Here is a 230,686-nt window from a genome sequence, read left to right as displayed (position 1 = left end):
CTCGTTATCTATTACCACGGCTAAAGGATAAATTGGCTCGTGGTAGTCGGGGTTCTTTAGCATAATAGATAAATCCACCAGATTTTCTATGGTCTTAGGATTGGCAATCGGCACCAGTATCCTATCCGGCTTTTCACTGAGATCAGGCTTCTTTCGGCTCTCTACTATTGCTAATGCTTTACCGGCTTTCTCAGTAACAAAGGAGCTGATCAGGCATGTAACCAGTATCAGTACAACTGTCATATTTAAGGCGCTCTCCCCAATTAAACCCAAATCGAATCCTACCAGAATTACCGCCAATGTAGCTGCTGCCCTGGCTGTACTTAATCCGAATATCAGATTGCGCTGCACTAAACTATAGCCATACATCTTTTGTGTTATAAATGCCGCCAGCCACTTTGTTGCCAAGGCCAGTATGATGACGACCACTGTCATGATTACAATATCCACGCCTTGAAAGAGCACACTAAAGTCAACCAGCATGCCTACACTTATTAAAAAGAAAGGTATAAATATGTTGTTACCTACAAACTCAATTCTATTCATGAGAGCTGATGTATGTGGTATTAATTGGTTTAAGGCTAAACCTGCCAGAAAGGCACCTAATATTGCTTCTACTCCCGCTAATTCAGCCAAGAATGAAGCTGCAAATACTAAGGTCAGCACAAAAATATATTGGGCGCCTTTTTCACTCTCTATCTGCTTGAAAAACCATCTGGCAATTCTGGGAAAAACAAACAGAACAACTCCCATAAACGCCGCTAATGAAACTGCTAATTGTACCCAATAGAACAACGAGATATTTCCCTGAGCCGATCCAGCCACTATAGCCAGTACTAGCAGTACAGCTGTATCTGTTATAATAGTACCTCCGATTGTTACTGTTATAGCTTCATTTTTAGTTAATCCTAATCTGCTGATTATCGGATAAGCCAACAGCGTATGCGATGCAAACATGCTTGCCAGAAGTACAGCTGAGTTTATGCCATAGCCAAAGCCATACATAAAGGTGACTGTACCTGTTATTATAGGTATTAGAAACGTTAACGCACCATACACTATACTTCTGGTCTTTGTCTTTTTAAATCCTATCATGTCCATTTCTAATCCAGCCATGAACATGATATATAAAATTCCTACTGTTCCGAATAGCTGTATACTGGCATCTCTAAGAAGTAAATTGATTCCATTGGGGCCTACTAAAACTCCTGCTAATATCAAGCCTATGATACCTGGTATTTTTAGCTTATTAAACACCATTGGCGCTATTAGTATGATGAGCAGCACAAGCGTAAATATTAATACCGGATCTTCGAATGGCAACTTCAAATCGAGCAGTAGTATCATGTTTTATTTTAATGTTTTTTCTCTTTCTGTTTTAAATATACGGTTTTTCTTTTTAAGCCTTTTCCCTTCCACGCATTCTGATGTCCTCTCTTTTCCAGATTTCCACACTTCTTAACTTCTAATAATTTTTAAAAGGTTGATTTTTAAATAAATCTTCTTTTGTTATTTAGGGTGTTTATAAGTTGATAACTGCTGCTGCTGACGGAGTTATTCTCAGTCATGTTTATGGTTCCACGGTTTTACACCTAACTGTTCACACTCACTTTTGCATCATCAATTTATTTTTCAGCCTTTTATCCTGTTTTTCCACGTTCCACGGTTTTCTGTGTATTTCTTTTTACACATTTTCACTTTTGCGTGGAAAGTGCCTTTTATTGATCATATTTGTGCACCTGTTTCCACTTTTATCACGTTTCACGGCTTATTCTCCCAGCTTTGACTTCTGATGGTTTTTAGTTTTCAGACTTTGTTAACTTTTATCCACAGTTGTACCCACCTTTTCTGTGGATTATTAACCGCTAATTTTGATTTTCAATTTTCTCTCTTGTTTTTCCACTTCAGGTGCGTTTATATCTACTCTGAATACATAAATTCAGCATTTACAGTGGTTTGTTGCCAAAAGCTGTTTCACAGTTTAGCTTTCTGGGCAACTGTAGCTGCTTTACCTAATTATGTACATAAAGGCTATACCACTGGAAGTTTCGTTGTGCCGTGATGATTTTGTGTGATCAGGTTTAGGTTAAGAAATGTTGTGGAACTTTGTCTTTGTTTAGTAGTGGGATTTGATAGCACTTATTTTGCCAGGAGGTATGACTATAGAGCTTCAAAAATTGCAGATGCGGAAATTATGAGTTTATTGTTTTGATTTTATAGCTATGGGGAAGAAGATTTAAATATTAGCTATTTATTAAAGTATCGCGCCTGAGCATCTGGCCTAAGCTTAGCTTAACTATTTTGTTAGCAGTGCTTCTAATAAAATTCCTTTCCGGTTTTTACTAAGTTGCCATACATCCTAACGTATGATGCTCTTTGATCAAGCTGTCAGACTCCAATATGTTCCCAGCTTTATGTGTGAGGCAATGTAACGGTGATTCATGAAACTGCATTTTCAGTTTGTGCCAGATTTTCATTTTCGTTTTTAATCCTGTTACATACTGTGTCAAACTTTGGAAACAAACATGTTTTCAGCATTTCAAAAGTTGAGATGTTGCTTCTAAAGCGATACCTGTTTAGGATAATGTTCTGCAACTGAGCCAAAATTAAAGAAGAGACGTTAACGTGTTGGCAAGGCAAAACCGTTAACGTTTTTTCTCTGGAAATTGCCTGTGGATTCTTTGAGGATTTTTAATGAGTGTCGATAAAGTTTTAAAGTCTGCTTAGCTGCTGCAGTTGCCTTGTAGCCTTGTGTTGTGCTTTACCTCTCCTGCTATCTACAGTTCTATATACTTCTTTTCCACTTCTGCTTTATAAGATTGTACACTGCCTTACATGTTTAGATTGCTCATATTGCTTTCGTAGGTTTATGCTCACAACTCTTCAATTTCTTTAATGTTGCCGCAGTTTGCAGCGTTGGCTAACTTAAGTTGCTTTCAGTTATTCCGTGTTTTCTTTGCTTATAGTTCTGTGCCTGTTGCTTTAGTTAATCTTTGAAGTACAAAACCCGAGCTTTAGGATGTGCCTGTATTGCTTGTGCCGCTAAATGCGATTCTATTTTGATTCATGTTGCAGTGGATAATAGCTGATTCTAGCTGTTGGTAGCTTAGCAGTTTTATTGGCATATGCTATTGCAATGCCTTTTAAAATGTTTTTTTCCACGATTTTCTTCAGACATGCTTAATAAAAAAGGGAGCTATAATTAGCTCCCTTTTCTGATCTTAGAATTCTATTTTTTCATCTGCCATATCCCAGTTGGCCCTTACATCAAATGTCTTAGGATGTAGATGCACTTTTTCTGGTTCTCGTACCAGATCAGGATCTGGTTCATTCCATTTGCCGTCGTTATTTTCATCAATCAAGACCCGAATTGTGTAGGTGCCTGGTTCCAGGTTTCTGAATTCAAAACGCTTATTTGCCGGTGTTCGCAGTTGCTGTACTACCTGAAACTTGTCGTTTAATAGCTGCAGAAAATATGAAGTATAAAGTGTCTCAATTGTTCCTCTGATACTGCCAGTTCCTTTTGCTTCTGCTATGGTAACAGGAACGTTCTGAAAACTTAATCTATTCCCTTGTACTGGAACAATAGCTGTGCTATCTAATGTAAAAGCAAAGTTTGTACCTCTGTTTACATTTACTGCAGGCAATACCACTGTTAGTTCTGTTGTGGTTTGGTCTACTGTTATTTCCTCTGGATATTGATAAGCTTTTATCTCTACTGAATCTGCCAGTAATCGGATGGGTGCACCTGCGCTAATATTCACAGGAGTTTCTAATTCTAATGTTACAGGCTGGCCTGTTCTGTAGTTGGTGCTACTGGTAAGGGTGCGTGGTTTTAATCTTGCGCCTCTTATTTTCTGTGCTCTTTTGCCTTCGAATAAGATCTGTATAGTATCCTGTGCTGTATTTCCAGCAGAATCTATGGCTGTTAAAATAGCTCTGCCACCTGTAAATGTTCTGCTGCCGTAAATTTCTATAGCTCTTCCATCTTCCTGAACTTTGTGTATAAGAGTATCCTGTCCTGTTTCTGCTCTGGCAGTAAACCTGCTGATACCCTCGTTATAATTAGCGATGAACCGATCTGTATATCTGTCACGCTTACTCAGGATTGGCCTTTTGGTATCTATACGAACTGTTTGAAGTTTTACGTTTTGTTCCTGTGGAGTAACCATAATCGGCTTGTTCAGGTAAGCAATCTTCTCGCTTTCGTTGTCGTAAAAAGAGTTATTGTTCTTATCCATAAGGGCGTAAATTCTATATTCGCCCTCTTTTACATTCTCAAAAGCAAAGTTACCTTCCTCATCAGTTGTTGCCTGGTAGTAAGGCCTGTTCTTTCGGATGGTAAGCGTATCTGATGTAGGAAACAAAGCTACCACTGCTTCTTTTTCCGGCGTTTGCCGCATCAGGTCCACTACATTGCCACTTACCCGGCTGGAGTCGATAAAATTGCCTGTACTAAAAATCAGCAGTAGTCCTTCTGCCTGGTTTTTTTCAGTTATATCTACTATTCCCTTTCTGAAGTTAAATGTATAGGTCGTGCTGTCTTCCAGAGGCTTTTCGAATACCAGGTCTAACCTGTTCCTCTTGGATACCACGTTATACCTGGTGCTGATGTTTGGCGTGATCAGTAGTTCTTTAGTCAGGTTATTAGGTTGTACCTCCTCATCAAACTCAAGGCTGATGATATTGGTGCTTACATTTAACGACTGATGCGTTGGATTACTGCTGACCAAAGTTGGAGGTGTTTCATCTTTAGGACCGCCTTCAGGAGCACTTACACTTGCACAAGAAACTACAGTAAACAAAGTAACTGCAGTTGCGAGGATGTTAATAAACTTCATGTAAAGTATCGTTTAAAAGAAAAATAGGCAAACTTTCGCTTGCCTGGGTTCATGTTATTAACAGCTAAATTGTACTTTTATTTTCTCTTTGCTACAAAAATAAGGCTGGAATAATCGTTTCCATTTTTCTCTGCATAGCTATTCGATTTGTATCCGTTCACTACGCTGTTAATCATTTTGGTTTTGCCTTCTTTATGTTTTTCACTCAGCATGCTTACATAGTAGGCATCAAATTTCATTGGCAGCACTTCTTCCAGCTTCATTTTGTGTTTCTTTAGCAAGCGCTTCATGGTAGGCTGAGTGAAATGGTATAAATGGCGTGGCACATCATAAGCAGCCCAGTTTTCTTTATACTGCTGTGCATCGTGTGAGTCGGCATTGGGTACAGCAATAATCAAGGTACCATCTTCCTGCAGCAGCGAAATAAGCTCTGCCATGGTTTCATTTAAAGTATGGATATGCTCCAGCACATGCCATAGGGTAATAACATCAAACTTCTCTCCTTCTATCTCAGATATTTCAGAAGCTATAATTTCAGATGTTTCTTTAGAAGCTATTTCTCTTGCTTTTGCATTAGGCTCTACTCCTCTTATTTCCCAACCATCGTTTTTGCAGGCGCTAAGAAACACTCCGGTGCCGCAGCCATAGTCTAATATATTTCCTTTTCCGGGAGAATATCTGTTGATAAGCTCAACTTTTTGTTTGGTAGTAATAGAGCGCACCACATGGTACGCTCTGTTGATAATGCCTGACTTTGTGTTGCTGTGCGATATGTATTCTTCTGATTCGTAATATTTACCTATACCTGCACTGTCTGGCCGTGGGTTGGTAAACTTGAATGTGCAGTTCTCACATTCCACAATTACAAAACTCTCTTTCGATACAGCGTTGTCGGTTACTACAATAAAGTTTTTGAAATCTTCTTTGCCACAGATAGGGCATTGTTCCAGTCTTTCGTAGCTCATTTATTTTCCAAGGTATACCATTAACACTGAAATATCAGCTGGCGTAACACCACTGATTCTGGATGCCTGCCCTATTGTTTCCGGCTGTATTCTCAGTAGCTTTTCTTTTGCTTCAGCTGATAAGGCAGGTATGCTCTTATAATCAATTTTTTCTTTGATGCTGTAGTTCTCCAGTTCACTCATTTTTGAAGCAAGCATATATTCCTTCTCAATGTAGCTTTCGTACTTAACAGCAATTTCTGCTTGCTCTACACTATCTGCTTTAAACTTGCTCAGGTATTCTGCTATAGAAGGCACAGCTGCAGCTATGGTAGAGATTTCAATATTGGGTCGCTTAATCAGCTGTCCTGCCCGCTGTTTTTCTACAATTGGAGCTGAACCTACACTTTCCAGCATACTGTTGATTTCTCCTGGTTCAATCGGCTTATTATTTAAATAGGCAATGATTTCGGCTGTTTCTGTTATCTTCTTATCCACAGCTTTCAGGCGATTCTCATCTGCTAATCCGAGTTCGTAACCCAGTTTGGTTAAACGTATATCAGCGTTATCCTGGCGAAGCAGAATGCGGTGTTCAGCTCTGGAAGTAAACATACGGTATGGCTCATTTGTACCTTTGTTCACAAGGTCGTCAATCAGTACCCCTATGTAAGCTTCCGATCTTTTCAGCACGAACGGAGCCTTCTCGTTTATCTTGTTGTGTGCATTTATGCCTGCCATCAATCCCTGGCAAGCTGCCTCTTCGTAGCCTGTTGTTCCGTTTATTTGGCCGGCAAAATATAGATTCTCTACCAGCTTTGTTTCCAGTGTCAGGTTCAACTGAGTTGGCGGAAAGAAGTCATACTCGATAGCGTAACCCGGGCGGAACATTTTCGCATTCTCAAAACCTACGATCTTACGAAGCGCCTTTAACTGTACATCTTCTGGTAGAGAACTGGAGAAGCCGTTTACATAAACTTCAACTGTACTCCAACCTTCTGGTTCCACAAAAATCTGGTGGCGGTCACGGTCTGCAAAACGGTTGATTTTATCTTCAATTGACGGACAGTAACGTGGGCCTAAGCCTTGAATCCTCCCCTGGAACATTGGTGATTTTTCAAAGCCAGTTTTAAGTATCTCGTGTACTTCTGAATTTGTATAGGTGATAAAGCAGCTGCGTTGTTTTTGTAGAGGCTCTGTTTCAGTATAAGAAAACTTAGAAGGGTTCTCGTCGCCGAACTGCTCTTCCATGCGGCTATAGTCGAGTGAACGGCCATCTACGCGAGGTGGTGTTCCTGTTTTCATTCTGCCTGCTTCGAAACCTAGTTCTATCAGTTGCTCTGTTATACCTTTGGCTGCTTTTTCTGCGGCTCTGCCTCCACCTAATTGTTTTTCTCCAATGTGGATAATACCATTCAAAAAAGTGCCATTCGTTAAAACTACGGCCTTTGCGCGTATAGTTATCCCCAGGCTTGTTGTTACGCCAACTACTTTGCCGCTTTCTACTACAAGGCCTTTTACCATCTCTTGCCAGAAGTCTACATTTTCTGTCTGCTCCAGCGTTAAACGCCAAGCTTCGGCAAATCGCATGCGGTCGCTTTGGGCACGAGGGCTCCACATAGCGGGGCCTTTCGATTTATTGAGCATGCGGAACTGGATCATAGTCTGGTCCGTGATAATACCGCTCATTCCACCCAGCGCGTCAATTTCTCTAACTATCTGCCCTTTAGCTACGCCACCCATTGCTGGGTTGCACGACATTTGAGCAATAGTATTCATGTTCATGGTTGCCAGTAGCACCTTTGAACCCATTTTGGCAGCAGCGGCAGCGGCTTCACAACCCGCATGCCCTGCGCCTACAACTATTATATCGTATTCTGGAAACATGTACTTTTGATTTAAGAGATGTTTCACGTGAAACATCAGAAGGAGGTTGGTAATTCCTTTTTGCGATTAAAACTTTCGCAAAGATAAGCAAGAATCTTCTTGTTTGCGCATAAGAGCTTGCGCTTCGTTATTCTTGTCGTCGAAACCAAGTAAGTGAAGTACTCCGTGTATGATTACGCGGTGAAGTTCATCATCAAAAGTAGTACCGTGGGATGTAGCATTATCGCGTACACGATCTACGCTTATAAAAATATCACCTTCAATCGTGCCTTCTTCGTCGGCATTATTGAAGGTGATGATATCGGTGAGTGTATCATGATCGAGGTACTCCACATTCATCTGGTGGAGGTAATCGTCGGAGCAAAAAACATAGGTAAGGTTTATTAGCTCCTGGTCGTTTTCCTCAATTACTTCTGCGATCCACTCTGAAACTTGATCCGGGTTAGGTAGCGAGAATTCAATATCTTCGCTAAAAAACTCAATTGGATGTTCCGTCATTAGCAGAGTTTAGAATATTAAATACAAGTTGTACTTTCTTGCCGTTGTCGAGGAAGTTAACCTCATCGCAAAGGTTGCGCATCAGGAATATTCCACGACCACCCGGATTCTCCAGATTTTCGGGTGCTGTTGGATCTGGAAGGCTTTCATAATCGAAGCCCGGACCTTCATCTTCAACTTCAAACTTTAAAGAATTGTCTTCTACCTGGAGCGTAAGATAAACGTTTTTATCTTTATCAAATTTGTTTCCGTGGCGGATAGCATTGTTTACAGACTCCGTAACAGCAACCATAATGTTGCCATAAATGTCATCCTCAAACTCGAATTCTTCCTTTGAATTATCTATAAAGCTTTCAATTACCCTGATGTTTTCGATTAAAGAAGGAATCTGAATTTTTACCTGATTCATATACTCGTGTGTGTGGTATAGGTGCTTAATTGTTACTTATATTCTGGAAGTACTCATTTACTTTCTGCTTGTAATATGGCGACAAAGCAGGCGGTATTGTTTTAAGTAACTCCGTTTGTTTTTCTTTTGCTTTTATATATTTCTCGAACGATGCCGGTACTTTTCGTGGCACGTCCTGGGCCGTTTTAGCTTCTCGTTTATTATCCAGTTCACGCTCCTTCATTGACTTCTCTGCCTCTAGCAGCCTTGTCAGGATTTCACGTTGACGCATAATGGTTTGCTCGGTCAAACGTTTATTAACGAGATCAGTTTCGGATTGTTCCATCATCTTGCTAATATTTCCAAGCTCTCCATTTTTGCCATTTTCACCTGGCTTCTGGCCCTGCTGTTTCTCCATCTCCTTAAGAGCATTTCGGAGCGCTTCCTGCTCCGCAGCTAATTTAGCTAATTCTTCAGATAGTGCCTTACCTGAAGCCCCACCTTTTTTTAATTCTTCTATTTTTTTATTCAAAGCGTCCTGCATTTGCCCCATATCACCGGGTTTAGGCTTACTTCCCTTCTGGTTTCCGGCCATACTGCCCGACATATTCTGCATAGCCTGCTGCATTTGTTTTAAAGCATCGTTCAGCATCAGTGCCAGGTTATTCATCGATGTCATGGCTAACTGCTGTTGTGCAGTTGCTTTTCCTATATTCCGGTCTCTGATTTCCTGCATGCTGTTGTCCATGCTCTGGTTCATTTGTGTAACCTCACGTGTTACGAACGACTGTAATTGAAACACCTTTTTCGCCAGTGAAAAAAGGCTGTCTTCAATTACCTTTGAATTATCGCGAAGCGCCAACTGTTGTTGCGAAAGTGCAATAAATCGAGGATCAGACTGGTTAACACCTCTGAAAGATTTCATGAGCGCCTCCTGATCGAAGGAAAGCTTGATGAGGTTCTCCAGGATATCGCGCAGGTTATCGAGGTTTTGCTGCATTCCGTCCATGCTCATGCTGTTTTGCATCTCCTCCATCTGTTTGGCCATTTGCTTCATTTGCTCTCCTGCCTTTTGTTGCGATTCGCTGGCTTTCTGGTTTTGCTGCTTTTGAAGCTGCTCCTGGCTTTGCTGCATTTTCTGCTCGATCTGGTCCTGCTGCTGTTGCTGCTGTTGTTCGTCCATAGAGTTGGGATTCGCGAGCTTCTTATTCATCTCTTTCATCTCCTCCATGTCCTGCTTCAGTTCATTAAATTCTTCTTTTATTTTCTCCTGCTGTTGCTCCAGCTTTGTGTTGTCCTCTTGTTTTTGAGCGGTTTTGTCAGCCAGCTTTTCTTGCTCTTGGGCCAGGTCTTTCAGGTCTTTGGTAACGTTATCTAATTTCTGTTCGAACTGCAGTTGCTTAAATAGCTCCAGCGCCCTCTCCAACTCGCGCTCCAGGTTGCGCTCTTTGTTGTCTAGTTTGCTAAGCAGTTTCTGTAGTTCCGGATCGTTTGGCTTCTGCTGCTGTAAAAGCTTTTCGAGCTCCTCGTACATCTTTTTTGTTTCCTCATCGAGCAGGTTCTCCATGAGCTTTTGTAATTCCTGCGTTTTTTCAGCCAGCTGCTTGTCCTGCTCGCTCATCATATTCTGCTTTTTGTTTAACTCATCAAAAAGCTCCTTCATATTAGCGATATCCTGCTCCAGTTGCTTTTTCTTTTGCACCAGGTCTTCCATCTGCTTTTTGTCCTGCCAGGAAAGATCCCGTTTGGTCTTCATCTTCTCCTCCGACTTTGCCACCTCTTCTTTTAGCTGGGAAGATTTCTGTAATGATTTGCTTAACTGGCTCGCTACCGATTGTGCATTACTGTCTAACTCTTTTTGTAGCTCACGCTTACTTGGCACCTTTAGTTCGAAGGTGCGGGTGCGTGCACTTTTACTTCCGTTGATGCCGTCGTTATCCCAAACCTGCACAAAGTACTCCAGTTTGTCGCCCGGCTGCATGTTTAGTGAAGCGGTATTCCATTGATAGTAGTAGGTTTGGCTAAGCTGCTGTGTGTTTAGCGGAAGCGCCTTACTTTTATAAGAAGCCTGAGGCGTTGTTTCATTGGTAATGCGATAATGAAGGGCAAGGCGGGTTAAACCATAATCGTCTGATACATCGCCACCGACTACCAGAAAGGTAAAGAGAGCTGTGTCCTGAAACTGTTCAATGCTGATTTCAGGATGGCGGTCAGGTACTGTTGTAATCTGGTAACTGATTGCTTCTTTATTGCTGCTATGCTCATTGCGCAACTTAACAGTATAGTTCTGGCTTTGTGTAAACTTTCTGCTGGCTGCAAAAGTGTTTCCGCTCTTTTCTGCCACTAACTTTAAAGCAGGGTTTTCGAAGCTAAGGCTAATGCTATCGGTTTCAGTAGCAGAAAAGCTCCAGCGCAATGTACTGCCCTGGGGCACGGTAGCATTTCCGGTATTCTGCACAACTTCGGGTTTTCGTTTCAGATAATCAGGGTAAGCAATTTCCATCTGAAAATCTTTCAGGTTCGGGCGAGAAAGCAGGTTCAGTTGGTATTCATCTGAAAGGAAACCAGATCCTTCTAACTGAAAACTAACAGATTTTTGAGGCTGCTTAAGGGTATAAGTGTATTGGTTGTTGCCGCTACTAGCTAGCTTTTGCCGGCGCCCGTTGTAGTTTATGTATACTTCACGGGGAACAGAAGTGCCTTCAACATCAACTTTTAAAGTAAAATCTTCGCCCCGGTAGGTTTGCAATTGCTCATTCTGCAGCACAAACCGGAAAGGAGCAGCCGGGGCATAGTATTTTTTGTAATTTACAATGCGCTCAGTGCCTTGTACAAAAATAGTCGGGTATATAATGGCAATCAGAAAAGCAACAAGCGCAGGCAAAGCCACATATTTAAGCAGCGGCTTGTTTTCTTTGTATGTAACAGCCTCCTGAAACTTGAAGTTGAGTAGTTGGCTTGAACGTTGTTCTATACTGGCGGCAATCAGTTCATTCGTCCTGTCGAGATCCTTAAGTTGGATAGAGTTTAGCAATTTGTCACGTATTTCGGGGTAATAACCACCAACACGTAAGGCGGCCTGTTCATCCGAAAGCAGGTTTCTGAGTTTGGTAACAGCTGAAAGCGGCATGGCAATCCAGCGAACAAAAGCATAGATAACAACGCCTATAAACGAAAAGAGGAAAAAGGCCCTGACTGCTTGCGGAAAGTAAAACAGGTACTCGAGCAGGCTGTAGATGATGTAAATAGAGATAAGCATGCCCACAGCAAAAATACTACCTTTGAGCAACAGGTTCAGGTAGAACTTTTGTTTAAACTCCTGGAGCTGTACGATTAATCTGTCCAGTGAATCGTTCTGTCTCATGCTTTCCTCTCTTTTACTTTAGTATCATTTCGGAGCTATAGTGTTAGATGAACCATAGTTTGGTAATATACTATTTATAAGCGAGAAATGCTTATTTAGCTCCTCCTCTTATAACTGCAAACGCATAATTTTAGTATGCTCCCCTACTCTATCTCCAGCAGCACCGGGCAATGGTCTGAATGTTTCGCTTCAGTAAGAATTGCGGCACGTTTCAGGCGATCGCGCAGGTTTTCTGTAGCCATATTATAGTCTATTCGCCAGCCCAGATTCTTACCGCGAGCTCCGGCTCTGTAGCTCCACCAGGTATAATTATGCGGCTCTGCATTAAAGTGCCTGAAAGAATCAATAAAACCGCTCTCTATGAACTTCGACATCCAACTGCGTTCTTCCGGTAAAAAGCCAGAGCTGTTGGCATTGGCTTTCGGGTTGTGAATATCAATAGCCTGGTGGCAGATATTATAGTCGCCGCAGATTACTAAACCCGGTAAAGTTTCCTTCAGTTCGTTAATATAGTTGTAGAAGTCGTCGAGCCATTGCATTTTAAAGCCCTGGCGTTCGTCTCCGCTGGAGCCGGAAGGCATATATACGCTCATAATAGAATAGTTATCGTAGTCTGCCCGGAGCACACGGCCTTCGTTATCATAGCACTCGATGCCACAGCCTACCTCTACATGATTAGGCTTGGTTTTAGATAAAATAGCCACACCACTATAGCCCTTCTTAACGGCTGGATGCAGGTAAACGTTATAACCCAATTCTTCGAAAACAGAGCGATCAAATTTTGTTTCGTCGGCCTTGATCTCCTGCAGGCACAGAACATCGGGGTTTGCTGCTTTCAGCCAATCTTGAAAGCCTTTGGTTAGAGCGGCGCGTATGCCGTTCACGTTATAGGTAATAATTTTCATGGTGCTTTTTAAGCGGAAAAACACCAGGCGAAAAAGTATCTTATTTTACTCTTCGCCTGGTGTCTCCTGTCAGAAATAATAAGGATGAAACAAGGATGATATGGAGAAGGTTAGGCTTTTTCATAAAAGCTAAGCGGCATCCAGTTGGTTAAAATATTCGATTATATGCCATCTCAGCATTTTATCCTGTTCCTTCAGGTTCGCAAAAGGAATGGGTTTCACAGAACGGTAATGAGGCCAGCCGTCGCCATCTACATGGCTAAGCTCATAATAGCCGGAAAGACTGAATACCTTGCAGGTTGCAATATGCATCAGGTCCTGCTTTTCTTCTTTGGTAAAATTGCTGATGCCTTTGCCCAGTTCCTGTATACCGATCAGGAAAAGAATGGCATTTAGGTCAGGCTTTTTACCGAACTGTTTCATCAGCATTGCCCGAAGCTGCGTCCATCTGTGATCCAGGTTATCTGATTCTTCTATCATTTTCACTTTGATTGCTGTATTGTTAAATAGTGAGTCAATAATAATTTACTTCTTGGCTCATCTGTCTAATAATGCAGCCTTTGAGCAATAAGTTCTAAGATGCGCTTTCCTGAGCTCTTAATTCTTCCCAGTATTCCACGGCTCTTCTAAAATGAGGTATCACAATGGAACCACCTACCAGGTTAGCAATAGAGAATACTTCGAAAATCTGCTCATCGTTTACCCCTTCTTCAAAGCATTTGCCCAAGTGGTATTTTATACAGTCGTCGCAGCGAAGTACCATAGAGGCAACCAAGCCCAGCATCTCTTTTGTCTTTACATCCAGAGCTCCTTCTGCGTAGGTATTAGTATCGAGGTTAAAAAAGCGCTTGATAACTTTATTATCGTATGACATGATACGCTCATTCATGCGGGAGCGATAGGCATTGAATTCTTCTATTTGACTCATTGTTGTATGATTTGTTGCTGTTTCAGCTTTGTAAAATAAGTTTATACAAAATTACTAAGAATACCTTAAACTGATTCGCCTGCCTATGCTGAAAGACTTCTTATCGCTTCTGTTTCCCGAATATTGTTATGCCTGCGATGGGGCTCTGGCTAGAGGCGAGCAATTTATTTGTACGGATTGCAGTATTCAGCTTCCTTATACCGATGTGCACATACATGGTGCTACAGAGCTTAACGTACTACAGAAACGTTTCTGGGGAAAGGTGCCGGTGCGCTTTGCTTTAGCTTATCTGTACTTCCGGCCAAAAGGGCGGGTGCAGCGGCTGCTACACAAACTAAAGTATAAAGGGAAGGAAGAACTGGGCGAGCACCTGGGGATTCGGTATGGCTCCCTCCTCTCCGACCACCACTACAGCTCTCAGTTCGATCTGATCTTGCCTGTACCTTTGCATAAGCTAAAACTTCGGAAGCGCGGCTATAACCAGTCTGATAGTTTTGCCCGGGGTTTATCTGAAGGTTTAAAGTTGCCCTGGAGCCCTAAAGTACTGATCAGAACAACAAACACAAGCACCCAAACCCGAAAGACCCGATTTGATAGGTGGCAAAATGTGGAGCAGGTTTTCAGGGTAAAGCAACCGGAGCAGGTAAAGGAAAAACGGATTTTATTAGTTGATGATGTTATGACCACCGGTGCCACCTTAGAGGCCTGTGTGGTTGCCTTGTTGGAGGCAGGCGCAAAAGAGGTAAGTGTTGCCACCATTGCCGCCGCTTAAACTTGTTTAAAAAGAAAAAGCTCCGGAGTTTATCCGGAGCTTTTTCTTTATCTGATAGGTTACTACTGAATATTCTTAGTGATTTGATCCGGCGTTGATCATGGCGCAACGGAAACCGATGGTAGCAGTAGATGAATCCTGAGCCATGAATCTTCTGGTACCAGGAGATAACCAGTAAGCAACATCTTTCCAGGAACCACCTTTGTAAACACGTACTTCGTTGTTTACCAAAGAGTGGAAGCCTTCGCTGGTATCGTAGTTCTCTGCCTCATCAAGCGTTCCATCTCTGCGGAAAGGGTTAAGGTCTTCTACATCCTGGAATGACAGCGGACGGTAAACATCCTGTACCCACTCGTTTACGTTTCCGGCCATGTTATATAAGCCGAAGTCGTTTGGCGGGTAGCTATAGATATAGTCTGTAATCATGGCACCATCGTTCAGAGCACCAGCTATACCGGCATAGTCACCACGACCACGTTTAAAGTTAGCCAGGAACTGGCCCATTTGCTTTCTGCCGTAAGGGTTACGCATCTGGTAGCCGTCCCAAGGATAAATTCTTCTGTTATTCTGAAGCTCATCGTCAGAATATTGTGTACCGATCATAGCCTGAGCTGCATACTCCCATTCTGCTTCAGTAGGGAGACGGTAGTTCGGCAATACGTTACCGGATTCGATACTGGCGGCAGGTCTGTCAGCATCGTCACCACCACCACGGCGTCTGCCGAAAAGGCCTCTGCCACCACCACTGTTGTTGGCCAGGTTTTCATTTACCTTAGCAGTACGCCAGATACAGAAATTGTTCGCCTGCAACCAGCTTACACCTACTACAGGGTAGTAGCGGAAACCAGGATAACGCAGGTAATAAGTTTCGTAAGGGTCATTAAAAGATAATTGACGCGCCCACACAGTTGTGTCAGGCAAAGCTGCTTCGTATACTTCAGGTAAAGAGTCGCGCTTTAAAGAGTGCAGGTATTCCAACCAGTGAATATTGGCAACCTCTGCTTCATCCATATAAAAGGAAGCAACTGTTACAGTTCGCTCAATGTTGTCACGTGTCATGGCAACATCTTCTTCCATAGAGCCAAGAGTGGTACGGCCACCTTCTATAAATACAAGACCAGGGCCTTGTGGGAATGCGTCGTAATCAGGAACCTGGAAAGATGTTTCATCTTCGTTGTAGGCAATACCAGTAGCAGAACTTACCTTTCCAGGGTTCGTGCTGGTTGGTTTGCCTCCTTTGGAGCAAGCTGACAGGAGGCAAGCTCCTACAACTACAGCAGATAGATACTTTGTAAAATTCATAAAAATAGTACCCGTTTAAATAAGGTTCTTGTAACGTAAATTAAGTATGCAATTATAAATAAAATTAGAATGACGGACAAACTATGTTCCTGCTAATTCTTCTGCCCGAACGGCTTCTGAACAAGTTACCTAGATCAATTTGTTCAAAAGAGACAGAAATTTCATTTGCACCGCCCACTTGTCTGCCAAATCCTTTTAAACCAACATCATGGCTAAAGCCAACTTTGAATCGTTCAAATTGTAACCCTGCTATTACGGCTAAGGTCTGATCCTGGTTTGCGGAGCCGGTTACAGGCACTCCTCGATATATTAAGCCTAACGTAAAAGGTGTATAAATAGTATAAAAGCCTAAGTCTGTTCTTCTTAAATCCTGTTGCTGCGTATAGGTTATTACCGGGGTAAAACTTAATTCAAATAGCTCACCCTGCTTTTCGTCGGTTTTTGCATAAAATTTATAACCTGTACTTGCCGTAAAACGAATTGGCAGGGTTGTGGTTTCACCAAAACCAAAATTTGGTTTATTTAAGTGCGCGGCTGTAAAGCTAAACCAGAATTGGTTGGTATAAATCAGGCCTCCGGTGGTAAAGCTTACATAGCTGGTAGGTTCAAACCTGTAAACCTCTGCCGATGTAAGTGCTACGGCTCCGTTATCCGATAGCTGGTCTCCGAAAACCAGATTATCGTAGTTTACGCGCAACGAAGCAACAGTTGCCTGTAAGCCTGCTGCAAAGGCCCATTTATCGTTGATGTTGGTGCTATAGGCGTAAATAGCACCAGCCTGTACATTCTGTAAACCGCCAATTCCTGCCCTGTCACGCTGTACAAGCACCCCAAAAGAGCTTTTTTTATCGGGCACTCTAAAGTCAGCAGCTATTTGGCTGGTAATAAACGAGCCATTGAGCGAAGGCCACTGGTCCCGGTGAGAAGCAGTTACGCTCCAGTCGTGATTAAGCCCGGCAAAAGCAGGATTTAAATACAATCTGTTTGCGTACTGTTGTGTAAAGTTAGCATCCTGTGCTATTGCTTTATAAAGGCAAAGCAGCAACAGCAACATGATGCTTGAAATAACTTTTCTCACCATTATCCTTTATCTTGTAAATTATGTAACCTCGCAAACTATAGCCAAAGCTTTTGGTTTAGTAAACTTGAATTTCTGCCTACTAGTATGAGGGATTTAGGTTTTAGTTACTCAACAAAAAATTTTTTTTTAAGTAGTAACTGCGGGTTATAGTAAATCTATGACAACACGTCAGCATTTTAAGATTGTTTGTTGTCTTACCGGCTCTCTTAATACTGGTAGCAGGATAAACCTGAAGAAATATAATACGCAGTAATTCGTTAAAATTAGCATGGTTTTGGCTAACTGTATAGTAGTTAGTGCAGAAAACTGATAAACTGACCTTTTGATATGAAAAAAATTGTAATTGGCTTTTTGATTTTCTTTGCCGTGCTTATTGCCATTGCGGCAGTAGTTCCGGTTCTTTTCAAAGATAAAATCATTCTGGCTCTCAATAAAGAAATAGCGAAAAGTGTAGATGCGCGTGTGGAGTATCAGCCTGATGATGTAAGTGTATCGTTATTGCGTGGATTCCCGAACCTGTCGCTGAGCATAGAGAATCTGTCTGTTATCGGCAAAGATTCTTTTCAAACAGACACACTGGCCCGCATTCCTTCTTTCCGGTTGGGCCTTAACCTGATGAGTGTAATTGCAGGTGATGAACTAAAGATAAACAAGATTATCCTGGATGAACCTGTTATAAGGCTGGTTGTTCTGAAAAGTGGTAGGGCTAACTGGGATATCATGATTCCGGATACAGCCACTGCTGCCACCGACACAACAGCAAGTGATTTTAAACTGGCCATAAAGCAGTGGACGGTAAATAACGGCACCCTTTACTACGATGATCTAAGTTTGCCTATGGGCCTTGCCGCTTATCAGGTAAACCATAGCGGTAGCGGAGATTTTGAGCAGAACGTGTTCGATATGGAATCCAAGACTACGGCCGATCGCTTTGTTTTTACTTACGACGGTGTAAACTACATTCAGAATGCTACACTGGATGCCGATGTAACCATGGCTATGGACCTGAACCAGTCGCTCTATACGTTCAAAGACAATAACATCAGGTTAAACGAATTTCCTTTCCAATTTGCAGGTACTATCCTGATGCCGGACGAGAATATGGACTTCGACCTGACCTTTAAGGCAACAGAAACAGAATTTAAGAATGTACTTTCTATTGTGCCGGGCATGTATACAGATCAGTTTAAAAACATACAGACGGATGGAAAGCTAAGCTTCGACGGCTATTTTAAAGGGCGGATGAATGACACCCTGATGCCCGGCTATGGAATTGAGCTGAAAATAGTGGAAGGGATGTTTAAATACCCTGATCTGCCACAGGCTGCCCGTAATATTAACCTCGATATGCGCGTCGATAACAAAGACGGGAATACAGAGAACCTGCTGGTAGATGTAAAAAGACTGCACCTGGACCTGGGCAAGAATCCTGTGGATGCCCGTGTGTTGGTACAAGGCTTGGAAACTATGCAGGTTGATGGCAATATCAAAGCTGCTGTTAACCTGGAGGAAATGACCAAGGTGTTCCCGATAGATGGTATGACGTTACGTGGCTTACTAAATGTTGATGCCGATGCCAAGGGAACCTACAGCAAAACTAGTATGCCTGTTATGGAAGCCGACATGCGCCTGACAAACGGGTATGTAAAATCAAAAGATTTTCCGGCTCCTATCGAGAACCTGAACATGGTAACCAACATCCTGAACAAAACAGGAAATACCAACGATACCCGCATTAATGTGGAACGCTTTAACATGACGTTGGATGGAGAGCCTTTGGAAGGACGTGCACTTGTACAAGGCATAGACCAGCCAGCTTTCGATGCACAGGTAAAAGGAATACTTGATTTAACCAAGCTGACCAAGATATTCCCGCTGGAGAACATGACACTTTCTGGTCGCATAAATGCGAATGTAGCTGCCAAAGGCAAAATGTCGGACATAGAAGCAGAGCGCTATAATAATGTGCAGGCAAACGGCACAATGGCTATAAACGATCTGAACTTTGTTAGTACCGATTTGCCGCAAGGCATCAAGATAAATAGTGCTAATGCCGTATTTACCAATGAGCGGGTGCAGTTGCAGAACCTGAACGGCTTTTTAGGTAAGAGTGATATCAAGGCTGATGGCACTATATCTAATTATATTGGCTATGCCCTGGCAGAGAGCCAGGCCTTGCGTGGTACCATTAACCTGAGCTCCAACACTTTTAATGTAAACGAATGGATGGTGGATGACAACACAGGCCAGCCAGCTCCGGAAGAGGGCCAGGGAGTAGTAGAAGTACCCGGTAATTTAGACATAGCCTTAAATGTAAATGCCAGACAGGTGCTGTACGATAACCTGCAACTGAACAATGTAACGGGCCGTGTGCAGTTAAAAGAAAAAGTAGCAAGGCTGGAGCAGGTTACTTTTAATACACTTGGAGGCAGCTTTGCAACTAGTGGTAGCTATAATACCAAAGATCTGCAGAAGCCAACATTCGATTTTGCGCTGGATATAAAGAACCTGGAGTTTAAGCAGGCTTTTAATGCATTTAATACGATAAAAGCCATTGCGCCTATTGCAGGCTTGCTGGATGGTGTGTTTTCTACTAAGTTCAGCTTTGCAGGAGACATTGGAGAGGATATGACTCCTGTTTTTAAAACGCTGGATGGCAGGGGTATAATAGATGTGGTAAGGGCTACTGTAAGAGATGTACCTGTTGTAGACAAAATAAGCAGCCTTACTAATTTTGAGGAACTGAAAACCTTTATCATCCAGAATAAAAGAATTGATGCTGAGATTATAAACGGTAGCCTGGTAATTAAACCGTTCGACCTGAAAGTAGGAAATGTAGAAATGACTGTGGGTGGTACCAATAATGTAAATGGTAACATTGATTATACAACTGCCCTGAATGTGCCGACAGGAAAAGTTGGGCGTGAATTGAATACCCGCCTTGCCAGTATGTTAGGCACCGATAAAATACAGGCAGCTGATCGCGTGACGCTAAACTTGAACATTGGCGGTACACTGGCCGATCCGCGTGTCGCTTTGGCAGGAGGTAGTGCCAAGGAGCAGGCCTCAAGCCTGGTAAAAAATGCGGTACAAAGCAAAGTAGACGAAGCCAAGGCTCAACTGGATCAGCGTAAACAGCAGGTACAGGATAGTGTACAAGCGGAGATTGCCAGAAAGAAAACCGAAGCGGAGCAGAAGCTACAGGCGGAAATTCAGAAGAAAAGAGATGAGGCTGCACAGCAGGTAAAACAGAAAGCCTCTGAAACAATTGGCAACCTGTTAAAACCTAAATCAAAGACAGAGGCAAAGCCGGACACGGCCAAAACAGGAAATTAATTTATAAACGATAAAAAGCAGGGGCTGTTCCGCATTCCGGAACAGCCCCTGCTTTTTTTAATAGATGTAGTATAGCCAATAAAACAGTCGAATACAGGCTGCTTCTAAGATTATCTGAACCCAAGGATCAATCTTGAAATAAAGACATCCTTTATCAGTTGCTCCATGGCCTATAACGTGCACATTTTAATACGTAATTTTCTAACTGAGCAAAGCCTAATATACCTGTCCCATTAGTTCACGCACATAAGTTACATAATCTGTATTAGGTGGGTTGTGGCCGTTTTTACGCAGATCTGTAGCGGTTTGTGCACGGTGATAAGTAGCGTGGTTAAAAGCATGCGTCAGGATATCGATTACCCTGGTGCTGTACTTATGCCCCAGGCTGTTGGTATAGTCAATCAGGCGATTGAACTCGGCTTCGTCGCTTTTGGCAACCAGTTCCGCAATTCCGTAAGAAGCACTTTGGTGCAGGGCTTTTAGTTCTTCCAGGTTATGTTCCTGCCACACTTTTACCGGGCTTTCGGTGCCGGTGATGCGGGCAATCCAGATAGCCTGCGCATTAAGTGCATGGCTGAACAAGCGCGCAGCATTAGCAGGTACTTCAGGCAGGCTGCTGAAAACATCCAGCATAGTTTTATTTGCCCAGATGTTGTATTCTGATAAGTTTTTAAGTACGTCGTTTCCTGTCATTTTACTTATTGTTCTCGTTTATCTTCCCAAATTAAAGTTTCGTTGGTTCTTTCTTTGAAAAAGTCGGCACATTTTCCGTCTCCCTCGCCCGTTATACTTCCATCCGGCTCACAAATTACTTCTCCATTTACATCGAATAATTTGCCGGGTATATCGCAGCAGCGGCTGGTAAGGTAATAAACGGTTTGCTCTTTGTACTTGTAGCGGTATATTTTAGCAGGAGGATTAGCAGGGTCTTCCTGGCGTAGTTGCTGCACCAGGTTTGTTAGCCATTCATCGCTTACGGCTGCAGGTTGCGCATCGGGTTCGTCAGGTATATTCTCGCCTGTTCTGCAGCTACTCACCAGAAGCAACAGAGCCACTAAAAGTATACTTGCTTTAAACCAGTTGTAAAACATACTTCATTTTGCCTTTGGGCGTAAAGGTAATAAAGAAACTGAAAGAACTATACGTTTACGTAAGCCAGTAAATAAGGTAAAAAGATAATAGTACCTATAACAGCTGCCGTAATAGAAACTGCTAATACCGCGCCGGCTGCCAGATCTTTTGCTTTACCGGCCAAAGGATGAAAATCAGGAGAAACTAAATTTGTAAGAGTCTCAATGGCGGTGTTGAATATCTCCGCCATAAAAACCACGCCTATACAACTTACAAGCAAACACCATTCTGTTTTGGTTACGCCAAAGAAGAAGCCTCCCGCAACTACACCAATGGCCGATAAAACATGCAGGCGCATGTGTGGCTCTGACCTAACCGCTGAGTTTAAGCCTTTGAATGCAAACTTAAAGCTGTTGTAGCGTTTCTTAAAGTAGGTTTCCAATAGAGATATGCATTAGAGGTGATAAATGAAGTATACTGTGGAATGTTGCTGAGGTTATGCAACAGCATTGGTACAGTAAATATAGCTGTTTTACCATCGGTAAAAATTTACAACCCGGCTGAAGGTGCAATTACAGCAAGTACCCAAAGCTAATTCCGGATTCGGAGCAAGAAAAGTTCAGGCAACTCTGAGTTAACTAAAAACACCACACAGCACGTATGAAGTAAAGAATCATTTAGTAACTTCAGTAACAGAAACATGTTATCAAGACGCAATTTTATATCGAAAGCGGCTATAAGTACTACAGCTGCGGCATTCTCTCCTATATTAGCTTCTGCCGCTTTTAGTACAGGAGGCGACCACAATGGAGCAGGAACCTACCTTGGTTCAGAACCTGAGAAAGCAAAAGCCGGCTTCAGGTTGCCAGATAAATTTGGAATAGGCGGTGTAGCCATAGGAAATGCTTTTCATGTAAACACAAACGAGCAAACCAATAAGGCCATGGAGGCTGCCTGGAATGCAGGTACACGGTATTTCGATACTTCTCCTTTTTACGGCTATGGGTTGAGTGAGCGCAGAATGGGACATTTCCTTTTCGATAAAAAGAGAGAAGACTTTATTTTATCTACTAAAGTAGGCCGCATTTTCGAACCTGATCCTAACTTTAAAGAAAACCCGGACGATATATGGAAAGGGAAACTAAATTTTAAGTTTAAGTACGATTATTCTGCCGAGGGTGTGCGTAAATCCATAGAAGATAGTTTACTCCGCCTTGGCCTGGCCAGCATTGATATCGTGTTTATTCACGACCTGTCTCCTGATAATGGCGACATGAAAGACAACTGGACTGATTACTTTGAAAAAGCCAGGAAAGGTGCTATGCCGGAACTAACCCGTATGCGCGAAGAAGGAATTATCAAGGCTTGGGGTTTGGGTGTAAACCGGATCGAGCCTATCTTAAAAACTTTGGAAGTAGCAGACCCCGATATTATGCTTTCTGCTACACAATATTCGCTGATGTACCAAGAAGATGCACTGAACCGCCTGTTTCCAGCTTGTGAGAAGAACAATGTTTCTATTGTAGTAGGCGCACCTCTTAATGCTGGTTTCCTGGCTGGCAAAGACCGCTATAATTACGGCAACACCATACCGGATGGCTATGTAGAAAAGCGAAACAAAATGAATGCCATTGCTAAAAGACATAAAGTAGACCTGCGAACTGCTGCTTTACAATTTTCAGCAGCTCCTGCGGTGGTAACGGCAGTTATTCCGGGTGTAAGTAACCCGAAACAGTCCGAAGAAAATGTGGCTTCCATGAAAACTGCTATTCCGAAAGATTTCTGGAAAGAATTGAAAAAAGAAAAGCTGATTGCTGCCAATGCTCCCGAACCAAAATAGATAGCAGCAGCACAGCTATTTTTAGTTGTAAAGATAGCTGTGCTGCTGCTATAGTTTTTCAGTAGTTAACCTTCTAAAAGCTTACCTGCCACTAAGCTCCGGCTTCAGTTTATGCTTAAATACCTTTCGGAACTTATCTACCTTTGGCCGAATCACGAAGCTGCAATAAGGCTGATACCCATTCTGGTTAAAATAATTCTGATGATAATCTTCTGCCGCATAGAATGTGGGCAAAGGTTCTATAAATGTAACAATCGGGTTATCAAATGCACCTGATGCATCCAGTTCCTGTTTATACTTCTCGGCCAGCTGCTGTTGCTCTTGGTTATGGTAAAAAATAACGGAGCGGTACTGTGTTCCCACATCATTGCCCTGCCTGTTAAGAGTGGTTGGGTCATGCGTTTGCCAGAATACCTCCAGAAGCTCATCGTAGCTGATCTTTTGCGGGTCGTATGTGATCTGAAGTACTTCTGCATGTCCGGTAGTGCCGGAGCAAACTTGCTTGTAAGTAGGATCTTCTACATGCCCTCCTGCATAACCGGATACTACTTTTTCTACTCCATCTAAATCCTGAAATATAGCCTCTGTACACCAGAAGCATCCATTTCCAAAGGTTGCTAATTCCATAGTATGTCTATCATTTTTAAGAGCTCCTGCAAAGGAACCCATTGGTTTTTACTTTATACGTGCTTTGCAGCAGTAATTTCGCTGGCAAATGCTAAATTACCTATACATCCAAGCAGCACCTTTTTATTACTGTATCAAAATATTTGAAACAAGTTAACTAATACTTTAGTTTTAACTAAAAATTTAGTTAATTGTATGTGCAACAGAATTGTTGCTCTTAAGTTTATACTCTGCATTTATTAAAGGTGATTCTATGGTTAAGAAATTTCTTCATGCAGCCATTTTCCTGCTGGTGCTTCTGCCCTTTTCTTCGTGTGTAAAGGATGTTTATAAGAGGCCCATTACTATAAACAAATTTGAGTTCCAGAATCAGGCTGGAGCAGCGTATGAGGCCCAGTTTCAGAAAATAAACAACTGGCAGCTGCTTAAGCTCGACTCAATACAGAAAGTCAACAAAACAGTGTTTTTGGATGCCAAAGCCGGAAAAAGGCAGAATAAGCTAAACTATACTTTAGCTGCATCCCTGGAGAAGCTCGATTCTGATGATAAAAAAGGACTGCGTTACCAACTTTACTTGAAGCCGAACAACGGCATAGGCAAAATGAAAAGCGGCATATACGAAAACATGTATGTAGAACTGGACCTGTATTCACCTGAAAAGAAGTTTTTTGAGCATGGCTTCTTCTTTTACAGAGACAGTGTCTTAGTAGGAGCCTCATCTCACCTGCTTCCCGTTCAGGAACTAAAAGAACCTGCTAATGCAGATTCTACAAGTAGCCTAAGCTTTGCTATAGACCACATAAGTTTTTCAAAAGGCTTTACTAAAAGGCAAAGAAAATGCATTGTGCGCCTGTTAAACAATTCGTTTGTGGCCAAACAGCATCACAATGTGGTAGATTACTATAAAAAAGGAAAGTCTTTCAACTTCTATCCTAATTTCTTACCGAAAGCAACTTATACAAAAGCGATTCACACATTTAGCTATGAAGTAGTAGACAGCCCCGACACCAATCAAATACTGGTAAGGCTGCACTATAGTGGAGAACTGCCTTCGTGGTTCTCGAGGGAGATCAGCTTTAACCGGAAAAATTTCAAAGAAGGCCATTATTATGAAGCTGCTCACGAAATTCAAGGTAAAGTGCAGGCATCTATTTCTGCGTTATCATCTTCTATTAGTCTTCGATAGGTCCGGCTGCATAGGAGTCTGGGCAGCAGAGAGGGCATCGGCATTTATACAATACCTGACATTAGTAGGTGTTCTGTTATCGTCGAACAGATGGCCCAGGTGCTGTTTACAGGTATTGCAAAGTAACTGAATCCGATGCCTGCCATAGGTATCGAGCGGGTTCTGGCGCACGTTGTGTCCTATATGCCCCCAAAAGCTGGGAAAGCCCGAGCCAACATCAAACTTTTTTTCCGATTCGAATAAAGCAGTACCGCAGTTAGAGCAATAAAAGATTTGCTCTGTTTCCTGCTTAACCGGCTCAATTTTCTGGTTTCGGACCATACTTACTGTTTTAAGATACAAATTGTATAGCAGTAAAAAAGGCAGATGGAGTAACATCTGCCTCTCGTATTATTATTTCTCTAGTTCCTCTACAGGTACAAACGTCATCGAGAGGGAATTTACGCAGTGCCGGGTGTTCTTGGGTGTCAGGTATTCTCCTTCAAATACATGGCCTAAATGCCCACCGCAGTTGGCACATACAATTTCTGTACGTCTGCCATCGGCATCAGGCACCCGTTTTACAGCTCCTTCAATTTCATCGTCGAAGCTTGGCCAGCCGCAATGCGATTCAAATTTATCCTGAGACTTGTAAAGTGGAGCATTACAGCGTTTGCACAGGTACAGACCTTCTGCTTTAAAATTATTATACTCGCCTGTGCCCGGGTACTCAGTACCTTTATAAACAATTATTCTCTCTTCGTCTCTTGTAAGTTGATTATAGTCTGATGGATCTTTCGCTATTTTCATGTTTAATTCTGGTTTTAATGGTGCCGTTTGTTGCTATACGTATACTTGTATAAACAAATACTAAACCAAAAGAGTTTTAGCTGACGATGTGGCGGATGCAGCAGGTGAAGCAAATTGCTTATTGAATTGCAGAACTGCAGGCAAAACAAAAGCCGGGAAGAAGTGCTGTTCCATCCCGGCTTTTGTTTTTATTGATAGGTGTAGCTTCTACTGAAGGAGTATCGGGTAATCGGTAGACCTGGCCTCTACTATAGTAAAAGAACCGTATTGCTTTTGAATAGACGTAGGTGCACTACATGCAGTTGGTATATGCTGCTCTTCTTTTCTTTGTGTTCTGATAACTAACTCATCTCTTAAACCACCGCTGTCTGCTACCTTAAACATAGTACCGGGCTTCACTCCTTTTGCTGAGAACAGCATTTTAGAACTGTTTACGCTTTTAGCAATAACCTCTATGTTGGCTAGTTTATCGCCGGTATACTGCAGCCATGCCGACTGAACAGGAGCATAGCATACTTCATCGTAGCGGCCCTGGCCTTCGGCACACATCTGGATACGAGCTACAGCTCCTGAACCGATATTTTTACGCTCATCACCAAATGTAACAACCATTTTAGCAACGCCGGGTACATTATCAAAAGAAATAAATCCCGCTCCTTTGTCTTCTGTAATTATAAGCTCTTGCTTATCGAGTAATTGGCCGGTGCTGCTGAAAAGCTCTACTTTAGAACCTGCATCTTCTTCGTCGATGTCTGCTACAAGAATGGTCTTCATCGTAACAGAACCAACAGGAGAAAAATCAAATATCAGTCGGCCCCCTGCCTGGTTAGCCGCTGCTCCTGAGTTATCTGCCACAGTCAGCAAACCTTCGATTCCCAGCATGTGCGCTTCCATCATATTTACCAGATCAGAAGCAGGTGTAAACGGATCCAGTAGTACGGCCTGGGTCTCTGCCAAATACTTACCATTGCTGCCTCTCTTTTGTGCTTTCACCAAAAAGGCTGCACCGTCTTCTTCTATTTTGTTTACTGCTAATGGAAAAACTTCTGCTCCAAACGATTGTATTAGGTTGCAAGTGGTGGGGTCGTAGCCAACAAGTTTATTTTCCTGCTCATACGTTAAGGGAGCCGTGTTGGGCTCTACAACTTCTGTTTCTTTGGTACAACCGAATAAACCTAGTCCTGTGAAAGCAGTTGCGAATACTGCTTTGGTAGTAAATGTTTTCATATTAAAAGTGGATGTAAAGGGTAGTATATGAATTGATAATATTGTACTGTTTAGATGGGGGAAATTTGAAGTAAGGTGTTTAGAATAACTTTGAAAAATAGTTATATAACACTTGTACGCTTGTCAGAATAAATGGCTGGTACAAAACCTGATAAGCATGTGAAGCTGCAGAAAGAGCGGGTGAAAGGAATGATTTCAGAAGTAAAAGGAAAAATGGTCTTTTGGCTATTCAAGCGTTTGTAAACAAAATAAGATCATGCCTATATAAGCTGTCGTATTGTACTGTCTTTTATAGTTTTATGACAGATGCATTTAATTGCAATCGGATAAGGGTACAGTTTTTTAAAAGAAAGGTGGCTGCAACCCAAATGTTGTAATAAGAAAGAAATGTAGCTTCTAAACAAGAAAAGCAGCCCATTCGAGGGCTGCTTTTCTTGTTTAGAAAGATAAGCTATTTAAGCTCTATTTCTTCAAGCTACCGATCATGTCCTCTGGTTTTACCCACTCATCGAATTGCTCGTTAGTAAGTAACCCGAGTTCGATAGCAGCCTGGCGAAGCGTAGTACCTTCTTTATGGGCTTTCTTGGCAATTTTAGCTGCATTGTCGTAACCGATGTGCGGGTTAAGTGCTGTTACCAGCATCAGCGAGTTCTCCAGGTTATAAGTTATGCGCTCTCTGTTTGGCTCTATACCTACGGCGCAGTGCTTGTCAAAAGAATCGCAGGCATCAGCAATTAATTGAGCGCTCATCAGCAGGTTATAGATCATTACCGGCTTAAACACATTCAGTTGGAAATGCCCGTTCATGCCACCAACCGAGATAGCCACATCGTTACCGATTACCTGAGCGCATACCATAGTCATGGCCTCGGCTTGTGTAGGGTTTACTTTACCTGGCATAATAGAAGAACCCGGCTCATTCTCCGGAATAGTGATTTCACCAATACCTGTACGCGGACCCGAGGCCAGCAGGCGAATATCGTTGGCAATCTTCATCAGGCTAACTGCCAGCTGCTTCAGGGCACCGGAAGTTTCTACAATGGCATCGTGTGCGGCAAGCGCTTCAAATTTATTTGGAGCCGTACGGAATTCATGCCCAGCATACTGAGAGATTTTATCAGCAACCAGCTCGGCATAACCTTGTGGGGTGTTCAGACCAGTACCTACAGCTGAACCTCCCAACGCCAGATCTTTCAGGTGATCCAGCGTGTTTTCCAGCGCTTTATAACCGTATTCCAGCTGCTTCACATAAGATGAGAGTTCCTGGCCTAATGTAAGTGGTGTAGCGTCCATCAGGTGTGTACGGCCGATTTTCACTACATCCATAAACTGTTCAGACTTGCTTTGCAATGTATCGCGCAGCTTTTTTACCATTGGCAGCGTGTGCTCTACCACCTTTTTATAGGCGGCAATGTGCATAGCTGTCGGAAAAGTATCGTTAGAAGACTGCGACTTGTTTACATCGTCGTTCGGGTGAATCTTCTTTTTTTCATCCATCAGATCGCCCCCTAGCAGCACGTGTGCACGGTTAGCTACCACTTCGTTCACGTTCATGTTCGATTGCGTACCCGATCCTGTTTGCCATACTACCAGCGGAAACTGGTCGTCCAGCTTACCTTCCAGAATTTCATCACAAACTTTACCAATTATCTCCGCTTTATCCTGCGCTAAAACGCCTAGTTCAGCATTGGCAAATGCAGCAGATTTTTTCAGAATGGCAAAAGCTTCGATCACTTCTTTCGGCATGGTCTGGCCGCCGATCGTAAAGTTTTCTTTTGAACGCTGTGTCTGCGCGCCCCAGTATTTGTCTGCAGGCACCTCAATAGGGCCCATGGTGTCTTTTTCTACGCGAACTTGCATGTAATTTTATCTTTAGTTTTAAGGATAATCATCTAAGGCAAAGCTAAAAAAATATTTTATACAGTTTTTAACTACCTGATTACTCGTTTGCCCGATTGCTGTGAGATCAGGGCAATCATTTCTAACTGTACTGGCTTCAGGTAAGTTGTGTTTATTGCCGTATTATCGTTAAAGCTGATCAGGTACTCCCCTTCTGCTCCTAAATAATGAATGCTCGTTACATCGTGCTCCAGGTTGTAGACCCGGGTTTCGTTTAGCAGATTTGTTACCTGCACCTGCTCATCAGTTACATACACGTGCCAGCGAAGCGAAAACCAGGCAGCTACCGCCGAAAGCAGCAACAAGGCCAGTAATAAAACCCTGTAAAACTTTACCGAGCCATGCCCCTCCTGGTGTACCAGATAACTCTTATAAAGATCATAGTCCTGGGCAAGTATGGTGCCCTGAATCAGGCGTAAAGGAATAAGGGCCATTGTTAAGCCTAGTAGTAAGCCCGGAGCAAATAAGGCGCTAAAGTTGGGTGTAAGAATATGCATAGCCTCCCGCGTTATATTTACCATACTGGAGACAAGCGATAAGGCTCCGGCGCTAAAAACGGCCAGTATACAGGTGAAGAAGTAGTAAGCAAACGTCAGCTTCCATTCCTGTCTCTGAAAGTAACTCAACTGCTCCTCCGTAAAGGCAGTGCTGGTACGGGCAGGCGACATCCTGCGCAATGCAAACCGTATTACAGGAAGCAAAACAGCAACAACAAAAAATGAAAGTAACAGGCTTTTTGCTATATCCAGCATGGTATTTTTTTATTGCAAAGGTAACAGGGTAATCTCACTTTTCAGTGCAAATTACCTAAAACAGCCAGTTTCTTCAAAATAATGTTGTCATGCAGGATATTCGGAAAAGCAGTTAAAAAATGAAGCAAATGCGGTTCTGTTTCATCATTTTATCCGCTTTTAGGATAACTTTCGTTAATACACCGGCAGGTTAAGATAGTTTGCCATAACAAATTATAACTGACTGAAGAAGCTAAAAGACTTGGCTTATCTTAGTATTTTGTTATTTTTGAAAACAGAAAACAAACTTGCCGGAAAAAGATTCGCCCATGTCATTTGAAAAGAAGAACCCTGGTTTTTCCGGTTATAAACAGCAGCCCATGATATTTGCCAGACTGGCTTCTTTCATAAGAGAATATAGTATTGCCATTATTTCCTTCCTGCTTTTATTCATCCTGACGCTCTTTGTTTATACAGAAACCAAGCACAGGGCTGAAGAGCGTAGTGAGCGGATGTTTAACATGAAGGCGGCGCAGGCAACCGAGGCAATTGGGCTTCGGATGAGAGATTATGTGCAAATTCTGATTGGTGCTAAAGCACTATTCATTGCTTCCGATACAGTAGAAAGAGGGCCCTGGCACACTTACTATACAACGTTAAACCTTGAAGAAAACTATCCCGGCATTCAGGGCGTGGGGTATACGCATGTCATTCAGCCGGATGAACTGGAGGGGCACACGCAAACCATCCGGAAGGAAGGTTTTCAGGATTATAAAGTGCACCCGGAGGGGAAGCGGCAGGTATATACCTCAATCATTTTTATAGAACCTTTTAATGGGCGCAACCTGCGGGCATTTGGCTATGATATGTTCAGCGAACCTATCAGAAGGTCGGCTATGCAGATAGCACGTGATACAAAACAGCCGGCCATGTCGGGTAAAGTGCGCTTGGTGCAGGAAACCGGAGCCGATGAGCAATCTGGTTTTCTAATCTATCTTCCTATCTATAAAGATAATGCCGATCCGGAGTCAATTCAGGACCGCCAGCAACTTATAAAAGGTTACGTGTACAGCCCTTTCCGCACAAAGGACCTCATGACCAACATTTTGGGAGATGAGTTTAACGATGTGGACTTAGAGGTATATGACGGCACCAGCCTCAGCAAAGAGTCCATTCTGTTTAGCACAGATTCTACCTTGCATTACCATGCGGAGAAAGAGCGGCCGTATAGTAAGTTAAGCAGTCTAAACATCGGGAGCCATACCTGGCGCATTTATATTTCTGCAAAACCTGGATATGGTATGTCTGTCGATGCCGGCCTGCCTTACTTTATTTTGTCGGGGGGCAGTATTATGAGTTTCCTGATGTTCTTTATAGTATGGTCTCTTTCCAACACACGGCGCTCTAACCATTTAAAACAAACCATTACAGACAATGCAACCAGCGCCTTGTTTATAATGGACCGGAATGGCTACTGCACATTTATGAATCCTGCTGCGGAAGAAATGACTGGTTATCAGTTTGAGGAGATCAGGAAAAAGCCGCTCCACTACATGATCCACTATGCCCACCCCGATGGCACCCATTATCCTATCGAAACTTGCCCCCTGGACAGGGCACTGCCCAGCAATAATGATATTCGGGCGCATGAAGATGTTTTTATAAAAAAGGATGGCACCTTCTTTAATGTGACCTGTGCCGCAAGGCCCATTATCGAAAACGGAGAACCTAAATACACCATTATAGAAGTACGCGATATCACAGATGAGAAGCGGGCACAGCAGGCTATTGTTGAAAGCGAGGCCCGTTTTAGAACAATGGCTGATAATGCGCCTGTGATGATCGGCATTTTTGATGAATGGCGCCAGTGCATCTATGTAAACAAACAATGGCTCGACTTTACCGGAATATCATTTGAGCAGGTGCTTAACAGTGGCTGGAGCAGTATGGTTAAAGAACAGGATATAGCTTATGTTGAAGGAATCTACGAAAAAGCCATAGAGGAAGCCGCCAGCTTCAGGGCAGAATTCAGGATGCGGCGCCACGATGGGAAGTACCGTTGGATCGTAAGTACGGGCACGCCTCGCTTGGGTGCAGAGGGGGAGTTTATGGGGCACATTTGTTCGATAATTGATATTACAGAAATAAAAGAGGCAGAAGCTAAAGTAAAAAGAAATGCAGAGCTGCTGCAGAAGCTCTTTTTAGAAGTGCCCGCCCTGGTGGCCCTGGTGCGCGCGCCGGATCAGCAATATGTACTGGTAAACCCGCCTTACAGCAAGCTCTATGGAGAGCGCACGTTGGTTGGGAAAACTTTTCGGGAGGCACACCCGGAGTTGGGAGAGAACGGCTTTTTTGAGCGTATGGACAAAGTATTCAGCTCCGGGAAAGCCTTTATCGGAAAAGAAATTAAAGCAGCTATAGATAAGAGTGGCAACGGAAACCTGACAGAAGGTTACTTTAACATGGTGTATCAGCCTTTGCTGGACAGCAAGGCCAGAGTGGAGGCTGTTCTGATCTTTTCGGTAGAAGTAACCGAATTGGTAACAGCCCGCAAAAGCATGAAGATTATAAATGAGGAGCTGAGTAAGAAGAACCGTGAGCTGATTCGGATTAACAATGACCTCGATAACTTTGTATATACCGCTTCACACGACCTTAAATCCCCTATTGCCAATATGGAGGGGCTGATTACCTTGCTCCACGATATTCTAAAAGGAAAGCTTGAGGCAGAAGACGAACAGATTTTAGGAATGGTAGGCAATTCTATAAATAAGCTGAAGCAAACCATTTCTGATCTGGCCGAAATAACAAAGGTGCAAAAAGAGCTGCAGGATAACGTGGAGCCTCTGATATTTGAAGAAATACTGCAGGATATAAAAGGCGACTTAAACAGCATTATTAATGAGTCTGGAGCCATGATATATGCTGATTTTGAGGTGAAGGGATTGCTTTATGCAAAGAAGAACCTGCGAAGTATCGTGTATAACTTTGTCTCGAATGCCATTAAGTACAGGTCTCCGGAACGACAGGCTGAGGTGCGGTTGCATAGCTACATGAAGAACAATTATGTGGTGCTGGAGGTGCAGGATAATGGCCTTGGAATAAAACAAGGGCAGCAGCATAAGTTGTTTACCATGTTCAAGCGGTTGCACAGCCACGTAGAGGGTACGGGTATTGGCCTATACATTGTAAAGCGCATTATCGAAAATAACGAAGGGCGTATTGAAGTAGAGAGCGAAGAAGGCAAAGGAACAACTTTCAGAGTTTACTTTAAACAGTTTCCTGGCGAACCACGTGTTCAGCAGGTGTAAATAAAAGGCCTCTTTTCAGCCAGTGCAAGCTGGTATGTGCCTGTTACGGCCCAGGTTTGGAAACAACAGCACACGCCTTATTGAAAGCATATATCCATACTTTACAAGTTCGCTTTTTGTATAAGGCCATAAATTATACATAAGCCTTATGTAAATTCTAAGCATACCGGCTTCTACAGCAGGAATTTTGTACTTTTAGCGTTTGTTACATTAGATATGGCTAAAATAAAAACATCCTATTTCTGCCAAAACTGCGGCGCTCAATCGGCAAAGTGGATTGGCAAATGTCCTGCTTGTGGAGAGTGGAATACATATGTGGAGGAAGTAGTGCAGCGGGAGGAGCTTACCCCCACTACTGCCTGGAAAGTTGGCACCAGCTCCGGGCAGGTAAGCAGTAAACCCAAACCGATAGCAGACATCAGCTATCAGGAGCAGCACCGCATCCAAACCAAAGACCAGGAACTGAACCGTGTGTTAGGAGGTGGTATTGTGGCCGGTTCTATGGTACTGATCGGTGGTGAACCAGGCATAGGCAAATCAACCCTGATGCTACAGATAGCACTGAGTTTGCAGGGGCTGCGGGTGTTGTATGTAAGTGGCGAAGAGAGCGAGCAGCAGATAAAGATGCGGGCCGAACGTTTAATTGCTACTACCTCCGACTGCTTTATATTAACCGAAACAGGCACACAGAATATCTTTAAGCAGATTGAACAGCTTAGGCCGCAGGTACTTATTATAGATTCTATTCAAACGCTTCATTCTTCGTTTATCGAAGCAGGAGCAGGTAGTGTGAGCCAGGTGCGGGAGTGTACGGCAGAACTCCTTAAGTTCGCCAAAGAAAGCGGAACCCCTGTTTTCCTGATCGGGCACATTACCAAAGAAGGCAACCTGGCGGGGCCTAAAATACTGGAGCACATGGTAGATACCGTGCTGCAGTTCGAAGGTGATCGGCACATGACCTACCGGATCCTTCGCACTACCAAAAACCGCTTCGGCTCTACCTCAGAGCTGGGAATTTACGAAATGCTGGGAACAGGGCTGCGCGAAGTAAGCAATCCCTCTGAAATCCTGATATCGCAACGGGAAGATGCCTTTAGTGGAATTGCCATTGGCGCTACTTTAGAAGGTAACAGACCGCTGCTGATAGAAGTACAAAGCCTGGTAAGCCCTGCTACTTATGGCACACCGCAAAGAGCCAGTACAGGCTTCGATGCCAAGCGACTGAACATGCTGCTGGCGGTACTGGAGAAGCGTGGCGGATACAGGTTAGGTGCACAAGACGTATTCCTGAACATAGCAGGTGGCTTAAAAGTGGAAGATCCCGCCCTCGATCTGGCTGTTTGTGCTTCTATACTTTCTTCTTTTGAAGATATTGCCATACCAAGCACTACCTGCTTTGCTGCCGAAGTTGGCTTAGGAGGAGAAGTAAGGGCCGTGAACCGGGTAGAGAACCGCATAAGCGAGGCTGAGAAACTGGGCTTCCGGGATATCTACATTTCTAAATACAACAAAAAAGGACTTGATTTCAGTAAATATTCTATTAACATACATGCCTTCGGGCGTTTAGAAGAAGTGTTTGCCGGCCTGTTTGGCTAAGGCATAGTATCCGTTGCTATCCTTTAAACAGCAAAAAGCCTCCTGATGCGGGAGGCTTTTTTATTTCTTACCAGTGTCTATTGTTGCTGTTTCCTATCCTTTCTGTATCAATAACCGTTCTAAAGGTAGATGCGTACTTAATTTCTACCCTCCTTCACTATAAAAGAGCGGAGGGACCGGGAATTATACGTTTTAAGTTATACAATTAAAACAATAACTATATGGCATTAATAAGTAAGAACGACATTGAGAAGTTGCTTAATGTACAGAATAATACCCAGAATGCCCTGTGCATTTCTATTTATATTCCTACCCACCGGGCAGGACAAGAGACGTTGAATGGTAAAGATCATTTACTATTTAAAAACAAAGTAAAGGATGTAAAACAACTCCTGGAGAGGCATGGTTTAACGGAGTCGGAAATAGCGGAGTATGTTAAACCCGCAGAAGACCTTCTGGATGACAATAATTTCTGGCGTCATTTAGGGGAAGGCCTGGCGGTATTCATCACCAAAGGATTCTCTACCTACTATACCTTGCCAATTGAAATGCCAGACAATGTATATGTGCTGGATCAGTTTTACTTTACTCCAATCCTGCCAATTCTGAGCCAGAATGGCCGATTCTTTATACTGAACCTTTACCGCGAGCATGTTTCCTTCTATGAGGCAACAATAGATAAGATCAGGGAAATTGATGTAAGCGCTTTTGTGCCGCATTCTATGAACGAGTCGCTTAAGTTCGATGTAAAAGGAAATGATCAGGATTTGAACAGGAGCAGAACAACTATAAACGGTTCTAACATCTTAGGTACAGCTCAAGGCTTTTCGCAAGGTGATCAGCAGCATGATCGGGTGCGTGAGTTTATGCTGGACATCGACAATAGCCTGCAGGAGATCCTGCATAATGCTACAGAACCACTTATCCTGGCTGGTGTAGATCATTATTGCAGTATCTACCGTGGTATCAGCAAGTATAAGAATATTGTTGATCAGAATATTAACCTGGATGAAAATGGTGAGATTGGTAACCTAAATGTTATACATGCAAAAGCATTGGAGGTGATGAAGCCAATGATGCACCAGGCGCACGTAGAATCGTTGGACCGCTACCAGAACGTAGCTGGTACAGGTGTTACCTCAGAAGACATAGCTACTGTGGCAGCTGAGGCGGTGCACGGTCGTGTAGATACACTGTTTATTTCGCCTAGCAGCCCGGTATGGGGGGTGTATGATTCGCAGAACGCAGTTGCTGTAGTGCACGATAACTACCAGCGCGGCGATGATGATTTAATTAACCTGGCTGCGATTAAAACAATTGCACAGGGCGGTAAAGTGTTTGTAAACAGCTACAACGGCATGTCTGAAGTAAGCGACGGGGCAAATGTGAAAGCGCTGTTCCGTTACTAGCAGCAAGGTTATATATTTGGCCTTTCGTAGCAGAAAGCGTAATTTAGGGGGCAGCCAGGGTGGCTGCCCCCTAAATTTTGGCTTTTATACCAGTACCTGCACATAACGAGCGTGGTTTTCACCTTTTTTTATATTTCAGAAGTGTAAACCAATCTTATTTAGCAGGCTGCTTCTCTTATTAAATAAATGAAATTTCACTTAACCGACGGCCTTAACTTCTTAAGCAAATTAACGCCCATACGTTTGTTAAATGCCACACAGGTAGTTGGCAGTTACCTGTATTCCCGTTTTACAGGCAAAGCAGTGCATTGGGGTTCGCCTATCAGTATCTCTTTTGAGCCTACTACCTCCTGTAACCTTCGCTGCCCCGAGTGCCCTAGCGGTTTGCGCTCGTTTACAAGGCCTACAGGTATGCTGCAGGAGGGCTTGTTTAAGCAAACTATAGATGAGTTACAGCACCGCCTGCTTTATCTTATTCTATATTTTCAGGGGGAGCCTTACCTGCACAAAGGCTTTCTGGACCTGGTAAAATATGCTTCGGGCAAAGGGATCTATACAGCTACCTCTACCAATGCACATTACCTGAACGATGAAACTGCCCGCCAGACAGTAGAATCGGGGTTGGACAGGTTAATTGTTTCCATAGATGGCACCACACAGGAAACTTATTCGGCTTATCGGGTAGGTGGTAAACTGAATAAGGTGCTGGAGGGAACACGGCAGGTTGTGAAATGGAAGAAGAGACTGAAGTCGAAAACGCCGCATATTATGTTCCAGTTTTTAGTGGTAAGGCCTAACGAGCACCAACTGGACGACGTAAAGGAACTGGCAAAAGAGCTGGGTGTAGACGAAGTGGTATTTAAAACGGCTCAGATTTACGACTATGAAAATGGTTCAGACCTGATCCCGACCATAGACTACTACTCCAGGTATAAAAACAACGGGAATGGCACATATTCGCTAAAAAACAAGCTGTTAAGCCATTGCTGGAAAATGTGGCACTCATGCGTAATTACCTGGGATGGGTTAACTGTTCCCTGTTGCTTCGACAAAGATGCCGAATACCGTATGGGCGACCTGAAGCAGGAGTCTTTCGCGCAGGTGTGGCGTGGTGCAAAGTATAACAAGTTCAGGCAATCGCTGTTACGTTCGCGAGATGAAATAGAAATGTGCCGGAACTGTACGGAAGGCACAAAGGTATGGGCATAAACAGCCTTTTATTGAAAGTAATTAACATAATAAAAGATAAATTATGCAAGACATTGATAAAGCGCTGGAGCTGTTACTAACGAAGCTGGAGTCTTGGGGCAACCATATTGTGTTAATGCTCCCTAATTTTGTTGTAGCTCTTTTAGTGCTGGTTATCACATTTGTTGTAGCAAGATTTATCAGGAGTTGGTTAGAAAAAGCATTTAAACGCTTTTCTCATAGTGCGGCACTTAATAACCTTATTATTACCCTGCTTTATTTAGCCATTGTTTTTGTTGGGTTATTTTTTGCCCTCAACGTGCTGGGGCTGGATAAGGTAGTTGTGTCGTTGCTGGCTGGTGTCGGTATTATCGGCTTAGCGCTGGGTTTTGCCTTTCAGGATATTGCTGCTAATTTTATTTCGGGTATCATCATTGCCGTGCAAAAGCCTGTAAGGGTAAACGACATGATTGAGACGAACGATTACTTCGGTGTAATTGAGCGTATCTCTTTAAGAACAATAGATATCCGGCAACCGACAGGGGAACTGGTGAAGCTGCCCAACAAAATGGTGTTTGAAAACCCGGTTACCAACTTCTCCTACAATAATATGCGACGTGTAGATGTGCCTGTAGGTATATCGTATGCCGAAGACCTGGAGCGGGTGCAACGTGTTGTGATAGAGGCTTTGCAGGATGTGAAGAACCGTGTTAAATCACGTGATATAGAAGTAATGTTTGATGAGTTCGGCGACAGCTCCATCAACTTTAAAGCCAGGTTCTGGGCAACCTATAAGCGGCAGGTAGATTATGTAAGCGCAAAGAGCGACGCTATCATCCGGATTAAAAAGGCTTTTGACCAGCATGATATACTGATTCCGTTCCCAATTCGTACGCTTGATTTCGGAATAAAAGGAGGCGAGAAACTAAATGAACAGTTAGAAGCTGTACAGGCAGCTATCAAGAATGGCAAACAAACAGGTAGGAACGACGATTAGAAGATAAAAGCATACTGCTTTAAAACAGAAAGGGCCGATACTTACATCGGCTCTTTCTGTTTTACTTAACAATCTTTCTTATCCAGGTTCTTCCCAAGGTCTTCTACTTGTTTCAGAAAATTATCTACTTTTTCGTCAGCGTAGGGTCCATAAGAATTCGATATAGTGCCTTTTATGCCTGATTCGGTTTCCAGTACATATAAGATAGACATATCGTCCGGGTTAGTTTCTCCTTCAAAACGGTAAAAATCCGTAATTCTTACCTGCTCTGGAGTAAAGGATGCTTTTTCGTCCATAGTGGTTAATGCCCCTCCTTCTGTTACTTTAAAATCTGTTTTAAAGCCATCTTTGCGAAGTCGGTTAAGCACGTTTACCAGAGATCTTTCTTCAACTTTATCTTGCATAGCATATAGTTTTTAGGATGTATCAATTCAAGTACTGAACTATACGCAAAAACAAGCTTTTGATATAAAAAAGACGAGACTAATTACACGAAGTCGCTGCAGGAGCTGCAGAAACATGATGCAGTGTGCTTGGAACAGGTAGCAGGAGAAACCCCTAAAAACAGAATATCTTAAGAAACAGAAGCCGATTTCTGCTTTTCCAGGTCTTGCTGTATCTTTTTGAAGTCGATGGTGGAACAGGCACCGCCACAGCCCTTGGAACAACTGCTTCCTTTCAGGCTAAAGCTGCGATAAAGCAAGCGGCCTATATAAAATGCCGCTGCCAGAAAAATAATGAGAATAATAATTTCCTGTACCATGTCTACTCAACTTCACAAAGGTAAAAAAAGTTTACCGGAAAGACTCTTTCCAGTATTCAGCAATTGTTTCCAGCATTTCTGTATGTATGTTGCCGTTACTGGCCACCATTTCGCGCCCGAAAACAACATCGCCGTCGCCTGTAAATTTAGAAAGCGTCCCTCCTGCTTCTTTTACAATAATAGCACCTGCCGCCACATCCCAGGCATTTAAATTATATTCAAAAAAACCTTCGAAACGGCCTACAGCTACATACACCAGGTCTAAAGCAGCAGAGCCCAGACGGCGTATGCCATGCGATTTTGCCATAAAGTTGCCCATTACCTGCAGGTATTGCTGCATCAGGCCAAAATCGTAGTAAGGGAAACCTGTGGCAATCAAAGAATCCTTAAGCTTAGCCACTTCCGATACTTTAATAGGAGATTCATTTAAGAAAGCTCCTCCGCCCTGGTAAGCAGAAAAACACTCGTCGCGAATTGGCTCGTACACAGTGCCCAATATTACTTCATCGCCATCGGCCAGAGCCACACTCACGCAATAGTTAGGTACGCCATGCGTAAAGTTGGTGGTGCCATCCAGCGGGTCTATAATCCAGTTAAAGCGTTCGCCCCTGGTGGTTTCTGTTCCCTCTTCTGTTATAAATCCTGCTTCAGGCAAAAGCTTTTTAAGATCCGCCACAAGTAGCTTTTCAGTTTCTTTGTCTACATAAGATACAAGGTCGTTAAACCCCTTCATCTCAATTTTGGAGCGGTCGAAATTGGCCGCCTCTTTTCGTAAGAAAGCGCCTGCTCTGCGGGCGATAACGTTCAGGTTCTGTGATAGCTGATGTAAGTTCATAGTTTGGTTTTTATGCTTTTGTCTTCGCTTCTACAGTTTTTCTCTCTCTGGAAGACCACACCATATACTCTGCTCTGATAACTAAAGTTAACGCAATAGGAATAAAGGCCGCATGGGGTTCCTGCGGCAGCCCCCACCAGGTAATGAGTAGCAAGCCTGTAATAACAGCTGTAGCAGTCATATATATTCTTACCCAAGCGGGCAATAGCCTTTTGCCCAGCAAGAAAGCCACTACTACGTGTGTAGGTATCCCCCACAGCAGGTTGTAGTTGTTGGCAGTGGCCTGATGGTCTGTTGCAAACCACAACAGCAGAAAGATAATGCCCAGCAAACCTGAAATAAAGAAAAGCATAAAATCCAGGGTTTTGCTGCGACGGTTGTTTTTCAGATCAAGTATAGTTACAACCAAAACTACAACAAAGAATGCCCAAAACACCATAGTAGGTCTGAACAGCGAAAAAGACTCCTCCTGGGGCGGCTGTTGCAGAAAAATGGTCTTAGGTTCGCCGGCCAGAGGTACTGCTTTGCCATTCTGCATAATGGTGGCATTGGCAAAACCCATAGAAAGGTAATCCGGCAGGAACATATATTCATAGGGTGTCGCTTCCTGGTCTATTTTTGCCCCTAAAGCTAAATCTATTCCAAAATCGCCCCATGGCTGTGGCGGCAGGTAAATATCAATCAGATTACGGAAACTGTAATCTTTGTCAAAATGCTCAATGTTAAACTTGATCTGGTTGGGAAAAGTAGCCTCTAAACCATCGCGGATACGGGTGGCACAATTATCAAAAAAGAAATCGTAGAGGTAGAAGCGGTTGGCAGGCAGGTAATTGTTCGTCAGGAACGCCCAGTATTGCTGCCTTTGCTCCGGTGTCAGGCGTAGCTCCTGCTCAAATACAGAGCGGTTGTCGCGGGTATAGGCATATACAAAGTCGCTGAAGTAGGCTGCCGAAAGCTTGTAACGGAGCTTGCCCTGGGCAAACTTCAGGTAAAAGTTAGGCTCATCAAAATCGAAGGTGCCATAGTTAAAAACAATATCAAGGCCGGCTGCCGGATCGTTTACCCGCACCGCACTATGTCCGAACACGGTATAAAGATCATCGCCGCTGGAGCAGGTAATCAAACTTATAGTGGCATCAGGCGAAAGCTGGTAATTTTCAAACTGTGCCTGCCCCTGCAGTGCATACAAGCAACACACCAGGAGGAGCCATATTTTTGTTAGATGTTGTTTCATAAGTTCTTCACCATTTTCAGTCTTTAGCTCCTGCTACCACTATTACAAATTCACCTTTTATGGCTTTCGTTTCGAATAGCTGAATGAGTTCGTCTAAAGTACCGTTAATGGTTTCTTCAAACATTTTAGAAATTTCGCGTGAAACAGAAACGAGGCGATCACCTCCAAAGTATTCTTTAAATTGAGAAAGCGTTTTCTGCAGGCGGTGCGGCGATTCGTAAAAGATCATGGTGCGCTCTTCCTGTGCCAGGCTCTGCAGTCTGGTTTGCCGCCCTTTTTTTATGGGAAGAAACCCTTCAAAAGTAAACCTGTCTGTGCTGAAGCCCGATTTTACCAGAGCCGGCACAAAAGCAGTAGCTCCGGGCAGGCACTCTACTTTCAAATCATTTTTTAGGCATTCACGCACCAGAAAAAAGCCCGGGTCTGATATACCGGGAGTACCAGCATCCGAAACAAGTGCCATTACTTCTCCTCCTTTCAGGCGATCAATCAGGTGGGCGGTTGCCTTGTGTTCGTTGTGCAGGTGGTGGCTGTGCATCCGCTTTTCAATGCCCAGGTGCTGTAGCAGCTTACCGCTGGTACGGGTATCTTCTGCCAGAATCACATCTACTTCCTTTAAAATTCTGATAGCCCGTAAAGTGATATCTTCTAAATTACCAATGGGCGTAGGCACCAAGTATAAATTCGTTTTTTCCTGTTCCTGCATAATCATCAAAGGTAGTAAAAAGAGTGCTGAGTCACGAGTCCTGAATTCTGAGTTAATTAAAATTTGATGCTCTCTTCCCCTCTACGCTTTTATTCGCTGCTACACCCACAAAAAATTTCAGTTATGTCCTATTATCAAATGAATCATTTAACTCCTGGTTCAGAACTCCCCTATACTTGTGGAACAAGGCGCAGGCATGGGCGTATAGAGTTAAACAACTTATAATCAGTATGAAATAATCTAAGAATACTATATAGCTATGGAAAATAAACCTACATCGGTACCGGGGCAGGTACAAGAAAAACAGCCGGGCGAAGAACATGAAATGACACCAAAGCCGGAGTTTATCCGCGATTCTTATAAAGGAAGTGACAAGCTGAAAGGAAAAGCTGCCTTGATATCTGGTGGTGACAGCGGGATAGGCCGTGCAGTAGCAGTGCATTTTGCCAGAGAAGGGGCTGATGTGGCTATTGTGTATCTGAACGAGGACAAGGATGCCGAGGAAACTAAAGCACTGGTAGAGAAGGAAGGCCGTAAGTGTATTCTGATTGCCGGTGATATTGGCAAGGAAGAGTTCTGTAAACTGGCCGTTGAGCAGGCCGTAAAAGAACTGGGTAAGCTGGATATCCTGGTTAACAATGCGGCAGAACAGCATGAGCAAACCGATCTGAAAGATATTTCGCAGGAACAGCTGAAACGCACCTTCGATACTAATATCTTCTCGATGTTCTACATGACCAAAGCGGCGCTGGAGCATCTGAAAGAAGGAAGCAATATTGTAAACACCACTTCCATCACTTCTTACAGAGGCAGTGCCCACTTAATGGATTATGCTTCTACGAAAGGTGCTATTACGGCTTTTACACGTTCCCTTTCTCAAAACCTGACAGATAAAAAAATCCGGGTGAATGCCGTGGCTCCCGGACCTATCTGGACACCTCTTATACCTGCTTCTTTTGATGAAGAAAAAGTGGCGGAATTTGGCAAAAGTCAGCCAATGGGGCGTTTAGGGCAACCATCTGAGGTAGCTCCTGCCTATGTGTTTTTGGCCTCTGAAGACGGCTCTTACATTACAGGGCAGGTAATACATGTAAATGGCGGAGAGCAGATAGGAGGCTAATCTAGCCAACCATTCCGCCTGAAATAAGTAAAATACATAGAAGGCTTCGTGATGCGGAGCCATAAATTTCAATACTATGGAAGATCAAAATAAAAATAGACAGAACCCTTCTTCTTTAAGCGGACAGAGCCCTGATAAAAGGCCTGTACGTGTGATAGATGAAGATACATCGGAGCAGGAAATGAGTGCAGGGCATATTATACCAGGTGCCGATGCTCCAAAAAATGAACATCAGCGGGGCGGCTTCGGTAACCGCGACGGTAAAGAAGGCTATGGTAGCGATACTTCAGGCTTCGGCCCGAGTGCCATCGGAGTAAATGATTTTTCCGACGACGGTATACCGCCTAAAGACAACATGCGTACGGAAGAAGAAGGAAGAGGTGCTTAACTGCTCCTCAGTGTAGTAGAATTTGATTTCAGAAGTGCTGAAGCAGCAAAATAGAAAGCTTTGGCCATTTTTAACTTAAACAAAGGAGGATATTATGCCATCATATAAGCATACGCAGCCAGGTGGGGCTGATAGCGGAAAACCATCAGGAAGAGGACAATCAAAAGCTGGCGTAAAACCGGTAGATCCGAACCAGACGCGTGATGAACACGATGAGTTAAGCGAAAAATATACCAATGGGCCTGATGATATTGCGGAAGGTATTATAACAAACAACCCCAACCGTAATTTAAACAAGCCGGATATTGATAAGGGTAAATATAATTAACAGTAAAATACCTTATGAGAAATAGCACCTGCCAAAACAGGTGCTATTTCTTTTTTGGCTAGTCTGAAAGATTTCTGTAATATAGCTGCCAGCTTTGTATAAACCTCTTTATGGCCCGCTACGCCCTTACAGATATTCATGGTTGTGTCCGCACGTTTAAAGCATTGGTGCTGGAAAAGTTAAAGCTTCAGAAAACAGATGAGCTCTACATTTTAGGCGATCTGGTAAATAAAGGTCCCGATAGTAAAGGCGTAGTCGATTTTATCATACAACTACAGAAGCAACACTACCAGGTACTTTGTCTGCGGGGCAACCACGACCAGATGCTTCTAAATGCTTCCAGAAAAGGTGAAAAAGCATTAACGCTAAAGCCTTTCGAACAGGAACTGCTGCTGGAGAGCTTTGAGGTTCATGATTTTGAGCACCTGCCTCAGAAATATGTGCAGTTTCTGAAAGATCTTCCTTTTTACCTGGAGCTACCTGATTATTACCTGGTGCACGCCGGTTTCGATTTTAAGCAGCAGGATATCTTTAAAGACACAGATGCCATGCTCAATATCAGAGGCTATAGTGTAAACTGGGATAAACTGGATAACAAGAAGCTTCTGCACGGCCATACCCCTACCCCTTTGCACAGTATAAAAAAAGGAGCAGCACATAAAGACATGAAGCTCAACCTGGATGCAGGCTGTGTCTACTATAAAAATGCCTCTTATGGGAATTTAGTAGCGCTGGATATGGATTCACAGGAGTTGTTTGTGCAGCCTAATGAAGACCGGCCTTACCCGGTAGCCAGGAAAAGTTAACCAGAGGGTTGTTGCTGCCGCAGATAAGTGCTGCAATCCGGTCTTTGCACCAAAGGCGTATATAAACTTTTGAAACATTGGTTTATTCAGGTGCATACTTTAATTTTGACGAATCATAACTTCACTAAAAGTAGCGATGCAAAAAGATACAGCCATTTTTGATTTAATAGCGAAAGAGAAAGCCCGCCAGACCCATGGCATAGAGCTGATTGCTTCTGAAAACTTTGTTTCGGAACAGGTAATGCAGGCAATGGGAAGCGAAATGACAAATAAATATGCTGAAGGCCTGCCCGGCAAACGTTATTATGGTGGCTGTGAAATTGTAGACCAGGCAGAGCAACTGGCTATAGATCGTGCAAAAGAGCTATTTGGTGTAGAATGGGTAAATGTGCAGCCACACTCTGGTGCTCAGGCCAATGCAGCCGTTATGCTGGCGGTGCTGCAGCCGGGCGATAAAATTCTGGGTTTCGACCTGTCGCATGGTGGCCACTTAACACATGGTTCGCCTGTAAACTTTTCCGGTAAACTATACCAGCCAACGTTTTATGGCGTTGAGCAGGAAACTGGTTTAATAGATTTTGATAAAGTAGTAGAGATTGCCCGCCGTGAGCAGCCAAAGCTTATTATCTGTGGTGCCTCTGCCTACAGCCGCGACTGGGATTATAAAAAATTGCGTGCCGCCGCCGATGAGGTAGGTGCCTTGTTGCTGGCCGATATTTCGCACCCATCCGGCCTTATTGCCCGTGGTCTCCTGAACAACCCGTTCGAGCATTGCCACATTGTAACTACTACAACGCATAAAACCCTTCGTGGCCCAAGAGGTGGCATGATCATGCTGGGCAAAGACTTCGAAAATCCGTTTGGCCTTAAAACACCAAAAGGTGAAACACGTATGATGTCTTCTTTGCTGGATGGAGCTGTTTTCCCTGGTACGCAAGGTGGTCCGCTGGAGCACGTAATTGCAGCCAAAGCAGTTGCATTCTTCGAAGCTCTTTCTGATGATTATAAGGTGTATGTAGAGCAGGTGCAGAAAAACGCTCAGGCAATGGCAAAAGCGTTTTTAGAGCGCGGCTACGACATAATTTCCGGAGGAACCGACAACCACATGATGCTGATAGACCTGCGCTCAAAAGGCTTAACAGGTAAACTGGCAGAAAATACTCTTATCAAAGCAGATATCACCATCAACAAAAATATGGTGCCTTTCGATGATAAGTCGCCGTTTGTAACTTCTGGTATGCGTGTAGGTACGGCCGCCATTACCACACGTGGATTAAAGGAAGCGGATATGGATCGTATTGTTGAACTGATCGATACTGTACTGGCTAACCACGAGAACGAAGGTAAAATTGCAGAAGTACGCAAAGAAGTAAATGCCTGGATGGAGCAGTATCCACTATTCGCTTAATCTTAAACAACTATAGCAAGCAGCCCTTATGATGGATCAACCACACTTAGAGGAAGGAGAACAGCAGGGAGAGATGTCTTTTGTGGACCATCTTGAAGAGTTGAGATGGCATATTATTCGGGCACTGGCTTCTATATTAGTATTTGGTGTAGCTGCTTTTCTGGCAAAAAGCTTTGTTTTCCATGACATTATTCTGGCTCCGTCGCGCCCCGATTTTTTTAGCTACAGAGTGATGTGCGAGGTGGGCCAGAAATTGGGAACTACAGGCTTTTGTATAGAAGAAATGGGCTTTACTATCCAAAGCCGCCAGATGAGCGGGCAGTTTGCCATGCACCTGATGGTATCGGTGGTGTTAGGTTTGGCCTGCGCCTTCCCTTACGCTTTCTGGGAAATCTGGCGTTTTGTTAAGCCTGGCTTATACCCACAGGAGCAAAAAAACTCACAGGGAGCCGTATTCTGGGTATCTATCCTTTTCCTGATGGGCTTGATGTTTGGTTACTATGTGGTTTCCCCCATTTCCATCAACTTTCTTGCAGGTTACCAGGTAGATCCTTCTATTGTAAATGAATTCGACTTGTCTTCCTACATTTCAACGCTTACCACCCTGTGCCTGGCTTGTGCTGTAATGTTTGAGCTGCCTGTTATTGTTTACTTCTTTACAAAGGCAGGTCTGCTTTCGCCTGAAACAATGAAGCTGTACCGTCGCCACTCTATCCTGGTTATCCTGATCATTTCGGCTATTGTAACGCCGCCTGATGTGATCAGCCAGATGCTGATTGCCATCCCATTGGTTGGCCTGTATGAGGTAAGTATCAGCGTTTCGAGATCTATCCGTAAAAATGATTTAAAGAAACTAAACGAAAATAACACCATATAACCATGGCTTATAAAATTGCAATTGGCGGTGACCACGCAGGCTATACCTACAAAGGTATGTTAAAAGAAGTGCTGGCAGAACTGGGGCATGAGGTACACGACTTTGGGCCTGATTCAGATGCTTCGGTGGATTACCCGGACCATGTGCATCCGCTGGCAAATGCTGTGGAAGCGAAAGAAGCTGATTTTGGTATCCTGATTTGCGGAAGTGGAAACGGTGTGGCCATAACAGCTAATAAGCACCGCCAGATTCGTGCTGCCCTTTGCTGGGAAACAAAACTGGCAGCCCTGGCACGTTCTCATAACAATGCCAATGTACTTTGCATACCGGCCCGCTTCGTGTCGCAGGAAAAAGCTGCTGATATGGTGCGAACCTTTCTTTCAACCGATTTTGAAGGCGGCCGCCACCAGACCCGCGTAGACAAAATTTCGAACTGCTAAGGCAAAAATCAACTTTAGGTTAGCGCCTTTTCTTATATACTGCCGCTGTCTCTGTTTCTTCATAAGAAGCAAAAACAGTTGGCAGTTTGTATTTTAGCTCTTCCATCAATCCGGCTTTGTCAACAATGTAAGCCGGAGATTCTTTTCTGAAGTTCTCCTGGATTTCGAACAAAGCCCAATACTCGTTCAGGTTGCCGAAATGCCGCTGCGCGAGCTGCCAGTTCAGGTATGGCGTAGCCGGTTTATTGTTGGTATAGTAACTTAAGTCGTTACCTAGCACAAGTACGGTTGTATTACGAATAGCCGGAACAGGGTTAGCAGAAGCTAAAAGCTTTGCATCGTTAATTTGCAGGAAACGATTTATACCCGACACGTCTCTGTAGCGCAGAATAACTACGCCTGCCAGAACAGCAAAGAATACTGTGTTCAGTATCCATTTTTTGAGTCCTCCTGTAAAGAAAAACTCGCTGAAATAGGCAATGGCAGGAAGTATCAGTACAAAAGCCCCGGCCGATACCGATGCCTGTGTAAAAGCAACCAATAGACCTACTGCCATCCACACCCACATCAGTTGCTGAAACTTAACCTGGAACACCAGCCGTTGTGGAAGCGACATCATGCTAAAAACCGAAAGCAGCCAGAGCAGAGCAGGTAAGGCCAGCACCTTTACCAAGTCGGCAGGAGAAAGCAGTAATGTAGTCTGGTATAGCCACGAACGTAACAGGTGTAATACTATAAATTCATCCAGAGAGCCTGCATACAGGTAGTAGGTCATCAGCATGGCATACGGGAACACAAACCCACATACCATAAGCAAAAAGCTCCTGAAAGTGTTGGAGGCAAAAAAGATGACAGCAAAAGTTCCTGCCAGCAGGAAAAGAAGCAGTGGCAGATAGCTTAGGGCAGCCAGGCCAAACATAAACCCGCCTACAAACAACCGGCTATTGTCTAAGCCCTCTCTGGATATCGTGATGATGTATGGCAGCGACAGGATGATAAAAGTATTGCCGATGAGCAGTGGCGTGAGCATATCAAACTCATAGGTAATGCTTCCGAGGATAAGATATATGAGCGCAGGGAGGTAATTCTTCTCGGCGTACACCTGGTGCCTGTTAAGCGTAGTATTAAAGAAAAACGCCTGTAGCAGCAGAAGCATAGTGGCTACCAAACGATAAGCGATAACAGAACGCCCTGTAACAATATCTATCATCCAGTAAAATAGTGCTGCCAGCGGTGCCGTATTGTCATACACCTCAGCATACATCTGAAAGCCATTTGTCAGCCGCTCCCCTACCAGCATAGAAATTAATTCCTGGGATGTGGCTGGTTGCCCCAACAGGATAAGCGGTACTCTTATGGCAAGAAACAGCAAGACCAGCAGAACCAGGCGGGAAGGCAGTATACTTCTAAAGTAACTAATCAAGGTAAGATGCAGTTATAAGAAACTAGTAAAAATGCTTAACCTGAAATGAGTAAGGCACTTTTGGGGTAAAAATGCAAAATTAATGTGATATTTGCATCTTCATATGGAAAGTAAAAGACAACAGAAATTTTCTCGCCTGATTCAGAAAGAGTTGGCGGAAATCTTTCAGAGAGAGGTTCCGCATCTTTTTGGAGGGGCTTATATATCAGTAAGTGTGGTTCGTGTGTCGCCAGACCTGGGGCTGGCGCGTGTTTACCTGAGTGTAATGATGGCAAAGAGTAATGAGGGTTTGCTGCTCGAGATACGTGCCAATACAAAGACGATACGCCATTTGCTGGCTCAGCGCATTAAAAAGCAGGTGCGTGTTATACCAGAACTGGTGTTTTACCTCGACGATAGCGCAGAGTATGCTGCTCACATTGATAAATTATTTTCTAACATCGAGATTCCTCCTGCCGACGAAAACGAAGAGAGCAGTGAAGAAGACGAAGACGATGCCGATTCCCAATAGCTTTAGTTTTGCTTCACCTTTATGCAGTATGATCCTATAAAACGCGTGTTGGGCGATGTGTTCAACCGAACGCCATTCCTGCGCCGTGTTTTTTTCCACCTTTTAGACCTGCTTCTGCTCCGCACCTGGCATGTGCATAAAGAGCTGCGGGCATGGGCTGTAAGCCGTAAAGGCAAAGAGCAGCGGATATTGGATGCCGGTGCCGGTTTTGGCCAGTATACGTACTACCTCTCCAACATGAGCAGCAAGTGGTGCATACAGGCTGTGGATGTGAAGGATGAGCAAATCTCCGATAACAACCATTTTTTCAGGGCACTTGGCAGGCATAATGTGCTTTTCCGCAATGCAGACCTGGTGCAGTACCGGGAGCCGAACGCATATGACCTGGTGCTGTCTGTTGATGTAATGGAGCATATACTGGAGGATGTGGAGGTGTTCCGTAACTTTCATGCTTCTATGCGTTCAGGTGGTATGCTGGTTATTTCAACTCCTTCCGATCAGGGTGGTTCTGATGTAACAGGCGATCACGATACTTCATTTATAGAAGAACACGTACGCGACGGGTATAATATTCAGGAGATACAGCAGAAGCTGCGTACGGCAGGTTTCCGTAAGGTAGAGGCAAAGTACTCTTATGGCAAACCCGGGCAGGTATCCTGGCGTTTGTCTATGAAGTACCCGATGCTCATGCTCAACGTCTCTAAAATTTTCTTCCTGGTTTTACCGTTTTACTATCTCATTACGTTTCCGTTTTGCCTGCTGCTGAACTGGATGGATGTTAACGGCAAGCATGCAACAGGAACAGGGCTTATTGTAAAAGCCTGGAAGTAGGTTTGAGTTAGAGAGTTAAAAAGTTAGAGAGGTAGAAAATTAAAGGGTTAGAGAGTTTGGGAAGGTTCTTACAGTATTTTCGGAATTTGCTGCATAACTATACTCCAGCACATTAATATATTTACACATTAGCACATTAATAAATTAGCACATTAACTTAACAATAACGCCATAACATTACTGGAGCGGTTTACGATAAACGGCACAAGGAAACAAGATAAACATGAATGTACCTTTTCTGATAGCAAAACGATATTTTTTCTCCAGGAAGAAGAGGAACATCATCAGCATTATCTCCAATATCGCTATGATTGGTGTGGCGGTGGGATCGATGGCTTTGATTATTGTGCTTTCTGTATTTAACGGATTGGAAGACCTGATTCGTACAATATACAGCAGCTTCGACCCCGATCTGAAAATAACAGCGGTAGAAGGCAAGTCTTTTGAAACAGATACCGAATTCATGAACCGCATCAGGCGTACCCCAGGCGTGGCAGTGGTGTCAGAAATCATAGAAGACAATGCATTGCTTCGCTACAACGACCGCCAGATGGTGGTAAAGGTAAAGGGCGTTAGCGAAAACTTCTTTCAGCAGAATGATATAGACTCTTCTATTGTAGAGGGGCACCATGAGCTGATTGTAAATGAGGTATATTATGCGCTGGTAGGGCGGGGAGTACAATACCAGCTTTCTATCAGGCCTAGCAACCAGTTTGTGCCTTTGCAATTCCTTTACCCGCGCAACACCAAATTTAATCCGCTGAACCCGGAGGGAGCCTTTAATAGCCTGAATATAGCTGCCGGTGGTGTTTTTGCCATAGAACGCCAGTACGACGATGCTTACGTATTTGTACCCCTGAACTTTGCAGAAGAGCTTCTGGAGTACGGGCGGCGGCGCACTTCCCTTGAAATAAAAGTAGAGCGTGGAGCCAGAATTGAGACCGTTAAACGGGCGCTGCAGCAGGCGCTCGGAGAAAGCTTTAATGTGCAGGACAGCGATGAGCAGCATACCAGCTTGTTACGGGCTGTTAAGGTAGAAAAGCTCTTCGTATTCATCACCTTCGCCTTTATTCTTCTGATAGCTTCGCTGAATATATTCTTCTCGCTTTCTATGCTGGTAATCGATAAACAGAAAGACATAGCGGTGCTGGCTTCTATGGGAGCTACAGCCAAAACCATACAGAATATATTCTTATTCGAGGGAGCCTTAGTTGCTTTTATCGGGGCTGCCTATGGCCTGTCTATGGGAATGCTGGTGTGTAACCTGCAACAAACCTTTGGGATAGTATCAATGGGGATGGCAACTTCTGTAGTAGACTCATACCCGGTAAAAATGCAGTGGGAAGACTTTGTGCTTACCGGAGTAGCCATTATTGTTATTACATTACTGGTTTCTATAAGGCCTGCCCGCAAAGCAGCTGCTATTTCTGTGCGGGATAATCTTTAAACACCGCTCTAGGTGAAAATACCCTACAAGCGCTCTTTTCTGGTGCTGCCATTCTAACGCGAAGCACAAAATTTATGGAGGCAGAAATGTCCGAAAGCTGCTTTATAAGCCTATAAAAAGCATATTTTGGTAGGAAATGCGCTCTTTATAGCTTAATTTGTCGTCCAAAATTTTGTCGTTGGCATGAAAGTGTATACTACACAGCCCTTTCAGGTAATCTATTCGCTTTTTGAGCATGAATACCTAGGCTATCTTTTCGAATCGTTTGTGGTGCAGGTAAATTCCAAAGGTCAACTTACATTGCAGCACCAGAACATTTCTGCCAAAAATGCCGATGAATTTGCCTCACGCTTAGATGGGAACGACTTCAAACTGATCACCCTGATCGACCAGATTCAACAGGATGCGGTGCTGAAGAAGTTTTCCTCAAAAAAAGTTACCACAGCAGAATTCTTCCTGAAAACCTATGATCCTGAAAAGGGAGATAAAACGCTGCAGGAGGCGATCAGCCATTACATACAGGTAAAGATGGGTAAGATACTTGACCTGCTGCAGGACAAGTTCACCTTTATTATGGGAAAGGACGGAGAGCCAACCTGGAAACAGATCAAAATAGCACCCGAAAAAGCTACTGTACTTTTCCATTTCAGGCGCAACGACGATAATACTCATTACTTTCCAACCATCAAATATGCAGGTGAGAAACTGGATTTCCAGTACCGCAATGCTACCCTGATCTGCTACGAACCAGCCTGGCTGATGCTGGATGATGTGGTGTATAGTTTTGAAAAGGCTATAGACGGTAAAAAGCTACAGCCTTTCCTCCATAAGAAATTTATTGTGATTCCTCGTTCTGTAGAGGAAAACTATTACCGCAAGTTTGTAACACCGCTGGTGGAATCGTTTGATGTGTATGCCAAAGGCTTCGATATCAAATCAGAAAAATATACACCGAGTCCTTACCTTACTTTCTCTGAGGTTAAAGCCGTAGAGGCACCAGCTGTGCTATCCAATGGCCGTGCCGAAAGAGCCGACAGAGCTTCCGTTGCCGAGAAGATTTTATTTGATCTGTCTTTTAAGTACGGTGACTATGTGGTAGAAACACACGAAGCAAAGCGTGTAAGCGTCAGCATGGAAAAAACGCAGGATTCCTATATTTTCCACCGCTTGATCCGTGATGTGAATCATGAAAGGGAGTTTGTAAAAGAGCTTTCAAAACGTGCCCTGGAGGTAAAGAATGGGCAGGTGGTATTAGATAAAAGCGAGGCCTTCTCGTGGTTGAACAATCATGTGCAAGAGTTGGAGCAGTTAGGTTTTACCGTGCGTCAATCCGAAAAAAGCGGCAAAAGCTACTTTATCGGAGAAGTTAGTGTTGATGTAGGCATTACTGAAAACAACGACTGGTTCGACATCTATGGCATAGTTCGCTTTGGTGAATTTGAGATTCCTTTCATCAAGCTGAAAAACCACATCCTAACCAAAAATAATGAGTTTAAGCTGCCCAACGGCCAAATAGCTATTATTCCGGAAGAGTGGTTTACGCAGTATATAGAACTGTTTGCCTTTTCGGAAGGAGAAGATTCTCTCACCCTGAAGAAGCATCATACGGCTTTGGTGAATGATTTGCAGAACGGTAACCTGGCTACTGTTACCATGAGCCGTAAACTGGAGAAGTTGCGTGAGTTTGAGGTGATAGAAGATCATCCTTTACCGGCAGGTTTTCAGGGGGAGCTGCGGCCTTATCAGAAAGCAGGCTATAATTGGCTGCACTTTGTAAAGGACTATAAGTTTGGAGGCTGCCTGGCCGATGACATGGGCTTGGGTAAAACAGTGCAAACATTGGCTATGCTGCAACACCGCAAGGAAAATGGAGCAGAAACAGCTACCTTGCTTATCATGCCTACTTCGCTGATTTACAATTGGCTGAACGAGGCACAGAAGTTTACGCCAGAGCTGCGCATTCTGAACTATACGGGCACTTACCGGGAAAAGAATGTGGAGCAGTTCAAAGATTATGATCTAATTTTAACCTCCTATGGTATAGCGCGCCTGGATGCAGAAATGCTGAAAGACTATTACTTCGATTATATTATACTGGATGAGTCGCAGGCAATTAAAAACCCCGATTCCAATACCTCGCGCGCTGTTCGGTCTTTAAAATCACGGCACCGCCTGATTCTTACGGGTACGCCTGTAGAGAATAGTACCATGGACCTGTGGTCGCAGATGTCTTTTATTAATCCTGGTTTACTTGGTAATCAGCACTTCTTCCGCAACGAGTTTCTGCGGCCGATAGAAAAAGAAAAGGACGAGCAGAAAACACGGAAGCTGCATGCTCTCATAAAGCCATTTATTCTGCGCAGGCACAAATCGCAGGTGGCAAAAGAACTGCCTGAGAAAATAGAGCATACTACGTACTGTAAAATGACAGAGGAGCAGGAGCATGCCTACGAAGAAACAAAATCTTATTACCGTAATAAGATACTGAAGAGCTTGGAAGAAAATGGCTCCGGAAATACGCAGTTCATGCTCTTGCAGGGCCTGATCAAGCTCCGGCAGATTGCCAACCACCCGCTGATGACAGATGCAGGCTACGAAGGAGAATCGGGTAAGCTGAAAGAAGTAATGCGCATGACTAAAAATGTGGTGACGAAGGGCCACAAGGTGCTAATCTTTAGTCAATTTGTGAAACATCTGGAAATTATTCGCAAAGTGTTGGATGAGCGTGAAATTACTTATGCCTATTTGGACGGGAATACTAAAAACAGGCAACAGCAGGTAGAGCGCTTCCAGACGGATGTAAGTATACAGGTGTTTCTGATTTCCCTGAAAGCAGGTGGTGTAGGCCTTAACTTAACGGCAGCAGATTATGTGTTTATCCTGGACCCGTGGTGGAACCCGGCTGTAGAGGCGCAGGCAGTGGACAGGGCGCATCGGATCGGGCAGCAGAACAAAGTGTTTACCTATAAGTTTATTACCAAAGATACTGTAGAGGAAAAGATACTCGCTCTGCAGAACCGTAAAATACAATTGGTAACAGACCTGATCAGTACCGATGAAACCATTATCAAGAGCCTTACCAAGGAGGATATTGATAATCTGCTGAGCTAATCTTTTGCTTAACATGTAAGCTAACATTCACAGAGCCGCTGCTTGTATAAATACAACAGCGGCTTTTCTTTTGTGTAGTTAAACTTTGCAGCTGAACAGAGGTTATGTAAAGTGAGTGGGGACGTAAAAAATCTATTTGTTCAAGCTCTATAATACCAGAAAGAAAATTGCTATGCGTTTACACCTAAAAACAACGGTACAGCAGGATTTTAGACATGTTTTCGATGCTTTTGATGAAAAGCTGTTTCTGGCTTTGTCTCCGCCCTACCCCCGCCTGAAGCTTTTACGTTTCGATGGAAGTGCGCCTGGAGATATTGTAGCCGTGGAAATGCTTACAGGCTTCTCCCGCCATTGCTGGACCAGCCTGATAACGGAAAGAGAAGTAACGGATACAGACGCTTATTTTGTAGATGAAGGCCAGGAACTACCTGCTCCTTTGCAAACATGGCATCATAAGCACTTGGTAAGCAAACATGGCAATGGAGCCATTATACACGATATCATAACCTTTAGCACAGGCAATAAGCTGCTCGATCAACTGCTTTACCCGCTTATGCTGGCACAGTTCAGCATGCGGAAGCCTGTTTACAAAAAGCTTTTTGGCAAAGCATAAGCTGGCATTTTATCAAACTTTTCAGGAGTTTATCAGTTTAGGTGCAGAATAGGTGCAAACCCTGTAAATTAGAATATGAATAAAGCAGCCATTATTGGTTCGGGAATCGGAGGTATTGCAGCGGCTATCAGACTGGCTGTAAAAGGATATGCGGTAACTGTATTTGAGACAGCCGATACATTTGGCGGTAAAATGCAGCAGTTCTGGTTAGGGGGATACAGGTTCGATGCTGGCCCTTCTCTCTTCACTCTCCCCCACCTGGTAGATGAGCTTTTTAGTTTGGCAGGCAAAAAACCTTCCGAATACTTTACTTATGTACGGCTCGACCCGATCACACATTATTTCTGGCCTGATGGCAGCCATTTGAAAGCTTATGCTGATGCTGCACAATTTGCTAAAGAAACGGAGCTGCAGCTGGGGGTGCCGCAGCAGGCTGTTCAGGAGGTTTTGGCAAAAAGCGCCAGGCTGTATCAGGGTACTTCCGATACCTTTCTGCACAAATCGCTGCACCGGCTGAACACCTACCTGAGCGCAGATGTATTAAAGGCTTTAGGCTGCCTCTCCGACCTGGGTTTAACCACAACTATGCATGCTGCAAATGAGCAGTTATTTTCAGACCATCGGTTCGTGCAGCTACTGGACAGGTTCGCCACCTACAATGGTTCTGATCCTTATCAGGCACCGGGTACTCTAAACCTGATTCCGCACCTGGAGCATAATATCGGTGCGTTTTATCCAAAGGGTGGAATTTATGCTATTGCCGAAAGCCTGGTAAGGCTGGCAGAGGAGTTGGGCGTACAGTTTCGGTATAATGAGGCGGTGGAGCAGATTATAACTGCAGGTGCGAAGGCAATAGGTATAAGAACAGCAAAAGGAACCTTTGCAGCCGAGGTAGTAGTAAGTAACATGGATGTTGTGCCGACTTACCGTAAGTTGCTTACTGGACATAAAGCACCTGAAAAAACATTGCAGCAGCCACGATCCAGCTCCGCTTTAATATACTATTGGGGCATTAAAAAAGAGTTTCCGGAGCTACACCTGCACAATATTTTCTTTAGTAAAAACTATAAAGAAGAATTTAAGCACATCTTCCAGCACAAAACAATTAGCACCGATCCAACGGTGTATGTAAATATTACTTCTAAACTTGATGCTGCCGACGCGCCACCAGGAGGGGAGAACTGGTTTGTAATGGTAAATGTGCCTCATAACCAGGGGCAGGATTGGGACAAGTTGATTTCCGTTACACGTGAAACAGTTGTCAGGAAATTAAGTGCTATGCTTCACACAGATATTGCTCCGTTTATAGAGGTAGAGCAAGTGCTGGACCCTCTCCTGATCGAGCAGAAAACCTCGTCTTTTGCGGGAGCACTGTACGGAAGCAGTTCTAATAACAGAATGGCTGCTTTTTTGCGGCATCCTAATTTTAACAGCAGCATCAAAGGATTGTACTTTTGTGGAGGTAGTGTTCACCCCGGAGGAGGAATCCCTTTATGTCTACTGTCGGCTAAAATTGTGGGCGATATGGTGCCTGCCGCGAAATAATTTACAACCTGATTATTATAATACACGATGCCACAAACGGACTCACGAGCCATTACTGCCACTAAAAAAAAATATGCCGAATACTTTTTTCCGGCTGCGGTAGCAGTGCTGGTAATATTTCATGCAGTTGGTTTGTGGGGACTGGCTTTCAGTGGAAATGCAGCTTATTTCCAGTCGCTAACACCGCTCAATTTACTGCTTACCAATGCTATTTTATTCAGCTTGCACAAGCAGTGGAATCTAAGCTTTATTGTTTTTGCCATAGTAACAGCTGTAACAGGATTTATGGCAGAGGTAGTAGGAGTGCATACAGCCTTGCTGTTCGGGTATTATACCTATGGAGAGGCCTTGGGTACAAAACTGTGGGAAGTGCCCCTGCTGATAGGGCTGAACTGGCTGATGCTGGTATATACGACAGGGCATATAAGCAATTATACACGTTGGCATTGGCTGGCTAAGTGTATCCTGGGAGCAGCTTTAATGGTGTTGCTTGATTATTTTATAGAACCTGTAGCCGTTAAGTTTGACTTCTGGAGCTGGACCAATAATCAGATTCCTGTTACAAACTTTACAGGCTGGTTCGGAATTGCCTTTCTCTTACAAATCTGCTTTCAAAAAGCAAACTTCCAAAAGGGCAATAAAATAGCTCCTGTTGTATTTTTTATTCAAGCTTTCTTCTTTATTAGTTTATTTATGCTGCTGTAGTACATCTAACTGCACCTTGTTGCGTACTACTATGTTAAAAATATTTAACTTTACAGCATGTTTAAAAAGGTTTGCAACAACATAGTGCAATATGCGTTACAGGCCTTCTTGAGCAGCATTTGGCAGTCTAAATTAGTATAATGACATTCTTGGAAACCATATTAGGGGAGATTCTTCAGGTATTTAAAAATGAAGGTATAGAAACAAATTCTGAACAAAACCTTATTAAGAGACTGGATATCCGTCAATCTACCTTTCACGAGCTTTTTTCTGATAAGGGAGACATGGTGAAAAAGACTGTTGCTTTCGATCTGGAAGAACAGAAACGTGCCCATGCTGCTATACTGGCTGAAGCCAGCAGTGCTGTAGAAAAAATTATAATATTATTACAGGATGGTATAAAGAACATAAGACAAACAAATCCTGCTTATGTCATCGATCTGCGTACGCATTATCCTGAGGCATGGCAAATGTGCCTGGACCACTTAAATTCTTTTTCCTATCATGAAATATCCGGAATCTTAAATGAGGGCATTCTAAGTGGAGATTTCCGGAAGGATATAAATATTCAGCTGGTTACAAAAATTATATTAGAGCAACTGAACATGATGCTGAACCCCACTGTGTTTCCTCCGGATTATTTTAACCTTGCCGAAGTTTTCAGGAGTATATATTTATACTATGTGCGCGGGTTATGTACCGAAAGAGGCGGCAAACTGGCAGAGGAAATATTTTCAAGATTAACTTCATAAAAGCAGAAGGCCCGACATATTATACGTCGGGCCTTCTGCTTTTATAAAATGAGGCATGACTAGCTGATAGATACACGCACTTTTTTAGTGTACTCGCGAAGAGCAGTTTTAAAATCAGAATCAGTATCGTTAATGTGGTTAATGATCCAGGAAGCAGCTAGGATATGCGTTAACTTCTCTCCTTCATCTTCTCCTTCCACATCAATTTGTAGTTGTTGCTCTTCAATCAGAGCTGCCTCAGCAGCAATAAGAGCATCCAATGTTTGCGTTTCTACTAGTTTCTTTATCGCAGGAATCTTCATATCTCTTCTTAAGCAGTTAATTTATTAATAAGTCCTCTTACAGCTTCTTCTTTGCTTGCTGCCACTGTATCTACTAACTGGCCTCCTTTAAACACTGCAAAGAAAGGCAGATTAGTTACTCCGGCAATCTTGCGGGCTTCCGGGCTTGTTTCAGCGTTTACATCAACAAAGGCAACATCAGCAAATTGCTCATCATCAGACATGCGCTTGAATTTTGGGGCAAACAGGCGGCAGTTACCACACCAGTCTGCATAATATTTTACAACAACACGTTGGTTGGAATTTAATAAAGTTGAAAAATCGTCGTCAGTTGCTTTTATAACGGCCATAGGTAAAAAATATAATTTTTGTAGTTAGAACTAAATACACCTAAGTTTTACCTGCCTGCCAGGGCAAGGTTTCAAGGAGCAAAGTTAATAAACATTTTGCTGATATTTGTAGGCACAACAAAGGAGGAAGCAGGATTGTTCACCGATAGCTAACAAAATCGGATTTAATCGCCAAAACGAATATACTAATTTTTTAAGTATATAGTTGTTAAAATTTCAATAATTAGCAGATAAGGTTGCTATTTATGTATATTATTCAGTTACAGCTATTTGCTTTTTCGCCAGCTTTTTTTAGGCTGAGCATTTAAATAAGTAACAAATGCTTTTTTATCAAAAGTAATGTGCCACATGCCCCTTAGCTCGCCGGTCTTGTAGCCAACAGCTTCATCTGCTGGATATTTTGCTTTGATAAGAGCATAATCAGCTTCCAGGATTTCTTTGCCGGGCGTGCCATGGCAATGGAGGCAACTTTCGTTTCTGATAAAGATCGGGGCTGTGTAAAGCAGTTCTTCTTCTGAAAGCTCAAGCGTTGCAGATTCGTTGCGTTCTTTTCTTTCATATTGCCCTACCAGGTCCGATATGCTTTGAGCAGCCTTGTTCTGCGGGTTTCGCAATTTACTACTGGTCCGGCGGGCTATAGCGCCATACAGTTGCTCCAGCGAATCAACGGCTGCATAGTTTTCTGGCTGGCAATACGCCATGGCGGTAGCTATATCATTAGTTTGTAAAGCCACCTGCAGCCGCGCATCCAGTGCCCGCTGGGCCACCCTCGTAATCGAATCTCCTGCGGTACGGGCTGCTACCAGAAAGTCTTTTTCAGTTACCCGCTTTATCTTATGCCGCTCAAGTTCTTTCGCTATTTCTTTGCCGCCTTCTATGGGCTTAACTTTTAATTCGCAACCTGAAACTATAAAGGTGGTTGCTAAAGTTATATATAAGAGTAATTTGTGCCGGGTGAACATCTTTTTAAGCATATTTGTATAAAAGAATCTACGAGCCAATTTAGTATCTTTGCACTTTAAAACCATAACAGACCGATGTTAGATAAATTAGAAGCCATAAATCAGCGTTTCGAAGAGGTGAGCCAATTGCTTGTCCAGCCTGATGTGGCGAGCGACATGAAAAAGTTCAAGGCGCTGAACAAGGAGTACAAAGACCTCGACAAAATAGTAACTGAATATAAGAAGTACCTGAACATACTGAGTAACATCGATAGCGCCAAACAAGTTATTGCTACCGAAAAAGACGAAGACTTTCGCGAAATGGCCAAAGAAGAGCTCGATGAGCTGCTTCCGAAGCGTGATGAGCTGGAAGAGCTTCTAAAAGAGTTGCTTATCCCGAAAGATCCGAACGACAGCAAAGACATTATTATGGAGATTCGTGCGGGTGCTGGTGGCGACGAGGCTTCTATTTTTGCTGGCGACTTATACCGTATGTACAGCCGTTTCGCTGAAAAGCAAGGCTGGAGAGTAGAGTTGATTGACGCAACAGAAGGTACTTCGGGTGGTTATAAAGAGATTATTGTAGGCTTGTCTGGCGAAGATGTATACGGTAAGCTGAAGTTTGAATCGGGCGTGCATCGTGTACAGCGCGTGCCGGCAACCGAAACACAAGGCCGTATCCATACATCTGTAGCTTCGGTAGTAGTACTGCCTGAAGTAGAAGAGTTTGATGTGCAAATCGACATGAACGACATCCGTAAAGACCTTTTCTGTTCTTCCGGACCTGGTGGTCAGTCGGTAAACACGACTTATTCTGCGGTGCGCTTAACCCACCTTCCAACAGGCCTTGTGGCGCAGTGCCAGGACCAGAAATCGCAGCTGAAGAACTTTGATAAAGCCTTAGCTGTACTTCGTTCCCGTATCTATGAACAGGAGTTGGCCAAAAAGCTGGAGGCTGAAGGAGCACAACGTAAGAGCATGGTGGGTGGCGGAGATCGCTCCGACAAAATTCGTACCTATAACTATCCGCAAGGCCGCGTAACTGATCACCGCATCGGTTATACAGTATACAACCTGCCTTCTGTAATGGACGGTGGTATAGAAGATTTTGTAGAAGAACTACGTATTGCTGAAAATGCTGAAAAACTGAAAGAAGGTGCTACGGCCTAAGCTTCAGGTAATATGAATTTTATTTTTAGGAATGTGGTAAAAGCATAAGCCGGAGCTACATTCCTAATTTTGTTTCTAAGGAGCCTGATCTGCTACATTTTGTAAAGCTCCTTTATACCTCAATCACATCATAAAAAGAAGTACATCTGAAATTTCTCTCTTACATATGGCCTCTTCTTTTGCTGTTATCGGCTTTGTCGTGTACGCCAACCGATGAAGAAATTACAACAGATCCGAAAGCTGTACTTCGTTTCTCGGCAGATACCGTTTTGTTCGATACTGTTTTTGTTACGCAGGGTAGCGTAACAAAGCGCCTGAAAGTGTACAACCCGAACAACAAAGCTGTCCGGATCAGTAACATAGCTTTGGCTGGCGCGACCAGTTCTCCCTATAGTCTTACTATAAATGGTTTACAGGCTCCTGTAGTTAATAACCTGGAGCTGAGAGGCAAAGACAGCCTGAATATCCTGGTGAAGGTGAATGTTAATCCTTCGGATGTTAATCTACCTTTTTTAGTAGCCGATTCTATTGTGTTCGATACCAACGGGAAGCGGCAAAATGTGAAGTTGGTGGCTTATGGGCAAAATGCGCACTTTATTCGCAAAAGCACTATCGGGAGCACCACCTGGACCAACGATAAGCCTTACGTGTTGCTTGACACGCTGTTGGTTAAAGAAAACAGCACCCTGACCATCGAGAAAGGTGCCCTTATTTATGCCGTTAACAATGCCGTACTGCTGGTAAATGGCAGGTTAATTGTAAACGGCACGCCAGAAGAGCGTGTCATGTTTAGCGGCTATAGGCGTGAACCTGCCTATGCGACCGCTCCAGGGCAGTGGGAAGGAATCCGGATTGTTACAAAAAGCGAAAGCAATATTATTCGGTATGCTGATATTCGGAATGCAGTTTATGGGTTACGTATCGGCAACCCGGGAAAGGCTGGCACTTTAGTAGAAGGTTGTGCTATACAATATACCTTCCGGGATGGTATTATCGGTTTTACTTCTGATATTAAAGTAATAAACACGCTTATTCAGAATTGCGGGCAATATAGTTTTGCCGGACTGGGCGGAGGTAATTACGAGGTGCTTTATTCTACTATTGTAAACTACAATAACCCGCTGCCCCGCGAAACTCCTGCTTTTGCAGTAGCCGACTATATACCAGGAACCGATATTGAGAACCAGGCAACACGCCTGAGGCTGATAAATACCATTATCTATAGCGATAGCTATAGTTTTAAAGATGAAGTTTTGTTTGCCGGGAATGCCGCCACTTTAACAATAGAGGCAGCCCATAACCTGCTACGAACCGAACAGTATAAAGAAGCTCTGAGTGGCAGTGGCAATATATTCAACATCAATCCGGCATTTAAGGAAACAGCTAAGCGCGATTTCAGTTTAGAAGCCTCCTCTCCTGCCCGGACAGCGGCTGTTCCTTTGCCTGATGTTTCGGCAGATATAAAAGGAACAAACCGTAATGCTTCAACGCCTGATATAGGTGCTTTCGAGTATAAAGAGTAAGCGTATAAAATAGAAACGATGAAGTGGTATCAGAAAGAGATAAGGTTGCCGGCGGTTAAACGTGGGTTTCATTTAATTACAGATTTGCTGGTGTCGCAGCTGCCTGAACTGGAAGAGATAAACGTAGGTATTGCACATATTTTCATGAAGCATACTTCTGCCAGCCTGGCCATAAATGAAGACGCAGACCCAACTGTTCGGCAGGATTTCGAGAGCCACTTCAATAAGATGGTGCCTGAAAATCAGCCCTACTACCGCCATACGCTGGAAGGATCTGACGACATGCCTGCTCATTTGAAAGCGGCTATACTGGGTAGCTCTGTTACAATACCCATCACCAACGGCAGTTTTAATTTAGGTACCTGGCAAGGAGTATATCTCTGCGAACACCGCAACCATGCTTCTAAACGTACGGTGGTGATTACACTGCAAGGGCAATAATAAGCGGTTGAACTAATTCCCTGCTACCGTACTATGCTTATTTTTTTCACCTGCAGCCCATTCGAGCTCCTGATACGGAGGAAGTAGACTCCAGCCGGCACGTGTTGTATATCTAGCCGGGTAACCCTTTCCTGGACCCTGGCTGTTAGAAGAGTCTGGCCGACTTGGTTAACCAGTTCCACTTCTTGTATGTGCACCGCCACAGGCTGTTCCAGCATGAGGTAATCTGAAGCCGGATTTGGATAGGCCACTAAATCAGTAACGGTGGCATGTACAATGTTTTCCTCTGTTTTTGTACTGCTTAAGGAGCCATTCGATACAGTAAGTGTAACATTATATTTACCTGGGGCAGGATAGGTAACCGTTGGATGTTGAGCGGTGGATGTAGCCGGTATACCACCTTCAAACTCCCAGAACCAGGTAACAGGCTTTAACCCTTCCGATCTATCGGTAAATCCAACTGTGCTGCCTGCCATAACAAGAGAATCAGCCTGGTTGGTTAAGCTGAACCTGGAACGTAAGCTGACACTACAGGCAAGAGAACTGAGAATTGACGGGCGGCTGACAGCTAAAAAAGCGCGCATATAATCTGCCTGGCCTTTGGTAAACATGTTCATGCAGGCATCATCTGAATAATCCATGTAGTTCATCCACATATTCCCATAGGGCCCGTTGTCGCAGGAGATAACAATGCTGTCAGGGCAGCCGGTTGTTTCTCTCAACTGATTGGGCGTATCCGCAATATCATCGGAATCGGTGCACCTGGAGCCACTGCCCCAGATATGTTTCAGCCCAAGCCAATGCCCCACTTCGTGCGTGGCAGTACGACCCAGATTATAAGGAGCCGGAAAATTATTGCTTGGTGGAGCACCAATGGATTCATAATGTATAACCACTCCATCGCGGGTTGCAGCTGCACTGGCCAGCGAAGCATAGCCCAGGTAGCCGGATTCCAGGTTACAAACCCAGATGTTCAGGTACTGGTCGCGGTTCCATCCTTCTACTCCACCTCTGGCTGCATTCTTTACATTATCCGTAGAAACTCTGAACACACTTTCTGTAGACCTGGTACGAGTGATGCCGCTAGTTAGCTCTCCATTCGGATCGGTAATGGCAAGGCAGAATTCTATTTGCGTATCGGCAGCAAGCGATTGAAAATGAGGGGGCGTATTGGCTGCATCGGCATTCAGCCTGCGAAAATCGGCATTCAGAACAGCTAACTGTGAAAGAATCTGTTCATCTGAAATATTTTCGGACTCCGTGTTATACACAACATGAAACACAACCGGGATAATTATTGTCGTCTGTTGAATAGCCTGGCCTGTGCGCGGACGCTGCAGCGCTTTCTGAACAGCTTGCTCCAGTGCTTCTTTACGCTGCATAAAAGTTGGGTCTTGTTGTTCCTGCTGTGCCAGGTACTCCGTAGTGGCACATGTGCGGTCTCTGTTTTGAACAGGAGATGCCTGGCCGAAGCATTGGAGCTGCAGGCCAACTAGCCATAAACAAGCAAAAGTTAATGCACGCATAGTAGAAAGGAGCAATTGCTTACTTAATTTACATGGTAAGCTCTACATGAGCTTCTAACGGAATAGGAAGTTAAATTAATTCCAATTAGAAAGAAATGTTAGGGCTCTTAAGCAAAATAAGGGCAAAAAGGCGAGCAAGCAACCAGCTGCTTTTAAGCAGGACCGCTTGCTATAGATTCGCGTCTGTACGATAATGTAGCGAATCTCCAAAAATGAGTTTCTGAACACCATCTACGCCATAACTGGCAATGTTGCCGTTCTCGTTTGTGCTTAACGTTAGCCTGCGCTTCGAGTAAAACAGCATGTTTTCTTCCTGAATAACGGCTTCTAACTGTTGTAGCCTGGGGCCTGGGGCTGTTCTGATGCTCAAAAAGGCTACAGCAGCGCCAGTGCCTTCTTTCCGGCGATAATTTGTCAGCACGATGCCACCTGGCAGTTCCTGCCGCTCTTCTATGAAGTCATCCTGTAAGGTAGGCAGGTTTATATTGGCATCCTGGAAAACAGATAATTCTTTTTCCCAGTTTAGCTCTGATGTTTCTACTGTTTCAGTAGGTTTGTTTTCAGTCTGTACCGATTTTAGCACATTCGGCTTCTCAGCCTGCAGGCGTTGTATCTCTTGCTGCAGGTAATCTCCTACATTGTAAGAGGCCGCCGCCTCGGCAGAACTAGGCGGTGCTGGTCTCTCACATGCAGTTATAGCCATCAGAGTGGCTATAAATATGATAGGCTTATACTTTATCAAACGCTTATTGTTTCACTAAAAGAGATACACCCTGCATCTCCTCTGGCTGTTCTATACCGATTAATTCCAGAATAGTTGGGGCTAAATCGCCTAACTTTCCATCATGTAAAGTGCCTGCATAATCGTTGCTAACCAGGATGCAAGGCACCAGGTTAGTTGTATGAGCGGTATTTGGAGTGCCATCAGGATTTATCATGCAGTCGGCATTGCCGTGGTCTGCGATAACAATGGTGGCATAATCGTTAGCCAAGGCTGTGGTAATAACGGCTTCTGCACATTGGTCTACCGTTTCACACGCTTTTACTGCAGCTTCAAACACACCGGTGTGGCCTACCATGTCCGGGTTCGCAAAGTTCAGGCAGATGAAATCTGCTGATCGCTGCTGAATTTCAGGAATAATGGCATCGCGAATATCGAAGGCACTCATTTCCGGTTGCAGGTCGTAAGTGGCTACCTTCGGCGATGGGCACATCAAACGCTTTTCTCCTTCAAACTCTACTTCGCGGCCACCCGAGAAGAAGAAGGTAACGTGTGGGTACTTTTCTGTTTCAGCAATACGGATCTGTTTTTTACCGGCTTTTGCCAGTACTTCGCCTAATGTATTGTTCAGGTTGTCTTTTGCAAAAATAGGTTCTACGCCCACAAAGGTGTCGTCATAGTTCGTCATGGTAACATAGCGCAGATCCAGCTTCTGCATGTTCTGCTCCGGAAAATCGCGTTGCGTTAAAGCTTGTGTAATTTCACGGCCACGGTCGGTACGGAAGTTAAAGCAGATTACCACATCTCCTTCTTTTATAGTGGCAATTGGCTCCTGCTGGTCGTTTACCTTTACAATAGGCTGAATAAACTCATCTGTTACGCCTTGGTTGTAAGACTCCAGCATCGACTTGATGATGTTCTGAGAAGGTGTGCCTGTGCCGTGCACCAGCAGGTCGTAGGCCAGTTTTACACGCTCCCAGCGGTTATCGCGGTCCATAGCGTAGTAGCGGCCAATAACAGAGGCTATTTTGCCAGCAGACGACTCCAGGTGCTGCTCCAGTTCGTTGATATACTTTACACCACCTTTCGGGTCGGTATCGCGGCCATCGGTAAAGGCATGAATGTATACCTGGTGCAACTCCTGGTCGAAGGCAGCTGTGCAAAGTGCTTTTAAGTGATCGATGTGCGAGTGTACCCCGCCGTCTGACAAAAGGCCGATCAGGTGTACTGCTTTTTTCTGCTCTTTGGCATAGGCAAAGGCATTGGCCAGCGCAGGCATAGAAGCCAGCTTGTGCTCTGCTATGGTTTTATTGATAAGTACCAGGTCCTGGTATACAACGCGTCCTGCGCCTATGTTCATGTGGCCTACTTCTGAGTTTCCCATCTGGCCTTCGGGTAAACCTACGGCTTCACCCGAAGCCTGTAGCCTGGAGCTTGGGTACTTCTGCAGGATAGAATCATAGAATGGCGTATTAGCTGACTGTATAGCCGAAACCTCTGGATTAGTGGCAATGCCCCATCCGTCTAAAATCACTAAAAGTACTTTCTTATTCATACCGCAAATATAGCTATAAAATTTAAGGCCGCTCAAAACCACTTAAACAAAGGTAATATTATAAACTGCTTGCGAAACTAAAAAAATAATAGCCGGGTTAATGAAAAAATAAATTCAGGACTAAGTACTTACGATTTTCACAATATATAAAAACAGCTCTATTCCTAGCCTTATATTTTCCTTTATTGCCAAATTGCGTTAACTTTATCAGGAAGATTAGACGTAAGGGAGTTGGCATAGTTTTAGCTGATGATCCAACAGATAATTAACCCATATTTATGAAAAACTTTAAACACGTTGCTATTGCGCTTTCTTTACTGATTGGACTACTTTTTTTCAAACCAGGAGGAGCCGCTGCGCAGAATGATGTGCTTGGTAGCGTGAAATCAGCCATAAAAATAGGCTCATCAAGAGACTTGTCACGGCATTTCGATTCTAAAGTAAGTATCTCTTTTGCCGATGGTAGCTCTACCGATTACAGCAGCACCCAGGCAGAGTTTGTGATGAAGAACTTCTTTAGCAAAACCGGACCTACAGATTTTACTTATACCTTTGATGGCTCTTCCGATAAAGGAAAGCGTTACGCCATTGGTTCTTACTCATCCAGAAGCGGTTCTTACACTGTGCTGGTACGCTTAAAAGAGTCTAACGGCAGGTATATGATCCATTCAATGGATTTTATAGAAGATTAAGCAGATATAAATGAGATTTTTACAAAGGCTCGGGGTATTTCCAGAGCCTTTTTTTATTTTTGTGCCGTGAAACCGACATACCTGACAGAAAAAAGCATAGCCGAGTTTATCTCGCGCGCCCTTGCCGAAGATATTGGTGATGGTGATCACTCTTCGTTGGCATCTATACCTGCCGATGCGCAAAACCAGGCGCGCCTGCTGGTGAAGGGAGAAGGTATACTGGCTGGTGTAGAGCTGGCTACCTATATATTTAGAACCGTAGACCCCGACCTACAGGTAGAAGTGCTCCTGCAGGATGGTGCATCCGTTGCTTTTGGAGATATTGCCTTAACTGTTAAAGGAAGGGCACAGTCTATCTTAACTGCTGAGCGCCTGGTGCTGAACTGCATGCAGCGTATGAGCGGTATTGCTACCTATACACATTACCTTTCCAGGCTGATTGAAGGCACCAATGCTACCTTATTGGATACCCGCAAAACAACTCCAAACTTCCGGATGATGGAAAAATGGGCTGTTGTGATTGGTGGAGGCAGGAACCACCGCTTTGGATTATATGATATGGTGATGCTAAAAGATAACCATGTAGACTATGCCGGTGGTATAAAAGAAGCTATAGAAGCAACCCGGCGTTACCTCAAGGACAAAGGGAAGGAGCTGCAGATAGAGGTGGAAACCCGAACGCTGGAGGAAGTGCGAGAGGCTATAGAAACAGGCGGAATCCAGAGAGTATTGCTCGACAACATGTCACCGGATATGATGCGTGAAGCCGTTCGTATGGTTGGTGGTCGCTACGAAACAGAGGCATCAGGCGGGATAACAGAAGAAACCATTGCCGAAGTGGCCCGCACAGGTGTAGATTATATTTCTGTTGGTGCCCTAACGCACTCAACAAAAAGTATGGATTTAAGCCTGAAAGCGTATAAATAAATAAAACAGTGTACCTTTGCGCGGACAATTCAAAGGTTTAAGTAAAAGACATTCACTCTGCGGTCAGGTACCGGCGATGTGAGTTTGGCAGAGATAAGAATATCGACATTTTAAGAGTATATGCAGCGACCAAATCAAAAAGGTTTTAGAACCCCACAAGGTGGTTCCTCCCCATTGGCAATCCGTACCAAGAAGTATCAGCTTGATAAAAATATGTTTACCCGCGTGGCTTTAGCTAAAGTGTGGCGGAAAGAATGGTGGTATGCCCTGATTCCGCTGGTGATCTTGCTGCTGCCGGCTGCTTTCAGCTTTTCGTGGTGGTGGGTAGCTATTGCCATTGTCGTAACATTGCTATTTGTTTTACTGCGTTCGGCACAGGTAATGGGGGTTACACAGGTAGAGCAGGGCAACCCGCTGTTTGAAAAGCTGAATTATGAAGTAGACCACCGCCAGATTCTGATGAAGCGTAACGAGCGCGAAGGAATGGCCCTGAACTGGGATATGATTCAGAAGGCAGAGATGAAAGATGATGCTTATGTGCTCTGGCTGCAGCCTGCCGCCGATGCACAGTTGCCTACAGGCTGGAAAGGCTGGGTGGCCCGTAATTTCCAGACACCTATTTTTATACATATGCCTTTTCGCATCTTTAACAGCCCGAACGATGTTAAGCTGTTCGAAAGCATGCTGCGCCGCAAGAGCCTGCTGGCATAGTATATAATCTTTCGGTTGATTATTAACGTTAATGATTATTCGAAACAGGTTGCCCCAGTTATAGAAGGAACAGCTTATAATATAGAGCAAAGTATAAACGAACAGAAATGAATAAGAACGTATTAGCAGTATTTGCCGCAGTATGCGGTTTAATGGTGGTTTCTTGCGATACTCCGTCTGATAAGAGGCCTGAAACAAAAGTATCAGTAGATAAAGTAGCGCCAGGGCAGCGCAACACGCCTAATGTAAGTGACAGAGGTGCTGGCCAAAGCAATACGCACAGAGACGACGTGATGATGAACCACGACGAAGGAGCTAATTCTATTCAGCCAGGCGAAAGCGTGCATGAGGATGCAAAAACAAACGAGGCAGAAAACGCAGTAAAGCACTAATAAGTATGCATAAAAAAACCTGCCGTTGCGGTTCTTACTGCAGCGGCAGGTTTTTTTATGCATAGCACTACTAGTATAACTATACCATAGTTTATCTTTAAGATAGAGATGCGGTGGTATGATTGATTAAAATTAAAGTATATTTGCAGCTTAATTGCATTTAGAGGAATATGGCTCAACAGGATGAATGGTTTAGTGCTTGGTTTGATTCCCCCTACTACCATATACTATACAAGAATCGTGATGAGCAGGAAGCCCGGCAGTTTATAGATAAATTACTTTCTTATCTCCACCCCAAGCCCCACGAAAACATTCTCGACCTTGCCTGTGGCAAAGGCCGCCACTCAATTTATCTGAATAAAAAAGGCTATGATGTAACCGGAATTGATTTGTCGCCGCACAGCATTGCATACGCAAAGCAGTTTGAGAATGAGCGGCTGCATTTCGAAGTGCACGATATGCGGATGGTGTACAAACCAGAGGCTTTTGATTTCGTACTGAACCTCTTTACCAGCTTTGGATATTTTAGCAATGAAACAGAAAACGTAGTGGCTCTGGATGCTACTGCTAAAAGTATAAAGCATGGCGGCAAGTTTGTAATCGATTTTATGAATACAAACAGAACCATAGACAGGCTTGTGAAAGAGGAAGTTAAGGAAGTGCAGGGAATTCCCTTTTGTATACATCGGGGAGTAGAAAACGGGTTTATCATAAAAAAGATAAGTTTCTCCGACAAAGGGCAGGATTATCAGTTTGAGGAGAGGGTGCGGGCTTTACGCCAGGAAGATTTTATCGAGTATTTTAAAATGGCGCAGCTTCGGCTGGTAGAGGTGTTCGGGAATTATAACCTGGAGCCTTACCACGAGGAGAGTGAGCGTATGATCTTTGTGTTAAAGAAATACTAGTCTGCATGATAGTAGCTATACTTGTTCTTTTTTTTACAGTTGTTTTTTCTGCTTTCCTGGTAAAAGCATTTCCGCCGGATAATGTAAAGTGGCTTAAAATGGCCTTGGCATTTAGTGGTGCCTACCTGTTCACGATTACTATTATTCACCTGCTGCCCGATGTACTGCTGAACAATAGTAATCCGCATGTAGTAGGGTACTGGGTATTAACCGGCTTCTTTCTGCAACTGGTGCTGGAGTTGTTTTCTCATGGTGTAGAGCATGGGCACATGCACACAAACGGGCATAAGCACACTCATACCCTGCCTTACCTGCTGCTAGGATCATTGTTCATACATTCCTTTCTGGAAGGAAGTATTTTGGTGGAGGGTGGTAGCCAGCATGTAGGGCATGTGCACGAGCGCAACAATTTTTATGTAGTCCTGCTGGGGGTTGCACTACACCATATACCAGCTGCTTTTGCGCTTATGTCGGTGCTGCTTTCAAGGTTAGGGAGCTTTAAGAAAGCTTTTATGTGGCTGTTGATATTTGCCGTTGGTGCTCCGCTAGGCATTATAATCAGTAACTATATATTAGGTAGCGAGGCAATGGGTGGTAAAGTATTTGTTGCGCTTACCGGTATTGTGGCCGGAAACTTCCTGCATATTTCTACAACCATTCTTTTCGAAACTACCCCGGATCACCGCTTTAACCGCAATAAGCTTATAGCTACCTTGCTGGGTTTAAGTTTAGCTTTGGTAAGCGATTTTATTTAAAGCCGCTGGCGCCCATTAGCTGGTTAAGCATTTTCTGAAACTTTTGTACCTGGAACTCGTGCCGGAGCTCTTTCATGCAATTAGCACAGAGACAATCGGTATAGCGTTCCCCCAGGTAGTGCCGTTCCTCATCGTTTAGGCTTACGGTGCTGCATTGGCAAATCAGGATCGAGCCAACCTTGCATTCGAAAGGGCATTGGCAACGAGGGCAGGTCTTGCTTTCGTGCTGTGGCATTTTAAAAACATTTTGTGGTTGTACAGACGGCGATAAAGCTACTGAAATTTAAACGTGAATCACTCTTAAGAACAATACACGATCTAAAGCTCTTCTGGAGAAATAAGATATTAAAACTGCGTTGTTTTTTATAAAGCCCTGTAGCTGCAAGGCAGCTACAGGGCTTGGTAGTTTTAGGCTATAGCTGGAGCATGTTCTTTTTTTCTGGCCTCGATGGCAGCCTGTACCATGTTTTTAAGGGAAGCCTCTGTTTCTGGCCACTTGCGGGTTTTTAAACCACAATCCGGATTAACCCAGATATTACGCGCTGGTAATAAGGCGGAAGCTTTCTCCAGAAGTTGAACCATCTCTTCTACAGTTGGCACACGTGGTGAATGAATGTCATACACACCAGGGCCAATCTCATTCGGGTATTTAAAATCTGAAAAAGCTTCCAGCAACTCCATCTGCGAGCGTGAAGTTTCCATGGTTATAACATCGGCGTCCATATCAGCAATAGAATGAATGATGTCGTTAAACTCGCTGTAACACATGTGAGTGTGTATCTGGGTGTCGTCTTTTACGCCACTTGCTGCAATACGAAAGGCTTTGATAGCCCACTCCAGGTAAGGCTGCCAGTCTGAGCGACGCAGCGGTAAACCTTCCCGCACAGCAGGTTCATCTATTTGTATAATTTGTATACCGTTTTGCTCCAGTGCTACTACCTCGTCGCGGATTGCCAGCGCTAGTTGCAGGGTAGTTTCAGCGCGAGGCTGGTCGTCCCGTACAAAAGACCATTGTAATATTGTAACCGGTCCTGTGAGCATCCCTTTTACATGCTTCGATGTTAGCGACTGAGCATACGTACTCCAACTGACGGTCATGTCGGTTGGGCGGCTTACATCTCCATAAATGACGGGCGGCTTTACACAGCGGCTACCGTAGCTCTGTACCCAGCCATGCTGGGTAAAGGCAAAGCCATCGAGCAGCTCACCGAAATATTCAACCATATCATTCCGCTCAAACTCACCGTGCACCAGCACGTCCAGGTTAATAGCTTCCTGCCAGCGTATAACTTCTTCAGTTGCCTGTTTTATTTCCTGCTCATACTGCTCCAGCGATAGCTCTCCTTTCTTAAATTTGGCACGCAGCTGGCGAATTTCAGCTGTCTGAGGAAACGACCCAATGGTGGTGGTCGGGTAAAGCGGCAGTTTAAACTTCTCACGCTGTTTCTGCTGGCGCACGGCAAAGCTGCTGGTGCGCCTGGCATCCTGATCTGTTATGGCTGCAACACGCTTCTTTACTGCCTCTTTATGGATGAGGGTAGAAGTGCTCCTGCTTTGAATCATGGCCTGATTAGCCTCTAGTAAGCTGTTGTTGCCTTGCCAGATAGTATACAGTTCCTGTATTTCCTGTAGCTTCTGTTTTGCAAAAGCAAGCCAGTTTTTAAGTGCGGGCTGTAGTGTTGTCTCCAGTTCCAAATCGAAAGGTACATGCAGAAGCGAACAGGAAGGCGCAATCATTACCCTGTCCTCCCCCAGTTGCTTTACAGCTTGTTGTATATATGCCACAGATGTACTGTAGCCGTTCTTCCAGATGTTGCGCCCATCTATCACGCCAAGCGACAGAATGGTTTGTTTCGGTAGCAGGTTCAGCACATTCGCCAGCTGCTCTGGAGCACGAACCAGATCAATATGAAGTGCACAAACCGGCAGTGAAGTAGCCAGTACCGTGTTATCCCTTAAACCATCAAAATAAGAGGTCACAAGAGTTTTAATGCCTGGACAGTGCTTCTTAATTTCCTTGTAAGCAAAGGCAAAGGCTTCTTTTTCTTTTGAAGTTAGATCCATAGCCAGAAAAGGTTCATCCAGTTGCACCCATTCGGCTCCTCTTGCCCTTAGTTGCCCGAGTAGCTCTACGTAAACAGGTAGCAAATTATGCAGCAGGTCTATTCTATGAAAACCTGCTTCCTTTTCTTTGCCTAATAATAAGTATGAAACAGGACCGATGAGGACAGGCTTCGAGGGTTTGCCCAGTACTTGCTTCGATTGCTCGAAATCGTAAATCACTTTGTTAGAGAATAGCTGAAAAGTCTGTTCTTTGTGAAACTCAGGTACAATATAATGGTAGTTGGTGTCGAACCATTTGGTCATCTCCATCGCCTTTATATCGAGGCCATCTTTCTGATAGCCTCTTGCCATAGCGAAGTAAAGGTCCAACTCCGTATTGCCTTTATGTTTGGTAAGTACCGGGCTGTAGCGGGCAGGTATGTTGCCTACTGTAAGCGACATATCCAGCACCTGGTCGTAAAAACTGAAATCGTTGGAAGGGATCAGATCGATGCCTGCTTTTTGCTGCAGCAACCAGTTCTGTTGAAGCAGTTGGTCTTTTACCTGGTAAAGCTGTTGTTGCGAGATTTTGCCAGACCAGTACTGTTCGCAAGCTTTCTTTAGCTCGCGCTGTGCTCCCACCCGTGGGTAGCCCAAATTGTTTTTTAGCATACAGATAATACTTTTAAATAAACATTAATTTGACTTAATGCTCAGTACAGTATTCACAGTATGCTTTCGTGAAAATAGCGGAAAGAAAAGACACAGAGAGGCAAGCGCAGCCTTACCTCCTCTTTTCATTAACTCCAGACTAAGCTTCAATCGCGAAAGCATTTGTCTCATAATTTCAGGCAAGTCTCCTGGCTTGTAACGTTGTTGCCGTCCTTCTCATACTGTTTTTACACAATACAATGGACATAATAGAGGCAACAACCGGTAAGTTACTTACAGTTGCGCGACAGCCCGTGATTTACACACGGTTCCTTTTTAAGCGCGGTATTACCCGCACACCTGACATTAGGAAGAAGAATAAAGTAAAGAACTTTGCGGTGAAGATAAGCTAAATTTGTTTCACCGCAAAGTCAGGCTGGCCAGACAAGCTCTGGCAGATCCGTTATGGCAAATCGGTTTTAAGCACCTGTGCCCGTAACAGGAGCTGTTCAGAAGTAGGTGCAGGAGCGTCTTCTATTACGAACCGTAACTCTACCTCTTCCTCTGCTGGTTTATAGGTTTGTTTGTAAAGTTTGTTGTTACGAATGAAAGTAACTTCTACCGGTGTGCTTTTCTTTACTTCGAACAGGGGCTCCAGAAGCTCATAAATAGTAGTCTCTGTCAGCGGGGTGCCGTTAACAGCTTGCAAGATGTCATACTTTTCAAATCCAAAGCGGTTGTTCATAGGTTCTGCAACCCAGTAAAACTGCCTGCTCTTTTCAAAGCCAAGGCGAAACTCGCCGAAAGTAAGCTTGGTGCCTTTCTTTTTATCAGTATAGTTCCAACCTATTTTCTGATAGTACTCTTCGTAGGGCAGCGGAGTATCTCCCACTACATAGGTAGTAAAGAACTGCCTGATATCCGGGTGAGAGGCGGCTACAATAACCTCAATCAGCTCGTCGTCCTTGAAAGGCTTGTTGGGGCCGTATTGCTGTGAAAGCTGCAGCATCAGTTCTCTTAAACCCATTTTGCCTTGCGTGAGCTCCTGCAGCCTGATATCGAGCAAGAAGCCTATGAGAGCGCCTTTCTGGTATACATTGCCGTACATTTCCTGGTAAGCCGGTTCTATAATGTGGCGGCTCATTTCTGTAAAGGATACATCTTTGAATTCGCTTCCCCGCCTCATTTTATCCATCATTTCCTCTTTAAAGGCATCATAGCTTTTCAAGCCCTCTTGTAGCTGTACCAGGTTAGAGAAATATTCTGTTACGCCTTCGTAAAGCCATAGGTGCTGCGAAATTTTAGGATCTTTAAAGTCGAAGTACTCTATTTCTTCGCTGTGGATGTTTAGGGGGGTAAGAATGTGCAGAAACTCATGCGATGCCACATCCAGCACCATCTTGCGCAGGTTTTCTTCCTGCTGCTGCTCCGGAAGAAAATACATGGAGCTATAAGAATGTTCGAGGGCACCGTAGCCGCCGAACTTAGTAATAGCTGTTTCTCCCTGTTTAGGGAAGTACATGATAAAGTGATAGCGATCAACAGGCATTCCGCCGAAAAAATTAGTGAGGGCAGTTGCGAGTGGCGTAATCATTTCCTTTATCTGATTAGCCTTTACCACACCCGTTTCGGAATGTACCGAAACAGATACCAGGGTGTTGCCTGAGCGGAAACTGGCGGTATCGGGGCGGCTGTACATCATAGGCGCATCTACCAGGCGGACATAATCCGGGGCGGTAAGTACGTCTCTGCCTGCGGATACGCGTTCTACAGGTAAGGAAGTTGCTCCATACAAATGATCGGGTTTTTCGATGGTAACCTGGTAAGGCAGCATTTTATAGCCATCCAGGTAGCCATAAAATCCAAAATGGTTAATTACAAAGTTGTTACCGGCATCTATGTTCGTGCCTCCGGGCTGAAATATATAATTCTCATCTTTAAGTACATCCCAGGTATCATCTACCACATACTCGAGCTTAGCCAGTTTGTTGGCTCCATGAATTGTAAAAAGATTATTTCCCTGCTTTTGGGTTTTAAGCTTTTTCCCTTTGGCATCGTACGCTTTAAAATTTGTAACGAAGCGGCCATAATCTTTTTGAGAATAAGATCCCGGAATTACACTCGGAATAATATAGTTGATGCTTTTCTCTTTTACGGCAGGTGTAAGCACAACCACTTTTACCTGGTCGTTCTGCACATTTTTTAAATCTAATGTGATGTTATAGGTTTGTTGTGCAACTGCTGAAAACGATAGAAGCAGAGCACCAATCACAGCAAAAAGTTTCATGAGCGCTTTGACATATAATGTGGAGTTAAGGTAAGAAGAATAGCATAAATAATATATGCTTTTGGAAATAATCTTTGATGGCCGCCTGTGGGTGCTACTGTTGCGAAAGTATAGAAGTGCTGTAAAAGGAGTGAGTGTAATGGAGGTATCTGCTACCGATGCTTTAATAAAGCAGATAAAGGCAGGCGATGGATACGGATTGGACTAGGATAAAGGCGCTGTTATTCTGCTGCTGTTAGATGATAGTAGAAAGAAGGGCGGCAACAAGGGTTTTTACAGTAATGATGATTGCACTTGCCTGGGGCAGGATGTCACTTTCATCGCGGTCGCCGCTGGAAGGATTGTAATCTTTGAAAAAGGAGAACGGGCTTTCTAATGCTTCAGCATCCAGCACCGATTTTTTGGCAGGTGCAGCTTTAGAGGTTGCAGGCTTACTGCTGCTTGCATGGCAGGCAGCTATTGCTTCGGCAGAAGGGTGATCAGAATTTTTATGGCAGCACTGTACCGTAGAGGAATTGCTAGCACCATTGTTATTATTCAGCGGAGCAGCAACAGGAGCAGAAGCTACAATACATATCATAGCTACGATCAAAGTCGCTTTAAGAAGTATAAAATGCCCGATTTTCATAACATTCAAATTTAAAATTTAAGCTTCAGAATACCAAATAATTAATCTGATAAATTCTTTGATATTCTATATATGCAAGTACGTTAAAAATTTGAAAATCAGTTATATCAAAAATGTTAAATATTTCTTAAAGTTTTTATTTCTTTTTAGCTGCTGCGCGCACCACTTTTACCTTCACAGGCACTACACCGGCTTTAACAGAACCTAGCCTTTTTGCTGCGGCTTCAGAAAGGTCTATGATGCGCCCTTTCACAAACGGACCACGGTCTGTTATCTTTACCTTCACTGCCTTGTTTGTCTGCAGGTTGTATACTTTAACCTTTGTGCCGAAGGGAAGTGTGCGGTGAGCAGCCGTTAGCTTATTCTGGTTAAATTTATCTCCATTTGCCATTTTGCGGCCATGGAATTTTTTGCCGTAGTAAGAAGCTTTGCCTTCTTCTGTATAACCTCTTTGCCCGTGCTCAGGAGAAGTGGAGGCGCAGGAGCTTAAAAATAGCCCGAAAAAAGCGGCTACTAAAGCATATCTGATGTGTGCTTGTTTGTGTGATGTTATAGGTGTAAGCAGGAAGCGTAATGCCATAAGTCGGTAAGGGTGGTGCAGGTAAAAAACAGCCAAAGCATGTAAAGGCTTTGGCTGTAAGGTTATCTAACGAAGTGCTTATTGTTTGATCTGGTAGTTATAAACCTCTACGGCCTGCGTAAGCTTATCTTTCTGGAAAAGCTGTATGGCAAAAGGCACGGCAATAATGGCAGCGCCTGCATATATAGTTGGGTTTAGCCTTGTTTGCCCATACTCATTGGTGTTGTTTATAGAGTTTATAACCCCATAAGCAAGTATACCGGCCCCAAGTATAGATATGCCAGTATGAATTAGTTTGTCTTGCTTGTAACGCTTGAGCAGCAACATGCTGGAGGCATTGTCAGACAAGGCTTCGCTTAGACTCTCGTAGTCGAAAGGCATTAAAGCTCCGCCGTCTTTAGAGAAGAAGTAAATTCTTCGGCGGGAGGGGCCGCCACCCATACCGAAGCCACCGTACCCGTACCCATAGCCGTATGGCGAAAAGCCTGAGTTATAGTAATCGTAGGTGGTGGTAAAGAACTTAGAGATACGCGGCCCTTCCAGTATTCTTTTTGCAAAGCTATCGCTGCGGTTGCCGTACGCAATGCGGGCATAGTAACCATCTGCGTTCTGGTAAGCTACCACAGAAGAAATACTGAACTTAAGGGAGTCGTTAAGCAGGAAGTGGTCCTGCTTAAACAGGGGAGATTTAAACTTCAGTTTATCGGCATAAACCATTTGCCCGTTTTGGAGCTGTACAAAGTACCTGCTCTCCGATTGAGCTTGCGCGCCCACACACAGTGCCAACCCAAATAATAGTGAAAAAAGTATAGTCTTCATTTATGGAAATTAGTATATAGTCATGTAATTCAGTTACTTCTTAATGTACCTGCAGCTGCCTGATATAGTTTTATAAGCAAGGCCTCTAATTAAAAAGCAGAAAGAGCATTGGTACCAAAGCCAGTAAAGCCAGGTATACCCAGCGGCTAAGCTGCTTTCTGTGCTTCCCCGGCACAAAATTACTTACCAGCATAACGGCCACCAGTATACACAGGATGTAAAGCAGTATAAACAGCACGGCTTTCACCCAATTAGGCACAATAGTGTTTTCTGCCTGTATCTGGTTGCTCATACCCATATCAGATAATAGGTACTGCAGCCCGAAAAATACAATTACTTCAAAAAGCAGGAACAGGAGTAAACCATAAACGCGGCTGCTGGTGCTGTTAGTACTCATAAACTATAAGCTTTTAAAGAAGTGGTAACTTTTAATATAAAATCCTTCGCGAAAATAAAACTTATGAGCAGCGCTATTTGTAACGTAAGCATCTAACATTACCGTATCGCAGTTTAAATCTTTTGCTTCCTGAAGCATCCAGTCCGAAAGCAATTTGCCAACTCCTTTAGATCGGTATGCCTCTTCTACTACAAAATTATCTGCTTCCAGGTACTTGCCACTATACAGTTTTGTATTTACCCAGAAGCCGGAGATACCGCAGCAAAAATCATTCCGAAAGGCCCCTACCATTCTATATCCGTTCGGGAGCATTTGCAGCAGGAGTTCTTTATAACGCTCAGCCGTCATGCCTGGGTTCAGGAGCCGGATAAGCCTAAACTGATCCAGCATTGCCTGCAGGCCTTTGATCTCTCTTATCGTGAACATTGCCTCAGCAGGCTCAGGTACTATGCTATTCATGACGAGCAGGAACTTGGAGGGTGGTTGTGCGGGCAAGGCTCTGCCCATCTTCTTCGGTGGGACAGATGGCGGCTATACACCGGTCCGGCGTTAACTCCTGAACAATAAGCCGATGAATAAAAGTAATTGCTTCCAGGCATGTGCGCTTGTAGTTTAGCAACCAAAGTAGAAAGAATAAGCTGCTTTTGCAAAAGCTAAACTAGCCTGATATAAGCTGATGATGCTTTTTCTGATAGCAGGTTGCAATATCATTTTAATAAGAATATGCTTGTAAATATGCTGTTTTTGAAACATTTACATGGTATTACACCGTTAAAATACCATTAAGGTGTTGGTATATGAGGCTATTGAGAAACATAGGATTAGATAATTATAATATTTTTAATAGAGAGACGAGGAAGATCTTTAGCATTGGCTACGAAGATTTAACAACTCTTATCTATTATCAGGATGCCAATAACAAATATATATTGGTAGTAGCAAAGGAAGATGACCCGCCGTTGATACTCGAAAAAAAGATATCACGAGCAGAAGCGTTTAGAATAATGAATACCCGGCCCTAGTGCCGGGTTTTTTTATGGCTTATCATCAATTTTTAGAGGCGCCCGTATAAGCAGAACATGAAAAAGTGGAATAGCTACTTTAAAGTTGCTCTTTATGGTGCAGTTGCCACACTTGCGCTTCAGGTACTCGTTACGTTTGCTGTAGATCCTTACCTGGCGGCTGTTTTCTCGCCTTTTTATTCTGTCTGGATCATCCTGGTGGTAGTGGGATGGCGTAAGGAACACCCGCGCAAATAATATCGCAGGTTCCCAGGTACCATTCCCATAAGTGTACATATCTCAACTTACCAGCCGTTATCGGGCTAAAATATTTATCAACTTTTTGGAAGGAGTTTTTGAAAATTTGCCTGGTATAGGGCACTTTTTTTGTTAAAATTTTGCTCTAAGGGTAAATTAGAAATAAATTAACCCTCTCTCCTATGTCTGATCAGGAAACAATGTCGGATGTGAACCACGTGCAGCACATGTTCTTGCATGTAGAAAGTAGTGATGCCATTTGCATATTAAATGTGGCCGGGCACCCTTACCGCCTGCGCGAATTAATTTATATGATGATTGAAAACGGCTGCCGGGTTATGCAAACAACGGCAGATAAATACAATATTTTTACTTACGACAAAGAATCGGTAGAAGTATACGACTATCTAACCACTATTATAAAAGCAAAGTTTATTTAAGTCTTGCAGCTTCTTGATTAAAAAAAAGGGCTACTCAAAGTAGCCCTTCCTGTTATATGTTTACAATTGTTTTATTTCGATTTCCCTTGGCTCGTTTACCCCGTTATAGTACGGAAGCCTGATTTGTAACTGCCCGTCCTGGTGAACTGCCTCAATTTTAGCAAGTTCTACCTGTAAAGGTAGTATATAAGTACGGTTAAAAATAGGAACAGCCATTTCTGGATTTTCCTCGCTATGCAGTAATGATATAATAGTTAGCTGGTTGTTCTGTAAAATTACTTTAAAAGCTTCAGGACTTACACCAGCAGCCCATATATTTATTACTGCTCCCTTTTTATACTTTTTTATTTCTGCATAGGTCTCGCTTACTCCCCCGCCTACTGTATTAAACAGGTCGATCTGCTGTGCTATGCTTCTTAGTAATTCTTTATCTTTTATAATTTTCATTTCTTACTCCTCTCTCTTTTACAAATGGAATAATGCAAAAGCAATGCCAACCCTTTATAATGTTGGTTTACCCAAGTTGTGCAACAAAAGTTGTGTCAAAATGACTATTTAAATGAGTTTGTTATGCAGGCAGTAGTCAATTTGTCATAAAATATGTATAGGATTAAAGTAGTATAATGCAATAGTGGCATTTGAACAGTTATGATTTTACTTATGCTGCATTATTCGAATGGTACCTAAAGCCAGCTTAACGATATACTACGCAGATTTTGAACCTAGATAAGGTGAGAGCGTACATTTAAATATAACCAAACCAATTCAACTATGAAAAAATTATCATCATTAACATTGATAGCAAGTATAGGTTTACTTTATGCATGTAATAGCCCTGAGGGAGGAGTGGAAAGAGATAGCTTAGCCGATGCTACCGCTGATACAGCTGTTATGTATGGCGACGAAAGTGGCAGAATTGAAGCAGAGGGAGTAGAGGTAAAAAAAGTGGATGAAAGCTTTTGGTCAAACATTGATCGTAATGCTCCGGTTAAAAACGATCAGCGGCTTCAGGGTACTGGTGTAGAAGCGCGTGGTACAGATGAATATACCATTTACTCTATGGATGAAAATATATTGTTTGATGTAGATAAGGCCACTCTGCGTAGTGGTGCCGAAGATAAACTAAGCAGTATTTCAGCGTCTATACAGGACATGGGTAATGCAGGCCAGATCAGGGTGTACGGACATACGGATTCAACAGCCAGTAAGTCTTATAACAAGCAGTTGGCTGAGGATCGTGCTAAAACAGTAAAAGACTGGCTCAACAACAAGGGCGATATAGATAAATCCCGCATAAGCGTAGAGGCAGTTGGTGAATCAAATCCCGTCGCTACCAATGCAACTCCGGAGGGACGCCAGAAAAACCGTCGGGTGGAGATAGTTGTGGTAAACGGGCAATAAGGTAGTACATCATTTCAAGCTAAGGCAAAGGCGGTGATCGGTGCAGTCATTGCCCTTTTTAGCTTGTACCCACCATCTGTTAAGGCTTGCAGAGTACGCTTGTGGTTCAGGGCGCCAATACCCGGAGGCCTACAGCCTGATTCTTATAATTTTACTGATTGTTTTTTAGGCTACTAACATATAAGTTGTTAGCTAATGATAGTTTGCATGACAAATTTATACTTTAGGAATACCTTCGTGAGCATTTATTATGATAGAGCACTTTATGTAGGTAAGGCCGTCTGGGCAGGTGATCTGGTTGGTTCCGAATTTCGTGAAGCTGTTCTGCTGTGTCTGGACATGATTGAAAGGCATCAGCTTGTAGGCTGGTTAGGAGACAACAGGAAAATGAAAACAATACAACCTGCCGACCAGGTATGGAGTGTAAATGTATTTATACCGCAACTACTGAACAGCCCGTTACAACGATTAGCCCATTTGCCTTCCCGCTATGAACAAAACAGGCAGTCAGTGGCTAGTATTTATCATAAAAGGAACGGACTTGGTGAACAATTGGAAGTGCGTGATTTTAGTGCGGAAGAGGAGGCTGTAGATTGGCTGCTGGAATTAAATGCCTAGGCTCTTTTCCTTTACATAGAAGTGTTTTTCTCGGCAGGAACAATTTCTTTCTTATATTTGCATATTACAATATCTTATACTTCCTTATACACACAGAAGTTTAATTTGTGTTAAAATGTACAATATGGCAACAACTTTCTTCCAGAACCATGTGGTAACTATCACCCATGACGAGGAGTTGAAGTTAGGTATGGCTGTCTGGAATGGCTTTTTATCCAGTGATGAGTTCAGGGAAGCGATATCTACTTGTTTGCACCTGATTGAGGAACATAAACTGTTGAGATGGCTAGGAGATAACCGAAAGATGAAAGTGATTCGGCCAGCTGACCAGGATTGGTTTATAGAGCATGCGCTTCCGCGTTTGCAGCAGTCTGCATTGCGCCGAAATGCTGTGCTGGTTTCCGAAGACTTTTTTAACAAAACAGCTGTAGAGCAAATATACAAGCGTGTGGAAGGAAAGGGTGACATGGTTACAAAAGACTTCGACAATAAGATGCTGGCACTAGCCTGGTTAAAGGAGCCGTTTACAGAGGTTTAGTTTGTGCTGCTGAACGTAGCTACTACAGTTATAGAGAATGCCCGTTTAGAACTACTTCATAAACGGGCATTCTGCTTTTTAAAACATGGAAGCACATTATTACAATGCAGTATAGCCAAAACAGGTAATGCCTCCTGAAATTTACCTAAGCAGTGTATTTATATACCGGAAAATCAGGCAAAAGCAAGCAGGCAATGCAGCTCGTATTTTCTGTAAAGGTAGTAAATGGTACGCATGTTTATAGGTAAAAAGTTATATTGACGAAGGATGTTATTCTAATGATACTATTATTATATTTGTAGTACTATTCCTGCTTTTCCGGGAAATTAACAATGCAAGAGTATTTCAAAAACAATTTTGTAAGCATTTACTATGACAGGACTGCGTCCTTGGGTATTGCTGAATGGAAAGGGCACCTACGTGGAGCCGAGTTTAGGGAGGCATATTTGCTATGCCTGGATTTAGTAGATCGCTATGCGCTAACACGCTGGTTTGGCGATGATCGTTTAATGGAATCTATTGCTCCCGAAGATCTGGACTGGAGCATAAATTTTATTATACCCCGTTTAGCCACCAGTTCGCTGCTGCGGATGGCACGCCTGCCTTCTTATTCAGAAGGTAACCGTTCGGGAGTCGAAACAATGATAGCCAAAGGGCATAGTTACGATATCAATCTTATTCTGCGTGATTTTGCTGAAAAGCAGGAGGCACTGGATTGGCTCATGCTGCCTTTTTTAGCGCCGGAAGTGTATAACGCTCTTATAGAGGAGTTGTAAGTAAACATCACCACAGAGGTATAGCCGATTTCTTCTGTGGTGATAAAATCCTTCTTAGTGAGGGTTTAAGCGGTAGAGTGTTGGCTTACTAGGACTAGCATCTAACTGCAGGCTGATAAGTTGCAGATTTAGCAAGTATAGGCCATCTTCTATCGCATCAGGTACATAAATAAGTTCTGTAATAGTGGCACCAGTTCTGGTATTGTGCGGATATTGCCAGAAGGCCCTATGAGCCAATAGTTTCCCTTCATCCTGCTCTCTGTCAACAGAGGGTAAATCCAACAACAGATGCTCTACTCCTTTTTCGGCTAGCAACGCTGCCAGGCGGTGGTCCAGGTAAGGCGGATTTGTGCCGGAGTAGTGGCGGGTAAGTTTCTCAGCTGTATTAGGTAAAGTTCGAAGTATAACTGCTTCCGGTGTATTCTCTAACAGATGCCTCTCTACATCTTCCAGTACTATTACCCTGTCGCCATTTTCCAGCTCTTGCGGAGCTACAGTTATAAGCTTTGCTACAAATAAATAGCGCTTCAGGCAGTTATAAATAGTAGCACTGGCATCGGCAGCAATGTGTCCGTAACACTCTGTGTGGGTGCCGTTGCCATGTGGGGTAAGGTGTATGCGTTTATAGTTAGTACTGCCACCTTCGGCAACGCTTCCTACAAAATTGCCTGCTACTATTGTTTCAAATGCAACCGGTTCCGCCCAAAAGCATTCAGGTTGAGGCTGCCGGTCATGCAGTGGCATGGAAATGTCGAGTGGCTCCAGTGGGTTAAAGCCATAGGTCTGACCTTTAAAAGTAATAGAGGCGCTAGTCATAGAAGTGATTGCTTTCGGCAAGTATAGCAGAAATAGATGATATTTGTTTCCTAATGCCTCTGCAATAACATGTAGCTAACCTATGTAAGCCCGTGCGGCGTTTTCTGAAGGGCCTGATAATTTTCCTGTAAATATCATAATATGCAGTAGCCTTTATATAGCTGTTATCGTATACGAGCATGTTTATTTACTATAGAGCACCCAATACATCTGCAGCTCAAAAGTGAGTAAAGAAATTGTTTACAGGTTTAAGTTTTAAAAGAGCATGTCAGTAAAAAAATATGACACCATTGTAATCGGAGCGGGTTTAGTTGGTTTATCCGTTGCCTATCATTTAAAGAAAAAAAATCCTGATGCGAAGGTGCTGGTTATAGAGAAGGAAAAAGATGTAGCTAAACACCAATCAGGCAATAACAGCGGCGTGATGCATAGCGGCATCTACTACGCTCCGGGTAGCCTTAAAGCCAAGAACTGCATAGCTGGCTATAACTCATTAATTGAATTTGCCGACGAACATCAGATCCCTTATGAGCTCTGCGGCAAAATTATAGTTGCTACCACACCCACAGAGGTTGTGAAGCTAAACGATATTTATGAAAGAGGAATTAACAATGGCTTGCAGAACCTGCGTAAGCTCTCTTCGCTGCAGGAAATACAGGAGATTGAGCCACATTGTACAGGTATAAAAGGAATTCATGTGCCACAGACGGGCATCATAGATTATCCTAAAATGGCCGCTACCCTTCTGTCAATTTACCAGAACCAATATGGAGGCGATACTGCTTTTGGTGAGAGAGTAATCCGGATCCATAACCAGAACAAGGGCATTTTGGTTGAAACAGATAAACATACCTATAGTGCAAGCAACATGGTTAGCTGTGCAGGGCTGTTTTCGGACAGGGTAGCCAACATGACAGAGCAGGAAAACGATCTGCGCATCATCCCTTTCAGAGGAGAGTACTACAAGCTGAGCAAGGAAAAGGAGTACCTGGTTAAAACGCTTATTTATCCTGTGCCCGACCCAAGTTTCCCATTCCTGGGGGTGCACTTTACCCGCATGATACGTGGCGGTGTAGAGGCTGGTCCAAATGCAGTACTTGCTTTTAAGCGTGAAGGGTACAAGTTCCAGGACTTTAACTTAAAAGATACCCAGGAAACCTTTTCATGGCCAGGATTCTGGAAAATTGCCGCTAAGTATGGCCGTACCGGCTTAGGCGAAATGTACAGGTCTTTATCTAAAGCAGCCTTTACCAAAGCACTGCAGAAGCTGGTACCAGAAATCCAGGAAAGCGATTTAGTACCGGGAGGAGCTGGTGTAAGAGCTCAGGCCTGCGACAGAAACGGCAAATTGATCGATGACTTCGATATCTTGAAGAACAATAACATTATTCATGTTCGCAATGCCCCTTCGCCGGCAGCAACCTCTTCTTTGGCTATAGGTAAGTATATTGTGAACCAGCTAAACGAGCAGGAAGCTTTGGTATAGCAGCTACGCACGTAACCAGTCCAGTGCCTCCTGATCGTCAGGAAAATTCTTTACCAGGAAATTGATATGACCTATAGCTTCGGCACGGGTAATAACAGATTCCAGGGCTATGCGGCTGAATAGGTCGGGAGGCATTACACGGGCTAATTTGCTGATATTCAGCTGCGACAATTCCTCGTAAAAAGCGTTGGAAAGCCAGTCTTTTGTTTTAGGGGTGATGGTTCGGAGCTGCTGTGCGTTTGCCAGCACCTTTGTAATATTGTGTGCTTCTACCAGTTGCTTTAACTTTGTTCCTCCAGCCATAAACTCATCTTCCGTCACAGAGCGGAGCCACTCAGTACGCAGCAAACTGTTTCTGAAGTCAACTTCAACCTTATAATAATCTGATGTATATAAAGGCTCTAGTAAAGTCATGTAAAGCTTAGATCTGCAGCAACAAAGAAAAGAATATCATACAAAGCTATCAGAAAATGGACAGGCTGTATACGCAAGCGGTAAATTATTTTCTGCAGCAAACTAAAATTAATGTTTAGCCAATGAAAAGTTCTAAAGTTACCTGGTCTGCTAAGAGTTTTCCTTTGTCGGTTAAATAAAGTACATCGTCTTGTATGAGCGCCAGTTCTTTTGTCTGTAGCTCCTGTAGGTATTGGCTGTGGCTGCTTCTGAAATCAATGTGATAGTCTGATTTCATCCTGGCTAAATCACAGCCCCAGGTAGTGCGGAGGCTGGTGAGCAGGTAATCGTTTGCCTGATCTGTCAGGGAAAGCTCTTCTACTTCGAAAGGCACTGTATCCTGCTTTAGAGCATCTGTATACTTTTTATTATGTGCCACGTTATACTGCCTCGAGCTTCCGTTAAAGGAATGGGCACTTGGGCCAACGCCTAAGTAATGTATGCCCCGCCAGTAATTGCTGTTGTGCTTCGACTCATAACCTGGCTTGCAGAAGTTTGAAATCTCATACTGTACAAAACCTTCCTGTGCCATTCTTTCCAGCAGGATCTCGAACTGCTGCGCCGTAAATTCATCTTCGGCGGGTTTAAATTTCCCTTTTTTGCTCCAGCGGCCTAATGCCGTGTCAGGCTCTATGGTTAAGGCATAACATGAAACATGCTGCACACCCAGTGCAAAAAGTTTGTCCAGGTCCTGGTGCCACTGTGTATGATCAGGAGCCGGTATGCCATAAATTAAATCTACGGTTATGTTGCTGAAACCCGCAGCTTGTGCATCCTGCACGCATTGCAGGCTCTCCGTTGCTGTATGAGCGCGGTTCATGAGGCGAAGGTAGGGCTCGTGGAAGGACTGTAGCCCGATGCTGAGGCGGTTAATGCCGGCTGTTTTCAATTCCTTCAATTTCTGAGGAGTCAGATCATCCGGGTTGGCTTCGAGTGTAATTTCTGCCTTATCCGAAACTATATAGAAGCTTTGTATTGTTGCGAGGAGGAGTTGCAGTTCCTGCAGTTGAAGTAGCGAAGGGGTTCCGCCTCCAAAGTAGATGGTTTCAACCTGTTGTCCCTGCAAATAATTCTGGCGAAGCTTCAGCTCATGCGCAATAGCCTGTACGGTAGCTTCTTTTAAGCCCATAGAGGTGCTAAAATGGAAATCGCAATAATGGCAAGCCTGCTTGCAAAATGGAATGTGGAGGTATATGCCGGCCAAAATGATGTGCTAATTAAGTAATGTGCTAAATTGCTAATGGATTAATGCGTAAAATTGTTCAATTGCCGGAGCTTTTGCTGCGGATGGTTTTGCAACATGTTGTACAGGATGATTTATAAGCCATTGTTAATTCCCAATTACTATTGCAAATTTATCTAATTAGCCTATCAGCCCCTTGTAAAATTGCACTTTATTTGCCACATGTATAAAATAGCTGCTTTAGTTTGCCTGTTGCTTTTGCAGGTGCCTTTTGCCTGGGCACAGGAGGAAAAGGTATTGGAACAGGTGGCTGTGCAAAGGAACTCGAAAGTAGCGCTGCGGTTTTCTTTTTCGGATGAAGATAATCAGGTGCTGCGCCAGTATACCTATAAGCCTGTGCTTCCGGATGCAGCCACTGCCAAAAATGAGGTGCAGGCGCTCGTTTACCAACTACAACAGGATGCTTACCTCACAGCTTCTGCCGATAGCATGTTTATAAGGCAGGACACGCTCCACGTGAAACTGCATATCGGTAACTTATTTGAGCTGGCGGAGCTTCGGAATGGAAACCTGAGCGAGGGCATTTTAGTTGAGTCAGGATTCAGAGAGAAATTTTACCGTAACATTCCGTTTAAACCTGCAGAATATGTCAGGCTGCAGCAGCGAATCCTAAGCTATGCTGAACAAAATGGTTACCCCTTTGCATCAGTTCGGCTAGACTCTGTGGTAATTGAAGGGGGAAAAATAAAAGCTGCTCTGATGGTGGAAAAGGCTTTTCTGGTAACATATGATTCTCTCCTGATTGTGGGCGGCACTAAAACAAAGAAAAAGTTTCTGATGCGTTACCTGCAGCTATACCCGGGGCAGCCATACAATCAGGAACAGATTGCAGCCACACAGCGCATGCTCACGGCTCTGCCTTATGTAAGGGTGCAGCGGCCTCCACAGGTACGTTTCCTACGCGATAAGGCACAGGTGATTTACTTTCTGGAAGATAGGCAGGCCAACCAGATAGACGGTGTTATTGGTTTCCTGCCCGACCCCGGCCGCAGCGACAATAAATTGCTTATAACTGGTGAAGCAAACCTGCATATCAGAAATATAACGGGTACAGGTAAAAGTTTGGGGCTTCAGTGGCGGCGTGTAGGGCGTGGTTCTGTTACCTTAAATGGAGAATACATCCATCCGAATATTTTCGGAACGCCATTCGAAGTCGGAGGTAAATTTAACCTGCTGAAGCAGGACTCCACTTTTATAACTGTTCAGCCTCGTTTACATCTATCTTACAATACGCTGAAGTATGGCCGTATCAGTTTTTTGGGAGAGTGGCGTAACTCCAGGCTATTAGCAGAGGCACCGCAGCAAAGCTTACAAAACCTCGACCTGGCCGATGCCCGCACCGCCTCCTATGGCTTTAACTACCTCTGGAATAACCTGGATGATTTCTACTTCCCGAAGCGGGGCTTGCTGACAGAGCTGCAAATAGCTGCCGGAAGAAAACAATTGCTCCGTAATGCGGCGCTGGAGAAAAGCTTTTACGATACCTTGCAGGTAAATACAACGCAGCTAAGCCTGGCGCTACGGCTAGAGAAGTTTACAAAATTAGGTCGTAGCAGCAGCTTGCTTACCCGGCTAAGAAGCGAAGCGTTGCTGAACAACCAGATTTTCCTGAACGACATGTATCGCCTGGGCGGGCTCTATAGCATTCGTGGCTTTGATGATTTCTTTTTTTATGCCTCTTCTTATGCTATTGCTACCTTAGAATATCGTCTTTATACCGATACTGACTCGTATGTGCTGCTTTTCTACGACCAGGGCTACTACCGAAGCGATTTAGAAAAGTTGCGAACAACAGATATGCCCTATGGCTTAGGCGGAGGCATTAGCTTTAGCACCGGTGCCGGCGTGTTTCAACTGGTATACTCTGTAGGAAAATCGGAGCAACAGCAGCTAGGGTTAAAGAATTCTAAGATTCATTTTGGTATTACAAGCAAATTTTAGTGTTTCGACAACTTTTTACACTTTTATCGTATAGTATGCTTGCATGGTAAATATCTTTATCTTACTTTTGCATCATCATAACAGTGCGGGGTGGAGCAGTTGGTAGCTCGTTGGGCTCATAACCCAAAGGTCGCAAGTTCGAGTCTTGTCCCCGCTACCAAATCAGACCGATCAACTTTCAAGTTGGTCGGTCTTTTGTTTTTAAGGCCACAATATCCTGAAAATGGAGCAAGCAGGCTAAATACAAACTTGCCTTTTCGGTTCGCTAAGATCAGACTTGTTCTCGGCTTTAATTCCTGCTACACATGGTCCCAGGTAGCCACCCTCCTTTACTGAAGATATAGGCATTAGAGCGATATTAAAAATGCATCAACAAAATGGAGGAGAAGCGGTCAGTTAGAAAGGGCGGCTTTTACAGAAATTCTGTCGGCATAACTGAGTCTAAAACTGCTGTGCAGACATAGTATATTTCCCTTCTATTTCAAGCAGGTGCATCAGCTCCTCTGTGAAAGGCACATCATACTTGCAAAGACGAAGAGTGATTATCTTCGCTTTCACCTTCGTTTGCTAAGTGAAACAAAGCGACAGTACTTAGTTACCAGGGCAAATTCATAAATGCTTTTGTAACTACATCAGCTTTCCATTTTCTTTAAACTTCTATCTCCATTTCCAGCAAAGCATAACTCAGGGTTTTGCCGTGGGTGTCCATGGTGAGGGAGGTGGTAACGCCCCCTGACAAAGCCTGCTGGCACACAAAAAGCAGGGCCGGCAGGTTGGGCAACTCGTAGCGGGATACCTCCCCGGCCACTACCTTACTTAGGTGCTTTTTTACCGCCCCAGCCGTTACCTGAGACAGCAGCAGCGGGTAGTATTCCTCCTTGTAAGGAATGAGGGACAAGGTCAGCGTATTGCCTTTGTCACCTGCCCGGCTGTGGGCAATGTCGTATAGTTTCTTCTTCATGATCTGAAAAGGGTAACAGCTGGCACTACTTTTTCACGGGGCATGAGAACAGAGACAATCCCCACAACCTCGTGCAGGTATTTACGGGCACCTCCGCCGCCTGCCGGACCATTGGTATAAAGGGCCTCTACTTCTTCTCCTACCAGGGCTGCCTGAGCGGCCGTGGCGGCCTTTCCTGCAACTCGCAGCCTGATCTCGTAAGGCTCCAGGTAATGGCCAAAGGCGGTGCGGTGCGCCGAGGTACACCCAATGTAATCCACCCGCAAGTCCTGCAACTGCCCCTCCAGTCGTTTCCGTATCGTTTCGCCTGCCAGTTGTGCCCTCGCCAGCGCGTTGGTGCCTGCGTAAGAAATCTCGCCCTCCCCAATGTACCCCGCCTGGTACCCTACACTGACCTTTAGCGTGTCAGGCCTGATTTGCCCGCGCCCGCCTGTTGCCAGCACCTGGTCAGGTCCTATTTCCTGCAAGCGCACCTGTGTGAAATCTGCTACCACATCAGGAGTAAAATACTGGCTGGGGTCCATCACCTCATACAGTAGCTGCTCCTTTACTGTAGCCAGGTTGATAATGCCTCCTGTACCGGCAACTTTGCCAAATACGGCATTGCCGTCCGAAGAAACATCCACAAAAGGATGTCCTAAATTTGCCATGTCAGGCACGTCTTTTTTACCAGGGTCAGCAAAGTATCCACCGCAAAGCTGCCCGGCACATTCCATCAAATGGCCTATGACAGTTGCCTGCCCCACCTGCTCAAAGTTCTCCAGGGACCAGCCGAACTCATGCACCAGAGGAGACACTACCAGCGAGGGGTCGGCCACGCGACCTGTGATGATTATGTCTGCACCCGTAGCCAAAGCAGGCAGAATGGCATCTGTACCCATGTAAGCATTCGCAGAAAGCAGCTGACCGGAAGCACGTATAGGCTGGCCTGTTTCAAGCGCTACTTCCACTCCTGTTAGTTGCGTAAAAACGTTGTCTCCTGTCACGGCTGCTACCGTAACATTCAGGTGTAACTTCTTTGCTAGCTGGCACACAACCTCTGCCGCGGCCACAGGATTGGCAGCACCCATGTTGGAGATGAGCCGTACCTTGTTTTTCTTCAGAACCGGCAGCAGCGCCTCCATCCTGCGCTCCAGCAAGGGGTCGTAGCCTTTGGTCGGGTCCTGCATTTTTCTTTTCTGGGCAAGGGCAATGGTACGTTCGGCCAGGCACTCCAGCACGAGGTAATCCAGTTCTCCTTTTTCGGCCAGGATGACGGCAGGGTCAAGGCGGTCGCCGGAAAAGCCGGCCCCGCAGCCAATTCTAATAGTAGTTTTCATATTTCAGAAGGAGATAACACCTAACATCAAGGAAACGAGCAGCATGACCAGCGTGACCAGAAAAGCCAGCGGTATTGTCTTTCGCTGATGGTCCGCCAAATCAATGCTGGTTAAGCCGATAAGTAAAAAAGTCGCCCCGGTTAAAGGACTCACAGGGAAGCCTGTGGTCATTTGACCCAGCAGGGCAGCCCGGCCTACCTCTATTGCCGTGCCATCGAAATGTGTGGCGGTCGTTCCTAGTAGAGGCAATACACCAAAATAGAAAGAATCTGGGTCAAACAGCAGGCTGGCCGGCATTGAAAGTACACCTGTGATGAGGGCCAGGTGATTCCCTACGGAAGCGGGAATGACATCCACCGCTGCGGCGGCCATGGCATCGATCATGCCAGCGCCCTTCAGGATGCCGGTGAAGCAGCCTGCAGCAAACAGTATACTGGCCATGAGCAGGGCAGCTTTGGCATGTACGTCTACCCGCTCCCGCTGGTCAGCCAGGTTGGGGTAATTGACCGAAATGGCAAGTGTAAAGGCAACCATAAAAATAAGATGCGGTGGGGCCAACGCTGAAATCAGCACCACGATAGCTAGTACAATAAGCAGCAGGTTAAACCACAGCAACCTCGGCCGTGCCAGTTTGGTAGGCTTTAGCGCTGCCCCCAGTCCTGCCTCTATACCTGGCTTAATTGGCACAGGTATCTGTTTTGTTTCTTTCATCCCCAACCAATAAGAAATTCCCAGTACCGTTGCCAGGCCACACAGCACCGGGATGAGCATAGGGTTGAACAGCTGCGTAACAGGCACTTCCAAAGCAGTGGCGGCCCGGATGGTTGGCCCTCCCCAGGGCACAATGTTCATGGTGCCGGCTGCCAGGGCCACTACGGTAGCCAGCGTGGTTCTGCGCATACCCAGGGCATCGTAAAGAGGCAGCATGGCCGGAACAGTAACCAGAAAAGTAACGGCACCGGAACCATCCAGGTGTACGATCATAGCCAGTATGGCTGTTACAAGCGTAATGCGGGGCGGATGGCCTCCAGCCGCTTTCAACAGGCGGGAAATGATCGGTTCAAAGGTACCGGCATCCATCAGCACCCCAAAGAACAGGATAGCAAAGATGAACATGACGGCGGTCGTCGCGATGGCTTTTATGCCCTCCGTCATGAAATCCACTATTTCGGTTGTGAAGCCTGCCAGGAGAGCCGTCCCGATTGGCACTAAAATCAAAGCCACTACCGGCGACGTGGTTCGGGTCATCACCAACACGAGGAGGAGTAGTATGGTCAGGAGCCCAAGGAGTGCCACCATGTGATTCTAATTTAGAAGATTACCCCATCATCTGTCCTACCAGCACCGGCCTTTCGGATTTGCGTTCGGGTGCTTTCCGGGCGATGCTGTCTGTGAACACCAAGCGTACTGCCTTGTCTTCAAAATGGCAGGTAACGGTATCGGTGTGCGGGGTCTGGTTGAAGCTCCAGGTCATGACAAAAGTGTCAGGCGATGTCCAGGTGCCAAAGGCGGCTACTTTCTCTTTAGGCATGGGTAGTTTCCTTTGCATCGGCACAAAAGAAGGGGGGCTACCCGGCAGCTGTGTCTCCCCTTTTACCCACTCATTCAGGCCGCAGACAATCTGATGCACTGCCTCGCCGTCCTTAAACTTTACAGTGGCTTTATCCTTATTGAAGATGAAGGACACAGTATCGATGTAGAGCGGATTTTCCTGCACTTTGTATGTTTTGCCTGAGACCTTGGACGCAATAGGTGAACTGATGCTGGTCTTGGGCGGTAGCAGGGTCAGCGTCGCCAGCTTTTGTTTCAGAGCCTTTTGAGCCGTAGCATTCTGAGGTAAAGCAGCAGGTTTAAGGCCTGGCAACAAGATATCCCACACCTGGTTCAGGATGGCCTGCATATCGTGGGTTTCGCTTGTGATGGCAATCACGGCATCCTTCTCTGGCAGCACCAGGCAGTACTGCCCCATCGCGCCATCGCCACGGTAGGAATTGTGGCGGCTTCGCCAGAACTGGTAGCCGTAGCCCTGGTTCCAATCATGAGCGGGAGTAGTGCTTGGCGCATTCGGCACCTGGTAAGCAGTCGCTTCTTCCACCCACGCTGCCGGCAGAACCTGCTTTCCGTTCCACTTTCCTTTTTGCAGGTAGAGTTGTCCGAACTTGGCAATGTCTTCGGTCCTGACCCGCAGACCATAGCCGCCTGTGTTGATGCCATCGGGGTCGTTTTCCCAGTCAGCGCCCTCCATGCCGAGCGGCTGGAACAAGCGCGGCGTTAAATATGCCAGCACGGTTTGCCCGGTCACTTTCTGAAGTATGGCAGACAGCATATAGGTGGCTCCCGTGTTGTAGACAAAGTGAGTGCCCGGCTCCCACTCCACAGGCAAGGAGAGGAACTTACGCGCCCAGCCACCGGAGGTTTCCTGCAGCAATGGGCGCAGGGTATCCGTCTCGTGCCCCGTTGTCATCGTCAGCAAATCTTTAATGCGCATGGCCGCCAGGTTCGGGCTTACCTCAGCAGGCTTATCCTCCGGGAAAAAGGAGACAACTTTATCGGTGACTTTTAACTTACCTTCGGCTACCGCAAAACCAATTGCTGTGGAAGTGAAGCTCTTGCTCAGCGAGAAGAGCGTGTGTTTCAGTTCAGGCGCATAAGGAGCCCACCAGCCCTCTGCCACCACCTGCCCGTGCCGCACCACCATCAGGCTGTGTAATCCCAGTTGCTCCTTTTCCACTGCTTCTACAAAACGTAGTGTTGCCTCAGAAGAAATACCTTGCAACTCAGGTGTGCTGCGGGGCAGGTTATTTGCCTTGAAAGGTGCCGCCAGGAGCGTATCCGGCATTAGGGAAAGGAAGCCTATGCCCGCTACTCCGGCTCCCATCTGCTTTAGAAACTGTCTTCTATCTAAGGTCATGCGCATTTGTTTTGTCGGTGAAAAAGCTACTGCTGAAAATGGGCTCCTGTATCCAGGTTATGCATCCTTCGTCAGCTTTATACCTGATCCAGGAAACCCACTCCTGCTACTCTTAACTAAATATGCATTAAATTTTGAAACTACCTGCTGCTCATCTTGCTGTGCAGAAAGTCTAAGGCTGCTCCGTCAGGTAAAGGTTTTGCCTCGGCCTTTTTACCGAACGTCATGATCTGCTTTTTGCCTTTATTATAAGCTGGCCACTGAGGCAGGTCTTTGCTATTCGGGTTACCGGTGCGGATAAAGTTTGCCCAATAGGCAGACATTGTTTTTGCCAGTGCATGATCTAGAGGTTCCCATGGGCGGACCACAAACTTCAGGTTATCGTAGGCGTATGGTACTTCGCCGGTGTGAAAGGCGCCGTATTTCACATACTCACCTGTTGCCGGTACATCGCGGGTAAAGCGATAAACATATACCTTGTTCTTCTCCTGCTCACTCTGCACATTGGCCCAGGTATAGTTCTGCACATCAAAAATCATATCACGGGACAGGTTCAACTGTGAGGCTGCTGCCTCTGCATCTGTGGAGGCAGGGTAAAAACTCAGGAAAGTTTTGGCATCGGCACCATACTGTTCGGCTGCCTGTTTCCGGAATTCGCCTGCGCTCTGTATCGGGCCAAATAGCAAGCCTTCGTCTTCGTTCCAGCCTGTCAGCAGGTCTACCTTGTTCTGCTCACCAGCCGCAAAAATGGCTGCAATAGTGTTGGGCAGCACATAGCCGTCGATGACAGGGCCGCGCATGCCCTGTGCTTTTTGCAGAAGCTCTTTAGCAGGAACCTTTCTTAATTCATCTAAAGATGCGGCATTCAACGACTGAGCCAGCTTTACACCTTCCGCCTCGGCCTGCTGCAGCGTAGCGCTCCCTCTCGAGAAGTTGGCTCCACTCTGCGCAATGGCTTTCCGAAACAGTCCTTTTGCCAGTGGCGAGGCCACCAGCGCGTTCACGCTCATAGAGCCTGCCGACTGACCGGCAATGGTGACATTGTTCGGATCACCGCCAAAGGCAGCAATGTTCTCTTTCACCCACTGCAAGCCTGCCACCTGGTCCATCAGGCCGTAATTGCCTGATGCGTTTCTGCCCGATTCTTCTGTCAGCGCAGGATGGGCCAAAAAGCCAAAGGGACCGACCCTGTAGTTGAGGCTCACGAACACGATGCCCTTTTGGGCCATGGCCTCCCCATCGTAAATTGGCACGGCACTTCCGCCACTGTTAAACCCGCCGCCATAGATCCATACCAGCACCGGCCGCTTCTCATCAGCAGACTGGGCACCCGTCCAGACGTTCAGGTATAGGCAGTCTTCGCTGATAGGTTCCTTCGGAATCAGGAACTCTGCAGACCACATGCTGAAGGGTGCCGGTTCAGGCTGCATAGGGCTGGGCCCAAAGACATCGGCTTTGCGCACACCCGTCCAAGGCTTCACCGGCTGCGGCGCTTTCCAGCGAAGATCTCCCACAGGCGGTGCCGCAAAGGGAATACCTTTAAAGCTGACCAAGTCTCCTGCCTGATTTCTGACACCTTCTACCAGACCAGCCTTTGTTTTTACAACATCAAGGCCAGGAGCCCTATAGATAAAAGCAGCCAGCCCCAGCGTGCAGGCAATGAGTAAGATGATGCTTCGGAGGCTTCTCATGTATTACTGGTTTGCCGTGGCCATTTGGATAAGCTCTCTGTCGTGGTGATTTTTCACGATAGTTGTGTTATCGAATAGCATGGTTGCACCATTCTCGCCTGTATACTTTGGCCAGGCTGGCAGGCCTTTGTGGTTTGGGTCGCCGGTGCGGGCAAAGCTGATCCAGGCACGGCTCATCTTGTCGGCCAGTGCACGCGCATCTTTGCCACCGCCTGTCATTTCCTCACAGCGGCTGATGTTGTCGAACACGAAGGGCAGCTCCATACAGTGCATAGAGCTATAGATGCCATCCATCACCGGCGACTGCCAGGTAAACAAATACATATAAACCGGTGCGGTACCTGTTTTCGCTTTCTGAGTGGCCTGATCGATGGCCATGGAGCGGAAGTTAAAGTCGAAGAGCACGTAATCAGAAGGCGTAGCTGTCTCTGGATAGGCTTTCTTCACCGCCGCGAAATAGCCGTCTGTTTTAGACCCGAATTTCTTCTGCAGGCTTTCCCTGGCTGCTTCCATGCTTAAGCCACGGTTAGTCGGTATAAAAGGAGCAAACTCTGTTTTGGTTGTACCCACCATCAAGGGAATGTCTTTTGAAAGCGCAATGGCAGCCGGATCGGAAGGCTGGTACGGCAGGAATTCTCCATCCAGTATAGGGCCCCAACCTAAATTAGCCGGTTGCTTGCCCTCTGCTTTCAGGCTCTCCTGCACTTTACGGATGGCTATTTTACCGGCTGCATTCAAGCGTTCGTAAGATATTTTCTGCAACGAGTCTACCTGGTTAGGCTGTAGTTTCAGTTCTTCCAGCAATGCAGCGCTTACGCGCTTTGCCAGTGTAGGGTCTGTAAAGTTCGAGATATAGCTGCCGCTTTGCACAATGGCCTTTTGAAACAGGCCTTTGGCTGATGGGGCATTCATCAGAGAGGTTACCTTTCCGCCGCCACCCGATTGGCCGAAGATGGTCACGTTGCCGGGGTCGCCACCAAACTGCTCGATGTTCTGCTTCACCCACTGCAATGCCATAGCCAGGTCGGTTAAACCGGCATTGGCGGAGCCTTTATACTTCTCGCCGTAAGCAGACAGGTCCAGAAAACCCAGTATGTTAAGGCGGTGGTTTACCGTTACCACCACCACATCGCCCTTGCGGCTCAGGTTCTCCCCATCATAAGAAGGCAACTCTACAGACGATCCGGCCGTGAAGCCGCCACCGTGCAGCCACACCATCACCGGGCGCTTTTTCCCGTCGTTCAGCTTGGGGGTCCAGACGTTCAGACTCTGGCAGTGCTCATTGGTATAGCCCCAGTTATGCTGAAACGGGAACTCGATTTCATCATTTACCGTGGTAGTTGGGTCGGTAGGGCAAACCGGGCCGTAGGACATGGAGCTACGCACGCCCTCCCATGCCGCTGGCTTTTGCGCTACCTGAAAGCGATCTGCCTTAGCGTACGGAATGCCTTTGTAGGTGAGAATGCCGTTGCGGATATAACCACGCACTTTCCCGTTATTGGTTTGCGCTACAGCCACGTTGGCCCCTGCCTGTACCGGATCTGTGGAGGTGCTTTTCTTCTGGCTCATGCCAGGGTTAGCTGCCAGCAGCAGGGCCAGGCCAGCCAGTAATAGATTGCTTTTAATACTATGTAGCATAGAATGTGGTTTTATAGGATATTATGGAAAAACTGTTTCTAACACTTGGGGTAATTTACCTGATTGCTGACTGAGCTACCGTAGAGAAAGCAAAGCTAAAAATCGGGTATTTTTACTTTGTGCTGCGAGTCGCGATTTCGAATGTAGTAACTGTCACTACTCTGGCTTTTGCCTGCATGACAGATTTCTATTGAATTCAGGCTACTGTACCAATGTACCATTTTCCTTTAGGACGTTGGTGAGGAAGAGGACCTGGTAAGGCAGAGCTTTTTCCCAATAGTCCCAGGTGTGGGCACCGGGGCGTTCGATGTAAGTGTGCGGGGTTCCGTTCTCTAACAAGCGGCGGTGCAGGTCGCGGTTTGTATCGATCAGGAAATCATCAACACCAACATCAAAGATCAGCTGTAGGCCACTGTTCTTTAATTCTTCTGTTCTACCCACGGCGGTGTATGCCGGGTAAGGATTGGATGCATCCTGCGGTGGCCCCAACAGGTTCGCAAAGTTCTGTGCCCGTAGCTGGGCAAACTCTGCCGGCACTTTCCAGGTGGCAGTATTGATGTTCATTACGCCGCTCATGCTTCCGGCGGCACCATACAAATCTGGGTGTTTAGAGGCAATGTAGAAAGCTCCATGGCCGCCCATGCTTAAACCAGCAATCACGCGCCCTTTGCGGTCGCGAACGGTGCGGTAAGAATGGTCAATTTTATTTACCAGTTCTTTGGAAATGAAGGTTTCGTACTGGCTTGTCTTGTCCAGAGGGCTGTCGAAATAGTAACTGGCAGGCCCTCCGTCGGGCGTCACAATGATGAGGTTGTGCTCGTCGGCCAGCCGGTGCAACAGCATTTTATCCGGGGTTTTGCTTAGCCAGTCGCGGTAGCCTCCCGTGCCACCGTGCAGCAGGTACAGCACCGGGAATGACACCTTTTTTCCTTTCTTGTAGGATGCAGGCAGCACGACCGCCGCCTTAATGTCCTTCTGCATAGCCGCGCTGGCCACCACGACTGTATCAACTTTAGCGCCCAATGTTGTGGAAGTTAAGGCAAGGCAGAAGAATGCCAGCAGCAGGAATCCGTGTAGTATTTTCATCAGGGAAAAAAGGGGAATAAGTATAGACTTTGGTTTAGGCAGCATGATCAGCGTGCAGCAGGCTAAATAACTTATTGCACCGCGGCACCGTTGCTCCTCAGAATTTTACTGAAGAACAGCACGTGATACGGCAAAGAGTTTTCCCAGTAGTCCCAGGTATGGCCGCCAGGGCGTTCAGTATAGTCATGCGGCGTATTGTTGTACACCAGGCGACGGTGCAGCTCCCGGTTTGGCTCAATCAGAAAATCATCCACCCCACAGTCTATTACCAGCTTCACATCATTTTCTTTCATCCGGTCTGCCATATGCACTACTGAATTTGCGGCATAATAGTCCGGCTTGCCTCCCAGCGGACCTAAAATATTGGCAAAGGCAGGTTTAATTTGCTCCGCAAACTCTGGGGTAATATTCCAGTGCTTCGGATCCAAATCAAGGGCACCACTTATGCTGCCCGCTGCACTGTACAGGTCCGGGTGACGGGTAGCCAGGTAAAGGGCGCCATGTCCGCCCATGCTGAGGCCTGTAATCACGCGCCCTTTGCGGTCGCGGATGGTACGGTAGGTTTTGTCAATCTTTGTGATAACTTCTTTTGTGATATAGGTCTCAAACTTGTTATCCGGCTTCACAGGGCTGTCGATGTAACCACCCAATCTTTCCCCTTCCGGCGTCACAATAATCAGGTTGTACTGGTCAGCCAGTCTATGGAGCAACTGCTTATCAGGCGTTTGCCGGAGCCAGTCGCTGAACTGCCCGCCCCCACCGTGCAGCAGGTACAGCACCGGGTAGCTTGCTTTGCTTTTGGCATAAGAGTTTGGCAGCACCACAGCTGCTCTAAAGGTTTTGTTCATAGCAGCACTGGGAATGTCCAGCGAGTCTACCCTGGCTGCGAAAGAGAGAGTACCCTGCAACAGGAGGATAGTCAAAAGAAAAAGGCGAAAAATCTTCATATGGTGAGCGTTAAATAATTTCAGCTTAATCGGGAAAAACTTGATACTCCATTTTACTTCTTCCTAATCGGTTTCTTCATCCCATCGAGTATGCTAATTCTATTGTTGCAATATGTAACAATTATAAAATATATACATGATAAATCCAATAGTTAATGTTGCAAATTGCGACATTAATACTTTTTTTTTAATTTGCTAGCCACGCAGAGAAGAATGACAGCTTTAACAGACATAACGAAGTTATCAAGCATTATGGAGCCAAGCGGTGCAGGTTATCTACCCGGCTTGGCCATTGACCTTGTAATTCTGGGTTTTCATCATAATCAGTTGAAAGTATTATTGCTGGAATATGAGAACACAGGGTTGTTTGCGCTTCCGGCAGGTTTTATACGGAATGAAGAAGATCTGAATGTTGCCGCACAACGGGCTCTTAGCGAACGGACAGGGCTTTCGGGTATTTTCCTGGAGCAGTTTTACGTGTTCGGCGACCGCAGCCGCCACGACTCTTCTCCGCTGCAAGCTATTCTGAAAGGAAAAGGTATCTCTCCCTCAGACGATCATTGGCTGCTGGGTCGTTTCGTTTCAGTTGGTTTCTACGCCTTGGTTGATTTTACGAAAGCCGTACCGAATCCTGATGCTTTGTCGGACCGTTGCGAATGGCATGACCTGTCGAACCTCCCTCCTTTGATGCTGGACCACGAAACCATGGTTCAAAAAGCACTGGACACACTCCGGACGAATTTAGATAGGAAGCTCATTGCCTTTAATTTACTTCCTGAGACCTTTACCATGGGCGAGCTGCAGAAATTGCATGAAACGATTCTGAATGAGAAGTTGAACCGGTCCAGCTTTCAGCGCAGGATGCTCGGTCTGCGCATTCTGGAACGGGTAGATAAGAAATGGACCGGCGGGGCGCACAAGGCGCCTTACCTTTACCGGTTTATGCAGGACCAGAAATGAAATGGAGCAATTACAGAAGGAGTTGAACATAAGAGCATTTATAGGCGAAGCTCTTTTCCTGCTAATCGGTCTTTTGTTTTTTGCCACAAGATATAGAAAGCTATTGAATCCGGTTGCGCTGATAAAACATGTCTTACTTTCTGATAAATTTATCGGCCCATGGAATAAAGTACTTAAAGTTAGGAGCATCGGTGTGGCCTCCATCATGTTGGCGCCAAGCAAGTTCTCCGTCTAAAAGGCTGATATTTACTGCGGGCATTTTAGCTGTTTTATAGTTATTCCCTACGCCCAGATCTTTTGCTCCTAACAGTTTAAAAGCAGGGCCGGCTGCTACCGTTGCCATATAACTGCCCTGTTGGTCGAGCCATTTGGCATCTCCCTGTTCAGGTATGCCGTAACTGATAAAAGTTGGGCGCGGAGCGCATAAGGCAATAAGCTGATGGGCATCTACCGGGATGTCGTTTGCTGTTTTGCTTCCAAAAGTGGCCTCTGCGGCTCCGTACTTCAAGAAGTTGCCTGCCATCCAATGATACTCGCCGCTACTGGTTAAGCTTTCTACTGCCTCACCAAAGTTGCGTCGGTGTAGCTTGGCACCACCTTCGCCCGAAGAGCCGATCAAAGCCACGGCAAATCGCTCGTCGAAAGCCATGGCTACCAAAGCCGCTTTTCCGAAACGGGAAACACCTTCAATACCAACCTGCTTTGCGTTAACAGCCGGATCAGTTTCTAAATAGTCCAGGCCGCGCGAAGCACCCCATGCCCAGGCTCGTAGTGCGCCCCAATCGTCAGGTTTTCGCGGCTGCCCTTTATTTACCAACCCAATGATGCCTTTTGTTAAGCCTGCTCCATTATCGGCCTGAATGCTGCCTGGCTCAATTAAAGCATATCCCCAGCCTGCTGCCAGTAGTTGGTGTGTGGGAGGAGGATCACCGGCAGGAGGAGGACCAAAATTCGGTGCGGGTGCTACAACCGGGTTATAAGCCGGATATTGCTCAAATACAGCCTTCAGCGAAGGGTCTGCATTTACCAGCAACTCCTTTAAAGCAGCATTTATCTTTTCAAGACTTTCTTTGGGTGGTTGTGCCGGAGCGGGCAATACACTAGGGCCAAACATCATTAGCACCGGCACCGGCCCTTTGGCATTGGCTGGCGTAACAACGGTCATGGCAATATTTACCTCTAGCAAAGGGTAAGATGAGTTATCTACCTGCCCCACCAGTTTTTTCGCATTTACCGGTATCCAGCCCACATATTCCCTTTCCGAGATCAGGGTTTTCCAGGTAACTTTAGGGGCATCTTTCGGCACACGCCCAAAAACTTCCCGCTCAAAATTTTCTGCTATTTCCGGTCGTCGTTGTTTTCGCCACCCCTCCGGTGTTGTCACCTTTTTGCCGTTTTTAAGAGTTAGCAGCTCCGGCAGGTTCGGGTAAGGGTTCGCCAGTGCCTCGTTGTAATTGGCATGGTTAGGCGCGTTTTCATCTCCGCTTGGGCCGGGGCGAAGCCCCTGGATGCCCAACTGCGTCATCATTTGCCGGTGATCCTGTTCAGCCGTAAAATTAACTACAGCCGTGTATTTTGATGCGGCCGCTGTTGTCGCCTCCTGAGCCGAAGCAGAAGAGAGAGCCAGTGCAAAAAGGATGTAAATTGCTTTTTTCACGGTGAAAACTGTTGAAGCTCCTGTGTTAATTATCAGTTCTGAATGGTGATGCCGGTAAACCTTCTTTGTTATACAGGTTCGCCCCATCAGGATTATCGGCCCAAGCGTAGCGTACGTATGCAGGTTCTGGAACCTCATCGCTCCATACAACCACTTTATCGCCTTCTATCTTCGCTTTAGCCCACACGAACTTTTTGTCGGCTCCTGCTATGGCAAACCAGCTCAGTTCTTCTCCATCTATGGCGGTTAGGCCGCTTCCTACATGTGTAAAACTAACAACGATCTTGTTTCCCTCAATTTTTGATGACTGATACAGCGGACCTGAAGAAACAACTTTCTTATCGCCGTAAATTAACTTTTGCGCAGCCAGGGCTAAGCGCTCTCCCACATCCTTTTTGTTGTCTGGATGTATGTCGTTCCACTCGCCCAGTTCAATAGTTACAGCCATGGCGGTATTGGGTACAGATAAGGTTTGTAGAGCAGCTTCTCTCATAAGTGCCCAGTTGCTTTCGGAAGGCAGGTAGTTTACTTCCATAAAATTCGGAAGCTGCACATACAGGAACGGAAGGTCTGCCTGCTGCCATTTACTGCGCCAATCAGAAATTAAAGCGGGTAATAATTTTTTATAAGCCTGTGGGTTTCCGGCATTGCTTTCCCCCTGGTACCAGAGAATCCCCTTGATAGAATAATGAATGGCTGGTGCCACCATAGCATTGTATAGAGCGGTGGGCTGGTTTTGAAAGTTTAGTCCTCCTGGGTTTCCTGTAGCCGGTCTGTAAGCCTCACCTACTTTATACTGCCATGTTCCTTTCAGATCAACGGTCTGGCCATTTGCCTCTACAAAGTAAGGCTTGTCCGGAATAAATCCCCCTTTGCCATTTGTGTTGAGCACCCTTACCACAAAAGTGTTTTTGCCTGGTTTTAGTACGCCTTCCGGTATGCTATATCTTCTCTGGGGGTATTGATAGCCGGTTTGCCCTACCTGCTTTCCGTTGATGTACAAATAATCAGCGTCTACGATCCTGCCCAAGTGTACTTTTGCCGGCACGCCAGTCATGGAGGCTGGTATGTCTATTTCGCGGCGGTACCACACTACACCATCCAGGTCTCTGATGCCTTGGTCTTCCCAATACCCGGGAATATTGATGTTTCGCCATCCTTTAGGCTCATAAGCAGATTCGTACCACTTCACCTCTCCTGTCAGCCCTTTATCCTGCTCAGGTTTTTGTTGATTTGCATTGGCAATGGCTGCCGAACGGCGCACAATCGGATTTACGTAACTGGTGTCTCTGTTCCTGTTAACTGTAAAAAGTACAGCATCAAAACTCTGAAGGCCCTCCTCGCTCATCCAGGCTTCTATAGGCGTGCCGCCTACGCTGGCATTAATCAGGCCGATTGGCACCTGGTATTGTTTATATAGTTTACGGGCGAAGAAATAGGCGACAGCTGAAAAGTTGTTCACATCCTGTGGGTTGGCTGTCTTCCAGCTGCCACCAGGCAGTTCTGCCGCAGGGCCTTTCAAGTTGGTAGCAGTAGGAACCGCAAAGTGCCTTATTTGCGGAAAGTCAGCAGTGGCAATATCATGAGCATATGTAATATTATGTAGCGCCATTTGATGAACCATGTTCGATTGCCCCGAGCACAGGTACACATCGCCTACCAGAACATCTTTTATGGTAAGCTGGTTACTGCCTTTTATGTCGATCATGTAAGGCCCTCCGGCTGGCGTAGCGGGGAGTGTAACACTCCATTTGCCATTTTGTCCGGTAGTAGTGCGATAGGTTTTTCCTTTGAAGGCTACGGCTACCTTTTCGCCGGGGCTAGCCCAGCCCCAAACCTTGGTTTTAGTATTCCTCTGCAATACCATTCCATCGCTTATGAGCTGAGGCAACTTTATCTGGCCTGCCGCCTGAAAGCCTGTAAGCTGCAGGAAAAACAGGACCAGGAACCCTGTAAACTTAATTTTTTCTACTCTTGATAACCTATGATACATAGTTGGTGCTTGTGGTGAGTGATAGATATGAATTAGCTGTATTTTTAAGATATCATTTTGAAATACAGCCCTGCTTACTGCGGCTCTTTTACCCCAATCGCTTTTTTGATTGCCGGGGCTACTACTGTGCCAAGAAGTTCTATAGCACGCATTACTTTGGCGTGTGGTAACGTGCCAACACTTATATGGAGCAGGAAGCGCGTATTACCAAACAATTCATGTTCATATAAAATCTTATCAATAACCTGTTGCGGACTTCCAACAAGCAAAGCGCCTTCCGGTGCACGCATCATTTCATAATGCTCTCGGCTCATGGGTGGCCAGCCACGTTCACGCCCGAGCTTACTCATCACATAAGCATAGGGGCCATAAAATTCGTCAGCGGCTTTTTGTGCGTCATCGGCAATATAGCCATGGGAATTAATGGCCAGCTGCAGCTTTGCAACATCGTGGCCTGACTTCGTGTAGGTTTCTTTATAAAGCTGTGTGAAAGGAACAAAGCGGTCGGGTGTTCCACCAATAATAGCCAAGGCCATAGGTAACCCTTTGCTTGCTGCCCTAACCACCGATTCCGGTGTGCCTCCTACTGCCACCCAAACAGGCAGTTCCTCCTGGAAAGGCCTTGGGTAAACGCCTCTGTTATCGATAGAAGGCCTGTGCTTACCATGCCATGTTACTTTTTCGCTTTTATTTAATTGGGTGAGAAGCTCCAGTTTTTCGGCGAAAAGAGAATCGTAGTCTTTCAGGTCGTTGCCAAAAAGCGGGAAAGACTCAATAAAAGAACCACGGCCTGCTATAATCTCTGCTCTGCCTTTCGAAAGCAGATCTACATGGGCAAAGTCCTGGAAAACACGTACAGGATCATCAGAGCTAAGTACTGTTACAGCACTGGATAGCTTAATGTTTTTCGTTTTTACAGCTGCTGCTGCCAGCACTACGGCCGGAGAAGAAACTATAAAATCCGGCCGGTGATGCTCGCCTATGGCAAATACATCTAAGCCAACCTGGTCGGCAAGTCCTACTTCCTCCATCAGGTTAGCCATCCGTTCATAGGGGCTGCGTAATTTCCCTGTAGCCGGGTCAGGAGTGTTTTCTACGAATGTGGTAATTCCGATTTCCATAGGCAATGTTAGTTAATATCTGAGAACAAAACCCAGCTGTTGCAGCACAGTTTCCCGATCTGCATAAGACTAAATTGTGCCGGGGCTGCATGGCTGTATGTTAATTTACTTTTATTGTTTATAAATCTGTTTGTCAATTAAGCAAATAATTCCGTCATTTAGAGAAGACAATATATAATTTGCTATGCTGGACATTGTTATAGAAGCCCGTAAGGCATCCCTGGCACCTGGTATGGATGTGCGCAGGATTCTGCCTTTTCGCCTGCGCAGGATGGTTGGCCCGTTTATTTTTATGGACCATGCAGGGCCTGTTGATGTACAGCCTCCGTTAACGGCTTCCATGGATGTGCTGCCACATCCGCATATAGGTTTGTCTACAGTAAGCTACTTGTTCGGAGGGCAGGTTACACACCGCGACAGCCTGGGCGTAGAGCAGGTTATTCGTCCGGGAGAAGTAAACTGGATGACGGCTGGTAGTGGCATTGCGCATTCGGAACGGTTCGAAGACCCTGCAGTGCTGGCAGGCGGAACATTAGAGATGATTCAAACTTGGGTGGCACTACCAGAAAAAGATGAAGAAGCGGCACCTGCTTTTGATAACTATAAGCCGGAGCAACTACCCGTTTTTACAGATAAAGGAGTATGGATGAGGTTAATTGCAGGAAATGCTTTTGGACTTAAAAATGATGTAAAAACACACTCTCCCTTATTTTACCTGCATGTTGTGCTGGATCAGGGGGCACGGTTCGGCTTGCCGAGGGAGCACTCTGAACGGGGTATTTATATTGCTAAAGGGAGTATAGAAGTTTCTGGAAGGGGGTATACAGCAGGCCAGATGCTGGTTTTTAACAAAGGTGTAGATCCTGTTCTGCTTGCAAAAGAGGCATCAGTTCTGATGTTGCTGGGAGGCGAGCCTTTAGGCGAGCGATTTATATGGTGGAACTTTGTCTCTTCTAGGAAAGACCGTATCGAACAGGCTAAAGCAGACTGGAAAGAAGGCCGTATTATTTTACCTCCTACAGATAACCATGAGTTTGTCCCGCTTCCGGAAGATCGCTCCAGACCGGCAGGAAGTCCGTCGCCACAAGCACTGTCCTGAGAAAACTCCTCCCACCATTGTGTATAGATATGCTTTAGGGAAGCGTGCTGCTTTTACGCTGGAATAAAGGTTAGTAAAAGAGCATATACTTCAAAACCATATGTTTGAAAATTGGTTACATAAGAGGTTTGAACACTATTTCAGAAGTGAATTCAAATAAACGAAGCCAGTGTAAATATTGCGTATGTTTACTGAGATAATATTTGCTGAAATACAATATATTGCGTTGTTTTTGCCGTATTAAACGGTGCAATTTTAATTTAATTTTGGTTTGTTAGTTGGCTTGCAAACTGTATCAGGGAATAACTGTTTTTAGATTCTTTATATGAGGCTACGCTTACAGCTTCTTGTTGCCTTCATCAGCTTTAGTTTTTTTTTAGGTGTTTCCTTCGCTCAAGGTGCCAGACCAGACGCATTGGGTTCTGATGCAGCTATTTACCAAAAGATAGACTCTCTGAATGAAGCAGCCTTTGAGGCCAAACGGAAAAATACGGATGTGGCATTAACGCTGCTGGCGAAAGCCGCCCGACTGGCCGATGACTATGACTATAAAAAGGGCAGGGCTACTAATTTATTATATGAGGCGGGCATATACCAACAAAACAGCTATTCGGAAAAGGCACTTGGCCTTTATTACAGAGCCCTGGAGCTTAGTAAACAGGTTGCAGATACACTTAATGTTGCTAGGGCAAATCAGCAAATAGGGAATGCCTTGCTGGAGGCGGAAAACCTGACAGAGGCTGAAGTGCTTTACAAGCAGGCGAAACAAAGCTATACTGCCTTAGGCCGTCAGGATGACTTGGTAAACATAACCAACAGCTTGGGCCTGGTAAAGCTGAAACAGCATGACCTGAAAGTAGCAGAAAAATATTTTACCGAGGCTTTAACTACAAGCAAGCAAGCAAACTATGGCTACGGGCTTAAGAAAGCTCATTATCATCTGGGGCTTGTTTACCTGCAGAAGGAGGAATATGCTGCTGCTAAAGAGCATTTTGCACAAGCGCTTGTTTTAGATGAACACAAAGGCGATAACTATGGCTTATCTTTAACCAAAAACAAGTTATCGGAGGTTGCTCTAAGAGAGAAAGCATATAAAACTGCTATTCAGTTGGCTACAGAAGCTTTGCAGCATGCACAGGCTGTTCCGGCCTCGGAGCTCGAAGAAGCCGCCATGGATAACTTGATAGCGGTATACAAAGCCACCAGTAATTATCCGGAATTGATAAAGTGGCAGGATATGCTAATCGAAAGGCAAAAGCAGGCTTTCAAGGAAGAGAAGAGCGAAGCATTAGGTTTTCTGGATATTCTTAAAGAGAAACAGGAAGAACAGTTGGTTTATGAGAAGCAGGCATTTGAAGCGCAGCAACAGGCTGAGCTTACCAATGTAATTCTTGCCGTTGCCTGCCTGGGCCTGGTAATGCTTTCTCTTCTGGCGCTTATGTGGTATAAGAACTATAAAAAAGTAAAAGACTACAGCATAGTGCTTGCTACTAAAAACAAAGAAATTGCAAAAGCCTCTGTGCAGCTCGAAAGGCTAAACGAAACTATTACCAATCAGAATAAAAGCCTGGAAGAAAACGGACTGATGAAAGACAAGCTGTTTTCCATTGTATCGCACGATCTTAGGTCGCCCTTTGCATCTTTAAGAAGTATTTTAAATCTGGCTCAGCGCAGGCCTATGTCTCACGAAGAAGTAAAAAAATACCTATTACTTCTGAACAAGCAGGTTGATGCTGTTATGAATATGCTGGATAACCTTTTGGCCTGGTCTAAAAATCAGCTAAAAGGAGGAGGTGTTTTCCTGGAACCGCTATGGCTGCATCAGCTGATAGAGGAGAACATGCAGTTTGTTGCAACGCAGGCCGAGCACAAGAACATTATACTAAAGAATGCGGTACCGGTAGATGCTTTTGCTCTAGGAGACAGAGAAAGGTTAAGCTTTGTAGTGCGCAACCTGTTGATGAACGCCATTAAATTTACATATGAGGGAGGGCAGGTTGTCATAAACACAAGAGATGCACAAGATAAGATTGTGCTTATGGTAGCTGACAATGGAAAAGGGATAGCCCCTGACAATTTAAAAAAGTTGTTTAAAGACAATGAACAGTTTACAACAACTGGAACTGCCAAGGAAAAAGGGACAGGATTAGGATTAAAGCTTTCCAAAGACTTCATGCACAGTATTGGCGGCAGTATTGCTGCAGAAAGTAAAGAGCAGGAGGGCAGTATTTTTTATGTTACGCTGCCTAAACCTCCTCTAGCCCTTGCTCAGAACACTGTGTCTAAAGAACATATGGTATAGAGGGGCCTCATAAACATTTTAACGTTTAGCAGTTACTGAAATGATCTGTGCAATCAAGCACATTGTTTGGTTCTTTGGCAAGGGGACCGTCATTTGATGCTTTACAAATTCGTAAACCTCCTTTAACAATAGAGTAATATTACAGCTATAGTTTTGAAGCATAATTAGATTATGCTATGAAAAACTTTACTAGTGCTAAACTTGGCCTTACCATGCTAATGGCCTCAGTCATTTTATCAGGTTGCAAAGACGACGACATCGTATCTATTGAGGAACCTATGGTAGAATGGAATGATACAGATTATTCTGTAACTCCCTCCCTTGTAAGAACACTGCCGGGTTTTGAAAGTATCAGAATAAAAACTTTGATCAGCAGCGACGATGTACTGGAGCAGTCGCCGGGTTTTGTTTATGGTGCTCAGCCTGATGGCGGTGGCATTATGCGTAACCCGAACGGGGAAGGGTTCATCATGGTTACAAACCATGAAATTCTGCAGTCGGTATCGCGGGTGTATCTGGATAAAACTTTTAAACCTGTTAAAGGAGAATACATTGTAGACGGAGCCGGTGGTATGTGGCGACTTTGCTCAGCTACGCTAGCTACTCCGGAGGAGCATGGTTTCGGGCCTATATTCTTAACTGCCGGTGAGAGTGGTGTAGAATCTATGATTCATGCCATAAACCCGTTAGGTAATGTAAGCGAGAAAAGCCGTACCGACCGCACCTTGCCAGCTTTGGGTAAGTGCAGTGCCGAAAATGCAGTGCCACTTCCTAAAACAGCTTACAATGGCAAAACCGTTATCTTTATTGGGGAAGACGAAAGTAATCCCGCGAATAGTATGGGGCAGGTAAATATGTATGTGTCCAATACTGTTGGCGATCTGCAAAATGGAAAACTTTACATGTTGCGTCGTAAAGACAAGAATACAGTTGAAACGGATATGCAGGTTGGGCAGAGTTATGAAGTTGAGTTTGTAGAATATACTAACGTAAGCTCAAGTACCGGCGCTCAGCTGGCAGCACAAACGGTGGAGAAAAATGCCATTCAATTTGCCCGTGTAGAAGACCTTGATTATGGTAAAGGCTCTGCAACTGCTAATAGAGTACTGTATTTTGTATCTACGGGTGTAAGTCCTGATAAAATTAACCCTGCGCCTGGCTTTACTATGTGGGGCCGCCTGTATAAACTGGAATTAGATGCTAACAGTCCGCTAAGTGGTAAAATTACTCCGCTACTCGATGGTAACAGCGATCCGGGTAAAAGCCTTGTAAACCCTGATAACCTTTGTGTAACAGAAAATTATGTTTACATACAGGAAGACGGAGACTCTTTTTACCAGGCAACAAGCCACGACGGTCGCATCTGGCAGTATGATATAAGGTCAAAAGCACTTAAACCGATGCTGGAAATGAATCACCGCCGTACCGATGCAACGTTTAATGCCAAGTACAATCCTTCGAATGATGCCCGCCTGAGCAGTTGGGAGTATGGTGCGATGTTCGATGTGTCTGACCTGGTGGGCAAGCCTGGTACTTTTGTAGTGAATATTCACCCGCATACCTGGAGGCATAGCAAGTTTCTGAATGCCGATGGAAGTGGTTTGTCTTCAAATAATGAAGGCGGACAGACTGTTATTCTAACTAACGTTCCCCGCTAGTAAATTTCAAATTATAATTTAGAGCAAAGCCTGCCTGGTAAAGGAGGCTTTGCTTTTTCATTCTTATAAGAAGAAGCTTAACGGCTCTTATGAAAAATAGCTTGATAGTTTTGGTTGCGTTTCTGGCGGTGCTGATGTGTTACTGCAAGTCAAACCACCCTTTAGCACCTGCTGAGCAATCAAAAGGATATTTACTTACAAATTTTGATACGCTACAGGCAGTTGCAACCAATAAGTTGTTGCGTCTTGCCGCCACCGGCCCTGCCGATTCTGTTCAGGCCGCTTTTCTGGAGACACGCCGGGCATATAAACAGGTAGAAATGTTTACGGAGTATTACGCCCCTACAGCAAGCAAAGAAATGAACGGAGCACCTTTGCCGGAGCTGGAGATTGAAGAAACAAAAAGCTTTGAGCCCTCAGGCCTGCAGGTAATAGAGGAGTATCTGTTTCCTGAATTTGAGGAAGGCAATCGCGAGGAGCTGGTGCGGGAAGTGAAAAAGTTTATCTCTGTTTCTGGTCGTGCCCGTGTTATACTCGAGAGCATGGAGTTTTCTGATGCCAATGTGCTTGCGGCCTGTAAGCAGGAGATTTTCAGAATAATTGTATTGGGTATATCCGGTTTCGACACTCCCATAACAGCTACAGGTATACAAGAGGCTGCCGTGTCTTTAAAAGCAGTACAAAAAGTACTTTCCTTCTTTGGCGGGAACAAACTGCTGGAGCAGCTTTTACAGCAGGCTATTGCCTACACTTCCGAAAACTACGACTTCGATGGCTTTAACCGTATGGCGTTTATTGCCCGCTTTGCCAATCCTATTACGGCAGAACTGGTAAGGTGGCAGGAAGAGCTGGGGATCGATCCGGTGGATGCAAAGCTGGTGTTGAACGATAAAGCAGCTACGCTTTTTGACCGAAATGCCTTAAATGCTAATGTGTTTGCCGGTTCTGCCGAGGCAATGGCGACCCCTGAAAAGATTGCTTTAGGTAAAACTCTTTTCTTTTCGCCAGTAGTATCAGGAGGCACCCGTACCTGTGGCAGTTGCCATAAACCGGAACTGGCCTTTACAGATGGGTTGCCTAAAAGTGCTGCCGTGGAAGAAGGTAAGTTTGTACAGCGCAATGCCCCTACCCTGTACTATGCCAGCCTTCAGCATGCGCAGTTTTATGATATGAGAGCCAGCACACTCGAAAGTCAGGCAGTAGATGTAATCCGTAACAAAGATGAGATGCATGGCTCTGTCGAAGAGGCTGCTTTTCGCCTGAACCAGCAAGTGGCATATCAGCAGTCATTCCGGCAAGCTTTTCCGCAAATGGAGACAGAAATACAGCCAAAGCATGTTATGATTGCTCTTGCTAGTTACGTCCGCTCTCTTACGCCTTTTAGCTCCCGCTTCGACCGCCACATGCGTGGCGAAGAACAATTGCTGACAGTGCAGGAAGTTCAAGGGTTTAACCTGTTTATGGGAAAGGCCAAGTGTGGCACTTGTCATTTTTTGCCTGTGTTTAATGGCACTGCCGCTCCTTCTTTCAACAACACAGAAGCAGAAGTACTCGGTGTTTTGCAAGATCCCAGGGCTCCTCATCCGACGTTGGATTCTGATGAGGGGCGTTATATACACAGCAAAATGGAAGAGCTACGTTATGCCTTCAAAACTCCTACACTCCGAAATATAGCCAAAACCGCACCCTATATGCATAACGGTGCCTATGAAACGTTGGAGGAGGTAATGAACTTCTATAACAAGGGAGGTGCCCAGGGCTTAGGTTTGCAGTTAGATAACCAGACACTTCCTCCCGACCCGCTTCATTTAACAGAGCAAGAGATACAGTCTGTCATCGCATTTCTGCATACCCTCACTGATGAGGTAGCGCCATAAATTTTGTTTTTAAGGGCATAGCAAAATAGCCCGGCTACTCTACATGAGTAGCCGGGCTATTTTGCTATCAGAGAATACTAATACATCGAAATTTATCATTCCCTCAATTGAGACAGAATTAACTAGAACTTTATTACAAAGTATAAATAAAATTTAGCACTTATGAGTTATAATTTTTCATTTATCCTTAACGAATTTATCAACATCTTCTTTCCCCTCTCGTAATCAGAAAGCTGGTATAAGGTTAAAGCTGAAGGAGGCAGTCAACATATGGGCTTGAAGGATATTGTAAATAAGGTAAAGAAAGAAGTAAAGGCAGTACAGGGCGAAGAAACAAAAGATAAGCTGTTCTCCAACGAGAATACTTTTCCTGACGAGGCTACAGCCATACAAGAATTTCAGCGGGCGAAGGAGAAGCTGTTTCATATAGACTTGTGGTCTAACCTGAATGGTATTAATTCTACGTTCCAGCTTTTCGATAACAGAGGGAGAAGAACCACAGCCCCTGTGCCAGAAGAAGGATATTATATCCGGATTATTCTGCCTGCTTCTACTATAGAAAACTGGGTGCAGGTGAGCCAGGTACATGTAGAAGAAAATATGGCTGAGTTTGTGGTGCACCCCAGCGAAAAGCCTAAAGAACTAACAGAGGAAGAAGAGGTGGTGCAGCATTTCTTTATAAAAGAAGCAAGCAGCACTTTTAAAGTAGAGAGACAGGGAGCAAAACTTATAGGCTACGAAATAGGCAAGAATGAAGGCATTAATAACCAGGGAGAAGAGGCCGGAGATCGTTCTATGCTGAATACCTTAATAGCTGCAGGAGGCTGGGCCGGATTTCAGGATCTGCAGTGGGATAAAATTACCCGCTATTTTGTGCATTTAGAAGAGGCGGAAGAAGTGTAGCAAACAGCTGCAGAATACAATAAATCAGCCCCTTTTACGTAATATAAGATACTAAAAGGAAGATTGGCTTTAACCGGCATGTACTGGAAGAGCAACTGGAGTAATAACGTTAAAGTACTTCTTTTTATTGTTCATATCGAAGCTGCCGTGTTTGATTATAGATATTTCGATGCAACGTTCATAGCGTTATTGGGGTCAATAATTACGATGGTACGCTGTTTATATAAAGGTTGACTTAAGAACAGCCTTTGTATATGCTTTTTAATATATTAATTTAAAGTAAACTTTAGTGTAGAGTCATAACTGCTTTTATAATAATAACAGGGCAACGTTGGGTTATCTTTGAGTAAGATGGCTGTAGTGGTCTGTAAAATAGAGAGCCATCTGCCTGGTGCATCAGCCGGAAAGAGAATTGCTTTTCGGGCTTGATCAGGCGAATAACATAGTGGTTGCTATACAAGCGGTATGGTTAAAATTCACCCCTTATACTAGAAGTAATGCGCCAAATTTTACCCAGGCATGTAAGCTTGTTTTTATTATTTGTATTTCTTTCTGCTTTTGGTAGTTTGTTCGCCTCACTGCCAGAAGATAATCAACCGTTAGTCAACAGTAGTAACTTTGCAGTTGATTGTACAGTGGAAATTAGTACAAGCAATGGGCCGGCGTGTGCAGGCGAAACTAAAACTATTGTTGCTAATCTCCGGGGTGTAGGACCTGTTCAAAACCAAGATGTAACTTGGGAGTGGTATAGAAATGACCAACCTATTGGGAATAATTCTGCAGTACTACAAGTAACAGAAGCAGGAATTTATTATGTTGTTGCTAATAGTCCTCTTTGTGATAATGCAGATATTCGATCAGAGAACTTATCTGTAGTTTTCAATCCCGCTCCTAACAATTTTATCATCACAACCGATCCTGATGATTCAGGTCAGGAAGGTATTTGCTCAAATGAGTCTATCTCTTTCGGTGTGTTTGGAGATACAGAAGGTGTTCAGTTTAGGTGGCTTTTTGGAGATGGTACTTCGGCTTTGGGGCCTAATCCTACGAAGCAATATGAAAATGCAGGTAGTTATATAGTAACTGTATACGCATCCAGAGGGCCATGTCAAATAGTTACTAAAACACTACCTATTACCATTTTGCCCTCACCAGAGTTAAATTTCGAAGAAGAAAACAGTTTTTCAATTTGTTTGCCAGATACTGTAGCTCCGGAAGATACTGCCGTTACTGCTGTTATAACCAATATTACCCCTGATAATATAGAATACTACCTCATTGATTGGGGAGATGGAAATGGAGAAGGAGGTCCATATGTTAGTAGCCCAGACCTTTTTCCTTTAGAAGGCCCAGAATATACGGAATTAGGTTCATACCCTATTACAATAACAGCTGTAGGTGAAAACGGTTGTGTAACTACGGCTGAGTATGTATTTAACTATAACCAGGAGCCTAAAGCAAATATAACCATGGATAGGCAGCCCTCGGGTACGCCTCCTAACTGTACTCCTATTATTGTTTCGTTAGGAGATAGCTCCTCGGGTGGTAGCCTTACATACAAGTGGGAGATACAGGAGCCGAACAATGGCGGCTATGAGATTGTATACGGAGGGCTTGACCAGGATTCGCTGCAAATCGAATTTACAGTGCCTGGTATCTTCAATATCCAGTTAATAGTAGAAAACGGATGTGGTGTAGATACGGCAGATCAAAGTATTATTGTAGGCTATCCGCAAGCTCAGTTACCGGGAGATGTAGAGGCTTGCGGCGATACGACTATTCGGTATGATCAACAGAGCGGTGTGTTTTTTGATCTGAACTTTGCTCCTGCCAATGAAGTCACCTATGAATGGTTCGTAGACGGAACTTTGGCATCAAGGGACCAAATTCCTTCCTTAACCTTTGCTGCACCTACTGATAACAGAGACAGGATAGAATATCAGGTAAGCGTCAGGATAACAAATGGTTGTGGTACGAGTGATGACGTAGGAGCTCCACAACCACAAATAGTAACCGTGTACCGGCTGCCTTTAACGCCCACTGTAGCCACTAACATAGAAATCTGTTCAGGTGAAACAGCTACCATCAGGCCTGCAGCCCCAGGACCAAGGTATAATGTTTATGAATCTCAGTTCGATGCTAGTCCTATTGCTCCAGGGGTACAATTTTATACAACTCCCCCTCTTACACAAAGCAGAGCGTATTATGTTGTAGCTGTAAATGAACTAGGGTGTGAAAGTGAAATAGGCGCTGTCGTAAATATCAATGTGAGGCCTCCCATCGAAAATAATGTTATTTATGTAGACGATCCTCAGGTTTGTGCGACTACGGGTAGTGTAACCATTCGTGGGCAAAGAGCCAGCAGCGGAGGGCAGGAGCCTAACTATAGATGGGAGATCAGTACCAGTGGGCCTACAGCAGGATTTTCTGCTGCCGAGGGCAATAATTCACTTCCTGATTATGAAGCAACTGCCCTAAACCAGCGGGTGTGGTTTAGAAGAGTAGCCTACATAGGAGACTGTATTCATATTTCTGATCCAGTCGAGTTAATTATCAATACAGCACCGGCAGCACCAATAGTGCCTGGCAATGTGGTGGTCTGTGCAGATAACCCGACAGGTACTATAGAAGTGGTGCCTGTTCCGGGTAATTCACTAGCGGAATGGTATTTAACACCTACAGGTGGTATTCCTGACCAAGTTACAAACTCTTTTCCGTTAGAAGGTATTACTCAGACTGTAACTTATTATGTACAAGTAACAGGTGAAAACGGATGTCCTAGCACAAGAACACCTGTAACTATTACTGTTGTCACTGCCCAGGCCAATGCAGGAGAAGATGTAGAAATCATACAGAACCGCAAGGTGCAGCTGCAGGCAACAGGTGGCGCTACTTATGTGTGGGAGCCAGCCACAGGTTTAAGTAACCCGAACGTAGCAAACCCAATTGCAAGTCCGCAGGAGACAACTACTTATACGGTAACAGTAACAACCCGTGAGGGCTGCGTAGCTACCGATGAGGTGACCGTAACAGTAACGCCTGCCATTATTGTGCCGAATGCCTTCTCACCGAACCGCGATGGCATAAACGAAGTATGGCAGATAGATAACATCGAGAGCTTCCCTGATGTAAGGGTAGAAATATTTAACCGCTGGGGCAGCCTTATATTCAGCTCTAACGGCTATGGCACCCCTTGGGACGGAACTTATAACGGGAAGGATTTACCGGTTGCTACTTATTATTACATGATTTACCTCAATAGTTCAGAGAAGCCTATTTCCGGCCATGTGACTATTATTAGATAACAATTATGAGAAAATTATGCCTGTTGGTTATATCACTGCTCTCTATTGCATCATGGCAGGTGCAGGCACAACAGCGCCCGCAATTAAGCCAGTACATGCTCAACAATTTCCTGATGAACCCGGCCCTGAGTGGTATAGAAGACTATGCCGATATAAGGGTAAGTAACAGGAGGCAATGGGTTGGTATTGATGGAGCTCCTACTACTTACTATGTTACAGCGCATGCGCCTATTAATAAGGGAGCGGCCAGCAATAAATTTCATAAAGCACTGGCGCATCATGGTGTAGGTGCAGTGGTACATACCGATAAAACAGGGCCGCTACGGCGTACAGGTATTTCCGGAACGTACGCTTACCACCTGCCCTTAACAAACACCATTAATGCTTCAGCGGGTGTAGCAGCGGGTTTAATCCGAAATTCAATCAATACATCTGAGCTACAGTTTTATCGCGATACGCCTGACCCTTTAGCTGGCGGAGGCAACATCAACAAGAATATGTTCGATCTAAGTCTGGGGCTGTGGGTTTATTCTAAGAATTTCTCGGTTGGGATAGCGGGAGCGCAACTATTACAGGATCCTGCCAGCTTTCAGTCTGTGGAGATCGAAGAGGCTGCTTTAGATTTGCAACGCCACTACTTTGTAACGGGCAGTTACCGTTTTGCAGCACTCTATAAGGTAGATCTGATTCCGTCTGTAATGGTGAAAATGGCTAACCCAAGCCCTACTATGGTGGATTTTAACCTGCGCGCCCTGTATGATGAACGCTTTTGGGTAGGGGCCTCTTACAGGCACAAAGATGCCCTGGTAGGAATGGTAGGTTTTTACGTGAGCCCGGTGCTGGACATAGGTTATTCTTACGATGCCTCCATCTCTAACCTAAACAGGGTTAATTCCGGAACACATGAAGTTGTTATTGGATTTAAACTCCTGAACGACAGAAGGATTATCTGCCCTCAGTGGGTGTGGTAAAATAAAAGCAGCCTACAGAGGGCCGGCACAGAATTTTCTTTAACGTTAAATTCTGTGCCGGCTCTAAAACTTTATATACTTTTTAAAGTTGAACTGTAAGAATGAATGCAACTAACTATAGTTGTAGCGAAAATTTACTTATCATCTCCCGGAAAGACGTAGCTTATAATGAATTCAAGATTTGATGCTGTTGTAGTTGGCTCAGGACCTAACGGACTAGCAGCAGCCATTGCCTTGCAACAAAAGGGCTTAGCTGTTAAGGTAATAGAGGCAAAGCCTACACCGGGCGGAGGAATGCGCTCTATGCCGCTTACACTACCGGGTTTTGTGCATGATGTGTGCTCGGCAGTACATCCTATGGGCATCTACTCTCCTTTCTTCAACTCGCTACCACTGCAGGAGCATGGGCTTGAGTGGGTTAATCCTGAACTGGCCTTAGCGCATCCTTTTCTAAATGGAGAAGCAGCCGTAATGAGCCAATCGTTTAGTAGAACAGCAGCTTCGTTGGGAGTAGATGGAGATACTTATATCAGGTTTATGAAGCCATTGGCAGAAACCTGGGAAAATATTGGTCCAGATCTCTTGGGCCCTCTTAACCCATTTCCGAAGCACCCCATTGATTTGGCTAAGTTCGGCTTAAATGCTTTGCAATCAGCTACAGGCTTAGCAAACCGATTATTTAAAGAGCAATATGCCAAAGGCTTATTGGCCGGATTGGCGGCTCACTCTGTCAGACCCTTAGAGCATGGCATTACCTCTGCTATTGGCCTGGTGCTGGCGGTGGTGGGGCACAAATATGGCTGGCCTTTCCCGAAGGGAGGAACACAGAAGCTGGCAGATGCCTTGGTTTCCTACTTCAGATCTATAGGCGGTGAAGTAGAAACAGACCATCCGGTTACTGCTATGCAGGAACTGGAGTTTGCCAAAATTAAACTTTTCGATATCACGCCCCGGCAACTGCTGCAGATCCAGGGACTGAAATTTCCAACGCTCTACAAAAAACAGCTGGAAAATTACCGTTATGGGCCGGGCATCTTTAAAATAGACTATGCCCTCAGCGAGCCTATACCGTTTAAAGCAGCTGATTGCAACAAGGCAGGCACCGTGCATATCGGAGGGACTATAGAAGAAATAGCTATCTCGGAGCGGGAGGCATGGGAGGGGAAACACTCAGAGAAGCCGTACATCCTACTGTCGCAGCACAGTTTGTTTGATGCCACCAGGGCCCCGGAAGGGAAGCATACAGGCTGGGCGTATTGCCATGTGCCGAAAGGCTCTACGCTGGATATGACTGCTGCCATCGAAAACCAGATCGAATCTTTTGCGCCAGGTTTTAAAGATGTTATCCTGGAAAGGCATACCATGCACACAGCTGAAGTAAATGCCTATAACGCCAACTATATAGCAGGTGATATTACAGGCGGCGTAACCGATCTCCGGCAGCTTTTCACCAGACCAGCCATCAGAATATCTCCTTATTCCACGCCGCTTTCAGATGTTTATATCTGCTCCTCTTCTACTCCGCCCGGTGCAGGTGTGCATGGTATGTGTGGTTTTTATGCCGCCAGAAGGGTGCTGAAAGATCATTATGGCATTAGCTTGAAATTGTAAGTGTATACTTCTCTCCTAAGCTTTTTTAGCTGAAGTAAAAGGCTTAAGAGAAAGGGCTGAAATGGAGCAGACGCTCACAGGAACTGCGCGCATTATGAGGTGTTTTGAGCAAGTAAGCCTCAGCATAAGATTAAGCGAACTGCTACAGCTTCTCCTCTAACCATAAAAAACCACTGCTCATTACAAACAAACAGAAAAACCAGATAAGCGGAATGGTTTCTTTAGTATAGGCTAAAGGTGTAGCAGCAGAAACAACATGCTGCTGGGCTATAAAAGCAGCTACAGCTTCCTGTTTTGCCTGTAAATCCGCAAATTTCCAGGAGGTGGTGTCCTGTACATAGAAATAATAAGGCTCGGCTTCGGGAGCTTCGGCTTTATGCCATCCTGACTGCCGCGGCCAGAAAGTGGTTGTAAACCGCTCCGGCTGCATGGCGTCCTGGGCAAAAGAAGGATTTGCTTTGGAAGAATCAGCCAGGCTAAGGATAGTTGCTGCTGGTACGCCGGAAGCGCCTGCAAGCGCATAGTTTGTATAAGCCAGCGTAAGTGGCTGGTTTGGCTTCGGGATACGGGAAGGCAGAAGCTGCCAAAAGGATTCTTTTACTTCTTTTCTGGCGACAGCAGATAATACATGTGCCCAATAGCTGTTATAGGTGCTCTGTTTGCTCTCTAGCTGCCACTGAAATGTCTGTGGTATTGCCGTAACAGCGACTGTTCCCCAACCGGCTTTTCTGCCTGCCGCCAAAAGCAATCCGTTTTGGTCTTCTACAATGGCTGAAACAGCATCATCTTTCACAAAGGCAAAAGGCAAGGCTGTAAGTGTTGCCTGTAGGGTAGCCCACGAAGCCCGTGTTGTTCGGGTATCCTGTTGCCCTACGCGCCTGGCCCCGAAAGAAGTGAAAAAGGAAGTGGCGGAGCTGCGGTTAATTTGTTCACCTGCGATGGTTAGCACACCCAAGCCAGACTCGGAAACAGCTTTTTGCAGTGCGGTTCTTTCTGCCTGTGTTAGCTTTTGCAGTAGTTCCGGCTCCGTAATAACAATGTCAAACTTCTGTAGCAAAGCGGGAGTTAGCTTTTCCAGGCTGGTTTGAGGCATGTTGAGCCACTCGCTCTGGCTGATGTCTTTGCTGACAGAAGTGCGAATGGCTACCTGGTGCTGCTGCTGTGCTAGGTAATCTTTCAGAAACCTGAACTCAAAGAGCGGTGCAGCAGCCAACAGTAATACCCGCAATGCTGTTGGTTCTTCCACCAGCACAGGTATCTGCCCAATTGTATCAGGGTGCTCCTCTTCTTTAGATAGAATATTGTAAACAAAAAGGCCTTTTTGCTTTGGGATAAAGCGCAGTTTAAAGGTGGTAGAGCTGTCTCCTGCCATTGCTGTTGAGTCTTGCAGTGTTCCTGCAGCTTGTAAATATAAGGTAGCTTTTGTGCTTGTGCCTTTAAACCTGCCTGCCACGACAAGAGCCTCTCCTGCTTTTACGCTTTCAGGCCAATGCAAAGCGTATATGCCAGCTGGTGCTGTGTTTAGATGAGGGACAAGCTGTAGCCCCTTTAATGCCTCCAGTTGCTGTGTTTCCAGGCCCTGCCCCAACAGGTGAATGGTTTGCAGACCAGGCTGCTGTTGCCGTAAAGTATACAGATCAGGAACAGGTGTTGCACCACGGGAAGCCTTTGCTTTATAGCTGAAAAGCAAGGGCGAAGCGTTAGTATGTTCTACTAAAGTATTTAGTGTGTCCTGGTTATAGTTCTCTGTAAGCAGAATAGCTGTGGCAGGATCTATAGCTTTTTGGTAAGTAGGCGGGAACAACAAACAAACCAATGACGCGCCCGCTACTATGCTGGCTGCAACCCGCCAGATAAGATGCCGCCTGTTCGGCCGTCGCCAGGCCAGCCAAATGAGTAGCAGTATAACTATAGCTGCAACAAACCAGGTGAGGTATGGAGGGAGGTGAGGGAGCACGTTTTAAATAGACTTTAGCTGGTTGAGGTAATGTTGTGATAAACTGCTGCGGCTGGTGCTTTGCTTTTGAGGCGTTGCTTTGGCAGGAGGTAGCAATTCGTACCATGCCTGCTCTATGCTGGCCAGGCAGTGGCGGCACAAAGCTTTATTTTGGCGCACATCCTGGATAAGTGTACGCAGGTCCTGCATGGCCCGGAGGTAACGGCCCGGTTTGTGCAGGGCCTCCTGGGCAAGCTCCTGCCCTGCCCGCTCCAGTAAACTGGCATCTGTGGTAGTATAGCTTCTGGACTGCTTTTGTTTCTCCAGCCATTGCAGAGCAGCTCTGGTATAAGGCAACGTTACTTTTGCCTCAACAGAACGCTTTCCCGATGGAGCCGTAATTTTAGTTAGCTCGCCGGTCAACCGTTTTTCCTGTTCCTTTAGGGGTGGTGCTTCAAAACCTGTTTTAGCCGCATAGGCGCGGGTGCTTTGCTGCACCTCTTTCAGCATACGCAGTGCTTTATATTCAAAAGGTAAGGCCTCTTTCGGTTTGTGTGTCCGGAGCCGCAGCTCTGCCTCCCACATCTGTGCCAGGGCTCCTTTTAATTTTACTTTTACGGCAGGCTCAAAAAAAGTGGCAGCCTCTTCCTGGTCATGCTTGTGCATGTAAGGGTCTAGCAGTGCTTCTGCGCTATTTTGATTTTTAAATTCCGGATGATCATGCCCATCGCCTGCATGGTGTCCGGCTTCTCCTTCGGGTATACCACCTCCCGGACCAATGCCCGATTCAAACTCTTCTCCTAAAAACTTGCCGTAGCGTAACCGGAGCAGCTTCTGATCCACGCCGATAGCATCCGATTTATTTTCAAAAGCAGTGCGGGCCATGCCTTTCTGTTCCTTTACCAGTTTTTCAGTATCAATGATAATCTGGCGCTGACTTCGGAAATATTCTGGCACAGGATTAACACCCATAGCAAAATCATCCATGCTCTCTACAATGGTAGTGTCTTCTATTTTAACAAAAAACGACTCGGAGCGGGTATAGCCTTTGTGGTTGTCCCAGGCTTGCAGGTAGAAGTATAGCTCATCTCCATACGTCATGCCGAGTTGCTGCAGGTCTAGTGTCTGGTTTACTTGGTAAGCACGGTTATTGCCGCTTAAGCTAAGCTTGATCTTTTCTTCCCGGAATTTTACAGCTTCGCCTGTACCTTTCGCAACCGTTGCCACCATATTGGCTTCGCGTATGCCATAATCATCCGAAAGCTGTGCCTGCAATGTTACCTGCTGTGCCTCCCCGAAAAGCACCTCCGTATACTGCTCCGGTTTAGTTATCTGGATGGCAGGCGCTTCATCGGGTATCACTTCCAGTGTATAATAAGCCGATTTCTGCCCGTTCAGGTTGAAGTGATAAAGTGCAGGCTGTGTAAAAGTTTGGGAGAACAGATGCAAAGTTTGCTCATTGGCTGCTCTAAGTGTTGTCGTTTCGTTCAGGATCAGTTCCAGCGTGGCCGTAGGTCGGTTCGTCTTCACCTGCCAGGATACCCTTGCCCCCTGCTCTACCCGCAGGTTGGGCGCATCCGCTTTATATGGTTTTTTGCCGGTATAAGCTGGCGGAGAAATCAGGATTTTCACTTCTTCTATGGCTAAAGCTGCATCCGGGCTGGCTATGCTATCGGGTACATCAGGAAAAGCAATTTGTATGGGTGCCGTCGGTTCTGCAAACGTAAGCGGCGAAGCAGGCAGATAAATAATACCGACCGAAAGTACCAGTGCTATACCGAGGCTCAGGTAGCTAAGTGTAGGTTTTATCTGGTATACTTTCTCCTGTTGCGTAACCAGTTCTGCTACCCGGGCACCTATTTTCTGTTGTTGTAAGCGCGCCAGAAAATGAAGATTCTGGGCGGGTTGTAGCAGAAGTGCACTGCTGTCTTCCAGTTGAGGGTAGGTTCGGTCGAGGTGGCGGGCTACCTGCTGCAGGTTTACCTGGCGCAGCCTGTGCCATCGCCACGCAACATACCCTACAGCCACAAACAAGACACCTGCTCCCGCAGCAGTAGCTACAGGAAGTGCTCTCCCCCACTTTAGCAGGATAGCTATACCTACCAAGGCCAGGGCCAGCGACTGCAAACTATACAATAGCAGTTTTGCCTGAACATACTTCCTGCGGATGCTGATTAGGGCGGTATAGTTTTCCTGGTGCTGCATATGCATTTAGGCTTTACTTGCTTTTCTGTTGGCTACTATTCTTTCGGCTATAAATAAAATAAAGGCGGCTAGTACCAGCCAATGTGCAAGCGGGTACTGCTGTGTTGCAGGTTCCTGTGTGGTTGCCACGGCTTGTTTCGGTAGCCGAAACTGTAACGCTGCTAGCAGGCGCATGTCGTATTTAGTGTAGGCCTTGTTAGGTAGCAGGATGGGCAACAGCAGCTCTGGCAGCAACGGGTGCTGGCCTAACCCGCTCCAGGCAGGACTGAAGCCGCTCTGGAAATAGTAGACTTTGCCACGGCCCATGGGCAGCTCTGCCAGTAGCGGCTCTCCGCTATCCGTTTGCCAGTGCGAGAATGCACTTCTTGGATAGCTGGTGTTAAGTTGTTCGATTAGAATAGAAGTGCCTGCTGCGGCTGTAAAAGTGGCTGCTGTGGATGTGCCGGAGTCCTTGCTGCTCTGTAACCACAACTGCATACCTTTTTGCTCTACCTGTTGCAGTAGCTCTGTGGGAACCGCCTCTTTCCTTAACCAAAAGGCCATTGTTGCGGTTGTATCAGGTGTTGCTACTTGCTGCAATTCCATGGGAATGGCTGTATAATGGCTAATTGCCTGCACAGCAGCTTGCAGGTATTTCATTTCGGTCTGCTGGTTCTCTTCAGCATAAACTGTATAGCGCAGTGGCCTGGCAAGCACGGGCACACGCTCCGACTGCGGGTTATCTAATTTAACCCACAGGCTATCTCCTTTTTGCTCCAGCTGTAGCTGGTACTTTTTACGCAAGGCAACAGACTGTCCTGTGGCAGGTAGCACAGTTGTATAGGAGCTAAAGAACGTGTGCTGGTGATTGCTATGGCCTAATACAACGCGTAAGCTGTCTGGGCCTTTTCTGGCAGCTGTTTGTATCCAGGTTGTAGAGGCTTCTAGCGTAACAGGTATCCAGTTGATGTTTTCGGGGATAGCAGCTGGTCGGGCTCCGATAAAATGCCGCTGCTGGTCGGAGGTAAATAGCCAGACGCTGTCTTGTGGCTGCAGATTTTGCTGCGCTAAGGCTGGTAATAAACCCCAATGATTGCCCGCAGCTACAAGCGAATCTTTTGGATTGCTGATGAAGACCTGCCACTGTGCCTGTGGTAGCGGTGCAAAACCAGGAGCATATTCGTGTAAACTATAACCTCTCAGGAGCAGTGCATCTATGGCAGGTGCTATCTTGCTAAGGGAGGTACTGTAGAGTAACTCCGGGCTTACATACACAGCTTTCCTGCTTGCAGCCGAGGCGGGTGCTTTTGCCAGAAATGGAGCAGCCAGCGCCATTGCTAATAACAAAACGATGGTGCACCGCAGGAGGAGGAGCCATAGGTCATTCAGCTTTATACTGCTCCACTGTTTGCTAGCCGAGGCCTCCAGCCAGCGCAGGCTTCCTACTTTTACTGTTTTCCCCTGCCGCTTATTCCACAGGTGTATCGCTATCGGAATCAAGATTGCCGATGTTGCCAGTAACCAATATGGAGAAGAAAAGAACAATCTCAGAGGCTAATTATGAATTCTGAATTAAAAATTATGAATGCTGATTTTATCTAGCGTCTAACATCTGTAGTCTAACATCTAAAGCCTGCCTAAAAGCCGTGAGTCTTGTATTGAGATGCTTTTGGCGTGACACTAATAAGCTTACAATATAAGCAATTCCTCCAAAAACTGCACACTTGTTACACCTGCCGTAATCTGTTTTTCAGAAAAGCACGAAGGGCTTTATCCAGGGGTTCGTCGGTGGCAAAAAGATCGTACCTGATCTGGCGGTTGCGCATGCTGTGCTCAGTTTGCTGCAGCCATTCCTGTAGCCTGGCAAGGTAGATAGCTCGTTGTTCGGTCGTGCCTACTTGCAGTGTTTGCCCTGTTTCCAGGTCTTCAAATGTAAGTGTGCCACTAAAAGTAAAATCGAGCTCATTTCGGCTCATGAGGTGAAAAAGCAAAAGCTCGTGGCGTTGTGCCCCTAACTTAGCCAGCAGATCTTGCATCTCATGCTCATGCTCATACAGGTCTGTAAGGAAAACGGTTAGCTCCTTTTGTCTGCGCCCCTGAAGCAGGTTCGCGCCTACACTGCCAGCAGGGAATTTGCCATTAGGTTTTATGTCGCTGAGCTGGTGCCAGAAGCGCTGCAGGTGCATGTTATCGCTTCTGGGGGTTAGATGTACGAGTTGATCTTCCTGCAATACATACAGGCCCACTGCATCGCCTTGTGTGGTGGCTAAGTAAGCCAGCGAAGCTATCAGGTAGCGCGCATAGTCCAGTTTGGTGAGGCCATTCAGATCTTCATGCGCCATAGAGGCGCTTCCATCCAGGATAAAGCGCACGGTAATGTTTGTGTCTACTTCTGCTTCGCGAATATAATAGCGGTCGGAGCGGGCAAACATTTTCCAGTCGAGCTGGCGCAGGTCATCGCCTGGCTCATAGCTGCGGTACTGGCTGAACTCTAACCCGATGCCGCGTCGCAGGCTTTGATTCTGCCCACTTAAAAAGCCCTCTACCACTGTTTTGGCCAACAGCGGCAAATCTTTTATAGTAGCAAGAACTTTGGGGTCAATAAATCTTTCTTTAGACAAGGGTGTAGCGTAGTTTCCAATCTTTAACCAGTACATCAATATAGGCCTCATCCAGCACCACATCTACGCCGCCAATCAGCGCCTGCCTGGCCTGTAGCAGGAATTTGCCTCGCTGAGAATAAAATACCATAGCACAATCGTGCAGGATGGACTTCTCGCTTTCCTCGCAATAGCCCTGGTAAATTTCAACCATCAAAATAGGATCGGAGAATATCTTGATGCTGGATAATCTGCCGAACTGCAGCGAACCTTCCTGCCATAAGGGGGCACTACTCTCGTTTATTTTAAATTCGTAGTAGGTGGAAGTGGAGTTGTTAGAAAGCTTATAATCTGCACTTATGTTGATGTACGTCCTGAACTTTTCAGATGAGTGATTCACAGCTGAAAAAGCTACAGCAAACTCATCTGCCCAAAAGGCGTATCTGCCGTTGCTCCCTTCTACCTGCAGCTTATTTGCATAAAAAAAATAGACCCGCTCTCCCAGAATATTTCTCAGGATTGTGATCTGATCATCTGAAAGCTTAATTAATTCTGCCTCTTTTCTCAACCTAACAAGTATTTAAGTTTGTTCTTTATACGAGTACTGCTTTGGGCAACTGGATAACCTGTAATAGTTTTTCTACTACATTGTCGGGAGTAATGTGTTCAGCTTCTGCTGCGAAACTTACTAATACGCGATGTCGCAGCACAGGATACGCCATTGTGTGAATATCTGCTGCAGTAACCGCAAACCGACCATGCAACAGCGCCCTGGCTTTTGCTGTAAGTATAAGTGCCTGCCCTGCTCTTGGGCCTGCTCCCCATCTTACATACTGCTTTACGTAATCTACAGAAGAAGTATCGGGCCTGGTAGCCCGAACGATCTGACTTACAAATTGTAGCAGTTCCTGGCTGATACTTACTTCACGTACCAATTGCCTTAAAGTTACTACTTCTTCTCCTGTAATAACAGCACGTATGGCTGCTGTTTTTGTCCCGGTGGTGTTGCTTAGAATGTTTAGCTCTTCCTGCTCTGTCGGGTATTTAATCCGGATGTACAGCAAAAAGCGATCGAGCTGCGCCTCTGGCAGTGGGTACGTGCCCGCCTGCTCTATCGGGTTCTGGGTAGCCAGCAGGAAGAATGGCTTTGGCAGGGTATACGTTTTACCAGCATATGTTACCTCATGCTCCTGCATTGCCTCGAGTAGGGCGGCCTGTGTTTTAGGCGGTGTACGGTTTATCTCATCGGCCAGCACAATGTTTGAGAAAATTGGACCTTCGTTAAACTTGAAAAACCGTTTTCCTGTGGCATGATCTTCTTCCAGTACTTCAGTGCCTAAAATATCGGTTGGCATCAGGTCTGGTGTAAACTGAATGCGCCTGAAGTTTAAGTCCATGGCACTGGATAAGGTGCGCACCAGTAACGTTTTAGCCAAGCCAGGTACGCCTTCCAACAAACCATGACCGCCAGCCAGCAGCGTAATGAGTACCTCATCGAGCACTTCCTCCTGCCCGACAATTATCTTCTGTATCTCCTGCTTAAGCTGTGGCAACTTGCCGAGCAAATGTTGTATGTCTTGTTCTGTCAAGGTTAAGTTTTGTTTAAGCTTCTTTATGTAAAACCAATAAGCTGCGTATGGCTAAGCTCCTAACTCAATAGCGCGTACATGATGATATTTACGCCAAACTTGGTATTATCTTCTGCCAGCCAGCGTTTGTTCCTGAAATCGTAATCCCATTCGCAGCCATAGTCTTTGTTGCTGTAAAGCACCGCTATTCTGCCGTTTACTTCTATGGCTTTCAGGTAGTCGTGCACCAAGTCATCGCCCCAGCCATTCAGTTCGAAAGAAGTAGTGGGCGGACCATCTTCAAACGTGAAAAAGGAGCGGTAAAGCTTATGGGTGTTCGGTACCTTCTTCAGAGCACTCTGGCCGAAAATCTGCCGCATCTGCTCTTCGAAGGAACGGGCAAAAAGGCCATCGATGTCGTGGTTGCAATCATCTACAAACACAAAGCCTCCGTTGCGCACATAGGCCTCAAAGTTCTGGCGCTCTTTCTGGTTAAACTGCACCAGCCTGTGGCCGCTCATGTAGCAGAAAGGATAGTTAAAGATGTCGGCACTGTCCAGCGGAATCACCTTTTCCTGCTCGTCTACCTTTACCGTGGTATACTCAATAAGCGAGTGCAGCAGGTTGCTGGGCATACGCGGATCGGTATCCCAGTTGCCGGAGCGGTACTGCAAACGTACAAAAGTAAAAGGTTGCACTTAAGGAGTTCTGAGTTATGAGTCTCGAATTATCTAGTAAATTGAATGCCGTATACAAACGCTGCATACGGCATTCAGGTACAAATTATAGAGGTTATACTGCGTCGGACAAGCTGGTAAAGGTGAAGTCACGCACTTTCATGGGCGGAATGAGATTGCCGTTGATGCGTTGCGGTTTGCCAAGTGCCTCCAGGTTGTTGAGCATGATAATCGGGCTTTCGTTAAAGCGGAAGTTCTTTACCGGGTACATGATTCTGCCGTTTTCAATGTAGAACGTACCGTCGCGGGTAAGGCCTGTGTAGAGCAATGTTTGCGGATCTACCGAACGGATATACCAAAGCCTGGTAACTAATATACCGCGCTTGGTGCTCTTAATCATGTCTTCCAGAGACTGGCCACCGCCTTCCATAATCATGCCGCCCGGAGAAGGCATTGACTTAGCTCCTGTTTTTTCGGCCCAGAAGCGGGAGTTCGACAGGTTTTTAACCACACCCTTTTCTATCCAGGTAGTTTTGGCTCTGGGGCGGCCATCGCCTGCAAAGGGGGCAGAGGGAATTTCCGGGTTAGCAGGATCAGAATAAACCGTAATACGTTCATCCACCAGTTTTTCGCCTAACTTCGTTTTGCCGCCAGGTTTGCTCAAAAAGCTCCTGCCTTCTTCGGCATTGCGCTGATCCAAGCCTCTGAACATGCCTTGCAGCAGGTCGATAGAAGCTGCGGGCTCTAATATAACGGTATACTTGCCTGGCTCGAGCGCTTTTGCATTGCGGGAGTTAACTGCTTTGTCGGCCGCTATCTGCGAGGCTTTGGCTGTATCGAGCTTGCTGACATCGCTAAAATCCTGTGTTACATAACCTGATCCTGTACCGTCTTCGGTACGCATGGTTACCGAGAAATCCACATACGTAGAAGGGTGGTACATGAACAGCCCTTTAGAGTTAAGGGTAGAGGTAAAGCTGGTGTAATGTTCTAAAAAGCCCGCTGCAGTTAGCCCTTTGGCTGTAGCCGCACTGATGCTTTTAGCACAAGCCTCTGCCCTGTAAGCCGGATCTATTTTGTTGGTCGACTCGAAAAGAGCGTTTGTTGTAATATAGTTCTGTGGCCCAAGCATCGGAACGTATTCCGGGCTCTCCGGTGCTATACGGGCTATTTCTTCTGCCCTGCGCACCACTTTTTCCAGCGACTGATCGTCGAATTCGTTGATCGTGGCTACACCCGAACGTTTGCCAAACCGCGATTCTACTGCCAGCGAAATGTTTTCCTCTGCTCCACTGGTAGATACTTCGTTTCTGGCGTAGCGGATGTTGCCGCCTGTATTGCCTGATAAGGATATTTCGCACTCATCAGCCTTCGAAAACTTCAGGGCTTTTTCCAGTATAGCCCGAGCCTCTTCTTTACTTAATATTGCCATCTTTTGATTTCTTGTTTTAATCGTTGCCTGTACTACTGTTGTCAGTTCTGAGTCACGAGTGCTGAGTTACGAGTTACTTTCTTTTTGTTGAGAGGTCAGGATAATGCTTCTCAATATCTTACTCAGTTCGTTGCACTCACTGTGGATGCTGTTAAAGGCATCCGGTTTTATGAAATCTGAATCTTTGAGTAGCCGTAGCCAATAACTTGTTTCTCTGGCTTCTTTTAAGGCTATACTTAGCTTATGTCTGAAATCAGCTTTACTTTGGCCTCCAAGAGCTTCTTCTACATTAGTTCCAATAGATGTACCGCTTCTTAATACCTGCTTTGCCAGCACAAATTCCCTTTGCTCCTGGGTCAGGTGCTTGTATAACCTGATGATGCGCAAAGCAAAACTATAAGATTTAGCAGCTATTAAACTTTCAGCCATATCGTAGCTTTCTAACTCAAGACTCAGAACTCATAACTCAGAACTGGCGCATTTAGCGCCAAAGCGTTAAATGCGCCTTGCTGTATTTATCACATTCACACCATTAAAGCGGGTGTGGGCTGAGCCGTGGGAAACAGCGCTTACCTGGCTTGGCTGACCTTTGCCGTCGAAGAAAGAGCCGAAAAGGCGGTAATCACTTTCGTCGCAGGAGCCAGCGCAGGAGTTCCAGAATTCCTGGGTATTGCTTTGGTAGGCCACATCTTCGAGCATACCTACAATTTTACCTTTGCTGATTTCGTAGAACACGGTGCCGCCAAACTGGAAGTTGTAGCGCTGCTGGTCGATGGAGTAGGAGCCGCGGCCTGCAATGTAGATACCTTTGTCTACTCCGCTGATAAGCTGATCGACATTCATTTTCTGCTTACCAGGAGCCAGCGATACGTTTGGCATGCGCTGGAACTGTACAGAGCTCCAGTTGTCGGCATAGCAGCAGCCATGCGATTCCTGTTCGCCGATAATATGTGCCTGGTCGCGGATAGCCTGGTAGTTCACCAGTACGCCATCTTTTATCAGGTCCCATTGCTTGGTTTTTACGCCTTCGTCGTCCCAGCCCACTAATCCCAGAGAGCCTTTTTGCGTTTTGTCCGCGAAGATGGTTACTTTATCAGAACCGTATTTAAAATTTTTGGATTTCCATTTATCGAGTGTGGCAAAAGAAGTTCCGGCATAGTTCGCCTCATAGCCTAAGACACGGTCCAGTTCCAGTGGGTGCCCCACCGATTCATGAATGGTAAGTCCCAGGTGGTTTGGGTCGAGTACCACATCGTATTTGCCTGCCTGAACCGATTTGGCAGTTAACTTTTGTTTGGCTTGTTTGGCTGCCAGAGCGGCATCTTCCAGCATGTCGTATGCGTACCGATAGCCTTGCAGGCCTGTGCCTTCCGGGCCTTTTATCTTTTCAGAAGCCTTCGGAATCAAGTACTCATAACCCATACCCATAGGTGCGCTTAAGGCTTCACGGGTTCTGAACTTACCGGAGGCACTGTCTACGGCTGTAACGGTAAAGTTTGGCCAGATGCGGTGAATATCCTGATCTATGTAAGAGCCTTCGGTAGAGGCAAAGTATTTTTGCTCGTTTACCTGGAAAAGGGCGGAGTTTACATAGGTAGCGCCGTTTTCCAATGCCTTGGCGTTTGCAGCTAAAAGCAGGTCAGCCTTCTCGCTTACAGGTACTTCAAAAGCATTTTTCTCCATAGGTGTACGCCAGCTTACTTCGCCGTAGTTTTTCACCGGAACCAGCTGTACCGGCTCTTTCTGAACTTTGGCGTTTGCTTTGGCTATAGCTACAGCCTGTTCCGCTGCTTTGGCAATGCCTTTATCCGATACATCGGAGGTGGCAGCGAAACCCCAGGTACCGTTGGCCAGCACACGCACTCCTACCCCGTAAGACTCGGCATTTACAATGTTCTGCACCTGCTTTTCGCGGGTAAATACATATTGCTGTAAGTAGCGGCCAATGCGCACATCGGCATAAGAGGCACCCTTCGATTTAGCAGTATTTAAGGCTACATCGGCAAGGCGTTTTTTCAGGGCGGTGTCTACCGGCTCGAGCATCTGCTCTATGGTTGTGTTCTCGCCGAACACAGGAACAGAGGCCATCATAAGCCCTCCGAATCCCAAAGCCGATAATTCGAGAAAATTACGTCTTTTCAAAGTATAGTAAGGTTAGTTTAGGTTGATATGGTTTACTTAAGGATATTAAGTTTAAACATTTTCCTCCTCCTTTCAAAGAAGGATGCTTCTAAAAATGCCAAAAAAGGTATATTTCTAGATAAATGGGAGGAAAAGACCTATTAAAATAAGGGGGTGGCTGTTAAAAATACCTGCGTAATAGAGGACATGGTTAGTTGTGTGTAATGGCTGGTGCACTACTATACTAAATAAAGAATGAGAAACGGCTGGTGAGTGAATGAATTTTATACAGGGTAAAAACAGAAAGCGCCGCTGCAGGGCAACGGCGCTCTTTGTTGTACTTAACGTAAGAATTGTTTACTTGGAAGTTGCTTTCGCAAACTGCTCGTTGGCAGTTTGCCAGTTCACTACTTTCCAGAAGGCCGAAATATAGTCGGCACGCTTGTTCTGGTACTTCAGGTAGTAAGCATGCTCCCACACATCCAATCCCAGTACAGGTGTACCTTTTACATCTGCAAACGACATCAGCGGGTTGTCCTGGTTCGGTGTAGAGGCTACAGTTAGTTTTCCTGATTTGTCTGCTACCAGCCAGGCCCAGCCGGAGCCGAAGCGGGTTGTTGCAGCTTCATCGAATTTCTTTTTAAAAGCATCGAAGCTGCCGAAGTCTTTGTTTATCGCCTGAGCCAGTTTGCCTGTAGGGTTTCCTCCGCCTTTAGGAGAAAGCCACTTCCAGAATAAACTGTGGTTGTAATAGCCTCCGCCATTATTGCGTATAGCAGTATCGTTTGCAGATATACTGCGCATAATATCCTCTATAGATTTGTTGGCATACTTTGACGAATCCTTAAGCGCCTTATTTAAATTATCCAGGTAAGACTGATGGTGCTTGTCGTGGTGGAGCTGCATGGTTTGCTTATCGATATGCGGCTCCAGTGCATCATAAGCGTAAGGCAGCGAAGGCAGCGTAAAGGCAGTAGCAGACTGCTTTTCGTCAGCAGGTACTTCAGGAGAAGTTAAAGTCGCTTTAGCATGAGTATCGAGCATAGAAAAAGGAGCAGCTGCGCTGGCAACACCAAGTAAAGCCGCTCTTTTCAGAAATTGTCTTTTATCCATAGTATATAGTTGGTTTTAATATTGCTTGGATGATATAAGATGCGTGTTGTAAAATAGTAGCAAAGGCAATTCAAAAAGTTAGATTACAAAATCTTTCCTATTCCTGCAAAACAAGTGCCTGAACTTTACGAGATATCCTGCCTGCTTCAGTGGCCGGTTCTGCCACACAACATCTATTTAACGCTATGTAGGACGAACTGTTGTCAGTGGTTGCTTAAAAAATAGGGCAATGCAATAGTGGAAAGTTTTTAGGGGAATGAGATAAAAAAAGCGGCACTGCTATGGCAATGCCGCTCCTTTCAGCTTTCTGTAAATTGCTGCTTTGATAAAAAACAGCAGCAATAAATAATAAAGGGATTTATACTCCCATTACTACACCATTCAGGCCTTCTTCTGCCAGAAGCTCGTTAAATGCCTCTGCTTCCTGCTTGTTATCGAAGTTGCCAGCCTTAATGCGGTGTACCCGGCGGCCCTTCACACTTTCCTCAACAAGCTCCACTTTTAAGTGCCTATCGAATGCCTTTAATTTTTGCTTTAACTCCAGGGCGTATTCCGGTTTGGCAAAAGACCCTGTTTTTATAATGTAATTGTCGCTTTTCTCAGTAGCTGACGAGGCATCTGCCATGTCGTAAGGCCATTCAATAACCTCTACTTTTACATCGCTTAAGCCATTGTTTCGGAAATCAAGCTTTTTAGCTGCCGCTTCCGAAACATCTATGATGCGGCTACCTCTAAACGGGCCTCTGTCGTTTATGCGTAATACAACAGATTTGTTATTAGTAAGGTTGGTTACTTTTACTTTAGTACCGAAAGGAAGGCCGTTATGGGCGGCTGTCATGTCGTTTTTGTTGTAGCGTTCGCCGCTACTGGTTGGTCTTCCGTGGTACTGGCTGCCATACCAGGAGGCAGTTCCTTCTTGTGTTTGACTATCGTCTTGTGAGAAAGCTGATGGGCTGAAGCCAAAAAATAGAAAAATGATTACTAGGTAAATTAAGCACTTTCTATCATGATTCATATCAGTTTATAGTTGGTGAACTTGCAAAGATAAACAAAAAAATTAAAATGCGACCTTTTAGCGCGTATATGGCAAAAGTGCATAGGGGGATACATTGAAAAGTATAAAATTGCTATAAGGGCTATAATGGCAAAATCTTTGTTTTAAGCTAATATAGGTAATTTTTAATATATTGTTTAACTTGGAAAAAGACAATAAAAAATTTTGTAAATTGCTTTTTGTCAGGCAATTATATAAATGGCTCTATATAGTGCGGAAACAGCGGCTATGAAAGATATTCGGAGCTATATTGTCTTTTAAAAATGTATGGCGTATACTGTACGCAAAGCATCAAGTTATGGATTTCGGAAAGCTATCTGATATAAGCCGCGTTAATTTTGCGCTGCCGCCTAACCACCCTGATACATTGCCACTGCTGGAGGCAAACAGATTTGATAAACTCGCATCGCCTGAAGTTTATATTGGTACCCCGGTGTGGGTAAACAAGCCTTGGGTCGGGCATTATTATCCTGCCACTATGCGGGAAAAAGATTCCTTGCTCTGGTATGGAAAGCAGTTTAATACGATAGAATTGAACAGTACCCATTACCATATACCCGGCCAGGCTACTATTGAGCGCTGGCGGCAGTCGGTGCCGCAGGGCTTTACTTTTTGCCCTAAGTTTCCGCAACTCATCAGCCACGAAGCAGAGCTGAGCCGCTCTTTGGATATGACGGCTACTTTCTGCGAAGCAATTGCCGGTTTAGAAGAAAAACTGGGGCATTCTTTTCTGCAACTGCCTCCGTCTTTTGGGCCAAGGCAGCTAAAAGATCTGGAAACGTTCATTCAATATGTGCCGGAGAGTGTGCCCCTTTGTGTAGAGCTAAGACACCCGGATTGGTTTGCAGATCATGTTGCCTCCCTGGAGTTGTTTGAAGTGTTGGAGAAGTTTAGAGTAGGAACTGTTCTATCGGATGTGTCTGGCAGGCGGGATGTGTTGCACATGCGCCTTACCACACCGGTTGCCATGATTCGGTTTGTCGGTAACGCGCTGCATTCAACCGACTATAGCCGCATAGATGATTGGGTAGTGCGACTAAAGCAGTGGTTTGATGCTGGTTTGCAGAAACTATACTTCTTTGTGCATGAACCGGATAACATTACCTCGCCGGATCTTGCTGCCTACCTGATAGAAAAATTAAATGCCACCTGTGGGTTTCACCTTAAAATGCCTAAAAAGTTCCTGCAGGCAAAGCAGGGGGAGCTTTTCTAAAGAATAAGAAAACTATTCAGTATAAAACTGAAGCGGGCGCTACTCCTACAGGAGTAGCGCCCGCTTCAGTTTGTTTCAGAAGACTACAGCTTGAAATTGTCGTCTTTTAAACCTTTATTTACCTCAATATTCTGTACTTCAAATTTAACGGCTTGTGGTCCTACAGTTGCCTCTATTGTGTGAGGGAATTTTACACCGTTCACCTCTTTATAGTTTTTGTAAGATTTTGTTTGTGTCATAACGCCTTGGGGAGTAGGCATGCTGGTAACAGTTTTCAAGCGTAAACCAGAAGCCTTATCGAAGTAGTGCAGCATTTTCTGTTCTGTCGTTATGGCTACCTCTACTACATAAGCATCCTGGCCATCTACTTTCTCCATTCCTGTTAATTTAGGCTGAAGGTTCATCTGGCTGTAAAGTACAAATGGGAATACATCGGCTTCCAGCTTTTGCGGAATTACTTCTTCCTTTGTAAGCTCTTTGTTAACTCCCTGCATAGGTACCTCTACTTTTCCTTTGTCGCCGTTAATGGTGATGCGCATCATAGGCGTGTTGTTCATGCTTTGCTCCTGCTTGAACTTATCATGCGCTTTTTGTTGCTGCACCATCTGTATCTGCATGCCCTGTACGCTTGCGCTGCTGGTAATAGAGATATCCTGTACTTTGTCGATGTTGGCCTTGCCTCCAAGCGCTTTAATATAGTTAGCCAGCACCTGTTCCGCCGTTATATCGGTTGGGGCACCCATAGCAGCACGGTCCACTTTGTCGCCGGTAGGGCTATAGTAGGCAATAGCGTTGTCATCTTTATCGAATGACTTTAATTTGTCTGCTATTTCGGCGGCGTTTCCTACTGCTACAATATATAGCTGTTCCGGATTCACATATTTCTGTGCCACACGCTGCACATCTGCCGTGGTTACAGCAGCAACCTTTTTCAGGTAGTTGGCATAATAATCGGCCGGCAGGCCATAACGGGCCGTGTTAATAGCATAAAACGCTACAGTAGAAGGGTTTTCTAAACCACGAGCAAAGTTGCCGGTCATATAAGCTTTGGCGTTGTTTAACTCGGCATCGGTTACTTTTTCGTTTCTGATTTTAGAAAGCTCTTTTAGAAATTCTATGGCGGCGCTATCGGTTACAGCGTTGCGCACATTGCCGTAGGCATTAAACTGGCCCATTAGTTTATCTGAAGAGATAGACGAGTAGGCACCGTAAGTATAGCCGTGGGTTTCACGCAGGTTTTTAAACAAGCGAGCATCCATGCCTCCGCCCAGGATAATGTTCATCAGCTGAGCAGGAATTGCATCTTCAGCACCGGGCTTAAGGGCAGTAGGGCTTGTAAAAGACAATACGCTTTGTACTGAGCTGGGGCGGTCTACAATAACTACCTGTGTTTTAGCCGGCGGTTGCGGCATGTTGTATTCTGTTTTGTTTACATCTGCTTTTTTCCAGTCTTTAAATGTGTTGGTAAGCAGCTTTTTCATTTCTTTTGGCGTTACATCACCTACTACAGCCAGATAGCCAATATTTGGCCTGAAATACGTGTTATAGTAGTTCTGTACATCGTTCAAAGTAATGTTCTCTACTGTCTTCTCAGTCATTACTTCACCGTAGGCATGGTCTTTTCCGAAGAGCACCAGGTTTCTTGTTTTTCTGGCAATGGCATCCGGATTGTCTTTTTCCTGTGCCAAGCCGGAAAGCATTTGAGTTTTAATCTTATCCAGTTCTTCCTGAGTAAAATTAGGATGCAGCAGCGCATCTTTGGTCAGGTCGAGTAAGGTAGGCAAGTGCTTTTTCAGAGAAGATGCACTAAAGCCTGTAGAAGAGAAAGAAAGGTTCGCCCCAATAAAATCTACCTGCTCATCAAACTGATCTTTGCTGCGGGTTTTAGTGCCGGTGCGCATCATAGAACCGGCTGCTTCTACATAACCGGCTTTGTCGCCTTCTAAAAGAGGGTCACGGTCCAGCACCAGGGTCATCGATACTACAGGCTGCTTATGGTTTTCTACCACATATACTTTTAAGCCGTTTTTAAGCGTAAAGCTTTCGTACTTGCCCAATTCTATTTTGGGAGCAGGTCCGGGAGGTGGTGGTGTTTGCTTTGTTTGCGCCTGCGACACATATACAAATGAGAGCGACAGGAACAGGATACTGAATATTTTTTTCATGATATGTCTTAAATTTTAACCTGACAAAAGACCATTTGACAAAAACAAAAGACGTTCCGGTAGTGTAGTATCTTCTTTTCTTTGTCTTTTGTCATAAAGTCCTTCGTCTAATGAAATGTTATTTAGGTTGTGCTGACTTAGGCAGGTAATGCAGCACCACGCGGTTTTCTTTTGTCAGGTACTGGTTAGCCACGCGCTTAATGTCTTCTTTGCTTACTTTCATGTAGCGCTCAATCTCGGTGTTGATGAGGTTGGCATCGCCATAGTATACATGATAATCGGCCAGGTTTTCGGCGCGTCCGGCTACCGTACTGTTTTGCTGCACAAACTGGCTCTCGATCTGGTTGCGCAGCTTCTGGAATTCCTTGTCGTCGAGCTGCTCAGTTTTTACACGTTCAATTTCGGCATTCATGGCACTTTCCAGGTCGTCTACTTTTACTCCCATGTTGGCTATGGCCAGTGTCAGGAACAGCCCCGGATCCTCGGTTGGAAAAGGAATAGACTGGGCAACAACGGCTTTCTGCTGCTTATCTACAAGTGCTTTTGGCAAACGGGCACTTTCGCCCCCGGATAGCAGGGTAGTCAGCATAGATAAGGCGTAATAATCAGGAGTACCCTGTGCAGGAATATGATATGCCTGGATAACGGCTGGCAACTGTATGTTATCATACACTACCTTGCGGCGTTCTTCTGTCTGCTTAGGCTCCACAATGTTAGGGCGCGGAATCTCTTTGGTGCCTTTCGGTATAGCTGCAAAATACTGTTCGATCAGCTTCTTGGTATCTTCTATTTTAATGTCTCCGGCAATGGAAAGTGTTGCATTGTTTGGCACATAAAAAGTTTTATAGAAGTCGCGGAATTCCTCTATTTTGGCATTGTTCAGGTCTTCAAAAGAGCCGATCGGCATAAAACGGTAAGGGTGCTTGGTATAAGCCAGGTCGAACACATTTTCGCCCAAAGTGCCATATGGCTGGTTATCGATACGTTCGCGTTTTTCCTCCTGTACTACCTTACGCTGGGTTTCTACTCCCACCTCGTCTATTTTAGCGTGTTTCATACGTTCGGCTTCCATCCAGAGGCCCAGGGCCAGCTGGTTAGAAGGAAGTAGTTCGAAGTAATAAGTGCGGTCGAAAGAAGTATTGGCATTCAGGGTACCACCGGCATTCTGCACCATCGACATATACTGGCCACGATCGATGTTTTCAGTGCCTTCAAACATCAGATGCTCAAAGAAATGTGCAAAGCCAGTGCGCCCTGCCTGTTCGTTTTTAGAGCCTACATGGTAAAGCACCGATACGGCCACATTCGGGGTGGAATTGTCCTGGTGCAGGATTACGTGCAATCCGTTCGGGAGTGTGTACTCGGTAAATTCAATCTTATTGCTTTTGGTTTGAGCTAAGGCCGAAAAACCTGTAGCACACCACAAAAGGCAAATAAAAAGCTTCCGTTTCATGATTTTTAGGTATTAAAATGTAGTTGCTTCGCCAACAACAGCAGGCTTGGCTTCTGTAAAATTAAAATTTAACAGGCAGTAAATGCAATTTATAACAGCAGGCATACGTCATTATCTACCAATGCACCCTGCTGTTAGATGAACCTGAAGATTATCTAGATAAAGTTTGAGCTGAAATCAATACATCCTGGGCAGTTCAATGCCTTTTATTTTACGGTAAAGGCTGAGCGCCGCCTGATCTGTAAGGCTGCTTACAAAGTCGGTGATGTGAATGATGCGCTCATAATCTGAAGCAGTATCGGGCAATTTAAGATAATGAGAGGGTATAAGATCTGCAATTTTGCGGTGGTGTTTGGAGGCTGGTCTGAAAACAGCTTTCATGCAGGCATCCAGTAAACCTCCCAATACCTCAAACCCGGCGGCTTCAATTTCCAGTACAGGCCTGTTCCTGTAAATAAGGCTTATCGAGAGGTCTTTTATCTGATCCAGCACAGGCTTGCAGGAAAGTTCGTTTATCAGGGGTTTATCGTAAGTTCCTGCCAGTATTTCAGGTTCATGGGCCAGAAATACTTCGGTTGTTTCATTAATCAGCTTACCAATGATAAGAGCCCTTAAATAACCCAGTTCCTCTTTCCAGTCGAAGAAGGTAAGGCTGGATTTACGGTCAGGTGCATGATTCAGGATCTGGCGGAGCAAGTGCAGGCCTCGTTCCTGAGGTATAAGTCCCAACTTAAGGCCATCTTCAAAATCAATGATGCGGTAACAGATGTCGTCGGCTGCTTCTACCAGAAAGGCCAGCGGATGGCGGTGATAAAACACTTCGCCGGTTTCTCCTTTTTTCAGTAGCCCAAGTTCGATGGCTATTGTGTTAAACCACTCTTTTTCGGTCTGAAAGAAGCCATACTTCTTTTCGCTGGTGTTGCTGGTGTTCGGGATTACCGGCGAAGACTCTTTAGGGTACTTTGTAAAGGTAGCAAGTGTGGTGTAGGTCAGGCTGAGGCCTCCTGCTACATTGCAATGTGCCGGGTAGGTATGAGTTAGTATTCTGAAACCCGCAGCGTTACCCTCGAAGCTAAAAAGATCGGCTTTCTGAGGTTTGGTAAGGTGCTCGAGAAAAGGCCGGGCTTCTTCGCTCTGGAAGTAAGCAGAAATAGCATCTTCGCCTGAATGCCCGAAGGGCGGGTTTCCGATATCATGTGCCAGGCAGGCAGCGGCTACTATATCTCCGAAGTCTGCTTCCTGTATATTCTTTTCCTGGCTTAGCTCCGGGTAACGCTCCAGTATGCTTTTGCCTACAATACGCCCTAATGAGCGCCCTACCACCGAGGTCTCTAAGCTATGGGTAAGGCGTGAGTGAACAAAATCGCTTTCGGGCATTGGCATAACCTGTGTTTTGTTCTGAAGCCTTCTGAAAGCAGATGAGAAAACAATCCGGTCGTAGTCGCGCTGAAATTCTCCTCTTACCGACTCGTTTGTTTCATACTTTTTTTCACTGGCTTCATAGCGCTTCTTGGAGATAAGTCTTTCCCAGGCTGTAATGTGTGGCATGTATGTAGGCTGTTGTAATGTTAGGTCAGGCAATGATGCATTAAAGCTAATGGAATACCTGACGAATTACCAGCTTAAGCTTTAGAATATTGGCAGATACAGCAATAAAAGTCTGGTAGCTATAAACAGTAATTTTATCAGTAGAAATTGGTTTTAATATGGTTGTTGTATTGTAAGGTGTTGATATTGAGAAAAAAGCATTATGAAAAGGAACTTAATGCCGTTTCAGGTGGTCATGGGTGTCACAGACTTTTACGGCCATAGCCTTGTGGTTGTCAGTGCCAGAAGTAGGTGATCTGTTCTAAGCTAAGCAAGCAAACTTATAAGCATTTGGAAGAGGCATGCACTACCATGGTGGTAAAGCCGTTGCAAATGCAAAAAGGCCTTCCTGATATCATTCAGGAAGGCCTTCATTTTATACAGCCAGAAACTAGCTTTGGAGTGTTCAGATAAATGCCTTCTTAAAGTTTAACTACTTTCGTTTCTCCTCTACGGTTACCGGCACTCCATTTAAGGATATACATGCCTGCCGCCAGGTCATCGATATCAACTGTTACAGGGTCGCCTGCATCTCCGAAAGTAACAATAAAGTCTTTATGTAACCTGCCTGTATAGTCATACAACTGGATATTCATGGTAGTGCTTTCCCACACAATATACCGTAGCTGCAGCATATTGGTGCTGGTGTTAGGATTATAAGGATTTGGATAAACAGCTAAAGTGCCTAAAACAGATGAATTGATTACCCTGACTCTGTAGGAATACATCGGATCGCCGTTGCTATACCGGATCTGGAGGCGATAATAGCTTATTTCAGGTAAAGGTTCATCGTCAGTAAAGGTATAATTCAGTGCGCCTGTTGCGTTTACAGTGCCTATACCTTCCCAATCTGTACCATTTTCACTTCGTTGCACCTCAAAAGAAGTAATGTTGTTTACAGTCTGAAGCGTCCAGGTGACGGAGGTAGTGCCTCCGAAAGCTCCTCCGGACGGATTAAAGGCAGCATTAAAAGCTAAAACCTCACTGGCAACAGAGCAGTCTCCGTCTGTTCTCAAAGCAAAAGGCCTGATAGACTGGCCATCTTCCCGCACGCATCTGCTGGCTGCAGTGGCTCTGGTTGGGTTGAGGCTGTAGCTGATAATAAGATTTGCGCCTTCAATATCGTTGGCACTTAGGTCTCTGTACTGGACACTGTTTGCTACTGCATAATGCATTACAGCATTACGCTCCAGGATGACATGCCCCAGTTGGTGCGCGTGCCCTAGTTCGTGCAGCACCACTGTTTCAAAATCGTACTGGTTTCCAGTTGGAGCACCGGGGCCATACTGCCAGTTAATGCCGGAGTTAATTTCCATATCGAACTCGCTCACGCTCCACTGGATATTGTTGGTAGTTCCGCATCCCTGGTAGCGGCTTATCGTACGGGCAAGGGTGCTTGTGCCAACTTCGGAGGCTGGTGCAAAGCGGATAATACTTAAACCATCGTCAGTAGCCTGATCAAGCGTTGTTCCTGCGTCCAACCGCCAGTTTACTTTGGTGCTGCATATCCAGCTGTTCATTGCTCTTCGAAAGCCTTCTTGTGGCACAGAGGTTCTTCTCATGCTGGGAGCAAAAGATACAGTATAGCCACTGCTTTGGTTCATGCCCACTAGTATAGGTTGTGCACTTCTCCCGTTATATTCAATGTTGATGTAGGAGTATGGAACAGTAAGCGGTGTAGTACTGGTTGTCGTGGTGCCATCAGCGGCAACTACCCTTATCTGACCGGTGCCGGCAGTGCCTCCTTCGTCCTCGGTGGTGGATGGTACCCGAACTTCTATTTTTGTGTTGGACCAGGATACATAGTCGTTTTCCAGTGGTCTTACAAAAGTACGCCCTCCATCGTCTGCATTTCTGAATTGTACGCTACCGTTTCCGCGCTGGGCTCCAAAGCCGGAACCATTTATAGTTAACACAGTACCTGTGCCCGCACTTGCTGTTGTTGGGGAAAAACTGGTGATTGCAGGCGCTGCAAGTGCTTCCTGTTGTTCTGTTTGTGCAGCGGAAGTAATAGTGCGTAGCTGAACATTCTCCGTTATTACTTTGTAAGTAGTGCCTGTTTTGGCTGTAATGGCGTTATATACTTCGTTTACCGAATCAAATGTATTGAAAGGATCTTTGGCAGCTCCATTTCTTAGGTTATATTCTATAAACCCCTGCTGATCAGCAACAGCCTTTGCTGCAATTTGGTGGTTGCTGATTTTATGCTTTTGTTGCTCTGTTAGAAAAAACACTCCTTGCTGTTTCTCCTTTAACTTAAGTGCGTTAGAGAAAACGTGCATTTTCAAATCTACTGTTCCGCCTTCGGTTACCAGCTCCACATATTCTTCCCGCACAGTGCCTTTAAATACTTTATATACCTTTATAGTATGGGAGGTATAAATATTCCTGTGCTGATCGTCCCAGAAAGATTTTTTAGAGATTACTTCCCCTTCAACAATTATTTGAGCCTGCCTTGTTTTCTCTTCTAAGGACACAGGAACCATATGAGCTATATCGTTACTGAAAGATCTAACCGATAGCAGGAGGAGTAGCAGAAATAGTGCACCAGTTGTTAGTTGCCTGTGGAGAGCAGGTGCATTATAAAAGTTGGTCATAAAAATGGAGCAATTTAAAGCGTAAGTTATGTCTGGTAAAGTAAGAAAAAGTTTACGGTAATATTCTTACGAAAAAGTCCATCTAAAAGTATATACTGCTGCCGCTAACCCTCTAAAAAGCGAAAGGCTGTGGTGCAGGTGCCACAGCCTTTCGCTTTTCAGGAGAACCTGTATCAGTCGTTAATCATGAGCTGCTGGTTCTGCCCGTCTTTTTTCGAATTTTTGCGTCCCGAAGCAATGGGAGCTTTTACTTATTTGGTGCAACTACCAGCAGTTCTACAGGCCGTTTCACCTTACGCAACGTTAAACCCATCTCTTTTTCCATAAACGTTAGAAGCGACTCCGGTTTATGCTCATCATAATAAAGATTATAGTTGTAGTTGCCGGTTAGGCTGGTTGCATCCAGCACTGGGAATCCGAAAACATCCTGCAGGTTTTTAGCCAGTGTTGCCATGCCTGTGTTTCTTCCTATCAGTATCCCTTTGTCGAAGCTTTGCTGGCTGTATTTTTCTTCTGGTCCTGCTGCTTGCAGACGTTTGCTTGCAGCTGAAGTGGTTACCAGTTCATATACTTCCATTTCCCTTTGCTCCAGCCGAACATTCAATTCCCAAATATCCTGTAGCATGCCCTGTAGTTGGTCGCGCCAGGCCCAAGCAGGGGTATCTTTACCAGGATTGGTAGCTACTACATCGAAATTCTCTTCTGGTAAGGTGGCAGTAACATCTACTTGTTTCTGGGTAGCATCGAACGCAATTTTGAGTATATCCAGGGCTTTTGCGCCTGTTGTTTTATAATGGGTCGTTGAAACCATGTTAGCCATGCCTTTACTGGCCGATGGGCGGAGGCTCAGTTCGTAGAGTGGTTGGGCCGCCTTAATGGCCGTGGCGGTAGGGGGTGTATAAACAGTAAGGGGTGTGGGTTCTTGCAATAGCTGTCCGGCCAGCGCCTTGTTCAGCATCTCTTCCGACAGCTCTTTGCTTTCAGGATAACCTAATACGGTGCCGTTTGAACCTATTACAACGGTAAACGGAATAGACTGTACTTCGTACGCATCATGCATTGCCTTATCGCCGTCTATGCCTACCCAGCCGTTTATACGTTTTTTCTTCAGGAATTCTTTTGCTTTTGCATCTGTCTCGTCTGTAATAGAAATAAACTGAATGCTTTTGCCCTTATACTTAGCCGATAGCTCGTTTAAGTGCGGCATGGCTGCAATGCAGGGGGCACACCAGGTGGCCCAGAACTCCAGAACTACTACCTGGCCCTGGAGCGATTTTATGTTTTGTTCCAGATTACCCGTTGCTTGCAATACGGTCGTTAATTTCAGAGGCGGGGCAGCTTCACCTGGTTTGGGAGCAGCTGCTTGGGCTATTGTAAACTGTAGAGCGAGCAGCAAAAATATGAAGGCTGAAAGAATCTTTTGCATATCAGTTTTCTTTGCTAGAATGTTTAATGGTAATGCTATAGTTATCCAAGCCTTCTGTGGTATCTTTCAAAAGAAGGCTTTTATATTTTTCGTAATGCTGCTGCGTTTGCTTTTTCCCATTGATGTAAAAAGCGTCTTGGTTAATGGTGAGTTCATAATCTTTTGCATCTTTATCCAAGAGCCCTTCCCGCTGCAGCTCGCTTACAATCTTCTCATAGCTCACTTCATTTGCCTCCCATCCTGAAATATTGGTGATTTTCCCGTTAATGCTTTGGCTTGCTTTAGCCACTCCTGTGCCTGTTATGGTACTTTGTTTATCTGAATTTTGTACCCGTGCGTATGACACAGACCGCTGTGTGTTAATTGTCTCTGCTTTGCTAGCTTTGGCTACTGAAGGAATGGGCAAAGCAGGAGGAGAGGCCACAGGAGGAACTGGTGCCGCCGCTTCATCTGTCGGCAAGGCATTCCGAGCAACTTGCTTTAAACTCTCTTTTTCGCTAGCCGCCATACGCGGTGCTTTTTTGCTTTCCGTTAATTGTTGCTCTATCAGTTGCTGAAACTCCGGTATGTCTTTGTCCGGAACACGCTTGCCATTTACATACAATTCAGCAATATCTCCTTTTTTGTTTTTGATAATGATGAGGTTAGAGGTTTGGCCGGTGGTGTCGGTCAAGGTAAAAGAAGATGCCTGTAAGGCTTCTGACGTTTCTGGAATGCTGTTGGCTGGCAGAAGTGCTGCGTCAGCTGTTTTTTCCTGAGCTGGAAGTAGGGAGGCATTAAAATCCTGTTGTTCCTGGTTTTTCAAACCCGCCCAGGCACCGAAAGAAAGTAGTAGCATGCCGCCTATTATTACCAGGGCAGCGGCAAAGCCTTCTCCGAAAGATGGTCTTAATTCTTTTTTCATGATTAGTCGTTTTATTCTGCTGAGTAATGTTCCTTTTTTACCTGTAAAGGCAAGAGCAAGGCCTGGCGATGCAGGCATTCTCAGTTCCTCTAGCTGTGTTAGGGCATGGGCATAGGTAAAGGTGTCGCCGTTGCAGGCTGCCACGGCCAGATCGTCGCAGCAGTGCTCTCGCTCGGTACGTACCTGCCCTGACAGCCACCAAACAGCCGGATGGAAAAAGAAAATGGTTTCCGCTATCTGCTGCAGGAGGTTAAGCAAGTAATCGTGGCGCTTGATGTGCGCCAGCTCGTGTGCCAGAATAGCCTCCAATTGCTTTATATCTAAACCTGTTGCGGCTCCAACAGGCAGCAGGATAACCGGCTTCAGGTAGCCGAACGTCATGGGTACCTGTACAAGAGCCGATTCCAGCAGCTTTACCGCCTGGTGCACTCCCACACCCGCCTGTATGCGTAGTAATGTTTGCTGCCACCTTTCCTCCAGTGGCTGTACTTTATACTGCCGAAGCCGCTGCACATAAGCTAAACCTCCTAAAAAACGAAGCGACATAACCAGGAGCCCCATCAGCCACAGGCTTACGAACAATGGCAAATGCTGTGTGAAGTAACCTTTACCGGTTACAAGGGCGCTGCTCCAGAAGCTTGCTGGTGCCTGGGGTGCAGTGGCGGTAGTGTAAGTTATACCTGAATGCTGTGTATGCAGAGAGGTTACAGGTGTTGCCGGGGCTTCTGAGGTATAGTAGTGGCAGAAAGTAGCCAGGAACAACAGAAACGTAACGGCCATTCCGGCCATAGCTGCTTTATACCGGGTATGGGCGCTGTGGCGATTTAAAGCAATCATGAGTAAGGCAACTACCAGGGCCACGAGGGCAGCCTGCCAGAGAGAGTGCAACAGTGCCCAGCCTATAGCACTTGTTATAGGCTCAGGTAAGAGGTGTGTGCTAAAATTCATTTTTCTCCTCCTTTCAGTTTATCCAGTAAGTTTCTGATTTCGTCCAGTTCTTCTTTAGAAGTGCTGCGGTTGCCGAGGGCTTGCATCACCATCTTCATGGCTGAGCCCCGGAAGGTAGCGTCCAGGAATTTATTTAAGAGCTGCTGCTGTGTCTTCTCTTCTTCCAGCAGTGGGCGGTATATATGCGACCGGTTGGTTTTATCTGCCTCCAGCATGCCTTTTTCGGCCATAATCTGCATGAGCTTTAAAGTTGTGGTATAACCCGCCTCTTTGGCTTTGCTTAACTCCTCATGTACAAACCTGACGGTAGCGGGGCCATGTTGCCAGAGTACCTGTAGTATCTCCAGTTCGGCTTCTGTAGGTTTATGCTGGTGTTCTAAACTCATATAAAACAGTTGGTTGTAGTTTGATGGTTACCTCTATACAAGTATATACGAAATAATTCGTAAATAAAAACAATTAGTACGATTTTTTTCGTAGTTAAAGTGACGTGGGAAAATGGAGAGGCAAGCCTGCACTGGAAAAGCGTAAAATCTACTGTTTAAGGAAAAAGCAGTCTAATGTGTGAGAGCAGATTTGATCATGATAAACTCGTTGATGTTTTCTGAATTGATAACGCCAACCAGCCTGCCATTGTCGAATACAGGGCAAAGGGGTGCTTTAGATCTCTGAAGTTCAGTATAGGCTTTGGCAAGTTTATCTTTCGCCTCAAATCTGCAGAACTCCGTTGTCATAATCTCTGTAACAACTGCCTGCATTTTTTCTTCTTTCACTGCCTGTATAAGCTGCATACGGGTAAGCGTGCCAAGTACCTGCCCGTCCTGCTCTACCAGAAAATCCTGGTCAGAACCCATAAGCAGTTTGTCTAGAGCATGACGTATGGTATCGGTGGGTGCCAGTGTCAGGAAAGTTGTCATCATGCCCTCGCGTACTTTGTGGCCCCGCAGAAAGTCCAGGTGCTGCACCATGATGTTTTCGGAATAAGCCCCGAAAAAAACGAAAGCTCCGATCAGAATGAGGAAAGGATTATAAAAGAAGCCGATAAAGGCAAAGAAGATAGCCAGGAACTGCCCCAGGTTGGCAGCAATTTGTGTGGCGCGTACTCTGCCCAGCTTAAAAGCCAGCAGAGCCCGCAAAACCCTGCCCCCATCCATGGGAAACGCTGGAATGGCATTAAAAGCAACCAGAATCACATTTACCATCATCAGCAGGTAAAGAAAATTCTGAGGAGTGATTCTGGTAAAAAAGGCTTCGTTCGGTGTTTCTCTAAGAGGAGGTAAGATAAGCCAGAGTACTAAGGCGATCACAACATTTACGGCAGGTCCGGCAACAGCAATCAGCAGCTCCTGTTTTGGCTTTTCCGGCATACGTTGCAGGCTGGCAAGTCCGCCAATAGGTAGCAGTGTAATAGCTTTTGTAGGAATACCGTAACGCCTGGCTGTGAGGCTATGGCCTAGCTCATGCAAAATCACACACAGAAAGAGCGAAAGCACAAACCCTACTGTTATTAATACGGTAGTTGTGTCGCTGCCCCGGCTCACTTCCTGAAACACAATCCAGGCAATCAGGATAAGGAACGTCCAGTGCATCAGGATACGGATACCTGCTATTCGTCCGAGGCTAAGTGACCATTTCATTGGCTTTGTTTAAAGAGACACAAATTTTAGTATGCCGGAATATATCATCAGGTGCAGCACTTTTTTTATTTAATTATAAACCAGCATAAAAACAGGTAAAGGCAAGATTTTGTTTACCAGGTGCTTCTGCCTTCCTGTTTGTGCTCTCTGCTAATTCGGAAAAGCTATTTCAAAAGCTGAGGTATTACCTTCTCTCCGAACACTTCGATATAGCGCTCTTGCTGCAGGTTCACATTGTGGAGCATAAGCTGTGTGAAACCTAAATCAATATCCTGCTGCAACCATTCTATGTGCTGGCTCGGGTCAGAAGATATGCGTACATGCTCCCGCAGGTCTTCTTCCCGCACAAAGGAGGCCGCCTGTTCCAGTTGCTTGGCTGTGCGCAGGTCGGATAGCACCGGGCTCGGGAAAATATTGGATCGCCACTGATCGTGTGCCCCCTGTAGGGCTTGTTGCTCATCATCTGCATAAGACAGCTGCACCTTCAGGTACATCGGTTTTCCTTCTCCGCCTCCCTCTCTGAAAGCATCTACCATTTTCTTCAGCTCTTTTGGCGGTTTGGATACGGTAATCAGGCCGTCGGCCCAGCTGCCAACCCAGCGCGCGGTTTCTTCGGTAATAGCTGCCCCAATAATTTTAGGCGGCGTAACTGGTCGGGTATACAGCGTTGCTTCTTCTACCTGCACAAAGCCGTGGTGTGTAACTGTTTCGCCAGCCCAAAGTGCACGGATAATATCCACGCATTCTTTTAAACGGGCATTGCGGTCCTGTTTTACCGGCCAGGGGCCACCGGTAATGTGCTCGTTAATGTACTGTCCGCTTCCCATGGCAACGAAAAAGCGATCGGGAAACATTTCGGCAAGCGTGGCAGCTGCCTGTGCAATAATAGCCGGGTGATACCGCTGCCCCGGCGCGTTTACAATGCCAAAAGACAAGTTTGTCGCTTGCATGGCGGCACCCAACCACGACCAGGCAAAGCCACTCTCTCCCTGATCCAGGCTCCAGGGAGCGTAATGGTCGGATGAGAGGGAGGCATTAAAACCTGCCTGCTCTGCCATTTGTACGAATTTCAACAAAGTGCTTGGCTTAAACTGCTCGTGCGAAGCGTGGTATCCTAATTTTATCATAGTTTCCTTGTCTATTTTTTCTTTCCCTGCTTTTTAGAACTACTGCTGCTCTTTTCTGCTTTTGTACCAGCATTTTCAGATGGTCTTATATAGAACCACCTGTAGCCGTAGGCATTTAGTTTTAGCTCACCTTTCTTGGGCAATGTATAGTTGCCGTTGTCGCTCATAAGCTCCAGTACGCTTTCATGCTCCTCTTCCAGTATGGGTAGCGTTACCGAAACTTCTTCTCTGCTCATGTTGTGTACGGCTAATACGAAACAATGCAGCCTGCAGGTATGTGCAAATACTGCTTTATGGTTGGTTTTAAGTATTTCTAACTCTCCATTACCGATTTCAAGGTACTGCCGCCGCAACCGGATAGTATGCTCCATCCAGTTGAGCATTGAGTTTTTATCGTGTTGCTGCCGTATTACGTTTACTCTCGTGTAGGCGTAATCTCCCTGGGCAATAGATGGGCGTGGCAGTTTAGAAGGTGCAGCTTCCGAAAATCCACCATTGCGCTCAGGCGACCACTGCATGGCTGTTCTTACGCTGTTGCGGCCTTGTAAAGAAAGATCGTCACCCATTGCTATTTCTGATCCATACTGAATAACAGGTGTGCCCGGCATGCTAAAGAGCAGGCTGTAAGCTAACTCCAGGCGCTTTTGGTCTCCGTTGAGCATGGGGGCCAGCCGGCGCCTGATGCCTCTGCCGAAAATGAGCATATCTTCACTTGGTGCAAACGCTTCGAATACGTGCTTTTGCTCTTCTTCTTTCAGATCTTCCAGGTTTAGCTCATCGTGGTGGCGCAGGAAGTTGAGCCATTGAGAGGTAAAATCTTTTTCGGGAAGAATCGCTAACCCTTTTTGCAGCGGTTTTGCTTCTTCTGTAGCCAGTGCCAGGAACATGTGCTGGTTTAAAAGGAAGTTGAACATCATGTGCACACGTTCTTTGCCTTTAAAGAACTTGCCCACTGCTTTCGGAGGTCCTGAAGCCTCTGCCAGCAGTACACCATCGCGGCTGTGGTTCGATATAAACTCGCGCATATCTTCTATCAGGTCGTAAAACTCTTCCTGGTGCTGAGGGTTATCGTTCTGAACAAGTATATGTGCCGCGTCTACCCTGAAGCCTGCCACGCCCAAAGAAAGCCAGAAGCCCATTATCTGGTGAACTTCCCTGCGTACGGCAGGATTAGCCAGGTTCAGATCAGGCTGGTGTTTGTAAAAACGGTGTAAAAAGTATTCACCGGCTACCTCGTCGTACTGCCATATACTGTTGTCTTCGCCGCTAAAGGCTGGCTCATATTCCGGGTTTTCAGGTTTTTCTTTGCTCCAGGTATAGTACTGGTAGTAAGGCGAGTTTTTGTTTTCGCGCGCCTCCAGAAACCAGGGATGTTGGCTGGAGGTATGATTGATCACCAGGTCCACAACAACCCTGATGCCTCTTTCTTTGGCTGCCTGCACAAAAGCTGCAAAATCACCAAGGTTACCCAGTCGGCTGTCTACGTTATAGTAGTCCATAATGTCGTAGCCGTTGTCGCGGTTAGGCGAAGGGTAAAAGGGCAGCAGCCAGATACAATTAATGCCCAGTGTAGCCAGGTAATCTACTCTGGTAATCAGGCCCCGGAAATCACCGATGCCATCGTTGTTGGAGTCCTGAAATGTTTCTACATCCAGGGCATACCATACCGTATTTTTATACCAGAAGTCTTTTTCTATGATCATGTTTTCTGTTAGTTGGTTTAAAGGAGTGCTGGCAGTGCCTATGGTGCATTCTCTGGTTTATTTTACTGCTTTTCTGATTTCATCCTGGCTTCTCTCCGCCGAAAGCCTGAACCACCGGTAGCCGTAGGGGCCCAGTTCCAGCTTATCGTTTTTAGGAGTGGGAAGGCTATAACTCTGGTCGCTGAACAATTCTACCACTTCCTCCGCTTCCTGTATAATTTTAGGTGCATTAAACGATACAGAAGCATCGCTAAGGTTATGAAAAGCAACCAGGGTGGCCTGCAGCGCACAACTATGAGCAAACACTGCTTTGTGACCTGTTTGTAGTACGGCCCATACCCCTTTCCCGATCTCGTGGCATTGCCTTCTGATGCGTATCAGGCGTTCCATCCAGTTAAGCAATGAGAAGTTATCGTTTTGTTGTGCCATTACAGATACCTTCTCGTACCCGAACTCACCGCCTGATATAGCTGGTCGAACCAAATCTTTGGGCGGAGCGGTAGAAAAACCGCCGTTCTTGGTGTTGCGCCATTGCATGGCAGTTCTTACACTGATGCGCCCAGGTAAAGATAGATCGTCTCCCATGCCTATTTCTGCGCCATACTGTATTAGTGGTGTGCCGGGCAGGCTAAACAGTAAACTATAGGCAAGCTCCAGTTGCTGCCGGTTGTTCTGTAGCATAGGCGCTAAGCGGCGGCGGATGCCATGCCCGAAAATCTGCATATCCTTTTCAGGGGCAAATACTTTAAATATTTCCTCTTGGGCTTTCTTGTCCAGGTCTACCAGTGTAAGTTCGTCGTGGTGGCGCAGAAAGTTTAGCCATGTTGCTGTTTCCGGAATAGGAGGTAGTTTTTCGAAGCCTTTTATAAGAGGAGCTGCCTCCTGGATAGCCATGGCATGAAAGAAGTACTGGTTTATCAGGAAGTTGAAGGCCATGTGCATACGCTTCTCTTCCTGAAAGAAGTTGCCGACCATAGCTGGCGGACCAGTGGCCTCTGCCAGCAGTATGCAGTCCTGGCTGTGCGTGTTGATATAGCTCCGCATGTCTTCGAGCAGCTCATAAAAGTGCTCCTTGCTTTCCTCCTGGTCTGTTTGCACCAGTATGTGCGCTGCATCTACCCTGAATCCTGCCACGCCCAAAGCCAGCCAGAAACCCATTATATTATGTATTTCTTTATGAACCTCAGGGTTTACAATGTTCAGGTCAGGCTGGTGGCTGTAAAAGCGATGCAGATAATATTCCTTCGCCACTTCATCATACGACCAGATACTATCTTCTTCGCCTCCAAACATAGGCTCTGCATGAGGCGATTTAGGCTTTTTCTTTCGCCAGATGTAGTAGTTATAATATTTTGATGCTTTATCGCGTCTTGCCTCCTGGAACCAGGGGTGCTGATCGGAGGTATGGTTTACAACCAGATCGATGATAACCCTGATGCCCCTCTCTTTTGCCTCCCGCACAAAAGCTGCAAAATCACCTAGAGTGCCAAAACGTTTGTCAACGTTATAATAGTCCATTACATCGTACCCGTTATCGCGGAACGGAGACGGGTAAAAAGGCAATATCCAGATGCAGGTAATGCCTAAAGTTGCCAGGTAGTCAAGACGGCCTATCAGCCCCTGAAAGTCACCGTTGCCATCGCCATCTGTATCCTGAAAGGTTTCAATGTCAAGGGCGTACCAGATGCCCCCTTTGTACCATTGGTCTTTTTCTCTCATAAGGGTGCATTAAGAATTTACAGGAAAGGCAATTGTGCTGAGCAGCGCATTTTCCGACTGACGGGAATCCAGGCGGGTATGTTGTACCACAATGGGCACGTCAGATTCTATAACACTGGCATAGTCGGTATCGCGTGGAACAGGCTGCGGGTCCTGCAGGTCGTTAAAGCGCAGATGCTTAGTGCGTCGGGCAGGTACTTTTTGGATGTAAGGACCTATCGGATCTTTATCTTCAAAATAAATCCAGATGCTAACGGTGGCATCCTGATCGGATGTGTTTAAGATGCAGGCTGTTTCGTGGCTGGTAAACGCAGGCTCAGGGCCGGTGCCATAAGAAGGAATGTAACCCTCGGCAATTGCCCAGGTTTTGTGCCCTATTGCTTTATTCATAGTTTTGCTCTTGTCGGTGTTGCAATGGTTGCGTAAAAACTTCTTGTATACACAACAGTTTTTGCATACTTACGGTTTTATTTAAACTTTTGGTTACGAACCCCAAGAGGCAGGGCTTTTAAAAGATGCGCGATATGAATCTGAAAGAAAGGGATTTTGAGCAGGAGTTAACCTTTCAGGCCTCCAGGAGCGGTGGTGCTGGCGGACAGAATGTGAACAAGGTGGCAACGAAGGTAGAGCTAAGGTTCCATGTGGAAAAATCGCAACTGCTCAGCGAAGAAGAAAAAGCACTGGTGCAGGAAAAGCTGGAAAAACGCATCAACGGCGAAGGTTATTTGCAGGTGGTGTGCCAGACAGAGCGTAGCCAGTTGCAGAATAAAGAACGTTGTAAAGAAAGGTTTTATGAGCTGCTAAGGCAGGCATTAACCCAGCAGAAAAAACGAAAAGCCACTAAACCATCACGCGCTTCTGTTAGGCAGCGCCTCGAAAGTAAAAAGCGGCAGTCGGAGAAAAAAGCTGGTCGTGGGTTTAGGGGAGACTACTAGGGGCAATACTTTTGCAGATTTTTAGTTTACCTGGAAACAATAGGTAAGGTATTTGCTTCTACAGCAACAATAGATTATAACCTGAATTTAGAATGAAGAAGAGTTGGCTTATAGTATGCGTATTAGTAGCGGTGGCTTTTAGAAGTGAAGCACAGGTGTATCGTACAGCTGCAGGTATAAGGTTAGACAGCGATCAGTTTGGCATTACTATACAGCAGAGAGTGCAGGAACGTAGCACTGTAGAAGGTATTTTGTCTATGAGCTCTAATGAATTTAGAGGAACTGCTCTGTACGAGTGGCACAGGCCTTTGCTAGGCAGGCGCTTTAACTATTATATGGGAGCAGGCGGGCATGTAGGAAACTTAAAAGACAACGGCACTTTTACAGGTCTGGATGTGATTGGTGGTATAGAGTACAAAGTGAATGGGCTGCCTTTTTTACTGTCAGCGGATATACAGCCTGCCGTGCATTTCAACCACGAAAACTGGACAGACTTTTCAACTGGTGTTTCTATCCGGTATGTGATCCTGCCCGAGAAGAAGAAAAAGAAGAGTTTATGGCCGTTTGGCAAAAAAGAAGAAACGTCTAAGAATAGCAAGGCATCGCAGGAGGAGGAGAATATATTTCAGAAGATTTTTAAGAAGAAGGAAGATTAAGGCTACTCTCCTGCACCCGCTTCTTTTTTTAGGAAAGGTTGCCGGAGAGCAAGGTGGTTATCAGAAGCACAGAGGCCCTGCTTTCATTGTAAAGTAGGGCCTCTGTGCTTCCGGAAATACATCATCAACTACTTTTTCCTTTCTTTCCACATCTGGTTAAAGGATTTTGGCGCTACCTTAATAGGAGCCCGGCGCTTGTTCCAGGTATCTTTTGTAACTTGTTTGATTACAAAGTTTTTGAGGCTTGATGGTGCAATGTTCATGAGCCTGCGGCTTTTCATGGCTTTTAACCACAGCTTAAAAGCTGTTTTTTCCTGCTTATCTGCCAGGCCCTGATCAACACTTTGTTTACGGTTAAGCAGCAGCAGGTTGTGAATGTTTATTTTTACAGGGCAAACAGAGGTGCAGGCACCACAAAGAGAGCTGGCATAGCTTAGGTGCTTGTTTTCTGCCATACCATTTAAATGGGGTGTGATAACCGAGCCAATCGGGCCACTATAAGTTGTTTCGTAGGTATGGCCGCCAATATTCTTATACACCGGACAGATGTTCAGGCAGGCACCACAGCGAATACAGTTTAATGCTTCGCGTTTCTCCGGCAGTGCCAGCAGCTCGGTGCGGCCGTTGTCGAGCAGAATCACATACATCTCTTCCGGGCCGTCTTTCTCCTGTGGCTGACGAGGCCCGGTGAAAATAGAATTATACACTGTTACGTTCTGGCCTGTGCCGCTGGTGCTGAGCAAGGGCCAGAACAGCTCCAGGTCCATAATGGAGGGAATGAGCTTTTCAATGCCGACAATGGCAATATGCGTTTTAGGAAACGTGGTAGAAAGGCGTGCATTTCCTTCGTTCTCAGTTACAGCCACACCTCCTATATCCGCTATCAGGAAATTACCGCCTGTTATACCTACTTCGGCAGAAGTATACTTCTCGCGCAGCAGCTTACGGGCCGTCAGTACCAGTTCCTCGGCGTTATCGGTAGGGGCGATATTGAGTTTGCGCACAAACAGATCGGCAATGTCTTTTTTAGACATGTGCATAGCAGGTGTTACAATATGATATGGGCGCTGCTCTGCCAGCTGTACAATGTATTCACCCAGATCAGTTTCTACTACCTCTACGCCGTTCTTCTCCAGGAAATTGTTTAGATGAATCTCTTCCGTGCTCATCGACTTCGATTTTACAACCGAGCGGGCACGTTTGCGCTTCATAATATGGCCAATTTCCTTTAATGCCTCTTCTGCATCCCGAGCCCAGATTACTTTTCCACCTCGGGCCGTAAAATTAGCCTCAAACTCCATCAGGTACTTATCCAGGTTGTTGATGACGTTTGTCTTTATATAAGAGCCACGCTCACGGGCTAATTCATGGTCGAGGTACTGGGTAAGCCCACGCTTTACAGCTGTATTGTACTTGCCAATGTTGAATTTAATCGTTGCGCGGTGGGCGGGATCAAATGCTTTTGTTTCTGCATCCTGCAAAAACTGTTTAAGTCTACTCATAATGATACTCCCTACGGTCTTTCCTGAAGTATGGCTACATCAGGAGTGTGGTTTAAAAGAAAAAACACCCTTAAAGTTAGGGTGTTTTCTCAAAAGCCAATCAGTCTGTGGCTGTTTTATGTTTAACGTATGTTATAGCAGGCTTAGTGTATTATTTTTTGTTGCTATCAACTACAATGCGGTTTTCGCGGTTAGCCAGTTCCCAGGCTGTATGAAACGCTAAGCGAGCCACTTTTTCAGCACTTTCGAAAATAATCTTATCTACAGTATCGGTTGCTTTGTGATAATCGTCGTGCACACCATTAAAGTAGAAGATAATCGGAATACCTTTTTTAGCAAAGTTGTAGTGGTCTGAACGGTAGTAGAAACGGTTCGGATCGTTTTCATCGTTAAAAGTATAATCCAGTTTCAGGTTCACATACTTCTGGTTGGCCTCCTCATTGATCTGGTGCAATTCAGAAGAAAGTTTATCAGAGCCGATTACATAAATATAGTTGCTGTCGTTTTGCTTTTCATGGTCATAGTCCATGCGGCCGATCATATCAATGTTCACGTCAGCTACTGTGTTTTCGAGCGGGAATACAGGGTTTTCAGAATAGTATTCCGAGCCAAGCAAACCTTTCTCTTCGCCTGTAACCGTCATAAACAGCATACTGCGGCGTGGGCCCATACCTGCTTTCTTTGCCTCTGCAAAAGCTTCCGCTATTTCGATAACCGCTACCGTACCGGAACCATCGTCGTTTGCGCCGTTAAATACTTCGCCATCTTCTACACCAACGTGGTCGTAGTGAGCTGTTACCACCACTAATTCATCTTTTTTATCAGAGCCCTCAATGTAGCCCAACACGTTTTCGGTGGGTACTGCAGAAGTTACACGCTCTGTTTTAACCTTGATATTAGCAGCTGATTTGAAAGTGCCGGGCGTCGCTTTTCCGGCTTTTGTAACCGCTGCCACATATTCCTGCATTTTCTGAGGTGTAGTATTCAGAAGGGCGGTGCCAACTGCCGGCGAAATAAACATAGAAGCAGTAGCCGTTTGAGCCGGTCCTGTTGCTTTTAAACCAAGAGATGGTCTGCTGGCGTAGCTTCTGTAGCGTTGCGTAAGAGTTACAAATTCGTCGCTGGTGCTGCCCGTCATAATCAGAACGCTTTTCGCGCCACGCTTAGCGGCTGCATTGCGCTTGCTACGGAAGTCGTTGCCCCAATCAGAAGCCTTGTCGGTACCGCTGATCAGGAATTTGCCCTGGTTGTTTTTAGGCTCACCAGCCAGTACCACTACCATTTTGCCTGTTACATCCAGGTTGGTATAGTCTGAGTACTTTGCATCGTCTATCCCGTAACCGGCAAACACAACTTCAGTAGCTTGCTCTGTCTGGTACGGAGAGGCTCCCAGTACAAAGAAGTCCTGGCCCATCATAAACTTTTTATCGTTTACCATAATGTAGCCTTCGCCCCACTGGCTGCGCTCCAGGTCGAATGTCTGGTAGTAGGGGTTAGAACCATTTTTTACTGGTCCTGTCAATCCATCTTCTCTAAACTCACGGGCAATATATTCTGCGGCCATTTTCTGGCCTTTTTCACCTGTGTCGCGTCCTTCGTATTCGTCGGAAGCAATAATGTGCAGGTGCTTAGACAGGTCGGCTGCTGTAATAGTAGCGGCATAAGTCGGAGCCGCTGCCTGTAGTTTGGCTACATCAGTAACAGGGCCCGAAGTAGAAGCAGTAGGCGTTTTAGCGCAGCCAAACGATAAGGCTGCCATTACCGCATACGCATAATAATGATTATATTTCATAGGTGTTCAGGTATAAGTATTAGATTAGTTTATTGCTTTACAACAAGTACTGTAGCAAAGGCAGCCACGCCCTCCTTTTTACCAACGAAGCCAAGGTGCTCTGTAGTGGTGGCTTTAATGGAAATATCTGCTTCCGGAATATTCATAACCTCAGCCAGGCAGGTTTTCATAGCAGGTATATGTGGGTTTACCTTCGGCTCCTGCAGGCATATAGTAGAATCGATATTGCCAATCTCGAAGCCTTCCATAGCCAGCAAATGCACCACCTCTTTTAGCAGAATCTTGCTGTCGATGCCTTTGTACTTGGGGTCTTTATCGGAGAAGTGATAGCCTATGTCGCGCATATTGGCGGCTCCCAAAAGTGCGTCGCAGATTACATGTATCAGTACATCGGCATCGGAATGGCCTAAAGCTCCATGGGTATGTGGTATTTTGATGCCACCTAACCAGAAATCCAGCCCTTCCTGTAGCTGGTGAACATCGTAACCAAAGCCAGTCCTTATCTTTAATTTCATGTGCTTCAGAAGTTATTAAGATAAAAATTACCGCCTCCTGCCTGTAGAGCAGGTTTGCAAATGGTAAAAGTAGCTTAAAATATATTTAAACGAATGGGAATAGCTTATTTTTTGGCCTTTGCCCCGGCTTACCCTCCCTTTGCAGTAGAATTGCTGTAACATAGAACAGCCAGTCTCTGCTTAAGAGAGACTGGCTGTTCTTGAAAAGGTTTAAAATTCTTTTAACTGTTATTTCTCTACCTCCTCAAGTGAAGGATAGTCAATATAGCCTTTAATGCCCGGCACATAAAACGTGTTCGGATCGGCTGGTGTCAGTTCGGCATTCAGTTCGAAACGCTTCGGCAGGTCCGGGTTAGCAATAAACGGTACGCCATAGGCTACCATATCGGCATCGCCTTCTTCTATTACTTTATTGCCTGTTTCCTGCGTAAAGCCGCCGTTGATAATCAGGTTGCCTTTATAGATGGGGCGGTAACGCTTGGCAATTTGCGGCTCTGCATGCGGAACATCTTTTGCATTGGCTCCCGGTTCAGTCAGGTGCAGGTAAGCCAGTTGGTACTCATTCAGCTTTCCGATAATATAATCGTAAGTCGGGATGGTATTTTCGTCTAAGGTAATACCAAACAGATTGTGCAGGCTTGGGTTCAGGCGTACCCCCACTTTCTCGACTGGCACTACTTCTTTTATGGCATCCAGTATTTCGAAAAGTATTCGGGTGCGGTTTTCTTTAGACCCGCCGTAGGCATCAGTGCGTTTGTTGGCTGTAGTTACAAAGAACTGGTGCAGCAGGTAACCGTTAGAAGCATGTATCTCTACGCCGTCGAATCCTGCTGCTATAGCGTTTTGAGCACCTTGTTTAAAGTCCTGCACGATGGCTTTAATCTCATCAATGGTAAGTTCTCGTGGAGTAACCGTGTCTTTAAAACCTTCCGGCGTAAAAGACTTGCTTTCGGGGTTTATAGGAGACGGTGCAACAGGCAGGTTGCCATTGTGAAAATCGGGGTGCGACATACGGCCTACGTGCCACAGTTGCAGAAATATTTTTCCTCCCTCCTCGTGCACGGCCTGCGTCACTTTTTTCCAAGCTTCTACCTGGGCTGCAGTATGTATGCCTGGCGTATTCGTGTAGCCAACAGCCTGCTCCGATATCTGTGAACCCTCAGAAATAATAAGACCTGCTCCGGCGCGTTGCCTATAATAGGTGACATGTATATCGGTTGGCGCCTTCTCAGGGTTCGTAGCTCTGCTGCGTGTCATGGGGGCCATTACTACACGGTTCTTCAGTTCAAGGCCATGCAGAGATATAGATTTTAAAAGTGGTTGAGACATAGAATATTCGGATATTAAAATGTTTAAAACGTTAGAAAGTTATTGAGTTAGAGAGGTTGGGAGTTGGAGAGTTAGTTTGAGTTAAAGAAGATAGAGTTTGTGATATCGTACCTCTTCCCTTTTTAACTTTCCAACTCCCAAAAGATTTCTAGCTCAACATCAGTCCCAGCCTGGGGCAAAGGATGGGTTGATAAGGCGTTTGTTTTCCTGCTTCAGCTGATTGATCTGCTCAGTTTCTTCCGGCGTTAGTTCAAAATCGAACACATTGAAATTGGAAGCTATACGCTCTTTTTTAGATGTACGCGGAATGGCCAGCACTCCCACCTGCTGGATGAGCCAGCGGAGTGTGATCTGGATGGCGTTTTTGTTGTACTTTTCGGCTATGTTTTGGAGTACTTCACGTTCCAGCACTTCTCCCTGTGCAATTGGGCTGTAGGCCGTAAGCGTAAGGCCTTTTTCACGCAAATAATGGTATAGTTTGTCCTGGTTGAGGAGCGGGTGATACTCTACCTGGTTTGTAATGATGTCGGCACCTGTAGCCAGTACCTGGTCGAGAAGACCGGTAGTATGGTTGCTGACACCAATGTATTTCGTATAGCCCTTTTCCTGTGCCTTTACCAGTTGCTCTATATACTCCTCTACCGGCACGCTGGAGTTGGGCCAGTGGACCAGGAGCAAGTCTACGTAATCAGATTTTAATTTTCGCAGGCTCTCTTCTACCGATGGCAGAAACTGCTTTCTGGCTAAATTATCCGGTAATACTTTAGTGGTTATAAACAGCTTATCTCGGTCAGGAGCCGCATCTTTTAAGGCATCCCCTATAGCTGCCTCGTTCTGATACATCTGTGCCGTGTCGATGTGGTAAATTCCCTCCCCAATGGCAGTCTGTATCATATCGTACGCCACTTTATCCCGCAGTTGAAATGTTCCCAGCCCTAAAGCAGGTATAGTGGCTCCTTTAATTTCTATTTTCTTCATTTTTCCTTAATTAATACACCTACATTATTTGTAGATACAAATATTTATATAAAAAATTTTACCTAACCGCGCAGCTTATCCAGTAAGTTACTTGCCAGTACTGCTTCTTCCTGGTTCAGGTTATGCAGTTGCCTGTAAAGCGAAGGAAGAGCATCGTTTACCTGCTGTAGTTTATCTAAACCTGTTGGGGTAAGGCGCACCTCAATCATACGGCGGTTTGCCTGGCAGATATCGCGGGTAACATAGCCTTTTTCTATAAGTTTGTCGATTAAGCGTGTTACATTAGAATTACGATCTACCATGCGGCTCTGAATTTCGCCAAAGCAAACCGGCTTCGGGTGCTGCCCCTTCAGAATACCCATAACATTATGCTGTTGCAGCGTAAGCCCCAGCTTTCTGAAAAAGGGCATGAGTTGCTGGTTCAGCCAGTTATTAGTGAACAACAGGTTTACAAGCAGACGACGATAATCATCCCCAAAGTCTTTTTGTTGTATTTCGTCCTCTATGCGCATGTTCCAGTTTTACGGAAACAAAGGTATAGTTGTTATTTGTATGTACAAATGATTTGTGGAAAAATTTAAGAAGAGACAATCTTGGGAAAATAGCGTTTGACAAAGGACAGAAGACACAGCTAAGCCAGGCAGCACTCCTTTGTCCTTTGCCAACGTTTTATCTAAAATGCTATACCGCTACAGGCTCCTCTTTTTTTTCAGCTTTATAAAGGAGGGTGGAGCAGTTGTTCGGGCTTAATACCTTTCTAGCGCAGCGCAGTATGTCGTCCGGTGTAATAGCCTGTACCTTCTCCCCCTCCTGGTTAATGAGGTTTGCATCACCAAGCAGCTTGCTGTAAGCCAGGTTCATGGCACGGTTCAGGAGTTCAATTTCAGAAAATACTATAGTTGTTTCTGCCTGGTTTTTCACTTTGTTCAACTCTTCCTCTTCTACCAGGTTCTCCATCAGTTCCTGTGTAATAGCCTCTATAGCGGCATTGGCCTCATGCAGGTCTACGCCCTCGTTCAGCTTTCCCTGTATAATAAGCAAACCTTCTTCTATAGAGCCTGAAACAGAGGCAGAAATAGAGTTAAATAGCTTCTGGTCCTTTACTAAACGTTCGTACAACCGGCTGGATTTTCCGCGGCCTAATATGTCGCTAATCAAGTCTACGGCATGGTAGTCTTCATGTGTGCGTGCAGGCATGTGGTAAGCTTTGTAAATCGCACTTAAAGGCACATCGGCACTGGTTTCCAGCACACGCGGGCCCTGCTGTTCCGGCTCGCGCGGAATGCTGCGCTCATACTTCGTGCCTGCAGGTATAGGACCGAACCATTTCTCGGCCAGCTCTTTTGCCCGTTCAAATGTCACGTTGCCTGCTACTACCAGTATGGCATTGCTTGGAGAATAATGCTTCTTGAAGAAAGCCTTTACAATGTCCATGGTCGCATTTTCGATGTGCGCTATCTCCTTACCTATAGTAGCCCATTTGTACGGGTGCTGCTCGTAAGCGAGCGGACGTAGTTTTAACCATACATCACCATAAGGCTGGTTCAGGTAGTTTTGTTTAAACTCCTCTACCACCACCTTGCGCTGCACTTCCAAGCCATTTTCGCTAAAGGCAAGCTCCAGCATGCGGTCCGACTCCAGCCAAAAGCCGGTTTCTATATTCTGAGCGGGTAAAGAAAGATAATAGTTGGTAATGTCGGGGCTGGTAAAGGCATTGTTCTCCCCTCCTACCCGTTGCAGAGGCTCATCATATACCGGTATGTTTTTAGAGCCGCTAAACATCAGGTGTTCAAAAAGGTGAGCAAAGCCCGTATGCTCCTCCTCCTCATCGCGCGATCCAACATTATATAAAATATTAAGAACTGCCATTGGTGTTGTATGATCTTCGTGTACAATCACCTGCAGGCCATTATCAAGGGTAAATTCTTTAAACTGTATCATGTTCCTTTAGATATTAGAGGCTAGATATTAGATGCTAGACATTCGACTTCCAGGATTCAATAATCTTTTTCTTTGGCTGCAAAATAGTTCAAGAAAACATCTCTGCTTCAGTAACACTTACTTTCTTTACCAAAATCTAAGGTCTCCTATCTAACATCTAATTAAAAGCAAATTTATAAATTAGCAGGATATTTTCAGGGCTTATCCGAATGCATTAACTTGCCTCGTTATAACGTACTATCTGTTTCTTAAGATGAATTTTAACCGAAAAGAATATACCGACGATGAATTAGTTGCACTTTACCGGGCTATTCTGACGCCTCGCATGATAGAGGAGCGAATGCTGGTACTGCTGCGACAGGGGAAAGTGAGCAAGTGGTTTTCTGGTATAGGGCAAGAGGCTATCTCTGTAGGTTCTGCCATGGCATTGGAGGCAGACGAATACATTCTGCCGTTGCATCGCAACTTGGGAGTGTTTACGAGCCGAAATGTACCTTTGGGCAGGCTGTTCGCACAGTTTCAGGGTAAGAAGACAGGCTTTACCAAAGGGAGGGACCGTTCTTTCCACTTCGGGTCGAATGAGCACCATATTGTAGGTATGATCTCACACCTGGGGCCGCAGCTGGCGGTGGCAGATGGTATTGCTCTGGCTGATCTGCTGGAGAAAAAGGAACGGGTAACACTGGTTTTCAGTGGTGATGGCGGTGCCAGCGAGGGTGATTTTCATGAAGCCCTGAATGTAGCAGCTGTGTGGAAGTTGCCCGTTATTTTTATGATTGAAAACAATGGCTATGGTCTTTCCACGCCTAATAATGAACAGTTTAACTGCAAACATTTTATAGATAAAGGACCTGCTTACGGCATAGATGCACTGCAGATAGACGGCAATAATGTGCTGGAGGTATACGACACTGTACGGCAGGCTGCTTATAGTATCCGTAAGAACCCGCGCCCTTTGCTGATAGAAGCTATTACCTTTAGAATGCGTGGCCATGAGGAGGCAAGCGGCACCAAATATGTGCCGGAAGAACTCTTTGAGAAGTGGGCTAAAAAAGACCCTGTAGAAACGTTTGAGAAGTACCTGCTCGACGAACTGGTGCTGACGCCAAAGGTGATGGAAAGCATTAAAGAAGAGATCAGAAATGAAATAGAGGAAGGTTTACAGGAAGCTTTTGCCACACCTATGCCAGAAGCAAATCGTGAGGAAGAACTGGCAGATATGTACCAGCCGTTCGACCAGCAGGCAATTTCTCCGGCTTCTGCCGGCAGAACAGAAAAACGCTATGTAGATGCTATCTCCGATGCACTTCGGCAGAGTATGGAGCGCTTTCCGGAGCTGGTACTGATGGGGCAGGATATTGCCGAGTATGGCGGTGTGTTTAAAGTAACAGAGGGTTTTGTAGATGCTTTCGGAAAAGAGCGGGTGCGAAATACACCGCTCTGCGAATCGGCTATACTGGGTATTGGCCTGGGAATGTCGGTGCGCCGGAAGAAAAGTATGGTGGAGATGCAGTTTGCCGATTTTGTGAGCAGCGGGTTCAGCCAGATTGTAAATAACCTGGCCAAGAGCCATTACCGTTGGGGGCAGCACGCCGATGTAGTGGTGCGCATGCCAACAGGCGCTGGCATGGCGGCGGGGCCTTTCCATTCTCAGAGCAACGAAGCCTGGTTTTTTCATACACCGGGCCTTAAAATAGTTTACCCTTCCTCGCCTTACGATGCCAAAGGTTTATTAAACGCAGCCCTCGAAGATCCGAACCCAATTATGTTCTTCGAGCACAAAGGGCTGTATCGTTCCATTTCTCAGGAAATACCCGACGATTACTATACCATAGAGATAGGTAAGGCCAGCACTGTAGCCGAGGGAAATGATCTATCTATTATTACCTATGGCATGGGCGTGCATTGGGCAAAACAGCTTCAGCAGGAAATGCCGGAAGTGAGCTTTCATATTCTGGACTTGCGTTCGCTGCTGCCTTGGGATAAAGACGCTGTGCGGCAGGCCGTAGCCAGAACCGGGCGTGTTATGGTGCTGCACGAAGATACGCTAACCGGGGGCATAGGAGCTGAAATAGCTGCCTGGATTGGGGAGCATTGTTTTGAATTACTGGATGGGCCTGTTACACGGGTAGCCAGCCTGGATACTGCTGTTCCTTTTTCTCCGCCGCTGGAGCAGGAGTTTTTGCCTAAAACACGCCTACGCGAGAAAATCGGGACTATTATGGCTTTTTAAGAATATTTTCCTGAATAACCAGAAACCTGATGAAGCCCAAACCACTCTTCCTTTTATTATGCTGCCTTACGTTAGCTCTCGGCGCAAGCTGCCAGGGCAGAGGTGTGCTGTGCCCGAAACCAATTAGTAAGCGAAACAGAGTACAAATGCAGGCACCGGGAGGAAGAAATGTAGAAAGAATAAAAGTGGCACGAGATAAAAACGGCAGGGTGAAAAAAAGTATATTTTAAACAGGATTAAACCACATATAAAAAATGGAGTATATGCATATACGCCCCTTAAGGCAGAGAATGACAGGACTTTTGTGAAGTGAGCGTAAGTGCATAGCACATGTAAAAAAGACTAATTATGAACTGGTTACCAATAAAAAATAAAGAGCAACTGGATGCAGCATTAGAAGAGTCGGCAGGCACTCCGGTAGTTATATTTAAACACAGTACCTCTTGCTCCATTAGTGCAACAGTAAAGAGCAGGTTAGAGCGCCAATGGGATAGTGCCGGCCTCGACGATGTAAAGCCGTATTACCTGGATCTGCTTAGCTACCGCCCTGTGTCTAACGAGATAGCAGAGGTGTTGCAGGTGAGGCACGAGTCTCCTCAGTTATTGCTGGTACAGGATGGGGTATGTACTTACAATGCCTCGCATATGGGAATCAGTGCCGATGCACTGAAAAAGAAATTAAATGCCTAAAGTGAAATAACTTTAGGCATTCAGATGTTAAGCATATTGGAAGCTTATAGTTTGCTTAATGTCAGGGTGTAAGCTTAAAGCTACCGGGCAGGTACGGGCTGCATTTTCCAGCATAGCTTTTTCTTTATCAGAATAGGTGATGGCTGGCATCTTAAATTGCAGGATGATTTCCGATATACGGCGTGGCTCAGTTGCCATTATTTTGGTTATGTCGATTTCCATGCCCTCTATATGTATGTTATTGCGGTTAGCCACGATGCCCATAATGGTCATCATGCAGCTGCCAAGTGCGGCACTAACAAGGTCGGTGGGAGAAAAAGCTTCCCCTTTGCCATTATTGTCTAGTGGTGCATCGGTGATGATAGAGTTGCCTGATGCCAAGTGTTGCGCTGTAGTGCGCAGATCTCCTTTGTAAGTGCTATGTATGGTTGCCATGGTTACTTATGATAGTTTTGATAACAGTGTAAAAATAGTTAGATTTAGTCAAATTAATAAATTATTGAAAGGTGGTTAGATACCTTGTTTACATACTGGCATTCATGACTGTCGGCATACTGCCAGCTACTGCACAGTCTTTGGGAGAAGAAGACTTTAAGCGGGAACTGAGTTATGGCATTAACTTTAACTCAAATGGCGGCCTTATCGGAGGTGCCTTTATTCGTTCTTCCCATTTTATGAAGAAAAGGATGTACCAGTTTGGTGCCCTTGAAATTGTGGAAGTAAAGCACCCGAAAGAATATCCCGTTTATAATTATGAAACAGGAGATCGTTTTATTTTTCAAAAGCAGAACTATCTTTTTGTGGTGCGCCCTCAGTATGGCAGAGAGTATGTTTTGTTCCGCAAAGCTCCAGAGTCCGGAGTGCAGGTAAATGCAATAGCAGCAGCCGGTCCGTCTTTAGGGCTGCTGGTGCCTTACTACATCCAGTACCGCTATCCTGGGTCAGGTACTAATCCTCAAATGATGGATATCCGCACAGAGCAGTACGACAAAGAGAAGCACAGCGATCCATATAATATAATGGGCAGTGCCAATGTATTTACTGGCTTAGGTGAGGCTAAGATAAATGTGGGCTTACACGCAAAAGCCGGTGTTAGCTTTGAGTATGGCCGCTACGAAGAGAGTATTGCCGGCATTGAAGTCGGGTTTATGTATGAACAATACGCCAACAAGCTGAATATGATCGTAGATGCTGAAAAGTACAGCCAGTTTCTGTCTGTATACCTGAACCTCTACTATGGTTCACGCAGGTAATTCCTCTTTAATATCAGGGAAGTAAGAACTTACAAAGACATAAATCTTAGTGAAAGTCTGAAGTCTTACAGCATATCTTCCTATCTTTGCAACATGGATGAATTAATTGCGCTACCAATCATACAGCCTAATGCGCAGCCTGAGGGTTTGAATGCGCTGGGAAGGCCACGTAAGCCGAATTGGTTACGTGTAAAGCTGCCGGTAGGAAAAGAATACTCCAAAGTTAGAAGCATAGTAGACGAATATAAGCTGCATACAATCTGCGAAAGCGGCAACTGCCCTAACATGGGCGAATGCTGGGGTGCAGGTACAGCCACCTTTATGATATTAGGAAATGTATGTACGCGAAGTTGCTCTTTCTGCGCAGTAGCTACTGGCCGGCCAAATGAGTACGACACCGATGAGCCCCGCCGTGTGGCAGAAGCCATACGACTGATGGGAGTAAAACACGCCGTTATCACTTCAGTTAACCGTGATGAGTTAAAAGACCGTGGAGCCAGTATCTGGCATGAAACCGTTGCACAGGTAAAGCTCCAGTCTCCTGCCACGACCATCGAAACCCTTATTCCGGATGTGAAAGCCAACTGGGATGCCCTTATTACGATGATCTCTCCTGGCCAGGAAGTGGTTTCGCACAACATGGAAACTGTAAAGGAGCTGTATCGCCGTGTAAGGCCACAGGCGAAGTATGACCGAAGCCTGGAGCAAATCCGCCGCACGAAAGAGTATGGCAAGCGTACAAAAACAGGTATCATGCTAGGCTTGGGAGAAACAAGAGAGCAGGTGTACCAGGCAATGGACGACCTGGCAGCAAACGGTTGTGATATCTTAACACTGGGTCAATACCTGCAGCCAACCAAAATGCACCTGGAGGTGGCAGAGTTCATACATCCCGACCTGTTTGATCATTACCGTGAGGAAGGGCTGAGAAGAGGAATCAAATATGTAGAGTCTGGTCCTCTTGTGCGTTCTTCTTATCATGCCGAACGTCACGTTTTCGTGTAGCATTAACTACTTAAAATAAAAGCCCCACTGTTAGCATTTAACAGTGGGGCTTTTATTTTAAATATACTATTATCTAAAGATCCATAACAGGAGATAAAACAAATTTCATTTTGTCTGGCTGCTAAATCGTGCAAACTAAAGGTGGCCGATAAATAGGATAATTTATAATTGATCTATGTAATAAAGGTAAATACTATTATTTTATTTATTATTTATATAAAATAGTAATGTGTGAGATTAGGGCAAAAATAAATTTTATGCAATTGTGAGTACAAAATAAAATCTTTTGGATATTAGCTGAAAATTTGCACTATATTGCTACCAATTCTTTAATTTATGTTCTAATCTTTTTATGCACAAACTTTTACTGTTATTCTATGTCTGCTTTGTCGCAGGCATTACTTGCTGCTTTGGGCAGGTAGAGACGGACCTGAACCGGGCGAGTAATTTCGCCGTTCTGGCTTCAACACAAATCACTAACAACGGTAACACCTCTGTAACAGGTAATCTGGGTATTTCACCCGGCGATGCTCTGGTCGACAACGGCTCTTTAGAAGTGCTGGGTAGAACTGTGTTACCACCACAACCCGCTGCGGCCAATGCCATGCAGGATGCCCGTGCAGTATACAATGCCCTGGCTGGTAGAAACGGTCAGCCTTTAGGAGGTACGCTGGGAAACCAGGCACAGGTAATTAAGCCGGGTATTTACAACATTAGTGGGAATGCTAACTTATCACGTATTTTTCCTTTGGATGCGGAAGGCGATTTAAATGCCACTTTCGTCTTTATCATTGAAGGAGATCTAACATCCAACCTGAATGCAGGTATTCTTACTCTTAATGGAGCACAAGCCAGAAACATTTACTGGATTGTGAAAGGAAAGACCAGGCTTGCAGAATCAGGCCTGCTACAAGGTACACTTCTAAGCTTGGGAGATGTCGTGCTGGAGAACAGCGTTAGCGTTATCGGCAGGGTTGTATCTCTGGAAGGAAGTATCACTTTGAACACAAACAATGTTTTCCTGCCAACGGTTATTCTGGCCAATCTTAGTGTAACCAAAGAGGTAGTGCAAGACGATTATTATGTGGAGGAGCAAATCACCTATAACATAACAGCTCGAAATGCCGGACCAGGAGCAGCAACCAGGGTAGTAGTACGTGAGGATTTGCCTGCCGGATTAGAGTTTATAAGCGCAACTCCAACGAAAGGAGCATATGATCAGGCAACAGGTGAATGGAGTATTGCCAGTTTAAATGCGAATGAATCTGCCACACTACAACTTATTTGTAAGATTACTGCACCAGGCACTATTGTTAATAAAGTGACGATAGAAGCCGAAAACCCGGATCCGGATCCGACCAACGACACGGGTGAGGTATCGGTTGAAGCAACATACTTTGTCCCGGAAGCACCGGGTGGTATAATAGGTAACCCTGGCAGCGGAACCGGCGGAGGTGGAAATAATGGAGGAGGGACTCTTAATATCTGCGCAGGAGAAGAATACACTTTTGAAGTTCCGGTAGTGGATAGAGCTACAGGCTATACCTGGACTATTCCGACAGGTAACGGATGGGAAATACTAAGTAATGAAACCGAGAGAACAACAAACAGGATCAGAGTAAGAATCGGCACGGTTTCAGGTAATGTTTCTGTTACAGCCGATTACAGAGGTCAATCAAGCAACCCAACTACTATCTCAGTTGCAGTTACAAATATACCGGCTACTCCGGGTGCCATTGATGGCGATGCAGATGTTTGCGAGGGTGATATAATTACTTATACGGTTACAGCAGAAACAGGAGCTGAATATGAGTGGGTAATTCCGACAACAGCAGGCTGGCGTATCGTAAGCAATGAAGAGGAAAGAAAAACGAATGCTATCAGAGTAGAAATTGGTGCGGCTGCAGGAGAGATATCTGTAAGAGCAAGTAATGGCTGTGGAACAAGCCAGGTTTCGACAGTAGAAGTAGCTGTTACAAATAAACTTACTGCACCACAAATTACACCTGCTACAACTGCAACGGCATGCGTAGGCACTCAACTTACTTTCTCTGTTCCTGAAATAGCTGGAGCCAGTGGCTATAGCTGGAGCATACCTGATGGCTGGGATGTGGTAGGAGCCCCGGACACCAGAACGATAACTTTAATTGTTGGCGAAGAGGCTGGCGAAGTTGAGGCAACCATCACGAATAAATGTGGTAGTGTAACAGCTACACTGGCGGTTACTCCTATTGCGCTTCCGGCAGCACCGGCAGCTCCAACCATCACAGGCGATGATGTTATCTGCGCTAATTCAAATGCCAATACCTATACCGCTACAGGCGTAACGGGTGATGTTACCTACGAATGGGTAACTACAGGCGGGCTTGCCATCGTGAGCGGACAAGGAACCAACTCTGTTGTGGTAAGTGGCGGTGCGTCCGGAGGGTCACTTTCTGTAAGAGCTATTACTACAACCTGTGAAGTATCTGGTGCCAGCACCACAAAAACCATTTCAACGACAACTGCTCCTGATGCTCCGGTAGCTATTACAGGCAACACAGCCGATCTTTGCGAAGGCGATGAAATTGAGTATTCAGTTGCTGCTGTCGATAGAGCATCCTCTTATACCTGGACCGTTCCGACCGGAAATGGCTGGGCGATTCTAAGTGACGAAACTGAAAGAACAACAAGCACTATCAGAGTTAAAATTGGATCGGTGGCAGGTACTATTTCTGTTATCGCTAACAATGCCTGTGGTTCAAGTAGTGCCGCCACAGCGGCTATAGCTGTTGTAAACAAGCCTGCTGCACCAATCATTACACCGGCTACTGCTACAACGGGCTGTGTAGGCTCTCAACTGACATTCTCTATCCCGGCTGTTAACGGAGCCACAGCTTATACCTGGACACTCCCAGCTACCTGGACGCCTGTAGGAGATATAACAGGATCGTCTATTACAGTAACAGTAGGGGAAACAGGAGGCAATATAGCTGTAGCAGTTTCTAACCAATGCGGAGTCGGAGCAGAAGGCACTATTGCTGTTGCTCCTGTTGCAGCTCCTGCTGCACCGGTTGCTATCCTGGTGCCTCAAATATGTACAAACAGCACAGGTAATGTAATAAGCGTGGCTGCCGTACCAGGTGCTACAGGTTATACCTGGGCTGTAACTGGCGGTCTGGCTATAATAAGTGGCCAGGGTACAAATAGTATTACAGTTAGTGCTACCACAACTGGAGGTCAGATTTCGGTAACAGCTTCTGGTGCCTGCAATACTACCAGCCCTGCTACCACTGCTAATGTAGCAGTTACTGCGCCGCCTGTTGTAGGAGACATCACTGATAACAGCTCCGTTTGTAACGGCTTAACTTACGCTGTAAATGCTGTAGCTGGTGCAACTTCTTATACCTGGACCGTTTCTCCTGGCTTTACAATAACAGCTGGCCAGGGTACAACTTCCATTACAGTACAAAGAAGCAATAATGCCACTACCACTGGAACAGTATCTGTGGTAGCAAGCAATGGAAACTGCGCAGGCGAAGTTGCGGCAACAAAAGCTATCAATGTTAGTCTGGCAGATGGTCAGTTGGCATTCCCGAAAGCATTTAGCCCGAATGGTGATAGTCAGAATGATTTGTGGGTAATCCAGAACCTGGAGAAATACACAGAAAATGAGATTACTATCTTCAACAGCTGGGGCTCTGAGGTTTATAAGAGAAGAAACTACCGAAACGACTGGAATGCAGCTGGTTTAGGAGAGGGTACCTACTACTACAGAGCCAGAGTGAAATTATGTGATGGTGTTACAAAAGAATTTACGGGCTACGTAACTGTTTTCAGATAAGCAGAAGCCACATCAAAAGATTATAATCATGAAAATGAAATTATTTTATACCCTGCTGGCTTGTCTGCTAACGTTTGGAGCTAGTGCCCAGCAAAACCTGCAATACTCCCAGTACATTTTTAACGGTATGGCCATTAACCCGGCCTATACCGGAAGTAAGAATACAATTAACCTGAATGCTTTTTACCGCTACCAGTGGACAGGTGTGGAGGGTGCGCCTACGATAAAGTCTTTTACAGTGGATGGGGCGCCTACACATGAGCAACTGGGGCTTGGGCTGGAGCTTACGCAATATAAAGCGGGAGCTTATTCAAAGTTTTCTGCCTATGCCAATGCAGCTGCTAAACTACCTGTAAGTGAAGACGGCGTGTTAAGTTTAGGCGTTGCTGCCGGTCTAGTGCAGCACACTATCGATGGTACGCAATTCGGTATTTCAAATGATCCATCAATACCTCCGGGAAAAGACAACACCATTAAGCCCAATGTTAAGTTAGGTTTATATTATCATACGCAAAGGTTTTATGCTGGTGTGTCGACTTCTGAGCTGGTGCAGTATGAGGAGCAAATGCAGATCGACCAGGAAACTAACTTTTACTTTACCTCAGGTTATGTATTCGATTTAGGAACCTTTGTAAAGGTAAAGCCTAGTGTGTTGCTGAAAGACAACTTTAAAGCACCTACCAGCATCGATTTAAACACCTTTGTGCTGCTCGACGATAAGCTGTGGCTAGGTGGTTCTTACAGAACAAGTGCTAACATTTTTTATGATAGCCCGGCTGACATGGCACTGTATAAACGTACTGCTTTTGCCTTTATTGCAGAATTACAGGTTCAGAAGACACTAAGAATTGGCTATGCTTATGATAAAATGCTGAATGATATGAGAGGCTTCCATACACATGAGGTTTCGGTAGGGTACAACTTTGCAAACCCAAGAAAAGAAGCATCAAAAATTATTTCGCCTCAGTATTTTTAACCATCGACCTTTCCAATTATGAAGCTTAAATTTTCTCCTTTTTATATAATTATGGCTGCGATGCTGGGCTTAGCTCCTGCATCGTATGCACAATCCGCTTTACGCACTGCCGATAATCATTTTGAGAATTATGAATATGCTCTGGCGCTGGAGCAGTATAAAGCGGCTATAGAACAGCAAAAACCTGATCTGAAAACAACACAGCGTATAGCAGAAGCCTACCGCCTTACCCGTCGTACCCGGGAAGCTGAGAACTGGTACAGCAAAGTGGTTGCTATAACAGGCCGCGAGCCAGTAAATCTTTACTATTATGCCGAGATGTTGCGTAGCAATGGTAAGTATGAGGAGGCAAAAGCGCAGTATGTACGCTGGGCGCAGGAAGCTCCGGAATCAGAGGCTAAAGCGCATGCGTTGGTGCAAGCCTGTGAGGCAGCTCAGAAATGGATGCAGGAAAGGCCAATGGCCTCTGTGAAAAAAGAAGACAGAATCAGCACAACCAGTTTCTCGGAGTTTAGCCCGATGCCATTTGGTAACGGTATCATCCTTACTTCAGACAGAGGTATTGCAGGCATCAGCAACGACGAAACTTTTGGATGGACAGGAAGGCCGCTTTTACAGTTGTTCACCGCTACAAAAGACGGGCAGGGCAATTGGAGTGCACCTGCTCCACTACGCGAAGTAGCTGAGTCTTCGTTTCATAACGCAACTGCCACTACCCATGGAAATGGGCAGACACTTTACTTTACCAGAACGCATGTAGCCAGTAAAAGTAAGAGTGCTAATCCGGCTGATCCTACCAGTTGGGGAACTGAGTTGAAAAGAAAAAAAGATAAGGTAGGACGCCTGGAAATCTATATGCTGCAGAACCAGGAAGGTAAATGGTCTGGACTTCAGCCTTTCCCACACAACAAAGTAGGTGAATACTCTGCTGGCCATCCTGCTCTTTCGCCAGACGGCCAGGTGCTGTACTTTGTATCTGATATGCCGGGAACATTAGGCGATACAGACATATTCTATTGCAAGCGCAATGCCGATGGCACCTGGGGAACCCCGGTAAATGCTGGTAGTGCCGTTAATACTACAGGGCGTGAAAGTTTTCCGTATGTAGATCAGAATGGCAGACTTTTCTTTGCTTCAGAAGGACACATGGGCATGGGTGGTCTGGATATATTTTCAGCCGAAGGACCGCATGGTGCCTGGACGGGAGTAAAAAACCTGGGCTATCCGGTTAATTCGCCTCAGAATGATTTCGGTATTATGTTCGATAAGGCGGGAGAATCAGGTTTGCTTTCTTCTAATCGTGACGCGCTGAATGGCACAGACGATATCTATAGCTTTCAAATGCTGCTGCAAAAGCCAGTTGTGTTGGCTATCACCACGCTGGAGCAGTCTGATGAGCGTGCTGAGGCTGCACTGCCTCAGACCCGTATAGTTATCAGAAGAAGCGGCACAGACTCAACAGTTGTTACCACCAAAAGCAATGGCCTAGCTTTTGCAAAAGTTTTATCTGACAACATTTATACTTTGTCAGGAGCGAAAACCGGGTATGTATCCCAGTCTGCTGAAGTAAAAGTACCTTTTGAAACGGGCGACACAGTACAAGTAGTGCTGGCTCTGAGCAAGGCTTTTAAAGTAGATGACAGAGGAAACAAAGTAGATGCCAATGATAATATCGTAAATAGCGAAGGGAAGGTACTCGGAACGCTTGACAGAAGAGGAACTGACCAGTTGATCCAGAACAAAATTTACTACGATTTTGAAAAATGGTCGATCCGCCCTGATGCTGCAGAAGAACTTGATAGGCTGGTAACTATTTTAAACGAGAACCCTGATCTGAAGATAGAGGTAGGAGCTCATACAGACAGCCGGGCTAGCAAAGCTTACAATCAGAAGCTCTCTGAAAAAAGAGCCAGAGCGGCCGTTAACTATCTGGTTTCAAAAGGCATTAGCCGTAAACGGTTAGTAGCAAAAGGTTACGGAGAGACGCAACTGCTTAACCACTGTGCAAAGGGAGTGAAATGCTCTATAGAAGAGCATGCACAAAACCGCCGCACCGAATTTAAAATTATAAACTAAACTTATAAGCTTTTATCGCTAAAAGGCTCCGCAGATTCTGTTGGAGCCTTTTTGTTTTATGCCTTACTGATAGCAGGCAGGATTTGCTTCCTCAACCCAACGGCTATAACTTTCGTTGTTGAAGCTGAACTTAGACTAACATGAATAGATCTTTCTACCTCAAAGCGCTGGCCAGCCTGGTGCTGTTGCTTATACAGTACAATCTGTCGGCACAAACTTACATAACCGGGCAAGTACTAGATGGCCGCAGCAGGCAGGCATTAGAAGGGGTAACTGTTACGGCTTCCGCTACAGGCAATCAGGCCACAAGCGATGCACAAGGCCGATTCAGTATACAAAGTCCCGGAACTTCCTTATCCTTGTACTTTAGCCGTTTGGGGTATACCAGCAGGAACATAACAGTTGATGTTGCTACCGGTGAATTACAGGTGCTGCTACAGCCTGCCGCCACAAATTTGTCAGAAGTGGTAGTAACAGGCTACGAAACCAACCGGCCTTTACTGGAAACAGTAGGTGCTTTAAGCGTGGTTACAAGTGAGGTGATCCGGCGGTTCGATGAAAGCTCCCTGGTTCGTGCCGTGAACACTGTTCCCGGAGTGCGTATGGAAGAGAGAGCACCTGCAAGTTATCGTATTTCTATCAGGGGGAGTAGCTTGCGGGCGCCCTATGGGATACGAAATGTAAAAGTATATTTCGGAGATGTGCCTCTTACAGAGGCAAGTGGTGTTACCACGCTTAATTTGATAGACGCAGGCAATATTGGCAATATAGAAGTGCTGAAAGGGCCGGCCGGAAGTGTGTATGGCGCAGGAACTGGCGGCACCTTGTTACTGGAGCCAAAACGTGCTGCACCAGGAGAACATCAACTGGAAGTAGGATCTACAATAGGATCTTTCGGCTTTAACCGATATAATGTAACAGCCTCTACAGGAGGAGCCAAAGCAAATGCCTTGATTCAGTACACCCGCCAGGAGTATGGCGGTTTCAGAGATCAGTCGGCCATGGAGCGGGATGTTTTCATGCTGTCTTCCGAATTTTACCCGACAACAAAGCAAACAATTTCGGCATACTTTGTTTATTCTGATCTGTTTTACCAGCTACCAGGTGGCCTCACAAGAGAACAGTACGACGAGAATCCAAGGCAGGCACGCGGAGGTACGTTCGGGAGCGTGCTTCAGAATGCCTCTATGAATTTAGGAGGTGTAAATGCAGGACTATCGCATGAGTACAGGTTTAGCAACAACTGGCGCAATACGACATCTGTATTCGGGCTTTTTCGCTCACAAGACCATCCCTTCAACACAGATTACGAACGAAATGCAAACCAAGAGTATGGTGCCCGTAGCCGCTTTGCTTATGATACCCGCTTAGGTGGCACAGAGGCAACATTTACAGTAGGTGGAGAATACCAGCGCGGATTTCAGGTAGCGCGAACTTACGATAACAACCAGGGAGCCTTAGGCGCTATCAGGTCTGATGATGAGGTGGTGGCTAAAACAGGTTTACTTTTTGCCCAGGGTGAGTTTAAGCTGCCGGGTAACTGGATTGCAACGGCAGCCCTTAGCTTTAACGATACCCGCTATGAAATAGATCGGTTACTGCTGGCCGCTACCGAAGATGATTACCAGTATGTACGGAATTTCGATGCCATCATCTCGCCGAGAGTGGCTTTATTAAAAAGATTGACAGACCAGATTTCTGTGCATGCCAGCGTTAGCTCAGGCTATTCTCCGCCTACCGAGGAAGAAATTTTGACCTCTAATGGCGAACTGAACGAAGCACTGGAAGCTGAGAAAGGTATAAACTACGAAGCAGGAATAAGAGGCTCTGTATTTAACGGGCGCTTAAGCTTTGACCTGGTTGGCTTTTCGTTCCGCCTGAATGAGACTATTGTGAGCAGGCAGGATGTATCGAGTGTGGCTGTATTTCGGAATGTTGGATCTACTTTGCAAAATGGGTTAGAGGCCAATGTAGCCTATACCGCTGTAGACGATGAAACCCGGGGCTTAAGTTTTCTGCAGCTCTGGACCAGCTATACCTATAATCATTTCCGATTCAGATCTTACCAGCAAGGCGAGACAGACCTATCCGGTAATAAATTAACAGGCGTAGCTCCGCACACTGTTGTATCTGGTCTCGATATGAAGACCAGACCAGGCTTTTACCTGAACCTGACTACCAGCTACTCCGATGTTATACCACTAAACGATGAAAACACTGTTTTTTCAGATGCTTATTTCATAGTAGGCAGTCGTGCAGGAATAAGGCGTGATTTATCGCAGCATTTCGGGATCGATCTTTTTGCTGGTGTTGATAACGCCACAGATAAGAAATATAGCCTGGGGAACGATTTGAATGCTTTTGGTGGGCGATTCTTTCAGCCAGCCCCTCCACGCAACTACTATGGCGGCCTTTCGCTGAAGTATAAACTTTAATGAATAAAAGGCTTTTGTGCTCGTAAAAGATAGTATAGTTTTTCAGATGCTTATCCCGCTATTTTACAGTTCAGACGATGAAACCAAACGATAAAAATGCAGCCTTACCAATAGAGAAGCGGCCTTTCCGGGTGCTGCTAATCTCAGCATCGCAACGCAGACAGTATAACTGCCCGGGCGTAGATTCTAAATCGCGAACGCTGATGCTCCGAATGGCCGAGATGCTGCCGAAGGAGTGGGAGATTGATCTGGAGGATTTAGGAAATGTGTATGCACGGGAGAGAATCCAGAGCTGTAATGCCTGTGTGAGTACCTCTATGGCGCTTTGTGTATGGCCTTGTAACTGCTATTCTAAAAACGATTCGGCTGAACCTGATTTAATGTGGAATTTAGATCTGTATTCCCGGCTGGATATGGCCGATGCCTGGGCCTTTATCGGACCGCATAACTGGTATGGGCCACCTTCCAACCTAAAACTGATGTTTGATCGGCTTGTGTGTATGAATGGCGGCAATCCGAAGGAAGATCTGATTGAGCATAAGAACCCGGAGTTGGCCATGAGGCTGGAGCATTCGGAAGAGTGGGAAACGCTCAGCCAAAACCACCTGGAAGGCAGAACAGCTGCGTTTTTTTGTCATGGAGATGGCGGAGGAGATGAAATAGATGAAACTGGCAGACCTAAAAAGCTGCGACACAAAGCATATTTCGATCCTGAAAAAGAACCTTTTGAAAATGAACGTGAAGCCTACGCGCCTATTGTATGGCAGTGCCGTTACAGCGGCATCGAAGTGCCTGACCAGCTTTGGAGGTACGAGCTGATCGGAAGTGACAAAAAATACTCAGAAAATCAATCTGAGGATATGGTGCAGGATGCTCATTCTATGCAAGCTTTTGATGATTGGGTCGAAGCGTTTGTGTCTTTTGTTGCTAAAAAAGGAAAAGTGCCTCCTGGTAAGTATCGTGCTTACGGCTATGTGCCGCCAAAGCATACCTGGAGCGAAATAAAGTTAGGCTGGCGTGATGCCCGTATGCGACTCGGTATACCGCCTAAAGGTTCTTCGCCGGAAAAGCAGCAAAAGCTGGGGCTAAATAAAGATGCTACCTTGTTTCCAGGAAAGTCTGAGCGCAACCGGAATGGCTAGTACGCCTTAATTTGTGCGGGAGCTAAAAACTTTTTTCTGATTTCTAAAGCTTGTTTTAAATTCCTTAACGGCCTGGTGTGCCCGGGGGATACTGAGCCAGAACCTTTATAACGGCACGGGTTATCTGTGCTTCCTGTAGGTTATCGAGGTTTACTTCACCTTCGGCCCAGCCACGCCAAACTAACTCATTGGTGCTTGCCTCAACCAGATCAATAATCAAAGTGCCTTCGCTATAGGTATCTTTAAAGTTTGGAATTCCTGTAAAGCCATAAGCCATAGTAGAGGCATTATCGCTGTCCATTCTTTGCTCCCCTCCTACTGCAACATAATAAGCCACCAGAATATCCGGGCTATCGGTATCAGTGTCCATGCCTCTTTTCAGGAGTTCGCTTTGAATGGCAGCCCTCACACTTCTGTTGATCAACTCGCGGTTATCCAACTGATAATCCAGGCCGGCTATATCTGTGCTTAACCAGTTATAGGTACGGTATCGTCCAAAGTTAGCTGTAGGATTAAAGTCTTCGTGAACAATCAGAGCAGGAGAGCATGCTGTAGTGAGTGTAAAAAGCAATAGCAGCGGTCTGTACTTTTTACAAAGCATTTGAAAAAGCGAATTTTTTTTGGTCATAGCCTACATGTGTTTACCTGCTATACGCTTTTATCGCGATTATGGCTTTATGCAAGTACTGGTGAAGCAGTGGAATGTTAGCAGCATAAAAAAGCCCCGCAGAAACACTGCAGGGCTTTCAGGGGTAGAAAAGGAAGTGTAGGCTTATCCTACTGCTACCATTTCTTTATCTTGCTCATTATAAGATTCAGTTGGAGCACAAGAGCAAACCAGGTTGCGGTCGCCGTAAGCGCTGTCGATGCGGCTAACAGTTGGCCACATTTTGTTCTCGCGCAGGTATGGAGCCGGGAAAACAGCTTTCTCGCGGCTGTATGGTCGATCCCAGTTCTCTACCAGCACCACTTCCTGTGTATGCGGCGCATGCTTCAGTACATTGTTTTTCTGATCTGCTTTACCGTCCTCAATCTCACGGATTTCTTCACGAATAGAGATCATCGCCTCAATAAACTTATCCAGCTCTTCCTGTGCTTCAGATTCTGTTGGCTCTACCATCAGGGTACCAGCTACCGGGAAAGAAACAGTTGGCGCATGATAGCCATAGTCCATTAAACGCTTGGCAATGTCTTCTACCTCAACACCCGCTTTCTTAAAGCTGCGGCAATCTAAGATCATTTCGTGTGCGCAACGGCCGTTTTTGCCAATGTACAATACTGGGTAATGCTTCTCTAAGCGGGCCTTCATGTAATTAGCATTCAGAATAGCTACTTTTGTTGCTTCAGTTAAACCTTCGCCACCCATCATGGCAATGTAAGCATACGAAATAGGCAGAATAGAGGCAGAGCCCCAAGGAGCTGCAGAAACAGCAGGTATCGCCTGCGCACCACCTGTTTTTACCACCGCGTGGCCAGGCAGGAAAGGAGCCAGATCTTTTACAACACCGATCGGGCCCATGCCAGGACCACCACCACCGTGAGGGATGCAGAAAGTCTTGTGCAGGTTCAGGTGGCACACATCAGCCCCGATGTTGGCTGGAGAAGTCAGGCCAACCTGTGCATTCATGTTGGCACCGTCCATGTATACTCTGCCTCCATTTTCGTGGATGATCTGGCAGATCTCGATGATGCTTTCCTCATATACACCGTGTGTAGACGGGTAAGTTACCATCAAGCAGGAAAGCTCATTTTTATACTGCTCTGCTTTCGCACGAAGATCGGCTACATCGATGTTGCCTCTTTCGTCGCACTTCACGATCACCACTTTCATGCCTGCCATTACAGCAGAAGCAGGGTTTGTACCGTGGGCAGAAGAAGGAATTAGGGAAACAGTGCGGTGATGATCGCCACGCGATTCATGGTAAGCGCGAATCACCATCAGGCCCGCATACTCGCCCTGCGCACCAGAATTTGGCTGCAGCGACATGGCATCAAAACCAGTTACTTCGCACAACCAGGCTTCCAGATCGGCGAATATCTGCTGATAACCTTTCGTTTGGTCAGCTGGAGCAAATGGGTGTAAGCCACCAATCTCAGGCCAGGTAACCGGAATCATTTCGGCTGTTGCGTTCAGCTTCATGGTACAAGAGCCAAGCGAAATCATCGAGTGAACCAATGAAATATCTTTGTTCTCCAGGTACTTCATGTAGCGCAGGATCTCGTGCTCGGAGTGGTGCTTGTTAAACACCTCCTGCTGCAGGTATTCGCTCTTACGAATCAGGCTGTCGGACCAGGTTATTTCTGTTTCGTTTGGTAGCTCATCTATAGCCAGCACATCAGCAGATTTTCCAGCCACTTTTGCAAACACGGCCAAGATGTTTTTCACATCCTGCAGGTCGGTATTCTGGTGAAGCGAAACACCAATGTGATTGCTTTCAAAATAACGGAAGTTGATGCCTGCTGCTTCTGCCTCTGTACGGATGGCAGCTTTTAACTCAGCGCTTTCTACCGCTACTCTTATAGTATCGAAATACTGCTCGTTCTGCTGCTCAAAACCCAAGGCTTTTAAGCCATTGGTTAATTGCTGTGCGAGCGCATGTATGTTTAAGCCAATGTAGCGCAGGCGGCGCGGGCCGTGGTAAACCGCATACATACCAGCAATAACAGCCAGTAGTACCTGGGCAGTACAAATATTGGAAGTAGCTTTCTCGCGACGGATGTGCTGTTCACGTGTCTGCAGGGCCATGCGGTAAGCGCGTTTGCCTTGGGCATCAATCGAAATGCCGATAATACGGCCAGGAATTACACGTTTAAAGGCATCTTTTGTAGCAAAGTATCCTGCATGCGGACCACCAAAACCCATTGGCACACCGAAACGCTGGGTAGATCCAACCACTACATCGGCACCCATTTCTCCCGGAGGTGTTAGTAGCGTTAAGGAAAGTAGATCAGCGGCAACAGCTACCAGTATTTCCTGCTCATGTGCCTGCTTTATAAAATCAGTATAGTCAAAAACTTCGCCATCGGCAGCCGGATACTGCAGTAAAGCACCATATAAAGTAGTGTCGTTGAGGTCTGTTGTGCGGTGGTCGCCGATTACCAGCTCAATGCCGAGTGGCGTAGCGCGGGTATAAAGTACATCTACAGTTTGTGGCAGTACCTGCTCCGATACAAAGAAACGGTTCGCATTTTTGCGGGAGCCTTTGCGTTGTGCATGCAGCATGGTCATTGCTTCAGCAGCAGCAGTGGCTTCATCCAGCAAAGAAGCGTTGGCAATTTCCATTCCTGTCAGCTCCATTACCATCGTCTGATAATTGATCAGTGCCTCTAAACGGCCTTGCGCAATTTCAGCCTGATAAGGCGTATAAGCAGTATACCAGCCCGGGTTCTCCAGAATGTTGCGCTGGATAACGGCTGGCAGAATGGTATCGTGGTAGCCAAGGCCGATATATGATTTGTATAGTTTGTTTTGCTTTGCTATGCCTGCAAACTTGTTTAGAAACTGAGTTTCTGTTAGTGCTTTAGGCAGGTTAAGCGGCTTCTTCAGGCGGATAGCCGACGGAACAGTTTCCTCAATCAGCTGGTCTAAAGATTCAACTCCGATAGTGCGGAGCATGTCCTGCATCTGTTCCTTGTCGGGGCCGTTGTGGCGCTCCTTAAATACATCAGCAGGTTTGGTTTTAAATATCATAGATGATGAATGTGTATTAGGAATTAGTTCAGTTTTTTTCTCTAGAAGATCCGTACCAAGTAGTGCCGAATTTTCTGCAAAAGTACTAGTAATTATTTATTATATTGAAGCATAAAAAACAAATAGTGTTACATGCAGTTTCCTTTAGCCTCATTTAAACTGTTAGTATATGTAACACAAACTTACAGAGCTATTTCAAACTCATCTCCTCAACAATAAAACTTGTATAACAATTCAAGAACTAACAACTCATGCACAAGTTTAAAATTGGAATTATAAAAGAAGGAAAAGTGCCGGTTGATAAGCGCGTGCCTTTAACTCCTAAAAAGTGTGTGGAAGCTTTGGAAAAGTTTAAAAACATGAAGTTGGTGGTGCAGCCAAGCAAAGTAAGATGCTATAAAGATGATGAGTACAGAGAATTAGGGATTTCTTTACAGGAAGATCTGAGCGACTGTGATATATTGATGGGGGTAAAAGAGGTACCTGTAGAGCAGCTGATTCCCAGTAAAACCTACTTCTTTTTCTCCCATACTATAAAAGAGCAGCCTCATAATGCAAAGTTATTAAGAGCGGTTCTGGATAAGAAGATTACGCTGGTAGATTATGAAACACTTACTACAAGGCAAGGGCAACGCCTTGTTGCTTTTGGCAGGTATGCTGGTATAGTGGGGGCATACAATGGTATATTAGCCTACGGTAAAAAGTGGGGGCTTTTTGACCTGAAGCCGGCATACCTTTGCCATGATATGGACGATATGCAGGAGGAGTATTTTAAAGTAAAACTGCCTCCCATAAAAATTGCAGTTACCGGGGGTGGCAGAGTAGCAGGAGGAGCCATGGAAGTGCTGGATAAAATGGGTATCCGGAAAGTAAGCGTTTTCGATTATCTATATAAACAGTTTGATGAGCCTGTTTATGCCCAGCTTCACTCAGGCGACTATAACACACGCCCGGATGTAGAGGTATGGCATGCGCCGGATTTCTATGAGAATCCTCATCTATACAAGTCTACCTTCCGAAAATTTGCCCGCGTAACTGATTTACTGATGGCCTGTGCTTATTGGAACCCGCGTGCTCCCAGACTGTTTTCTGAGGAAGACATAAAACTGCCAGACTTCAAGATCAACACCATTGCAGATATTACCTGCGATGTTTGTGGCTCTATACCTACAACAAAGAAATCTGCCTCTATACCCGATCCAACCTATGATTACAATCCGGAGACTGGAGAACTGGAACCCGCTTATAGCCAGCAAAGCAATATAACAGTTATGGCTGTAGACAACTTACCTTGTGAACTACCCCGCAATGCCTCCCGCGACTTCGGCCGCCAACTGATTGATGTTGTACTTCCTCATTTGTTTAATGGCGATGCAGAGGGTGTGTTAGAAAGAGGAACAATTGCAAAGGAAGGGAAACTGACAGAGCGGTATGCTTATCTGAAAAACTATGCTGCTGTAGCGCGTTGAGTTGTGGCTTTGGCAATGTGAGAAGCAGTTCTAGAGAAATCATAAAACCTCTTATTATTAGGCAGAAGTAGCGGCTCGAAGGACAAGATATTATCTTAACAGCTACGCTTTTTAATATGACTCCAGAAGCTTTAGTTTGAATTTAGCTGTTGTTTTGCCAAGGCGCTGCCTCCGGGTGCGCAGCCTTGGGCACTCATGAAAACCTTGGCTTCTCCGGAACCCCGGGCAGGGGTGCGGGTGTTCTCTTTAAGCGCCCCTGCTGCATCAGGTGCTTGCTTGGGCGCCTTTTCCCATCCCGCTGAAAATTATTTTGAAACCATTGCGGCTGAGGCAGAGGGGCTTAGCCGCTCGGGGGGCTGCCGGGGCTCTTTTTTCAGGGGCCGGCGCTTGCGGGGCGGGGAAAGATTGCTACCTTTGCATCCCCGTTCGGCAGGAGCGGTTTGGCTAACAGGGGCTGCAGGGCACTAAGGTCGAAAATAAAAAGTTGCCTGGTTGCTTGCAAAGCGGGAAAAGGTTCTTACCTTTGCATCCGCTTCGGACGGCAGGTCCGGAAGGGAGCGCCGGAGGCTGCGACGCCGAAGGGCAGGGAAAAAAGAAAAAATATTTTTCGCTTTTGCTTGCGGTTTTATAGAAAGTCCTTACCTTTGCACTCCCTTAACGAAAGGGGCTCAGCAAAGCGAGCGCGACACAGTGCGTCACACGGCAGGGAAGGCTGCCGCAGGCGGGAGGAGGAAGTCCTCCCGGCAAGTTCTTTGAGAGATTGGTTGAGACAGAAATTCAAGGTAAGTCCGCGCGGGTGATCGCAACAGATCAGCTGCGCCGAGGCCCCTTCCCCCGCCGGGGGGAGGGGCGGAAGTGAAAAAGGAAAGCCTGGGTCGGACGAACACATTTGCGGTAGCGATGCTGCATTAAGTAATTTTTACAATGGAGAGTTTGATCCTGGCTCAGGATGAACGCTAGCGGCAGGCCTAATACATGCAAGTCGAACGAGTCCAGGGGCTTCGGTTCCTGGGTTAGTGGCGCACGGGTGCGTAACGCGTATGCAACCTGCCTTCCATAGGGGGATAGCCCACCGAAAGGTGGATTAATACCGCATAAGACAGCGGGGTGGCATCACCCTGCTGTTAAAGCTGAGGCGATGGAAGATGGGCATGCGTGCCATTAGCTAGTTGGCGGTGTAACGGACCACCAAGGCGACGATGGCTAGGGGTTCTGAGAGGATGGTCCCCCACACTGGTACTGAGACACGGACCAGACTCCTACGGGAGGCAGCAGTAGGGAATATTGGGCAATGGCCGCGAGGCTGACCCAGCCATGCCGCGTGCAGGAAGAAGGCCTTCTGGGTTGTAAACTGCTTTTACACGGGAAGAAAACGCCCCTGCGGGGGTAACTGACGGTACCGTGTGAATAAGCACCGGCTAACTCCGTGCCAGCAGCCGCGGTAATACGGAGGGTGCAAGCGTTGTCCGGATTTATTGGGTTTAAAGGGTGCGTAGGCGGCCTGCTAAGTCAGCGGTGAAATCCCGGGGCTCAACCCCGGAACTGCCGTTGATACTGGCGGGCTTGAGTTCGGTAGAGGCGGGCGGAACTCATGGTGTAGCGGTGAAATGCATAGATACCATGAAGAACCCCGATTGCGAAGGCAGCTCGCTGTGCCTGCAACTGACGCTGAGGCACGAAAGCGCGGGGAGCGAACAGGATTAGATACCCTGGTAGTCCGCGCCGTAAACGATGGTCACTCGATGTTGGCGATAGACGGCCAGCGTCCAAGCGAAAGCGTTAAGTGACCCACCTGGGGAGTACGCCCGCAAGGGTGAAACTCAAAGGAATTGACGGGGGCCCGCACAAGCGGTGGAGCATGTGGTTTAATTCGATGATACGCGAGGAACCTTACCTAGGCTAGAATGCGCGTGACGGCCCCAGAGATGGGGCTTCCCTTCGGGGCACAAAGCAAGGTGCTGCATGGCTGTCGTCAGCTCGTGCCGTGAGGTGTTGGGTTAAGTCCCGCAACGAGCGCAACCCCTACCTTTAGTTGCCAGCGGGTCAAGCCGGGGACTCTAAAGGGACTGCCTTCGCAAGAAGCGAGGAAGGCGGGGACGACGTCAAGTCATCATGGCCCTTACGCCTAGGGCTACACACGTGCTACAATGGCGCATACAGAGGGTCGCTACCTAGCGATAGGGTGCCAATCTCAAAAAGTGCGTCTCAGTTCGGATCGGAGTCTGCAACTCGACTCCGTGAAGCCGGAATCGCTAGTAATCGCGCATCAGCAACGGCGCGGTGAATACGTTCCCGGGCCTTGTACACACCGCCCGTCAAGCCATGGAAGTCAGGGAGACCTGAAGCCGGTGACCGTGAAAGGAGCCGTCTAGGGTAAAACTGGTAACTGGGGCTAAGTCGTAACAAGGTAGCCGTACCGGAAGGTGCGGCTGGATCACCTCCTTTCTAGAGACGGCCCGGGCTTTCCCGAGAAGCGAGGGGCAGCGGGCGCGGACAGAGGCCTTGGAGGCCTGTTTCAACCGATCACACTCAAACACGATCACGGCCTATGCAGCAGGCATAGGCTACTATTTGGGGCACCTGAGAGAGAGCGGGGTGAAGGGTTAGACAACCCTTGGCCCTGGACTCTGGACTTGTGCCCTGGGGAAAGTTCTTTGACATGATGGGAGAGAGAGAAAGAAGGACGTTCCGGCCTTAGGGCCGGGACGGAAGAGAAGAGGCGGGCCGCCCCCACGCTTGTGGGGCGGCCGAGAACGCAGAGAAGGGCGCACGGGGGATGCCTAGGCTCTCAGAGGCGATGAAGGACGCGACAAGCTGCGAAAATCCGCGGGGATCGGCACATACGATTTGATCCGCGGGTGTCCGAATGGGGCAACCCAGTGCATTGAAGATGCACTACACCTTCGGGTGGGCGAACCCGGGGAACTGAAACATCTAAGTACCCGGAGGAAGAGAAAATAACAATGATTGCGCAAGTAGTGGCGAGCGAACGCGCAGGAGCCCAAACCAGCGCTGTCACGGCAGGGCTGGGGTTGTAGGACCACGCCGTCGGACCAATGAACGAAGCTTAACTGCCTGGGAAGGCAGGCCGGAGCGGGTGATAGCCCCGTGAGCGCAAGTTGATTGGCCGTAGTGGAATCCTGAGTAGGGCGGGACCGGAGGAATCCCGCCTGAATCCGGCGGCACCATCCGCCAAGGCTAAATACTCCTGAGAGACCGATAGTGAACCAGTACCGTGAGGGAAAGGTGAAAAGCACTCCGAATAGGAGGGTGAAAGAGAACCTGAAACCGTGCGCCTACAAGCGGTCGGAGCCCCTGTGTGGGGTGACGGCGTGCCTTTTGCATAATGAGCCTACGAGTTACTCCTCCCTGGCAAGGTTAAGCGTCTGGAGGCGCGGAGCCGCAGCGAAAGCGAGTCTGAATAGGGCGCAGAGTCAGGGGGGGTAGACGCGAAACTTTGTGATCTACCCATGGGCAGGATGAAGGTTGGGTAAAACCAACTGGAGGTCCGAACCAGTTTGCGTTGAAAAGCATTTGGATGACCTGTGGGTAGGGGTGAAAGGCCAATCAAACTGAGAAATAGCTCGTACTCCCCGAAATGCCTTTAGGGGCAGCGTCGCGGTGGAGTCATGTGGAGGTAGAGCTACCGATAGGACTAGGGGGAGTCACATCCTACCGAATCCTGACGAACTCCGAATGCCACTTGACATACGCGGCAGTGAGGCGCGGGGTGCTAAGGTCCCGCGCCGAGAGGGAAAGAACCCAGACCGCCGGCTAAGGCCCCAAAGTCCACGCTAAGTTGAACAAAGGGGGTCCAGCTGCCCGGACAGCCAGGAGGTTGGCTTGGAAGCAGCCATTCCTTTAAAGAGTGCGTAACAGCTCACTGGTCGAGCGGCAGGGCATCGATAATAATCGGGCATCAAGCGAGGCGCCGAAGCCGCGGATTATGACACGGGTCATACTGGTAGGGGAGCATTCCAAGGACGGCGAAGGCGTCCCGGCAAGGGGCGCTGGAGTGCTTGGAAAAGCAAATGTAGGCATAAGTAACGATAATGCGGGCGAGAAACCCGCACACCGAAAGACCCAGGTTTCCTGATCAACGCTAATCGGATCAGGGTTAGTCGGGTCCTAAGGCCGAGGCGAAGGCTAAGGTCGATGGACAGCTGGTTAATATTCCAGCACCGGCGCGCCATAGCGATGCGGTGACGGAGAAGTGAAAGGACGGCGCACTGACGGAATAGTGCGTTTAACACCGTAGGTATTGGGCCGGTCGTCAAGCACGCCGGGCTAGCCGAAAGTGGAAAGTACTCCAACCCCCCGGGGGCGGAGATCGTCCCTAAGCAGGCTCCCTAGAAAACCCGCTAAGCGTTTAAATGGCGCGCCGCCCGTACCGCAAACCGACACAGGTGGTCGAGGAGAGAATCCTAAGGTGCTCGAGTGAATCACGGCCAAGGAACTCGGCAAAATGGCCCTGTAACTTCGGGAGAAGGGGCGCTTCCTTGCAGCGATGCAAGAAGCCGCAGTGAAAAGGCCCAGGCGACTGTTTAACAAAAACACATGGCTTTGCCAAATCGAGAGATGACGTATAAGGCCTGACACCTGCCCGGTGCCGGAAGGTTAAGAGGGGGGGTTAGCCGCAAGGCGAAGCTCTGAATCGAAGCCCCGGTAAACGGCGGCCGTAACTATAACGGTCCTAAGGTAGCGAAATTCCTTGTCGGGTAAGTTCCGACCTGCACGAATGGTGTAACGATCTGGGCGCTGTCTCAGCCGTGAGCTCGGTGAAATTGTAGTATCGGTGAAGATGCCGATTACCCGCAACGGGACGGAAAGACCCCATGAACCTTCACTACAGCTTAGCATTGCCTCTGGGTCACTCATGTGTAGGATAGGCGGGAGGAGAAGAGGCGGCGTCGCCAGGCGTCGCGGATCCGTCCTTGAAATACCGCCCTTGAGTGGCTTGGAGCCTAACCGCGTGAGCGGGACATTGCTTGGCGGGTAGTTTGACTGGGGTGGTCGCCTCCAAAACAATAACGGAGGCTTTCAAAGGTTCCCTCAGCACGCTTGGTAACCGTGCGCAGAGCGCAATAGCAGAAGGGGGCTTGACTGTGAGGCCCACAAGCCGAGCAGGGCCGAAAGGCGGATATAGTGATCCGGTGGTTCCGCATGGAAGGGCCATCGCTCAAAGGATAAAAGGTACTCTGGGGATAACAGGCTGATCTCCCCCAAGAGCTCATATCGACGGGGAGGTTTGGCACCTCGATGTCGGCTCGTCACGTCCTGGGGCTGGAGAAGGTCCCAAGGGTTCGGCTGTTCGCCGATTAAAGTGGCACGCGAGCTGGGTTCAGAACGTCGTGAGACAGTTCGGTCCCTATCTGTTGCGGGCGTCGGAGATTTGCGGGGCTCTGTCCTTAGTACGAGAGGACCGGGATGGACGAGCCTCTGGTGGACCTGTTGTGCCGCCTGGTGCAGCGCAGGGTAGCTACGCTCGGACGGGATAAGCGCTGAAAGCATCTAAGTGCGAAACCCGCCCCAAGATGAGATCTCCCTTGAAGGGCCGTGGGAGACGACCACGTCGATAGGCCGCAGGTGTAAAGCCGGAGACGGCAAAGCCGAGCGGTACTAATTGCCCGGGCGCGTTCTCCAAGAGGCCGGACACGGCCCGCCGCTTCCCCCCCTTTCCCTCTCCCCCACAAGGTCAAAGACACACCACAGCATCAGGCACGGACAGCAACCGTGCGACGGCAATGGTGGCTATGGCGCCGGTGTTCACCTCTTCCCATCCCGAACAGAGAAGTTAAGCCCGGCTGCGCCGATGGTACTGGGGTCACACCCGGGAGAGTAGGTGGCCGCCAACCACAACACGAAGGGTTACCCCCACAAAGGGTAACCTTTTTTTTATGCCACCACACCCCACACACTGGCCGCGGCAGGGCCAATCCCTTCCCGCTCATGCACGCCCGCATCCGACCCCAGGCAAAGATCTCATTGTTCTTCAGCAGCCGAACCGAGTGCTCCAGAACCCCCTCCAGGTGGAGCCAAGTTTGCTGAAGGAAATCCTTTTTCATCCATATACAGTACTTCACTGTAAGCACTTCTGCCTCATCCGATTTACCAACTTTAATGGTTTTAATAACTGCTCTGAATCTTTCTTTGAAGAAGATTATGGAGCAGCCACTGAAAAGAACATGCAATAGTAATACCTTTAGCAGCCAGTATAAGAGACATGCTTTATAAGAACTGCTGCGGCTACTCCTTTTCCTGCACTTCTGGTAAAGCAACCCCAATCTTACGAGCTGTTGCCAAAACAATATCGGTAGCGTATTTCTTGTTACAGTTCAAGTGTCCTGTAAAACTATAGTCTGTAATCAGATTTTGGTTAATAATGAGCCTGGTAACAAATTCACCATAAGTCTGAGCAATTTCTTTTTGAACAAGCGTCAGTTCTTCTTTTCGTTTTTCGGTTTCAGCAGTTTTAAAAGGCCGGTAATACTTATTGCTAGGGTAGTCGTGGCTTATATTTTCTTCTTTAGCTTTATGTTTTGCTGTAGCTAAAGCATTTTTTAACGAAGTTTCATGCTTAGGCTTTTTTAAGCTTCCATGAATACCTTTTGTATGATTCAGCCACTCATGTAAATCTGTATTAGGAGAGTTGGCCAGTTCAACAAGTGCATCATTTGCAATAACAAAAGAAGCGGGTTTGTTTAGCTGTTTTGCCATCTCATCTCGAAAAGTGTACAAATCTTTTAAAAGGTACTGCTGATACAGATTAAGTTTACTCGCGTTGCGCAACTTTAAGTGAGGATTACTGGGTTCTGAATATCTCAGCTGCTCTAATAGAAGGTTTTCTTCCTGAAGCCAGGCTAAACGATCAAGCTCCTTTAGTTGCTGTAACAAAGCTTTTCTTACATCATGTAAATAAATAACATCAATAGCAGCATATTGGAGTTGTTCTTCTGTAAGAGGGCGTTTGTTCCAGTTGCTGGATTGCTGTGATTTATCAATCTCCTTGTCAAACTCCTGCTTTAAGACTGTTGCCAGAGAAGAACGTTCATAGTTTAAAAGCTTTGCTGCGACGTCAGTGTCCATCACATTTCGAATACTACAGCCCATCTTGTCCAGCAGTAAAATATCGTTGTTAGAGTGGTGAATTATTTTTTCGATAGCTGGGTTTTCGAAGACAGAAAACAAAGGCTTTAGATCTTTTATATTGAAAGGGTCTATGATGTAACATGTACCGGCCCCGTCATATAATTGAATAAGACAAAGGTTAAAGCCATAGCTAAAACGATTCTGATCAAATTCAAGATCAAGAGCTAGTACATCTGCTTTAAGAAGTTTATTTATAATCTGTGATAATTGCTCGTCTGTTGCTACCAGTTCAATGGAAATACCATCGTATGTTAAAGCTAAATTTTTCATCTGCTAAATTTAAAAGTATTACGCCATGTTAGCTGCTTTTCATGGATAAATCTTTGCCACTTGAGGTGAAAGTACATAACAAAAGAGCCCCAGTCTTACAGGACTGGGGCTCTTTATATTTAAATGGGTTCTTTATTACATTGTTGGTCGTTCTTCCGGAATTGAGTCTGCTACTCCATCGTTAACAGGTTGGTCGCGAAGAGTAGCTGTATCACCTTCTAGGTCGCTATTCATATCGTCGTTCATATCTGTTTCCATTTCAGTAGCATCATTTGTAGTTTCAGACTCAGATGCTGTATTATTTTCACTGCCACATGCTGTAAAAGCGAAGAACGCTAAAGCAGCAAAAGCATATTTTATTGTCTTTTTCATAACACTTGAAATTAAGTATACACTAAATTTGTATTTATTTATACGGGTAATCTTGTAAGTTTAGCTACATGAATGATAAATTTGATTACCTTATTAAGGTGAGAAGCAGCTAAATGTAAGTTAAGAGTAGTTCTTGTTAAGTAAAGGCTACAAAAACTAATGACAAAGCAATTACACTAATAAAGAATAATTTGTAATTTATTAATTTATAAGGTATGGAGTACTTAAACAATTATCATATCCTTAAAAGCTAAACTGCCAGCCAAGCTATCATACATCTCTAAAAATGAATTATAGAAAAGCCTATGTCAGGTAAAAATCTACTTTATGCGCTTCTCCTGTTTACAGGTACTTTACTAAGCTGCGACCGAAAACAGGATATTCAACCGGAAGATAGTCCGTATGAATATATTCAGAATACAGCTACGTCAAGTGTGTTTTACGGGCCTTCTCAGCCCCTTGGGCCAGGAGTAGCGCGTACCTGGATTGAGACTACACATGCCGGGCAACCTGTGGCTATAGGGTTAAACTTCTCATCTAAGGTTAGTTTAGAAAATCTTCCGAAGCAGCAAGAGATGTATCATCTTAAATTTCATGGTCAGGCAGTGTTTGCGCCTTTTGTAGGCATGATGTTCGACTGGAATCCGGAAGGGCATATTCCGCTGGATTTATATGAAAAGCCCCACTTTGATATCCATTTTTATATGGTGTCCGATGAAGAGCATATGAATATACCGCTTGGAGTTGATTATCCTCATGCAGATTGGTTTGAAAGGGATTATATGCCCTCTAACTATACATCGCTCAGGTTAGCCATACCTGGTATGGGTAACCATTGGGTAGATGAGGGGGCACCGGAAATGACAGGTGAAGGATTTTCTAAAACACTGATCCTAGGGGCATACGAGGATAAACAAACTTTTATTGAACCCATGATTACGCTGGGATATTTTCAGCAGCTTAAGCCAAATGAAACGGTTACGGCTCCTGTGTCCGAATTTCCTAAGGTGCAGAAGTCGGGCTATTATCCTACCAAGTATACTATCACTTACGATCCTGTACCAGGTGTATATAAGGTTGCTTTAACAGATCTTGTTTATAGAAGAGCGGAGTGAGGAAGCCTTTCGAATAATTAACAAAGCAAAGCGGCTGCTCCAAGATCAGGGGCAGCCGCTTTGTTTATATTATGGTTCTTCAGTTGTGCTGAGACAACATTTGCTCTCTTTTTGCTCTGAATTCTGTTCCAGGCTTCCATTCCGGGTACTGTGGTGTATTGGCTACCCTATATCCTACTCTGAAGAAAAGCTGCAAGTCTTCTACTGCACCCTGTAAGTTCCAGTCATCGTGCACTTCATCGCTTACTTTATGATAATCGTTAGCGGTATACTGCTTTTGTATGTCCAGAACGTAGTTAGCTGGTTGGTTTCGTGCAATTACCCCTGACTTGGCATAAAGTGCAGGAACGCCTTGCTTGGCAAATTCGAAGTGGTCGGAACGGTAGAAGGAGCCATGTTCTGGTGTAGCTTCCGGAACAATTCTTCTGTGCTGAAGTTGCGCTTCCTGGGCCAGCTCATCTTCTAAAGTTGAGTTGCCATAGCCTATAACAATCACATCCTCGGTAGGGCCATAATAATTCAGCACATCCATGTTAATGTTCGCTAAGGTTTTACTTAGAGGGTACAGCGGGTTAGAAGCATAGTATTTAGAACCTAGCAAACCCTTTTCTTCGGCCGTTACAGCTAAAAAGAGTATAGAGCGTTTAGGTTTAACCTCCAGTTTAGTATATGCCTCTGCTAACTCCAGCAGGCCGGCTGTTCCGGTCGCATTATCAAGGGCTCCGTTATAAATTTGATCTCCTTTTAGCGTTTCGTCTTTGCCTAAATGATCCCAGTGAGCGGTATAAACAATGTACTCGTCTTTTAACTGTGGGTCTGATCCTTCCAGCTTGGCAATAGCGTTCTTCGATTTTATCTCGCGCAAGGCATTTTTAATGTTGAAAGTAGCTTTAGCATTTAAAGGAATAGGTTTGAAGTTTTTCTGCAGTGCCGAAGCTTTTAATTGGTTGAAATCTTTGCCAGCCGCCGCAAAAAGTTCTTTGGCTTTATCTAATGTAATCCACGATTCTACTGCCGCTAAATGCATGCCTCGTCCTGGTGTGCTGATATCAAAGCTCTCACGACCAAAACTACCGGACACTACTTCATACGGATAGCCTGCCGGACCAGTCTCGTGCACAATAATGGCAGCAGCTGCACCTTTTTCGGCTGCTATTTCATATTTATAGGTCCAGCGGCCATAGTAGGTCATCGCTTTGCCTCCAAACATGCTACTGTCAAGGCGGCCAGGATTGGCAGGGTCTGGTAGAGGCGGATCGTTTACCAGCATTACAATTGTTTTCCCTTTTACGTCTACATCTTTATAGTCGTCCCAGCCATACTCAGGAGCAACAATGCCATAACCTACAAAAACTATATCAGAATTATTTACATCTATGGTAGGTACATAACGTCTTGAACTGGCAACATAATCGTTAGGAAAAGAAAGGCTTATTGTTTTGCCTCCCGCAGTAAAAGATGCTTTAGGCTGAGGAGTGAAGCCAAACATAGGCACCTCCTGAATGTATGTTCCATTTGGGTTTCCAGGCTGCAAGCCTAGTTGCCCAAACTGATTTACCAGGTAATTGATAGTAGAATCTTCTCCTGCGGTACCTGGGCTTCTGCCTTCGAATGCATCTGATGCAAGCACTTTGGTGTGGCTTAAAATATCATTTGCAGCAATAGATAAGAGGGCAGGTTGCAACTGGGTGCTGTCGGGTAATGCAGTGGTGCTTTCTTCGTTATCAGCTACTTGTCTGGCATTTTCGTTGCAGCCGGTAATAAGCAGCTGCCCAAACAGAGCAAGAAGAAGGAGGTTCTTTTTCATAAGCTATAAGGGTTGTCAAATATTAGCTAAGATAATATTTTTAAAGATACCTTATATTCGCAAGAGAAGGAGTAAAGTTTAAGCGGCAACATCTAAACTTGCTGGTACACCTTTATGCAACGCTTTAATCAGCATAACAGCGCCGGCTATATCCTGCTTCAGCTGGCATTCCCAAATTACCACACGTTGCCAGCCAGCTTCTCTGTACATTATTTTATAGCGCTCATCGCGCTGGCGGTTTCCGTTAAACTTTGCACTCCAGAAGGTGGTGTTTGTTTTAGGTAGTGGCTGGTTGCAGCGAGGGCAGTTATGCCAGAAGCAGCCATGTATAAAAATAGCCAGGTGTCTTCCGGGATAACAAACATCAGGTTTACCCGGAGCTTTACGCCAATGAACCCGGTAGCCTCTTAATCCTTCTTGCCACAAAGCGCGGCGCAGCAATAGTTCTGGTTTTGTGTCTTTCGCTTTATTGCCACGCATAGAGCGGCTAACCTTTTCCTGAACGGTTAATGGAGCTTGCGGAACAGTATATTTTTTCTTTCTACGGGTATGATGCATGCAACAAAAGCCTGGCTGCTTGTACAACAAGTAGAGCTATCGCTTAGTGCCCCGTTTCTCTAAGTAAAGTTCCTCAGATTCTATAGTAGATACGAGACATGCTACTATCGTAAGGATCGTAACCCGGGCGTTGTTTGAAAAAGTGTTCTTCTAAAATGGCCAGATTGCGAATATCTTTTAGCATGAAGCAGCGCCACTGCTCTTCCTGGTGGTTAATTTCCCAAGCGCAGAGGCAATCTTCATTGTTATTGTTTTTACCTATCAGGTGGGGCTCCACCGTATAAGATTTGTTGTTATAGTTAAATTTTATCAGAAGCCTGGCCCCAATTGCTTTCGATAATTCTTCTAATAAGTAGCTATACATCACAAATGGAGTTTAAGTGTTAAATCTCAGCACCCTCACGCTTATTAAGTGCACCGTTGTATGGCAGGCAACATTGCAGGTTCTAATATAGATAATCATAAATTAGAAAGGTAGGAAACATTGTTTTAAAAAGTAACATGTATTTTAGGTAGGTTCTTGTCTGAAATTGCCGCTTTCTGTAGCTTAAAGCTAGTTTAGGCTTTGGCAAAAGTGGGTAAAAGTAACAATAATATTCAGTTGTATTTTGCTGTACTTGCTTAGGTATAGGATGCTGAATAGCCTTAAGAAGCGTTGTAGAGAAGGTATTATAAGCTAAATTTCTAAAACATTGATTTTAACCTTTTTTAATCTAGCAAAAGTAGATGCCGTATTATAAATTTACGCCTGCTCCTTTTACATAAGGAACAGGCGTAGTATTAGATACTATATCAAAAAGCTGATATTTGCTTATGCGAATAAGTGGAATGCGGATTTTCATAAATAACAGTAACTTTGCTTTAATCAACCAGTAGTACTTATTAAATGGATAGATATACATATATCGCGAACGCACACGGAGCCTACATCGATGAGCTTTATAAGTCTTATCAGCAGGACCCTGAATCAGTTGACTTCGGCTGGCGCAAATTTTTTGAAGGGTACGAGTTTTCAGGAAGCTATCAGGAAAACGGACATGAGATCGATACAGTAGCAGCAGCTCCTGCAAAAAGTGTAAGTGGTGTACAGGGAGAGTCAGAGAAGGAAGTTGCCGTACGTAACTTCATTTACGCATACCGCAGCCGCGGGCATTTGCGTTCCAAGACGAACCCTGTCAGGGAAAGAAAAGACAGAAAAGCACTACTGGATCTGAAAGATTTCGGACTATCAGAAGCTGACCTTGATACTGTTTTCCAGGTTGGAGAAGTAATTGGTATCGGACCAGCAAAATTAAGAGATATAGTTGCGGCAGTACAAAAAATATACGAAAACAGCATTGGTTTTGAGTATATGTACATCCGCGACCCCGCGGTACTGGAATGGCTGCAGAATAAAATTGAAAAAGAATTCTTAAGCTTTAATCCTGGTATAGAGTACAAGAAGCGCATCCTTTCGAAGTTGAATGAGGCGGTTGTTTTTGAAAACTTCCTGCATACAAAATTCCTGGGGCAGAAGCGCTTCTCTCTGGAAGGAGGCGAAACAACTATACCTGCCCTTGATGCCATCATAGACAAAGCTTCTGAGCTGGGAGCAAAAGAAGTGGTAATTGGCATGGCGCACCGTGGACGCCTGAACGTGCTGGCCAATATTATGGGCAAAACCTATGAGCAGATTTTCTCTGAATTTGAAGGTACTGCTGTGCCTGATCTGACATTCGGCGACGGGGACGTGAAATACCATATGGGCTTTTCTTCTGAAGTGGAAACCCCATCCGGCCATAAAGTAAACCTGAAACTGGCTCCAAACCCGTCTCACTTAGAGGCAGTAAATCCGGTAGTAGAGGGCTTCGTGCGTGCCAAGATCGATTGTATGTACGACAGAGATCCACGTAAAATCGTGCCTATCCTGATTCATGGTGATGCTGCTGTGGCCGGACAAGGTATTGTTTACGAGGTAACACAAATGTCGAAGCTCAACGGCTACCATACAGGTGGTACCATTCACTTTGTAATTAATAACCAGGTTGGCTTTACAACAGATTTCGAAGATGCACGCTCTTCTATTTACTCAACAGATGTAGCCAAAATAATTGATGCACCGGTTCTGCACGTAAATGGAGACGATCCGGAGGCTGTGGTATTTGCAGTGCGCCTGGCTACAGAATACCGTCAGATGTTTGCAGCTGACATTTTTATTGATATGGTGTGCTATCGCCGCCATGGACACAACGAAGCAGATGAGCCTAAGTTCACGCAGCCGCAGTTGTATAACATCATCTCAAAGCACCCTAACCCGCGGGAGGTATACAACAAGCAGCTGATTAGCCAGGGCGAAATTCATGCAGAGTTGGCTCAGAACATGGATTCTGAGTTCCGCCAGATGTTGCAGGACCGCTTGGATATGGTGAAACAAAAGCCACTTCCTTATAATTATCAGACCTTTGAGAAAGAGTGGCAATCGCTTCGCCGCTCTACGCCTGACGACTTTAACCAATCGCCTGAAACAGGTATATCAGAAGAGGTGATTGCGAAGGTGGGGAATGCATTGTGTACGGTTCCGCAGGGCTTTAAGCCTTTAAAGCAGATCGAGAAGCTGCTGAAAGACCGTAAAGATATGTTCTTTGAAAGCCGGCAGCTTAACTGGGCATCTGCTGAATTATTAGCCTACGGATCAGTGCTGACAGAAGGAAAGGTAGTCAGGCTGAGCGGGCAGGATGTGCAACGTGGTACATTCTCCCATCGTCATGCTGTTCTCCGCGATGCAAATACAAGTGCACCGTGCTATAACCTGAACTATATACAAGACGATCAGAAGCAGTTAGAGATATACAACTCGCTGCTTTCGGAGTATGGCGTGCTGGGTTTCGAGTTTGGCTACGCTATGGCTAACCCGAATGCCCTGGTAATATGGGAAGCACAGTTCGGAGATTTTGCCAACGGAGCCCAGGTAATGATTGACCAGTTTATTGCTTCTACTGAATCGAAGTGGCAGCGCATGAATGGTGTGGTAATGTTATTGCCGCACGGTTACGAAGGGCAGGGGCCAGAGCACTCAAATGCTCGTCCGGAGCGATTCCTGCAGTTAGCTGCTGAAAATAATATGTTTGTGACCTACGTTACAACACCTTCCAACTTCTTCCATATGCTGCGTCGTCAGCTGGCCCTGCCATTCCGCAAGCCATGTATTAATATGTCGCCTAAGTCGTTGCTTCGCCACCCGCTTATGATGTCTCCTGTAGAAGAATTTACATCAGGAAGCTTCAAAGAAGTGATCGGCGATACGTATGCGGAAGCCAAGGCTGTAACAAAGGTGCTGCTGTGTTCTGGCAAGGTATACTTCGACTTACTGGAGGAACAGCAAAAAAATAAGCGTAAAGATGTAGCCATTGTTCGGTTAGAGCAATGGGCGCCGTTCCCTAAAGTGCAGTTAGAGGCAGAGCTGAGCAAGTACAGCAACGCCAAAATATACTGGGTACAGGAGGAGCCTGAGAACATGGGTGCCTGGATGTACATTCTTCGCTTAATGCGTAAGCAGGTAGAAGATGTGGTAGCACGTAAGCCAAGTGCATCGCCAGCTACAGGCTACCTGAAAATACATGCAAAAGAGCAGCAAGAGCTAATCGAGCGGGCGTTCACAGTGAATTAAGAATTAGGAATTAAAAATTAAGAATGTGAAAGCGGAGAATGTATTACTATCAAAAGTTATGCTTTTTCCGTTCGCATTGTTAATTTGTATAAATTCCTTTATCAGGAGAAAAAAGATACAGTTATATCCAAGCAGGTACTCCGTAGTGGTACAGCAATAGGTGCTCAAAGCAGAAAAGATTTTATCTCGAAGCTTTCGATTGCTTATAAAGAAGCTAGAGAAACAAATTATTGGTTAAGGCTGCTAAGGGATACAAACTTTATTAATCAGGATCAGGCGGCATCTTTGCTCCTAGATTGTGAGGAACTCTTGAAAATAACTGGATCTATCTTGAAAACCACAAAAGACAAAACTGACACTTAATTCGAACATATATAATTCTTAATTCTTAATTATTAATTCGTAATTCCTAATTGATCAAAATATGAGCTTAGAAGTTAAAGTGCCTGCTGTAGGTGAATCTATAACGGAGGTAACCATAGCCCAGTGGCTAAAGAAAGATGGCGACCGTGTGGAGATGGACGAAGTAATTGCTGAACTCGAGTCTGATAAAGCCACATTTGAATTGCCAGCCGAAGCCGCAGGCATTTTAAGAATAGTAGCACAGGAAGGCGATACCATCGAAATTGGAACTACCATCTGCCGTATTGAGGAAGATGGTAGCGCTGGCAGCAGCCCTGCTCCTGCAACTGAAACATCGGCACCAGCCGCTCAGGAAGCTGCACCTGCCGCCGCGCAAGGCAGTGGTTCCGGCGAAACAGTTGAAATGGTAGTACCAACGGTAGGTGAATCTATAACAGAGGTAACCATCGCCAGCTGGCTGAAGCAAGACGGTGATCGTGTGGAGATGGATGAGGTGATTGCCGAACTGGAATCTGATAAAGCTACATTCGAACTGCCGGCCGAGGCGGCAGGTACCTTGCAGATTGTGGCTCAACAAGGTGATACAGTAGAAATAGGTGGTTTGCTTTGCCGCATTGTGGCAGGTGCTGGCGCTTCTAAACCTGCAGCACAGCCAGGTGCTCCTGCTGCATCGGCTTCTGCTCCGGCAGCGCAGCCTGCAGCCGCAACAGGTTATGGAAACCAAACTTATGCTTCGGGCACACCTTCCCCTGCTGCTGGTAAAATTCTTTCTGAAAAAGGCATTAACCCAGCCGATGTGCAAGGTACAGGACGTGACGGACGCATTACCAAAGAGGATGCGCAGCAAGCACAAAAGCCTGCGGCTAAACCAGCTGCTTCGGCCCCTGCACCTAAGCAAGAGGCTTCTGCACCGGCGGCACCAGCTGCTTCTGGCGAGAGAAATCAGCGTCGTGAGAAAATGAGTTCGCTGCGCAGAACAGTTTCCCGTCGTCTGGTACAAGTGAAAAACGAAACGGCAATGCTTACTACTTTCAACGAGGTAGATATGAAGCCGATCATGGACATCCGGGCGAAGTATAAAGACAAGTTTAAGGAGAAGCACGAAGTTGGCTTAGGCTTTATGTCGTTCTTCACAAAAGCCTGTACCGTAGCGCTGCAGGAGTGGCCAGCCGTTAACGCCATGATAGACGGAAACGAAATTGTGTTTAACGATTTCTGTGATGTATCTATAGCTGTATCTTCTCCGAAAGGCCTGGTTGTGCCTGTTATCCGCAATGCAGAGAGCCTGACACTGGATGGCATTGAGAAAGAAGTTATCCGTTTGGCTAAAAAAGCACGCGATGGCAAACTTTCTATAGAAGAAATGACAGGTGGTACCTTTACAATTACCAATGGTGGTGTGTTCGGTTCTATGATGTCTACGCCCATCATCAATGCGCCTCAATCGGCTATACTTGGTATGCACAACATCGTGCAGCGCCCTGTAGCTGTCAACGGGCAGGTTGAGATTCGCCCGATGATGTACGTAGCCCTGTCTTACGATCACCGCATTATCGACGGCCGTGAGTCCGTTAGCTTTCTGGTACGCGTGAAAGAGTTGCTGGAAGATCCAATGCGCTTACTGCTGGGAGTTTAAGCAACTCCCTTTTAAAGGGAGCTTAGACTCCCAGCAGTAAGCGCAGTTAAGAGTTAAAGGTTATGAGTTAAGAGTTGTGGATATAGATATTTCCTGAAATACTGCGTAACAACTAAAACCAATAACTTTTAACTCTTAATTTTTCATCCAATGGCTGAAAGTATTGTGGCGCAAAAGTCATTTCAGTTTGCAATACGGATTGTGAAGCTTTACCAGTATCTAAAAGAGCAGAAGCAGAAATTCGTGCTGGCAAAGCAACTATTGAGGAGCGGAACCTCTATTGGGGCAAATACTGAAGAGGCTGTGGCAGCCCAATTAGCCCCGGATTTTATTTATAAGCTGCACCTTGCGTTAAAAGAAACAAGGGAAACAAGTTATTGGCTCCGGCTGATGCACGCAGTTAATTTAATTGAAAGTGCAGCCTTTGAAAGTACTCATAAAGATTGTGCAGAGTTACAGAAGATGCTGAGCAGCATTATTCTTACATCTAAAAAGAAAACTCTTAACTTTTAACTCTTAACTATATTAAAGGTGAAATACGACGTAGTAGTAATCGGCTCTGGTCCTGGAGGGTATGTGGCAGCAGTACGTTGCGCACAACTGGGGCTCAAAACCGCTATTATAGAAAAATATAATGTATTAGGTGGTACTTGCCTGAACGTAGGCTGTATCCCGTCTAAAGCGCTCTTAGATTCATCTGAGCATTACCATAATGCGGCGCATACTTTTACCACGCATGGCATTGAGTTAAGCAACCTGCAGGTAAACATGCAGCAGATGATCAAGCGTAAAGGAGAGGTCATTAAGTCGAACAACGACGGCATCGCTTTCCTGATGAAGAAAAATAAAGTAGACACCTATTTTGGCCGGGGCTCTTTCCTGAGCAAAAACAAAATTCAGGTAACAGGTGCAGATGGAAATGTGCAGGAGATTGAAACAGATAAAACCATTATTGCAACTGGTTCTAAACCTACAGCACTACCCTTCCTGCCAATCGATAAGAAAAGAATCATTACTTCTACAGAAGCTTTATCGCTGACAGAGGTTCCTAAGAACCTGATAATTATCGGTGGTGGTGTTATTGGCCTGGAGTTAGGTTCAGTTTATGCCCGTTTAGGTGCCAAAGTACAGGTAATAGAATTTATGGATTCTATTATTCCAACCATGGACCGTGCTCTTGGGAAAGAGCTGCAGCGTGTGCTGAAGAAAACACTTGGATTTGAATTCTTCTTCAACCATAAAGTTACAGGAGCTACTAACGAAGGCGAAACCGTAAAAGTAACTGCTGATAATCCGAAAGGTGAATCTGTAACGTTTGAAGGAGACTATGTGCTCGTATCGGTTGGCCGCAAGCCTTATACCGAAGGCCTGGGTTTAGAAAACGCTGGCGTACAGATGGGCGAACGCGGTATGATTGCCGTGAATGACCATCTGGAAACAAATGTGCCCGGAATCTACGCAATCGGTGACGTAGTGCGTGGTGCTATGCTGGCACACAAAGCGGAAGAAGAAGGTGTATTGGTAGCAGAGCAGATTGTGGGGCAGAAACCGCATATCAACTATAACCTGATTCCCGGGGTGGTGTATACCTGGCCAGAAGTAGCGGGCGTAGGTTATACAGAAGAGCAACTGAAAGAGCAGAAGCGTGCTTACAAATCCGGTTCATTCCCATTCAAAGCATCTGGCCGTGCCAAAGCTTCTATGGACACAGACGGTTTTGTTAAAGTGTTGGCCGATAAAGAAACAGATGAGATACTGGGTGTGCACATGATCGGACCACGTGCGGCCGACATGATTGCAGAAGCGGTGGTGGCCATGGAGTTCCGTGCATCGGCAGAAGACATTGCCCGCATGAGCCATGCGCACCCAACTTATACCGAAGCCATGAAAGAAGCTTGTTTAGCGGCTACAGAAAATCGTGCTATTCATATTTAAGTTTCGCTGCATGTAGCAAACAGGAACAGCGCCACTCCAAAAAGGGTGGCGCTGTTTTTTTACAAAAAGCAGCGTAATTTATCATACAAAACAACATACATGCTTCAAAATGATACAAAGGCAGGATTACATCATGCGCATGATTCAATCATTTATGAATGCGCTGAACAAACTGATAAACGGGAAAGACAATAAAAGTGCAGAGGAAACGGCGGAGGAACTGGAGAATATCTATGTCACCTATTTCGATAAAAGCAGAAAATTTTTGCTGGATACTTCTGCCGATGAAATAGTACGTTGGCTACAACAGGAGCACGATGCTGTAAAGAAGGCTGAGATGCTGGTCCAACTGTTGGAACAGGATAGCTTGCTGGAGCAGAATGTTTCAATTAAAAGAAATTTGCTTGAGAAGGTGAAGTTGCTGCTGCATTACCAGGAAAAGGAAAGCGGTACGGTATCACTGGTGCATCGTAACCAATTGGCTAAAATTGAGCAGCAGTTGGCAAAGCTGTAGCACCAGTAATTAGTAGAAAGCGCCATCTTAGTATGGTATGTAATGAAGGAGAGATGGTTGATAACGTACACACCTGCAGCCTTACCACAACGAAGGCTACAGGCATGTCTTGTGATAAGGCTACGCTTGTACAGGCATTGCAGATCAGTGCCTACTCCTGCTTCCGCAGGTAAATGTCATTGCTGATACTCTCCAGGTTAACTTTAGAGCCTCCGCCGTTTAAGTTGCCCTTCAGTTCATACCCTATCATTGGGTTCTCCTTTTTGTTATGGAGAGCAATATCCAAGTCAGAATATACTTCACCCGTAATTGTTTTAAGGGCTACCGCTGCTCCTTTTTGGGCAGGCCAGCTCATGTCTACAAAGCCACTGATAGACTTAGCCTGTACAGGCCCTGTTACACCCCTGAGTTCTATATCACCGTTTATTGTTTCTACCGTTAAGTCAGCATTGCGGGGTACAAAAACTTCGTAATTAATGGTGCTGCAGGTATAGCTGCGTTGCCCCTTTTCATCGGTGCTGTAGCCATAGCTTTTTCCTTCAGGGCAGTCTTCGGCCTTGCCTGTTTTCAGCAGGTCGCCATCCAAGTCTACATTTACCCGAGCGCTGTTATTATCTGCTGCAAACTCTAACTTTAAAGCATCGTTTAACTTTCCGCTATTGATTTCATAGGTAATTTTAACAGAAGCCTCTTTTTTGTCCCAGGCCGTGATTTTTATGTTGTTGGCAAATTTAAGTTGAAGATCTACCTTATTACTGGCAGGTACAGCCAAAGTCTTTTCTACTGTTTTAGACTGGCCGAGTAAGCTGGTGGTAAATGCGAACCACAGCAAGCTTAAGATGAATACTTTTTTCATAGTTTATTTTGTAGCTAATGATGGTTACTTGCTTTTGCGAATGAACATATCGTTGCTGATGGTGTAAACACTCATTTCTACACCGCCACCGTTGGTTTTGCCATTGATGTTGTTGCCGCCGGCTATCTTGGTAAGGTCTCCCTGGTTGTTCTTCTCCAGGTTCATATCAAAGTCAGTGTATACTTCGCCTTGTATTGTTTTCAACTTAAAATTGGCCTTTGTAGTAGCAGGCAGGGAGATATCTACTGTGCCGGCCACACTGGATATAGCACTAGGCTTAGACTGGTTTAAGCTGGAGAATTTAATGTTGATATCACCGGCAGTAGTGTTGGCGATAACAGGGCCAGAAACATTGGTAAGGGTAGCACCAGCTGTATTCAGCTTCAGTTCTATCTCACCGGCTATGTCTGTTAATGTAATATCGTCGCCTGTCCAGTCGGCTTCCTCATAAACGACAGAAGCTGTCTTAGGAACTCTGATGGTGTACTGCGCGCTCTGGCGTGATGCTTTCGTAACTCTCAGAGAATTCCCTTCTTTTGTCACAGCCAAACCTAAACCACTGTTATCTTCGGCCTGATTGTAGAGCGGCTTCAGACCAGCCGCACGGGCAGGAGGTGGGGTATAACCGTTTGTCTCAATCACTACTTCGTCGGAGTTGTGACCGATGATCTGCACTTTACTGCTGAACATGGTAATCAGCACTTTCGCATCTTTTCCAACCTTCACACTATGTGTAAGGGCTTTACCCTGTGTTGAAGCTGTTGTGTTTTTAGGGCCTCCTCCCGATTGAGCAAGCATAGCGGTACTGTTCAGCACCAGGCAGGCTGATGCCAGGAATATTAGTTTTTTCATGTTTTAAATCTTTTATGTAGATAAACCGGATGTGCAGTTTCTTATGCCGTTTCTGCAGTTGTTAATTTTATTATGAGAATTAATGTTTAAAAGCTTCTGCTATATCTGCTGCTTTGTAAGCAGTGGTTAAAGGCAACTTCTCTCTCAGTAGAGCATCAACAGAAAGAAGTTTCCAATCTTCTATTACATCAGAATGCCTATACCTTCCTGCGCTTTGTTTTTTACTATAGGCAGCAAGTCCTTTTCCTGAACCAGCTTCTGAAGAGGGTCCACCGCCCTTTTCTCCTTCATTTCTACCAGCATGTCAATTAAAGTAATCTGCATGAGAGGGTCGGTTTGCAGGGGCAGCGATTTTACAAAGGCATTCCGTACCTGTTGGTCGCCTTTAAACTTATAAAGTGCTTCACAGGCAGCTAAACGCACATTTACATTCGGGTCTTGGTTCATAGTGCTGATAAGCACCTGGATCATTTCTGCATCTTCGCCATCCGCAGGAGACAGGTTCTGGTTAACAACCTGTATGCGTTCACTGGCAGAATACTCAGCGGAGGAACTACTGGCCAGCACCTTTTTCATTTCCTGCACCTCCTCCCGTAAAGCGGCAACCTCAGGGTTATTGCTGTTACTCTGTAGCCGGCGGTAATAATTACCTGCCCAGAATACGCCAAGCAACAATACAATGCCTGCGGCTATGCGTAGGTAAAGGCTGTTATTTGGCTTTGGAAAGAAGATCTGCCTGCCTTGGGGAACAGGTGCTTCTATTTTTTCGAACAGCCAATCTTCAGACAAATATTTATCTACCACCTGCTCCTGTTGCTGTGCATAATGCTTAAACTGAACAGCATGAACTTTTAAGTGCTGAGGCAGCGGCTCTGTCTGATTAAAATAAGTCTTTAGTGCTTGCTCTTCCGCTACAGAGGTTTCTCCCTCGTAATATTTCTGCAATAGTTCTTCTATGTTATCCCACTTCATAATTTTCCAGCTTTAGAAGTCCGTCCCGTACGTTTTTGCGAGCTCTGGAAAGTATTACCCTGATGTTGTTAACTGTTAGGTTTGTAACCTGTTCAATTTCCTCAAAAGAACATTCTTCTACATCGCGCAGGTGTAGCACCAGCTTTTGTTGCTCGGGCAGCGCCTCCACCAGTTCATGCACTTTGCTCACGCTGTCAGTGAATTCGTAACGCTGGTAAGGGCTTGTTTCGTTTGAGTTCAGCTCCAGCCCTGTTACATCTACCTGCGGTCTGCGCTTGCGGGCTTTTATTTTATCCAGGCACAGATTTCTGGTGATGCTCATGGCAAAGGCTTCTATACTCGTATATGCATGGAGCTTATGTTTATTTGTCCAGAGTTTCAGAAAGGCGTCCTGCAGGATGTCTTCTGCTTCTTCTTTATCGTGAAGCATAAACACCGCCAGCCGATACAGCTTCTGCCTGACAGGAAGTACCCTTATTTTAAACTCTTGTAAGTCCATTCAATAACAGAGACGACACAGGTGGGGAAACATTACAGCAGTTTAAGAAATTTTTTTATAAAATTTTCTACTGTTTACCCGGTGCTGTGTCATAAGTATAAAGCGAAATAAAAACAGCCTTTTTAAAGCTTAAACAGTGTATTTCCTTATTATATAGAAGTGGCATGTTGCTATATATCAGGTTGCTATAGGAGCAGTTTTTACGCTGCACTAAATAATAAAAAAAAATTTTCTGAAAAATATTGACAATCTCAAAACCTCTCGTACATTTGTAGTGTACTAAGTAACTAGTACACTAAAACAATAGCAGATGATAGAGTTAAAAGATGTTCAATTTGGGTACAAAAAGAAGAAGCTTCTTTTCAATAACCTAAATCTTACCCTGCAGCCCGGCTACATCTATGGCCTGTTAGGCAAAAACGGTGCAGGTAAGTCTTCCTTATTAAAGCATTTAGCCGGTTTGCTGTACCCAATTGCAGGTACATGCCAGGTATTCGGATTCGATGCCACCGATCGTAATCCAAACATGCTTCAGGATATTTATATTATACCTGAGGAATTTAGCCTGCCTGCCATCAGCGCAAATGCTTTTGTTAAAACCAATGCCGTGTTCTATGCCAAGTTCAGCCACGAGCAGTTTGAGACTTACATGAGAGAGTTTGAAATCCCGGCTGATGTAAAACTGTCGACGCTGTCTTATGGCCAGAAGAAGAAGTTCTTTATCTCTTTTGGATTAGCAACCAATGCACGCCTGCTGATCCTGGATGAGCCAACCAATGGCCTGGATATTCCTTCTAAAAGCCAGTTTAGAAAAATAATGGCGGCAGCACTGGATGAGGAGAAAGTTATTGTGATCTCGACGCACCAGGTACGCGACCTCGAAAACCTGATCGATAACATTGTAGTGCTGGAGAAGGGAAATATCATCTTTAACAGAAGTATTGCCGATATCTCGGAGAGAATGGCGTTTGAGTACAACCTGGCTGGTGTGCCAGAAGATGAAATACTTTATTCTGAAGAACTGCATGGGCGCAGAGCCGGCATTGTGAAGAACCTGAGCGGACTCGACAGCCGCGTAGATATGGAATTACTGTTTAATGGTATTGTAAGAGACGCAGAGAAGATAAACAGACACTTTGTCAGCCAAAACTATGAATCAAGCATTTAACCTTAGCCAGATAAGCAGTTTGTGGTTTCGTCAGCTTTTGCTGCACATGAACACAAACTCGTTGAAAGTTGCAGTGGCGGCCATCGCATGTGCCAGCTTTGTATATGCCGAACCTGTTGATCTTGCGCAGTTACCGGAACTGCTGTTTGGCTACCTGATTAATGACCCTAACTCTTTAAATGAATTTTTAGCAAAATAAAACTATGAATCCAGTATTCGACTTTACAAGGCTGGGCTTCTTTATCAGAAGGCAGCTATACATGAACATGGGAGCCCTTTGGATCTCTCTGGCAGCAGTAGTGGGGGCTATGCTGATTATATCTGCCCTGTTCGCTTACTTTAATCCGCAAGATACAGACACTTTATTAGGGTTACGAAACATGTACCTGGTGGTGTTTATGATTGGTGGCTACATGTTTACCAGCAATGTGTATCATGAGATGAACTCACCACAGAAGAGCTTTACCTTCCTCACCTTGCCAGTATCTGCAACTGAAAGATTGGTAGGAGCCTGGATTATTTCATCGCCTGTTTATATAGTAGTATATGCGGCTTGTATGGCATTGCTAGGCTTCATCAGTTGTGCTATAGCCAAGCAACCAGATTATTTTCCTGCCCTGTTTGACAGGCCTGTGCTTATATGTGTGCAAGTATTCTTGGTAACGCAAACGTTGTTTTTTTTAGGTGCCTGTACTTTTAAAGGTTATAACTTCCTGAAAACACTGCTTACGATTATTGTTGTAGGAATGGCTTTAGCTGCATACAGTGGCGGGTTAGGCTACCTGTTGTTCGGTAACAGAGGCGTAAAGGTTGGCCCAACAGGAGAGTTCAAGGAAACGGCTGAATTTATCTTCACGAAAGTTATTCCCTTTATCTTCTGGTATCTGCTGGCTCCATTTCTATTAGTAGTATCTTATTTCAAATTAAAAGAAAGGCAGGTGTAAGTATGGAATTCAAGGAAAACCAGGCAATCTATCTTCAGATAGCAGATAGATTCTTCGAAAATATATTACAGAAAAAGTGGGACAGCGGCGACAAGATCCCATCTATTAGAGATATGGCAGTTGAATTTGAAGTTAACCCCAATACCACAATGAGAACATTTAATTACCTCCAGGACAAAGGCATTATCTATAACAAAAGAGGCATCGGTTACTTCTTAGCCGAAGATGGCCTGGAGAAAACCATTGCTCTTAAAAAGGAACAGTTTATACAGGAAGAATTACCTGTTTTCTTCAGAACCATGCAGTTACTGGGGCTTACAATTGAGGACCTGAAGAAGTATGCGCAAGCATGGTCTAACGAGGGTGCTGTGTAGCGCGATAGGTATTGGTTAATTTCATAACTGTAAAAAGAAGAAAAATGAACACAAGTAATAAACTCCTGTTAGGGCTGTTAGTTGCCGTACTACTATTCATTACCATATTGCTGGGTGTTGCAAGAGTGTATCGGGGAGATCAGAGTGTGATGGAGAACGTCTCTCCCATAGAAGCACCAGCCGCACCTGCCGCACCTGCAGCTCCTGTCGTGCAGTAATAGACCTTGCAATCCTGTTGTAAAGCCAGCAGCTGAGCCACCACATTGTTCCAGTACTACATTCTTCTATACTGCTTCGGCATTTTGCATACAGCAGTATTACCGCACTAAATAAAACTATGAAAAACCAAAGCACGCTTTAGGGGTGTAAGCAGGAGTAATTTAACATGCCACATTAAGTTATTTCTGCGCACCCGGCGCTGCTGAGGAACCTCCACTGTAAAGCGGAAAAGCTTACCTGAGTAAATTTAATGCCTTGTAGAAACTTCCTTGCGCTATAATAGCCTTCACAGGTGCTAAATTCAGCCAATTGATACGTGCCTGTTGCAGGATTAATAACCTCTTATCAAAATAAAAATTTTATACCTGAGGCAACCTTTGCCATGTTAACTTCATCTTTAGGTTAAGCAGGTTAAATAATTTATAGCCTGTCTTGCTTCGGTAATAATTAATTCTACCCTATATATACTTGATCCTATGAAAAAGTCGTTATATCTACTACTGGCATTTGCGCTGCTGCCATTACTTTCAATGGCACAAACTAAAGTAAATGCTTCAGAGGTCTTAGATAAAATAAACCGAGGTGAGGCTGTGTCTTACAGAGATGCAGAAATTATCGGCGATTTAAACATGACGAGACTGGAGAACATGAAGTTAAAGAAGAAGGGCTCCAACGAATATATCAGTACAGTAGTTGCGCCTGTTTCTTTTGTAAACTGCACATTTAGAGGAGATGTGCTGGCTTATGAAAACTCAGGAAGTGGCAGCTTTAATTTATTAGGTAATTCTTCGGATGAGGTATATAATACCGATTTTGAAAAAGAGGTGCGCTTCGAGAACTGTGAGTTTAAAAAGAAGAGTGCTCTTAAATATTCTCATTTTAACGGTACGGCTTCTTTTGCAGGAAGTAGGTTTGCAGAGGAAGCCTTATTTAAGTACAGCAAATTTTCTGGAAGCATAAACTTTAGCAAAGTAAGGTTTAACAACTATGCCAACTTTAAGTATGTAACCTTTCCGGTAGCTGTAAATTTTAACCAGGCAACATTCGGTAGCGAGGCCGATTTTAAATATGCAAAATTTCCTGAAGGAGTAGATTTTGGAAACGCGGCTTTTAACGGCATGGCCAATTTTAAATATGCCGAAATAGCTGATCCTATAAATCTGAAAGGAGCTTCCTTTAAAGGAGGAGATGATTTTAAGTATACCAAGATCAACAACAGATCGGTAACACTGTCTTACCTGCTGGAGAAAAGCAGATAATGAAGATTTTTTAAAGTAATAAAGTTAGATTAGTTATAGGAATAGCGCCACCTTCTGGGTGGCGCCATTTTTTATAGCAACCTTAAACTTATTTTCTCAAGTACTGCGCAAATTCTTTTGCAAAGTAGGTCAGGATAATGTCGGCACCGGCTCTCTTGATGCTCATTAATATCTCCACCATAGCTTTTTCCCCGTCGATCCATCCTTTTTGAGCTGCTGCTTTTACCATAGCATACTCTCCGCTTATATTATAGGCAGCAATGGGTAAATTAGAATTATCGCGCAGCAGCTTAATGATATCCAGGTACGATAAAGCAGGTTTCACCATCAGGTAGTCCGCTCCCTCTTCTGTATCCAAAGCGGCCTCTATCAAGGCCTCGCGGCTGTTAGCCGTGTTCATCTGGTACGTTTTTTTATCGCCGCTCTTAGGCGCAGAGTCCAGGGCATCGCGGAACGGGCCGTAAAAGGCGCTGGCATACTTGGCCGTATAAGACATAATGCCTACTTTCTGAAAACCGTTTACATCCAGCACTTTGCGGATATGGCCTACTCGTCCGTCCATCATATCAGATGGGCCTACAATATCGGCGCCGGCTTGTGCTTGGGCCAGAGCCATTTTGCCTAATACCTCTAACGTTTCATCATTTAAGATTTCACCGTTCATTACAATGCCATCGTGCCCGTCGGAGCTATAAGGGTCCATGGCCACATCGGTCATGAGTACCACATCCGGAAAGTTCTTCTTGATCTCACGGATGGCCCTTACATATAATCCTTCAGGATTATGGCTTTCGGTTGCCATCTTATCCTTCAGGTTTTCTGGTATGGCACCAAATGGAGCGAAAGCTTTTATCCCTAACTCTACGCAGGAGTTTATTTCTTCAAGTAAAGTATCTATCGAAAAGCGGTTTACTCCAGGCATCGAGGCAATCTCGATGCGTTGGTTCTGACCTTCTACTATAAAAACAGGTAATATAAAGTCGTTCATGGTCAGGTTATTTTCCTGTACCATGTTGCGAATCACCTCCGACTGGCGATTACGTCTTGGTCTCCTGGTCATCATCTTATTTCTATCTCTAAAAATCAAAAACTAATCTACTGCAAAGGTACGGGGAATGGAGAGGGAAAGGAAAGATTAAGGAGGAATAATGACAGCTATGACCTCTGAAAGCTATTAACTAGTGCTTTTTAACGGGTAATATCAGGCAGCATTAATTGATTTCTCAGTAGACGAAGAAGCTGCTGGCTTTTGCTCTGTATCGAACAGGAACTGGTTTAGCTTAAGGCGGAGATCTGCAGAAGAAAGATTTCGAAACACCTCCCCATTTCGAACTAAAGCAATTTGTCCTGTTTCCTCTGATACCACTAACACAATACTATCTGTTACTTCTGTTAAACCAATAGCGGCACGGTGGCGCAGACCCATGGAGGCTGGTATATCATTGTTCTCCGTTACAGGCAAAATGCAACGGGCCGCTTTTATGCGATTACCGGAAATAATAACAGCGCCATCGTGCAGCGGGCTTGTCTTGTTAAAGATAGACATAAGCAGTCGCTTCGAGATAACAGCATCAATCAAGTCGCCTGACTCAGCATAGTATTTCAGCTCCGAGCTTTTGGCAAACACAATAAGCGCTCCCGTGTTTTTGCCTGCCAGGGTTTTGGCAGCTTCGATAAAAGGTGTAAGGCTAAGCTTTTCGGCCTGCTCGCGCCGCCAGGGGAAGCCCCGGAAAAAGCGGTCGTTGTTAAAAGCGGTTGTTTTGCCAATCAGCAACAGAAAACGCCTGATTTCGGGCTGGAACACGATAATTGCTGCCAGTACACCTACACCCATAAACTGGCCCAGGATAATACTGAGCAACTCCATTCCTGCTGCCCTTACCACCAAATAGAGCAGGTAGATAGAAAGCAGCCCCAGAAAAATTTTAAGTGCCACACTACCTGTTAAGAGCTTGTACAATTGGTACAGCAGCACTGTAACGAGCAGGATGTCTATAATATCGAGCAGCTCAATTTCTAAAAACCCTATGGCAAATAAAGGAATCAAAGCGTAGTTTTCTTGTATAGTTCTATAGTTTGTTTTGTTTCTTTTACGTCGTGTACCCGCAAAATGTCGGCTCCTTTCATAAGAGCCATTGTGTTTAAAGCAATAGTGCCCGCCAAAGCTTCTGACTGGTCTATGCCCAGGAACTTGTACGTCATAGATTTGCGCGACACTCCTACTAATAAAGGCAGTTCGAGTACCCTAAGTTCCTCCAGGCGGTTCAGTAACTTAAAATTATGGTCTATCGTTTTTGCAAATCCGAAGCCCGGGTCTAAGATAATATCTTTCACGCCTAATTGCTTTAGTTTTGCCACTTTTACCTGTAATTCATCCGTTACCTCCAGCACCACATCATCATAATTTGCCAGACTTGCCATTGTCTGGGGCGTGCCACGCATGTGCATCAGAATGTAGGGAACCTGCAATTGTGCAATGGTTTCAAACATAGCCTCATCCAGTGTACCGCCCGAAATGTCGTTAATAACGGCAGCACCAGCTTTAACGGCTTCTGCTGCTACTCTAGCCCTAAACGTATCAATGGAGATAATGGTATCCGGAAACTCTTTCAGAATAGCTTCGGTTGCGGGAATAACACGTGCCAGTTCTTCTTCTACAGGCACATCGGCAGCACCAGGGCGAGAAGAGTAGCCGCCGATATCCAGTATATCAGCGCCATCAGCCAGCATAGAGGCTGCTCTTTCGAGCACTTCGTTAATGGAGCCGAGGCGGCTGCCGGAATAAAAAGAATCAGGGGTTGTGTTGAGAATGCCCATCACCAGCGGTGTGTCGAGGGAAAGGATATTTCCGCGGCTGTTAAGTGTGCTTTTTTTTTGAAAAAGCTTATCTTTCGGGTTCAATGTTGGCATCTCAGTCTATCGAGTTAAAATTAAAGCTAAAAAGTTGATTAGTCAAACGCTCCAGGAATATAATCGGGTTGTAAACCGTTGCAAAGATACATTTGTAAAGAAAACCAAAGACTACGGCACCGCCTGGCGTGTGCTGCGGTTGCCTTCTATCACCGATCAGATCTTCATTAAGGCCCAGCGTATCCGCTCTATCCAGGAGAAAGGAGTGCAGCTGGTAGAAGATGACATTTCATCGGAGTTTGTTGGTATTATCAACTACTGCATAATTGCCCTGATGCAGCTGGAACTGCAGGAAAACCCTGAACTTACGTTGCCAGCGGAAGAGGTGGAGCGGCTATACACCAAGCATATTGAGGCGAATATTCAATTGCTAAATGCCAAAAACCACGATTATGGGGAGGCATGGCGTGATATGCGGGTAAGCTCTATCACGGATATTATCCTGATGAAGCTGTACCGCACCAAGCAGATTGAAGATAACCAGGGGCAAACGTTAATCTCGGAGGGAGTGGACGCTAACTATCGGGACATGATCAATTATGCCGCGTTTTGCCTGATTAAGCTGGGCTTTGCAGAATAGCCTCCCGCTGCCCCCTCCTGAAAATTGAGAGGAGTACAGCATTACTATTTTATACTATAGTGTACATACAGGATGTTTGGGCTATAGCTGCATTTCTAAATGCTGTGGAAGAATTACATTTCCCTGCTTTTTTTGGGTGGGGAAGGGGAGGTGAAAGACCTTCTGACTTTTAAATTTTTAACTTGAAACCATGAAATTCATAAGCAAATTTTGCTGGCTCTTTGTTGGCGTGCTTTTTATATTTTCGGGCCTGATCAAAATAAATGACCCTGTAGGCACGGCCATTAAACTGGAGGAATACTTTGATGTGTTCTCACAGGATATTGCGCCGTTTTTTAAAGTATTTGAGCCTTTCTCACTGTTCCTTTCAATTGTGCTGAGTGCATTGGAAATTGTGCTGGGGGTGGCACTGCTTATTCGTTGGAGGCTTAAGCAAGTACTGGTGGCGCTACTGGTGCTGATGGTGTTTTTTACGTTTTTAACTTTCTACTCAGCCTATTTTAATAAAGTAACCGACTGTGGTTGCTTTGGCGATGCCATTAAGCTAACGCCCTGGCAGTCGTTTACCAAAGACATTGTGTTGCTGGTGATGATTGTTATACTGCTGGTAACGCAGAAGTACCTGAAGCCGATTTTTATGCCGAGAGCCGGGGCTACCATTACAGCTGTTACGGCAGTTATTGCGGTGGGTTTAGGATGGTATGCTTATGAGCACCTGCCTTACATCGACTTCCGGGCATATAAAGTTGGCAACAATATACCGGCACTTATGAAGCCAACTGCTCAGCTGCGCTACAAATACATTATGGAGAAGGATGGAAAAGAGCTGGAGTTTGAGGAGTACCCGATGGAAGAGGGCTATACCTTTAAGCAAATGGTGGCTATTAACCCGGAAGATGGTCCGAAAATTACAGACTTTAATGTTTGGAACGAAGAAGGCGACCATACGCAGGAAGTGCTTTCCGGTAATAAGCTTGTTGTTATAGTGCACAATGTAGCGAAAACACACCCAAGTATAGAAAACTTTACAGAAATTAACCAGTTAGTGCAGGCGGCTGAGCAGCAGGGGATACAACCGGTGGTGATCACTTCTTCCAGCGGTCAGGACTTTGAGGCCTTCCGGCACGAAGCAAATCTAGCTGCTCCTTACTACTATGGCGATGGTACTGTGCTGAAGACCATGATGCGCGCTAACCCCGGACTGATGCTACTAAAAGACGGTACGGTGCAGGGTATGTGGCACTATAACGACACCCCGACTATAGAAGAGGTGCAGAAACTCCTGAGGTAAAAGAAAAGCCGATCATGAAATTCATAGGATTCATACTTAGCCGACTAGGGCATGGCCTGCTGATACTGCTGGGGGTGCTGGTGGCGGTATTTTTCCTGTTCAATGTGTTGCCTGGCGATCCGGTGGCACTGCTGGCCGGGCAACGTTCCGACCTTTCTACCCGCGAGGCTATTACAAAAGATCTAGGTTTGGATAAGCCATTGCCTTTGCAACTGTTGTATTACATGAACGATGTGTCGCCGCTCTCGGTGCACGAGAATACAGAGGCAAACCAGCAGAAGTACGAGTATAGCAAGCTTGTCAATTTTGGCGAAGACGTGCTGGTCTGGAAAACACCGTACCTGCGCCGTTCTTTCCAAAGCAATAAGAATGTAACCGATATTCTGCTCGACCATTTTACAGGTACCTTATGGCTGGCTATAGCAGCTATGCTTATTGCTGTGGTTTTTGGGATTCTATTCGGTGTGCTGGCTTCTCTCAAACCACATAGCACCCTCGACCATAGCCTTATCACCACATCGGTACTTGGGATCTCGGTGCCCTCTTTTGTGGCAGCTATTTTAATTGCCATTACTTTTGGCTTTTACTGGAGCAGCTGGACCGGGCTTAGCCTTACAGGGCAACTCTACGAAATTGATCCCTTTGAGGGCAGGCAACTGAAGCTGCGTAACCTCTTACTGCCTGCCGTAGCGCTTGGCATAAGGCCGCTTGCAGTTATTGTGCAGCTAACTCGTAGCTCTATGCTCGATGTAATGTCGCAGGATTATATTCGTACAGCCCGGGCAAAAGGACTAAGCCGCTACAAAGTAATTTCAGGCCATGCTTTAAAAAATGCTTTAAATCCTGTTGTAACGGCTGCTTCCGGCTGGATGGCTTCGCTAATGGCAGGTGCTTTCTTTATTGAGTATATCTTTAACTGGAAAGGATTAGGAGCTGTTACGATACAAGCTGTTCAGAACCTGGACTTCCCGCTGGTGATGGGAGCTACCTTGTTTGTGGCATTCCTGTTTGTGCTGATCAATATTTTTGTAGACCTGCTCTATGCTGCCCTAGACCCAAGGGTGAAGCTGGAGTAGTATGATAAATTATGAATGCTTAATTATGAATGAGTTATCGTAAAATGCAGCTACACTACCGCTTTAAATAGCTTTATGGCCACTTTAAATTCTAAACTCACTATTTTAAACTAACACAGGTTTTGCTCATTTTTCTGATAGGTATGATGGGGGCTGGCAAGTCTACAGTAGGGCGGCAGTTAGCGGCACAGCTAAACTATACTTTTATAGATTTAGATGATTACCTGGAAGCGAGGGAAGGCAGAACTATTGCCCGGATATTTGAGCAGGAAGGGCAGGAGAGCTTCCGGAAAAAAGAAAGGCAGGCACTGGAAGCTGTTGTGCAGGAATATAAGCAGGCAGTAGTAGCCACAGGTGGCGGGGCACCTTGCTTTTTCGACAATATGAGCTTTATGAATCAGCATGGCACCAGTGTTTTTCTGGATGTGTCCGTAGAAGAAATTGTGGCAAGACTTCAAAAGACCAACCTGGCCACCAGACCATTGCTCACAGGAAAATCTACAGAAGAGCTAAAAGAATTTATTGGTCAAACATTAATTTCTCGGAGACAGTATTATGAGCAGGCAAAACACCAAGTGCCTGTGCAGTACCAATCTATAGCTGCTCTAAGCACTATCTTAAATCTACCGTAAACCTATCCTACAGGCTCTCGTTAATGGGTAGTAGTTAAGGTATGGCATGTATAAGATTTGCTGAATACATTTTTTAAGTACTTTTGCAGCAAAATGACCTTCTATATAACCTATTAAATATGAAACCGAATCATAAAGGACGCGCGCAGATTTTTCAGAATCCTGTACTGGAAAGAATGACCAGGACTCATATTGCACTACCTATTTCAATTTTTATAGTTATTGCAATAGGGCTTATCTACTATGGCTTTACGAATGGGTTTATTGGTGTGTTCGAAGCACTGGGTTTATTCGTTTTAGGCTGGTTTATGTTTTCTTTTGTAGAATATTGTGCCCACCGGTTCCTGTTCCATATGGAAACAGATACACCAGTAAAAGAGCGGGTGCAGTATACCTTCCACGGAAACCATCATGATTACCCAAAGGATAAAGAACGTTTGGCAATGCCACCAATCGTGAGCTTGTTTATTTCTTCGTTCTTCTTCTTTGTGTTTAAATTAATATTCGGGCAGTTTGTATTTGGTATCGTAGCCGGCTTTCTGTTTGGGTACGCCATGTACCTTTTTGTACACTATGCGGTGCATGCCTATGCTCCTCCTAAAAACTTTCTGAAAGTGCTTTGGGTGCACCATAGTATCCACCACTATAAAGACGATGATGTAGCTTTTGGTGTGTCGTCTCCCTTATGGGACTACATACTAGGAACAATGCCTAAACACTCTAAGAAATAAAACAGGAAGGGGAGCTTTAAAAGCTCCCCTTCCTGTTTTATCTGAGTTAGTATCTTCCCCTCAATCATTAGTAGAACAGGTATCATATCTGGTAAAATGTGATCATCCGGTTCTACCCTTTGCTATAGCTTTATCTTCTGATTTTTCTGAAAATCCAGGTGATGATCAGGACAATAATAACAATAATGATTACTGCTGTCCACATACCAGCTTTAAAAATGTCGCCTATTACCTCACAGCTACTTAGCGAGACAGTCATGAGTACAAATAGTATTGGTAGAAAGTATGGCCTAATATTTTTCATAGTTTTAGTTTTTAGGTTTTTGTTATAGAAGCATAAAAGCTGCTTTACATTAAGCAACAAACAAGAATGCTTAAAACATGATGATTTTACCATGTATAGTAATGTACTGATTTTAAATAGAAAAGGTTGAAAGGTGGCGTACAGCTAAAGGCCGATGCTCTTGATCCAGGCTAAATTAAGAACAAGGAAATTTTGTATAAGTAAAATTCTCTATAGAGTTGCAGGTGAGCATTTTGAGCACATTAACAGAGCTTTGCTGCTAATGTAAAAGCTGTTTATGTAGCACGAAGTTTTGCAGTTGTACTTTATTAATAAACTGACAGGACTTAAAAAAGTAGGATTTTGTATGATACAACTAAACAGGTGTAAATATAACTTTTATGTTGTAACTATGGTTTTAAGCAAAAATTTTAACGATAAACCATTGCAAAATCAATAAATTATTTTTTAAATTTAGTCACCAATTTATGATATAACCTTTATTAACTCTTCCAGCCTTATGAGAACAAATTCTTCCTTCGTCACAGTTGTGTCGCTATTGCTGCTGATTGCAGCCGTTAAACTCATGTATTCTGAGCATGTAATCCTAGGCGCTTCTATGCTGGGCATTATTATGCTTTATACTTTGGGAAGCTCGTTTGATATTAAATTTTTCAGCCGGAAGTAAAAGGTCCGGCTGCTGAATGGCAGAAGTAAATTATTGCAGAATATTTGTAAGGAGACTTTATAGTCTCCTTTTTCATTTCTAAACCTTTCGCTAATTTAAAAGAATAATTGTTCTGGCAATTCCAACCTTGAGTTGCACAGCTTTTATGGCTGTACCCTGTAAGCAGCATAGAGGCATAATGAACAGTGCAAGTATAATTTAGCTTTATAGCTTAACTATATAGCAACACAAGGAGTACAATATTACTGGTTTTATTAAATTGATCTGTGAAATTAATCTGGCCTCCTCTGTAGTATGACAATTACACCAGAAAGCTTGCAAGCTGTTAAACTTTACCCGCTTGGAGATGCAGCCATTGTAGTAGAGTTCGGAGGAGAAATCAATCGTAGCATTCATCAACGCGTCAGGGACTTCTCTTCATACCTGGCGCAGTATCCTTTCGAGGGTATGATAGAACTCGTTCCGGCTTTCAACAACGTTACCATCTACTATAATCCTGCTGCTTTAGGTAGCTTAACAGGTGCTAGTGCCTACGATCAGCTTGCCGATATGATACAGCAGATTTTGCCTGATATTGCGGATGTCTATCTGACTGCACCTGAATCCCGGACTATAGAAATTCCTGTTTGTTACGGAGGCATCTTCGGCCCTGATCTGGAATTTGTAGCAAACCATAATAAGATTTCGGTAGAGGAAGTGGTTGCGCTGCATACACAGCCGGAGTACCTGGTATATATGATTGGTTTTGCCCCAGGCTTTCCTTATATGGGCGGTATGAGCGATAAAATTGCAGCTCCACGGAAAGAGTCGCCAAGAGCTGCTATACCACAGGGTTCAGTCGGCATAGCCGATAGGCAAACAGGTATATACTCTATTGAAACACCCGGAGGCTGGCAACTTATTGGCCGTACACCACTGGTGCTTTTCCAGCCTCAGCAAGCAGCACCCAGCTTGCTGCAAGGAGGCGACAAGGTTCGCTTTGTGCCAATTTCAGAAGAAGAGTTCAGGCAGAGAAAGGAGTGGCTGCATGAGTCTTAGAATTCTTAAGCCAGGCCTACTTACCACCATTCAGGACACAGGCAGGTATGGGTATCAGAAGGACGGAGTAGTAGTAAGTGGTGCGATGGATCGGGTAGCACATCGGATAGCCAACATGCTAACTGCTAACCCGGAAACGGAGGCAACAATAGAGATTACTTTACAGGGGCCTCAGCTCCTTTTTGAGAAAGACCATCTTATTGCTCTCACAGGTGCAGATTTATCTCCCACTATTAATGGCGAAGAAGTTAAAATGTGGCGGCCTGTTTTGGTTAGAGAAGGGAGTGTGCTGGATTTTGGAGCTCCTAAAGCCGGCTGTAGGGCATATCTGGCAGTTTCCGGAGGATTTAAGCTGGAGAAAACCTTGGGGAGCTACTCAACTTATATGCGTGCCGGTATAGGTGGTTTAAATGGAAGAGCACTTCAGGAAAACGATCTTATTCCCTGTAATGGTATAAATGCTACGGCCTCTTCTGTTATGGGTGAACTAAATCAGAAGAACACCACAGCCAGCTTTGCGCAAACCTCTTGGCTACCTGATCCTGCTTATTATCCTGCTTATGCCAGAGATCCTGTTATCCGTGCGGTAAAGGGCCCTGAATACGATCTGTTTACAGATGAGAGTAAGAGCAATATCTGGCGGAGTCTTTTTCAGGTTACATCACAGTCTGATAGAATGGGGTATAGGTTGATCGGGCTTTCCTTGGCTTTAAAAGAACCCAGGGAAATAATATCCAGTGCTGTTACCTTTGGTACCGTACAGGTGCCTTCTCAGGGGCACCCCATTGTTTTAATGGCCGATCATCAGACGACAGGAGGTTACCCTCGCATGGTGCAGGTGGTTACAGCTGATCTTCCAAAGCTGGCACAGGTAGTACCAGGCAGGGGCATTCGTTTGGAGGAGGTTTCGCTGGAAGAAGCACAGCAGTTATACCTGGAGCAGGAAAAGCAACTGGTGCAGCTAAAACAGGCCATTCGTATTAAATTCAGGTAAAGCATGCACACGTTAAAAATTGATCTCAACTGCGACCTGGGCGAAAGCTTTGGAGCCTATGCCTTGGGAAATGATGAGGCTATTCTGGAGCATATCAGTTCCGCCAACATTGCCTGTGGGTTTCATGCAGGCGATCCGGCTGTAATGCGCAGAACTGTTGAACTGGCACTGGAAAAAGGAGTGGCTATAGGAGCTCATCCCGGATTGCCCGACCTAGTTGGTTTTGGCCGGCGTGAAATGTCTATTACTCCTGCCGAAGCTTTTAACATAACCGTATACCAGATTGGCGCACTGGCAGCCTTTGTAAAAGCAACTGGCGGAGTTCTGCATCATGTAAAGCCGCATGGCGCTCTGTATAATATGGTTGCTGTAAACGAAGGACTGGCAGATGCAATAGCAGAAGCCGTTTATAAAGTTCACCCTGAAGTTATACTGTACGGCCTGGCAGGAAGCGCGCTTATAAGAGCAGGCGAAAAATTGGGCATTGGCACAGCCAGTGAGGTTTTTGCCGACCGCACCTACCAGCCCAATGGCACCCTGACCTCCAGAAACCAGCCTGATGCGCTTATTAAAGATGACCACGAAGCTGTGCAGCAGGTACTGCGGATGGTAAAAGAGCGAAAGGTAAGAACACAGCAGGGACAGGAGATTTCGATTAAAGCTGATACTATATGTATTCACGGTGACGGTCCGCATGCTTTATCTTTCGCACAACTTATACAGGATGCGCTACAAAAAGAAGAGATTATTGTAGAAGCGTTCTCCCTGAATACATGAAACAGACAAGGAATTGGAGTGTTTTGCTGGGTGCTGCATTTCTAATGGCAACTTCTGCCGTAGGCCCTGGTTTTTTAACACAAACCACTGTTTTTACCCAAACGATGGCAGCCAGTTTTGGATTTGTTATAGGCATCTCTATTATACTGGATATAGGGGTGCAGCTGAACGTGTGGCGGGTAATAGCCGTTTCCGAAAAGCGTGCTCAGGATATTGCCAATGCTGTTTTGCCTGGTTTGGGCCTTTTTATAGCGGTACTTATTGTGCTGGGTGGTTTAGCATTTAACATAGGAAATGTAGGTGGTGCAGGCTTAGGCTTTAATGTGCTGTTAGGAGTGTCGGCTGAAACAGGAGCAATAATGGCAGCCGCTATTGCCATTGCTGTGTTTTTAGTGAAAGAAGCAGGTAAGGTAATGGACCGCTTTGCGCAGGTAATGGGCTTTCTGATGATTCTGCTGATTGTTTACGTGGCTATAACGTCTGAGCCACCAGTTGCCGAAGCTGTTCAAAAAGCCTTTTTGCCTGATCAAATCGACATAATTGCTATTGTGACTCTGGTGGGAGGTACTGTAGGAGGTTATATCACCTTTGCGGGCGGGCACAGACTTTTAGATGCTGGCATCAAAGGGCAGGCTGCTTTACCTGAAGTAAACACAAGCGCTGTTTCTGGTATCACGGTTGCCTCCATCATTCGTATTTTTCTTTTCCTGGCAGCTCTTGGTATTGTCAGTCAGGGCTATGAACTAGACGCGGCTAATCCTCCTGCTGCTGTCTTCCAACTGGCTGCCGGTAATCTGGGCTATAAATTATTTGGGGTTGTAATGCTTTCAGCAGCCGTCACTTCTATTATCGGATCCGCTTATACTTCGGTCTCATTCATTAAATCTTTCAACAAGCATGTTGCAAAGTATGAGAACCGGGTGATTATTGTTTTTATTGCTATTTCAACAGCTATTTTCGTAACTATAGGCCGTCCTGTTTACTTGCTGATTTTGGCAGGGGCTCTAAACGGGTTAATCCTGCCTATCACGCTGGGTACTATTTTAATCGCTGCTTATAAAAAACAGCTGGTGGGCAGCTATAAACATCCCGTGTGGCTTACCCTGTTTGGAGGACTGGTCGTACTGGTAATGGCCTGGCTTGGCGGTTATACATTGCTTCAGCAACTGCCACAGCTGTTTAAATAAACTTTAAGTGTAGGCCGAATCATAGAAGGTTTTGATATGTATAAATTGTATAGAAGCAAAAAAGCCACTTTGCAGTTTTACCTGTAAGTGGCTTTTTTTCAAGCTCTCCCTCCTGGGCTCGAACCAGGGACCCTCTGATTAACAGTCAGATGCTCTAACCGACTGAGCTAAGGAAGAGTTTCATTCGTGGCGTTGTTGCCGTTGAATTATGATGCAATATTACGGCAGTAAATCTGATTATGCAAGTAGTCTCGCAAAAAAATCTTTAAAAAAAGTATAATTTACTGTAAATCAATCTTAAAAAATTAATTCGTTACATATAGAATGGAGCCGGAGAGAGAGGTATTGTACTGCTTTAATCCATAAACAGTGGGACCGGCCATCACACCTCCCTGAAAGTTGTATTGCGAGCCACAACAGTTGTCAATCAGGTAAAGGTTAGACTCGTGTGCTTCTACCTTGCAAGAGGTGCTGGGGTCATAGGGGCAGGTTTGCTCAAATGCCAGATAGCTGGAGCCCTGCCGTATCAGGATGATCCCCTTATACCCAGCCTGCAGGTAAACATAGCCGCCATCCTGCCGAAGCCTGTTGTATAGCTGGCTTTGCAGATTGATCTGTTCGCTTACAGGTACATCCGGTATGCGTGGTCTTAATTCGTCGCTGCTGCACGAAAGGAGCAGAAACAGGGATAGGATTGGTAAAAGTTTAGGAATAGTCATAAAAGCCCTTGCCCGTTTTGCGGCCGTGGTGCCCTGCATCCACTTTCTGTTGCTGTATGCGGCTTGGTCTGAATTTAGAATCATAATGAAAGGCCTCAAACATAGAGTTGGTAACCGAATAATTAGTATCAACACCTATCAGGTCCATAAGTTCAAATGGCCCCATTTTAAAGCCGCTGGCTTGCATCAGCTTATCAATGGTTTGAACGTCAGCCACTCCTTCCTCTAACAGCTTCAGGGCCTCCACATAAAAGTGCCTGGCTACCCGGTTTACAATAAAGCCCGGAGCATCTTTGGCCATAACAGGTACTTTCTCCAGCTTCAGGGCTAGTTGCTGTATGGTTTCAGCCGTTTCCGGAGCTGTTGCGGCACCGGAAATTACCTCGACCAGCTTCATAATATGAGCAGGGTTAAAAAAATGCATTCCTACTACCCGCTCCGGATGCGGCACAGCGGCGGCTATGCGTGTAATCGGAATAGAAGACGTGTTGGAAGCCAGAATGGTGTCTGCACTGTTAATGTCGGCAAGTTCTCTAAAGATACTTTGCTTAATCTCCAGCTTTTCTACAACAGCCTCAATAATAACGTTGGCATGCACCTGTAGCGTATTCCCTGTAAAGGCAAGATTTCCTAGTGCTGCAGTTTTGGCAGCGGTTGTCAGTTTACCTTTTTCAATACCCTTATCCAGGTTTTTAGAGATGGAGGCTTCAGCAGCCTGCAAGGCTTTTTCGTTGATATCAAAGAGAATGGTAGTATAGCCAGCCATGGCGCATATCTGTGCAATGCCCTGCCCCATTGTGCCGGCACCAACTATACCTATAGATTTAATCTCTTCGAATTTCATATATGAAAGGCTAAATAAATAAAGGATTACCTGAAGGCTGATCTTAAGCAGCAGCCCTCAGGTAATCCTTTATTCTACATTAAATAACGCCTTCAAACTGCTTCAGGAAGCGTACGTCATTTTCAGTGAAAAGGCGCAGGTCCTTTATCTGGTACTTCAGCATGGTAATGCGCTCTATACCCATACCAAAGGCAAAGCCTGAATAAACTTCCGGGTCTATACCACAATTTTGCAGTACGTTCGGGTCCACCATACCAGAGCCACCAATCTCTACCCAGCCTGAGTACTTGCATATATTACAGCCTTCGCCTTTACAGATAAGGCAAGTGATATCTATTTCAGCACTTGGTTCTGTAAAAGGGAAGAACGAAGGCCGGAAGCGAATCTTGGTATCCTGCCCGAACATTTCTTTCGCAAAGTAATAAAGTGTCTGCTTTAGGTCGGCAAAGCTCACATTTTTGTCTACATAAAGGCCTTCTACCTGGTGAAATACCATGTGTGCTCTTGCTGATATGGCTTCGTTGCGATACACACGCCCTGGCATAATACTGCGCAGCGGCGGCTTCTGCATCTCCATCAGGCGTACCTGCACGGTGGAGGTATGGGTACGAAGTAGTTTATCCCGATCCTGGCTCAGGAAGAAGGTGTCCTGCATTTCACGGGCAGGATGGTTCTCCGGGAAGTTAAGCGCAGTAAAGTTATGCCAGTCGTCCTCCATTTCAGGGCCTTCTGATATATTAAAGCCTATACGGGAAAAGATACGGTTGATCTCGTTACGGACCAGTGAAAGCGGGTGGCGGGTGCCCAAGGTATTGGGTACTGTTGGAAGGCTAAAATCAAAAGCATTAGCGTTGCCGCTGTCAGTTGTGTTAGCTAATTGTTCCTGGGCCTGATCAAACCTTTCCTGTGCCCTGTTTTTAAGGCGGTTCAGGTCCTGCCCCACCTGGCGGCGCTGTTCGGGTGCCACCTGCTTCAGATCGTCGAAAAGCGAAGCAATAAGCCCTTTACGACCGATGTATGCGATGCGGAATTGCTCCAGTTCAGCAGCATTGCCTAGCTGTGCCGCCTCTATCTCTTGTGCTACTCTTTGTATCTTCTCAACCATAATATGCAAAGATAATAATTTGAAAGGTTCATACCCTATAAGTTAGCCGGAACTAAGTTACGAAACAGGTGAGAGACGAATAGCTACTGTTCAGCACCTTTATCAGATGTTTGGTCGTGTATTTTTTCTTTTATCAAACCTGGTCAGGCAATTTTGAGACACAGAGCAGGCGGTGAAGGTTTGGCAGAGGAGCAGCAAGGTTGTTTACCGATACATATCCGCTGTTTACCGATTTTATATCCTGTTCTGCCTATATAGCATTGTGCTATGAAAGGTATTACTTTAGCTTTGAACAAATATCAAGATTATGGAAGATAAACATATTACTTCTGAACAATACGGAAACTGGGGCACGCGCGACAATCGCTCAGGCAGGGTGCTCGGTGGGCTTGTAGTGATTGCAATTGGAGCCATTGTGCTTGCTTATCAGCTGGATGCCATTTACCTGCCCCGCTGGGTGTTTTCCTGGAAAGTATTGCTGATCGTAATAGGTATATATACAGGAGCAAGGCATTCTTTCCGGAACTTTGGTTGGTTGGTGCCCATCCTGATTGGCTCTATCTTCTTATTGGAAGATGTTGCTCCGCAAATTTCGTTAAGGCCATACCTTTGGCCGGTACTGATCATTCTGGCGGGTGTCTGGATTATGTTTAAGCCGAAAAGAACCTGTGCCCCCCGTTTTAGAAGAAGAGACCGGTTTTATCATAGTGCAGAGAATGAGGTTGCCCCTCTGGAGCCTGTAGTTGCTACGAAAGAAGATTACATAGATGGTACGGCAGTATTCGGAGGCATCAAGAAACATATTATTACCAAAGATTTCAGAGGAGGTGAGATTGTGACCTTTTGTGGCGGTACAGAATACAACCTTTCCCAAGCTGATTTTGAAGGGGAGGTGGTGCTGGATGTAACGCAGGTTTTCGGAGGCACAAAACTGATTGTGCCCGCTCACTGGAAAATTAGATCTGAAATTGTAGCTGTGTTTGGAGGGGTAGAAGAGAAAAGGCCATCAGGCCCTGCCGATCAGACTGAAAATAAAGTGCTGGTGCTGAAAGGTGTACTTCTTTTCGGTGGCATCGATATCAGGAGTTATTAATGCAAGTGAAGCCTGGAAAATTGAAAGTTGCATTAGAAACGGCAGGGCAAGTGTCTGAGAAGCTGATTTTTCAGGAGCTTAAGCTGGCCTACCGGATCTGGTATCTAAAAGCTGGCATCTAGCATCTTTATCATGTCTTCACTTAAAGTAATCTTGGTTTACCTGGGCTGGGCGCTACTTTGGGCTATTGTACTTGTATTCATGCTAATTCAGCTTGGCTATACTTTTAAAATTGCTTTAACAGATGCTCTTGTAACCAGTGCATTGGTAGTAGGAAGCAGCTATGCCATGGGAACTGCAATTAGTTTTTACCAGCCAGGCGTTAAGAATCTGGCTTCGCTGCTGGCATGGAGCCTGGGGCTGGCCGCAATCTGTACTGCCATCTATAACTGGAGCATAGAACAGCTGCTGGAAGAAGAGGTGGCTTACCTAGCTTTTGCCGATGAAGCTATACCTGTTAGGCTTGCTTTTACCTGGCTGATGATCTCGTTTGTGCTTTTGCTGAACTGGCTGTGGTTTTACATCAGGGGGCAGCAGGAGGCAGAGGAAAGAAAAATAGTAACAGAAAAAATGGCCCGGGAGGCAGAGCTTTTTAACTTACGGCAGCAGTTGCAGCCGCACTTTTTGTTCAACAGCCTGAATTCTATAAGTGCTTTGGTAGGAGGCAAGCCAGAGAAAGCCCGTGAAATGATTCACCAGCTATCAGACTTTCTGCGAGGTACCTTGCGCAAAGACGATCAGCAGTTGGTGCCGCTGGCAGATGAACTAAAGCACTTGCAGCTTTACCTTGATATAGAAAAGGTGCGATTTGGAAACAGACTCCAGACTGCTGTTACGCATGATGAAGAAAGTCTAAGGCTGCAACTGCCGGTGTTACTGCTACAGCCTGTAGTAGAAAACGCCATCAAGTTTGGGCTGTATGATACTCTCGATAATACCATGATTACCCTGGAGGCAGCAGCTGAGAGAGGAGTATTAGTAATAAAAGTCAGGAACCCTTTCGATCCCGCAACGGTGCACCCAAGGCGTGGCACCGGCTTCGGCCTGAACTCCATAAGGCGCAGGCTCTACCTGTTATATGCCCGGCAGGATCTGCTGCAAACGGAGCAACATGATAGCACATTTACAACGACACTCAAAATCCCGCAGAAACTATGATTAAGTGCCTGATAATAGATGATGAACCGCTGGCCCGAAGCATTGTGCTGGAGTACCTGCAGCACTATCCTGAAATACAGGTAGTGCAGGAGTGCGACAATGGGTTTGAAGGGGTGAAGGCTATCATGCAGCACCAGCCAGACCTGCTGTTTCTAGACATCCAGATGCCCAAGATAAATGGTTTTGAAATGCTGGAACTGGTAGAGGCTGTTCCTGATGTCATCTTTACAACGGCTTTCGATGAATATGCTATTAAGGCGTTTGAAACCAATGCCGTTGATTACCTGCTAAAGCCCTTCAGCCTGGAGCGGTTTAACAATGCTGTCAGGAAGTGGCTGCAGCAAAGGCAGTTGAATAAGCCTGCTCCTACCACAGCAGCACTGGCAGAGGCAGCAGGTAAACAGCCTGAAGAGCAGGTGCGCATTGTGGTAAAAGCGGGTAGTAATATTAAGATTATACCGGTACAGGAGGTGGAGTACCTGGAGGCCTACGACGACTATGTAAAGGTCTATACCAAAGATGGCTGCTTCCTGAAGAAAAAGACCATGAGCTATTATGAAAAGGTGCTGGACCCAAAACAATTCGTGCGGGTGCACAGGTCGTTTATTCTGGCGCTGGCACAGCTCACACGCATAGAACCTCTGGAGAAAGATAACCATGTAGCATTGCTAAAGAACGGGGTGCGGGTGCCATTAAGCAAAAGCGGGTATAGCAAACTGAGAACCAGTTTGGGTATTTAAGTCCGGACCAACAGGGTTACTTTAACGCCTAAACCGAATTAAGGAGCACTTGTGATAGCTGCGAAGGGTGTAGCAAAGTTTTGTATTGTAATGGTTTAACATCGTTTTCAAGTAAAGAATTATATACAGAAAATTGCATGGAAACTTTTGTTATAAAAAATGTTTCCATAGTTTTGGTTCCAGATAAGGAGCCATGGAAATAATAGAAACCATAAATACAAGAGCAAAAATTGCGGCAGAGGCGCTTCACCTTTTTTTTCAGAATGGGATTAAAAGTATTTCAGTAGATGACATAGCCAGCCATCTTTCTATGTCGAAAAAGACAATATATAAATGGTATGTTAACAAAGACGAAATTGTGTATGAGGCGGTTGATGGTTACATACAGGAGATTGAGCAAGAGTGTGATGCCATTGTCGGCAATTCTAAAAATGCCATAGATGAACTTTTTATTGTGATGGGCATGACAAGAAAGATTTTTGCCGGCATTCATCCTGCCATTTTTCATGATCTGCAAAAGTACCACGCCAGCAGCTGGAAAAGGTGGCAGGCACATAAAGAAGGATTTATGCTGGAGCGCATTAAAGCCAACATCAGGAGGGGAATTGCAGAAGGCTTATTCCGGGAGGGGCTGGATGTGGAGGTGGTAGCAAAGCTTCGGGCAGTGCAGATTGAGCTTCCGTTTAACAGGCTCCTGTTTCCGCCTCACCAATATGAGATACAACACGTGCAGCTAGTTAACCTGGAGCATTACATGCTGGGTTTAGCCACTCTTAAGGGACACAAGCTGATTAATGAATACCGACACATTACTGAAAAAGAATAATTATTAAGCTACCTCCAAAACCATGAAAAAAACGATTTGCCTGATCATAGCAGTTGTAGCTGTGTTAGGATCCGTGCCAATTAAGGCGCAAAGTCCGATGGCCCTGAGCCTGGAGCAAAGCATAGCGTATGCGTTGCAAAACCGCGCCAACCTGAAAGCCACACGCAATCAGGAGAAAATTGATAAAGCGAAGGTGGGTGAAATCAGGGCTATAGGTTTGCCTCAGATCAATGCTTCCGCAGAAGTGGGTAATAACTTTATTCAGCAAAAGACATTGATAGATCCGAGCAGTTTCGGGCCTGGCTCTGTATTAGATCCTTTTACCATTACGCCGGCACAGCTTAATTCTGGGCAGCCGATTGTTTTACAGCCGTCTTATTCTACACCTGAGCCACAAGGCGATGTTCCCTTGCAAGCCATCACCTTTGTACAGCCTTATACAGGAGGTATAACAGTTTCAGGTAGTCAGATGCTGTTCGATGGTTCTTACCTGATAGGTATGAAGGCTGCAAAAACCTATACGGAGCTATCGAAAAAAACGACTGCTCAGACTGAAATTGAGATTGCGGAACAGGTTAGTAAAGCATATTACGGTGTATTGGTAAACCATGAACGTATGGAATTGCTTAACCAGAACCTGACGCGCCTGACGACGCTGTTGAATGAAACAGGAGCAATGTTCGAAAACGGTGTGGCTGAAAAGCTGGACGTTGACCGCTTACGTGTTTCATTAAACAATCTGATAGTAGAGAAGCAGAAAACCGAAAGGTTGCTGGAGCTGAGTCTTAGCCTGCTGAAGTTTCAGATGGGACTGCAGCAGAATCAGCCACTGGAGCTGACAGACAAACTGGAAGAGGTGGAGGTAGACATGAGCAAGATGAACCAACGCGAATTTAACTATAGCAGCCGCATTGAATACTCGATTTTAGAAACGCAACGTGATTTAGCCAGCCTGGACCTGCGCAATAAAAAGTCTGGTTATCTGCCGAAGTTGTACTTAAATGCCCGCTACGGCTATAGTGGTGTAGGTAGTTCGCTGTCGGAAGTGCTAAATGTGAGAGCAGGGCATGGTAATACAACAAACAGAAACTACTTTGATTTTGGGTATGTAGGGCTGCAGCTACAGGTACCAATCTTCGACGGACTACAAAAACGATATAGTATAGAGCAGGCTACGCTAACACTCGAAAATACCAAATACGGCTTTGAACAACTCAGGCAAAGCATCGATCTCGAATTAGCGCAATCCTCTACAGAACTGACAAACTCATTAGATGTGCTTAAATCCCAGAAAGAAAACCTGGAGCTGGCCGAGGAAATTGCCCGTGTATCTAAAATAAAATTCCAGGAAGGTGTTGGCTCGAACCTGGAAGTTGTAACGGCCGAAACGGACCTCCGCCAGGCGCAAACCAATTACTACTCCGCTATGTACGATGCGCTTATCTCTAAAGTAAATCTTGATAAAGCCACCGGCACACTTCTTACAAAATAAAACCAGAAAGACTTAATCGAAAACCTAAGATGAAACGAGTACTTGGAATTTCTTTTGCCGCTGCTATTACGCTCTTAGCGGCTTGCACTAATAACCCCGATAAAGCGGCACAACTGGAGGCCCTGAAAAAAGAACAAGCTGAGCTTCAGACGCAAATTGCACAACTGGAGGCAGAGCTAAAAGCAGAAGGTAAGGGAGAGCAGGCGCAGCAGAAAACTGTTCCGGTTTCGGTTACAGCAGTAACACAGGAGCCTTTTAAGCATTTTCTGGAGGTGCAGGGCCGGGTAGATTTCGACCAGAGTGCATTTGTTAGTGCCCGTGTACCTGGCGTGCTTACAAGTGTGCGTGTGCAGCGGGGCGACAAAGTATCGAAAGGCCAGGTAATGGCTACTATTGATGCGATGCTGGTGGAGCAGAACATACAGGAGTTGCGCACTCGCCTGGAACTGGCAAAGGTTGCTTACGAAAAGCAGAAGAACCTCTGGGACCAGAAAATAGGAACGGAGATGCAATACCTCACAGCCAAAAACAATTATGAATCGCTACAGCGTAACCTGGCTACTCTGCAGGAGCAGCGCAACCAATACAACATTATAGCACCTATTAATGGTGTGGTAGATGAGGTAGTGCCAAATGCCGGAGAAGCTGTGTCTCCGGGGGTTGGTATTGTGCGTGTGGTAAATACAGCTGGTGGCAAAGTAGTGGCCGAAGTCTCTGAGGCTTACTTATCCAAGATCAAGAAAGGCGATGAAGCGGTAGTCTATTTCCCTGATCTTCAGCAGGAAGCAACTGCTACAGTTCAAGTTGTGAGTCAATATATTAACCCGACCAGTCGCACATTTATCATAGAGCTAAAGTTGCAGAACCTGGGCCGGGAGGTGGTGCTGCGCCCTAACCTGGTATCGGTGGTGCGCATTCAGGATTATAAAAATGAAACTGCTATTTCGGTGCCGGTAAACCTGGTGCAGAAAGATGAAAAGTCTCAGTTTGTATATGTAGCCAAAAAAGAAGGCAATGGCTACATCGCTACCCGCCAAGAGGTAGATACAGGTGTGTCTTATGATGGTAGAGTAGAAGTGCTGAAAGGCTTATCAGCCAGCGATCAGGTTATCACGGCGGGTTACCAGAACCTGAACGAAGGGCAGCCTGTGGTTTTCAGCCAGGTAAGCAGCCTTA

At 45.4% G+C, this 230,686-nt stretch carries 200 protein-coding genes, 2 tRNA genes, 3 rRNA genes and 1 riboswitch (2 of these 206 only partly in view); of the genes, 98 read left to right on the top strand and 107 right to left on the bottom strand.

The window, feature by feature from the left end:
• The 10 genes from C1N53_RS17370 to C1N53_RS17325 form a co-directional block, all read right to left on the bottom strand.
• On the bottom strand, positions 1–1,347 hold the 5' portion of the coding sequence (locus C1N53_RS17370; protein ID WP_137760518.1) for a cation:proton antiporter. 732 nt of this gene lie to the left of the window's left edge; only the first 1,347 of its 2,079 coding nucleotides appear in the window; it begins with the start codon at positions 1,345–1,347; its stop codon lies off the left edge, out of view.
• A 1,874-nt stretch (positions 1,348–3,221) separates the two neighbouring features.
• On the bottom strand, positions 3,222–4,841 hold the full coding sequence (locus C1N53_RS17365; RefSeq protein ID WP_137760517.1) for an Ig-like domain-containing protein: 1,620 nt from the start codon (positions 4,839–4,841) through the stop codon (positions 3,222–3,224).
• Between the two features lie 77 nt (positions 4,842–4,918).
• On the bottom strand, positions 4,919–5,806 hold the full coding sequence (locus C1N53_RS17360; RefSeq protein WP_137760516.1) for a class I SAM-dependent methyltransferase: 888 nt from the start codon (positions 5,804–5,806) through the stop codon (positions 4,919–4,921).
• Complete coding sequence (mnmG, locus tag C1N53_RS17355; protein WP_137760515.1) at positions 5,807–7,669, bottom strand: tRNA uridine-5-carboxymethylaminomethyl(34) synthesis enzyme MnmG; 1,863 nt, start codon at positions 7,667–7,669, stop codon at positions 5,807–5,809.
• A 66-nt stretch (positions 7,670–7,735) separates the two neighbouring features.
• Complete coding sequence (gene ybeY, locus C1N53_RS17350) at positions 7,736–8,167, bottom strand: rRNA maturation RNase YbeY (RefSeq protein WP_137760514.1); 432 nt, start codon at positions 8,165–8,167, stop codon at positions 7,736–7,738.
• Complete coding sequence (locus C1N53_RS17345; RefSeq protein ID WP_137760513.1) at positions 8,148–8,576, bottom strand: ATP-binding protein; 429 nt, start codon at positions 8,574–8,576, stop codon at positions 8,148–8,150. Before C1N53_RS17345 ends, ybeY begins: the two co-directional genes overlap by 20 nt.
• Positions 8,577–8,601: 25 nt before the next feature.
• Entirely contained in the window at positions 8,602–11,919 is a 3,318-nt protein-coding gene (locus C1N53_RS17340) for a DUF4175 family protein (protein WP_137760512.1), read from the bottom strand.
• A 143-nt stretch (positions 11,920–12,062) separates the two neighbouring features.
• Complete coding sequence (locus C1N53_RS17335; protein ID WP_137760511.1) at positions 12,063–12,824, bottom strand: exodeoxyribonuclease III; 762 nt, start codon at positions 12,822–12,824, stop codon at positions 12,063–12,065.
• Between the two features lie 129 nt (positions 12,825–12,953).
• The gene (locus C1N53_RS17330; RefSeq protein WP_137760510.1) at positions 12,954–13,304 is read right to left on the bottom strand and encodes a hypothetical protein; all 351 of its coding nucleotides are present in this window, start codon (positions 13,302–13,304) and stop codon (positions 12,954–12,956) included.
• 94 nt (positions 13,305–13,398) lie between these two features.
• The gene (locus C1N53_RS17325; protein WP_137760509.1) at positions 13,399–13,752 is read right to left on the bottom strand and encodes a carboxymuconolactone decarboxylase family protein; all 354 of its coding nucleotides are present in this window, start codon (positions 13,750–13,752) and stop codon (positions 13,399–13,401) included.
• Between the two features lie 85 nt (positions 13,753–13,837).
• Between C1N53_RS17325 and C1N53_RS17320 the strand changes: the two genes are divergently transcribed.
• Positions 13,838–14,524 carry a ComF family protein gene (locus C1N53_RS17320; protein WP_168194055.1) on the top strand — a complete coding sequence of 229 codons (687 nt, stop codon included), beginning with the start codon at positions 13,838–13,840 and terminating at the stop codon, positions 14,522–14,524.
• A gap of 75 nt (positions 14,525–14,599) precedes the next feature.
• Here the strand turns inward: C1N53_RS17320 and gldJ are convergent, their stop codons facing one another.
• Both gldJ and C1N53_RS17310 read right to left on the bottom strand, forming a co-directional pair.
• A complete protein-coding gene (gldJ, locus tag C1N53_RS17315; RefSeq protein WP_137760508.1) occupies positions 14,600–15,826 on the bottom strand; it encodes a gliding motility lipoprotein GldJ in 1,227 nt (408 codons plus the stop codon).
• A gap of 64 nt (positions 15,827–15,890) precedes the next feature.
• Positions 15,891–16,907 carry a PorP/SprF family type IX secretion system membrane protein gene (locus C1N53_RS17310; RefSeq protein WP_137760507.1) on the bottom strand — a complete coding sequence of 339 codons (1,017 nt, stop codon included), beginning with the start codon at positions 16,905–16,907 and terminating at the stop codon, positions 15,891–15,893.
• 327 nt (positions 16,908–17,234) lie between these two features.
• On the opposite strand from C1N53_RS17310, the gene C1N53_RS17305 reads away from it, so the two are divergent.
• Positions 17,235–20,243, top strand: coding sequence for an AsmA-like C-terminal region-containing protein (locus C1N53_RS17305; protein ID WP_137760506.1), 3,009 nt, complete (start codon positions 17,235–17,237; stop codon positions 20,241–20,243).
• Positions 20,244–20,459: 216 nt separating this feature from the next.
• On the opposite strand, the gene C1N53_RS17300 is transcribed toward C1N53_RS17305, so the two are convergent.
• Genes C1N53_RS17300 through C1N53_RS17290 form a run of 3 tightly spaced genes read right to left on the bottom strand, consistent with a single transcriptional unit; the run spans position 20,460 to position 21,756 of the window.
• A complete protein-coding gene (locus C1N53_RS17300) occupies positions 20,460–20,936 on the bottom strand; it encodes a DinB family protein (RefSeq protein WP_137760505.1) in 477 nt (158 codons plus the stop codon).
• 5 nt (positions 20,937–20,941) lie between these two features.
• A complete protein-coding gene (locus C1N53_RS17295; protein WP_240773257.1) occupies positions 20,942–21,334 on the bottom strand; it encodes a hypothetical protein in 393 nt (130 codons plus the stop codon).
• 47 nt (positions 21,335–21,381) lie between these two features.
• Positions 21,382–21,756 carry a diacylglycerol kinase family protein gene (locus C1N53_RS17290; RefSeq protein WP_137760504.1) on the bottom strand — a complete coding sequence of 125 codons (375 nt, stop codon included), beginning with the start codon at positions 21,754–21,756 and terminating at the stop codon, positions 21,382–21,384.
• 258 nt (positions 21,757–22,014) lie between these two features.
• Here C1N53_RS17290 and C1N53_RS17285 point away from each other — a divergent pair, with 258 nt between their 5' ends.
• Positions 22,015–23,154, top strand: a complete 1,140-nt coding sequence (locus tag C1N53_RS17285; RefSeq protein WP_137760503.1) for an aldo/keto reductase — start codon at positions 22,015–22,017, stop codon at positions 23,152–23,154.
• Between the two features lie 81 nt (positions 23,155–23,235).
• Here C1N53_RS17285 and msrA read toward each other — a convergent pair whose 3' ends face one another.
• A complete protein-coding gene (msrA, locus tag C1N53_RS17280; RefSeq protein WP_137760502.1) occupies positions 23,236–23,781 on the bottom strand; it encodes a peptide-methionine (S)-S-oxide reductase MsrA in 546 nt (181 codons plus the stop codon).
• Positions 23,782–24,034: 253 nt separating this feature from the next.
• Here msrA and C1N53_RS17275 point away from each other — a divergent pair, with 253 nt between their 5' ends.
• Complete coding sequence (locus C1N53_RS17275; RefSeq protein WP_137760501.1) at positions 24,035–24,967, top strand: hypothetical protein; 933 nt, start codon at positions 24,035–24,037, stop codon at positions 24,965–24,967.
• Here the strand turns inward: C1N53_RS17275 and C1N53_RS17270 are convergent.
• The 5 genes from C1N53_RS17270 to C1N53_RS17250 all read right to left on the bottom strand — a co-directional run bounded on the left by C1N53_RS17270 (position 24,944) and on the right by C1N53_RS17250 (position 29,634).
• The gene (locus C1N53_RS17270; protein WP_137760500.1) at positions 24,944–25,288 is read right to left on the bottom strand and encodes a peptide-methionine (R)-S-oxide reductase; all 345 of its coding nucleotides are present in this window, start codon (positions 25,286–25,288) and stop codon (positions 24,944–24,946) included. The genes C1N53_RS17275 and C1N53_RS17270 overlap by 24 nt on opposite strands.
• Before the next feature lie 72 nt (positions 25,289–25,360).
• Entirely contained in the window at positions 25,361–25,756 is a 396-nt protein-coding gene (locus C1N53_RS17265; RefSeq protein ID WP_137760499.1) for a methionine-R-sulfoxide reductase, read from the bottom strand.
• A 207-nt stretch (positions 25,757–25,963) separates the two neighbouring features.
• A complete protein-coding gene (locus C1N53_RS17260) occupies positions 25,964–26,983 on the bottom strand; it encodes a hypothetical protein (protein WP_137760498.1) in 1,020 nt (339 codons plus the stop codon).
• A 462-nt stretch (positions 26,984–27,445) separates the two neighbouring features.
• The gene (gene fumC / locus C1N53_RS17255; RefSeq protein WP_137760497.1) at positions 27,446–28,843 is read right to left on the bottom strand and encodes a class II fumarate hydratase; all 1,398 of its coding nucleotides are present in this window, start codon (positions 28,841–28,843) and stop codon (positions 27,446–27,448) included.
• A 71-nt stretch (positions 28,844–28,914) separates the two neighbouring features.
• On the bottom strand, positions 28,915–29,634 hold the full coding sequence (locus C1N53_RS17250; protein ID WP_137760496.1) for a hypothetical protein: 720 nt from the start codon (positions 29,632–29,634) through the stop codon (positions 28,915–28,917).
• Positions 29,635–29,942: 308 nt separating this feature from the next.
• Between C1N53_RS17250 and C1N53_RS17245 the strand changes: the two genes are divergently transcribed.
• The 5 genes from C1N53_RS17245 (at position 29,943) to C1N53_RS17225 (ending at position 38,114) form a co-directional block, all read left to right on the top strand.
• Positions 29,943–32,924 (top strand): CHASE domain-containing protein, encoded by a 2,982-nt coding sequence (locus tag C1N53_RS17245; protein ID WP_240773256.1) that lies wholly within the window; start codon positions 29,943–29,945, stop codon positions 32,922–32,924.
• Between the two features lie 216 nt (positions 32,925–33,140).
• The gene (gene radA / locus C1N53_RS17240) at positions 33,141–34,520 is read left to right on the top strand and encodes a DNA repair protein RadA (protein ID WP_137760495.1); all 1,380 of its coding nucleotides are present in this window, start codon (positions 33,141–33,143) and stop codon (positions 34,518–34,520) included.
• Positions 34,521–34,741: 221 nt separating this feature from the next.
• Positions 34,742–35,929, top strand: coding sequence for a hypothetical protein (locus tag C1N53_RS17235; protein ID WP_137760494.1), 1,188 nt, complete (start codon positions 34,742–34,744; stop codon positions 35,927–35,929).
• Between the two features lie 186 nt (positions 35,930–36,115).
• Positions 36,116–37,138: an SPASM domain-containing protein gene (locus tag C1N53_RS17230; RefSeq protein ID WP_137760493.1), complete on the top strand. Its 1,023-nt coding sequence runs from the start codon at positions 36,116–36,118 to the stop codon at positions 37,136–37,138.
• Between the two features lie 43 nt (positions 37,139–37,181).
• Positions 37,182–38,114: a mechanosensitive ion channel family protein gene (locus tag C1N53_RS17225; protein ID WP_137760492.1), complete on the top strand. Its 933-nt coding sequence runs from the start codon at positions 37,182–37,184 to the stop codon at positions 38,112–38,114.
• 65 nt (positions 38,115–38,179) lie between these two features.
• Here the strand turns inward: C1N53_RS17225 and C1N53_RS17220 are convergent, their stop codons facing one another.
• The 5 genes from C1N53_RS17220 to rsmI all read right to left on the bottom strand — a co-directional run bounded on the left by C1N53_RS17220 (position 38,180) and on the right by rsmI (position 41,652).
• Positions 38,180–38,518: a hypothetical protein gene (locus C1N53_RS17220; protein WP_137760491.1), complete on the bottom strand. Its 339-nt coding sequence runs from the start codon at positions 38,516–38,518 to the stop codon at positions 38,180–38,182.
• Between the two features lie 170 nt (positions 38,519–38,688).
• Positions 38,689–38,877, bottom strand: coding sequence for a FeoB-associated Cys-rich membrane protein (locus C1N53_RS17215; protein WP_137760490.1), 189 nt, complete (start codon positions 38,875–38,877; stop codon positions 38,689–38,691).
• 31 nt (positions 38,878–38,908) lie between these two features.
• Positions 38,909–39,712, bottom strand: a complete 804-nt coding sequence (locus C1N53_RS17210) for an inositol monophosphatase family protein (protein WP_137760489.1) — start codon at positions 39,710–39,712, stop codon at positions 38,909–38,911.
• 10 nt (positions 39,713–39,722) lie between these two features.
• The gene (locus C1N53_RS17205) at positions 39,723–40,946 is read right to left on the bottom strand and encodes a DUF4105 domain-containing protein (RefSeq protein ID WP_137760488.1); all 1,224 of its coding nucleotides are present in this window, start codon (positions 40,944–40,946) and stop codon (positions 39,723–39,725) included.
• 16 nt (positions 40,947–40,962) lie between these two features.
• Complete coding sequence (gene rsmI / locus C1N53_RS17200; RefSeq protein ID WP_137760487.1) at positions 40,963–41,652, bottom strand: 16S rRNA (cytidine(1402)-2'-O)-methyltransferase; 690 nt, start codon at positions 41,650–41,652, stop codon at positions 40,963–40,965.
• 259 nt (positions 41,653–41,911) lie between these two features.
• On the opposite strand from rsmI, the gene C1N53_RS17195 reads away from it, so the two are divergent.
• The 7 genes from C1N53_RS17195 (at position 41,912) to rpiB (ending at position 47,019) form a co-directional block, all read left to right on the top strand.
• The gene (locus C1N53_RS17195; protein ID WP_137760486.1) at positions 41,912–42,772 is read left to right on the top strand and encodes an SDR family oxidoreductase; all 861 of its coding nucleotides are present in this window, start codon (positions 41,912–41,914) and stop codon (positions 42,770–42,772) included.
• Between the two features lie 76 nt (positions 42,773–42,848).
• Complete coding sequence (locus tag C1N53_RS17190) at positions 42,849–43,160, top strand: hypothetical protein (RefSeq protein ID WP_137760485.1); 312 nt, start codon at positions 42,849–42,851, stop codon at positions 43,158–43,160.
• Between the two features lie 94 nt (positions 43,161–43,254).
• Positions 43,255–43,488 carry a hypothetical protein gene (locus C1N53_RS17185; RefSeq protein WP_137760484.1) on the top strand — a complete coding sequence of 78 codons (234 nt, stop codon included), beginning with the start codon at positions 43,255–43,257 and terminating at the stop codon, positions 43,486–43,488.
• 110 nt (positions 43,489–43,598) lie between these two features.
• Complete coding sequence (locus C1N53_RS17180) at positions 43,599–44,294, top strand: metallophosphoesterase (protein ID WP_137760483.1); 696 nt, start codon at positions 43,599–43,601, stop codon at positions 44,292–44,294.
• A gap of 136 nt (positions 44,295–44,430) precedes the next feature.
• Positions 44,431–45,702, top strand: a complete 1,272-nt coding sequence (glyA, locus tag C1N53_RS17175) for a serine hydroxymethyltransferase (RefSeq protein ID WP_137760482.1) — start codon at positions 44,431–44,433, stop codon at positions 45,700–45,702.
• A gap of 31 nt (positions 45,703–45,733) precedes the next feature.
• Positions 45,734–46,579: a twin-arginine translocase subunit TatC gene (tatC, locus tag C1N53_RS17170; RefSeq protein ID WP_137761543.1), complete on the top strand. Its 846-nt coding sequence runs from the start codon at positions 45,734–45,736 to the stop codon at positions 46,577–46,579.
• Between the two features lie 2 nt (positions 46,580–46,581).
• The gene (gene rpiB, locus C1N53_RS17165) at positions 46,582–47,019 is read left to right on the top strand and encodes a ribose 5-phosphate isomerase B (protein ID WP_137760481.1); all 438 of its coding nucleotides are present in this window, start codon (positions 46,582–46,584) and stop codon (positions 47,017–47,019) included.
• 19 nt (positions 47,020–47,038) lie between these two features.
• On the opposite strand, the gene C1N53_RS17160 is transcribed toward rpiB, so the two are convergent.
• On the bottom strand, positions 47,039–48,442 hold the full coding sequence (locus tag C1N53_RS17160) for a hypothetical protein (protein ID WP_137760480.1): 1,404 nt from the start codon (positions 48,440–48,442) through the stop codon (positions 47,039–47,041).
• A 103-nt stretch (positions 48,443–48,545) separates the two neighbouring features.
• Between C1N53_RS17160 and rbfA the strand changes: the two genes are divergently transcribed.
• The 8 genes from rbfA to C1N53_RS17120 all read left to right on the top strand — a co-directional run bounded on the left by rbfA (position 48,546) and on the right by C1N53_RS17120 (position 57,957).
• Positions 48,546–48,953: a 30S ribosome-binding factor RbfA gene (gene rbfA, locus C1N53_RS17155; protein WP_137760479.1), complete on the top strand. Its 408-nt coding sequence runs from the start codon at positions 48,546–48,548 to the stop codon at positions 48,951–48,953.
• Positions 48,954–48,974: 21 nt separating this feature from the next.
• Complete coding sequence (locus tag C1N53_RS17150; RefSeq protein WP_137760478.1) at positions 48,975–49,784, top strand: bifunctional 2-polyprenyl-6-hydroxyphenol methylase/3-demethylubiquinol 3-O-methyltransferase UbiG; 810 nt, start codon at positions 48,975–48,977, stop codon at positions 49,782–49,784.
• A gap of 223 nt (positions 49,785–50,007) precedes the next feature.
• Positions 50,008–51,231, top strand: a complete 1,224-nt coding sequence (locus C1N53_RS17145) for an FtsX-like permease family protein (RefSeq protein ID WP_137760477.1) — start codon at positions 50,008–50,010, stop codon at positions 51,229–51,231.
• A gap of 183 nt (positions 51,232–51,414) precedes the next feature.
• Positions 51,415–54,342 carry a DEAD/DEAH box helicase gene (locus C1N53_RS17140; protein WP_137760476.1) on the top strand — a complete coding sequence of 976 codons (2,928 nt, stop codon included), beginning with the start codon at positions 51,415–51,417 and terminating at the stop codon, positions 54,340–54,342.
• Between the two features lie 172 nt (positions 54,343–54,514).
• Positions 54,515–54,955 (top strand): hypothetical protein, encoded by a 441-nt coding sequence (locus tag C1N53_RS17135; protein ID WP_137760475.1) that lies wholly within the window; start codon positions 54,515–54,517, stop codon positions 54,953–54,955.
• Positions 54,956–55,030: 75 nt separating this feature from the next.
• Positions 55,031–56,500 carry a 1-hydroxycarotenoid 3,4-desaturase CrtD gene (gene crtD / locus C1N53_RS17130; protein WP_137760474.1) on the top strand — a complete coding sequence of 490 codons (1,470 nt, stop codon included), beginning with the start codon at positions 55,031–55,033 and terminating at the stop codon, positions 56,498–56,500.
• 27 nt (positions 56,501–56,527) lie between these two features.
• Positions 56,528–57,205 carry a carotenoid biosynthesis protein gene (locus tag C1N53_RS17125; protein WP_137760473.1) on the top strand — a complete coding sequence of 226 codons (678 nt, stop codon included), beginning with the start codon at positions 56,528–56,530 and terminating at the stop codon, positions 57,203–57,205.
• 140 nt (positions 57,206–57,345) lie between these two features.
• Positions 57,346–57,957, top strand: a complete 612-nt coding sequence (locus C1N53_RS17120) for a TetR/AcrR family transcriptional regulator (RefSeq protein WP_137760472.1) — start codon at positions 57,346–57,348, stop codon at positions 57,955–57,957.
• A gap of 59 nt (positions 57,958–58,016) precedes the next feature.
• Here the strand turns inward: C1N53_RS17120 and C1N53_RS17115 are convergent, their stop codons facing one another.
• From C1N53_RS17115 to C1N53_RS17105, 3 genes are all read right to left on the bottom strand, one after another.
• Positions 58,017–58,259, bottom strand: coding sequence for a hypothetical protein (locus C1N53_RS17115; RefSeq protein ID WP_137760471.1), 243 nt, complete (start codon positions 58,257–58,259; stop codon positions 58,017–58,019).
• 8 nt (positions 58,260–58,267) lie between these two features.
• Positions 58,268–58,588 (bottom strand): co-chaperone YbbN, encoded by a 321-nt coding sequence (locus tag C1N53_RS17110; RefSeq protein WP_137760470.1) that lies wholly within the window; start codon positions 58,586–58,588, stop codon positions 58,268–58,270.
• Between the two features lie 266 nt (positions 58,589–58,854).
• Complete coding sequence (locus C1N53_RS17105) at positions 58,855–59,562, bottom strand: DUF3365 domain-containing protein (RefSeq protein WP_240773255.1); 708 nt, start codon at positions 59,560–59,562, stop codon at positions 58,855–58,857.
• Positions 59,563–59,625: 63 nt separating this feature from the next.
• On the opposite strand from C1N53_RS17105, the gene prfA reads away from it, so the two are divergent.
• The 3 genes from prfA to C1N53_RS17090 all read left to right on the top strand — a co-directional run bounded on the left by prfA (position 59,626) and on the right by C1N53_RS17090 (position 62,663).
• Complete coding sequence (gene prfA / locus C1N53_RS17100; protein ID WP_137760469.1) at positions 59,626–60,699, top strand: peptide chain release factor 1; 1,074 nt, start codon at positions 59,626–59,628, stop codon at positions 60,697–60,699.
• A gap of 179 nt (positions 60,700–60,878) precedes the next feature.
• On the top strand, positions 60,879–62,222 hold the full coding sequence (locus C1N53_RS17095) for a hypothetical protein (RefSeq protein ID WP_240773254.1): 1,344 nt from the start codon (positions 60,879–60,881) through the stop codon (positions 62,220–62,222).
• An 18-nt stretch (positions 62,223–62,240) separates the two neighbouring features.
• Positions 62,241–62,663, top strand: coding sequence for a secondary thiamine-phosphate synthase enzyme YjbQ (locus tag C1N53_RS17090; protein ID WP_137760467.1), 423 nt, complete (start codon positions 62,241–62,243; stop codon positions 62,661–62,663).
• A gap of 23 nt (positions 62,664–62,686) precedes the next feature.
• Here the strand turns inward: C1N53_RS17090 and C1N53_RS17085 are convergent, their stop codons facing one another.
• The 3 genes from C1N53_RS17085 to gpmI all read right to left on the bottom strand — a co-directional run bounded on the left by C1N53_RS17085 (position 62,687) and on the right by gpmI (position 66,465).
• Complete coding sequence (locus C1N53_RS17085; protein ID WP_137760466.1) at positions 62,687–64,189, bottom strand: M43 family zinc metalloprotease; 1,503 nt, start codon at positions 64,187–64,189, stop codon at positions 62,687–62,689.
• 169 nt (positions 64,190–64,358) lie between these two features.
• Entirely contained in the window at positions 64,359–64,892 is a 534-nt protein-coding gene (locus tag C1N53_RS17080; RefSeq protein WP_137760465.1) for a hypothetical protein, read from the bottom strand.
• A gap of 43 nt (positions 64,893–64,935) precedes the next feature.
• Entirely contained in the window at positions 64,936–66,465 is a 1,530-nt protein-coding gene (gene gpmI, locus C1N53_RS17075; RefSeq protein WP_137760464.1) for a 2,3-bisphosphoglycerate-independent phosphoglycerate mutase, read from the bottom strand.
• 278 nt (positions 66,466–66,743) lie between these two features.
• Between gpmI and C1N53_RS17070 the strand changes: the two genes are divergently transcribed.
• The 6 genes from C1N53_RS17070 to C1N53_RS17045 all read left to right on the top strand — a co-directional run bounded on the left by C1N53_RS17070 (position 66,744) and on the right by C1N53_RS17045 (position 70,847).
• Positions 66,744–67,157, top strand: a complete 414-nt coding sequence (locus C1N53_RS17070) for a DUF4783 domain-containing protein (protein ID WP_137760463.1) — start codon at positions 66,744–66,746, stop codon at positions 67,155–67,157.
• Positions 67,158–67,223: 66 nt separating this feature from the next.
• Positions 67,224–68,084, top strand: a complete 861-nt coding sequence (gene nadC / locus C1N53_RS17065; RefSeq protein ID WP_137760462.1) for a carboxylating nicotinate-nucleotide diphosphorylase — start codon at positions 67,224–67,226, stop codon at positions 68,082–68,084.
• Between the two features lie 120 nt (positions 68,085–68,204).
• Positions 68,205–68,795 (top strand): hypothetical protein, encoded by a 591-nt coding sequence (locus C1N53_RS17060; protein ID WP_137760461.1) that lies wholly within the window; start codon positions 68,205–68,207, stop codon positions 68,793–68,795.
• 107 nt (positions 68,796–68,902) lie between these two features.
• Complete coding sequence (locus C1N53_RS17055; protein ID WP_137760460.1) at positions 68,903–69,187, top strand: hypothetical protein; 285 nt, start codon at positions 68,903–68,905, stop codon at positions 69,185–69,187.
• Positions 69,188–69,357: 170 nt separating this feature from the next.
• The gene (locus C1N53_RS17050; RefSeq protein ID WP_137760459.1) at positions 69,358–70,092 is read left to right on the top strand and encodes a cyclopropane-fatty-acyl-phospholipid synthase family protein; all 735 of its coding nucleotides are present in this window, start codon (positions 69,358–69,360) and stop codon (positions 70,090–70,092) included.
• Between the two features lie 5 nt (positions 70,093–70,097).
• Positions 70,098–70,847, top strand: coding sequence for a ZIP family metal transporter (locus C1N53_RS17045; protein ID WP_137760458.1), 750 nt, complete (start codon positions 70,098–70,100; stop codon positions 70,845–70,847).
• On the opposite strand, the gene C1N53_RS17040 is transcribed toward C1N53_RS17045, so the two are convergent.
• The 3 genes from C1N53_RS17040 to C1N53_RS17030 all read right to left on the bottom strand — a co-directional run bounded on the left by C1N53_RS17040 (position 70,840) and on the right by C1N53_RS17030 (position 75,828).
• A complete protein-coding gene (locus C1N53_RS17040) occupies positions 70,840–71,082 on the bottom strand; it encodes a cysteine-rich CWC family protein (RefSeq protein ID WP_137760457.1) in 243 nt (80 codons plus the stop codon). The genes C1N53_RS17045 and C1N53_RS17040 overlap by 8 nt on opposite strands.
• 173 nt (positions 71,083–71,255) lie before the next feature.
• Positions 71,256–73,562, bottom strand: coding sequence for a 5-methyltetrahydropteroyltriglutamate--homocysteine S-methyltransferase (gene metE, locus C1N53_RS17035; RefSeq protein ID WP_137760456.1), 2,307 nt, complete (start codon positions 73,560–73,562; stop codon positions 71,256–71,258).
• A 160-nt stretch (positions 73,563–73,722) separates the two neighbouring features.
• Positions 73,723–73,920, bottom strand: a riboswitch (cobalamin riboswitch).
• 84 nt (positions 73,921–74,004) lie between these two features.
• Complete coding sequence (locus C1N53_RS17030) at positions 74,005–75,828, bottom strand: peptidase M61 (protein WP_137760455.1); 1,824 nt, start codon at positions 75,826–75,828, stop codon at positions 74,005–74,007.
• A 55-nt stretch (positions 75,829–75,883) separates the two neighbouring features.
• On the opposite strand from C1N53_RS17030, the gene C1N53_RS22605 reads away from it, so the two are divergent.
• Positions 75,884–76,036, top strand: a complete 153-nt coding sequence (locus C1N53_RS22605; RefSeq protein ID WP_168194054.1) for a hypothetical protein — start codon at positions 75,884–75,886, stop codon at positions 76,034–76,036.
• Positions 76,037–76,063: 27 nt separating this feature from the next.
• On the opposite strand, the gene C1N53_RS17025 is transcribed toward C1N53_RS22605, so the two are convergent.
• The 5 genes from C1N53_RS17025 to C1N53_RS17005 form a co-directional block, all read right to left on the bottom strand.
• Positions 76,064–76,456: a hypothetical protein gene (locus C1N53_RS17025; RefSeq protein ID WP_137760454.1), complete on the bottom strand. Its 393-nt coding sequence runs from the start codon at positions 76,454–76,456 to the stop codon at positions 76,064–76,066.
• Between the two features lie 136 nt (positions 76,457–76,592).
• The gene (locus tag C1N53_RS17020; protein WP_137760453.1) at positions 76,593–77,036 is read right to left on the bottom strand and encodes a septal ring lytic transglycosylase RlpA family protein; all 444 of its coding nucleotides are present in this window, start codon (positions 77,034–77,036) and stop codon (positions 76,593–76,595) included.
• Between the two features lie 78 nt (positions 77,037–77,114).
• Positions 77,115–77,855 (bottom strand): hypothetical protein, encoded by a 741-nt coding sequence (locus C1N53_RS17015; RefSeq protein WP_137760452.1) that lies wholly within the window; start codon positions 77,853–77,855, stop codon positions 77,115–77,117.
• A gap of 85 nt (positions 77,856–77,940) precedes the next feature.
• A complete protein-coding gene (locus C1N53_RS17010; protein ID WP_137760451.1) occupies positions 77,941–78,252 on the bottom strand; it encodes a hypothetical protein in 312 nt (103 codons plus the stop codon).
• A 3-nt stretch (positions 78,253–78,255) separates the two neighbouring features.
• Complete coding sequence (locus C1N53_RS17005; RefSeq protein ID WP_168194053.1) at positions 78,256–78,711, bottom strand: GNAT family N-acetyltransferase; 456 nt, start codon at positions 78,709–78,711, stop codon at positions 78,256–78,258.
• A 620-nt stretch (positions 78,712–79,331) separates the two neighbouring features.
• Here C1N53_RS17005 and C1N53_RS16995 point away from each other — a divergent pair.
• Together C1N53_RS16995 and C1N53_RS16990 are read left to right on the top strand one after the other, a co-directional pair.
• Positions 79,332–79,511, top strand: coding sequence for a hypothetical protein (locus C1N53_RS16995; RefSeq protein ID WP_137760448.1), 180 nt, complete (start codon positions 79,332–79,334; stop codon positions 79,509–79,511).
• A gap of 182 nt (positions 79,512–79,693) precedes the next feature.
• Positions 79,694–79,951: a hypothetical protein gene (locus tag C1N53_RS16990; RefSeq protein WP_137760447.1), complete on the top strand. Its 258-nt coding sequence runs from the start codon at positions 79,694–79,696 to the stop codon at positions 79,949–79,951.
• Positions 79,952–80,011: 60 nt separating this feature from the next.
• Here C1N53_RS16990 and C1N53_RS16985 read toward each other — a convergent pair whose 3' ends face one another.
• On the bottom strand, positions 80,012–80,398 hold the full coding sequence (locus tag C1N53_RS16985) for an Hsp20/alpha crystallin family protein (protein WP_137760446.1): 387 nt from the start codon (positions 80,396–80,398) through the stop codon (positions 80,012–80,014).
• 324 nt (positions 80,399–80,722) lie between these two features.
• On the opposite strand from C1N53_RS16985, the gene C1N53_RS16980 reads away from it, so the two are divergent.
• From C1N53_RS16980 to C1N53_RS16965, 4 genes are all read left to right on the top strand, one after another.
• On the top strand, positions 80,723–81,352 hold the full coding sequence (locus C1N53_RS16980) for an OmpA family protein (RefSeq protein WP_137760445.1): 630 nt from the start codon (positions 80,723–80,725) through the stop codon (positions 81,350–81,352).
• A gap of 207 nt (positions 81,353–81,559) precedes the next feature.
• Positions 81,560–81,970, top strand: coding sequence for a hypothetical protein (locus C1N53_RS16975; protein WP_137760444.1), 411 nt, complete (start codon positions 81,560–81,562; stop codon positions 81,968–81,970).
• Between the two features lie 124 nt (positions 81,971–82,094).
• Positions 82,095–82,508 (top strand): hypothetical protein, encoded by a 414-nt coding sequence (locus C1N53_RS16970; RefSeq protein WP_137760443.1) that lies wholly within the window; start codon positions 82,095–82,097, stop codon positions 82,506–82,508.
• 332 nt (positions 82,509–82,840) lie between these two features.
• Positions 82,841–83,284 (top strand): hypothetical protein, encoded by a 444-nt coding sequence (locus C1N53_RS16965; RefSeq protein ID WP_137760442.1) that lies wholly within the window; start codon positions 82,841–82,843, stop codon positions 83,282–83,284.
• Between the two features lie 54 nt (positions 83,285–83,338).
• Here C1N53_RS16965 and C1N53_RS16960 read toward each other — a convergent pair whose 3' ends face one another.
• Positions 83,339–84,100 (bottom strand): cyclase family protein, encoded by a 762-nt coding sequence (locus tag C1N53_RS16960; protein WP_137760441.1) that lies wholly within the window; start codon positions 84,098–84,100, stop codon positions 83,339–83,341.
• Positions 84,101–84,365: 265 nt separating this feature from the next.
• Here C1N53_RS16960 and lhgO point away from each other — a divergent pair, with 265 nt between their 5' ends.
• A complete protein-coding gene (lhgO, locus tag C1N53_RS16955) occupies positions 84,366–85,586 on the top strand; it encodes an L-2-hydroxyglutarate oxidase (protein WP_137760440.1) in 1,221 nt (406 codons plus the stop codon).
• 3 nt (positions 85,587–85,589) lie between these two features.
• Here lhgO and C1N53_RS16950 read toward each other — a convergent pair whose 3' ends face one another.
• Together C1N53_RS16950 and hemW are read right to left on the bottom strand one after the other, a co-directional pair.
• On the bottom strand, positions 85,590–86,000 hold the full coding sequence (locus C1N53_RS16950; protein WP_137760439.1) for a hypothetical protein: 411 nt from the start codon (positions 85,998–86,000) through the stop codon (positions 85,590–85,592).
• 115 nt (positions 86,001–86,115) lie between these two features.
• Entirely contained in the window at positions 86,116–87,243 is a 1,128-nt protein-coding gene (hemW, locus tag C1N53_RS16945) for a radical SAM family heme chaperone HemW (RefSeq protein WP_137760438.1), read from the bottom strand.
• 201 nt (positions 87,244–87,444) lie between these two features.
• Here hemW and C1N53_RS16940 point away from each other — a divergent pair, with 201 nt between their 5' ends.
• On the top strand, positions 87,445–89,223 hold the full coding sequence (locus tag C1N53_RS16940; protein WP_137760437.1) for a BamA/TamA family outer membrane protein: 1,779 nt from the start codon (positions 87,445–87,447) through the stop codon (positions 89,221–89,223).
• Positions 89,224–89,307: 84 nt separating this feature from the next.
• Positions 89,308–89,383: transfer RNA gene (locus C1N53_RS16935), tRNA-Met, on the top strand.
• 489 nt (positions 89,384–89,872) lie between these two features.
• Here C1N53_RS16935 and C1N53_RS16930 read toward each other — a convergent pair.
• The 8 genes from C1N53_RS16930 to C1N53_RS16895 form a co-directional block, all read right to left on the bottom strand.
• Positions 89,873–90,184 (bottom strand): hypothetical protein, encoded by a 312-nt coding sequence (locus C1N53_RS16930; RefSeq protein WP_137760436.1) that lies wholly within the window; start codon positions 90,182–90,184, stop codon positions 89,873–89,875.
• Complete coding sequence (locus C1N53_RS16925) at positions 90,181–91,503, bottom strand: acyclic terpene utilization AtuA family protein (RefSeq protein ID WP_137760435.1); 1,323 nt, start codon at positions 91,501–91,503, stop codon at positions 90,181–90,183. The genes C1N53_RS16930 and C1N53_RS16925 overlap by 4 nt, the downstream gene beginning before the upstream one ends.
• A 3-nt stretch (positions 91,504–91,506) precedes the next feature.
• Positions 91,507–92,802 carry a CitMHS family transporter gene (locus C1N53_RS16920; RefSeq protein WP_137760434.1) on the bottom strand — a complete coding sequence of 432 codons (1,296 nt, stop codon included), beginning with the start codon at positions 92,800–92,802 and terminating at the stop codon, positions 91,507–91,509.
• A gap of 19 nt (positions 92,803–92,821) precedes the next feature.
• Entirely contained in the window at positions 92,822–94,414 is a 1,593-nt protein-coding gene (locus tag C1N53_RS16915) for a serine hydrolase (RefSeq protein ID WP_137760433.1), read from the bottom strand.
• A 140-nt stretch (positions 94,415–94,554) separates the two neighbouring features.
• Positions 94,555–96,105, bottom strand: coding sequence for a carboxylesterase/lipase family protein (locus C1N53_RS16910; RefSeq protein WP_137760432.1), 1,551 nt, complete (start codon positions 96,103–96,105; stop codon positions 94,555–94,557).
• 3 nt (positions 96,106–96,108) lie between these two features.
• Entirely contained in the window at positions 96,109–97,743 is a 1,635-nt protein-coding gene (locus tag C1N53_RS16905) for a carboxylesterase/lipase family protein (protein WP_371415934.1), read from the bottom strand.
• Positions 97,744–97,944: 201 nt separating this feature from the next.
• The gene (locus tag C1N53_RS16900) at positions 97,945–98,829 is read right to left on the bottom strand and encodes an alpha/beta hydrolase family protein (RefSeq protein WP_137760431.1); all 885 of its coding nucleotides are present in this window, start codon (positions 98,827–98,829) and stop codon (positions 97,945–97,947) included.
• A 71-nt stretch (positions 98,830–98,900) separates the two neighbouring features.
• Complete coding sequence (locus tag C1N53_RS16895; protein WP_137760430.1) at positions 98,901–99,776, bottom strand: alpha/beta hydrolase family protein; 876 nt, start codon at positions 99,774–99,776, stop codon at positions 98,901–98,903.
• Between the two features lie 213 nt (positions 99,777–99,989).
• On the opposite strand from C1N53_RS16895, the gene C1N53_RS16890 reads away from it, so the two are divergent.
• Positions 99,990–100,736: an NUDIX domain-containing protein gene (locus C1N53_RS16890; protein WP_168194052.1), complete on the top strand. Its 747-nt coding sequence runs from the start codon at positions 99,990–99,992 to the stop codon at positions 100,734–100,736.
• A 133-nt stretch (positions 100,737–100,869) separates the two neighbouring features.
• Here the strand turns inward: C1N53_RS16890 and C1N53_RS16885 are convergent, their stop codons facing one another.
• From C1N53_RS16885 to C1N53_RS16875, 3 genes are all read right to left on the bottom strand, one after another.
• Positions 100,870–102,393: an acetylxylan esterase gene (locus C1N53_RS16885; protein ID WP_137760429.1), complete on the bottom strand. Its 1,524-nt coding sequence runs from the start codon at positions 102,391–102,393 to the stop codon at positions 100,870–100,872.
• 25 nt (positions 102,394–102,418) lie between these two features.
• Positions 102,419–104,386 (bottom strand): sialate O-acetylesterase, encoded by a 1,968-nt coding sequence (locus tag C1N53_RS16880; protein ID WP_137760428.1) that lies wholly within the window; start codon positions 104,384–104,386, stop codon positions 102,419–102,421.
• A gap of 74 nt (positions 104,387–104,460) precedes the next feature.
• Complete coding sequence (locus C1N53_RS16875) at positions 104,461–105,507, bottom strand: LLM class flavin-dependent oxidoreductase (RefSeq protein ID WP_137760427.1); 1,047 nt, start codon at positions 105,505–105,507, stop codon at positions 104,461–104,463.
• Positions 105,508–105,691: 184 nt separating this feature from the next.
• Between C1N53_RS16875 and C1N53_RS16870 the strand changes: the two genes are divergently transcribed.
• The 8 genes from C1N53_RS16870 to C1N53_RS16835 all read left to right on the top strand — a co-directional run bounded on the left by C1N53_RS16870 (position 105,692) and on the right by C1N53_RS16835 (position 119,233).
• Positions 105,692–106,606 carry a pirin family protein gene (locus tag C1N53_RS16870; protein ID WP_137760426.1) on the top strand — a complete coding sequence of 305 codons (915 nt, stop codon included), beginning with the start codon at positions 105,692–105,694 and terminating at the stop codon, positions 106,604–106,606.
• A 325-nt stretch (positions 106,607–106,931) separates the two neighbouring features.
• Complete coding sequence (locus C1N53_RS16865) at positions 106,932–108,908, top strand: tetratricopeptide repeat-containing sensor histidine kinase (protein ID WP_137760425.1); 1,977 nt, start codon at positions 106,932–106,934, stop codon at positions 108,906–108,908.
• A gap of 176 nt (positions 108,909–109,084) precedes the next feature.
• Positions 109,085–110,566, top strand: coding sequence for a hypothetical protein (locus C1N53_RS16860; protein ID WP_137760424.1), 1,482 nt, complete (start codon positions 109,085–109,087; stop codon positions 110,564–110,566).
• 89 nt (positions 110,567–110,655) lie between these two features.
• Positions 110,656–112,443, top strand: coding sequence for a cytochrome-c peroxidase (locus C1N53_RS16855; protein WP_137760423.1), 1,788 nt, complete (start codon positions 110,656–110,658; stop codon positions 112,441–112,443).
• A 270-nt stretch (positions 112,444–112,713) separates the two neighbouring features.
• Positions 112,714–113,346, top strand: a complete 633-nt coding sequence (locus tag C1N53_RS16850) for a hypothetical protein (RefSeq protein WP_137760422.1) — start codon at positions 112,714–112,716, stop codon at positions 113,344–113,346.
• A gap of 635 nt (positions 113,347–113,981) precedes the next feature.
• Positions 113,982–116,651: a gliding motility-associated C-terminal domain-containing protein gene (locus tag C1N53_RS16845; RefSeq protein ID WP_168194051.1), complete on the top strand. Its 2,670-nt coding sequence runs from the start codon at positions 113,982–113,984 to the stop codon at positions 116,649–116,651.
• Positions 116,652–116,656: 5 nt separating this feature from the next.
• On the top strand, positions 116,657–117,622 hold the full coding sequence (locus C1N53_RS16840) for a type IX secretion system membrane protein PorP/SprF (RefSeq protein ID WP_137760420.1): 966 nt from the start codon (positions 116,657–116,659) through the stop codon (positions 117,620–117,622).
• Positions 117,623–117,790: 168 nt separating this feature from the next.
• Positions 117,791–119,233 (top strand): NAD(P)/FAD-dependent oxidoreductase, encoded by a 1,443-nt coding sequence (locus C1N53_RS16835; protein ID WP_137760419.1) that lies wholly within the window; start codon positions 117,791–117,793, stop codon positions 119,231–119,233.
• Between the two features lie 142 nt (positions 119,234–119,375).
• Here C1N53_RS16835 and C1N53_RS16830 read toward each other — a convergent pair whose 3' ends face one another.
• The 12 genes from C1N53_RS16830 to C1N53_RS16775 all read right to left on the bottom strand — a co-directional run bounded on the left by C1N53_RS16830 (position 119,376) and on the right by C1N53_RS16775 (position 133,879).
• Positions 119,376–121,190, bottom strand: coding sequence for a hypothetical protein (locus C1N53_RS16830; RefSeq protein WP_137760418.1), 1,815 nt, complete (start codon positions 121,188–121,190; stop codon positions 119,376–119,378).
• Between the two features lie 3 nt (positions 121,191–121,193).
• Entirely contained in the window at positions 121,194–123,374 is a 2,181-nt protein-coding gene (locus tag C1N53_RS16825; protein WP_137760417.1) for a DUF4175 domain-containing protein, read from the bottom strand.
• Positions 123,375–123,380: 6 nt separating this feature from the next.
• Positions 123,381–124,898, bottom strand: a complete 1,518-nt coding sequence (locus C1N53_RS16820; protein ID WP_168194050.1) for a BatA domain-containing protein — start codon at positions 124,896–124,898, stop codon at positions 123,381–123,383.
• 182 nt (positions 124,899–125,080) lie between these two features.
• On the bottom strand, positions 125,081–125,974 hold the full coding sequence (locus C1N53_RS16815; protein WP_206077583.1) for a DUF58 domain-containing protein: 894 nt from the start codon (positions 125,972–125,974) through the stop codon (positions 125,081–125,083).
• Positions 125,967–126,521, bottom strand: a complete 555-nt coding sequence (locus tag C1N53_RS16810; RefSeq protein ID WP_137760414.1) for a hypothetical protein — start codon at positions 126,519–126,521, stop codon at positions 125,967–125,969. The genes C1N53_RS16815 and C1N53_RS16810 overlap by 8 nt, the downstream gene beginning before the upstream one ends.
• Before the next feature lie 25 nt (positions 126,522–126,546).
• The gene (locus C1N53_RS16805) at positions 126,547–127,542 is read right to left on the bottom strand and encodes a MoxR family ATPase (RefSeq protein WP_137760413.1); all 996 of its coding nucleotides are present in this window, start codon (positions 127,540–127,542) and stop codon (positions 126,547–126,549) included.
• Between the two features lie 59 nt (positions 127,543–127,601).
• Positions 127,602–128,219, bottom strand: coding sequence for a DUF4159 domain-containing protein (locus C1N53_RS16800; RefSeq protein WP_137760412.1), 618 nt, complete (start codon positions 128,217–128,219; stop codon positions 127,602–127,604).
• 94 nt (positions 128,220–128,313) lie between these two features.
• The gene (locus C1N53_RS16795; protein ID WP_137760411.1) at positions 128,314–129,630 is read right to left on the bottom strand and encodes a TldD/PmbA family protein; all 1,317 of its coding nucleotides are present in this window, start codon (positions 129,628–129,630) and stop codon (positions 128,314–128,316) included.
• A 66-nt stretch (positions 129,631–129,696) separates the two neighbouring features.
• A complete protein-coding gene (locus C1N53_RS16790) occupies positions 129,697–130,059 on the bottom strand; it encodes a four helix bundle protein (RefSeq protein ID WP_137760410.1) in 363 nt (120 codons plus the stop codon).
• A 66-nt stretch (positions 130,060–130,125) separates the two neighbouring features.
• Positions 130,126–131,772, bottom strand: coding sequence for a TldD/PmbA family protein (locus C1N53_RS16785; protein WP_137760409.1), 1,647 nt, complete (start codon positions 131,770–131,772; stop codon positions 130,126–130,128).
• Between the two features lie 336 nt (positions 131,773–132,108).
• On the bottom strand, positions 132,109–132,864 hold the full coding sequence (locus C1N53_RS16780; RefSeq protein ID WP_137760408.1) for a superoxide dismutase: 756 nt from the start codon (positions 132,862–132,864) through the stop codon (positions 132,109–132,111).
• 358 nt (positions 132,865–133,222) lie between these two features.
• Positions 133,223–133,879: a septal ring lytic transglycosylase RlpA family protein gene (locus tag C1N53_RS16775; RefSeq protein WP_137760407.1), complete on the bottom strand. Its 657-nt coding sequence runs from the start codon at positions 133,877–133,879 to the stop codon at positions 133,223–133,225.
• A gap of 337 nt (positions 133,880–134,216) precedes the next feature.
• Between C1N53_RS16775 and C1N53_RS16770 the strand changes: the two genes are divergently transcribed.
• Positions 134,217–135,131, top strand: a complete 915-nt coding sequence (locus C1N53_RS16770; RefSeq protein WP_137760406.1) for a DUF72 domain-containing protein — start codon at positions 134,217–134,219, stop codon at positions 135,129–135,131.
• Positions 135,132–135,214: 83 nt separating this feature from the next.
• Here the strand turns inward: C1N53_RS16770 and C1N53_RS16765 are convergent, their stop codons facing one another.
• From C1N53_RS16765 to C1N53_RS16710, 12 genes are all read right to left on the bottom strand, one after another.
• The gene (locus tag C1N53_RS16765; protein WP_137760405.1) at positions 135,215–137,296 is read right to left on the bottom strand and encodes an insulinase family protein; all 2,082 of its coding nucleotides are present in this window, start codon (positions 137,294–137,296) and stop codon (positions 135,215–135,217) included.
• Between the two features lie 118 nt (positions 137,297–137,414).
• Positions 137,415–138,749 carry a pitrilysin family protein gene (locus C1N53_RS16760; protein WP_137760404.1) on the bottom strand — a complete coding sequence of 445 codons (1,335 nt, stop codon included), beginning with the start codon at positions 138,747–138,749 and terminating at the stop codon, positions 137,415–137,417.
• A 177-nt stretch (positions 138,750–138,926) separates the two neighbouring features.
• Complete coding sequence (gene dgt / locus C1N53_RS16755; RefSeq protein ID WP_137760403.1) at positions 138,927–140,297, bottom strand: dGTP triphosphohydrolase; 1,371 nt, start codon at positions 140,295–140,297, stop codon at positions 138,927–138,929.
• Between the two features lie 461 nt (positions 140,298–140,758).
• Entirely contained in the window at positions 140,759–142,933 is a 2,175-nt protein-coding gene (locus C1N53_RS16750) for an IPT/TIG domain-containing protein (protein ID WP_137760402.1), read from the bottom strand.
• A gap of 247 nt (positions 142,934–143,180) precedes the next feature.
• Positions 143,181–144,359 carry a TIGR03435 family protein gene (locus C1N53_RS16745; RefSeq protein WP_137760401.1) on the bottom strand — a complete coding sequence of 393 codons (1,179 nt, stop codon included), beginning with the start codon at positions 144,357–144,359 and terminating at the stop codon, positions 143,181–143,183.
• Between the two features lies 1 nt (position 144,360).
• Positions 144,361–146,211, bottom strand: a complete 1,851-nt coding sequence (locus tag C1N53_RS16740) for a M56 family metallopeptidase (protein WP_137760400.1) — start codon at positions 146,209–146,211, stop codon at positions 144,361–144,363.
• Complete coding sequence (locus C1N53_RS16735; RefSeq protein ID WP_137760399.1) at positions 146,208–146,597, bottom strand: BlaI/MecI/CopY family transcriptional regulator; 390 nt, start codon at positions 146,595–146,597, stop codon at positions 146,208–146,210. Before C1N53_RS16735 ends, C1N53_RS16740 begins: the two co-directional genes overlap by 4 nt.
• A 171-nt stretch (positions 146,598–146,768) precedes the next feature.
• The gene (locus C1N53_RS16730; protein ID WP_137760398.1) at positions 146,769–147,848 is read right to left on the bottom strand and encodes a site-2 protease family protein; all 1,080 of its coding nucleotides are present in this window, start codon (positions 147,846–147,848) and stop codon (positions 146,769–146,771) included.
• Between the two features lie 164 nt (positions 147,849–148,012).
• Positions 148,013–148,975 carry a TIGR03885 family FMN-dependent LLM class oxidoreductase gene (locus C1N53_RS16725; protein WP_137760397.1) on the bottom strand — a complete coding sequence of 321 codons (963 nt, stop codon included), beginning with the start codon at positions 148,973–148,975 and terminating at the stop codon, positions 148,013–148,015.
• 11 nt (positions 148,976–148,986) lie between these two features.
• On the bottom strand, positions 148,987–150,678 hold the full coding sequence (locus tag C1N53_RS16720) for an alpha-amylase family protein (RefSeq protein WP_137760396.1): 1,692 nt from the start codon (positions 150,676–150,678) through the stop codon (positions 148,987–148,989).
• 57 nt (positions 150,679–150,735) lie between these two features.
• Complete coding sequence (locus tag C1N53_RS16715) at positions 150,736–152,397, bottom strand: alpha-amylase family protein (protein ID WP_137760395.1); 1,662 nt, start codon at positions 152,395–152,397, stop codon at positions 150,736–150,738.
• A gap of 9 nt (positions 152,398–152,406) precedes the next feature.
• Complete coding sequence (locus tag C1N53_RS16710) at positions 152,407–152,787, bottom strand: sensory rhodopsin transducer (protein WP_137760394.1); 381 nt, start codon at positions 152,785–152,787, stop codon at positions 152,407–152,409.
• Between the two features lie 134 nt (positions 152,788–152,921).
• Between C1N53_RS16710 and arfB the strand changes: the two genes are divergently transcribed.
• Together arfB and C1N53_RS16700 are read left to right on the top strand one after the other, a co-directional pair.
• The gene (gene arfB / locus C1N53_RS16705) at positions 152,922–153,332 is read left to right on the top strand and encodes an alternative ribosome rescue aminoacyl-tRNA hydrolase ArfB (RefSeq protein ID WP_137760393.1); all 411 of its coding nucleotides are present in this window, start codon (positions 152,922–152,924) and stop codon (positions 153,330–153,332) included.
• Positions 153,333–153,424: 92 nt separating this feature from the next.
• The gene (locus C1N53_RS16700; protein ID WP_137760392.1) at positions 153,425–153,988 is read left to right on the top strand and encodes a hypothetical protein; all 564 of its coding nucleotides are present in this window, start codon (positions 153,425–153,427) and stop codon (positions 153,986–153,988) included.
• A 128-nt stretch (positions 153,989–154,116) separates the two neighbouring features.
• Here C1N53_RS16700 and C1N53_RS16695 read toward each other — a convergent pair whose 3' ends face one another.
• The 7 genes from C1N53_RS16695 to C1N53_RS16665 all read right to left on the bottom strand — a co-directional run bounded on the left by C1N53_RS16695 (position 154,117) and on the right by C1N53_RS16665 (position 162,045).
• Positions 154,117–155,490: a LutB/LldF family L-lactate oxidation iron-sulfur protein gene (locus tag C1N53_RS16695; protein ID WP_137760391.1), complete on the bottom strand. Its 1,374-nt coding sequence runs from the start codon at positions 155,488–155,490 to the stop codon at positions 154,117–154,119.
• A gap of 151 nt (positions 155,491–155,641) precedes the next feature.
• Positions 155,642–157,282, bottom strand: a complete 1,641-nt coding sequence (locus tag C1N53_RS16690; RefSeq protein ID WP_137760390.1) for a M28 family peptidase — start codon at positions 157,280–157,282, stop codon at positions 155,642–155,644.
• Positions 157,283–157,311: 29 nt separating this feature from the next.
• Positions 157,312–157,797 (bottom strand): 2-C-methyl-D-erythritol 2,4-cyclodiphosphate synthase, encoded by a 486-nt coding sequence (ispF, locus tag C1N53_RS16685; protein ID WP_137760389.1) that lies wholly within the window; start codon positions 157,795–157,797, stop codon positions 157,312–157,314.
• A gap of 228 nt (positions 157,798–158,025) precedes the next feature.
• The gene (locus C1N53_RS16680; RefSeq protein WP_137760388.1) at positions 158,026–159,126 is read right to left on the bottom strand and encodes an alkene reductase; all 1,101 of its coding nucleotides are present in this window, start codon (positions 159,124–159,126) and stop codon (positions 158,026–158,028) included.
• A gap of 159 nt (positions 159,127–159,285) precedes the next feature.
• A complete protein-coding gene (locus tag C1N53_RS16675) occupies positions 159,286–160,104 on the bottom strand; it encodes an aldo/keto reductase (protein WP_137760387.1) in 819 nt (272 codons plus the stop codon).
• A gap of 62 nt (positions 160,105–160,166) precedes the next feature.
• Positions 160,167–160,616 carry a MarR family winged helix-turn-helix transcriptional regulator gene (locus C1N53_RS16670; RefSeq protein ID WP_137760386.1) on the bottom strand — a complete coding sequence of 150 codons (450 nt, stop codon included), beginning with the start codon at positions 160,614–160,616 and terminating at the stop codon, positions 160,167–160,169.
• A 169-nt stretch (positions 160,617–160,785) separates the two neighbouring features.
• Positions 160,786–162,045: a pitrilysin family protein gene (locus C1N53_RS16665; protein ID WP_137760385.1), complete on the bottom strand. Its 1,260-nt coding sequence runs from the start codon at positions 162,043–162,045 to the stop codon at positions 160,786–160,788.
• Between the two features lie 253 nt (positions 162,046–162,298).
• Here C1N53_RS16665 and C1N53_RS16660 point away from each other — a divergent pair, with 253 nt between their 5' ends.
• Together C1N53_RS16660 and ytxJ are read left to right on the top strand one after the other, a co-directional pair.
• Positions 162,299–164,278 carry a thiamine pyrophosphate-dependent enzyme gene (locus tag C1N53_RS16660; protein ID WP_137760384.1) on the top strand — a complete coding sequence of 660 codons (1,980 nt, stop codon included), beginning with the start codon at positions 162,299–162,301 and terminating at the stop codon, positions 164,276–164,278.
• Between the two features lie 348 nt (positions 164,279–164,626).
• Positions 164,627–164,968 carry a bacillithiol system redox-active protein YtxJ gene (gene ytxJ, locus C1N53_RS16655; protein WP_137760383.1) on the top strand — a complete coding sequence of 114 codons (342 nt, stop codon included), beginning with the start codon at positions 164,627–164,629 and terminating at the stop codon, positions 164,966–164,968.
• 27 nt (positions 164,969–164,995) lie between these two features.
• On the opposite strand, the gene C1N53_RS16650 is transcribed toward ytxJ, so the two are convergent.
• Positions 164,996–165,403, bottom strand: a complete 408-nt coding sequence (locus C1N53_RS16650; protein ID WP_137760382.1) for an OsmC family protein — start codon at positions 165,401–165,403, stop codon at positions 164,996–164,998.
• A gap of 104 nt (positions 165,404–165,507) precedes the next feature.
• Between C1N53_RS16650 and C1N53_RS16645 the strand changes: the two genes are divergently transcribed.
• The 7 genes from C1N53_RS16645 (at position 165,508) to C1N53_RS16615 (ending at position 177,678) form a co-directional block, all read left to right on the top strand.
• Entirely contained in the window at positions 165,508–166,221 is a 714-nt protein-coding gene (locus tag C1N53_RS16645; RefSeq protein WP_137760381.1) for a hypothetical protein, read from the top strand.
• 93 nt (positions 166,222–166,314) lie between these two features.
• Positions 166,315–167,226 carry a lipoyl synthase gene (lipA, locus tag C1N53_RS16640; protein ID WP_240773252.1) on the top strand — a complete coding sequence of 304 codons (912 nt, stop codon included), beginning with the start codon at positions 166,315–166,317 and terminating at the stop codon, positions 167,224–167,226.
• A 352-nt stretch (positions 167,227–167,578) separates the two neighbouring features.
• Entirely contained in the window at positions 167,579–171,049 is a 3,471-nt protein-coding gene (locus C1N53_RS16635; RefSeq protein ID WP_137760380.1) for an ice-binding family protein, read from the top strand.
• Positions 171,050–171,077: 28 nt separating this feature from the next.
• Complete coding sequence (locus tag C1N53_RS16630; RefSeq protein WP_240773251.1) at positions 171,078–172,025, top strand: type IX secretion system membrane protein PorP/SprF; 948 nt, start codon at positions 171,078–171,080, stop codon at positions 172,023–172,025.
• A gap of 18 nt (positions 172,026–172,043) precedes the next feature.
• Positions 172,044–174,101: an OmpA family protein gene (locus tag C1N53_RS16625; protein WP_137760379.1), complete on the top strand. Its 2,058-nt coding sequence runs from the start codon at positions 172,044–172,046 to the stop codon at positions 174,099–174,101.
• Between the two features lie 140 nt (positions 174,102–174,241).
• Positions 174,242–176,536: a TonB-dependent receptor gene (locus C1N53_RS16620; RefSeq protein ID WP_137760378.1), complete on the top strand. Its 2,295-nt coding sequence runs from the start codon at positions 174,242–174,244 to the stop codon at positions 176,534–176,536.
• A 77-nt stretch (positions 176,537–176,613) separates the two neighbouring features.
• A complete protein-coding gene (locus C1N53_RS16615) occupies positions 176,614–177,678 on the top strand; it encodes an NAD(P)H-dependent oxidoreductase (protein WP_137760377.1) in 1,065 nt (354 codons plus the stop codon).
• A gap of 64 nt (positions 177,679–177,742) precedes the next feature.
• Here C1N53_RS16615 and C1N53_RS16610 read toward each other — a convergent pair whose 3' ends face one another.
• Positions 177,743–178,306: a DUF4136 domain-containing protein gene (locus C1N53_RS16610; RefSeq protein WP_137760376.1), complete on the bottom strand. Its 564-nt coding sequence runs from the start codon at positions 178,304–178,306 to the stop codon at positions 177,743–177,745.
• A gap of 144 nt (positions 178,307–178,450) precedes the next feature.
• The gene (gcvP, locus tag C1N53_RS16605) at positions 178,451–181,369 is read right to left on the bottom strand and encodes an aminomethyl-transferring glycine dehydrogenase (RefSeq protein ID WP_137760375.1); all 2,919 of its coding nucleotides are present in this window, start codon (positions 181,367–181,369) and stop codon (positions 178,451–178,453) included.
• A gap of 251 nt (positions 181,370–181,620) precedes the next feature.
• Between gcvP and C1N53_RS16600 the strand changes: the two genes are divergently transcribed.
• From C1N53_RS16600 to rrf, 5 genes are all read left to right on the top strand, one after another.
• Complete coding sequence (locus C1N53_RS16600) at positions 181,621–182,838, top strand: NAD(P)-dependent oxidoreductase (protein WP_137760374.1); 1,218 nt, start codon at positions 181,621–181,623, stop codon at positions 182,836–182,838.
• Between the two features lie 195 nt (positions 182,839–183,033).
• Positions 183,034–183,306 carry a hypothetical protein gene (locus C1N53_RS16595; protein ID WP_137757584.1) on the top strand — a complete coding sequence of 91 codons (273 nt, stop codon included), beginning with the start codon at positions 183,034–183,036 and terminating at the stop codon, positions 183,304–183,306.
• Positions 183,307–183,759: 453 nt separating this feature from the next.
• A 16S ribosomal RNA gene (locus tag C1N53_RS16590) occupies positions 183,760–185,283 on the top strand.
• A 304-nt stretch (positions 185,284–185,587) separates the two neighbouring features.
• Positions 185,588–188,481: ribosomal RNA gene (locus tag C1N53_RS16585) — 23S ribosomal RNA — on the top strand.
• A gap of 100 nt (positions 188,482–188,581) precedes the next feature.
• Positions 188,582–188,693, top strand: a 5S ribosomal RNA gene (gene rrf / locus C1N53_RS16580).
• The 16S, 23S and 5S rRNA genes sit together here, the layout of an rRNA operon.
• A gap of 391 nt (positions 188,694–189,084) precedes the next feature.
• On the opposite strand, the gene C1N53_RS16575 is transcribed toward rrf, so the two are convergent.
• Together C1N53_RS16575 and C1N53_RS16570 are read right to left on the bottom strand one after the other, a co-directional pair.
• Positions 189,085–190,257: an HRDC domain-containing protein gene (locus tag C1N53_RS16575; RefSeq protein ID WP_137760373.1), complete on the bottom strand. Its 1,173-nt coding sequence runs from the start codon at positions 190,255–190,257 to the stop codon at positions 189,085–189,087.
• A gap of 135 nt (positions 190,258–190,392) precedes the next feature.
• On the bottom strand, positions 190,393–190,629 hold the full coding sequence (locus C1N53_RS16570; protein WP_137760372.1) for a hypothetical protein: 237 nt from the start codon (positions 190,627–190,629) through the stop codon (positions 190,393–190,395).
• Positions 190,630–190,934: 305 nt separating this feature from the next.
• On the opposite strand from C1N53_RS16570, the gene C1N53_RS16565 reads away from it, so the two are divergent.
• Complete coding sequence (locus C1N53_RS16565; RefSeq protein WP_137760371.1) at positions 190,935–191,744, top strand: hypothetical protein; 810 nt, start codon at positions 190,935–190,937, stop codon at positions 191,742–191,744.
• Positions 191,745–191,823: 79 nt separating this feature from the next.
• Here the strand turns inward: C1N53_RS16565 and C1N53_RS16560 are convergent, their stop codons facing one another.
• The 3 genes from C1N53_RS16560 to C1N53_RS16550 all read right to left on the bottom strand — a co-directional run bounded on the left by C1N53_RS16560 (position 191,824) and on the right by C1N53_RS16550 (position 194,473).
• Complete coding sequence (locus C1N53_RS16560) at positions 191,824–193,551, bottom strand: M28 family metallopeptidase (protein WP_137760370.1); 1,728 nt, start codon at positions 193,549–193,551, stop codon at positions 191,824–191,826.
• A gap of 78 nt (positions 193,552–193,629) precedes the next feature.
• On the bottom strand, positions 193,630–194,109 hold the full coding sequence (locus C1N53_RS16555) for a very short patch repair endonuclease (RefSeq protein WP_137760369.1): 480 nt from the start codon (positions 194,107–194,109) through the stop codon (positions 193,630–193,632).
• A 73-nt stretch (positions 194,110–194,182) separates the two neighbouring features.
• Entirely contained in the window at positions 194,183–194,473 is a 291-nt protein-coding gene (locus C1N53_RS16550) for a WYL domain-containing protein (protein ID WP_137760368.1), read from the bottom strand.
• A 522-nt stretch (positions 194,474–194,995) separates the two neighbouring features.
• Here C1N53_RS16550 and C1N53_RS16545 point away from each other — a divergent pair.
• From C1N53_RS16545 to C1N53_RS16520, 6 genes are all read left to right on the top strand, one after another.
• Positions 194,996–197,755, top strand: a complete 2,760-nt coding sequence (locus tag C1N53_RS16545; RefSeq protein ID WP_137760367.1) for a 2-oxoglutarate dehydrogenase E1 component — start codon at positions 194,996–194,998, stop codon at positions 197,753–197,755.
• A gap of 84 nt (positions 197,756–197,839) precedes the next feature.
• Positions 197,840–198,118, top strand: coding sequence for a four helix bundle protein (locus C1N53_RS16540; RefSeq protein ID WP_371415933.1), 279 nt, complete (start codon positions 197,840–197,842; stop codon positions 198,116–198,118).
• Between the two features lie 61 nt (positions 198,119–198,179).
• A complete protein-coding gene (odhB, locus tag C1N53_RS16535) occupies positions 198,180–199,754 on the top strand; it encodes a 2-oxoglutarate dehydrogenase complex dihydrolipoyllysine-residue succinyltransferase (RefSeq protein WP_137760366.1) in 1,575 nt (524 codons plus the stop codon).
• Positions 199,755–199,904: 150 nt separating this feature from the next.
• The gene (locus C1N53_RS16530; RefSeq protein ID WP_137760365.1) at positions 199,905–200,267 is read left to right on the top strand and encodes a four helix bundle protein; all 363 of its coding nucleotides are present in this window, start codon (positions 199,905–199,907) and stop codon (positions 200,265–200,267) included.
• A gap of 18 nt (positions 200,268–200,285) precedes the next feature.
• Positions 200,286–201,689 (top strand): dihydrolipoyl dehydrogenase, encoded by a 1,404-nt coding sequence (gene lpdA, locus C1N53_RS16525; RefSeq protein ID WP_137760364.1) that lies wholly within the window; start codon positions 200,286–200,288, stop codon positions 201,687–201,689.
• A 109-nt stretch (positions 201,690–201,798) separates the two neighbouring features.
• Entirely contained in the window at positions 201,799–202,203 is a 405-nt protein-coding gene (locus C1N53_RS16520) for a hypothetical protein (protein ID WP_137760363.1), read from the top strand.
• A 151-nt stretch (positions 202,204–202,354) separates the two neighbouring features.
• On the opposite strand, the gene C1N53_RS16515 is transcribed toward C1N53_RS16520, so the two are convergent.
• The 4 genes from C1N53_RS16515 to C1N53_RS16500 form a co-directional block, all read right to left on the bottom strand.
• Positions 202,355–203,059: a hypothetical protein gene (locus tag C1N53_RS16515; protein ID WP_137760362.1), complete on the bottom strand. Its 705-nt coding sequence runs from the start codon at positions 203,057–203,059 to the stop codon at positions 202,355–202,357.
• Positions 203,060–203,083: 24 nt separating this feature from the next.
• Positions 203,084–203,911: a DUF4097 family beta strand repeat-containing protein gene (locus tag C1N53_RS16510; RefSeq protein WP_240773250.1), complete on the bottom strand. Its 828-nt coding sequence runs from the start codon at positions 203,909–203,911 to the stop codon at positions 203,084–203,086.
• A 183-nt stretch (positions 203,912–204,094) separates the two neighbouring features.
• The gene (locus tag C1N53_RS16505; protein ID WP_137760361.1) at positions 204,095–204,883 is read right to left on the bottom strand and encodes a HEAT repeat domain-containing protein; all 789 of its coding nucleotides are present in this window, start codon (positions 204,881–204,883) and stop codon (positions 204,095–204,097) included.
• A complete protein-coding gene (locus tag C1N53_RS16500; protein ID WP_137760360.1) occupies positions 204,870–205,382 on the bottom strand; it encodes an RNA polymerase sigma factor in 513 nt (170 codons plus the stop codon). Before C1N53_RS16500 ends, C1N53_RS16505 begins: the two co-directional genes overlap by 14 nt.
• Positions 205,383–205,692: 310 nt before the next feature.
• Between C1N53_RS16500 and C1N53_RS16495 the strand changes: the two genes are divergently transcribed.
• From C1N53_RS16495 to C1N53_RS16475, 6 genes are all read left to right on the top strand, one after another.
• A complete protein-coding gene (locus C1N53_RS16495) occupies positions 205,693–206,550 on the top strand; it encodes an ATP-binding cassette domain-containing protein (RefSeq protein ID WP_137760359.1) in 858 nt (285 codons plus the stop codon).
• Positions 206,534–206,749 carry a hypothetical protein gene (locus tag C1N53_RS16490; RefSeq protein ID WP_137760358.1) on the top strand — a complete coding sequence of 72 codons (216 nt, stop codon included), beginning with the start codon at positions 206,534–206,536 and terminating at the stop codon, positions 206,747–206,749. The genes C1N53_RS16495 and C1N53_RS16490 overlap by 17 nt, the downstream gene beginning before the upstream one ends.
• Positions 206,750–206,753: 4 nt before the next feature.
• The gene (locus C1N53_RS16485; RefSeq protein WP_137760357.1) at positions 206,754–207,494 is read left to right on the top strand and encodes a hypothetical protein; all 741 of its coding nucleotides are present in this window, start codon (positions 206,754–206,756) and stop codon (positions 207,492–207,494) included.
• 2 nt (positions 207,495–207,496) lie between these two features.
• On the top strand, positions 207,497–207,868 hold the full coding sequence (locus C1N53_RS16480; protein WP_137760356.1) for a GntR family transcriptional regulator: 372 nt from the start codon (positions 207,497–207,499) through the stop codon (positions 207,866–207,868).
• A 44-nt stretch (positions 207,869–207,912) separates the two neighbouring features.
• Positions 207,913–208,086: a hypothetical protein gene (locus C1N53_RS22600; protein WP_168194049.1), complete on the top strand. Its 174-nt coding sequence runs from the start codon at positions 207,913–207,915 to the stop codon at positions 208,084–208,086.
• 477 nt (positions 208,087–208,563) lie between these two features.
• On the top strand, positions 208,564–209,346 hold the full coding sequence (locus tag C1N53_RS16475; protein ID WP_137760355.1) for a pentapeptide repeat-containing protein: 783 nt from the start codon (positions 208,564–208,566) through the stop codon (positions 209,344–209,346).
• A gap of 88 nt (positions 209,347–209,434) precedes the next feature.
• Here the strand turns inward: C1N53_RS16475 and hemB are convergent, their stop codons facing one another.
• From hemB to folP, 3 genes are all read right to left on the bottom strand, one after another.
• Positions 209,435–210,406 carry a porphobilinogen synthase gene (gene hemB, locus C1N53_RS16470; RefSeq protein WP_137761535.1) on the bottom strand — a complete coding sequence of 324 codons (972 nt, stop codon included), beginning with the start codon at positions 210,404–210,406 and terminating at the stop codon, positions 209,435–209,437.
• A gap of 141 nt (positions 210,407–210,547) precedes the next feature.
• Complete coding sequence (gene cdaA, locus C1N53_RS16465) at positions 210,548–211,393, bottom strand: diadenylate cyclase CdaA (RefSeq protein WP_137760354.1); 846 nt, start codon at positions 211,391–211,393, stop codon at positions 210,548–210,550.
• The gene (folP, locus tag C1N53_RS16460; protein WP_137761534.1) at positions 211,390–212,247 is read right to left on the bottom strand and encodes a dihydropteroate synthase; all 858 of its coding nucleotides are present in this window, start codon (positions 212,245–212,247) and stop codon (positions 211,390–211,392) included. The genes cdaA and folP overlap by 4 nt, the downstream gene beginning before the upstream one ends.
• Before the next feature lie 43 nt (positions 212,248–212,290).
• Here folP and C1N53_RS16455 point away from each other — a divergent pair, with 43 nt between their 5' ends.
• The 5 genes from C1N53_RS16455 (at position 212,291) to C1N53_RS16435 (ending at position 216,566) form a co-directional block, all read left to right on the top strand.
• On the top strand, positions 212,291–212,836 hold the full coding sequence (locus C1N53_RS16455) for a DUF1599 domain-containing protein (protein ID WP_137760353.1): 546 nt from the start codon (positions 212,291–212,293) through the stop codon (positions 212,834–212,836).
• Between the two features lie 190 nt (positions 212,837–213,026).
• Entirely contained in the window at positions 213,027–214,127 is a 1,101-nt protein-coding gene (locus C1N53_RS16450; RefSeq protein ID WP_137760352.1) for a BT_3928 family protein, read from the top strand.
• A 14-nt stretch (positions 214,128–214,141) separates the two neighbouring features.
• Complete coding sequence (locus tag C1N53_RS16445) at positions 214,142–215,203, top strand: ABC transporter permease (RefSeq protein ID WP_137760351.1); 1,062 nt, start codon at positions 214,142–214,144, stop codon at positions 215,201–215,203.
• A 122-nt stretch (positions 215,204–215,325) separates the two neighbouring features.
• Positions 215,326–215,835 (top strand): shikimate kinase, encoded by a 510-nt coding sequence (locus C1N53_RS16440; protein ID WP_240773249.1) that lies wholly within the window; start codon positions 215,326–215,328, stop codon positions 215,833–215,835.
• A gap of 119 nt (positions 215,836–215,954) precedes the next feature.
• Entirely contained in the window at positions 215,955–216,566 is a 612-nt protein-coding gene (locus tag C1N53_RS16435; RefSeq protein ID WP_137760350.1) for a sterol desaturase family protein, read from the top strand.
• 130 nt (positions 216,567–216,696) lie between these two features.
• Here the strand turns inward: C1N53_RS16435 and C1N53_RS22595 are convergent, their stop codons facing one another.
• Positions 216,697–216,870, bottom strand: a complete 174-nt coding sequence (locus tag C1N53_RS22595; protein WP_168194048.1) for a hypothetical protein — start codon at positions 216,868–216,870, stop codon at positions 216,697–216,699.
• Positions 216,871–217,369: 499 nt separating this feature from the next.
• On the opposite strand from C1N53_RS22595, the gene C1N53_RS22590 reads away from it, so the two are divergent.
• From C1N53_RS22590 to C1N53_RS16415, 5 genes are all read left to right on the top strand, one after another.
• The gene (locus C1N53_RS22590) at positions 217,370–217,537 is read left to right on the top strand and encodes a hypothetical protein (protein WP_168194047.1); all 168 of its coding nucleotides are present in this window, start codon (positions 217,370–217,372) and stop codon (positions 217,535–217,537) included.
• Positions 217,538–217,831: 294 nt separating this feature from the next.
• On the top strand, positions 217,832–218,575 hold the full coding sequence (pxpB, locus tag C1N53_RS16430; RefSeq protein WP_137760349.1) for a 5-oxoprolinase subunit PxpB: 744 nt from the start codon (positions 217,832–217,834) through the stop codon (positions 218,573–218,575).
• Positions 218,565–219,569, top strand: coding sequence for a biotin-dependent carboxyltransferase family protein (locus C1N53_RS16425; RefSeq protein ID WP_137760348.1), 1,005 nt, complete (start codon positions 218,565–218,567; stop codon positions 219,567–219,569). The genes pxpB and C1N53_RS16425 overlap by 11 nt, the downstream gene beginning before the upstream one ends.
• A 3-nt stretch (positions 219,570–219,572) precedes the next feature.
• Positions 219,573–220,346: a LamB/YcsF family protein gene (locus C1N53_RS16420; RefSeq protein ID WP_137760347.1), complete on the top strand. Its 774-nt coding sequence runs from the start codon at positions 219,573–219,575 to the stop codon at positions 220,344–220,346.
• Positions 220,343–221,533 (top strand): NRAMP family divalent metal transporter, encoded by a 1,191-nt coding sequence (locus C1N53_RS16415; RefSeq protein WP_137760346.1) that lies wholly within the window; start codon positions 220,343–220,345, stop codon positions 221,531–221,533. The genes C1N53_RS16420 and C1N53_RS16415 overlap by 4 nt, the downstream gene beginning before the upstream one ends.
• A 103-nt stretch (positions 221,534–221,636) precedes the next feature.
• Here C1N53_RS16415 and C1N53_RS16410 read toward each other — a convergent pair.
• The 4 genes from C1N53_RS16410 to pheS all read right to left on the bottom strand — a co-directional run bounded on the left by C1N53_RS16410 (position 221,637) and on the right by pheS (position 224,201).
• Positions 221,637–221,710, bottom strand: a tRNA-Asn gene (locus C1N53_RS16410).
• A gap of 128 nt (positions 221,711–221,838) precedes the next feature.
• The gene (locus C1N53_RS16405) at positions 221,839–222,252 is read right to left on the bottom strand and encodes a hypothetical protein (RefSeq protein WP_240773248.1); all 414 of its coding nucleotides are present in this window, start codon (positions 222,250–222,252) and stop codon (positions 221,839–221,841) included.
• Positions 222,239–223,096, bottom strand: a complete 858-nt coding sequence (locus tag C1N53_RS16400; RefSeq protein ID WP_137760345.1) for a 3-hydroxyacyl-CoA dehydrogenase NAD-binding domain-containing protein — start codon at positions 223,094–223,096, stop codon at positions 222,239–222,241. Before C1N53_RS16400 ends, C1N53_RS16405 begins: the two co-directional genes overlap by 14 nt.
• A 79-nt stretch (positions 223,097–223,175) precedes the next feature.
• A complete protein-coding gene (gene pheS / locus C1N53_RS16395) occupies positions 223,176–224,201 on the bottom strand; it encodes a phenylalanine--tRNA ligase subunit alpha (RefSeq protein ID WP_137760344.1) in 1,026 nt (341 codons plus the stop codon).
• 307 nt (positions 224,202–224,508) lie between these two features.
• On the opposite strand from pheS, the gene C1N53_RS16390 reads away from it, so the two are divergent.
• The 6 genes from C1N53_RS16390 to C1N53_RS16365 all read left to right on the top strand — a co-directional run.
• On the top strand, positions 224,509–225,294 hold the full coding sequence (locus tag C1N53_RS16390; protein ID WP_137760343.1) for a LiaI-LiaF-like domain-containing protein: 786 nt from the start codon (positions 224,509–224,511) through the stop codon (positions 225,292–225,294).
• Between the two features lie 132 nt (positions 225,295–225,426).
• Positions 225,427–226,452, top strand: a complete 1,026-nt coding sequence (locus tag C1N53_RS16385) for a sensor histidine kinase (RefSeq protein ID WP_240773247.1) — start codon at positions 225,427–225,429, stop codon at positions 226,450–226,452.
• Positions 226,449–227,192 (top strand): LytTR family DNA-binding domain-containing protein, encoded by a 744-nt coding sequence (locus C1N53_RS16380; RefSeq protein WP_137760342.1) that lies wholly within the window; start codon positions 226,449–226,451, stop codon positions 227,190–227,192. The genes C1N53_RS16385 and C1N53_RS16380 overlap by 4 nt, the downstream gene beginning before the upstream one ends.
• Positions 227,193–227,385: 193 nt before the next feature.
• A complete protein-coding gene (locus tag C1N53_RS16375) occupies positions 227,386–228,018 on the top strand; it encodes a TetR/AcrR family transcriptional regulator (RefSeq protein ID WP_137760341.1) in 633 nt (210 codons plus the stop codon).
• Between the two features lie 22 nt (positions 228,019–228,040).
• Positions 228,041–229,510 (top strand): TolC family protein, encoded by a 1,470-nt coding sequence (locus C1N53_RS16370; protein ID WP_137760340.1) that lies wholly within the window; start codon positions 228,041–228,043, stop codon positions 229,508–229,510.
• 29 nt (positions 229,511–229,539) lie between these two features.
• On the top strand, positions 229,540–230,686 hold the 5' portion of the coding sequence (locus C1N53_RS16365; RefSeq protein ID WP_137760339.1) for an efflux RND transporter periplasmic adaptor subunit. Its footprint extends 8 nt past the window's final position; the window shows 1,147 of its 1,155 coding nt (coding positions 1–1,147); its start codon is at positions 229,540–229,542; its stop codon lies beyond the right edge, outside the window.

The organism is Pontibacter sp. SGAir0037 (assembly GCF_005491705.1).
Taxonomy (GTDB): Bacteria; Bacteroidota; Bacteroidia; order Cytophagales; family Hymenobacteraceae; genus Pontibacter.
This window is presented reverse-complemented; position numbering and strand designations above follow the sequence as displayed.

Bases quoted from the DNA above. Each gene is read 5' to 3' on its own strand.
- C1N53_RS17365 (WP_137760517.1), bottom strand. From the start codon at position 4,841: ATGAAGTTTATTAACATCCTCGCAACTGCAGTTACTTTGTTTACTGTA.
- C1N53_RS17360 (WP_137760516.1), bottom strand. From the start codon at position 5,806: ATGAGCTACGAAAGACTGGAACAATGCCCTATCTGTGGCAAAGAAGAT.
- mnmG (WP_137760515.1), bottom strand. From the start codon at position 7,669: ATGTTTCCAGAATACGATATAATAGTTGTAGGCGCAGGGCATGCGGGT.
- ybeY (WP_137760514.1), bottom strand. From the start codon at position 8,167: ATGACGGAACATCCAATTGAGTTTTTTAGCGAAGATATTGAATTCTCG.
- C1N53_RS17345 (WP_137760513.1), bottom strand. From the start codon at position 8,576: ATGAATCAGGTAAAAATTCAGATTCCTTCTTTAATCGAAAACATCAGG.
- C1N53_RS17340 (WP_137760512.1), bottom strand. From the start codon at position 11,919: ATGAGACAGAACGATTCACTGGACAGATTAATCGTACAGCTCCAGGAG.
- C1N53_RS17335 (WP_137760511.1), bottom strand. From the start codon at position 12,824: ATGAAAATTATTACCTATAACGTGAACGGCATACGCGCCGCTCTAACC.
- C1N53_RS17330 (WP_137760510.1), bottom strand. From the start codon at position 13,304: ATGATAGAAGAATCAGATAACCTGGATCACAGATGGACGCAGCTTCGG.
- C1N53_RS17325 (WP_137760509.1), bottom strand. From the start codon at position 13,752: ATGAGTCAAATAGAAGAATTCAATGCCTATCGCTCCCGCATGAATGAG.
- C1N53_RS17320 (WP_168194055.1), top strand. From the start codon at position 13,838: ATGCTGAAAGACTTCTTATCGCTTCTGTTTCCCGAATATTGTTATGCC.
- gldJ (WP_137760508.1), bottom strand. From the start codon at position 15,826: ATGAATTTTACAAAGTATCTATCTGCTGTAGTTGTAGGAGCTTGCCTC.
- C1N53_RS17310 (WP_137760507.1), bottom strand. From the start codon at position 16,907: ATGGTGAGAAAAGTTATTTCAAGCATCATGTTGCTGTTGCTGCTTTGC.
- C1N53_RS17305 (WP_137760506.1), top strand. From the start codon at position 17,235: ATGAAAAAAATTGTAATTGGCTTTTTGATTTTCTTTGCCGTGCTTATT.
- C1N53_RS17300 (WP_137760505.1), bottom strand. From the start codon at position 20,936: ATGACAGGAAACGACGTACTTAAAAACTTATCAGAATACAACATCTGG.
- C1N53_RS17295 (WP_240773257.1), bottom strand. From the start codon at position 21,334: ATGTTTTACAACTGGTTTAAAGCAAGTATACTTTTAGTGGCTCTGTTG.
- C1N53_RS17285 (WP_137760503.1), top strand. From the start codon at position 22,015: ATGTTATCAAGACGCAATTTTATATCGAAAGCGGCTATAAGTACTACA.
- msrA (WP_137760502.1), bottom strand. From the start codon at position 23,781: ATGGAATTAGCAACCTTTGGAAATGGATGCTTCTGGTGTACAGAGGCT.
- C1N53_RS17275 (WP_137760501.1), top strand. From the start codon at position 24,035: ATGGTTAAGAAATTTCTTCATGCAGCCATTTTCCTGCTGGTGCTTCTG.
- C1N53_RS17270 (WP_137760500.1), bottom strand. From the start codon at position 25,288: ATGGTCCGAAACCAGAAAATTGAGCCGGTTAAGCAGGAAACAGAGCAA.
- C1N53_RS17265 (WP_137760499.1), bottom strand. From the start codon at position 25,756: ATGAAAATAGCGAAAGATCCATCAGACTATAATCAACTTACAAGAGAC.
- C1N53_RS17260 (WP_137760498.1), bottom strand. From the start codon at position 26,983: ATGAAAACATTTACTACCAAAGCAGTATTCGCAACTGCTTTCACAGGA.
- fumC (WP_137760497.1), bottom strand. From the start codon at position 28,843: ATGCAAGTTCGCGTAGAAAAAGACACCATGGGCCCTATTGAGGTGCCT.
- C1N53_RS17250 (WP_137760496.1), bottom strand. From the start codon at position 29,634: ATGCTGGATATAGCAAAAAGCCTGTTACTTTCATTTTTTGTTGTTGCT.
- C1N53_RS17245 (WP_240773256.1), top strand. From the start codon at position 29,943: ATGTCATTTGAAAAGAAGAACCCTGGTTTTTCCGGTTATAAACAGCAG.
- radA (WP_137760495.1), top strand. From the start codon at position 33,141: ATGGCTAAAATAAAAACATCCTATTTCTGCCAAAACTGCGGCGCTCAA.
- C1N53_RS17235 (WP_137760494.1), top strand. From the start codon at position 34,742: ATGGCATTAATAAGTAAGAACGACATTGAGAAGTTGCTTAATGTACAG.
- C1N53_RS17230 (WP_137760493.1), top strand. From the start codon at position 36,116: ATGAAATTTCACTTAACCGACGGCCTTAACTTCTTAAGCAAATTAACG.
- C1N53_RS17225 (WP_137760492.1), top strand. From the start codon at position 37,182: ATGCAAGACATTGATAAAGCGCTGGAGCTGTTACTAACGAAGCTGGAG.
- C1N53_RS17220 (WP_137760491.1), bottom strand. From the start codon at position 38,518: ATGCAAGATAAAGTTGAAGAAAGATCTCTGGTAAACGTGCTTAACCGA.
- C1N53_RS17215 (WP_137760490.1), bottom strand. From the start codon at position 38,877: ATGGTACAGGAAATTATTATTCTCATTATTTTTCTGGCAGCGGCATTT.
- C1N53_RS17210 (WP_137760489.1), bottom strand. From the start codon at position 39,712: ATGAACTTACATCAGCTATCACAGAACCTGAACGTTATCGCCCGCAGA.
- C1N53_RS17205 (WP_137760488.1), bottom strand. From the start codon at position 40,946: ATGAAACAACATCTAACAAAAATATGGCTCCTCCTGGTGTGTTGCTTG.
- rsmI (WP_137760487.1), bottom strand. From the start codon at position 41,652: ATGCAGGAACAGGAAAAAACGAATTTATACTTGGTGCCTACGCCCATT.
- C1N53_RS17195 (WP_137760486.1), top strand. From the start codon at position 41,912: ATGGAAAATAAACCTACATCGGTACCGGGGCAGGTACAAGAAAAACAG.
- C1N53_RS17190 (WP_137760485.1), top strand. From the start codon at position 42,849: ATGGAAGATCAAAATAAAAATAGACAGAACCCTTCTTCTTTAAGCGGA.
- C1N53_RS17185 (WP_137760484.1), top strand. From the start codon at position 43,255: ATGCCATCATATAAGCATACGCAGCCAGGTGGGGCTGATAGCGGAAAA.
- C1N53_RS17180 (WP_137760483.1), top strand. From the start codon at position 43,599: ATGGCCCGCTACGCCCTTACAGATATTCATGGTTGTGTCCGCACGTTT.
- glyA (WP_137760482.1), top strand. From the start codon at position 44,431: ATGCAAAAAGATACAGCCATTTTTGATTTAATAGCGAAAGAGAAAGCC.
- tatC (WP_137761543.1), top strand. From the start codon at position 45,734: ATGGATCAACCACACTTAGAGGAAGGAGAACAGCAGGGAGAGATGTCT.
- rpiB (WP_137760481.1), top strand. From the start codon at position 46,582: ATGGCTTATAAAATTGCAATTGGCGGTGACCACGCAGGCTATACCTAC.
- rbfA (WP_137760479.1), top strand. From the start codon at position 48,546: ATGGAAAGTAAAAGACAACAGAAATTTTCTCGCCTGATTCAGAAAGAG.
- C1N53_RS17150 (WP_137760478.1), top strand. From the start codon at position 48,975: ATGCAGTATGATCCTATAAAACGCGTGTTGGGCGATGTGTTCAACCGA.
- C1N53_RS17145 (WP_137760477.1), top strand. From the start codon at position 50,008: ATGAATGTACCTTTTCTGATAGCAAAACGATATTTTTTCTCCAGGAAG.
- C1N53_RS17140 (WP_137760476.1), top strand. From the start codon at position 51,415: ATGAAAGTGTATACTACACAGCCCTTTCAGGTAATCTATTCGCTTTTT.
- C1N53_RS17135 (WP_137760475.1), top strand. From the start codon at position 54,515: ATGCGTTTACACCTAAAAACAACGGTACAGCAGGATTTTAGACATGTT.
- crtD (WP_137760474.1), top strand. From the start codon at position 55,031: ATGAATAAAGCAGCCATTATTGGTTCGGGAATCGGAGGTATTGCAGCG.
- C1N53_RS17125 (WP_137760473.1), top strand. From the start codon at position 56,528: ATGCCACAAACGGACTCACGAGCCATTACTGCCACTAAAAAAAAATAT.
- C1N53_RS17120 (WP_137760472.1), top strand. From the start codon at position 57,346: ATGACATTCTTGGAAACCATATTAGGGGAGATTCTTCAGGTATTTAAA.
- C1N53_RS17115 (WP_137760471.1), bottom strand. From the start codon at position 58,259: ATGAAGATTCCTGCGATAAAGAAACTAGTAGAAACGCAAACATTGGAT.
- C1N53_RS17110 (WP_137760470.1), bottom strand. From the start codon at position 58,588: ATGGCCGTTATAAAAGCAACTGACGACGATTTTTCAACTTTATTAAAT.
- C1N53_RS17105 (WP_240773255.1), bottom strand. From the start codon at position 59,562: ATGCTTAAAAAGATGTTCACCCGGCACAAATTACTCTTATATATAACT.
- prfA (WP_137760469.1), top strand. From the start codon at position 59,626: ATGTTAGATAAATTAGAAGCCATAAATCAGCGTTTCGAAGAGGTGAGC.
- C1N53_RS17090 (WP_137760467.1), top strand. From the start codon at position 62,241: ATGAAGTGGTATCAGAAAGAGATAAGGTTGCCGGCGGTTAAACGTGGG.
- C1N53_RS17085 (WP_137760466.1), bottom strand. From the start codon at position 64,189: ATGCGTGCATTAACTTTTGCTTGTTTATGGCTAGTTGGCCTGCAGCTC.
- C1N53_RS17080 (WP_137760465.1), bottom strand. From the start codon at position 64,892: ATGGCTATAACTGCATGTGAGAGACCAGCACCGCCTAGTTCTGCCGAG.
- gpmI (WP_137760464.1), bottom strand. From the start codon at position 66,465: ATGAATAAGAAAGTACTTTTAGTGATTTTAGACGGATGGGGCATTGCC.
- C1N53_RS17070 (WP_137760463.1), top strand. From the start codon at position 66,744: ATGAAAAACTTTAAACACGTTGCTATTGCGCTTTCTTTACTGATTGGA.
- C1N53_RS17060 (WP_137760461.1), top strand. From the start codon at position 68,205: ATGCAGCGACCAAATCAAAAAGGTTTTAGAACCCCACAAGGTGGTTCC.
- C1N53_RS17055 (WP_137760460.1), top strand. From the start codon at position 68,903: ATGAATAAGAACGTATTAGCAGTATTTGCCGCAGTATGCGGTTTAATG.
- C1N53_RS17050 (WP_137760459.1), top strand. From the start codon at position 69,358: ATGGCTCAACAGGATGAATGGTTTAGTGCTTGGTTTGATTCCCCCTAC.
- C1N53_RS17045 (WP_137760458.1), top strand. From the start codon at position 70,098: ATGATAGTAGCTATACTTGTTCTTTTTTTTACAGTTGTTTTTTCTGCT.
- C1N53_RS17040 (WP_137760457.1), bottom strand. From the start codon at position 71,082: ATGCCACAGCACGAAAGCAAGACCTGCCCTCGTTGCCAATGCCCTTTC.
- metE (WP_137760456.1), bottom strand. From the start codon at position 73,562: ATGCTAAAAAACAATTTGGGCTACCCACGGGTGGGAGCACAGCGCGAG.
- C1N53_RS17030 (WP_137760455.1), bottom strand. From the start codon at position 75,828: ATGAAACTTTTTGCTGTGATTGGTGCTCTGCTTCTATCGTTTTCAGCA.
- C1N53_RS22605 (WP_168194054.1), top strand. From the start codon at position 75,884: ATGCTTTTGGAAATAATCTTTGATGGCCGCCTGTGGGTGCTACTGTTG.
- C1N53_RS17025 (WP_137760454.1), bottom strand. From the start codon at position 76,456: ATGAAAATCGGGCATTTTATACTTCTTAAAGCGACTTTGATCGTAGCT.
- C1N53_RS17020 (WP_137760453.1), bottom strand. From the start codon at position 77,036: ATGGCATTACGCTTCCTGCTTACACCTATAACATCACACAAACAAGCA.
- C1N53_RS17015 (WP_137760452.1), bottom strand. From the start codon at position 77,855: ATGAAGACTATACTTTTTTCACTATTATTTGGGTTGGCACTGTGTGTG.
- C1N53_RS17010 (WP_137760451.1), bottom strand. From the start codon at position 78,252: ATGAGTACTAACAGCACCAGCAGCCGCGTTTATGGTTTACTCCTGTTC.
- C1N53_RS17005 (WP_168194053.1), bottom strand. From the start codon at position 78,711: ATGAATAGCATAGTACCTGAGCCTGCTGAGGCAATGTTCACGATAAGA.
- C1N53_RS16995 (WP_137760448.1), top strand. From the start codon at position 79,332: ATGAAAAAGTGGAATAGCTACTTTAAAGTTGCTCTTTATGGTGCAGTT.
- C1N53_RS16990 (WP_137760447.1), top strand. From the start codon at position 79,694: ATGTCTGATCAGGAAACAATGTCGGATGTGAACCACGTGCAGCACATG.
- C1N53_RS16985 (WP_137760446.1), bottom strand. From the start codon at position 80,398: ATGAAAATTATAAAAGATAAAGAATTACTAAGAAGCATAGCACAGCAG.
- C1N53_RS16980 (WP_137760445.1), top strand. From the start codon at position 80,723: ATGAAAAAATTATCATCATTAACATTGATAGCAAGTATAGGTTTACTT.
- C1N53_RS16975 (WP_137760444.1), top strand. From the start codon at position 81,560: ATGACAAATTTATACTTTAGGAATACCTTCGTGAGCATTTATTATGAT.
- C1N53_RS16970 (WP_137760443.1), top strand. From the start codon at position 82,095: ATGGCAACAACTTTCTTCCAGAACCATGTGGTAACTATCACCCATGAC.
- C1N53_RS16965 (WP_137760442.1), top strand. From the start codon at position 82,841: ATGCAAGAGTATTTCAAAAACAATTTTGTAAGCATTTACTATGACAGG.
- C1N53_RS16960 (WP_137760441.1), bottom strand. From the start codon at position 84,100: ATGACTAGCGCCTCTATTACTTTTAAAGGTCAGACCTATGGCTTTAAC.
- lhgO (WP_137760440.1), top strand. From the start codon at position 84,366: ATGTCAGTAAAAAAATATGACACCATTGTAATCGGAGCGGGTTTAGTT.
- C1N53_RS16950 (WP_137760439.1), bottom strand. From the start codon at position 86,000: ATGACTTTACTAGAGCCTTTATATACATCAGATTATTATAAGGTTGAA.
- C1N53_RS16940 (WP_137760437.1), top strand. From the start codon at position 87,445: ATGTATAAAATAGCTGCTTTAGTTTGCCTGTTGCTTTTGCAGGTGCCT.
- C1N53_RS16930 (WP_137760436.1), bottom strand. From the start codon at position 90,184: ATGAAGAAGAAACTATACGACATTGCCCACAGCCGGGCAGGTGACAAA.
- C1N53_RS16925 (WP_137760435.1), bottom strand. From the start codon at position 91,503: ATGAAAACTACTATTAGAATTGGCTGCGGGGCCGGCTTTTCCGGCGAC.
- C1N53_RS16920 (WP_137760434.1), bottom strand. From the start codon at position 92,802: ATGGTGGCACTCCTTGGGCTCCTGACCATACTACTCCTCCTCGTGTTG.
- C1N53_RS16915 (WP_137760433.1), bottom strand. From the start codon at position 94,414: ATGACCTTAGATAGAAGACAGTTTCTAAAGCAGATGGGAGCCGGAGTA.
- C1N53_RS16910 (WP_137760432.1), bottom strand. From the start codon at position 96,105: ATGAGAAGCCTCCGAAGCATCATCTTACTCATTGCCTGCACGCTGGGG.
- C1N53_RS16905 (WP_371415934.1), bottom strand. From the start codon at position 97,743: ATGCTACATAGTATTAAAAGCAATCTATTACTGGCTGGCCTGGCCCTG.
- C1N53_RS16900 (WP_137760431.1), bottom strand. From the start codon at position 98,829: ATGAAAATACTACACGGATTCCTGCTGCTGGCATTCTTCTGCCTTGCC.
- C1N53_RS16895 (WP_137760430.1), bottom strand. From the start codon at position 99,776: ATGAAGATTTTTCGCCTTTTTCTTTTGACTATCCTCCTGTTGCAGGGT.
- C1N53_RS16890 (WP_168194052.1), top strand. From the start codon at position 99,990: ATGACAGCTTTAACAGACATAACGAAGTTATCAAGCATTATGGAGCCA.
- C1N53_RS16880 (WP_137760428.1), bottom strand. From the start codon at position 104,386: ATGTATCATAGGTTATCAAGAGTAGAAAAAATTAAGTTTACAGGGTTC.
- C1N53_RS16875 (WP_137760427.1), bottom strand. From the start codon at position 105,507: ATGGAAATCGGAATTACCACATTCGTAGAAAACACTCCTGACCCGGCT.
- C1N53_RS16870 (WP_137760426.1), top strand. From the start codon at position 105,692: ATGCTGGACATTGTTATAGAAGCCCGTAAGGCATCCCTGGCACCTGGT.
- C1N53_RS16865 (WP_137760425.1), top strand. From the start codon at position 106,932: ATGAGGCTACGCTTACAGCTTCTTGTTGCCTTCATCAGCTTTAGTTTT.
- C1N53_RS16860 (WP_137760424.1), top strand. From the start codon at position 109,085: ATGAAAAACTTTACTAGTGCTAAACTTGGCCTTACCATGCTAATGGCC.
- C1N53_RS16855 (WP_137760423.1), top strand. From the start codon at position 110,656: ATGAAAAATAGCTTGATAGTTTTGGTTGCGTTTCTGGCGGTGCTGATG.
- C1N53_RS16850 (WP_137760422.1), top strand. From the start codon at position 112,714: ATGGGCTTGAAGGATATTGTAAATAAGGTAAAGAAAGAAGTAAAGGCA.
- C1N53_RS16840 (WP_137760420.1), top strand. From the start codon at position 116,657: ATGAGAAAATTATGCCTGTTGGTTATATCACTGCTCTCTATTGCATCA.
- C1N53_RS16835 (WP_137760419.1), top strand. From the start codon at position 117,791: ATGAATTCAAGATTTGATGCTGTTGTAGTTGGCTCAGGACCTAACGGA.
- C1N53_RS16825 (WP_137760417.1), bottom strand. From the start codon at position 123,374: ATGCAGCACCAGGAAAACTATACCGCCCTAATCAGCATCCGCAGGAAG.
- C1N53_RS16795 (WP_137760411.1), bottom strand. From the start codon at position 129,630: ATGGCAATATTAAGTAAAGAAGAGGCTCGGGCTATACTGGAAAAAGCC.
- C1N53_RS16790 (WP_137760410.1), bottom strand. From the start codon at position 130,059: ATGGCTGAAAGTTTAATAGCTGCTAAATCTTATAGTTTTGCTTTGCGC.
- C1N53_RS16780 (WP_137760408.1), bottom strand. From the start codon at position 132,864: ATGGATAAAAGACAATTTCTGAAAAGAGCGGCTTTACTTGGTGTTGCC.
- C1N53_RS16775 (WP_137760407.1), bottom strand. From the start codon at position 133,879: ATGAATCATGATAGAAAGTGCTTAATTTACCTAGTAATCATTTTTCTA.
- C1N53_RS16770 (WP_137760406.1), top strand. From the start codon at position 134,217: ATGGATTTCGGAAAGCTATCTGATATAAGCCGCGTTAATTTTGCGCTG.
- C1N53_RS16765 (WP_137760405.1), bottom strand. From the start codon at position 137,296: ATGAAAAAAATATTCAGTATCCTGTTCCTGTCGCTCTCATTTGTATAT.
- C1N53_RS16760 (WP_137760404.1), bottom strand. From the start codon at position 138,749: ATGAAACGGAAGCTTTTTATTTGCCTTTTGTGGTGTGCTACAGGTTTT.
- dgt (WP_137760403.1), bottom strand. From the start codon at position 140,297: ATGCCACACATTACAGCCTGGGAAAGACTTATCTCCAAGAAGCGCTAT.
- C1N53_RS16750 (WP_137760402.1), bottom strand. From the start codon at position 142,933: ATGACCAACTTTTATAATGCACCTGCTCTCCACAGGCAACTAACAACT.
- C1N53_RS16745 (WP_137760401.1), bottom strand. From the start codon at position 144,359: ATGCAAAAGATTCTTTCAGCCTTCATATTTTTGCTGCTCGCTCTACAG.
- C1N53_RS16740 (WP_137760400.1), bottom strand. From the start codon at position 146,211: ATGAATTTTAGCACACACCTCTTACCTGAGCCTATAACAAGTGCTATA.
- C1N53_RS16735 (WP_137760399.1), bottom strand. From the start codon at position 146,597: ATGAGTTTAGAACACCAGCATAAACCTACAGAAGCCGAACTGGAGATA.
- C1N53_RS16730 (WP_137760398.1), bottom strand. From the start codon at position 147,848: ATGAAATGGTCACTTAGCCTCGGACGAATAGCAGGTATCCGTATCCTG.
- C1N53_RS16725 (WP_137760397.1), bottom strand. From the start codon at position 148,975: ATGATAAAATTAGGATACCACGCTTCGCACGAGCAGTTTAAGCCAAGC.
- C1N53_RS16720 (WP_137760396.1), bottom strand. From the start codon at position 150,678: ATGATCATAGAAAAAGACTTCTGGTATAAAAATACGGTATGGTATGCC.
- C1N53_RS16715 (WP_137760395.1), bottom strand. From the start codon at position 152,397: ATGAGAGAAAAAGACCAATGGTACAAAGGGGGCATCTGGTACGCCCTT.
- C1N53_RS16710 (WP_137760394.1), bottom strand. From the start codon at position 152,787: ATGAATAAAGCAATAGGGCACAAAACCTGGGCAATTGCCGAGGGTTAC.
- arfB (WP_137760393.1), top strand. From the start codon at position 152,922: ATGAATCTGAAAGAAAGGGATTTTGAGCAGGAGTTAACCTTTCAGGCC.
- C1N53_RS16700 (WP_137760392.1), top strand. From the start codon at position 153,425: ATGAAGAAGAGTTGGCTTATAGTATGCGTATTAGTAGCGGTGGCTTTT.
- C1N53_RS16695 (WP_137760391.1), bottom strand. From the start codon at position 155,490: ATGAGTAGACTTAAACAGTTTTTGCAGGATGCAGAAACAAAAGCATTT.
- C1N53_RS16690 (WP_137760390.1), bottom strand. From the start codon at position 157,282: ATGAAATATAATCATTATTATGCGTATGCGGTAATGGCAGCCTTATCG.
- ispF (WP_137760389.1), bottom strand. From the start codon at position 157,797: ATGAAATTAAAGATAAGGACTGGCTTTGGTTACGATGTTCACCAGCTA.
- C1N53_RS16680 (WP_137760388.1), bottom strand. From the start codon at position 159,126: ATGTCTCAACCACTTTTAAAATCTATATCTCTGCATGGCCTTGAACTG.
- C1N53_RS16675 (WP_137760387.1), bottom strand. From the start codon at position 160,104: ATGAAGAAAATAGAAATTAAAGGAGCCACTATACCTGCTTTAGGGCTG.
- C1N53_RS16670 (WP_137760386.1), bottom strand. From the start codon at position 160,616: ATGCGCATAGAGGACGAAATACAACAAAAAGACTTTGGGGATGATTAT.
- C1N53_RS16665 (WP_137760385.1), bottom strand. From the start codon at position 162,045: ATGATACAGTTTAAAGAATTTACCCTTGATAATGGCCTGCAGGTGATT.
- C1N53_RS16660 (WP_137760384.1), top strand. From the start codon at position 162,299: ATGAATTTTAACCGAAAAGAATATACCGACGATGAATTAGTTGCACTT.
- ytxJ (WP_137760383.1), top strand. From the start codon at position 164,627: ATGAACTGGTTACCAATAAAAAATAAAGAGCAACTGGATGCAGCATTA.
- C1N53_RS16650 (WP_137760382.1), bottom strand. From the start codon at position 165,403: ATGGCAACCATACATAGCACTTACAAAGGAGATCTGCGCACTACAGCG.
- C1N53_RS16645 (WP_137760381.1), top strand. From the start codon at position 165,508: ATGACTGTCGGCATACTGCCAGCTACTGCACAGTCTTTGGGAGAAGAA.
- lipA (WP_240773252.1), top strand. From the start codon at position 166,315: ATGGATGAATTAATTGCGCTACCAATCATACAGCCTAATGCGCAGCCT.
- C1N53_RS16635 (WP_137760380.1), top strand. From the start codon at position 167,579: ATGCACAAACTTTTACTGTTATTCTATGTCTGCTTTGTCGCAGGCATT.
- C1N53_RS16630 (WP_240773251.1), top strand. From the start codon at position 171,078: ATGAAAATGAAATTATTTTATACCCTGCTGGCTTGTCTGCTAACGTTT.
- C1N53_RS16625 (WP_137760379.1), top strand. From the start codon at position 172,044: ATGAAGCTTAAATTTTCTCCTTTTTATATAATTATGGCTGCGATGCTG.
- C1N53_RS16620 (WP_137760378.1), top strand. From the start codon at position 174,242: ATGAATAGATCTTTCTACCTCAAAGCGCTGGCCAGCCTGGTGCTGTTG.
- C1N53_RS16615 (WP_137760377.1), top strand. From the start codon at position 176,614: ATGAAACCAAACGATAAAAATGCAGCCTTACCAATAGAGAAGCGGCCT.
- C1N53_RS16610 (WP_137760376.1), bottom strand. From the start codon at position 178,306: ATGACCAAAAAAAATTCGCTTTTTCAAATGCTTTGTAAAAAGTACAGA.
- gcvP (WP_137760375.1), bottom strand. From the start codon at position 181,369: ATGATATTTAAAACCAAACCTGCTGATGTATTTAAGGAGCGCCACAAC.
- C1N53_RS16600 (WP_137760374.1), top strand. From the start codon at position 181,621: ATGCACAAGTTTAAAATTGGAATTATAAAAGAAGGAAAAGTGCCGGTT.
- C1N53_RS16595 (WP_137757584.1), top strand. From the start codon at position 183,034: ATGAAAACCTTGGCTTCTCCGGAACCCCGGGCAGGGGTGCGGGTGTTC.
- C1N53_RS16575 (WP_137760373.1), bottom strand. From the start codon at position 190,257: ATGAAAAATTTAGCTTTAACATACGATGGTATTTCCATTGAACTGGTA.
- C1N53_RS16570 (WP_137760372.1), bottom strand. From the start codon at position 190,629: ATGAAAAAGACAATAAAATATGCTTTTGCTGCTTTAGCGTTCTTCGCT.
- C1N53_RS16565 (WP_137760371.1), top strand. From the start codon at position 190,935: ATGTCAGGTAAAAATCTACTTTATGCGCTTCTCCTGTTTACAGGTACT.
- C1N53_RS16560 (WP_137760370.1), bottom strand. From the start codon at position 193,551: ATGAAAAAGAACCTCCTTCTTCTTGCTCTGTTTGGGCAGCTGCTTATT.
- C1N53_RS16555 (WP_137760369.1), bottom strand. From the start codon at position 194,109: ATGCATCATACCCGTAGAAAGAAAAAATATACTGTTCCGCAAGCTCCA.
- C1N53_RS16550 (WP_137760368.1), bottom strand. From the start codon at position 194,473: ATGTATAGCTACTTATTAGAAGAATTATCGAAAGCAATTGGGGCCAGG.
- C1N53_RS16545 (WP_137760367.1), top strand. From the start codon at position 194,996: ATGGATAGATATACATATATCGCGAACGCACACGGAGCCTACATCGAT.
- odhB (WP_137760366.1), top strand. From the start codon at position 198,180: ATGAGCTTAGAAGTTAAAGTGCCTGCTGTAGGTGAATCTATAACGGAG.
- C1N53_RS16530 (WP_137760365.1), top strand. From the start codon at position 199,905: ATGGCTGAAAGTATTGTGGCGCAAAAGTCATTTCAGTTTGCAATACGG.
- C1N53_RS16520 (WP_137760363.1), top strand. From the start codon at position 201,799: ATGATACAAAGGCAGGATTACATCATGCGCATGATTCAATCATTTATG.
- C1N53_RS16515 (WP_137760362.1), bottom strand. From the start codon at position 203,059: ATGAAAAAAGTATTCATCTTAAGCTTGCTGTGGTTCGCATTTACCACC.
- C1N53_RS16510 (WP_240773250.1), bottom strand. From the start codon at position 203,911: ATGAAAAAACTAATATTCCTGGCATCAGCCTGCCTGGTGCTGAACAGT.
- C1N53_RS16505 (WP_137760361.1), bottom strand. From the start codon at position 204,883: ATGAAGTGGGATAACATAGAAGAACTATTGCAGAAATATTACGAGGGA.
- C1N53_RS16500 (WP_137760360.1), bottom strand. From the start codon at position 205,382: ATGGACTTACAAGAGTTTAAAATAAGGGTACTTCCTGTCAGGCAGAAG.
- C1N53_RS16495 (WP_137760359.1), top strand. From the start codon at position 205,693: ATGATAGAGTTAAAAGATGTTCAATTTGGGTACAAAAAGAAGAAGCTT.
- C1N53_RS16490 (WP_137760358.1), top strand. From the start codon at position 206,534: ATGAATCAAGCATTTAACCTTAGCCAGATAAGCAGTTTGTGGTTTCGT.
- C1N53_RS16485 (WP_137760357.1), top strand. From the start codon at position 206,754: ATGAATCCAGTATTCGACTTTACAAGGCTGGGCTTCTTTATCAGAAGG.
- C1N53_RS16480 (WP_137760356.1), top strand. From the start codon at position 207,497: ATGGAATTCAAGGAAAACCAGGCAATCTATCTTCAGATAGCAGATAGA.
- C1N53_RS22600 (WP_168194049.1), top strand. From the start codon at position 207,913: ATGAACACAAGTAATAAACTCCTGTTAGGGCTGTTAGTTGCCGTACTA.
- C1N53_RS16475 (WP_137760355.1), top strand. From the start codon at position 208,564: ATGAAAAAGTCGTTATATCTACTACTGGCATTTGCGCTGCTGCCATTA.
- hemB (WP_137761535.1), bottom strand. From the start codon at position 210,406: ATGACCAGGAGACCAAGACGTAATCGCCAGTCGGAGGTGATTCGCAAC.
- C1N53_RS16450 (WP_137760352.1), top strand. From the start codon at position 213,027: ATGAAATTCATAAGCAAATTTTGCTGGCTCTTTGTTGGCGTGCTTTTT.
- C1N53_RS16445 (WP_137760351.1), top strand. From the start codon at position 214,142: ATGAAATTCATAGGATTCATACTTAGCCGACTAGGGCATGGCCTGCTG.
- C1N53_RS16435 (WP_137760350.1), top strand. From the start codon at position 215,955: ATGAAACCGAATCATAAAGGACGCGCGCAGATTTTTCAGAATCCTGTA.
- C1N53_RS22595 (WP_168194048.1), bottom strand. From the start codon at position 216,870: ATGAAAAATATTAGGCCATACTTTCTACCAATACTATTTGTACTCATG.
- C1N53_RS22590 (WP_168194047.1), top strand. From the start codon at position 217,370: ATGAGAACAAATTCTTCCTTCGTCACAGTTGTGTCGCTATTGCTGCTG.
- pxpB (WP_137760349.1), top strand. From the start codon at position 217,832: ATGACAATTACACCAGAAAGCTTGCAAGCTGTTAAACTTTACCCGCTT.
- C1N53_RS16425 (WP_137760348.1), top strand. From the start codon at position 218,565: ATGAGTCTTAGAATTCTTAAGCCAGGCCTACTTACCACCATTCAGGAC.
- C1N53_RS16420 (WP_137760347.1), top strand. From the start codon at position 219,573: ATGCACACGTTAAAAATTGATCTCAACTGCGACCTGGGCGAAAGCTTT.
- C1N53_RS16415 (WP_137760346.1), top strand. From the start codon at position 220,343: ATGAAACAGACAAGGAATTGGAGTGTTTTGCTGGGTGCTGCATTTCTA.
- C1N53_RS16405 (WP_240773248.1), bottom strand. From the start codon at position 222,252: ATGACTATTCCTAAACTTTTACCAATCCTATCCCTGTTTCTGCTCCTT.
- C1N53_RS16400 (WP_137760345.1), bottom strand. From the start codon at position 223,096: ATGAAATTCGAAGAGATTAAATCTATAGGTATAGTTGGTGCCGGCACA.
- pheS (WP_137760344.1), bottom strand. From the start codon at position 224,201: ATGGTTGAGAAGATACAAAGAGTAGCACAAGAGATAGAGGCGGCACAG.
- C1N53_RS16390 (WP_137760343.1), top strand. From the start codon at position 224,509: ATGGAAGATAAACATATTACTTCTGAACAATACGGAAACTGGGGCACG.
- C1N53_RS16385 (WP_240773247.1), top strand. From the start codon at position 225,427: ATGTCTTCACTTAAAGTAATCTTGGTTTACCTGGGCTGGGCGCTACTT.
- C1N53_RS16380 (WP_137760342.1), top strand. From the start codon at position 226,449: ATGATTAAGTGCCTGATAATAGATGATGAACCGCTGGCCCGAAGCATT.
- C1N53_RS16375 (WP_137760341.1), top strand. From the start codon at position 227,386: ATGGAAATAATAGAAACCATAAATACAAGAGCAAAAATTGCGGCAGAG.
- C1N53_RS16370 (WP_137760340.1), top strand. From the start codon at position 228,041: ATGAAAAAAACGATTTGCCTGATCATAGCAGTTGTAGCTGTGTTAGGA.